Consider the following 227,689-nt stretch of genomic DNA (forward strand, 5'->3'; position numbering starts at 1 on the left):
CCAGCCGAAAAACGGCGAATCGGCATTCGGCCGCAACCCGGACGTCGACGTCCAACGCGACGGCACGTCCCGCCCGCTCCTCTTCGTACGCGCCGGCTTCGACATCGCGTGCGGCGACGACAACCTGCTCACGGCCTATGCATGGGAAAACGGTGGCTGGCGGCGCGTGCTGCGCTGGCAGGCCGACGACTACAAGGACATCGGCAGCGCCTACGGCGGCGGCTTCTGGTTCGGCGCATTGCCCGGCGGCCAGGTGGCGATCGTCCACGGCACGCCGTGGTGCTCGTCGCGCTGGAGCCGGTTCGGCGCGGACGTGGTCGCGCCGGCAAACGGCGCGGCCGCGCAACGCACGCTGTTCCATACGGCTCACGGCTACGTGCTCGACGACGACGCGATCCGCTTCAAGGTGCGCCCCGACGGCTTCGAACTGCGCATGACGGTCGGCTCGCGCGACAGCGACGTGATGACACGGCCGGGCATCTTTCGCTATCGCGTCGACGGCGACACCGTGCAACGCGTGCAGCCCGTCGCGGTCAACGGCCGCGATTTCGTCGACGAATGGCTGGGCGTGGACGATGCGCTCGCGCGCGCCTGGAGCGAACCCGCGGCCGTCGCGGCGGCACTGCAAGCCCGGCAGGGGTTCATTGCGGAAAGCAAGGCGCCCGAGACCGGATTCGCCTATGGACCGGTACGCGGCTGCGCGGACAGCAAGGATCGCTTCCAGGTCGAACTGGAACTGACGGGCAAGGACGGAAACACGGTTGCGCGACGCTACGCGCTGATCCGCCAGGAGCGCAACGGGTTCACGATGCTCGGGCTGCGCAAGGCGGCCGAGCCGGCGTGCCACGGCGCGAACCTGATGCCGCGGCACTGAACGTCGGCGGCACGGCGGCGCCTCACAGGAATCGAGGGCAAGCGGCAGGCGCGATACAGCGTGCCCGGCCGCCCGTCATTGCGCGCGTCGCGGCTCGAACACGAACGGTTGCGTGAGCAGGAACGGATTCGCGGTGGCGCCGGTCTGCGCGCAGGTCGCGTGCGTCATCGCGTCGACAGCCGCGCGATCCGCCGCCGCATTGCGGCTGCTCGTCGTCACGGTGACGTTCTGCGCTTCGCCCGAGGTCGTCATCAGCGCGCGCACGAGCACGGTGACCGGACGCGTGAGCGGCTTCGCGCTATCCGGATAGACCGCGCGCGGAATGTGGCAGGTCAGCTTGCTTTCCTGCGACGACGACAGCATCGCGCAGCCGGAAAACAGCACGGCGACGGCAGGCAGGATCAGGAGGGTCGAGCGAAGGGCCATGGTCGAATATCGTTCTTCAGTACTGTTGCGGACGAACGCCGCGCCGGCGGACATCGCCCTGCGCCGCGGCCATCGGACCGGCGCACCGTTACGGCCGCACGACCGACGGCTGCCGGTCGCGATCCTGCCTGGCGGGTTCCCGGAGATCCGGGGCGGCGTTCGCGGCAGCGGCCCGCAGCGGGCGGCCGCGCACGCGAACGCTTTGCCGCATTGTGCACGCGCCGCCTTGCGCGTGGCCGCGATTTGACAATGGTTGACGCGAATCACACCGGATTCGGCCGGCATCCATTCCCCGGGGGAAGCAATCGCCACCCCCTTTCCGCCCCGCCATCGCCCACCCGCCTCACGGCAATGCGGCCAGCGCCGGGATTCCCCGCCCGGCGCCGCGCGGTGTCGGCACGGTGTTCAGCGTGGTGTCACTCGGAATCGTCGTCGGAGTCGTCCTCGTCCGCATCGGCCGGCACTTCCCCGTACTTCGCGACGACGGCCGCCTTGAACGCCTTCAGCGCCGGTTGCTGGTCGCACAGCTTGTACAGCAACGCCAACTGCTGCGGCCAGTCCTTCAATTCCTTCGCGAACACATGCAGGCGCGCGACCGTATCGAGCGCATCGGCCTCCCGACCGGCCAGCGCCTGCAGTGCCGCATAGCGGCGCAGCACCGTCTCGCCCGGCAGCAGCGCGATCGCGCGCTCATGCGCGGCGAGCTTGAGCGGCAGGTTCTCCGGCGAAATCGTCAGCAGCGTGGCCACCCCGTAATCGCCCCACGCGCCGAACAGCTGCGACGGCGCATCGCGGTACTGCGCGGCCGGATCGCTGCCGTAATACAGCACTTCCGCGCGCTGGTAGTCGCGCAGCACGGGCACCGCCGCCAGCACGCCGCCGATTGACAGCACCGCGAACAGCCCGAACGCCGCGCGGCCCGGCAGGAGGCGCAGCGGCTTCACGTCGAGCAGGCCGATCACGAACATCGCCGGCAGCAGGAAGAACATGTACTGCTGCGGATATTCGACGAGCGCATGCATCAGCAGGATGCCGATCAGCGCGAGGCCGAACACGCGCGTGCTCGACTGCGGCGCACGCACCGCGCGCACGAACCACGTCACGAGCGCGACGACGAGCACGCCGAGACCCAGCAGACCGGACTTCGCGAGCAGGTCGATGAAGATGTCGTGCGAGTTGTTCGCGATCTCGACACCGCCGAGCGTGCGCACGAGCGCGAACTGGTGCGACGGGAATTCGCCCCAGCCGACGCCGAGCAGCGGATGCTCGCGGAACATCGCGAGCCCGTACTTCCACAGCGCGAGCCGCGGCGCGATCTGCCCCGCGTCGCGCATCCGCTCGGCGGCCGACTCGGCAAGCCCCAGGTGGAAATGCACGTTGGCCCAGCGCACCGCGACGTTCACCGCGACGAAGGCCACCGCGAGCGCGGCCGGTATCAGCCATGCGCGGCGGTTGGCCGGCGCACGGCGCGACTCGAGCCACGCCATCCAGAAGCCCGCGACGACCATCACCGCGACCTGCAGCCACGGGCCGCGCGACACCGTCAGCGCGAGACCGCCCGACAGCACGATCGACAGCGCGAACCAGGCCCATACCGCGAGCCGGCGCGTCTGCACCAGATACAGCGCGCCCGCGAGCGCAAAAGCGATGTAGGTCGCCAGGTGGTTCGCCTGCGCCATGTTGCCGTACGGACGGCGATCGACCGCGATGTTGTAGACCACGACGAACGGCGACACCGCGGTTTCCAGATGGAACAACTGCACGACCTGGCTCGCGACCGCGAACACGCCGCCGACAAGCAGCGCGCCGGCCATCATTCGCGCGGTGGCTTCGGCGAGCCCCTCGCGCGCGAGCGTGTAGCCGGCCTGCATCGCGACCAGCGCGGCGGCCAGATAGCCGAGCGCCAGCCAGTTCATCGACGGCACTTTCAGCGGCATCAGCGCGACCTGCGCGAGCAGCACCGCCGCGAACCCGAGCGGCGCGACGAATGCGGCCGGCGCGGCGAACGGCTCGGCCGGGCGGCCCGTGCGCGCGAGCAGCACGACGGAGAGCCCCACCAGCAAATACAGCACCAGCGCGGCAAACTCGGAATAGAAGGTCGGGATCGGATACGTGTGATTCGTGATCGCGTACGGCACGATCAGGGCGACAGCCAGCGCAACGAGCGGCAACGAACGGGAAAAAGTAGAAGGCATGAGCGAACCGGATGTCAGCAACCGGCGCACTATACAAAACTTTCCCCCGTCTGTGCGGCCCCGCCGCCCCGTCACCCGATACGGCCGGACCGGCTCGGCAGGCCGGCAATGCGTGCGCGGCGCCGTGCGCACGCCCACGCACCGGCCCGCGGGCCGCCTGCACTATGCGCGGCATTCCGCCGGCGCGTATTTCGCGGGCAACGTCGCCGCCTCCGCCGGCAACGGGCCCGCGCCCGGCGCCGGCAGCGATGACGCGGCCTTGCCGGCGGCAAAGCATTCCCACGCGATCGCGCCGGCCTGCATCGCGCCCTTTTTCAGCGGCACCCGTGCGGTGGGGGTGTCGGCCTTGTCCGGCGCGGACGGCACCAGCACGAGCGTATTCGCGCCGGCCGCGGCGACGCGGGTGGTGAACGCCACCGTGATCTGGCCCGTATCGGCGTCGATCCGAACGGATTCGACGTTCCGGGTGGCGACCGGCGGGCTGTAGCCGCCATCGAGGCCCGCGCCACTCGCGGCATTGTCGGCGACGGCGAGCCGTGCGGACGATGCGAGCGCGAGCCCTTCGCCGACGCGCGACCGCGCGAGGTAATCCTGGTACGCGGGAATCGCATAGGCCGCGATCACGCCGACGATCGCGAGCACGATCATCAGCTCGATCAACGTGAAGCCGGCCGGCCGCCAACGCGGCACCGGCCGGCGCGCGCGCCGCAGATCGGCGGCGACGCGCCGGAACAGGGAAACTGAAAAGGCTTCGAACATGACTGGCTCCGGAAACGAAAAACGCCTGCCGAATCAGGCAGGCGTTTCGATCGTAGCCAGTGGGCTGCGGCCCCGGCAGTCGGCCGGACGGCCAACGTCATTGCGGGTGCGGAATGCCGCGGCGGCGACGCAGCGCGTATCCGGTGCCGACGACGAACAGTGCGCCGGCGATGCTCGCGCCGTAGATCGCGGCCTGCGTATCGAGCACCGGCCAGCGATCGCCGACCGGGTCGTGCACCATCAGCCCGCCGGCGATCCAGCCGAGCAGCCCCGCGCCCAATGCAACGACGATCGGGAACCGGTCGAGCAGCTTCAGCACCAGCGTGCTGCCCCACACGATGATCGGCACGCTGACGACCAGCCCGAAGATCACGAGCGCCAGCCGGTGCGACGGATCGGCCTGCTCGGCCGCGCCGGCGATCGCGATCACGTTGTCGAGGCTCATCACGGCGTCGGCGATCACGATCGTCTTCACCGCGTCCCACAGCCGGTCGGCCGGCTTCACGTTGTCGTGCGCGTCGGCGTCCGGCGCCATCAGCTTGATGCCGATCCACAGCAGCAGCAGGCCGCCGCCGAACTTCAGGAACGGCACGTCGAGCAGCGCGACCGCGAATGCGATCAGCACGACCCGCAGCAGGATCGCGCCGGCCGTGCCCCACACGACGCCGCGCAGCCGCTGGTTGGCCGGCAGGTTGCGGCACGCGAGCGCGATCACGACGGCATTGTCGCCGCCGAGCAGGATGTCGATGATGACGATCTGGAACACGGCGCCCCAGTGCAGCGACGTCAGGAATTCAAGCATGAGTGGATATAGGTGCGGGGCGACGACCCTCTGACGGGCGGCCCGGTTCATTACCGGCACATGCGTCGCGCATGCCCGGGGCTTACAAATTCATTGCGCGAGCATAACAAAAAACGCCGGCTAAGCCGGCGTTTTTTGCAGGACGAACCACGCGGGAATTACAGCGCCTTCTTCAGCAGACGGCCCATTTCCGACGGGTTGCGCGTGACGGTGATGCCGCACGCTTCCATGATTTCCAGCTTCGCTTCGGCCGTATCCGCACCGCCCGAGATCAGCGCGCCGGCGTGGCCCATGCGCTTGCCCGGAGGCGCCGTGACACCCGCGATGAAGCCGACGACCGGCTTCTTCATGTTGTCCTTGATCCACTCGGCGGCGTTGGCTTCGTCCGGACCGCCGATTTCGCCGATCATCACGACCGCATCCGTATCCGGATCGTCGTTGAACATCTTCATCACGTCGATGTGCTTCAGACCGTTGATCGGGTCGCCGCCGATACCGACTGCCGACGACTGGCCGAGGCCCAGTGCCGTCAGCTGAGCAACGGCTTCATACGTCAGCGTGCCCGAACGCGACACGACGCCGATGCGGCCCTTGCGGTGGATGTGACCCGGCATGATGCCGATCTTCAGTTCGTCCGGCGTGATCGTGCCCGGGCAGTTCGGCCCGAGCAGCAGCGTCTTGCGGCCTTCGCGACGCATGCGGTCCTTCACTTCGATCATGTCGCGCACGGGAATGCCTTCCGTGATGCAGATCGCGAGATCCAGGTCGGCTTCGACGGCTTCCCAGATCGCGGCGGCTGCGCCTGCCGGCGGAACGTAGATGACCGACACGGTCGCGCCGGTTTCTGCCTTCGCTTCCTTGACGCTCGCGTAGATCGGAATGCCTTCGAAATCTTCGCCGGCCTTCTTCGGGTTCACGCCCGCGACGAATGCTTCGCGGCCGTTTGCGTATTCACGGCAGGCGCGCGTATGGAACTGACCGGTTTTGCCGGTAATGCCCTGCGTGATGACCTTCGTGTCCTTGTTGATCAGAATCGACATGTATTTTGACCTCTGTTCGATTGGCGTCGCGAGCGAACCGCGCCGCCATGCGTGTTCATTAGCGCGCGCTTACTTGCCTGCGGCAGCCGCGACGACCTTCTGCGCAGCCTCTTCCATGCTGTCCGCCGAGATGATCGGCAGGCCCGAATCGGCCAGCATCTTCTTGCCCAGGTCCTCGTTCGTGCCCTTCATGCGCACGACGAGCGGCACGTTCAGGTTCACGGCCTTCGAACCGGCGATCACGCCTTCCGCGATCACGTCGCAGCGCATGATGCCGCCGAAGATGTTCACGAGGATCGCCTTCAGGTCCGGGTTCTTCAGCATCAGCTTGAACGCTTCCGTGACCTTCTCCGTCGTGGCGCCGCCGCCGACGTCCAGGAAGTTCGCCGGCTCGCCGCCGAACAGCTTGATGGTGTCCATCGTCGCCATCGCGAGGCCTGCGCCGTTCACGAGGCAGCCGATGTTGCCGTCGAGCGAGATGTACGCGAGGTCGAACTTCGACGCTTCGATTTCAGCCGGATCTTCTTCGTCCAGATCGCGGTACGCGACGATTTCCGGGTGGCGGAACAGCGCGTTCGAGTCGAAGTTGAACTTCGCGTCGAGTGCGATGACCTTGCCGTCGCCGGAGACGTTCAGCGGGTTGATTTCAGCCAGCGACGCGTCGGTTTCCCAGAATGCCTTGTACAGGCCTTGCAGGATCGCGCGCGCTTGCGGGATCGAAGCAGCCGGCACGCCGATCTTCGCGGCGAGGTCGTCCGCCTGCGCGTCGAGCAGGCCCGTCGACGGCTCGACGATGACCTTGTGGATCAGTTCCGGGTGCTTTTCGGCGACTTCTTCGATGTCCATGCCGCCTTCGCTCGAACCCATCAGCACGATCTTTTGCGAGATGCGGTCGACGACGAGGCTGACATACAGTTCCTGCTTGATGTCGGCGCCTTCTTCGATCATCAGACGGTTGACCTTCTGGCCTTCCGGACCGGTCTGGTGCGTGACGAGCTGCATGCCGAGGATCTGGTTCGCGTATTCGCGAACCTGCTCGATCGACTTCGCCACCTTCACGCCGCCGCCCTTGCCACGGCCACCCGCGTGAATCTGAGCCTTCACGACCCACACCGGGCCGCCGAGCTCTTCTGCCACCTTGACGGCCTCGTCAACCGAGAACGCCGGCTTGCCGCGCGGTACCGCGACTCCGAATTTCCGCAGGATTTCCTTACCCTGGTACTCGTGAATCTTCATGCGTGATTCCCTTCAGTCTGAGAGTTGGATGAAAAGTCGCTTAAGACGCTTCTTCGAATGATTTCCGTTCATTCCTTCGTGCTGCCTTCACCGGGCACGTCCGGCCGGCTCGCGCCATACCAGCGCGGGTAGTACTGCCGCACGACCTCGCCGTCGAACCGCAACGCCCGGCAGCGGCCGAGCTGGAAAGGCGCGTCGTCGTGCGCGCCGCCATGATCCGGCCCTTCGCCGCCTTCTTCGCGCACGTTCCACACATCGCCGGCGAACGCCTGGATCGCTGCCGTCGGCAGCACGGCGCACAGTTCGGTGAGATGGGAACAGCCTGCGACGCCGGCGAGCAGCCGGTTCGCGTTGCGGCGGAAATTGCGGAAGAGATTGAGCCCGATGAGAGCCCGATAGGCAGGAGTGGCGGATTGACAGTGACCGGGATAGGGAACCCATTCCGAGGACGCTTCGGCGTCGACGACGTTGAGATCACGATCGATAGTCACGCGCAGCCAGAGTTCGTGGATCGGCAGGCCCTGGGGCCGGATGCCCGACGCAAGCGCGACATCGCGCGGCTTGTGGTCGGTCAGGCAGGCTTCGATGTCCCACAAGCCGTCGCCGCGCTCGTAGGCTTCCGCTCGGATTGCGCGTCGATGTCGCAACTGACGGGGCACGGGCTCGGATAGCGGCATGCTGGAGGTTGAGGCCGAAGAGGAAAACCCGTGGATTTTAGCATATCGGGTATTTGAGGCAGCCGGCCGCGACGGCGGGTATTCCCGCCTGTCCGGAAACGGTTGCATTGCAGCAAAATCGCGCGCAGCGCGCGTGACGCGCCGGTCAGTCTTCGACCAGGAAATCGTCGCCGACCTTCAGCAACTTCACGATGATCCCGCTCGAGAAGCCGCGTGCGGCAAGGAAGCGCGCCTGCTTCGCGCGCTCGGCCGGCGTTTGCGGCAGTGCACCGAATTTCTTGCGCCAGACGGCCTGCGCACGTGTCCATTCGGTCTCGCGCAACTGCGCGTTGACTTCCTCGACGAGCGTATCGCCGACCGCGTGACGCTTCAGTTCGCTGACGATGCGCGCGGCGCCGACGCGCGACGCACGGCGATGCACGAGGCTCTCGGCAAAGCGCGCGTCGGACAGCCAGCCTTCCTTTTCCAGCGCGTCGAGCACCGGCTCGACGGATTCGTCTTCGCCGACGTACGGCGCAAGCTTGCGCGCGAGTTCCGCACGGCTGTATTCGCGCCTGGACAGATAGCCGAGCGCGCGGCCCTTCAACGAACGCGGCGGCTTCGACGCCTGGCGCTTGCCGGCGCCCGGATCGTCGCCGGCAGATGTGCTTGATGACGTGCTTGATGACGCGCCGGACGCCCGGCGCGTGCGGCGCGGATGCTGGCTGCTGCGGGTATAGACGTCTTCCCGGGCGGGCGCCGCCGCAGCGGCTGCGCGCTCGCCGGGGAAGCTGACACCGGAAACACGACGGCGGGAGCGGTCGTGCGCGTCGAACGATTCGTCGTCGTCGAACGGATCGTCCGGCGCGGCAATCTCAAACGAAACGAGGGCATCATCGGATGCCCTCGTCGCGGTGCGGTTCGCGGCGTTGGCGCCTGCGACCTGCCGGTCGGCAGCCGAGGATCCGGCTTGCCGACCGGAGCGACCCGCCGTTGCGGGCGCGTCGCTCTCCTCCGGCTTGCCTGCCTGACCTCGGCGCCCGATCATCACTCTTCTTCGTCCATCGCCTCGGCTTCGTCGTGGACCGCAGCCGCACCTTCAGGCATGGTGACCACGCCGAGCGATTCGCGGATACGGTTCTCGATCTCGCGCGCGATTTCCGGATTCTCGCGCAGGAATTCACGCGCGTTGTCCTTGCCCTGACCGATCTTCTCGCCGTTGTAGCTGTACCAGGCGCCGGCCTTGTCGACGATCTTCGCCTGCACGCCGAGATCGATGATCTCGCCCTGACGCGAAATGCCTTCGCCATACAGGATGTCGAAGATCGCTTCGCGGAACGGCGGCGACACCTTGTTCTTGACGACCTTCACGCGGGTTTCGTTGCCGATCACCTCGTCGTTCTTCTTGATCGAGCCAATCCGGCGGATGTCGAGACGCACCGACGAATAGAACTTCAGCGCGTTGCCGCCCGTCGTGGTTTCCGGGTTGCCGAACATCACGCCGATCTTCATCCGGATCTGGTTGATGAAGATCACGAGGCAGTTCGTGCGCTTGATCGTGCCCGTCAGCTTGCGCAGCGCCTGCGACATCAGGCGGGCCTGCAGGCCCGGCAGCGAATCGCCCATCTCGCCTTCGATTTCGGCCTTCGGCACGAGCGCCGCGACCGAGTCGATGACGATCATGTCGATCGAGCCCGAGCGCACCAGCGCGTCGGTGATTTCGAGCGCCTGCTCGCCGGTGTCCGGCTGCGAGATCAGCAGTTCCGGCACGTTCACGCCGAGCTTCGCCGCATATTGAACGTCGAGCGCGTGCTCCGCGTCGATGAACGCCGCCGTGCCGCCCAGCTTCTGCAGCTCGGCGACGACCTGGAGCGTCAGCGTGGTTTTACCCGACGATTCCGGACCGTAGATCTCGACGACCCGGCCGCGCGGCAGGCCGCCGACGCCGAGCGCGATATCGAGACCGAGCGAGCCCGTGGACACGACCTGGATGTTCTCGGCCACTTCGCCGTCGCCCATGCGCATGATCGAGCCCTTGCCGAACTGCTTCTCGATCTGTGCGAGTGCGGCCGCCAGCGCCTTGCTCTTCTCGGCGGTCATCCCGGAGCCCTTCTTGCTATCTTCCATGAATCGTCCTTTGCTATGATGAGCAGCGTCTGTTAGAGGCGCGCCCACTTCAAGCGCTGCCCATGAATGCAGACACTGTATAAAAAAACAGTGTTTTGTGCAAGCCCGCAATGCAGAGCGTTGTACACGAATAACTTCGGAGACAGCCGCGCCGGCGCGAATGCCCGCCGGCCATCGGTCAGCACCATGCGAATTCTCATCGCCGAAGATGACAGCATACTCGCGGACGGCCTCACCCGGTCACTCCGCCAATCGGGCTATGCGGTCGACCACGTGAAGAGCGGCGTCGACGCCGATACGGCGCTGTCGATGCAGACATTCGACCTGCTGATCCTCGATCTCGGGCTGCCGAAAATGTCCGGGCTCGACGTGCTCAAGCGCCTGCGCGCCCGCAATTCCAACCTCCCCGTGCTGATCCTGACCGCCGCCGACAGCGTCGACGAACGCGTGAAGGGGCTCGACCTCGGCGCCGACGATTACATGGCCAAGCCATTCGCGCTCAACGAGCTGGAAGCGCGCGTGCGCGCGCTGACCCGGCGCGGCGCGGGCGGCGGCCCGACCGTCGTGCGCCACGGCTCGCTCGCGTTCGACCAGGTCGGCCGCATCGCGTATGCGAACGATCACGTGCTCGATCTCTCCGCGCGCGAGCTCGGCCTGCTCGAGGTGCTGCTGCAGCGGATCGGCCGGCTCGTGTCGAAGGAGCAGCTCGTCGATCACCTGTGCGAATGGGGCGAGGAAGTCAGCAACAACGCGATCGAAGTCTACGTGCACCGGCTGCGCAAGAAGATCGAACCGAGCGGCGTGCGGATCTCGACCGTGCGCGGCCTCGGCTATTGCCTCGAGAAGGTCGCGCCCGCCGCGCCGACCGATACGGCAGCGCCCCAGCCCGTGGTGGCCGGCACGCCGCTGCGCTGAAGCCGGGCGCGCCGCGATGGCCACCCCGGCCCATTCCCGCCGCCCGAGCGGCGCGCCGGCGTCGGCCGCCGACGATGCACGCGACGCGCGCTACGAGAACCCGTTCGCGCCGCCCGACGAAACCGATGCGCCCGAGGCGCCGCGCCCGCGCTCGCTGTTCGGCGAAATCCTCGACTGGATGCTCGCGCCGCTGCTGCTGCTGTGGCCGATGAGCATCGCCGTCACCTATCTCGTCGCGAAGACGATCGCGAACGGCCCGTTCGATCGCGCGCTCGAGACCAACGCATACGTGCTCGCGCGGCAGATCCATCCGGTCAACGGCGTCGCCGAGCTGACGCTGCCGCAGCAGACGCGCGACTTCCTGCGCGCGGACAACGTCGACAGCGTGTACTTCCAGGTGCTCGGCACGCGCGGCGAGCTGGTCGCGGGCGAGGCCGACATGCCGCTGCCGCGCGACGAGGACCGCCCGCCGCCGGGCGTCGTCGTGTTCCGCGACGACCTTTTGCGCGGCAACGACGTGCGCGTCGCATATACGACCGTCGCACTGCCGGAGCCGGGCGGCGCGCAGCCCGTGCCCGTGCTCGTGCAGGTCGGCGAGACGCTCGACAAGCGCAACGCGCTCGCGAACGACATCATCAAGGGCGTGATCCTGCCGCAGTTCGTGATCCTGCCGCTCGCGATCCTGCTCGTCTGGTTCGGGCTGTCGCGCGGGCTCGCGCCGCTCAACGCGCTGCAGGCGCACATCCGCGGGCGGCGGCCCGACGACCTGTCGCCCGTCGAGGCGCAGCGCGCGCCACCCGAGATCGAGCCGCTCGTCACGTCGTTCAACGACCTGCTCGCGCGGCTCGAGCAGAACATGGCGTTGCAGAAGCGCTTCATCGCCGACGCCGCGCATCAGATGAAGACGCCGCTCGCGGGGCTGCGCACGCAGGCCGAATTCGCGTTGCGCCATCCCGTGCCGCCCGACGTGCAGCGCTCGCTCGAACAGATCGCGACGAGTTCCGAGCAGGCCGCGCGGCTCGTCACGCAACTGCTCGCGCTCGCGCGCGCCGAGAACCGCGCGAGCGGGCTGACCTTCGAGCCGGTCGAAATCGGCGCGCTGGCGCGCCGCACGGTGCGCGACTGGGTGCAGGCCGCGCTCGCGAAGCGCATGGACCTCGGTTACGAAGGCCCGGAGGACGACGCGCCGCTCGACGTCGACGGCAATCCCGTGATGCTGCGCGAGATGCTCGGCAATCTGGTCGACAACGCAATCCGCTACACGCCCGAAGGCGGCCGCATCACCGTGCGCGTGCGGGCCGAGCCGGCGGCGCGGCGCGTGCATCTCGAAGTCGAGGACACCGGGCCCGGCATCCCGGCCGCCGAACGCGAGCGCGTGGTCGAGCGCTTCTACCGGATCCTCGGCCGCGAAGGCGACGGCAGCGGCCTCGGGCTCGCGATCGTGCGGGAGATCGCGACGCAGCACGGCGGCACGCTGACGCTCGACGATCATGTCTATCAGCACGCGCCGCGCCTTGCCGGCACGCTCGTGCGCATCAGCCTGCCGCTGTCGGCGCCCGCCGCGGATCCAGCCTGATACGCGCGGGTCCTCACCCTCACCGCGCACCCCGCCGCGATCGCATCGAAACCGGTGCTTTACCGCACGTTTGCGACCCGATCGAGGGGCGAAGCGGCCGATTCGGCGCGGGTTAACGCGCAGTCGTTTTGTGCCCGCAAGTCAGTGCGCCGTAAGTTTCCGTGCCAATAATCGTCGACAGGCCCGCCCACCCAAGGCGGCCGCATATCTATATCAAGGGACTTGGAGACGATTCATGGCAACCTTAGGCGGGCAAATTTCGCACTCGCCGATGACGGCCGAAGAGAAGAAGGTGATCTTCGCGTCGTCGCTCGGCACCGTGTTCGAGTGGTACGACTTTTACCTGGCCGGGTCACTCGCGGCCTACATCAGCAAGAGCTTCTTCTCCGGGGTCAATCCGACCGCCGCCTTCATCTTCACGCTGCTCGGCTTCGCGGCCGGCTTCGCGGTGCGGCCGTTCGGCGCGATCGTGTTCGGCCGGCTCGGCGACCTCGTCGGCCGCAAGCACACGTTCCTCGTGACGATCGTGATCATGGGCATCTCGACCTTCGTGGTCGGCTTCCTGCCCGGCTACACGACGATCGGCATCGCGGCGCCCGTGATCTTCATCGCGATGCGGCTGCTGCAGGGCCTCGCGCTCGGCGGCGAGTACGGCGGCGCGGCGACCTACGTCGCCGAGCATGCGCCGGCGAACCGGCGCGGCTTCTACACCGCGTGGATCCAGACGACCGCGACGCTCGGCCTGTTCCTGTCGCTGCTCGTGATCCTCGGCGTGCGCACGCTCATCGGCGAGGAATCGTTCGGCAACTGGGGCTGGCGCGTGCCGTTCGTCGCGTCGATCCTGCTGCTCGCGGTGTCGGTGTGGATCCGGTTGCAGTTGAACGAATCGCCGGTGTTCCTGCGCATCAAGGCCGAGGGCAAGACGTCGAAGGCGCCGCTGACCGAAGCGTTCGGCCAGTGGAAGAACCTGAAGATCGTGATTCTCGCGCTCGTCGGCCTGACCGCCGGCCAGGCAGTCGTCTGGTACACGGGCCAGTTCTATGCGCTGTTCTTCCTCACGCAGACGCTGAAGGTCGACGGTGCCAGCGCAAACATCCTGATCGCGATCGCCCTCCTGATCGGCACGCCGTTCTTCCTGTTCTTCGGCTCGCTGTCGGACCGGATCGGCCGCAAGCCGATCATCCTCGCCGGCTGCCTGATCGCGGCGCTCACCTACTTCCCGCTGTTCAAGGCGCTCACGCACTACGCGAACCCGCAGCTCGAACTCGCGACGCAGAAGGCACCGATCTCGGTCATCGCCGATCCGGCCACCTGCTCGTTCCAGTTCAACCCGGTGGGCACGTCGAAGTTCACGAGCTCGTGCGACATCGTGAAGAGCGCGCTCGCGAAGGCCGGCCTGAACTACGAGAACGTCGCGGCGCCGGCAGGCTCGACCGCGCAGATCAAGGTGGGCGACACGGTGATCCCGGCCTATGACGGCAAGGCGCCCGATGCGAAGGCGCAGGGCGCGGCGTTCGACAAGACGCTCGCGTCGACGCTGAAGGGCGCCGGCTATCCGGCCAAGGCCGACCCGGCGCAGCTCAACTGGCCGATGACGATCGTGATACTGACGATCCTCGTGATCTATGTGACGATGGTCTACGGCCCGATCGCCGCGATGCTGGTCGAGATGTTCCCGACGCGGATCCGCTATACGTCGATGTCGTTGCCCTATCACATCGGCAACGGCTGGTTCGGCGGCTTCCTGCCGGCGACCGCGTTCGCGATCGTCGCGGCGAAGGGCAACATCTATTCGGGGCTCTGGTATCCGATCGTGATCGCGCTGGGCACGTTCGTGATCGGTCTGCTGTTCGTCAAGGAGACGAAGGACTCGAACATCTACGCGCAGGATTGATGAGGTCGGGCAGGCGGGTGGCACCCCGCCTGCAACCCGGGCCGCCAGCAACTTTTTTCGGGGAAGATGAAAAAGGTGTTGACAGCCCGGCGGCACATCTGCATAATTCAATTCTTCGGCGAATTAGCTCAGTCGGTTAGAGCGACGGAATCATAATCCGCAGGTCCGGGGTTCGAATCCCTGATTCGCCACCAAATGCGAAAAGCCGCTGTTCCGCAAGGAACAGCGGCTTTTTTCATTGCTTCATCCGGCACACACGCAATGCCGCGCGTCACCCGTCCCCCAGGCCACGCGCGCCGCGCTACGCCACCACCGATCCGCGCTCCTCGACAGAATCCACACGCACCTTCCCGCGCCAGTTCTCCCCGCCCTCCAGCGCCGGCGTCGACTCGAACAGCTCCGCGAGCCAGTCCGCGAACACCCGCACCTTCTGCGACAGATGCCGGTTGTGCGGATACACGATCGAGATCGGCTTGGGCTTCGGATTGCAATCGGGCAGCACCTCGACCAGCGAGCCGTCGCGCAGGTTCGGCAGCACCATGAACAGCGTCGGCTGGATCATCCCGAACCCTTCGAGCCCGCACGTCACGTACGCATCCGAATCGTTGACGGTGACACTGCCGTTCATCCGCACCTCGAGCGGCTTGCCGTCGATCATGAACACCCACGGAATCGCCCGCGCGCCGTGGCTCGCGCGGAAATTGACCGCATGATGGTCGGCCAGGTCGGCGATCTCCTGCGGCTCGCCGTGACGCGCCAGGTAGTCGGGCGACGCGCAGGTCACGCGCTTGAGCATCCCGATTCGCCGCGCGACCATCGACGAATCCTCGAGCGGCCCAACCCGGATCATGCAGTCGATGCCCTCCTCGACCGGATCGACGTAGCGGTCCGACAGGCCAAGGTCGAGCGTGATGTCCGGATAGCGCTGCCGGAAGATCGACAGCGCCGGCAACACCACGCGCCGCCCGAGCGAGCTCGGCATGTGCACGCGCAGCACGCCGCTCGGCTTGCGGTTGCCGGACTGGAAACTCGCGTCAGCCTCCGCGATCTCCGAGATGATCTTCATGCAATGCTCGTAGTACGCGGCGCCCTCCGGCGTCAGCGACAGCCGGCGCGTCGTCCGGTGCATCAGCCGCACGCCGAGCAGCGCCTCGAGATTCTGGATGATGGTCGTGACCGACGCGCGCGGCATCGCGAGCGTGTCGGCCGCGCGCGTAAAGCTGTTCGCGTCGACCACGCGGGTGAAAACTTCCATTGCCTGGATGCGGTCCATGCTGCGCCCCCTTCGAATCGCCAACAGGACAGAATAGAGCGCGCAACGGGCGCGGCACAAGCCCCCGTCCATTGTTCTCGACTTCTGAATAGTCGACGCGCTTCGGACTGGAAAGTAACCGGCTTTCGTTCAGTTCGGCACGACGATCGTTCCGGCCCCGGCTGCCGCGCGCCGGCCGGCCGCGGCACGCCCGCGCGTTACCGCACGAACCGCTCGCGATAGCCCTGCGGCGACACGCCGAGCACGCGAACGAAACTGCGCCGCAGCGTCTCTTCCGAACCGAAGCCGCACCGCGTGGCGATCCGCTTGACGGGCCACGCGGTTTCGCCAAGCAAACGCTGCGCGGCCTCCACGCGAATCTGCTCGACCGCGCGCGCGGGCGTACGGCCGGTGCCCGCGCGGTAGTGGCGCACGAAGCTGCGCTCGCTCATGCTGACGCGCTCGGCGAGCGCGGGCACCGACAGGTCGGCCGTCAGGTGCTCGGCGATCCATGCATGCAGTTCGCCGAAACGGTCGTCGGTGCGCTGCATCGACAGCATCGCGCTGAACTGCGCCTGCCCGCCCGGACGCTTCAGGAACACGACGAGTTCGCGCGCGGCGTCGAGTGCGACCGCCCGCCCGAGATCCTCCTCGACGAGCGCGAGCGCGAGATCGATGCCGGCCGTGACGCCGGCGGACGTCCACAGCGCGCCTTCGCGGATGAAGATCGGATCGGGCTCGACGCGCACGTTCGGGTAGCGCGCCGCGAATTCGTCGCAGCGCGCCCAGTGCGTGACCGCACGCCGCCCGTCGAGCAGGCCGGCCTCGGCGAGCAGGAACGCGCCGGTGCACACCGATGCGACACGTCGCGCGCGCTGCGCCTGCTGCCGGACCCAGCGCACCATCCGCGCATCCTGCGACGCGGCGCGCACGCCCTTGCCGCCGGCCACGATCACCGTATCCGGACGTCCGGCGGAGCGCAGCGAATCGGCCATCACGACGAGGCCGGACGACGTCTCGACGGGCCCAGCCTCGGCGGCGACGACGCGCGGCGCATACGGCGCGGGCTGACCACGTTCCTCGGCGAGTTCGTTGACGGACGCGAACACCTGCAGCGGCCCGCTCACGTCGAGCAGCTGCGCACGGGGGAACGCGAGAATCAGGATCGAGCGCGGCGCGGTGGACATGGCGATTGGCTTAAAACGTGGGTGATATGGCAATTTCGCCAAACACTACGCGCCTAGAATCGATCTGTCCATCGTGCGCCGGTCGCGGCGCCCCCCTTCCCTACGGAGTGTTCGCATGACCCTGCATATCGGCCTTCTCGTGTTTCCGGGCGTCCAGCAACTCGATCTCACCGGCCCGCACGACGTGCTCGCGTCGCTGCCCGACGCGGCTGTCCACCTGGTCTGGAAATCGCGCGACACCGTCGCGTCGAGCAGCGGCCTCGCGCTCGCGCCGACCTGCACGTTCGACGACTGCCCGCCGCTCGACGTGATCTGCGTGCCCGGCGGCATCGGAATCAACGACCTGCTGCTCGATGCGGAAACGATCGCGTTCGTGCAGCAGCGCGCGGCCACCGCGCGCTACGTGACGTCGGTCTGCACGGGCGCGCTGCTGCTCGGCGTGGCCGGCCTGCTGCGCGGACGCCGCGCGACGACGCACTGGGCGTTTCACGGGCTGCTCGAGCCGCTCGGTGCGGTGCCCGTGCGCGAGCGCGTGGTGCGCGACGGCAACCTGATCACCGGCGGCGGCGTGACGGCCGGCATCGACTTCGCATTGACGATCGCCGCGGAACTCGCGGGCGACGAAGAGGCGCAGTCGATCCAGCTCGCGCTCGAATACGCGCCGGCGCCGCCGTTCGACGCGGGCTCGCCGGATACCGCGCCCGCGTCGGTGCTGAAGCGCGTGACCGAGCGCTCGGCGGCGGGGCTGGAGAAGCGCAGGCAGACGATCGACGCGGCCTTGCGTGCGATGGCGCGCTGATCCCGCGCATTCGACCACGCCGCCCGCCCTGCGCAGCCTCCACACTCACGGACCTATCGATGAACATCATCCGCAGCACCGCGTTCACCGCCGAGCGCCCCTGGGGCGCGCTGGACATCGCGAACCTGAACGGCATCACGGTCCGCCTGCACTGGACCGATCAGCCGTACCGGTGGCACGTGAACGACGGAGAGGAAGTTTTCGCGGTGCTCGACGGCCGTGTCGAGATGCGCTACCGGGAAGCAGGCATCGAGCACGCGACGGTGCTCGAAACGGGAGACGTATTCCACGCGACGATCGGCACCGAACACGTCGCGCACCCGCTCGGCGAAGCACGCATCCTGGTGATCGAGACCGAAGGCAGCGTCTGACAACGGGAACCCAGCGGCGCGCGTCGCGCCGATTCGACGGGCATCAGCCCGAGATAGTGCCGGTGCCCTGCGACGGGATCAGCTTCGGTTGCGGCGTGCACAGGCACTGGCACAGGTCGTGTTCGAGCGCGACGACCTTGCCCATCACGGTCATCGTGCGCTCGCCGCCGTCGGACACGATCACGCCCTGCGTCTTGCATGCGGCGCAGAACACGGGCGCGCCGAGATAGGCGAGCTCGCGGCCGTCGAACGACGAATTGGCGATGCCGTCGAGCACGACGCCGCCATGGTCGGTCGTGTCGCCCTTCAGAATGAATTTGCGGCTCATGGTTCGGCTCTCCCTCGGAAACGCCGCGCGGCACGGCGTCGGGCCGCGTACGCGCAGTCGGTATCCGCCCGTCGGTCGCGGGCGTTTCGCGAGGATATCACCGCGCGCTCGAGCGCCGCCGTACGGATCAGAACTTGTGCCGCATGCCGACGCGCGCCTGGAGCTGCCGATCGTTCGCGGATGCACCGGGCCCGTTGATTGCCGCGACAGCGACGTGCCCCGTCGAGTCGGTGCCCGATGCGCGCTGATAGACGGCGCTCACGTAGACGTCGGTGCGCTTCGACAGGAAGTAGTCGAGCCCCGCCGCGACCTGGTGATACGTCGCGCCGTCGCGGCCGTTCACGCCGCCGCCGCGCGTGTAGTCGTACGCCACGCCGCCGAACAGCGAAGTCATGAACTGATAGCGCACGCTCGCCTCCGCGTTGTTGAACACCGCGTTGCCGGACACGCGGCCCGGGTTCGGCCCGGACGACAGATCGCCGAGCTGGCGGAACGACGTGTTCGTATACATCGCGCCGAGCGTCATCGCACCGATCGCATAGGTGCCGCCCACCACCGCGACCTGCAGCGTGCGCGCGGATGCATAGCCGGAATACACCGGCGACAGCATGTTGTTGCCCGGCACGCCGCCCGCGGTCGGCGCGGGGCTGCCGGTCGTGCCGAAGAACGACACGTTCGGGTTGCGCGCATTCAGATAGCCGGCCGCCACCGCGAGCGGCCCGCGCGTGTAGGCAACTGTTGCCGACCACACCTGGTTGCGCGTCGCCGCGCCCGCGATGCCGCCCACCCCGTACATCGCCGCGACGCGAGCCCCGCCGTAGTCTTTGCTGGTGAACTTGATCGCGTTGTTGGTCGAGTTCGCGTTGTTCACGTTGTCGAGGTCACCGGGGTGCGCGACCATGTAGCCGCCGAACAGCGCGGCGGCCTCGAGCGGCCCGAGGATGTCGACGTTGGTGTCGTACTGCCGCCCGAGCGTGACGGTGCCGAACGGCCCCGACAGCCCGACGAACGCCTTCTTGCCGAACATCAGTCCGCCCTGCCCGAGCCTGCCGCTGCTCGGATCGAAACCGTTCTCGAGCGTGAAGACCGCGGCCAGCCCGCCGCCGAGATCCTCGCTGCCGCGCAGCCCCCAGCGGCTCGCCTGCTGCACGCCGCCGAGCATTCGCAACGCGGGCTTACCGCTCACCCCGCCGTTCGGGCCGGGCGTCGCGATGTTGCTCGCATAGGTCAGCCCTTCATCAATAATCCCGTACAGCGTGACGCTGCTCTGGGCGTGCGCCGCACCCGCGATCAGCGCGACACCCGCGCCCGCCAACAGCTTCTTCTTCATCGAACGATCTCCAGTGCGCGGGTCGAATGGCGATACACGGGCGCACGCCGCCCGCAGGCGCGCGGCCTGCTCCGGTGCAAACCGGAACGGTCGGGGTCAGCCGGGAAAGACGGTCAGCGCAGTGCGTCGGCAACGACGGGCGGCGGCGTCCAGCGACGGCCGGCCGCGACTTCGTACGCATGGCCGAACTGCAGCACGCCCCAGTCGTCGCGATGGCGGCCGACGATCTGCATCCCGATCGGCAGGCCGGCCGCGGAGAATCCGCACGGGACCGACAGGATCGGCGCGTCGGTCGACGACAGCAGCCAGCACACGCGCATCCAGTCGATGTAGGTCGTGCTCTCGACGCCGAGCACATCGGCAGGCTCGCGCAGCGCGGCGTCGAACGGCATCACCTGAGTGGTCGGCAGCACGTAGAACGCGTAGCGCTGCATGAACGCGCGCATCTGCTCGAACAGGCGCGTCTTGCGCACGAACATGCGGCCGAGATCGGCGGCGGAGAGCGAACGATGCAGCCGGTATTCGTCGTGGAGTTCGGGTTTGAGCGCCGCGCGCTGCCGCTCGTCGAAGCCGTCCAGCAGCGTGCCGATCATCCACGCGCGCTCGATCCGGAACAGGTCTTCGGCTTCGGTGAGATCGGGGTCGTCGAATTCGACTTCGCAGCCGAGCGACGTGAACACGCGCGCCTGCGCATCGACCGCGCGCCGGATCTCGGGATCGACCGGCACGCCGGGCAAGCCGCGCGACATCGCGATGCGCGTGCCGCGGAAATCGCGTTCGAGCGGCTGCGCGAAGAGTACGCCCGGCTCCGCGATTTCGGTCGCGGTTTCGCCGCTCGGCCCGGCGATCGCGGACAGCAACAGTGCCGTGTCGGCGACATCGCGCGCCATCGGCCCGTCGACGCCAAGCGTCGCCCAACCGTTCAGGTCCGGCGCGCGCGGCACGCGCCCGGGCGACGGCCGCAGCCCGACGACGTTGTTCCACGCGGCTGGGTTGCGCAGCGACCCGCCCATGTCGCTGCCGCACGCGAGCGGATTCATCCCGCATGCGAGCGCAGCGGCCGCACCGCCGCTGCTGCCGCCGGCGGAGCGAGCGAGATCCCATGGGTTGCGCGTCGCGCCGAACACGTCGTTGAACGTATGTGAGCCGGCGCCGAATTCCGGCGTGTTCGACTTGCCGATCATCAGCGCGCCGGCGCTCGCACAGCGCCGCACGATCAGCGCGTCGTGCTGCGGGACGTGATCGGCGAACAGCGTCGAACCGAAGGTCGTGCGCACGCCGCGCGTCGCGGTCAGGTCCTTCTGCGACACCGGCAGCCCGTGCAGCGGCCCGTGCCATTCGCCGCGCGCCCAGCGCGTGTCGAGCTCACGTGCGCGGGTGCGCAGCGCATCGGGATCGACGACGGTGACGAGCGCATTCACACGCGGGTTGATCATCGCGATGCGCTTGAGATGCGCATCGAGCAGCTCGCAGGCGCTGATCTGCCGCTGCTTCAGCAATTCGAGCATGGTGCGCGCGGGCAGGTCGCACAGATCGCCGGCGGCAACGTCGGCCGGCGACGGCGAAAACGAAATGGTCGTGGTCATGGAAGGGATCGAAGAAGATGGAAGTCAGTCGGTCAGTGATCCTGATCGCTTCGGTCCGACGCGAACGCGAGCGCGACGAGCGACAGCAGCCCGCAGACGATCACGTACCACGCCGGCGCGGCCGGATTGCCGGTCGCCCCGATCAGCCAGGTGACGATGAACTGCGCGAAGCCGCCGAAGATCGACACGCCGCCCGCATACGCGATCGACAGCGCGGTCGCGCGCGTGCTCTTCGGAAACAGCTCCGCGAGGATCACGCCGTTCGCGCCCGCATTGACCGAGTGCAGCGCGGCGAGCAGCATCACGACCGCGTACATCGTCGCGATCGACGGCACCGCGCCGATCAGCCAGAAGCCCGGCAGGATCAGCGCGGTCAGCGCCACGCGCGTCCACAGCGCGACGCGCTTGCTGCCGAGCCGATCCGACAGCCGTCCGCCGATCGGCGCGGCGACGAACATCACCGCACCGGAGAGAATCCCGCACCACAGCGCGGTATCCATCGACAGGTGCAGCACGCGGATCGCGTACGTCGACATGTAATAGAGGACGATGAAGTGCGCGGCGGTGCCGCCGACCACGAGGCCGAGCGCGGTCAGCACGGCGCCGCCGTCGCGCCGCAGCACGGTGCCGAGCACCGCGGACGAGCGCCGTGCGGCCGCGGCCGGCGCGTGCTGTTCGAGCGCATTGAAGCGCGCGCGCAGATACAGGCCGACCGGCGCGATCAGCACGCCGGCGAGAAACGGCACGCGCCAGCCCCACGATTCGAGCGCAGCGGGTTCGAGGAAATACGACAGCAGGAAGCCGACGAACGAACCGGCCAGTGCCGCCGCGCCCTGGCTCGCGAACTGCCAGCTCGTGTAGTAGCCGCGTTCGCCGGGCGGTGCACGCTCGGCGAGCAGCGACGTCGATACGCCGACTTCCCCGCCGGCGGAGAAGCCTTGCAGCAGCCGTGCGAGCACGACCAGCACGGGCGCCGCGGCGCCGATCTGCGCGTAGGTCGGCATGACGCCGATCATCCCGGTGCCGATCGCCATCGTGACGAGCGTGAGGTTCATCGCCGGCACGCGGCCGAAACGGTCGGCGACCAGCCCGATCACGACGCCGCCGATCGGCCGCGCGATGAAGCCGACGCCGAACGTCGCGACCGACATCAGCAATTGCTGCTGCGCGGACGCGGACGGGAAAAACAGTTTTCCAAGCAGCACCGCGAAGAAGCTGAACACGGTGAGATCGAAGAATTCGAGGCCGTTGCCGATCGTGATCGCGACGATCAACTGGCGATTGGACGGGGATGCGGCAACGGTGCCGACATGCCCGCCGAACGTGCTGTCCGCTCGGGGCGCCTTCATGAAGGTATGTCTCCGTACTGGTTGTGCGTATCGATTGCGTGTGTGGTGCGCGGCCCGTTCGACGGCCTGCGCATGCAGTCTAGGCATTCAAAATACGCAGCCCGGAGCGACATTTTTCGATCGTGATAACGCCTGGTTATCGCGCGCTTTGCCCGCGCGATCGCGGTGTAGGATACGAACGTCGCTACTGCCGCCGCGCCCCGCCACGCCGTGAAACACCATCAGCTCCGGGCGCTTGCCGCCATCGCCGAACACGGGAGCCTGCGCGCCGCCGCGCGTGCGATCCATCTGTCCCAGCCCGCACTCACGAAGGCGATCCGCGAACTCGAGCAGGACCTCGGCGTGCCGCTCGTCACGCGCAACGCGCGCGGCGCGCAGCTCACGCGCTTCGGCCAGGCCGTCTATGCACGCGCGCGGCTGATCCTCGCGGAGATGCAGCACGCGCGCGACGACGTGATCCATCTGTCGGGCGGCAAGGAAGGCGCGCTCGCGTGCGCGCTGACGCCGCTGATGTCGCTCGGCTTTCTGCCCGCCGCGCTCGACGCGTTTCGCCAGCGGATGCCGACGATCCGCCTCGACGTGCGCGAAGGCTTTCTCGACACGGCGCTGCCGCGCCTGCGCGACGGCTCGCTCGACTTCGTGATCGCGATCGTCGATGCGACGCGGCTGTCGCCCGAATTCACGTTCCGGCCGCTCATCGAATCGGCGCTGATCCTGATGACCCGCGCGAGCAATCCGCTGCGTCACTGCACGTCGCTCGCGCAGCTTCAGGATGCGCAGTGGGTGCTCAACACGTCGCCGGAAAGCATCGGCCGGCTGCTGCAGAACGTGTTCGTCGCGCACGGCTACGCGGCGCCGCAGCCGATCGTCGAATGCACGTCGTTCAGCGCGGCGTTCGCGCTGTCGGTGCATACCGACAGCGTGTCGTGCGTGCCGCAGCTCTTCATGGAGATCGACTGGATACGCGAACGGATGGCCACGATCGATGTGAAGGAAACGATTCCGACCGTGTCGGCCGGCGTGCTCACGCGGCGCGATGCACTGAACACGGTCGCATGCGACTACCTGATCCACTGCTTCGTCGAGGCCGTGCGCCGGTACGATCCCGCGAAACTGCTGTGGCGATAGTGACCCGTCCTATCCGATTCGAATCGCACTACGAATATCGATTTTCTTTATAAGAAAAATCACGTCTAATTTCGTACAATTACTAAATACAAATCGAGACGGAAGGTTTATATAGGACCAATCCTGCCCATAAGATTCAACAAGGCAACGGCCCCGGAACCCGTTATTTTGAGACCGTTCCGGCGGCCAATCAACACATCATTTCGTAATACTTATTCGCCTGACTCGTTCGTTCAAATACGACGCATCGGCAGATAGAATTAAACAAACAATTCTATTTACCGATAAAAAAATGGACGAACTCCTGCCAATGCGGCTATTCATCAAGGTGGCCGAACTTCACAGTTTCGCGCGTGCAGCCACGGAACTGAACATCTCCAACTCGTCGGCCACCCGCCTCATCATGGGCATCGAAGACCGGCTCGGCGCACGCCTGCTGAACCGCACGACGCGCAGCCTGTCGCTCACCGATGCCGGTCATCTGTATCTCGCGCAGATCCGTCACGTGGTCGAGGAGATCGACCGCGTCGAGGACACGATCGCGTCGATGCATCACGAGCCGATCGGGTCGCTGAAGATCGCCGCGCCGGTCATGTTCGGCATGCACGTGCTCGCACCGGCGATCGATGCGTTCAAGACGCAGCATCCGGCCATCGTGCCGGAAGTCACGATCGTCGACCGCCATGTCGATCTCGTATCCGAGGGCTTCGACGTCGGGCTGCTGCTGTCGCAGCGCATCAGCACCAACACGCTGGTGACGCGCCCGCTCACGCGGCTCAAGCGGATCGTCTGTGCGGCGCCCCGGTATGTCGAAGCCCACGGCGCACCGATCCATCCGCACGATCTCGCGTCGCACGCGTGCCTCACGTTCCATGCCGACTTCGCGGGCGAATACCTGTCGTTCGATCACGAGCCGACGCGCGTCGCGGTGCGGCCGAACAAATCCGCATCGTCGAACAACATCGGGTTGATCCGGAACTGGGCGTTGTCGGGCATGGGTATCGCGGTGCTGCCCGACTTCCTCGTCGAAGCGGATCTCGCCGACGGACGGCTGCTCGCGCTGCTGCCCGACTATCGGCTCGAGGAACTCGAGATGAACATCGCGTACCCGAGCCGGCGGCACTTTCCGCGCAAGACGCGGCTTTTCGTCGATCACCTGGTCGAGTATTTCGTCAGGTGAAAGAAGGGTTCAATCGCGCACCTTTTTTGCATCGACGCCCCGCGCCGTCGGCGAACCCGCGGCCCGCCGCGCAGCCGCGCCAGCCGGGCCACGGGCGGCCGCATCGCCGCCCGCGCACGGTGCGGGCACACCTGTTGCGCCGCTGCATCTCAGTAGTGAACCGCTCTTGGCAGCCGGCCGTTGAGGACTACACTAATCCTTAATGAGGTGCGGCCGGAGCCCGTGCCTCCAGGGAGACGCCGCCATGAATCGGCCACTGAATCGCATCCTGCCGCGCATGACCGGTAGTGCATCGGTCTGGACGTGGGTCAAGTGGTCGTTGCTGGCCGCGCTGGTGATCGCCGTGGCGATCCTCGTGCGGCTCGTGATGACCGAGATCGCGACGTCGCGCATGCAGGCGCACTACCTGTCCGAACTCACGCGCGACGTCGGCTACACGGTCGAGGCGGGCGCGAGCGACCACATCCGCTTCCCTGCGAACGGGCCGTACGACCAGCGCCTCGGTTATTCGATGATTCCCGCGTTCCAGGAGCGCCTGCTCGCACGCGGCTTCGTCGTCGGCAAGCAGGCGCGCGATTCCGACCGGATGCTGTCGCTCGCCGATCGCGGCTTGTTCCTTCCTTACGAAGAGAAAGATCAGGCCGGGCTGATGCTGTTCGACTCGACCGGCTCGCCGCTGTTCGCGACCGTGTTCCCGCAGCGCGTGTACGCCGACTTCGACACGGTGCCGCGGGTGGTCGCCGATTCGCTGATGTTCATCGAGGATCGCTACCTGCTCGACCCGAACCAGCCGAACCGCAATCCGGCGATCGACTGGGGCCGATTCAGCCGCGCGCTCGCCGACCAGGCGCTGCACGTCGTCAACCATCACCAGGCGCGCCCGGGCGGCAGCACGCTCGCGACGCAGATCGAGAAGTTCCGCCATTCGCCCGACGGCCGCACCGCGACGCCGCCGGAGAAGCTGCGCCAGATCGCGTCCGCGTCGATCCTAGCGTACCTGAACGGCCCGCAGACGATGCTCGCGCGCCGCACGATCCTGGTGCGCTACCTGAACTCGGTGCCGCTCGCCGCGCGGCCGCACGTGGGTGAAATCAACGGTATCGGCGACGGTCTCGCCGCGTGGTACGGCCGCGACTTCAACGACGTGAACCGCATCCTGTCCGCGCCGACCACCGGCGACAACGTCGACGAACAGGGCAAGGCGTTCCGCGAGGTGCTGTCGCTGATCATCGCGCAGCGCGCGCCGTCGTACTTCCTGAATCGCGGCTATCCGGCGCTGCAGAAGCTGACCGACAGCTATCTGCGGCTGCTGTCGAACGGCGGCGTGATCTCTCCCGCGCTGCGCGATGCGGCGCTCGCCGCGCAGATCGAGCGCGCCGCGCCGCCGGCCGCCGCGCGCGTGCAGTCGTTCGTGTCGCGCAAGGCCGTGTCGTCCGCGCGCGCGTCGCTGCTCTCGGCGCTCGGCATCAGCGACCTGTACCAGCTCGACCAGCTCGATCTGGAAGCCACCAGCACGCTCGACAACGGCGTGCAGCAGGCGGTCGCCAACCGGCTCGCGCTGGCGTCGACCCGCGACGGCGCGCAGGCGGCCGGCCTGTACGGCTTCGAGATGCTCGCGCCGAAGGACGACCCGTCTCATCTGACGTACAGCTTCACGCTGTACGAGCATCGCAACGGCGCGAACATGCTGCGCGTGCAGACCGACAGCGTGAACCAGCCGTTCGACGTGAACCGCGGCGGCCGCATCAACCTCGGCTCGACCGCGAAACTGCGCACGCTGATCACCTACCTGCAGATCGTCTCCGAGCTGCATGCGCGCTACGGCAGCCTGCCGAACGCGCAACTCGCGCACGTGAAGCCCGATCCGATCGACGGGCTGTCGCGCTGGGCGCTCGACTACCTGTCGCACACGCGCGACCGCTCGCTGCAGGCGATGCTCGATGCGGCGGTCGAACGCAAGTACTCGGCGAGTCCCGATGTGTTCTACACGGGCGGCGGCGCGCAGGTGTTCTCGAACTTCGAAAAGTCGGACAACGGCCGCATCCTGACGCTGCATACGGCGTTCGAGCATTCGGTCAACCTGGTGTTCGTGCGGCTGATGCGCGACATCGTCCATTACGAAATGCTGAAGGCGGCCGGCCCGTCGACGTCGTGGCTCGGCGATCCGGAGCAGCGCAAGCATTACCTCGAGCAGTTCGTCGACGGCGAAAGCAAGGTGTACGTGAAGCGCTACTACACGCGCTATGCGGGCAAGACGCCCGACGACGCGCTCGCGCTGATGCTGCAGGACGTGCGCAAGTCGCCGCCGAAGATCGCGACGGTGCTGCGCAGCGTCGCGCCGAACGAATCGCTCGCGTGGTTCAGCGCGCACATGCGCGCGCAGCTGAAGGGCACGCCGGCCGCGACGATGTCGGACTACGATCTCGCCGCGCTGTACGCGAAGTACGCGATCGACCGCTTCAACCTCAACGATCGCGGCTACATCGCAAGCGTCCACCCGCTCGCGCTGTGGACGCTCAATTACCTGCGCGCCCACCCGAACGCACCGCTCGCCGACGTCCAGCGCGACAGCCGCGATGCGCGCTTCTACACATACTCGTGGCTGTACAAGACCCGCTACCACGCGACCCAGGACCGGCGCATCCGCCACATGGTCGAGCTGCGCGCGTATGGGGAAATCACGAAGGCGTGGCGCGCGCTCGGCTACCCGTTCGAGGAAGTCACGCCGTCGTTCGCGGCCGCGATCGGCGCGTCGGGCGACCAGCCGGACGCGCTCGCGAAACTGATCGGCCTGATCGCGAACGGCGGCCAGAAGGCGCCGACCGAGACGATCACGCGCCTCGACTTCGCGAAGGGCACGCCGTACGAAACGCGCTTCGTGCGCGCGGCCGCGCAGCCGCAGCCGCTGCTGTCGCCCGAGATCGTCAACGTGGCGCGCACGCTGCTGGGCGACGTCGTGCAGCACGGCACCGCGCGGCGCCTCGCGGGCGGCTTCATGCTGCCCGACGGCAAGACACTCCCGGTGTACGGCAAGACCGGGACGGGCGACCAGCGCTTCAATGTGTACGCACGCGGCGCGCGGCTGATCGAGTCGCGCAAGGTCAACCGCAGTGGCACGTTCGTGTTCGTGCTCGGCGACCGCTTCTTCGGTGTGCTGACGGCGACCGCGCATGAGCCGTACGCGGCGCGCTACGACTTCACGAGCGCGATGGCCGTGCAGTTGCTGAAGTCGATGGCGCCGGCGCTCGCGCCGCTGATCGAGCGCCCGGTCGAAGCCGGCACGCGCACGGCGGGCCCCGCGCCGCAGGCGGAAACGCCGACGCCGCAGGCCGCGCCGGTCTCGCCGTCCTGAGCGCGGCCCGCGCGCTCACGCGACCGCGCGCCGCTCAGGCCGAGCGGCCGTCGAAATGCGTGACGGGCAGCGCGTCGATATCGACATCCTCGAGGCATCGCACGTTGATCGCGGCCATCTCGGTGCCGTTCGGATGCGTCCCCTCGCCGAACGCGTGAATCCCGCAGCGCTTGCAGAAGCGATGGCGGATCACGTGCTTGTTGAACATGTAGGTCGACAGATTGTCGTCGGGCGTGAGAAGCGTCATGTGGTCGCGCGGCACGAACCACATCAGCGCGCCCTTGCGCCGGCAGATCGAGCAGTTGCAGGCCATCACGCCCTGCAGGTCGCCTTCCGCCTCGAACTTCACATCGCCGCAGTGACAGCTTCCCCGATAGAGCATGGTCGTCTCCCGGTGCGGCCCATGCGCGACGACGGCGCCCGGGCGGGACACCGTTGGCCGGGCCGATCCATGCAGGTACAGTAGCGCGCACATGCGCCGCACGCAATGTCCGGCGGCGCTCGTCCCGACCCGTCCCAACCAAGGAAAACCGTCATGCTCGAACTGCGCCCCGGCTGCGAATGCTGCGACAAGGACCTGCCGCCCGATTCAGAGGAAGCGCGCATCTGTACGTTTGAGTGCACGTTCTGCGCGACCTGCGCCGACGAGGTACTGAAGGGCCGCTGCCCGAACTGCGGCGGCGACCTGGTCGCTCGCCCGCGCCGGCCGGCGAGCCTGCTCGCGAAGTATCCGGCGTCGACGGAGCGCATCCACAAGCCGGGCGGCTGCGCGAACGCCTGACGGCACCGCATCGCCCGCCGCTTCCCGTCACGACATCTCGATGCGCGCGCGCGTGATCGCGAGCAGCGACGCCATCGCGCGGCGCGCGCCGTCCTCGTCGCGCACGCCGATTGCGTCGGCGACGGCCGCATGCTCGGCAAGCGACGCATTGAACACGTGCGCCCGGCGCGCGTTCAGGTGCAGCTGCGCCTCGAGCGTGCGGTCGATCAGCGCGCCGAGCGGCACCAGCAGCTCGTTGCCGCCGGCCTCCAGCACGCTCAGGTGAAAGCGCAGGTCCGCGCGCACCCATTCGTCGACGTTGCGCGCGGCGGCCATCGCGCGCACCGCGTCATCGATCGCGTCGAACGCGCCCGCCCCGTGCGAACGCGCGGCCAGCGCGGCCGCGTGGGGCTCGATCATTTCGCGCATCTCCTGCAGCTTGAGCGCGAACGCGAGCGGCGGCGCGACCCGCGCGTACCAGTCGAGCAGGTCGGCGTCGAGCAGATTCCATGCGCGGCGCGGCCGCACCCGCGTGCCGACCTTCGGCCGCGATTCGACCAGCCCCTTGGACGTCAGCGTGCGCAGCGCCTCGCGCAGCACCGTGCGGCTCACGCCGAACATCTCCATCAGGTCCGGCTCGCGCGGCAGCAGCGATTCGGGCGGATAGTCGCCACGCAGGATCGCCGTCGCAAGGCGGAAGGACGTCTGTCCATGCAGGTCGCGTTGAATGATCGTTCTCCGTTGGCCGGGCACGCCGCGGCTGTCCACTATCTGCACAATAGTGCTATTAATACTATTTTTTATCACGCTACGCTAGGATAACCGTCACGTACTCGACGGCGCCGCATCCGCACGTCCGCGCCGCGCAACCCAGGAGACTCGCGACATGAAAATCATCCGCCTCGAAACCTTCGTCGTCCCGCCGCGCTGGCTGTTCCTCAAGATCGAAACCGACGAGGGCATCGTCGGCTGGGGCGAGCCGGTGGTCGAGGGCCGCGCGCACACGGTCGAAGCCGCCGTGCAGGAACTCGCCGACTATCTGGTCGGCAAGGATCCGCTGCTGATCGAGGATCACTGGCAGGTGATGTACCGCGCGGGCTTCTACCGCGGCGGCCCGATCATGATGAGCGCGATCGCGGGCGTCGACCAGGCGCTGTGGGACATCAAGGGCAAGCATCACGGCGTGCCGGTGCATGCGCTGCTCGGCGGCCAGGTGCGCGACCGCATCAAGGTGTATTCGTGGATCGGCGGCGACCGGCCGAGCGATGTCGCGAACAACGCGCGCGCGGTGGTCGAGCGCGGCTTCAAGGCCGTGAAGATGAACGGCTCCGAGGAGCTGCAGATCGTCGACACCTACGACAAGGTCGAGCAGGTGATCGCGAACGTCGCGGCGGTGCGCGACGCGGTCGGCCCGCACGTCGGGATCGGCGTCGACTTCCACGGCCGCGTGCACAAGCCGATGGCGAAGGTGCTCGCGAAGGAGCTCGATCCGTACAAGCTGATGTTCATCGAGGAGCCGGTGCTGTCGGAGAACGCCGAAGCGCTGCGCGACATCGTGAACCAGACCAACACGCCGATCGCGCTCGGCGAGCGGCTCTACTCGCGCTGGGACTTCAAGCACATTCTCGCGGGCGGCTACGTCGACATCATCCAGCCCGACGCGTCGCACGCGGGCGGCATCACCGAGTGCCGCAAGATCGCGACGCTCGCGGAAAGCTACGACGTCGCGCTCGCGCTGCACTGCCCGCTCGGCCCGATCGCGCTGGCCGCGTGCCTGCAGCTCGATGCGGTCAGCTACAACGCGTTCATCCAGGAACAGAGCCTCGGCATCCACTACAACCAGGGGAACGACCTGCTCGACTACCTGCGCAACCCCGAGGTGTTCCGCTACGAAGACGGCTTCGTCGCGATCCCGCAAGGGCCGGGGCTCGGCATCGACGTCAACGAGGAGAAGGTGCGCGAGATGGCGAAGACGGGCCACCGCTGGCGCAATCCGGTGTGGCGCCACGCGGACGGCAGCGTCGCCGAGTGGTGATGCGGAGGTGAAGTGAGATGAGATGACGTGCGTTGCGCGGCGGACCAGCCGCGCAACGCAGGTCGAGACGGCCGCCCGACAGGCGGCCGCTTTTACATCCGCGGCATGTGACTCGTGTGACTCATGCAGCTCACGCGGGGACGGCACCCCGCGCCGAACCGGCCGTCAGCCGAGCGCCGCGAACCCCGGCACGCAGAACGACAGCACGGCGGCCGCGACGAACACCGCGATCATCGTCAGCGCTTCGAGATGCAGGATGTTGCGGAACGTGTGCGCGTCTTCGGTCGACGCGGTACGGCGCAGGCGCGGCAGCGCGGAGAAGCGGTTCAGCCCGCCGAGCACGAGCGCGAGCGCGACGAGCAGCAGCTTGAGCAACAGCACGCGCCCCCACGTGCTGCCGTCGAGCGGTGCGAGCGAGCCGCCGAGCCCGCGCAGCGCATTGAGCACGCCGGTGCCGAGCACGAAGACGACCGCGATCGCCGAGGTTCGCGACAGTTGCTGGCCGATTCGGATCAGTGCGCCGCGCGCGACCGACGAACCGAGCACCGGCAGCACCGCGAGGCCGGCCGCGAGCACGAGGCCGCCCCACACCGCGGTGGCGAGCAGGTGCAGCGTCTGCACGCCGACCGCCGCGGACAGCGGGCCCGTGTCGGCCGCATGGCCGAGCGACGCCTTGCCGGCCGCGACCACGATCACCGCGAGCCACAGCACCGCGTGCGCGACCGGGCCCTCGGGCTTCGCCAGCGCGACGATCGCGAGCAGCACGGCGCCGGCGAACGCGACGCTCCACGCAAAGCCCGCATGCGTCTGCATCAGCATGGTCGGGATCGCAGCGAACGCGCCGCCGAGGCCCGCGCCGCTCATCGACGCGGCTTCATACACGAGCCAGCCGAGATCGGCGAGCACGAGCGCCAGCGCCGCCGCGACCAGCGAATGTTGCGCGCGCAGCCATGCATGATGCGACGGCGCGACGACCGGCCGCGCGCCGTCCTTGCCGAGCCACGCCTTGAGCAGCGCCGAGCCGACCGCCATCGCGAACGTCGCGTCCATCAAGGCCGCGAGCGCGACCTGCCCGATCCACAAGCTGTCGATCCTCATTGCGCGCGCCCTCCCGGAAACGGCCGGCCGGCGGCGCGGCGGCAAGTGGAACGACAGCGGGGAGACGGCAACGGCACGGTAGGGAACGTCATCGATGAATCCGGAAACGGGAGAAATGACTGGGTCTGCGGCGGAGGCGGCGCCGCGCGACCCGCGAGTGTACGGTCTTCGATGGTCAAAGCGCACGCCGGTTCACATCATCCGTACATATCGCGCGGCAAATTGTCGCAAGTCGCAAACAGACAGGAACCCATGTCCTTTTGCCAAATAGCCGTCATTACCCATCGATGATAGAATGCCGCGTCGCAGCAGCCCGGCTGCCCTGCCATCCATGCGCCGAGCCGATCGTAGCCCGGACAGGTCCCCGACGAATAAACATGGAGTCTCGTGTGTCTTCAAGACGCCTCTTCCGTCCGTTGCTCGCCGTTCTCTTGATCGGTGGCGCGGGCCTTATGAGCGCTGCTCAAGCGCAGACCAAGCCCACGGAGCAAGCGCACGCCCAGCAGGCGCCGCTCAAGGCACCCGATACGATGGCCGAGCGTGTGCGCGGCTGTACCGCATGCCACGGCGTTCACGGCCAGGGCACCGACAACGATTATTTCCCGCGTCTTGCCGGCAAGCCGGCCGAGTACCTGTACAACCAGCTCGTCAACTTCCGTGACGGACGGCGCAAGTACCCGCCGATGAACTACCTGCTGACGTACCTGAACGACGATTACCTGAAAGAGATCGCCGAGCACTTCTCGGCCGAGCGTCCGCCGTACCCGACGCCCGCCAAGCCGACGCTGCCGGCCGCCACGCTCGCGCGCGGCAAGCAGCTCGTCACGCAAGGCGATCCGTCGCGCAAGCTGCCGGCCTGCGTGGCCTGCCACGGCGCCGGGCTGACCGGCATGCAGCCGGCGATCCCGGGCCTCGTCGGCCTGCACGCCGATTACCTGAGCGCACAGCTCGGCGCATGGCGCTCGGGCAACCGCCACGCAAAGGCACCGGATTGCATGCACGACATCGCGTCGAAGCTGTCGGATGAAGACGTCACGGCCGTGACCGCGTGGCTCGCCGCGCAACCGGCGCCCGCCAACCCCGTGCCGGCCCCGGCGCGTTCGATGAAGACTCCGCTCGCCTGCGGCAGCGAACCGCAATAAGGCAAGGGAGACAGACACAATGAAACGCAAGTCCCTGTTTGCACTCTCGGCTGTCGCGATCGTCGCGGCAGTCGCCCTCGTGCCGGTCCTGTGGCCGGGCAACGACACGCTGCACGGCGCTGCCGCCGTCGCGGCCACGCCGGCCGACCAGGCCGCGCTGATCAAGAAGGGCGAATACCTCGCGCGCGTCGGCGACTGTATCGCGTGCCACACCGTGCGCGGCGGCAAGTCGTTCGCGGGCGGCCTGCCGATGGCGACGCCGTTCGGCACGATGTACACGCCGAACATCACGCCGGACGACAAGGACGGCATCGGCAAGTGGACGTCGGACGACTTCTACCGCGCGATGCACACCGGCCGTTCGAAGGACGGCAGCCTGCTCTACCCGGGCTTCCCGTTCGCGAGCTACACGAAGGTCACGCGCGCCGATTCGGACGCGATCTACGCGTACCTGCGTTCGGTCCCGCCGGTCTCGGTGCCGAGCCGTCCGCACGAACTGAAGTTCCCGTTCAACAACCGCAACCTGCTGATCGGCTGGCGCACGCTGTTCTTCAAGGAAGGCGAATACAAGCCGGATCCGACCAAGTCGGTCGAATGGAACCGCGGCGCGTACCTCGTCGAAGGCCTCGGCCACTGCTCGATGTGCCACACGTCGATCAACATGATGGGCGGCCCGGTGAACTCGGCAGCCTTCGCGGGCGGCCTGATCCCGCTGCAGAACTGGTATGCTCCGTCGCTGACGAACGACAAGGAACTCGGCCTCGGCGACTGGCACGTGCAGGAGCTGTCCGACCTGCTGCAGGCCGGCGTGTCGAACAAGGGCGCGGTATTCGGCCCGATGGCCGACGTCGTGCACAACAGCCTCCAGTACATGAACGACGAAGATACGCGCGCAATGTCGACGTACCTGAAGTCGATCCCGCAGAAGGCTGAAGCGCCGAAGAACATGCAGTACGAGCCGTCGAAGCAGTTCGGCAACACGCTGTTCGACCAGGGCAAGAAGATCTACGCGGACAATTGCGCGACCTGCCACGCCGAAACCGGCGCAGGCAAGCCGCCCGCGTATCCGCCGCTCGCGGGCAACCATTCGATCGTGATGGAATCGGCAGTCAACCCGATCCGCATGGTGCTGAACGGTGGCTACCCGCCGAGCACGTTCAAGAATCCCCGTCCGTACGGGATGCCGCCGTTCGCACAGTCGCTGTCGAACCAGGAAGTTGCGGCAGTCGTCACGTATATCCGGATGTCGTGGGGCAACAACGGTACGCCGATCTCGCCGCAACAGGTGAGCGACCTGCGTTCCGCGCCGCTTGACTAAATAACGCGCGACACAGACGGGGGCGCGGCTGCGGGAAAACCGCAGCCGCGCCCCTTTGCTTTTTGCGACGCCATTCCCCGCGCAGGCCGCGCGAGGCGTCGCAAATCATAAAACTCAAGAGTGGTATCTATGTCTTTCGAATCTCTCGGCTTGGCCGAACCGCTGGTCAAGGCGGTCAATGAGCTCGGCTACACGTCGCCGACCCCCATCCAGCAGCAGGCCATCCCCGCCGTCCTCGGCGGCGGCGACCTGCTCGCCGGCGCACAAACCGGCACCGGCAAGACCGCCGGCTTCACGCTGCCGATCCTGCAGCGCCTGCACACGTACTACGCCGAGCATCGCGGTGCGAAGCGCGCGGTGCGTGCGCTGATCCTCACGCCGACGCGCGAACTCGCCGCCCAGGTCGAGGAAAGCGTGCGCGCGTACAGCAAGTACGTGAAGCTGCGCTCGACCGTGATGTTCGGCGGCGTCAGCATCAATCCGCAGATCGACGCGCTCAAGCGCGGCGTCGACATCGTCGTCGCGACGCCGGGGCGTCTGCTCGACCACATGCAGCAGAAGACGATCGACCTGTCGAATCTCGACATCCTCGTGCTCGACGAAGCCGACCGGATGCTCGACATGGGCTTCATCCACGACATCAAGCGCGTGCTGGCGAAGCTGCCGCCGCAGCGTCAGAACCTGCTGTTCTCGGCGACGTTCTCCGACGAGATCAAGTCGCTCGCCGACAGCCTGCTCGATTCGCCGGCGCTGATCGAAGTCGCGCGCCGCAACACCACGGCGGAAAGCGTCGCGCAGAAGATCCACCCGGTCGATCGCGATCGCAAGCGCGAGCTGCTCACGCACCTGATTCGCGAACACAACTGGTTCCAGGTGCTCGTGTTCACGCGCACCAAGCACGGCGCGAACCGGCTCGCCGAACAGCTGACGAAGGACGGCATCAGCGCGATGGCGATCCACGGCAACAAGAGCCAGTCGGCCCGCACGCGCGCGCTCGCGGAGTTCAAGAGCAGCACGCTGCAGGTGCTGGTCGCGACCGACATCGCCGCACGCGGGATCGACATCGACCAGCTGCCGCACGTCGTCAACTTCGACCTGCCGAACGTGCCGGAAGACTACGTGCACCGGATCGGCCGCACGGGCCGCGCGGGCGCGACCGGTGAAGCCGTGTCGCTCGTGTGCGTCGACGAGAAGCAGCTGCTGCGCGACATCGAGCGGCTGATCAAGCGCGAGATTCCGCAGGAAGTGATCGCGGGCTTCGAACCCGATCCGAGCGCGAAGCCGGAACCGATCCAGCAGCGCCGCGGGCAGCAGCCGCGTGGCGGCAATGCCGGCGGCGGCGGCAATCGCCAGCCGCGTGCAGGCGGCTCAGGCCAGCCGGCCGCGAAGCGCGAAGGCGGCGCACAGCCGAAGGCCGCGAAGGCAGCCAAGCCGCGCACGGCCGGCGGCGCGGGCGGCAATGCCGGCGGCGGCCGTCCGTCCGGCGGCAACGCCGCACGCCCCGCGAGCGGCAACGCCGCGCACCCGAACCGCAACCGTTCGTCGCGCAGCGGCCAGCGCGGTCACTGAAGCCGCGCGGCCGCGCGCCGCAGGTGCTCGACCTGGCTTTGCCAGCGCGCGAGCACCTCGGCGCGCACCTCTCCTTCCAGCGCAAACGTGACACCCGTCGCGAGACGCGCATAGCCGACCCGCTGCGCATCGCCGTGCGCGATCGTCGCAGCGAAGCCGGCCAGTCCGCCGAAGTCTCCTTCGAGCGGCTCGATCCTCAGTTGTGCCTGAAAGAATGCGCCGTCCGCGACGAGCGTGAGCGCGGCCGCGCGCCGCTGCGCGATCGCACGCGCCGCGCGCGATTGCGGCCATAGCGCGAGCAGCAGCGTATGCGCGTCGCGCGCATGGATCTCGCCGACGCTGAGCAGCGTCGTGCGCAGCTGGCCGTCGTCGGTCGCGACGATCAGCGACGCGGCGAAGTCGGCATGGCGCTCGAGCGCGGTGCCGTCGAACAGCGCGACGACGGCCGGCGGCCACGCGTCGAACGTCCATTGTTCGAGCGCGTGGCGATGGGAATCGGTCATGATGGCGGCCCCGGTGAAAAGCAGACGATGATGCCGCAGCATACGCGCTGGGCCGCGCGGTGACGATCAGCGCATGAACACGTGCCGCGTGATCTTCGTCAGCGGATAGTGGACGCCCGGCTGGATCTTCGCGGGCAGGTCGAGCGGCTTGAGCAGCATCTTCACGCACATGTCGGCCGACAGGTTGCGCCGCACGAGCGAGCTGATGCGGGCAACGCGCTCGCGGTTGTACTGGCTGTCGCCGACGCGCTCCGGATAGCGGATCGCGAACACGTGGCGCAGCGCGATCTCCGAATCCTCGTTCTTGATTTCCATCACGCGGCGCATCAACGCGCCGAGCACCGCGAGCCGGCCGTTGCCTTCGAGCTTGTTGTACTTCTTGAAGAACTTGAAGAAGTGCTTGTAGTGACGCACTTCGTCGGTGCGGATGTTGTCGGTGATTTCCTTCAGCACCGGCTCGTCCGAGCATTCGTTGATCGCGCGATAGAGCGTGGCCGTGCCCGTCTCGACCACACAGCGGGCGACCATCTCGAGCGCGCGGGTCTTCTCGAACGCGTCGACCGAGCAGGTCTTCGAATACTCGGCGAAGAAATTCGCGAACGCGGTGTCCCAGTCGAACTCGGGCCACACGTGCGCGATGTACGCCTTCAGCGCGCGCCCGTGCTGCAGCTCCTCGGGCTCCCACGCCGTGTTGAGCCACGCGGACACTTCCGGGTCGTCGTTGAAGAACTCGCTCAGGTTGCTCGTGTAGAGATCCGAGCCGCTTTCGATGAACGACGACGCGCACAGCAGCAGCAGCAGATCCTCGTTTGCGGCGGCACGCTGACGATCGATCCGGTTCAGGTCGATGTCCTCGATACGCCACGGCATGACATGCGTCGTTTCAGTAGGCATGGTGATGCGCTCCCAGTCGTCGCGCGGCCGCGCGGCCGATGCCCTCGGCACGGGCCCGGCGCGCCCGCAGGCGACGTGTTGCTTGCATTTATAGTGGATTGGTCCGGCCGAACCATGCTGGCATCTTAGCCGCACTTGAATGTTCGTGCTTCAAAGCACTGACCATGCCCGGCGAGCGCAGTTCCGCCGCGGGTGTTGCGGTTCGTTAGACGAGTTCTTCGAACCGGTTGCGCGCGCTCGGTAGCATGCGCGGTATCAGGCAAAACGGGCGGGCCATTCGGCCGCCCGTCGCGCGCAGGAATCTGGAAGCGTTCCGTCAGAAACCGGCCGCGAGGCCATCGCGACGGCTGTCGCTCGCGGCCACGTAGCCGCGGTCGGGATCGTCGGGATCGAGGCGCCACACGAACTGCCCCGAGCCGAAGTCCATGTAAGGATCGTCGACCGACTTGATCGTATGGCCGCGCGCGGCGAGCGCGTCGACCGTGTCGCGGTTCATCGTCGCCTCGACGTCGAGCGTGAAGTCGCGATTGACCTTCCAGCGCGGCGCGCAGCAGGCGGCCTGCGGCTGCTGTCCGTAGCCGAGCATCCGCACGATGGTCTGCAGATGGCCCTGCGGCTGCATGTCGCCGCCCATCACGCCGAAGCTCATCACGGCCTCGGTGCGGCCGTCGATCTCCTCGGTGACGAACGCCGGGATGATCGTATGGAACGGCCGCTTGCCGCCCGCGACGACGTTCGGCGAGCGCGGGTCCATCGAGAAGCCGTGCCCGCGGTTCTGCAACGCAATGCCAGTCCCGGGCACGACGAGCCCCGAGCCGAAGCCCATGTAGTTCGACTGAATGAAGCTCACCATCATCCCGCGCTCGTCCGCCGCCGACAGATAGATCGTGCCGCCCGAATGCGGGCGGCCGGCGGCGAAGTGGGTCGCGCGCGTGCGGTCGATCAGCTTCGCGCGTTCGGCGAGATACGCGTCGTCGAGCATCTGCTCGGGCGTCAGTTCCATCGCACGCGGATCGGCGACGTAGCGATAGACGTCCGCGAACGCGAGCTTCATCGCCTCGATCTGCAGGTGCTGCGAGTCGACCGAATCGACGGGCCATTCGGTCACGCCCGCGTGCTCGGCGATCCCGAGCGCGATCAGCGCGGCGATGCCCTGCCCGTTCGGCGGGATCTCGTGGATCGTGTGGCGGCCGAAGCGCTTGCCGATCGGCTCGACCCACTCCGGGCGGTAGCCGTGCAGATCGGCTTCGGTCAATGCGCCGCCGCCTTCGCGCGCGAACGCCGCAATCTGCGCGGCGAGCGCGCCCTCGTAGAACGCGCGCGGGCCGTCCTTCGCGAGCGTGCGCAGCGTGCGCGCATGGCCCGGCAGGCACATGCGTTCGCCGACGAGCGGCGCGCGCCCGCGTGGCATGAAGGTATCGGCGAAGCCAGGCAGCCCCTGCAGCTCGGGCACCGCGGCCGCCCACTTGTGCGCGACGATCGGCGACACCGAATAGCCGCGCTCGGCGAGCTCGATCGCCGGCTCGAGCAGGTCCGCGAACGGCAGCGAACCGAACTTCGCATGCAGCGCTTCCCAGCCCGCGATCACGCCCGGCACCGTCACGGTGTCCCAGCCGCGCGTCGGCTTGTTCGCGATGCCGTGCGCGTCCTCGCCGTGGCGCTTGCGGAAGTAGTCGGGGTTCCATGCGGCCGGCGCGACACCCGACGCATTCAGCCCGGACAACCGCCCGCCGTCCCACACGAGCGCGAACGCATCGCCGCCGAGCCCGCACGACACGGGCTCGACCACCGTGATCGCGGCCGCGGCGGCCAGCGCCGCATCGACGGCATTGCCGCCCTTCCACAGCATCCGCAGCCCGGCCTGCGCGGCGAGCGGGTGCGACGTCGACACGACATTGCGCGCAAACACCGGAATGCGGATCGTCGGATACGGGTTGTGCCAGTTGAAGTCAGTCATCGGTGCCACCTCGTCGAAAGCAGAATGAACGCGCCGCGCGCAGGCTCGGCGTGCGCGGACAGTCCGCCATTGCAGCGCGATCCGCGCGATCGCGCAAATTCATTTGTCAAATGAATCCATGCACTTTCCGCATGAATGACGGGCCACCGTGCGCCGCGCGCCGGCCGAACGCCCTTTCCGCCCCTTACAATACGCGCTCTGCCTCACGATCCGACCGCCCAGCCATGACCCGAGATCCCCGCCTCACCCTCAACGCGCGCCAGCAGGAATTGCTCGAATGGGTGCAGCGCGATGGCTTCGTGACCGTCGACGATCTCGCCGCGCACTTCGCGGTCACGCCGCAGACGATCCGCCGCGACGTCAACTGGCTCGCGGATCTGAACCTGCTGCGCCGCTACCACGGCGGCGCGAGCCTGCCGACCAGCTCGGAGAACGTGTCGTACACCGCGCGCCAGCGGATGTTCCACGACGAGAAGCGGCGCATCGCGGCGCTGGCGGCGTCGCACATCCCCGACCAGGCGTCGCTGTTCATCAACCTCGGCACGACGACCGAGGAAGTCGCGCGCGCGCTGAACCGCCATCACGGGCTGCACGTGATCACGAACAACCTGAACGTCGCGTCGATGATGAGCGGCTATCCCGACTGCGAGGTGCTGATCACGGGCGGCATCGTGCGGCCGTGGGACAAGGGCATCGTCGGCGAACTCGCGATCGACTTCATCCGCCAGTTCAAGGTCGACTACGCGATCATCGGCACGTCGGCGATCGAGGCCGACGGCACGCTGCGCGACTTCGACACGCGCGAGGTGCGCGTGGCCGAGGCGATCATGCAGCATGCGCGCACGGTCTACCTCGTCGCCGACCACTCGAAGGTCGGCCGCCCGGCGCTCGTGCGCCAGGGGCATTTGAGCCAGGTCCATGCGCTCTTCACCGACAAGCCGCTGCCGCCGGAGATGGCCGACGCGGTGGCCGCCGCAGGCACCGAAGTGTACGTCGCCGAATGACACTTCGATGCTGCACCGCACCCGAAACTTCAAGTGAAATCAAGAAGTTGGCGCACCGACCGAACCGCTAGCGACCCGCGTGCCTGTCAAACGGAAAATTAACGGGGCACGATTTGTCGTTGCTCGCGCGCTCGACTAGACTCCAGTTCCCCGGCCCGTTCGCCCGATCCGCCCGTGCCAAGGCGTGTGCGAACTCCCAGGCCGGCCAATACAGCTTTCCCCCCAAGCCATACCCCCGTGTGGGGTATCGCGCTGCGGCGTTCGCGCCGGCCGCGCGGGCATACTGGTCGCCATGGAGAGAACGATGCTGAGTCCGCATGAATTCGCCACGCTATTGCTTGTGAAGGACGCTCCCGATCAAACCAACATGGATCGGGACGAAATCGACGCACTGCTCGAACAGCAGCTCGTCCGCCTGGAAGGGCTCGGCTCGGGACGCAAATACTGCGTGACCGAGACCGGCGACGCCGCGTTGCGATCCATCAAATACCGATATTCCTGAACTACCGCTGCTCCTGACCTGAGCGCGCGCGGCCGGATTTCCGGCCGCGCCGCTTTTCCGCCTTTCCCGCCTCTGTCAGCTTCCCCGCGTCAGCCGCCGCGCAGCGTCGGATCGACCGCGGCCCGCCAGCTGACGGCCTGCGCGCGTGCGCCGTTGAAATACGCGACCCAGCCGGCGCGCCCCGCCGCATCGGGTGCCGCATAGCGCGCCGAAAGTTCGTTTACGAACGCGCAATAGTTCGCTTGCGTGAGCCCACGATACCGTTTCGCCACGTACGCGTCGTACAGCGTCGAGTAGACCGGCTGCGCGTCCGCGCCCCAATCGTGGGCGGTGCCGCCGCACGACGTCTGCAGGTCGACGAATGATGGTGCACGCCAGTTGCCGGCAAGCGGTGGCGTGCCGGCGCTGCACCCTGCCAGAACGACGGCGCAAACGCCGGCCCACATCCCAATACGCATGATTCACCTCGCGAAACGGTCGATTCCGCCAGTATCGTCCGGGATCGCCGCGCGCGCTACTGGCCCCGCTTTTTCGAACTTTACTTTTTCGATTTCGTTCGTTAAATTTCGAATTCGAACATTTCATGTTCGCCCATTTCCATCAGACGATAAGGACAGCAGGTGACCCAACCGAATCGCTACGATCTGCTCGTCGTCGGCGGCGGCATCAACGGCGCGGGCATCGCGCGCGATGCGGCCGGCCGCGGCCTGTCGGTCCTGCTCTGCGAGCAGGACGACCTCGCGTCGCACACGTCGTCGTGCAGCACGAAGCTGATTCACGGCGGCCTGCGCTATCTCGAATACAACGAATTCGGACTCGTCCGCAAAGCGCTGCAGGAGCGCGAGACACTGCTGCGCGCGGCGCCGCACATCATGTGGCCGCTGCGCTTCGTGATGCCGCACATGCCGAACCTGCGGCCGGCCTGGCTGATCCGCATCGGCCTGTTCCTCTACGATCACCTCGCGAAACGCGAACTGCTGCCCGGCTCGCGCGGCATCGACATGCGCCGCCATGCGGCCGGCGCGCCGCTGATCGACTCGATCAAGCGCGGCTTCGTGTATTCGGACGGCTGGGTTGACGATGCGCGCCTCGTCGTGCTGAACGCGCTCGACGCGAAGGAGCGCGGCGCCGAGATCCTCACGCGCACGAAGCTCGTGTCGGCGGAGCGCCACGGCGACGAATGGGAAGCGCGGCTGCAGCACGCGGACGGCGCGATCCGCGTCGTGCGCGCACGCGCGGTCGCGAACGCGGCCGGGCCGTGGGTCGGCGACGTGCTGCACGGCGCGCTCGGCCGCGGCGCGCAGCACAGCGTGCGGCTCGTGAAGGGCAGCCACATCATCACGCGGCGCCTGTTCGATCACGACCACGCGTATATCTTCCAGAACCCGGACAAGCGGATCATCTTCGCGATTCCGTACGAGCACGACTTCACGCTGATCGGCACGACCGACGTCGAATACACGAACGATCCCGCGAAGGTCGCGATCGATCGCGACGAGACGCAGTATCTGTGCGATTCGATCAACCGCTACTTCAAGCGCAAGATCTCGCCGGCCGACGTGCACTGGACCTATTCGGGCGTGCGCCCGCTGCTCGAGGACGAGAACGCCGCGAACGCATCGGCCGTCACGCGCGACTACCGCCTCGAGCTCGACGACGGCGCTGGCGCGCCGCTGCTGTCGGTATTCGGCGGCAAGATCACGACCTTCCGCAAGCTCGCGGAAGACGCCGGCGACCTGCTGTGCGGCGCGCTCGGCCGCGACGCGAAGACCTGGACCGCGGGCGCGCCGCTGCCGGGCGGCGACATCGCGAACGCGAAGTTCGACGTGTTCGCCGATGCGTTCGCGAAGCGCCATCCGTGGCTGCCCGCCGCGCTCGCGCGCCGCTATGCACGTGCGTACGGCACGCGTGCCGAACGCGTGGTCGACGGCGCGCGCGCGCTCGCCGATCTCGGCACCGAAATCGCGCCGGGCCTCTACGACGCCGAACTGCGCTACCTGCGCGACGTCGAATGGGCGACCTGCGCGCAGGACGTGCTGTGGCGCCGCTCGAAGCTCGGCCTGCACGTCGCGCCGGGCACGCTCGACGCGGTGACAGCCGCGGTCGATGCATGGTTCGCCGCCGCGCACGCGCCGCACGCATGATCCGCTTGCAGTTGCAGTTGTCTTACCGATGTTGATTCACCGACGCGCCGCCCGACATGCGGCGCGCATCACAACTACGCCGATCCACGGATGGAGATGAGAGACATGCAGGACCAGTACATCCTCGCGCTTGACCAGGGCACCACGAGTTCCCGCGCAATGCTGTTCGATCGCCAGGGCAATATCGTATCGATTGCCCAGAAGGAATTCGAACAGATCTACCCGCAACCCGGCTGGGTCGAGCACGACCCTCAGGAAATCTGGTCGACGCAAGCGGGCGTCGCGGCGGAAGCCGTCACGCGCACCGGCCTGAACGGCACGTCGATCGCCGCGATCGGCATCACCAACCAGCGCGAGACGACGATCGTCTGGGATCGCGAGACGGGCCAGCCCGTCTACAACGCGATCGTCTGGCAGGACCGCCGCACCGCCGACTTCTGCGATTCGCTGAAGAAGCAGGGCCTCGAGGCGAAGGTGCGCGCGAAGACCGGCCTGCCGATCGACTCGTACTTCTCCGCGACGAAGATCCGCTGGATCCTCGACAACGTGCCGGGCGCACGCGACAAGGCGCGCCAGGGCAAGCTCGCGTTCGGCACCGTCGACAGCTGGCTCGTGTGGAACTTCACGAAACACGAGCTGCACGTGACCGACGTGACCAACGCGTCGCGCACGATGCTGTTCAACATCCACACGCGCGAGTGGGACAGCGAGCTGCTCGAACTGCTCGACATCCCGCGCAGCATGCTGCCGGACGTGAAGGCGTCGTCGGAAATCTACGGCCACACGAAAACCACCGTGTTCGCGTCGAAGATCCCGCTCGCGGGCATCGCCGGCGACCAGCACGCGGCGCTGTTCGGCCAGATGTGCACGACGTCGGGCATGGTGAAGAACACCTACGGCACCGGCTGCTTCCTGATGATGAACACCGGCGACAAGCCGATCGAGTCGAAGAACAACCTCGTCACGACGATCGCCTGGCAGATCGGCGACGACGTGCAGTACGCGCTCGAAGGCAGCATCTTCATCGCGGGCGCGGTCGTGCAGTGGCTGCGCGACGGCGTCGGCATCATCAAGACGGCCGCCGAAATCGAAGCGCTCGCCGCGAGCGTGCCGCATACCGACGGCGTCTATCTCGTGCCGGCGTTCGCCGGCCTCGGCGCGCCGCACTGGAACGCGCGGGCGCGCGGTTCGGTGTTCGGCGTGACGCGCGGCACGACGTCCGCGCACCTCGCGCGCGCGGCGCTCGACGCGATCGCGTATCAGTCGCTCGACGTGCTGGCCGCGATGGAGGCCGACTCGGGCATCAGCATCGGCGAGCTGCGCGTGGACGGCGGCGCGAGCGCGAACGACCTGCTGATGCAGTTCCAGGCCGACCTGCTCGGCGTCGACGCGGTGCGTCCGCAGATCACCGAGACGACCGCGCTCGGCGCGGCCTACCTCGCCGGCCTCGCGATCGGCTACTGGAAGAACCTCGACGAAGTGCGCAGCCAGTGGCAGCTCGATCGCCGCTTCGCGCCGTCGATGCCGAAGGAGCAGGTCGAGCAACGCATGGCCGGCTGGCAGCGCGCGGTGCGCGCCGCCAAGGCATGGGCCGACGACACGCAGTAACCGCGGTACATCTAAACAAACGAAATACAACAACACCGGCGGACCGCGCGGCGCGCGAGTCCGCCGTCATCTACGAGAGACAACATGTCACCTTATATTGCGGAATTCATCGGCACGGCGATCCTCGTGCTGCTCGGCAACGGCGCGGTCGCAAACGTGCTGCTTGCGAAGACCAAGGGCAAAGGCGCGGATCTGATCGTCATCGTGATGGGCTGGGCGATGGCGGTGTTCGTCGCCGTCTACGTGACGGCTTCGTTCAGCGGCGCGCACCTGAACCCGATCGTCACGATCAGCCTCGCGCTCGCGGGCAAGTTCGCATGGTCGAAGGTCGGCGGCTACATTGTTGCGCAGATGCTCGGCGGGATGGCCGGCGCGTTGCTCGTGTGGCTCGCGTATCGCCAGCACTTCGCGAAGGAAGCCGATGCGGACCTGAAGCTCGCGGTGTTCTGCACGGCGCCCGCCATCCGCAGCGTCACGCACAACGTGCTGACCGAAGCGATCTGCACGTTCGTGCTGATTCTTGGCGTGCTGTACCTCGCGTCGCCGCAGGTCGGCCTCGGCGCGCTCGACGCGCTGCCCGTCGGCTTGCTCGTGCTCGGCATCGGCATCTCGCTCGGCGGCCCGACCGGCTATGCGATGAGCCCGGCGCGCGACCTGTCGCCGCGCCTGATGCATGCGCTGCTGCCGATCCCCGGCAAGCGCGACAGCGACTGGCGCTATGCGTGGGTGCCGGTGATCGGTCCGCTGCTCGGCGGCGCCGCCGCGGCCGGCCTGTATCTGCGTCTGCACGCGATGGCCTGAGCAACGTTTCACGCGAGTTCGAGCGCGCGGCAGTGGCTGCCGCGCGCTTACGGTTCCTCCGCCCTTCTCCCTCCTCCCTCTTCCCTCTTCCCTCCTGGCACGGCCGCCGCTGCGGCGGCAACCCACACCGCCGCTAGCGATCGCCCGCGGCCCCCACCAGCGACTTCAGCTTCACCCCCGCATCCGCGACCGCGGCCGGGCTCACGCCGATCCCGCGCTCGACCAGCAGGCGCGCGACGCGCATCTCCTTCACGAATCCCGACGCACGGCCGAAGCCGCTCGCCGCGACGAGCCGCTCGCCCGCATCGAAGTGGAAATGGATTTCCTCGTCGTCGCCGAGCACGCGCGCGACCGTCCGCTCGCCGAGCGCAGGCTCGCCGGCGACCTGCAGTTGCGCGTCATATTGATCGGACCAGAACCACGGCATCTCACGATACGGTTCGTCAGCGCCGAGCATGTTGCGGGCGGCGACGCGCGCCTGCGTTTCGGCGCCGTGCCAGGTTTCCTGACGCACGAGCCGCCCTGACGCCGCGCTCGGGAACACCGCGACATCGCCGGCCGCATAGATGCCGCGCGCCGACGTCTCGAGCCGCGCGTTCACGACGATGCCGCGCTCGACGACGAGGCCCGCGTCGCGCGCCAGCTCGTCGGCCGGTTCGATCCCGATGCCGGCAACCACCGTATCGGCGATCAGCGCGTCGCCGTCGTCGAGCACGACGGCCAGTGCGCCGTCCACCATCCGCTCGATCGCGACGGGCCGGCGGTTCAGGCCGATCGAGACGCCCCGCTGCACATGCAGCGCGTGCACGCGTGCAGCGATCGGCTCCGGCACCGCGCGCCCGAGCAGGCGCGGCGCCGCATCGAGCACGCTCACGCGCGCGCCGCGCGAGCGCGCCGACGCCGCGACCTCGAGGCCGATGAAGCCGCCGCCGATCAGCACGATCCGCGCATCGGGCACGAGCCGCGCGCCGAGCACCGCCGCATCGTCGAGCGTGCGCAATGCGAATACGCCATCGAGTTCCGCACCCGGAATCGCGAGGCGGCGCGCGCGGCCGCCGGTCGCGAGCAGCAGTGCGTCGTAGGTGAAGCCGCGGCCGCCCGATACGTGTACTTCGCGTGCAACCGGATCGATCCGCTCGACCGTCGCGACGAGCGGATCGATGCCGTCCGCGCGCCACGCATCCGGGTCGCGCAGCCCGCATTGCGCCGCGCTGCGCTCGCCGGTCAGCACCCCCTTCGACAACGGCGGCCGCTCGTACGGCAGGTGCGCCTCCGCGCCGATCAGCACGATGCGTCCGCGCCAGCCGCCCTCGCGCAGCACCTGCGCCGCCCGGCCGCCCGCGTGTCCCGCGCCGACGATCGCCATCACCCGGTCGTTCGCCATCGCGTCACACCTCGATCAGGATGCGGCCGTCCTCGACCTTCGCGCGGTAGGTGCGCAGTTTTTCGCAGGCCGGCGCCGACAGCGCGCGGCCGTCGCGCACGTCGAAACGCCCGTTGTGCTTCGGACATTCGATCACGTGGTCGATCACCAGCCCATCCGCGAGATGCACGTGCTCGTGCGTGCACAGCCCGTCGCTCGCATACACGTTGCCGTCGATCCGGTAGATCGCGTAGGTGCGGCCGTCGTGGTCGAAGCGGGCGACGTCCTCGTCGTCGATATCGTCGAGGGCGCCGGTGTCGATCCATTGCGTCATGATGCGTGTCTCCTTCGTTGGAATCTTCGATGCCGGTCATACACGCGCGGTGTCCGGCACCGGCCGCACGACGTGATGGGACGGATCGCGCGTCTGCCGCACGAGCGCCGGCACGATCTCCGCATACGCGGCCAGCGTGCTGGGGTACGGCGGCGGCATGTCGGCCTTCACGGCGTCGTGCAGCTTCGGCAGCGCGTGGAACGGCACCATCGGGAACATGTGGTGTTCGACGTGATAGTTCATGTTCCAGTACAGGAAGCGAAACACCGGATTCATCGTCACGGTCCGGCAGTTGCGCCGGTGATCGAGCACGTTCTCGGGCATGCCCGCGTGCTGCGTGAGGCCGAAGTACAGGTACAGCCACGCGCCGTAGAGGCTCGGCAACCCGATGTAGAGCAGCGGCAGGATCGTGTGCCAGTACAGCGCCGCGGCGATCACGACGGCATAAACGATCAGATGAATCCGCGCTTCGCGCACGGCCTTCGGCCACTCCGATTCGGGCACGTAGGTGCGCTCCGCGTCGTCGAGCCGGCCGGCGAACGCGAGCACGACCATCTTGCGCAGCTCGCTCGTCACATGCTTGAGCGCAATCACGTTCAGCGCGAGCCCGAGCCAGTCGGTCGGCTTCGGCGCGGCGATCTCCGGATCGCGCCCGACGACGAGCGTGTCGGTGTGATGGCGCGCGTGGCTCCAGCGCCATACCGTCGCGCGGCGGAACACCTGGAACGACGCGACCTGGTACAGCACGTCGTTCATCCAGCGCGTGCGGAACGCGGTGCCGTGCCCGCACTCGTGCCAGCGCGAGTCGGCCGGGCTGCAGTACAGCGTGCCGTACACGAAGAACGCGGGAATCGCCCACGCGGAATGCGCACGCCATGCGAGCCACGCGAGCACACCGCTCGCGACGATCGCCGCGTACCAGATCAGCGTGTCGCGGATCGCGCGCGCATCGTCGCGCTGCATCAGCTGCTTCATCAGCGGCCGCGGCACCGCGCACCGATACCACTCGGCGTTGACGAGCCCCGCCGCCCGCGCGCGCTCGCCGGCGCCGCCGATCATTCGGTATTCCTGACGGCGCGCCGCCGCGCTGCGATCGTGCGCCTGGTCGTCCGTATGGGCCACGCGTGTCTCCTGGTTTTTCGTTCTCGGGAAGCGCGGCGAGCGCTTCGTCATGCATTCAAAATTAGGCGACGGCCCTGGCCCGCTCAATCGAAACGTTGACGAAATTTCGCCATCGCTTTAGCGTTCCGGACAGCGCCACGCACCGATGGCGACGAACAACATGGAGACGACCATGACCGACCCGTCCGGTCCGCGCTGGCGCAAGCGCACCGCGCGCTTCGACGAGATCGCGGCACTCGCCGGGGTCAGCACGACCACCGTCGACCGCGTGCTGAACGAACGCGGCAGCGTGTCCGCGCAGGCGCGCGAACGCGTGGTGGCGGCCGCGCGCCAGCTCGGCGTGCCGCGCCAGTTGCCGGACACGCGGCACGGGCTGCTCCACGTCGACGTCCTGCTGCCGGACACCGACGCGCCGTTCTTCCGGCGGCTGCAGCAGGCGCTGCAGCGCTCGCTGCAGATGCTCGACCGGCGCGTGGTCGTGCACCGGACCATCCTGCCCGCCGCGGACGACGAACGCGCCGCCGCGCTGATCGAGCGGCCCGCCTATCGGCGCGCGGCGCTGATCGTCACCGCACGCGACACGCCGCGCGTGCGCGACGCGCTGGCCGGCGCGATCGCGCGCGGCGAAACCGTCGTCACGATGGTCACCGACATCGGCGGCGGCGCGCGCGTGCACTACGCGGGCATCGACAACTACCGCGCCGGGCGCACGGCCGGCTACTACATCGGCCGCCTCGCGGCGCGCCCCGGCCGCGTGCTGTTGCTGGGCGGACGCATGGGCTATCGCGCGCACGCCGACCGGATGGCCGGCTGCGTCGACCAGCTGAAGGAGGCGTTCGCCGCCCTCGGCTGCGACGATGCGCCGGTCGAAACGCTCGACCAGGATGATCGCTGCTACCGCGCGGTCACGAACGCGCTGCACACGTACGACGATATCGTCGGGATCTACAACAGCGGCGCCGGCTCGGCCGGCATCGAGGCGGCGCTGCGCAAGGCCGGCGCGGCCGGACGCGTCGTCTGGGTCGGGCACGAGATGATCGACCTGCACCGCACGTACATCGAGGCCGGCTCGATGGACATCGCGATCGACCAGGATCCGGACGGCCAGGCGATCTCCGCGCTGCAGCATGTGCTGCATGCATGCGGCATCGTCGACCAGCCGCCGCCGGGCGACCCGGTCGAATTCCGCGTGTTCTGCTCGGCCAACGTGCGCACCAGCGCGTATCTGCAGACCTGACGCCGCGCCGCACGGCGTGCGCAGGCGCGGCGCGAAAAAATCGACCGCCGCATGGGCGATTTTTCGTCAACGTTTGTCATGCGGCGCGCGCGGCATGTCCGTACATTTGGCAGCCATCCAGGGACCAGGACGGACGGGAGACGATGGCTGAAGCGATCCTCATCGGCGTGAACCTCGACGGCGTGCTCGAACACGACGGCCTGCCTCTGCCCACGCCCGCCGAGCGGTTCCGGATGATCGCCGGCGCCGGCGTGTTCGACTATGTCGAAAAGAACCCCGTGCGCGGCGAGGATCTCGCGCCGTACTTCGCGCTGGTCGACCGGCATGCGCTGCCGATTCGCGTGATCGGCGGCATCTGGCGCGCCGGCCGCGACGAAGCGCATGTCGACGAGATCATCGACGCCGGCGCGCGGTTCGGCAGCACGGTGCTCAACTGCCAGCTGTACGCGCACCACGCGGACGGTCATCCGTTGTCGGATCGCGAAGTCGCCGCCTTCTACCTGCGCGCGTACGAACGCGGCGAGCCGGTCGGCTGCCTGCCGAGCCTCGAAGTACACGTCGACATGTGGAGCGAGGATTTCCGGCGGGTCGTGCGGGTCGCGCAATACGTCGAGCGGGCCGGCGCGCCGTTCAGGATCACGCTCGACCATTCGCATCTGCTGTTCAAGATCGGCAATCGCGGCGAACTCGACGCGTCGGGCCTGCACGAGCCGGCCGGCAGCGCGCGCCACTTGCTCGACCCGGCATCGCCGTCGGCCGTCTACGCCGACTGGATCGCACGCGGCTGGGTCCGGCACGCGCATGCGCGCAGCGTGATCCCGAACAATCCGGCGAACCGCTGGATGCGCCGCGCGGACGGCCGGCCCGGCCGCGGAATCCAGTACCCGTTCGTCGAACCGGCGCCCGGCGCCTATCACGGCGATTGGCATGCGGGGCCGCTCGACACGTGGAAGACGGCGCTGCGGCAGTTGCTGCAGTGGCAGGTCCATGCGCGGCCGACGTTGCTCGAGCAGATCAGCTGCGAGTTCATCCCGTTTCCGGACTATGGCGGCGGCGCCCGCTATTCGATCTTCGACAACAACGTCGCGTGCGCGCAGTGGCTGCGCGACACGTGGCACGCGCTTGCCGCGCAGCCGGCGGACACGCCGGCCGCCGGCTGCGCGCGCAGCTTTACCTGATTCGCCCGCCCTACCCGAGACCTGAGGACCGAACGATGACGCAACCAGCATTCCATTTTTCGCTGAACCGGATGAGCGCGCCGCGCCTGCCGCTCGACCGCTATGTCGCACTGTGCCGGCGGCTGGGCGTCGACTCGATCGAGATCCGCAACGATCTCGACGGCGTCGAGATCACCGATGGCACGCCGGCCTCGGCCGTGCGCGCGACGGCCGAGGCCGGCGGTGTGACGATCCTGACGATCAACGCGCTGCAGCGCTTCGAGCAATGGAATGCCGAGCGCGCGGACGAAGCAACCGTGCTCGCCGACTACGCCGCGCAATGCGGCGCGCGCGCACTGGTGCTGTGCCCGACCAACAGCCGCGCCGACACGCGCAACGCCGACGCGCGCCACGCAGATCTCGTGAAGGCGTTGAACGCGCTCAAGCCGATCCTCGCTGCGCGCGGCCTCCTCGGCTTCATCGAGCCGCTCGGCTTCGAGGAATGCGCGCTGCGCCGCAAGTCGGACGCGGTGAAGGGCATCTACGCCGCGGCCGGCGAACAGGTATTCCGGCTCGTGCACGACACGTTCCACCATCACCTGTCGGGCGAGGACATCTTCTTCCCGAACCTGACGGGCCTCGTGCACATCTCGGGTGTCGAGGAAAGCAACCTGCCGATCGACCGGATGCGCGACGGCCATCGCGTGCTAGTCGGCATGGCCGACCGGCTCGGCAACGTCCGACAGCTGCGCGAACTGCTCGCACGCGGCTATCGCGGCGCGTTCTCGTTCGAGCCGTTCGCGAACGAGATCGCCGAAGCGAATGACATCGAACAGCGGCTGCGCGCCAGCATCGATTACCTCCGCGGCGAGCTCGCGGCTCGCTGAGCGTCGCGGCGACGCACGGTCCGTCCGGCCACGCGCCGATGTTCGCGCTCGGCGGCGCGTACAGCCTGTCGAAGCGCACCCTGCGCTATGCGACCGTCGCGCACGTGCGCAACGCGAGCGGCCCGAATTTCCCGGTCGCGAACAACAACCCCGGCACGGACAACGACAACCTCGCGAATCCGCTGCGGGGCCATACGCAGACCGGCGTGAACATCGGCATCAACCATTCGTTCCGACGCCGCACGCTGTCGGAACCCAACGGAGTCAACAGGAGAACGACATGATCGAATTCGCTTTGTTCGGTGCGGGAAGAATCGGGAAGATCCACGCGGCGAATCTGGCGCGCCACCCGGGCGCGAAACTCAAGTACGTGGTCGATCGGCATGCGCCGTCGGCCGACGCGCTCGCGCATGCGCACGGCGCGCAGGTCGCCGACATCGAACGCGCGCTCGGCGACACATCCGTGCAGGCCGTCGTGATTGCATCGAGCACCGATACGCACGCGGACCTGATCGTCGCGGCGGCGAACGCGGGCAAGGCCGTGTTCTGCGAGAAGCCGGTCGACCTGAGCGTCGCACGCTCGCGCGAATGCGCGGAGGTCGTGCGCCGCCGCGGCGTCACCTGCATGATCGGCTTCCAGCGCCGCTTCGACCCGACCTTCGCCGCGCTGAAGGCGCGCGTCGAGCGCGGCGACATCGGCGCGCCGGAAATGCTGGTCGTCACGAGCCGCGACCCCGGCGCGCCGCCCGTCGACTACCTCCGCAGCTCGGGCGGCATCTTCAAGGACATGCTGATCCACGACTTCGACGTGTTCCGCTGGATCCTCGGCGACGAAGCGCAGACGCTGCATGCGACCGGCAGTTGCCTGACCGATCCGGCCGTGGGCGACGCCGGCGACCTCGATTCGACCGCCGTGACGATCCGCACGCGGCGCGGCCTGCTGTGCCAGATCAATACGTCGCGCCGCGCGGCGTACGGCTACGACCAGCGCTTCGAGCTGCTCGGCAGCAAAGGCATGCTGCAGGCCGGCAACGTGCGGCCGACCGAAGTGACCGCGTGGTCGGCGAACGGCATCGCCACCGACGTGCCGGAGCCGTTTTTCCTCGAGCGCTACCGGCACGCGTACGCGGCCGAGATCGCGCATTTCGTCGATGCGCTGCGCGACGGCACGCCGGTCAGGACGACGATCGACGACGGGCTCGCCGCGCTCGAGCTGGCGGAGGCCGCGATGACGTCGTGGCAGACGGGGCGCGTGATCGAGGTGTGACGTGCACGGCGGCGCCGTGCGGCGATACCGGGCCGCATCCGGTACGCAGGATCGATCCGGCCGCGCAAGCGGCTCGCCGAACGGTGCGCGGCACGGCCGCGAAAGCACGTATCATGGCGGCATGATCGGCGTCGCCGACACCCGCCTTTTCACCACCATGCTCGATCACCTTATCTGCGACTGCGACGGCGTGCTCGTCGACAGCGAAGTCATTGCCGACCGCGTGCTGTTCGAAACGCTGTCCGCCACCTTCCCCCACCTCGATTTCGAAGACGCCGCGAAGTCCGCGTTCGGCCAGCAGACGTCGCGCTTTCTCGCCGGGCTCGAAGCGCATTTCGGAATCCGGATGCCGGACGGCTTCATCGAGACCATCGAGCGCAACATCGAGACCGGTCTCGCGCAATCGCTCGCGCCGATCACCGGCGTGCGTGACGCGCTGCTGAAGGTCAGCCTGCCGGCCGCGGTGGTATCGAACAGCCGGCTCGTGCGCGTGCGCAGCTCGCTGAAGCGCGCGTCGCTCACCGAAATCTTCGGCGATCGCGTGTTCAGCTCCGAGCAGGTCGCGCGGCCGAAGCCGTACCCTGACGTGTACCTGCATGCGGCGAACACGCTCGGCGTCACGCCGGCGCGCTGCATCGTCGTCGAGGACAGCGTGTCGGGCCTGAACGCCGCGCGCGCGGCGGGCATGAAGACGATCGCGTTCGTCGGCGCGAGCCACATCCCCGACAACTACGCTGACGCGCTGCGCGCGATGGGCATCACGCGGATCATGCGCAGGATGGATGAACTGCCGGCGCTCGTCGCGGCCGGCCTGCGCGGCGAATTCGGCGACGTGCAGTCCTGACGAGCGGCCGCGCCGCAGCGACAGAAGCGGCGTGCGGCTCGATGCGCACGCCGTACCGCGCGCGCATCGGCGCGCCCACTACGCCGGCTGTCAGGCCGGCTCACAGCAGCGCTCGCGCGCGGCCGCGAGCGCCTCGCGGAAGTCCACCAGCTCCGCGATCGTCAGCATCGGCAGCCCGTGCTGCTGCGCGAAACGATCGACGTCGTCGCCGCGCGTCATCGTGCCGTCCGGATTCATCAGCTCGCACAGCACGCCGGCCGGCTTCAAACCCGCGAGGATCGACAGGTCGACCGTCCCTTCGGTGTGACCGCGGCGCGCCAGCACGCCGCCCGGTTGCGCACGCAACGGAAATACGTGGCCGGGGCGCACGATGTCGTACGGCTTCGCGTCGTCGGCGATCGCCGCGCGAATCGTCGTCACGCGGTCGGCCGCGGACACGCCGGTATGCACGCCTTCGCGTGCCTCGATCGATACGGTGAACGCGGTGCCGTTGCGGCTTTCGTTGGTCTGCACCATCGGCGGCAGCTCGAGCGCGCGGACCTTGTCGTCGGTCAGGCACAGGCACACGATGCCGCTGCACTCGCGGATCAGCAGCGCCATCGTCTCGGGCGTGATGCGCTCGGCGGCGACGATCAGGTCGGCCTCGTTTTCCCGGTCGTGATCGTCCTGCAACACGACCGCGCGGCCCGCGCGCAACGCGTCGAGCGCGGCGGCGATGCGCGGCGGCATCGGTTCGGAATCGAGCAACGGGAGATCGGCAAAGGCGTCGGCGGGTGCCGACGAAACGGACAGGAAGGACATGTGAAACGCTCCTCGCAATTTCGATTTGGGCGAAAAACGTTTCAGGGCATTGCAAACAGACAGAACGACAACCCGCTCCGCACGCACGGCGAAGCGGCCCTGACGGACATGACTATCTGCACATCTTCTCTCATCCGGACTATGACCGTCGGCTCTGGCATTCGACCAGATCTGCTGACCCCGCGCGGTTGCGCGGGCGCTCGCGGGCTCGCCGGCTTTCGCCAGCCTACCGCCGGTGGGGAATTTCGCCCCGCCCTGAAGACGCACTGATTGCCGGCCGGGAATGCCCCGGAAAACCGGCGGGCCAAGCATACATCAGCTGCGCGCACCGCGCAGCCAACCACACCTAAAACCTTACTGACGACTCCGTCTAACGGCATCGTCCGAACGGCCGACATCAGGCCGACACCAGGCCGGTGCGGCCGTCCCGAACGGCACCGGGCGCCGGCCCACCGGACCGGCGACCCGCGCGCGCTCAGCCGGCCGCGTGCGCGGCGTCGGGCACGAGCCAGCGCGGCGGCACTTCGGGGCTCACCGTCACGCGGAACGCGCGCGCCTCGGTGTCGCCCGGGTTGCGCAGGCTGTACGGCTGGTCGGCGTCGAACACGATTGCATCGCCGGTCGCGAGCAACTGGCGGCGATCGTGCACGCTGACTTCGAGCGTGCCCTCGCTGACGACCAGGTTGACCGTCGTGCCGGGCGCGCGGCGCGTGCCGGGCTCCGTGTGCAGCGGCGCGATCCGCAACTCGTGGAATTCGGCCGCGGCCGGTTCGCCCTCCGGATACAGCGCACGCGCCGAGAAACGGCCGCTCGAGCTGACGACGCGCGCCGCGCGCTCCGCCGCCAGATGCTCGAAGCCGTTCACCGCGTGGCGGCGCAGGAAGGCGGCGACCGACACCTTCAGCGCCGCGGCGATCTTGCAGAGCACCTTGATCGACGGCACGCTGCGTGCCGATTCGATCTGCGCGAGCATCGCGCGCGATACGCCGGACAGTCGCGCAAGCGCATCGAGCGACAGTTGCCGCTCGGCGCGCAAGCGCGCGAGATTCACGCCGACGACCTGCTCGAGGACGTCGAGCGACGCGGCCGCTCGCGCGCCGGCGGCCTCGCCGGACTCGAAGGAAGACACGTCGCGCACCAGCGCCAGGGATGAAGACATAGCATGGCCTCCGGGCCGCCGTGCGGCCCTGCGAATGGGGTGAGCCGGAATCGGGTTGCGCCACGAACGGCGCGTATCGAGACGCTATCACCCGGCCCTGCCGCGGCAAACGAAGTTATCTTCACACCGTTATCAGCATCGCGGAGGAATGCGTTCGTCGCGAACGTTTTCCCGTCGCGATGGCGTCGGCGCAGCGCCGCTCAATGCGCGGCCGGCGCCGCGCCGCGCGCCGGCGCGCGCGCATCGAGCCGCATCGCGAACCACGTGACGACGAGCGCCGCGAACGTCACCGCGACGGCGACCCACGGCAGCGCATCGAGCGCGAAGCCGTGCTCCAGCGCCAGTCCGCCGAGCCACGCACCGCCCGCATTGCCGACGTTGAAGGCGCCGATGTTCAGCGTCGACGCCAGATGCGGCGCGCTCGCGGCCTTCTCGACGACGCGCGCCTGCAGCGGCGGCACCGTCGCGAACGCGGCGATCCCCCACACGAACACCGTCACCGCGGCCGCGACCGGCAGGTGGCTGGTCTTCGCGAACACGGCCATCACCGCCATCAGCGCGACCAGGATCGCGATCAGCGACGGCATCAGCGCGCGGTCGGCAAGCTTGCCGCCGAGCGTGTTGCCGACCGTCAGCCCGGCGCCGAACAGCACGAGGATCAGCGCGACCGCCCGCGGCGAATAGCCGGTGACGGTTTCGAGGATCGGCGCGATGTATGTGAACACGACGAACACGCCGCCGAAGCCGAGCACGGTCATCAGCAGCGCGAGCCAGACCTGCGGCTCCTTCAGCACGCGCACTTCGTGACCGAGGCCGACGGGGCCGCCGTCATGACGGTTCGGCACCAGCAGCGCGACGCCGCCGAGCGACAGCACGCCGAGCGCGGCGACGATCCAGAACGACGCGCGCCAGCCGAGCAGCTGGCCGACGAACGTGCCGAACGGCACGCCGAGCACGTTCGACAGCGTGAGGCCCGTGAACATCAGCGCGATCGCGCTCGCGCGCTTGTCGGCCGGCACGAGCGACGCGGCGACCACCGCGCCGATCCCGAAGAACGAGCCGTGCGCGAACGACGTGACGACGCGCGCGACCATCAGCATCGCGTAGCCGGACGCGCTCGCGCACAGCACGTTGCCGACGATGAAGATCGCCATCAGCAGCAGCAATGCGGCCTTGCGCGGCATGCGGCTCGTCAGCACCGCGAGCAGCGGCGCGCCGACCGCGACGCCGAGCGCGTAGCCGGTGACGAGCAGGCCGGCCGACGGCAGCGACACGGCGAGGTCGTGCGCGACTTCGGGCAGAAGCCCCATGATGATGAATTCGGTGGTGCCGATGGCGAACGCACTGATCGCGAGCGCCAGTAACGGGATGGGCATGACGTTCTCCGGAAGGCGGCGGACGCGGCGCCCGGTCGGTGCCGCACCGCACAAAAAAGCGGGATGTGCGCGCATTGTCCCGAATACGCCTATCTTTGATAATTGGCGTGGCATTTGAACCATTTTCAAAAAATTCTGGAAAATCCAATGGATCGACTGGGCGACATCCGGCTATTCGTCGAAGCGGCGGAACTGGGCAGCCTGTCCGCGGCCGGGCGCAAGCTGAACCTCACGCCGGCCGCCGCGAGCGCGCGCCTCGCGAAGCTCGAGGCCAAGGTCGCGACGCGACTGTTCGAGCGCTCGACCAGGCAGCTGCGGCTCACCGACGAAGGCCGGCTCTACCTGAACTGCTGCCGGCAGGCGCTGCAGGCGCTCGACGACGCACACGCGCTGCTGCAGGAAGGTCGCAACGTGGTGGCCGGCAAGGTGCGGCTGTCGTCGACGTCCGATTTCGGCCGCAACCAGCTGCTCGACTGGCTCGACGAATTCACCACGCTGCATCCGGGCGTCACGTTCTCGCTGACGGCGTCCGATTCGGCGTCGAACCTGTGGCAGGACGAAATCGACCTCGCGATCCGCTTCGCCGCGCCGCCCGACGGCGCGTTGATCGCGCGCCGGCTCGCCGCGAACCGGCGCGTGCTGTGCGCGGCGCCGTCGTTCGTCGCGCGCCACGGCGTGCCGGCGGATCCGCACGATCTGGCCCGCTTTCCCTGCAACGTGATCACGATCGCGTCGGGGCCGATGAACACGTGGCGCTTCACGCGCGGCGACGAAGTCCAGACGCACACGGTGCCGGTGTCGACCGCGTTCGAGACCAACGACGGCGGCCTCACCCGCGAATGGACGCTGCGCGGCCACGGCATCGCGCTGAAGTCGCTGTGGGACATCGCCGACGACGTGCGCGCCGGCCGGCTGCGCGTGCTGCTGCCCGACTGGCGGCACCAGGACGCGCCGCTGCACGCGATCTATCACAGCAAGCGCTACATGGCGCCGCGCGTGCGCGTGCTGCTCGACTTCCTCGCCGAACGCTTCGCGCGCGAGGAAGCGGCGCTCGACGACCTGCTGAATGCGTGCCGCTGACGCCGAGAGCGACGCTCGCGTGCGCCGCCCTATCAGGGTCGGAGCGCGACGAATGGCGTCGCGCGGCCGCAACCCGCCGCCCGCCCGGGACGGCTCGTAAAGCTATAATGGAAGGCTTGCCCGACGGCTTTTCACGCGTGCACGACAGGCTCGCTCGACGCGCACAGCGCGCCCCGGTCCGCCATGCGGCGCCGGCACGAGCCGCTGCACCGCTGCAGCCGTCCCGATACACCCTTGACGACGCCCCCAGGTCAACCACTGCGAACGGCGAATCCCCATGACGAAAAAAGTTTACGTAAAGACCTTCGGCTGCCAGATGAACGAGTACGACTCGGACAAGATGGTGGACGTGCTCAATGCGGCCGAAGGCCTCGAAAAGACCGATACCCCGGAAGACGCGGACATCATCCTGTTCAACACGTGCTCGGTGCGTGAGAAGGCGCAGGAAAAGGTGTTCTCCGACCTCGGCCGCGTGCGCGAGCTGAAGGAAGCGAAGCCGGGCCTGCTGATCGGCGTCGGCGGCTGCGTCGCCAGCCAGGAAGGCGCGTCAATCGTGTCGCGCGCACCGTACGTCGACCTCGTGTTCGGCCCGCAGACGCTGCACCGCCTGCCGCAGATGATCGACCAGCGCCGCGCGAGCGGCCGTGCACAGGTCGACATCTCGTTCCCCGAGATCGAGAAGTTCGACCACCTGCCGCCCGCGCGCGTCGAGGGGCCGAGCGCGTTCGTGTCGATCATGGAAGGCTGCTCGAAGTACTGCAGCTACTGCGTCGTGCCGTACACGCGCGGCGACGAAGTGTCGCGCCCGCTCGACGACGTGCTGACCGAAGTGGCCGGCCTCGCCGACCAGGGCGTGCGCGAAGTCACGCTGCTCGGCCAGAACGTGAATGCGTACCGCGGCGCGCTGACGGCCGGCTCGACGGAAATCGCCGATTTCGCGACGCTGATCGATTACGTCGCCGACATCCCCGGCATCGAGCGCATCCGCTACACGACGTCGCACCCGAAGGAATTCACGCAGCGCCTGATCGACACCTACGCGAAGGTGCCGAAGCTCGTGAGCCACCTGCACCTGCCTGTGCAGCACGGTTCCGACCGCATCCTGATGGCGATGAAGCGCGGCTACACGGTGCTCGAATACAAGTCGGTGATCCGCAAGCTGCGCGCGATCCGCCCCGACCTGTCGCTGTCGACCGACATGATCGTCGGCTTCCCCGGCGAGACCGAGGAGGATTTCGACAAGATGATGGCGCTCGTGCACGAGATGAGCTACGACACCAGCTTCTCGTTCATCTACAGCCCGCGCCCCGGCACGCCGGCCGCGAACCTGCACGACGACACGCCGCGCGAGGTCAAGCTCAAACGCCTGCAACATCTGCAGGCGACCATCGAGGAAAACGTCGCGCGCATCAGCCGGTCGATGGTCGGGAAGGTCGAGCGGATCCTCGTCGAGGGCCCGTCGCGCAAGGATCCGAACGAACTGTCGGGCCGCACCGAGAACAACCGGGTCGTGAATTTCCCGGCACCGCTCGCGTCGCACCCGCGCCTGATCGGCCAGATGATCGACGTGAAGATCAACCATGCGTACCCGCATTCGCTGCGCGGCGAGCTGCTGCTCGTGAGCGACGACGCGAGCGCGGCCACCCACTGACCGACTGACGCCCGACAGGAGCCCGACGCTACTTTGAAGACCGTCCAAGCACTGGAATTCACCGCGCCGCGCGAAGACAACGCGCGCCTCGCCAACCTCTGCGGCCCGCTCGACGAGAACCTGCGGCAGATCGAACAGGCGCTCGACGTCACGCTCGCGCGGCGCGGCCACCGGATCACGATCCGCGGGCGCGGCGCGAAGCTCGCGCTCGCGGCGCTCGAGAACTTCTACAACCGCTCGCGCGATCCGCTGTCGGTCGACGATATCCAGCTCGCGCTGGTCGAAGTGCGTCACACCGCCGGCAACGGCCGCCAGGACACGCTCGACGTGCGCTTTCGCGGCGACCCGGACCATCCGTTCGACGAACCGGCCGTGCAGCTCGACGACGCGGGGCCCGAGGAGGAACCTGGGCCGAAGCTGTACACGCGGCGCGCCGACCTGCGCGGGCGCACGCCCGCTCAGCGCGAATACCTGAAGCAGATCCTGTCGCACGACGTGACGTTCGGCATCGGGCCGGCCGGCACCGGCAAGACCTACCTCGCGGTCGCATGCGCGGTCGACGCGCTCGAGCGCGACCAGGTCAAGCGGATCGTGCTGACGCGGCCTGCCGTCGAGGCCGGCGAGCGGCTCGGCTTCCTGCCGGGTGATCTCGCGCAGAAGGTCGACCCGTACCTGCGGCCGCTGTACGACGCGCTGTACGACCTGCTCGGCTTCGACAAGACGGCGAAGATGTTCGAGCGCCAGATGATCGAGATCGCGCCGCTCGCGTACATGCGCGGCCGCACGCTGAACCATGCGTTCATCATCCTCGACGAGGCGCAGAACACGACACCCGAGCAGATGAAGATGTTCCTCACGCGGATCGGCTTCGGCTCGAAGGCCGTCGTGACCGGCGACACGAGCCAGGTCGACCTGCCGCGCGGGCACAAGAGCGGCCTGGTCGAGGCGCAGCAAGTGCTCGGCGGCGTGCGCGGCATCGCGCTCACGCGCTTCACGAGCGTCGACGTCGTGCGTCATCCGCTCGTCGCGCGCATCGTCGAGGCGTACGACGACTTCCACGCGCAGCACAAGGACGTGTGACGCACGGGCTGCGCCCGCGCACCGCACCGGCCCACGGCCCGGCCCGCCCGACGGCGCGCCGGGCTTTTTTTCGCCCGCACGCGGCTGGTGCGAATTCGGGAGCGATCGGCCGTTTGGTGTATCCTCAACGCGTTCCAATCGCCGCACCCGTCATGAAATCTTCCTGTTCTCGCAAGTCCGGGCGCGACCAGTCCGCCGCGCCCGATTCCCCCCGTGTTTCGCTGTTCGATGCGAAGGGCAAGGCCCGGACCGTCGCCGCGCAAGGGCTGCGAATCGACTTCCCGGATGGCCGCAGCCTGATGTTCGACCTGTCGGGCAGCTCGGGCGACACGGCCGTCGCGATCGTCGCGCAGCACAACGATCCGGCGATGCGCGCGAAGCTCGCGCTGCAGCCCGAGCATTACGACAGCGTGACCCTGCACGTCGGCGCCGAACCCGCGCCGCGCGATGAGGAAATCGCGGAAATGGCGGACGAGCCGCGCGAGCTCGAGTTCGACCTGTCCGTGCAGTACGGCGACGAAGTCACCGGCGACGTCCGCAAGGCGTGCCCCAAGCGCAAGCTGATCGCCGAATGGATCGAGCCGGCGCTGTTCTCGAGCGCGCAGCTCACCGTGCGCTTCGTCGGCGAGGAAGAAGGCCGCACGCTGAACGACGGCTACCGCCACAAGGACTACCCGACCAACGTGCTGACCTTCGCGTACGATCCGCTGCCCGACGGCACCGTGATCGGCGACCTCGTGCTGTGCTGCCCGGTCGTCGAGAAGGAAGCGCAGGAACAGGGCAAGCCGCTCGCGGCCCACTACGCGCACCTGCTGGTGCACGGCGCGCTGCACGCGCAGGGCTACGATCACGAGACGAGCGAAGAAGACGCCGCCGAAATGGAAGCGCTCGAAGTCGCCATCCTCGCGAAGCTGGGCTTCCCGAACCCGTACCAGTAAGAGCCGTCCGCGCCATGCGCCACGCCGCAATGCTGCCGCCCGCCTACCCGCCGTCGATCGGCGAGGGACGGCTGCTGACGCAAGACGAGCTCGCGGCGTCGCTCGCGCACACGATGCGCGACTGGGACGGCCAGCAGGATCTCTGGCTGTTCGGCTATGGCTCGCTGATCTGGAACCCCGGGCTGCCGACCGTCGCCGCCGTGCGCGGCAAGGTGCACGGCTACCATCGCGGGCTCTACCTGTGGTCGCGCGTGAACCGCGGCACGCCCGAACGGCCGGGCCTCGTGCTCGCGCTCGATCGCGGCGGCTCGTGCTCGGGCATCGCATTCCGGCTCGCCGGCCCGACCGCGCAGCCGCATCTCGAAACCTTGTGGAAACGCGAGATGCCGATGGGCTCGTACCGGCCCGCGTGGCTGCCGTGCTCGCTCGAGACCGGCGAACGCGTGAACGCGCTGGCCTTCGTGATGCGCCGCGACGCGCCGGCCTACACGGGCAAGCTGACCGACCCCGTCGTGAAGGAAGTGTTCGGCTGCGCGGCCGGCCGCTACGGCACGACGCTCGACTATGTGAGCCGCACCGTGGAGGCGCTGCGTGCGAGCGGCATCCCCGATCGCGCGCTGGAAGGGCTGCTCGCGCGATGCCGGTGACGTTCGACAGGCGGGATTGCGCCACGTCCATGCACGCGAATGGAGGCGCCATGCCGATGAAACCGTCACGCGGATCGCGCGGCGCACTGGCCGCGCTGCTCGTCGCCGCGAGTGTCGCGCTGTCCGGCTGCGGCGTCCTGGGCTGCGGCGGCGCCGCGACCAACGGCGCGGCGGGCGGCGGCTGTTCGGCCGGCATGCGCTTCTGAATTTCCGGAGCCTGCGCGAGCCGCCCCGGCCCGCCCGAGCCGCGACGAAATGTCGCCGGCACCGACCGACCGGCCGGTCGCCGTTGCGCCCCGCTTTTTTGCCGCCGCTGCCCCGGCGCGTCGTTCTGGGATAGGATGGAGACGAAGGACGGCGGCGCCCGGCGCGGCCGTTCCCGAGCGGGGCCCGCGCGCGCCGCGTGTCCCCGGCCGGACGGCCGGGGTGACACGGCCGCGCCATGCCCTTGGTGTATCCTTGCCTACTCCGTGACCGCGCGCCCCGGCATGACCCGGGCGCACCACCATGAACGATTCGTATCCCAGTCGTAAGCTCACCGACAAACCGCAAGAAAAGCGCTCGCTGCTCGAGCGCCTGACCGACTTCATCTCGCCCGAGCCGGAATCCCGGACCGAGCTGCTGGAAATCCTCCAGGACGCCCACGAACGCAACCTGATCGACGCCGATTCGCTGTCGATGATCGAAGGCGTGTTCCAGGTGTCCGACCTGTGCGCCCGCGACATCATGGTGCCGCGCGCGCAGATGGACGCGATCAACATCGCCGACAAGCCTGAAGACTTCATCCCGTTCGTCCTCGAGAAAGCGCACTCGCGCTACCCCGTGTTCGAGGAGAACCGCGACAACGTGATCGGCGTGCTGCTCGCGAAAGACCTGCTGCGCTTCTATGCCGAAGAGGAATTCGACGTGCGCGGGATGCTGCGCCCCGCCGTGTTCATCCCCGAATCGAAGCGCCTGAACGTGCTGCTGCACGACTTCCGCGTGAACCGCAACCACCTCGCGATCGTCGTCGACGAATACGGCGGCGTCGCGGGCCTGATCACGATCGAGGACGTGCTCGAACAGATCGTCGGCGACATCGAGGACGAATACGACTTCGACGAAGAGGCCGGCAACATCATCTCGGGGCCGGACGGCCGCTACCGCGTGCGCGCGCTCACCGAGATCGAACAGTTCAACGAATCGTTCGGCACCGACTTCCCCGACGACGAAGTCGACACGATCGGCGGGCTGATCACCCATCATTTCGGCCGCGTGCCGCACCGCGGCGAGAAGCTGCAGCTCGGCAACCTCGTGTTCGAGATCCAGCGCGGCGATGCGCGCCAGGTCCACGTGCTGCTGGTGCGCCGCAACCCGCACGCGAGCCGCCGCGCCGAAACCTCGCACGAAGACTGACCGTCTCGCGCCGCCCGCGTCTCCTTCAACCGCTCGCCCCCTTTCGCTTCACATGGACGATCCGATCCCGTCCCGCCCGGCTGGCGGCCTTCTCGCGCCGGCGCCCGGCCGCGCGCTGCCGCGCTGGCACTATCCGGCCGCGCTGCTCGCCGGCGCGGCCAATACGCTCGGCTTCGCACCGACCCCGCACGGCGGCTGGCTGCAGCTCGTCGTATTCGTCTGGTTTTTCGCGCAGCTGACGCGCACGTCGAGCTGGCGCGGCGCCGCGCTTACCGGCGGCGCGTTCGGCTTCGGCAACTTCATCACCGGCGTGTGGTGGCTCTACATCAGCATGCACGTGTACGGCGAGATGGCCGCACCGCTCGCGGGCGGCGCGCTGGTGCTGTTCTCGCTGTACCTGTCGCTGTACCCGGCGTTCTCGGCCGGGTTGTGGTCGTTCTGCGCGGGCCATGCGTGGCATCGCCGCGACGCCGACCCGCGGCCGTTCTCGCCGACCTGGCACGGCGCGTTCGCATTCGCGAGCGCGTGGGCGCTCGGCGAATGGCTGCGCGGCACCGTGTTGACCGGCTTTCCGTGGCTCGCGAGCGGCTATGCGCAGGTCGACGGCCCGTTCGCGGGCTTCGCGCCGGTGGTCGGGGTGTACGGGATCGGCTGGGTGCTCGCGCTGTTCGCCGCGCTGGTCGTGCAGGCGCTCGTCGCCGCGCGCCGGTCGCCCGCTCCTGAACACACCGACGGCAACGCACGCATCCGCATCGCCGCGCCGGCCGGCGTCGCCGTCGCGCTCGTCGCGGCCGGCATCGGGCTGTCGCAGGCCACGTGGACCGTGCCCGCGAACGCGCCGCTCAGCGTGCGGCTGCTGCAGGGCAACGTGAAGCAGGACATCAAGTTCGAGCAGGCGGGCATCGACGCGGCGATCAAGATGTACCAGCAGATGATCGTCGAGAAGCCCGCCGACCTGATCGTCACGCCGGAGACCGCGATCGCGGTGATGATCCAGGAGCTGCCCGAGCCGTTCGCCGTCGCGATCCGCACGTTCAGCGACACGACGGGCTCGGCCGTGCTGTTCGGCGCCGTCGGCGCGTCGGTCACGCCCGAAGGCCGTTACGTCGACTACACGAACAGCCTGTACGGCGTGACGCCGCATTCGCGCGACATCTATCACTACGACAAGCACCATCTCGTGCCCTTCGGCGAATTCATCCCGTGGGGCTTCCGGTGGTTCGTCGACCTGATGAAGATGCCGCTCGGCGACTTCGCGCGCGGCGCGCCGGTGCAGAAGCCGTTCCTCGTGCACAACCAGCCGGTGATGGCCGACATCTGCTACGAGGACTTGTTCGGCGAGGAAATCGCCGCGACGATCCGCGACAACCCGCAGCCGCCCGGTGTGCTCGTCAACGTGACGAACCTCGCGTGGTTCGGCGACACGATCGCGCTCGACCAGCACCTGCAGATCGCGCGGATGCGTGCGCTCGAGACGGGCCGGCCGATGCTGCGCGCGACCAATACCGGGATGACGGCCGCGATCGACGCGCGCGGCCGCGTGCTCGGCCAGCTGAAACCGTTCACGATCGGCTCGCTCGACCTGCGGATCGAAGGCACGAGCGGCTTCACGCCGTACGTGACGAGCGGCAACAACGTCGTGCTCGCGGTATCGCTGGTGCTGCTCGCGTTCGGCTTCACGTTCGGGCCGGGCCTGCGCCGCCGCAACGGTTCGAAGGCCGGCGACGACCCCGACCTGTGACGCCTCGGCCGGCCGCTCAGGCCGGCCGCTTCGCCTGCGCGGCCAGGCCGCGCAGATCCCGCCCGAGCGCCGCCATGACCGGCGCCCATGCGCCGAACGTCGGCTGCCGGTACAGCGTGGCGGTCGGATACCACGGGCTGTCGGTGCGTTCGAGCAGCCACGGCCAGTGCGGATTCACGTCGAGCAGCACCCAGGTGCGTGCGCCCAGTGCGCCGGCCAGATGCGCGACCGACGTGCACACCGTGATCACCAGATCCAGCGCGCCGATGAACGCGGCCGTATCGTCGAAACTCTTCAGTTCGGCCGTGTAGTCCTTGATCGCGAAACCGGCCGCGCGCGCCGCGGCGACATCCGCATCCGCGCCCGGCTGCAGCGAATGGAACGTGACGCCGTCGATACCGCGAAACGCATCGGCATAGCGATCGAGCCCGACGCGCCGGAACGGATTGCGCTGGTGTCCCGCACTGCCCGTCCAGACGAGCCCGACGTTCAACCGGCCATCGCCCGCGAGCCGCGCGCGCCACGCGTCGCGCGCGTGGCGGTCGGCATGCAGGTACGGCACCGACTCGCCGAGCGTCGACGTCTCCATCCCGAGCATCAGCGGCAGCCCGATCAACGGCACTTCGTAGTCGAAGGCGGGCAGTTCGTCGACGCTGCCGCCCGCGCTGAACGCGTCCGCATGCGCACCGAGGCTGCGCTGCATCAGCGTGCCCACCTGCGGAAACGTGTTCCACGCGAGCCGGCCGCCCTCGCGGTGCACGCGCTCGGCGAGCGGCGCGACGAAGCGCGCGAACTGCAGCACGTCGCCGAGCCCCTGCTCGCCCCACACGAGCAGCGTCTTGCCCGCGAGCGGCTCGCCCTGCCAGCGCGGGCCCGGCAGCGCGGGCCGGCGGCCGCGCAGCTCGCCCGCACCGTCCCAGCGCGCCTCGTGGCCGCGCCAGCCGGCCGCGTAGTTGCCGCGCACGAGCTGGATGATCGCGAGATTGAAACGGAACGATGCGTCGTCGGGCGCCAGCTCGCACGCGCGCGCCGCGTAGCGCTCGGCGTCGTCCCAGCGCTGCGCTTCCTTCATCGCCATCGCGATGTTGTTCAGCGCGAGCGCATTGTCGGGCGCGATCTGCGCAAGCCGCGCCGCACACGCGAGCGCGCCGTCGAGGTCCTGGGCCGCGAGCCGCGCGACGACCAGGTTGATCCACGCCTGCACATCGTGCGGATCGGCCTCGACGGCCGCGTCGAGCAGCGCGATTTCCTCGTTGCGATCGCCGCCCGACAGCCGCAGCGCGATCGCGAGGTTGTTGCGCAGCGACGGCCAGCGCGGATCGAGCGCATAGGCGGCGCGATACGGCGCGACGGCGTCGGCGTGACGGCCGAGCATCTGCAGCACGTAGCCGTGATTGAAACGGGCACCGGCGCCCGGATGCACGCGCACCGCGCATTCGGCCAGCGCGAGCGCGTCGGCCGCGCGCTGTCGCGCGACGAGCGCCGACGTGAGCTGCGCGAGCGCGGCCATGTCGACCGCGTGCAGATGGCCGGCGGCGGCAAGCCACAGCGCGTGCGCATCGTGCTCGCCGCGCGCGTGCGCGTCGGCGGCCTGCCCGAGCATGGCGAGCAGCGGCGGGATCAGCGGAATGAGGAAGTCGTTCGAATCGTCCATGCGGTCCGGAGTGGGCAATCGGTCACGCGGCACGCGTCGCGCGCGCCGCAATACGTGCATCTTAACGCCCGCGCAAAGCGCTGCGGCCGCCGACGCGACACGCGCATCGCGACGCCGCACAAGCGAGCGCGACGCGCGCGCCGGCACCCCGCGCACCGGCTTCGCACGGGTCGCCGGAACACCGCCGACAGCCCTTCGTCGGCGTTCCGGCCGCATCCGGTCGCCGATCCGGTAAAATTACGCGTTTCAGCACACTAACAAGCCGCGCCGCCGCGCGAGCCGACCCTCCGGGCTCCGCCCGGAGCGCCGTTCGCAACGGAGCGCCAGCGCCACGAAGGCTCTTCATGCTTACGTTTCAGCAAATCATCCTGACGCTGCAGTCCTACTGGGACAAGCAGGGTTGCGCTCTGCTCCAGCCCATCGACATGGAAGTCGGCGCGGGCACGTCGCACGTCCACACGTTCCTGCGCGCGGTCGGCCCCGAGCCGTGGCGCGCCGCGTACGTGCAGCCGTCGCGCCGCCCGAAGGACGGCCGCTACGGCGAGAACCCGAACCGCCTGCAGCATTACTACCAGTACCAGGTCGTGCTCAAGCCGGCGCCGGAAAACATCCTCGACCTGTACCTCGGCTCGCTGGAAGCGCTCGGCTTCGACCTGAAGCAGAACGACGTGCGCTTCGTCGAGGACGACTGGGAGAACCCGACGCTCGGCGCGTGGGGCCTCGGCTGGGAAGTGTGGCTGAACGGGATGGAAGTCACGCAGTTCACGTATTTCCAGGAAGTCGGCGGCCTCGAATGCAAGCCGGTGCTCGGCGAAATCACGTATGGCCTCGAGCGCCTCGCGATGTACCTGCAGAAGGTCGAGAACGTGTACGACCTGGTCTGGACCGAGTGGGAAGAGCAAGGCCCGAACGGCCCCGAGCTGCGCCGCCTGTCGTACGGCGACGTCTACCACCAGAACGAGGTCGAGCAGTCGACCTACAACTTCGAGCACGCGAACGTCGACCTGCTGTTCACGTTCTTCAACAGCTACGAAGCGGAAGCGAAGAAGATGATCGACGCGCAGCTCGCGCTGCCCGCGTACGAACTCGTGCTGAAGGCCGGCCACACGTTCAACCTGCTCGATGCGCGCGGCGCGATCTCGGTCACCGAACGCGCGGCCTACATCGGCCGCATCCGCGCGCTGTCGCGTCTCGTCGCGCAGGCTTACTACGACTCGCGCGAGAAGCTCGGCTTCCCGATGCTCGGCAACCCGCCGGGCGTGCCGGGCCTCACCACCGACGCCCAGGACGCCGCGCAGCCGGCATGGGCGCCGCCGCTCAAGGTCGAACGCAAGATCGATCAGGACTGACGAGACGAGATTGATTCCACACATGACGCATAACCATCCCGCCCCCCTGCTCGTCGAACTGCTGACCGAAGAGCTGCCGCCGAAGGCCCTCGCGCGCCTCGGCGACGCATTCGCCGAAGGTCTCGCGCAACGCCTCGCGGCGCGCGACCTCGTCGAAGGCGAACTCGTGTTCGAACGCTACGCGACGCCGCGCCGCCTCGCCGTCGTCGTGCAGAACGTGCGCGCCGTCGCGCCTGAAAAGCAGGTCCGCGAAAAGGTCCTGCCCGTCTCGGTCGCGCTCGACGCCGAAGGCAAGCCGACGGCCCCGCTCGCGAAGAAGCTCGCGGCGCTCGGTCACCCGAACCTGTCGATCGCCGATCTCGAGCGCGCGCAGGACGGCAAGGCCGAAGCGTTCTTCGTCAATTACTCGGCAGCCGGCGCGACGCTCGCCGACGGCCTGCAGGCCGCGCTCGACGAAACGCTCGCGAAGCTGCCGATCCCGAAGTTCATGACCTACCAGCGCCCGGACGGCACCGACGTGAAGTTCGTGCGCCCGGTGCACCGCCTGACCGTGCTGCACGACGATCGCGTCGTGCCCGTGACCGCGTTCGGCATCGACGCCGGCGACACCACGCTCGGCCACCGCTTCCTGTCCGACGGCCTCGTCGCGATCCAGCATGCGCACGCGTATGCCGACACGCTGCGCGACAAGGGCCGCGTGATCGCGCACTTCGCCGATCGCCGCGAAACGATCCGCACGCAGCTGAACGAACACGCGAACGGCGACACGGTCGTGATGCCCGAAGCGCTGCTCGACGAAGTGACGTCGCTGGTCGAATGGCCGGTCGTCTATCCGTGCCGCTTCGAGGACGAATTCCTGCAGGTGCCGCAGGAATGCCTGATCCTCACGATGCAGACGAACCAGAAGTACTTCGCGCTGACCGACGTCGGCGGCAAGCTGCGCTCGCGCTTCCTGATCGTGTCGAACATCGACACGAAGACGCCGGGCGAGATCATCGAAGGCAACGAGCGCGTCGTGCGCCCGCGCCTCGCCGACGCGAAGTTCTTCTTCGAGCAGGACAAGAAGAAGCCGCTCGCCGACCGCGTGCCGCTGCTCGCGAACGTCGTCTATCACAACAAGCTCGGTTCGGCGCTCGCGCGCGTCGAGCGCCTCGAGGCGCTGGCCGGCGAGATCGCGCCCGCGATCGGCGCCGACGCCGCGCATGCGAAGCGCGCCGCGCGCCTCGCGAAGGCCGACCTGCTGACCGACATGGTCGGCGAGTTCCCGGAACTGCAGGGCACGATGGGCACGTACTACGCGCGTCACGACGGCGAGCCCGACGACGTCGCGCTCGCGTGCGCCGAGCACTACCAGCCGCGCTTCTCCGGCGACGCGCTGCCGACCACGCCGGTGTCGACCGCCGTCGCGCTGGCCGACAAGCTCGAGACGATCGTCGGCATCTGGGGCATCGGCCTCGCACCGACGGGCGAAAAGGATCCGTTCGCGCTGCGCCGCCACGCGCTCGGCGTGCTGCGCCTGCTGCTCGAGAAGCAGCTGCCGCTCGATCTCGTGGCGCTGCTGCGCACGGCCCATGCGCGCTTCGAAGGCGTGCCGGGCGTCGCCGAATCGACCGACGCGATCTTCGCGTTCTTCATGGACCGCCTGCGCGGCCTGCTGCGCGAACGCGGCTACTCGGCCGGCGAAGTCGACGCCGTGCTGAGCCTGAACCCGACGCGCGTCGACGATCTCGTCGCGCGCCTCGACGCGGTGCGCGAATTCACGCTTCTCGCGGAAGCCGAAGCGCTCGCGGCCGCGAACAAACGGATCTCGAACATCCTGAAGAAGTCGGAAGGCGGCGCGAACGGCACGGTGCAGCCGACGCTGCTCGTCGAGGCCGCCGAAAAGGCGCTGCACGAACAGCTCGCGGCCGTGACGCCGCACGTGCAGTCGCAGCTCGAGGCACGTGCGTACACGGGCGCGCTGTCGGCGCTCGCCGCGCTGCGCGCACCGGTCGATACGTTCTTCAACGACGTGATGGTCAACGCCGAGGATCCCGCGCTGCGCGCCAACCGTCTCGCGCTGCTGTTCGCGCTGCATCAGCAGATGAACTGTGTCGCCGACATCTCGAAGCTCGCCGCATAAAGGCCGCACGATGCCGATCAGCCCCAACCGCAAGCTCGTCGTCCTCGACCGGGACGGCGTGATCAACGTCGATTCGGACGCGTTCATCAAGACGCCCGACGAATGGATCGCGCTGCCCGGCAGCCTCGAGGCGATCGCACGGCTCAACCACGCAGGCTATCGCGTGGTCGTCGCGACCAACCAGTCCGGCATCGGCCGCGGGCTGTTCGACATGGCCGCGCTCAACGAGATGCACCAGAAGATGCATCGCGCGGCGGCCGCGGTCGGCGCGCGCATCGACGCGGTGTTCTTCTGCCCGCACGTGGCGGAAGATCGTTGCGAGTGCCGCAAGCCGAAACCCGGCATGATGCAGATGATCGCCGAGCGCTTCGAGATCGATCCCGGTCACACGCCGGCCGTCGGCGATTCGCTGCGCGACCTGCAGGCCGCCGTCGCGGTCGGCTTCCGGCCGCACCTCGTGCTGACCGGCAAGGGCAAGAAGACGCTCGCCGCGGGCAATCTGCCGGACGGCACGAAGGTCCACGACGACCTGCGCGCGTTCGCGCTCGACTTCCTTTCACACGAACACGAGTGATGCGGCCGCCGCGCGCATCCTCCTTACCCTCAGACCCACGCCGATGCGCTTCGTCCGCTCCCTGCTGCTGCTGATCTACTTCATCCTGTACACGGTGCCGTACGCCACCGCGTGCTTCATCGCGTTCCCGTTCATGCGCCCCGACGCGCGCTACTGGATGGCGGCCGGCTGGTGCAAGTCGACGCTATGGGTCGTGCGCTGGCTGAACGGCATCCACTACCGGATCGAAGGGATGGAAAACCTGCCCGACGGCCCGGCCGTGCTGCTGTCGAAGCACCAGTCGGCGTGGGAGACGCTCGCGTTTCCGGCGCTGATGCCGAAGCCGCTGTGCTACGTGTTCAAGCGCGAACTGCTCTACGTGCCGTTCTTCGGCTGGGCGCTCGGGCTGCTGCACATGGTCAACATCGACCGCAAGGCAGGCAAGAACGCGTTCACGTCGGTGATCCGCCAGGGCAAGAAGCGCCTGTCGGAAGGCGCGTGGATGATCATGTTCCCGGAAGGCACGCGCACGCCGGTCGGCAAGCAGGGCAAGTACAAGACGGGCGGCGCGCGCTTCGCGATCGAAACCAATACGCCGGTCGTGCCGATCGCGCACAATGCAGGTCGTGTATGGCCGCGCAATTCGTTCACGAAATTCCCGGGCGTCGTCACCGTGTCGATCGGCAAGCCGATTCCCGTCGACGGCAAGACGCCCGACGTATTGAACTCGCAGGTCGAAGCCTGGATCGAAGCGGAAATGCGCCGCATCGATCCCGATGCGTATCGCCAGCCGGGCAATGCCGGCACGCGCGATGCCGCGCGCGTCTGAATCACCCGGATTGCAGCCGTTGCGAACGACGAAACGAAGCGAACTGATGAAAAAGCGTCCGCGGCCACGGCCTGCCGTCGTGGCCCTCGATCATCGCCAGATGGACCTGCCACTCTTCGACGGGCCGGCCGCAGCCTCGCCGGCACCGTCGGCGCCCGCCGCCCCGCCCACGTCACCTGAAGCGGCCGCGGCGCCCGCGGTGCCCACCGCACCGCTCGATCCGGGCCCCGCGCGCGATCGCTCCCGCGTCCGTACGTTCGCACTCGACAGCCGCGTGCTCGAATACCGGCTCAAGCGCTCCGCGCGCCGCACGATCGGCTTCACGATCGACGGCAGCGGCCTGTCGATCACCGCGCCGCGCTGGGTCACGCTCGCCGACATCGAAGCGGCGATCGCCGAGAAGCAGCGCTGGATCTTCGCGAAGCTCGCGGAGTGGAAGACCCGCACCGAGCAGCGCGCGCTGCCGCAAATCGACTGGCGCGACGGCGCGCAACTCCCGTATCTCGGCAAGACGATCACGATCGCGCTCGGCGCGGGCGCCGTCGCATTCGACGCCGACGCGCTGCGGCTGTCGCTGCCGCTGCCCGTGCAGGCGGACATGCAGCAGATCAAGGATCGCGTGCAGGGCTGGCTGCAGGGCGAAGCGAAGCGGATCTTCGGCGAACGGCTGGTGGTCTACGCGGAAAAGCTCGGCGTCACGTATTCGATGTACGCGCTATCGTCGGCCGCGACGCGCTGGGGCAGCTGCTCGAGCGACGGCAAGATCCGGCTGAACTGGCGGCTGATCCATTTCCCGATGTCGATCGTCGACTACGTCGTCGCGCACGAGCTGTCGCACCTGCGCGAAATGAACCACAGCCCGGCCTTCTGGCAGACCGTCGAATCGATCTTCCCGGAATTCCGCGAAGCACGGCATACGCTCAAGCATCACCCGCCCGAACTGCTGCCGGCGCTGTAACGCGATCGGTCGCACCCACAAATGCAAACGGGCGATGCGGATTCCTCCGCATCGCCCGTTTTCGTTGCCCGCGACGCACATCGTGCGCCGCGAGCCGCTCATCCCGTGCTCAGTGCGCCTTCTTCTGGATGAACTCGATCTTGTAGCCGTCCGGATCCTCGACGAACGCGATCACGGTCGTGCCGTGCTTCATCGGGCCCGCTTCGCGGGTCACCTTGCCGCCTTGCGCCTTGATCTTGTCGCAGGCCGCGTACGCGTCGTCGACTTCCACCGCCAGGTGGCCGAAGCCGTTGCCGAGATCGTAGGACGGCGTATCCCAGTTATGGGTCAGCTCGATCACGGTGCCCGTGCTTTCCGCTTCATAGCCGACGAACGCGAGCGTGAACTTGCCTTCCGGATAATCCTCGCGACGCAGCAGCTTCATGCCGAGCAATTCGGTGTAGAACTTGATCGAGCGGTCGAGATCGCCGACTCGCAGCATCGTATGCAGCAAACGCATTGTTGTACTCCTGTGGGGGACTTTCCAGAGCCGGAAATTCTACCGGAGTCACGTGAATCTCGCCGACGGCGCCTCGTCTGCCGCCCGCTGATATCGCGCGTCCGCGCAGTGGGCCCCGCGACCGTGCGCCAGTGGAAACCACCCCGTTCGACGATTCCCGCCAACCCGGCCGATCGGGTAACATCCCTCCACTTCGCACCAAAAGCGGGCATGCGCGCCGCCGCCGGAACGCGACCACCACCCCATTCAGCCCCACCCCTGCCGTGCAAAACCGCCGATTCGGGCGTGCCGGACACGCCGTCCGCCCGCCGCTGCCCCTGCCGATGTCCGTGCCCCCTCCCCGCCGCATCGGCGAGGTCCGCCGATGACCGCGCTTGCCGGCTCGCCCGTGCGCCGCGCGCTCGACACGCGCGCCATCGGCGTGATGCTGCTGCTGTGCGCGATCTGGGGCTTCCAGCAGGTCGCGATCAAGAGCACGAACGCGGCGATCCCGCCGATGTTCCAGGCCGGGCTGCGCTCGGTGATCGCCGCGCTGCTGCTGTGGGGCTGGGCGCACTCGCGCGGCACGCCGCTGTTCCGCGCGGACGGCACGCTCGGCGCGGGCATCGCTGCCGGTGCGCTGTTCGCCGGCGAGTTCATCTGCGTGTTCTTCGGGCTGACGCTGACGAGCGCATCGCACATGGCGATCTTCCTGTACACGGCACCGTGCTTCACCGCGCTCGGCCTGCACCTGTTCACGCCGGGCGAGCGGCTGCAACGCGTTCAGTGGGCCGGCGTCGGCCTCGCGTTCGCCGGCATCGCGCTCGCGTTCGCGGACGGCTTCCTCGAGCCGCGTGCACCCGGCGCGTCGGTCCTGGCGGGGCTCGCCGGCGACGCGCTCGGGATTCTCGGCGGCGCGATGTGGGCCGCGACGACGGTCGTCGTGCGCTCAACGTCGCTCGCGCGGGCCAGCGCGAGCAAGACGCTGTTCTACCAGCTCGCGGTGTCGGCCGTCGTGCTGGTCGCGCTCGCCGCGCTGCTCGGCCAGATGTCGTTCGCGCAGGTCACGCCGGTCGCGCTCGCGAGCCTCGCCTACCAGTCGGTGATCGTCGCGTTCGTCAGCTATCTGTCGTGGTTCTGGCTGATGACGCGCTACAGCGCGTCGCGGCTGTCCGTGTTCACGTTCCTGTCGCCGCTGTTCGGCGTCGCGTTCGGCGTGCTGCTGCTCGGTGAATCGGTCGGCTGGCGCTTCATGTCGGCGGCCGCGCTGGTGCTGACCGGGATCGCGCTCGTCAACGCGCCGCCGCGCCGGCGCGCGTAACGGCGCGCGGCCGTGGTCCTTCGTCGACGAAAGCGACGAAATCAACGAAAACTGATCGGAAAAATAAAAAGGCTGCCCGTCAGGACAGCCTCATGAATCTCGAGCCGGCGCGCGTTTCCCGGCCCGCGGCTTGCCGTTACTCCGCGGCCTTGCGCACTGCCGCCAGCGCCTGCGCGACACCGACATATTCGGCCACGCTCACATCCTCCGCGCGTCGCGCGAGATCGAAGCCGAGCCCGCCGAAGTCGATCGTCTCGCGATAGTCGCCGAGCGTATTGCGCAGCATCTTGCGACGCTGCGAGAACGCGGCCGTGACGACTTCGCCGAGCAGCACCGGATCGACGTCCGGCAGCTCGTGCGGTTCGTACGGAATCATCCGGACGATCGCCGAATCGACCTTCGGCGGCGGCTGGAACGATTCCGGCGGCACGTCGAGCATCTTCTCCATCACGTAGCGATACTGCAGCATCACCGACAGCCGCGAGAACGCCTTCGTGCCCGGCTCCGCGACCATCCGTTCGACGACTTCGTTCTGCAGCATGAAATGCTGGTCGATGACCGCATCGGCGAACGTCATCAGGTGAAACAGCAGCGGGCTGGAAATGTTGTACGGCAGGTTGCCGACGATCCGCAGCGACGGCTTGTCGCCGGGCGCCGCGAGCGAACGGAAGTCGAACGCGAGCGCGTCGCCCGCGTGCAGCTCCAGCAGCGGGCCGAAGCGCTGCTGCAGGCGGCCGATCAGGTCGCGGTCGAGTTCGACCGCATGCAGCGGCGACTCGGGCGTCGCGAGTCGCTCGATCAGCGGCTCGGTCAGCGCGCCGAGCCCGGGGCCGATCTCGACCATTCGCTGGCCGCGCGCGGGGCCGATCGTCGTGACGATCGAGTCGATCACGCCGTGATCGACGAGGAAGTTCTGCCCGAAGCGCTTGCGCGCGAAGTGGCCTTGGTGCTGTCTGCTGTTCGACATCGACTGAGAAAAACGAAAAATACGACGAGTTAGGTCAGGCCTGCGCCTGGGTGCGTCACGACGCGCGGCGATGGCGCGCCATCGCGACGGCCGTGTCGAGCGCGGCAACCATGCTGCCCGGATCCGCGCGGCCCGTGCCGGCCAGATCCAGTGCGGTGCCGTGATCGACCGACGTGCGGATGATCGGCAGCCCGAGCGTGACGTTGATGCCCTCGCCGAACGTCGCATACTTCAGCACGGGCAAGCCCTGATCGTGGAACATCGCGAGCACGCAATCGGCGCCCTCGAGATGGCGCGGCTGGAACAGCGTGTCGGCCGGATACGGGCCGCGCGCGTCGATGCCCTGCGCTTGCGCGCGTGCGAGCGCCGGGGAGATCACGTCGATCTCCTCGCGCCCGAGATAGCCGTTCTCGCCCGCGTGCGGGTTCAGCCCCGTCACGAGGATGCGGGGCGCCGCGAGACCGAAGTCGCGCCGCAGGTCGCGATCGATGATCGCGAGCGCCTCGACGAGGCCGTCGATCGTCAGCGCGGCCGACACGTCCTTCAGCGGCAGATGCGTGGTCGCGAGCGCGACGCGCAGCGGCCGCTCGCCCGTGCCCGCCAGCATCATCACGACGCGCGGCGTGTGGGTGCGCTCCGCCAGGTATTCGGTATGGCCGGTAAACGGCACGCCAGCATCGTTGATCGTGCTCTTCTGCAGCGGTGCGGTGACGATCGCGTCGAACCGGCCGGCCAGCGCGCCGTCGATCGCGGCATCGAGCAGTGCGAGCACGTAGCGGCCGTTGGCCGCGTCGAGCTTGCCCGCCTGCGCGGGTGCGGCGAGCGGATGATGCTCGACCGACACGGGGCCGCCGCCGGCGAGCACCGCCCGGTCGGCCCCGACGGCCGCCGCGCGCGCGTCGAGCAGCGCGGCGTCGCCCAGCACGGTGAAATGCGCGCCGGGCCAGCGCCGCGCGGCATCCTGCAGCGCCTGCACGGTCAGCTCCGGGCCGACACCCGCGGGTTCGCCGGTCGTGATCGCGATCTGCAGCGCGGATGCCGTCATGTGAAGCTCGCTCAGTTCGCCGGGCCGACGCCGCCGATCTTGTACTGCACGTAGGACGAATCGCGCAGCTCGCGCAGCCAGTCGGCATACGCCTGCTCGGCCTTGCGCTGGCCGATCGCCTGACGCGCGATATCCATCTGCTGCTGCACCGAGCCTTCCGACTCGCGGCGATCGATCACCTGGATCAGGTGGTAACCGTACTCGGTACGCACCGGCTGGCTGATCTGGCCGTCCTGCAGGTTGTTCATCGCGCGCTCGAATTCCGGCACGGTCTCGCCCGGGCTGATCCAGCCGAGATCGCCGCCCTGCGACGCCGAACCGTCCTGCGAGTAGGTGCGCGCGAACTTCGCGAAATCGCCACCGGCCTCGACCTGCCGGCGAATGTCCTGCAGCTGCTGACGGGCCTGGCCTTCCGACTTGCCCTCGCCGACGCGCAACAGGATGTGGCGCACGTGCGTCTGGACGATCTTCGGTGCGGCGGCGCTCGTGCCCTGGCTCTGGCGGCGGTCGACGAGACGGACGATCTCGAAGCCGTCCGGCACGCGGATCAGCGTCGGGTTGACCTGGCCCGGACGCAGCTTCGATGCGGCGTCGACAACCTCCGCCGGCAGCGCGCCCGGCGCCTTGAAGCCGAGGTCGCCGCCCTTCTTCGCGTCGTTCGCTTCCGAATTGTTCTTCGCGAGCTTCTCGAAATCGGCGCCCGACGTGGCCTGCTGGAGCAGCGCTTCGGCCTTCTTCTGCGCGACTTCGATCTCGGCCTGCGGCGCGTTGGTCGGCGCCTTGATGAAGATATGCTGGAAGCGCAGGTCCTGCTGCTGCGCCGCGCTCGGCCCGCGCTGGCTCGCGATGTAGTTCACGACCTCGGCGTCCGACACGGTGATCTTGCCGTCGACCTCGCGCTCGCGCAGCTTCGACAGCATCAGCTCGGTGCGGGCGTCGCTCGTGAACACGCTCCAGGGCACGCCTTGCGCCTCGAGACGCGCGCGATACTGTTCGAGCGTCATCCCGTTCGCCTGCGCGAGGCGCTGCAGCGTGGACTGCACGGTCGCATCGTCGATGCGGATCCCGTCGTCCTTGGCCTTCTGCACCTGGATGCGTTCGAGGACCATCTGGTTCAGCACCTGCGCACGCAACTGGTCGGCCGGCGGCACCGGTGCGTTCTGCTGCTGCAGCCGGCGCGCGATCAGGCCGACGCGCTGGTCGAGTTCGCGGCCCGTGATCACGTCGTTGTTGACGACCGCGACGACTTCGTCGGCGAGCTGCGCGCCTCGCGAACCAAGCGCCTGCGCCGCGGCCGGCGCGGCGGCGAGCAGCGCGGCGGACGCGGCGAGGCTGGACACGACTGCCGCGAAACGAAGGGTTTTCTTCATTGCCACTGATACTCCATTGAAATCGTGCTGACCGGTGCAGACAAGCCGGCGTTACTCGTAGTTACTGAAGCGGGACATCGGCGGCGGCGCGGACGGCAGCGCCGTATAGCCCGGCACCCCGGCGCGGAATGCGGCCACCAGACCGTTGTCGATGCTCGACAGCCCCTTCAACGTCAGCTGCATCATGAATCGCGTCGACGAGTTCTGCTGCCCCGACGAGTTCACGCCGTTCGCGAAGCGCTGGGCACCGACGCCGAGCGCCCAGCAATCCGCGTCGTATTGTAAGCCGAGCAGACCGTCGACGACCCGGTTGGCGGCCAGGTCGTAGTTGAAGCGGCCGACCGCGTACAGGCGGCGCGTGAGCGGCCACTGCGCGGACACCAGGAACTGGTTGATCGGCTGGTTGTCGAGCGTGGTGTTCGCGCGCGTGTAGCGGTAGCCGACGTTGATCACGCGGCGCTCGCCCGGGCTGAAGCCGAAACCGATGCTCGACTTCACGAGCTGGTTGTTGTTCTGGTTGTACTGGAACGCCGTTTCCGACATGAAGCCGGAGCCGAGCTTGAGCGCGGCACCGACGATCAGGTCCGAGTGGCGCGCCTGCACGGGCGCCTGCACCGAGTTCAGCGTGACGCGCTGATTGGCGAAGTAGTACTGCTGCGCGATCACGAAGCGCGCGCGTTCGTCGCCGGTGCGCGGATCGATGAAGCGCGACGTCAGGCCGGCCGTGATCCGGTTCGCGTCCGCGATCCGGTCGTTGCCGACGAACGTGTTCGGCTGGTAGATCTCCGCGAGGCCGAAGTCGGATTCCGCGGTGTCGAACAGCGGCGCGTTCGACTGGTCGCGATACGGCGTGTACACGTAGTACAGGCGCGGCTCGAGGGTCTGGATGAAGTCCTGGCCGAACAGGCGCACCGAGCGGTCGAAGATCAGGCCCGTGTCGAAGCTCACGGTCGGGATCGACTCGGTGAAGCGCTTCGGGCTGTTCGGCGTGCTCGACGACAGGTAGTTCAGGTCGTACGACGCGAAGTGGTACTGGACCTTCGGCACGACGAAGTAGCCGGGGCCGTACACGCCGTACGCGATGTACGGGTTGAAGACGATCCGGTCGCCTTCGGTCGCATCGGCGGTCGTGATGCGGAACCGCGAATAGTCGGTTTCCGCGCCGAAGTCGAAGCCGCCGACGTTGTACTTCGTGTACTTCACGTTCAACTGCGGCTCGCGACTGTACGGCGCGATCGACGGCGGCAGCGTCTGCCAGTGCTGGTAGCGCGCGAGCACCGACCACGGGCCGTTGTTGTACGTGAGGCCGGCTTCCTGCTGGTACAGCGTCTGCGTGCCGTTGATGAACTCGTTCGTCGACCCGAGGTCTTCCGGATACGTGTTGTCCGAGACCTTGTTGAAGTAGACGTAGCCGCCGAAGCCGCCGCCGAAGTTCTGCTGGTGCTGCCAGTAGATCGCGTAGCGGTTGCGGTGCGCGAGCCGGTCATCCGGCAGGTAATTGGCCGTCAGCGTGCCCGAATACGTTGGCGACAGGTAGCGGAACGACGCTTCGGTCTGCACGCCGCGCCGCGAGATGATGCGCGGCGTGATCGTCAGGTCGCGGTTCGGCGCGATGTTGAAGTAGTACGGCAGCGTCAGCTCGAACCCGTTGTTCGAGGTCAACGAGAACGTCGGCGGCAGCAGGCCGCTGCGCCGTTCGCCCGACAACGGGAACGTCAACCACGGGCTCGCGAAGATCGGCACGCCCTGGAAGAACAGCACGCCGTTGCGCGCGGTGCCTTCGTCGGCGCCCGTATCGAAGTCGAAGCGGCTGCCCTTGATGTACCACGCGGGATCCGTCGCGCACTGGCACGCGGTGTAGGTGCCGTTGACGAACACCGAGCGCTCGCTGTCGAGCAGGTCGACGCGCTCCGCGCTGCCGGACCCGCCCGTCACGTTGAAGTGGTACTTCGGCGCCGTCATGAAGCCCTGGTTCGCCTCGACCTTCAGATGCGCTTCGGGGCCCGCGAACGACGTGCCGCCGTTGATCACCCGGACCTGGCCGTATGCATCGGCCATGTCGGTATCCTGATCGTAGTGGAGCGCGTCGGCCTTCACGACGGCGTCGCCGCGGCGCAGCTCGGCCGAGCCCTTCGCGGCAAGGTCCTGTTCGGCCGTGCCGCTCGTATGGTCGGCAATCACGAAGGCGGCCGGCTTCGCGCCGTCCTTCAGCGGATGATCCTCGAGCTGCGGGGCGAGACGCAGATCCCACGGCGAGTCGAGCGGCTGCGGCTGCGCGGCCGCGCCCGACAGCTGCGCGTACGACACGGCCGGCACGAGGCCCGGCACGGCCAGGAGCGCGAGCGCGAGCCGCCGTTTGCGCGGCGCCCCGTCACCGGGGAAAACATTCGGGAATAGCGGTTTGGGCGGCATCTATCGTTTGGCGAATCGCCCCTTGTCAACCGCACCGGCGGCACATTCGTTCGCGCGCGGCGGCCCACGCCGTCGCACCGCGACTGCGGCTGAGCGCAAACCGGGGAGGCGATCGGGCGGACGGCGCGACAGGCGGCGGGCCTGCACGGCGCAAGCTGACGCGGGGCGCGTCAAAAAAGTCGTGGGGTATTATATGGCAAGACGTTCTCCCCTCCGCCGAGTTTCATGACGCCCCCATCCGCCGCATCCCAGCCCGACGCCCGCCTCGAAGCACTGACCGCGTGGCTGCGCCCGCTCGCCGAGCGCTTCGCCCTCGACCTGTCGACCCTCGCACCCGCGTCGTCGGACGCCAGTTTCCGCCGCTATTTCCGTGTCGCGTCGGCCACGCGCCCCGGCGGCTCGCTGATCGCGGTCGACGCGCCGCCGCCCGAGAAGTGCCGTGAATTCGTCCAGGTCGCGCAGCTGCTCGCCGCGGCCGGCGACCACGTGCCGGACGTGCTGGCCCACGATTTCGACGCAGGCTTCATGCTCGTGACCGACCTCGGCCGCACGTCGTACATCTCGGTGCTCGATCCGGCCGACCCGGTCGCGGCACGCCCGCTGATGCGCGACGCGCTCGACGCGCTGATCCGCTTCCAGCTGACGTCGCGGCCGGACGTCCTGCCGCCGTTCGACGAGGCGTTCCTGCGCCGCGAGATGGAGCTGCTGCCCGAATGGTTCGTCGGCCGGCACCTCGGCAGGCCCGTCACCGACGCGATGCGCGGCACGCTCGATCGCACCTTCGCGCTGCTGGTCGCGAGCGCCCATGCGCAGCCGCAGGGCTTCATGCTGCGCGATTTCATGCCGCGCAACCTGATGGTCTGCGAGCCGAACCCGGGCGTGCTCGACTTCCAGGACGCCGTGTACGGGCCGCTCACGTACGACGTCGTGTCGCTGGTGCGCGACGCGTTCATCAGCTGGGACGAGGAGTTCGAGCTCGACTGCTTCGCGTACTACTGGGAGCGGGCGAAGAAGGCCGGTCTGCCGGTCGATCCGGACTTCGGCGAGTTCTACCGCCAGCTCGAATGGATGGGGCTGCAGCGCCACATCAAGATCCTCGGCCTGTTCGCGCGCATCAACTACCGCGACGGCAAGCCGCACTACCTGAACGACCTGCCGCGCTTTGTCGCCTATGCGCGCAAGGTCGCGCTGCGCTACCGCCCGCTCGTGCCGTTCGCGAAGCTGCTCGACGAGCTCGAGGGCAAGGGCGCGGCCGACGTCGGCTATACATTCTGACCGTTCTGACCGCTCTCATATTCAGACGAACAACATGAGCACTACCCTCACCACGGCGATGATCTTCGCCGCCGGGCGCGGCGAGCGGATGCGTCCGCTGACCGACGCCCGCCCGAAACCGCTGCTCGAAGCCGGCGGCAAGCCGCTGATCGTCTGGCAGATCGAAGCACTCGCCCGCGCGGGCATCGAGACGATCGTGATCAACCATGCGTGGCTCGGCGAACAGTTCGAGGCGACGCTCGGCGACGGCTCGCGCTGGGGCGTGCGCCTCGCGTATTCGGCCGAAGGCGACGCGCTGGAAACCGCCGGCGGCATCGCGCAGGCGCTGCCGCTGCTCGAGCGCGACGGCCGGCCCACCGTGTTCGCGGGCGTCGCGGGCGACGTGTACTGCACATTCGACTACGGGACGCTCGCCGCCCGTGCCGCTCGAATGGCCACGCTGGATGCGCCCGCGATGCATCTCGTGATGGTGCCGAACCCGCCGTTCCATCCGGACGGCGATTTCGTGCTCCGCGACGACGGCCGGCTCGCGCTCGCCGGCGGCCCGCGCGTCACGTTCGGCAGCATCGGTGTGTACGACACGCGGATGTTCCGCGACATCGTGCCGGGCACGCACCGCGCGCTGTCGCCCTACTTCAGGGCGACCATCGAGGCCGGCCGCGCGACCGGCGAATTGTATGAAGGTATCTGGGAGAACGTCGGCACGCCCGCGCAGCTCGGCGAGCTCGACGCGCGGCTGCGCGCCGCGGGCTGATCGTTTCGCGGCCGACCGCCGGGCGACCCGGCGGTGACCGCGCAACGCCGCCCGATCCCGGACGGCCGGCAAACCATCCGCCCGCGCCGCGCGCGGGCCGCCACGCTCATGCGGCCTCGGCCGCCTCTCCGCCCGCCGCCGCGCGCTGTTGCTGCAGCGCCCACATCTGCGCATAGAGGCCGTCCGCGCGCACGAGCTCGTCGTGCGTGCCGCGCTCGACGATCCGCCCGTGGTCCATCACGAGAATCTGCTGCGCATGCACGACCGTCGACAGCCGGTGCGCGATCACGAGCGTCGTGCGGTGCCGCGCGATGTGGTCGAGCTCGTGCTGGATCGCGCGCTCCGAGCGTGAATCGAGCGCCGACGTCGCCTCGTCGAACAGCAGCACCGGCGGATCCTTCAGCAGCGTGCGCGCGATCGCGACGCGCTGCTTCTCGCCGCCTGACAGCTTCAGCCCGCGCTCGCCGACCGGCGTGTCATAGCCCTTCGGCAAGCTCTCGATGAAGTCGTGGATGTGCGCGGCGCGCGCGGCCGCGATCACTTCGTCGCGGCTCGCGGTCGGCCGGCCGTACGCGATGTTGTAGTAGATCGAGTCGTTGAACAGCACGGTGTCCTGCGGCACGATCCCGATCGATGCGCGCAGCGAGTCCTGCGTGACGTCGCGGATGTCCTGGCCGTCGATCCGGATCGCGCCGCCCGCCTGTCGGTCGAGATCGTAGAAGCGGAACAGCAGGCGCGACAGCGTCGACTTGCCGGAGCCGCTGTGACCGACCACCGCGGTCGTCGTGCCTGCGTCGATCGTAAACGTCACGTCGTGCAGGATCTGCCGCGACGCTTCGTACGAGAAGTTCACGTGCTCGAAGCGCACCTGCGCGCCGGCCACCGCGAGCGGCCGCGCGTCCGGCGCGTCCGGGACTTCCTTCGCGGCCGCCAGCAGCCCGAACATCCGGTCCATGTCGGTGAGGCTCTGCTTCAGCTCGCGATACACGACGCCGAGAAAATTCAGCGGAATGTACAGCTGCAGCATGAACGTGTTGATCAGCACGAGATCGCCGAGCGTCAGCTTGCCTGCCAGCACGCCCTGCGTCGCGCGCCACAGGATGAACACGAGCCCGGTGCCGATGATCGCCTGCTGGCCGAAGTTCAGCACCGACAGCGAGTTCTGCGAGCGGATCGCGGCCTTGCGGTAGCGCTTCAGGTTCTCGTCGTAGCGCTGCGCCTCCCACTCCTCGTTGCCGAAGTACTTCACCGTCTCGTAGTTGATCAGCGAATCGATCGCCCGCGAATTCGCGCGCGAATCGAGCTCGTTCATCGTGCGGCGAAAGTGCGTGCGCCAGTTGGTGACCTTCACGGTGAACACGATGTACGTGACGAGCGCCGCGAACGTCACGTACGCGTAGTACGCCTCGTACTTGACCACGAAGAAGCCGAGCACGAGCCCGACCTCGACGAGCGTCGGCAGGATGCTGTACAGCGAATAGGAAATCAGCTGCTGGATGCCGCGCGTGCCGCGCTCGATGTCGCGCGACATGCCGCCCGTCTGGCGTTCGAGATGGAAGCGCAGCGACAGCCCGTGCAGATGCCGGAACACCTGCAGCGCGAGCTGGCGCACCGCGCTCTCGGTGACTTTCGAGAACAGGATTTCGCGCAGCTCGGTGAAGAGCGACGTCGACAGCCGCACGAACGCATATGCGACGACCAGCAGGCCGACGCCGCCCGCGAGCACGATGCCGGCCGACTGCTCGGCGCGGCCGAGCGCGGTGAGCTGCTGCACGGCGGACAGGTGATCGACGATGCGCTTCATCACGACCGGCACGCCGAGGTTCGCGACCTTCGCGCCGATCAGGCAGCCGAGCGCGAGCGCGACGCGCCATTTGTAGGTGGCCAGGTACGGCAGCAGTGACCGGATGGTCTGCCAGTCGTTGCGTGGCCCGGTCGGAGCCGGCGCGGGCTCGCCGGAAGCGGAATATCGGCGCATGGGGGGAAGGATCGGCGGTGCTGCCGGACGCGTGCTGCAGCGGCCGACTCGCCCGCTTTCTCGTACAATTTGCGAACGTTGTATTGTCGCAGAAGCCGCCTCGCGCCGCTGCCGGCGCCCTCGCCGGCCAGGCTGCGCGCGGCGGCAAATTCATTACAGGATGAAAGCCCCCGCCATGACCGATTCGACCCTCGAACTTCCGGCAAAGCAGCCCGCGCTGCGCGTCGTCCCGCAACCGCACGACGCGAACGTCCATGGCGACGTGTTCGGCGGCTGGATCATGTCGCAGGTCGACATCGCCGGCTCGATCCCCGCGAGCCAGCGGGCGAACGGCCGCGTCGCGACGGTCGCGGTCAATTCGTTCGTGTTCAAGCAGCCGGTGTTCGTCGGCGACCTGCTGAGCTTCTACGCGACCATCATCCGCACCGGCAACACGTCGGTGACGGTCGACGTCGAGGTGTACGCGCAGCGCATGCGCCTGATGGGCGAAATCGTGAAGGTGACCGAAGCGACGCTCACCTATGTGGCAACCGGCCCCGACCGCAAGCCGCGTCAACTGCCGCCGCTCTGATCCGCACGCGCCGCGCCGCGGCGCCGCATGCGGCGCTCCCCGGGGCCCGTCAGTGCGTGGCCGTCAGCCCGAACTCGCGCATCGCCGGCACGAAGTCGTGATTGAGCGTCGGCTTGCGCGACAGCTTCATCAGCACGTAGCGCTGGAACGGCGCGAGCCGCTGCCACTGCGCGAGCGCGGGCGCCGGCAGCCCGGCCAGCGCGCTCTGCTGCACGAGCGCGTCCGGCACCGTGTCGGTCGCGCGCCAGCTCGGCTGCTCGTCCGGCTGGAACCACGACGGTTCGAGATCGGCATGCGTGCGCAGCATTTCAAACAGCGCGTGATCGAAATTGGGCTCGATCAGGGTGTCGTCGTCGGCCGGAAAGCGCGCGAGCAGCTTGCGGTCCTCGAGCGGCAGCAGTTGCCACTGCTCGAGCGAAATCCGCAGACCGAAGCGGTCGAGATTGAAACGCACGATCATTGGAATGTACGTCAGGTTTTCCGACGAATCGTGTTCGAAATTGAATAGCAGCGGAGCGTCGCTGAGTCCCATGGTCATTACCCGAGTGGCGGATGCCGGCGCGGCCGGCCTGCCTGGGGTATTTTAGAACCTCTGCGCGCAAGCGGCGGACATGATCGTCGCCGCCGCTGCGTCGAATCAACGGGAGTGCTCGTGAATCCGACTGAAACAGAAGAACCGCGCGGCGCGATCGAGCTGTCCGTGCGCCGCACGCGCGGCGGCGCGGTCGAGACGGCCCACGACTACGTCGGCCAGGAATGGCCGGTCGCGCTGGTCTTCAACGGCATTTCGCACGCGGTGATGATGTGCACGCCGCGCGACCTCGAGGCGTTCGCGGTCGGCTTCGCGATCTCGGAAGGGATCGTCGAACGCGGCAGCGACATCAAGGACATCGACGTGATCCTGCACGCCGACGCGCCGCTGCCGCACGCGGAGGTGCATCTGGAGGTCGTCCAGCAGGCGTTCGCCGCGCTGAAGGACCGGCGCCGCGCGCTCGCCGGGCGCACCGGCTGCGGCGTGTGCGGGATCGAAAGCATCGACCTGCTCGATCTCGCACCCGAACGGGTGCCCGACACCGGCTTTCTCGCGCGCCTCGCGCCCGACGCGCTCGCGCGCGCGGCCCACGCGCTGCCGGCCCATCAGGCCCTCACGCGGCTCACCGGCGGCCTGCACGCGGCCGCATGGTGCGATGCAACGGGCACGATCCGGATGGCGTTCGAGGATGTCGGCCGCCACAACGCGCTCGACAAGCTGATCGGCTCGCTCGTGCTGGCACGCGCCGACGCGACCGACGGCTTCGTGTTCCTGTCGAGCCGGGCCAGCTACGAGCTCGTGCGCAAGTCGGCGCGGGTCGGCATTCCGATGGTCGCGACGATCTCCGCGCCGTCGTCGCTCGCGATCGAGATCGCAAAGGCAGCCGGCCTGCGGCTCGTCAGCTTCTGCCGCGAAACCGGCCACGTCGATTACGGCACGGCCTGACGCCGGCCATCCTGCCGTGCGGGGCGCGCCGGCGGGTCCGTGCCGGCGCGGCTCGCCGCGTCAGTCGAACTGACGGAAATCCGGCTTGCGCTTCTCGAAGAACGCCGTCATCGCCTCGCGCGCTTCCGGCGCGCGCAGCATCGTGGAGAAGTGGCCGGCTTCCTCGGCGATCCGCGCGGCTACCGCAACCCCGCCCGTATCCTTCAGCAGCGCCTTCGTCACGCGCAGCGACGACGCCGGCAACGCCGCGAGCTTCGCGGCCTGCTTCGCCGCGAATGCGTCGAGCTCGGCGGCCGGCAGCACGCGATTGACGATACCGATCCGGTACGCTTCCAGCGCATCGAACGCTTCGCCGAGCAGCAGCTTCTCGGCCGCGACCTGATGGCCGGCCAGACGCGGCAGCAGCGCGCTCGACGCGGCTTCCGGGCACAGCCCGAGCTGCGCGAACGGCAGCGAGAACGTCGCGACGTCGGCCGCGTAGACGAGGTCGCAGTGCAGCAGCATCGTCACGCCGACGCCGACCGCGACGCCCGGCACCGCGGCGACGATCGGCTTGCTTGCCTGGCTGATCCGCGCGAGAAACTGAAACACCGGCGCGTTCTCGTCCTTCGGCGGCGCCTTCAGGAAATCCTCGAGATCGTTCCCCGCGCTGAAGTTGCCGTCGCTGCCGCGCAGCAGGATCACGCGGATCGCCTTGTCTTCCTGCGCGTCGGCGAGCGCATCGGCCATCGTCTGGTACATCGCCGCCGTCAGCGCGTTCTTCTTCGCCGGGCGTGCGATCGTGATCGTCATCACGCCGTCGGCGCGTTCCACTTGAATTTCGGCCACAACCGTCTCCTTTGACTTCCTCTACCGGAATGAAAAAACGGTGCGCGAGCTCGTGGCCCGCGCACCGTCGTCGCTTGTCGTCGCGTCCCGCTTACAGGCGTTCGATGATGCCCGCCGCACCCATGCCGGTGCCGACGCACATCGTGACCATCCCGTACTTCAGGTTGCGGCGGCGCAGGCCGTGCACGACGGTCGCCGCGCGGATCGCGCCGGTCGCGCCGAGCGGGTGGCCGAGCGCGATCGCGCCGCCGACCGGGTTGACCTTCGACGGATCGAGGCCGAGATCGCGGATCACCGCCAGCGACTGCGCGGCAAATGCCTCGTTCAGCTCGATCCAGTCGAGATCGTCCTGCTTCAGGCCCGCGGCCTTCAGCGCGGCCGGAATCGCTTCCTTCGGACCGATGCCCATGATTTCCGGCGGCACGCCGCGCACCGCGAAGCTCACGAAGCGCGCGAGCGGCGTCAGGTTGAATTGCTTGAGCACCTTCTCCGACACGACGAGCAGCGCACCCGCGCCGTCCGACGTCTGCGAGCTGTTGCCGGCCGTGACCGAGCCCTTGTTCGCGAACACCGTGCGCAGCTTCGCGAGGCCTTCGAGCGACGTATCCGCGCGCGGACCTTCGTCGAGCGCGATCTCGCGCGTCTTCACGTCGACTTCGCCCGTCGCGAGGTTCGGGAAACGCTCGGTGAGCGTGTACGCGGCGATTTCGTCGCCGAACTCGCCGGCCTGCTGCGCGGCGAGCGCCTTGCGGTGCGATTCGACCGAGAACGCGTCCTGGTCTTCGCGGCTCACCTTCCACTGCTCGGCGACGCGCTCGGCGGTCAGGCCCATCCCGTACGCGATGCCGAAGTCTTCGCTGCGATCGAAGATGTGCGGCGACATCGACGGCTTGTTGCCCATCATCGGCACCATGCTCATCGATTCGCAGCCGCCCGCGAGCATCGCATCGGATTCGCCGACGCGGATGCGGTCGGCCGCCATCGCCAGCGCCGTGATGCCCGACGCGCAGAAGCGGTTGACCGTCACGCCGCCGACCGTCTGCGGCAGGCCCGCGAGCAGCGCGCCCATGCGCGCGACGTTCAGGCCTTGCTCGGCTTCCGGAATCGCGCAGCCGATGATCGCGTCCTCGATCAGCTTCGTGTCGAAGCCGGGCACCTGCGCGACCGCCGAGCGGATCGCGTGAACCAGCAGCTCGTCGGGGCGCGTGTTCTTGAAGACTCCGCGCGGGGCCTTGCCGATCGGGGTGCGGCTGGCGGCGACGATGTATGCGTCTTGCAATTGTTTGCTCATTTGAAACTCCTTGGCCTGTCGACCGGAGTTGGCGCTTCAGCGCTTACTCTGGTCCCATGCTATGCATTCGCTCACTCAGTTACGCACCGGCTTGCCGGTCTGCAACATGCCCATGATCCGTTCCTGTGTCTTCTGCGTGCCGAGCAGCTCGACGAACGCGCGGCGCTCGAGCGCGAGCAGCCACTGCTCGTCGACGAGGCTGCCGGCTTCGACGTCGCCGCCGCACACGGCTTCGGCGATGCGGCTCGCGATCAGGTAGTCGTGATCGCTGATGAAGCGGCCGTCACGCATGTTGACGAGCGATGCCTTGATCGTCGCGATCGCCGAGCGGCCCGCCACCGGCACGTCCTTCGCGCGCAGCGGGGCGCGATAGCCGACGTCGGCCAGCGCGCGCGCTTCCTTCTTCGCGGTGTCGAGCAGTTCGAACACGTTGAAGACGATCGTGTCGGACGGCTTCAGGTAGCCCATCGCGCGCGCATCGTGCGCCGACGACGACACCTTCGCCATCGCCGCGTTCTCGAACGACTTCGTGACGAACTTCAGGATCTCGGTGGTCGCGTTCGCGGCCGTGGCCGCCTCCGCCGCGCGCAGCGCCGCTTCCTTCAGGCCGCCGCCCGCCGGCACGAGGCCGACGCCCACTTCGACGAGACCGATGTAGCTCTCGACGTGCACGACGCGCTTCGCGCTGTGCAGCATCAGCTCGCAACCGCCGCCGAGCGCGATGCCCGACACGGCCGCGACGACCGGCACGTTCGCATACTTCACGCGCAGCATGCCTTCCTGGAACTTCTTCACGAACGGCTCGATGCCCTTCGCGCCGCCCATCATGAACGCGGGCATCGCCTCCTCGAGGTTCGCGCCGGCCGAGAACGGGCCGCCCGGCGTGCCGAGCTTCAGCGACGTCGGCTGCCAGATCACCACGCCCTTGTAATCCTTCTCCGCGAGTTCGATCGCCTGCACGAGGCCGTCGATCACGCTCGGCCCGATCGTGTTCATCTTCGACTTGAACGACACGATCACGACGTCGTCCTCGCCCGCGCGATCGTCGACCCACGCACGCACCGTGTCGGTTTCGAACAGCGTCTTGCCGTACGTCTTCGGGTCCGCGCCGGTTTCGCCGATCAGCGGCGCGCGGAACACCTGCCGGCCGTACACGGCGAGGTCGGAACGCGGCACGAAGCGCTTCGACGCCGGTGCCCACGAGCCTTCGGCCGTGTGCACGCCGCCCTGCTCGGCGACCGGGCCTTCGAGCACCCACGACGGCAGCGGCACGTTCGCGAGCGCCTTGCCGGCCGCGATGTCTTCCTGCACCCACTCGGCGACCTGCTTCCAGCCGGCGGCCTGCCAGCCTTCGAACGGGCCTTCGTTCCAGCCGAAGCCCCAGCGGATCGCGAGGTCGACGTCGCGCGCGTTGTCGGCGATCGACTCGAGATGCACGCCGATGTAGTGGAACACGTCGCGGAAGATCGACCACAGGAACTGCGCGTGCGGATGATCCGTCTCGCGCAGCAGCTTCAGGCGCTCCGCCGGCGGGCGCTTCAGGATGCGGCCGACGGTTTCGTCCGCCTTCGCGCCCGCATCCACGTAGGTGCCCGTCTTCGCGTCGAGCACCTTGATCGCCTTGCCTTCCTTCTTGTAGAAACCGCCGCCCGTCTTCTGGCCGAGCGCGCCCTGCTTCACCAGCTCGGCGAGCACGGCAGGCGTCTGGTAGACCGGGAAGAACGGATCGTCGGCGAGGTTGTCCTGCATCGTCTTGATCACGTGCGCCATCGTGTCGAGGCCGACCACGTCCGCGGTGCGGAACGTCGCCGACTTCGCGCGGCCGAGGCGGCTGCCCGTCAGATCGTCGACTTCGTCGAAGCGCAGGCCGAACTTCGCGGCCTCGGTGATCACCGCGAGGATCGAGAAGATGCCGACGCGGTTCGCGATGAAGTTCGGCGTGTCCTTCGCGCGCACGACGCCCTTGCCGACGATGCTCGTCAGGAACGTTTCGAGCTGGTCGAGGATGTCGGCACGCGTATGCGCGGTCGGGATCAGCTCGACCAGGTGCATGTAGCGCGGCGGGTTGAAGAAGTGCACGCCGCAGAAGCGCGACTTCAGTTCGTCCGAGAAACCTTCGGACAGCTTCGTGATCGACAGGCCCGACGTGTTGGTCGCGAAGATCGCGTTCGGCGCGATGTGCGGCGCGACCTTCTTGTACAGGTCGTGCTTCCAGTCCATCCGCTCGGCGATCGCTTCGATCACGACGTCGCATTCGGCGAGCTTGGCGATGTCGTCCTCGTAGTTCGCGGCTTCGAGGTATTTCGCGTCGTCCTTCACGCCGAACGGCGCGGGCGACAGCTTCTTCAGGTTCTCGATCGCCTTCAGCGCGATCGCGTTCTTCGGGCCTTCCTTGGCCGGCAGGTCGAACAGCAGCACCGGCACGCGCGCGTTGACGAGATGCGCGGCGATCTGCGCGCCCATCACGCCGGCGCCCAGCACGGCGACCTTGCGAATCAGGAAATTGCTCACGGGATGTCTCCGGATAGTGTCGTGCAGCGCGGGTTGTGAGGGCTGCACGGCGAAGTGAGTACCAGGAACCGTTGCGTCGGGGCGGCGCGCGGCGCGCACCGCCCCGACTCGCATCAGAACAGCGATTCGTCGACTTCCATCAGCGTCTTCGAGCCGGCGCGCGCGGCGCGGATCGTCGCTGCCGTCTCGGGCAGCAGGCGCGCGAAGTAGAAGCGTGCCGTCGCGAGCTTCGACTTGTAAAACGGATCGCCCGACGCTTCGTTGTCGAGAGCGATGCGCGCCATGCGCGCCCAGAAGTACGCGAACACCAGATGGCCGACGGTGCGCAGGTACGGCACGGCGGCGGCGCCGACTTCGTCCGGGTTCTGCATCGCCTTCATGCCGATTTCCATCGTCAGCTTCTGCACCTTGTCGCCGATGTCGGCGAGCGGGTTGATGAACTCGGCCATCTCCGGCTTCACGCCTTCGGCTTCCGCGAATTCGGTCACGAGCTTGCCGAACTTCTTCAGCTTCGCGCCCATGTCGCCGAGCACCTTGCGGCCCAGCAGGTCGAGCGACTGGATCGAGTTCGTGCCTTCGTAGATCATGTTGATCCGCGCGTCGCGCACGTACTGCTCCATGCCCCACTCGGAGATGAAGCCGTGGCCGCCGTAGATCTGCATCGCGTGGTTGGTCGACTCGAACGCGTTGTCGGTCAGGAACGCCTTGATGATCGGCGTGAGCAGCGCGACGAGGTCGGCCGCTTCCTTGCGCACCGCTTCGTCACCGTGCGACAGCTCCTTGTCGATCTGCAGCGCGGACCAGTACGTGAACGCGCGCGCGCCTTCCGCGTAGGCCTTCTGCGTGAGCAGCATGCGGCGCACGTCCGGGTGCACGATGATCGGGTCGGCCGGCTTGTCCGGTGCCTTCGGGCCCGTCAGCGAGCGCATCTGCAGGCGTTCCTTCGCGTACGCCAGCGAGTTCTGGTACGCGACTTCCGTCAGGCCCAGGCCCTGCATGCCGACGCCGAGACGCGCGGCGTTCATCATCACGAACATCGCGTTGAGGCCCTTGTTCGGCTCGCCGACCATCCAGCCCTTCGCGTTGTCGAGGTTCATCACGCACGTCGAGTTGCCGTGGATGCCCATCTTGTGCTCGATCGAGCCGCACTTGATGCCGTTGCGCTCGCCCGGTTCGCCCGCGGCGTCCGGCACGAACTTCGGCACGATGAACAGCGAAATCCCCTTCGTGCCTTGCGGCGCGTCCGGCAGGCGCGCGAGCACGAGGTGGACGATGTTCTTCGACATGTCGTGCTCGCCGCTCGAGATGAAGATCTTCGTGCCGCTGATCGAGTACGAGCCGTCGCCGTTCGGCTCGGCCTTGGTGCGCAGGATGCCGAGGTCGGTGCCGCAGTGCGGCTCGGTCAGGCACATCGTGCCCGTCCATTCGCCCGACACGAGCTTCGGCAGATATTGCTGCTGCAGTTCCGGCGCGCCGTGCGCGTGCAGGCATTCATAGGCGCCGTGCGACAGGCCCGGATACATCGTCCATGCCTGGTTCGCCGAATTCAGCATTTCGTAGAGCGCGTTGTTCACGAACGCGGGCAGGCCCTGGCCGCCGTAGTCCGGATCGCAGCCGAGCGCCGGCCAGCCGGCCTCGACGTACTGCCGATACGCTTCCTTGAAGCCGGTCGGGGTCTTCACGACGCCGTCGCCTTCATACGTACAGCCTTCGCGGTCGCCGACCTGGTTCAGCGGGAACAGTACCTCGGAGCAGAACTTGCCCGCTTCCTCGAGAACCTGGTTGATCGTGTCGGCGTCGAGGTCCGCATGCCGCGGCATTTGCTTGACCTCGGCTTCGACGTTCAGAAGCTCGTGCAACACGAATTGCATGTCGCGCAGCGGCGCGGCGTACTGTCCCATGACTCTCTCCAAAGTGGGCAAACGGCTCGAGCTCCTGGCGGGCGGGTCACGCGCCGCTAACGGCTCTCGCTCTGATACGAAACGATCGTCTTTTCCAGCGCGGCCCACGTGAGGCGCACGGCATCCGGCGAATGCAGGAAGCGTGCGTCGTGATGCAGGCCGAGCGTGAAGCTGTACAACTCGAAGAGCATCAGGTCCGGATCGGTATCCGCACGCAAATGGCCTTCTTCCTTCGCCTGCGAAATGGCACGCAGCATCGCGGCACGCCAGGCCGTCACGCTCGCGATCAACTGCTCGCGTACGGGGCTGTCAGGCCGGTCGTCGTACTCGACGGCTCCGCTGATGTAGATGCATCCGGTCGTCACCTCCTGGATGCGCTTCTCCGTCCAGCGCGCCAGCATCGCCCGAAGGCGCGGCAAGCCTCGCGGCTCGCGCAGGCTCGGAAAGAACACCTCGTTTTCGAAACGATGGTGATATTCGCGGACGACCTCGACCTGGAGGTCTTCGCGCGATCCGAAGTGCGCGAACACACCGCTCTTGCTCATCTGCATGCGCTCGGCCAGCAGGCCGATCGTCAGCCCCTCCAGCCCGTCACGGCTGGCGAGGTCCAAAGCAGCTTCGAGTATCGCGGCACGCGTCTGTTCGCCTTTTCGCATAGCTTTTTCTTAACCGTTCGGGGGTTCGAATAAAATCGAACGGCCGTACTATTATTGAGTGCGGCCGCTCGCGAAACAAGGAAATTATTAGAAACCGGTGTCTAACCGAGCCGCTATTTTGCGCGATTCCGGCGGGGCCGGAGCGGCTTTTCCGCACGAACGTGCGGACAGATTTTTTGAAGCGGATGCTTAGTCGTAACCGCCGACCGTCAACGCCTTCATCACGACGCGGTACGTGTTGTACGCGAGCCAGCTCAGCATACGCTCGATGCGTGGCCGCGCGGCGTAGCGGGCGGCGTCGATCTCGCGGCCTTCGGCGAATGCGATCGTGATCGCGTCGCGCAGCTCGTTGGTGAGCGCATCGTAGCGCACCAGCACGACATTGGCCTCATTGTTGAGCATCAGGCTCAGCGCGTCCAGATTCGACGAACCGACCGTCGCCCAGTTGTCGTCGATCACCGCGACCTTGCCGTGCAGGATCGTCTTGTCGTATTCCGACACGCGCACGCCCGCGCGCAGCAGTGCGTGATACAGGAACGGCACGGCCGTATCGAGCGCGGTGAACTCGTTGCGGCCGATCAGGATCCGCACGTCGACGCCGCGCCGCGCGGCGCCCGTCAGCGCACGGCGCAGCTTGCGGCCCGGCATGAAATACGGGTTCGCGAGCAGGATCCGCTGTCGCGCCCGCCCGATCGCGGCGAGATACGCCTTCTCGATCGCGCGGCGGTTCACGACGTTGTCGCGCGCGACGAACGCGACGCTCGGCTCGGTGACGACCCGCAGCGCACCGGCCTTGATCCATCGGTGGCTGCGCATCCAGCGCCGGAACATGTCCGGGAACGCCTCGCCGCCGTGCAGGCCGGCCGCGTACTGCGCATACGGCTTGTGGCCGAACTGGATCCGGTGCCACTGCAGCTCGAACGCGGCGCGCACGTCCGACACCGCCGGCCCGGCCATCTCGACCGCGAAATCCCAGCGCGGAAATGGCAGCGTCGCGGTGCCCTGCGTGTAGTCGTCGACGATGTTGATGCCGCCGCAGTACGCGACCGCATGATCGATCACCGCGAGCTTGCGGTGCGTGCGCGAAAAGCCGAAGCGGCCGAACAGGAAGCGGTTGTAGATGCAGTGCTCGACGCCGGCGTCGGCCCACGTGTCGAACAGCGGCAGGCGCGCGGTGCCGACGCCGTCGGTGATCACGCGCACGCGCACGCCGCGCTGCGCCGCGCGGATCAGCGCATCCGACACCGGGCGGCCGGCCGCATCGTCGCAGAAGATGTAGGTTTCGAGCATCACCTGCTCGCGCGCCGCCTCGATCCGCTCGATCAGCGCCTGGAAGAATTCGCCGCCGGTCGTGCACAGCCGCACCGTGTTGCCGGCGGTGAACGCGAGCCGCGACGCGGAGCCGCGCTCCTGCAGGAACATCTGCCGCAATTGCGCGAAGCGCTTGCGGGTTTCCGAATTCATGCGGACGAGCCGTGCGGCGCCCGCGCGAGCGACACGCGCACGGGCAGTTGCAGGATCGCCTCGGCGTTCGACGGCGAGTAGCAGCGCGCGGCCGCTTCGCGGTACGGCAGCCATGCATGGTCGACATGCTCGCGCGGCGACAGCGTCACGTCGACGCGGCGCGGCACGCACAGGCCGAACCAGTGCTCGACGTTGCGCGTGACGCCCGGCCCATAGCGATGCAGGTATTGCGGATAGATCGTGTATTCGATCTGGTGGTGCCAGTCGATCAGCGCGGAGGCCGGCACGTCGTGCGTACCGACCAGGATGCCGGTTTCCTCGGCGACTTCGCGTGCGGCGGTGAGCGCGAGCGGCTCGTCGAGCGCGTCCTTCGATCCGGTCACCGATTGCCAGAAATCGGGCTGGTCGGCACGCTTGATCACCAGCACGTCGAGTTCGGGCGTGTAGATCACGACGAGAACGGATTCGGGAATTTTCGGCGGCTTCGTCATCTTTGTTTCATGCGACACAGGGCCGTGCGCCGGACCTGTGCCCGAACGTGCGGCAAGTGCTGCGACTGTACCGCAAAAAACGAAACAGGCGCATCGCGGCGCCTGTTTCGTTGGGGTGTCGCGCGCGCGTCGCCGTGCGCACGACCTGCGACAGGCGTTACGCCTTCGGCTGTTCCGGCTGACGCAGACGGATGTGCAGTTCGCGCAGCTGACGCTCGTCGACCGGGCTCGGCGCCTGCGTGAGCAGATCCTGCGCACGCTGCGTCTTCGGGAACGCGATCACGTCGCGGATCGAGTCGGCACCGGCCATCATCGTGACGATGCGATCGAGACCGAACGCGATACCGCCGTGCGGCGGCGCGCCGTACTGCAGCGCGTCCAGCAGGAAGCCGAACTTCAGCTGCGCTTCTTCCGCGCCGATCTTCAGCGCGCGGAACACCTTGCTCTGCACTTCCTCGCGGTGGATACGCACCGAGCCGCCGCCGATTTCCCAGCCGTTCAGCACCATGTCGTAGGCCTTCGCGAGGCAGCGGCCCGGATCGGTCTCGAGGTATTCGAGGTGCTCGTCCTTCGGGCTCGTGAACGGGTGGTGCGCCGCGACGTAGCGCGCATCTTCGTCGTCGTATTCGAACATCGGGAAATCGACGACCCACAGCGGCTTCCAGCCGGCCTGGACGAGGCCGTTCGCCTTGCCGAATTCCGAATGGCCGATCTTCAGGCGCAGCGCGCCGAGGCTGTCGTTGACCACCTTCGCGCGGTCGGCCGCGAAGAAGATGATGTCGCCGTCTTCAGCACCGGTGCGCTCGAGGATCGCCGCGATCGATGCGTCGTGCAGGTTCTTGACGATCGGGCTCTGCAGGCCGTCGCGGCCCTTCGCCTTCTCGTTGACCTTGATCCATGCGAGGCCCTTCGCGCCGTAGATGCGCACGAATTCCGTGTAGCCGTCGATGTCGCCACGCGACAGCTCGCCACCCTTCGGCACGCGCAGCGCCGCGACACGGCCGTCCTTCGCGTTGGCCGGCGTGCTGAACACCTTGAAGTCGACGTCCTTCATCGCGTCGGTCAGCTCGGTGAATTCGAGCTGCACGCGCAGGTCCGGCTTGTCCGAACCGAAACGCGCCATCGCTTCCGAGTACGGCATCACCGGGAATTTCGCGTCGAGTTCGACGTCGATCGTCGTCTTGAAGATGTGACGGATCATGTCTTCGAAGAGATCACGGATTTCCTGCTCGCCGAGGAACGACGTCTCGCAGTCGATCTGCGTGAATTCCGGCTGGCGGTCGGCGCGCAGGTCTTCGTCGCGGAAGCACTTGGTGATCTGGTAGTAACGGTCGAAGTTCGCGACCATCAGCAGCTGCTTGAACAGCTGCGGCGACTGCGGCAGCGCGAAGAACTGGCCCGCGTTCACGCGCGACGGCACGAGGTAGTCGCGCGCGCCTTCCGGCGTGCTCTTCGTCAGCATCGGCGTTTCGATGTCGATGAAGCCCTGCTCGTCGAGGTACTTGCGCGCTTCGATCGCGACGCGGTAGCGCAGGCGCAGGTTGTGCTGCATCTGCGGACGGCGCAGGTCGAGCACGCGGTGCGTGAGGCGCGTCGTTTCCGACAGGTTGTCGTCGTCGAGCTGGAACGGCGGCGTGACCGACGCATTCAGCACGTTCAGTTCGTGACACAGCACTTCGATCTTGCCGCTCTTCAGGCCGGCGTTGACCGTGCCTTCCGGACGGTTGCGCACGAGACCCTTGATCTGCACGCAGAACTCGTTGCGCACGCCTTCGGCGGTCGCGAACATTTCCGCGCGATCCGGGTCGCACACCACCTGCACGAGGCCTTCACGATCGCGCAGGTCGATGAAGATCACACCGCCGTGATCGCGGCGGCGCTGCACCCAGCCGCACAGCGACACGGTTTGGCCCAGCAGGTGTTCGGTCACGAGACCGCAGTATTCAGTACGCATCGACATGATGTTTGCTTTCGTTCGGTTTGATCAACGGGTGCCGCAACGCGCGGCCCGGGCGATGATTCTTTACTTACAGCGGCGGCTCGACGGGGCGGCGGGCGGGCACCGGAGCCGGCGCCGAAGGCGCCACGACGCCCATCGAGACGATGTACTTGAGCGCGGCATCGACCGACATGTCGAGTTCGATGACTTCGCTCTTCGGGAGCATCAGGAAGAAGCCCGACGTCGGGTTCGGTGTCGTGGGCACGTACACGCTCACGTACTCTTCCGTTAGATGGTTGACCACGTCGCCGCCGGGCGCGCCGGTCAGAAACGCGATCGTATACGAGCCGCGACGCGGGTATTCGATCAGCAGCGCCTTGCGGAACGCGTTGCCGCTGCTCGACAGCAGCGTGTCCGACACCTGCTTGACGCTCGTGTAGATCGGCCCGACGACCGGGATGTGACGCACGACCGCGTTCCACCACGTGACGAGCTTCTGGCCGATGAAGTTCTGCGTGGCCAGCCCGACGACGAAGATGAACGCGAGCGTCAGCACCGCGCCGAGCCCCGGCAGGCGGAAGCCGAGCGCCCGCTCCGGCTGCCACGATTCGGGCAGCAGCAGCAGCGTCTGGTCCATCGTGCCGATGATGAGACCGAGCACCCACAGCGTGATCGCGAGCGGGACGAGAACCAGCAGGCCGGTCAGAAACACCGATTTCAGGGTCGTCTTTTTCATCATCTGCCGTCAATGAACCGCGCCTGAAGCGCGGTGTGGACGCGGCCCGGACGGGCCGCGACTGTCAACTGCCGGCGGCGGGCGCCGCAGCCGGGGCCGGCGCGGCGCTCGTCGTCGTACTTTCGGAACTCGTGGCGGCGGCCGCCGGCGCCGCGGCGGCGGGTGCCGCAGCCCCCGCTTCGCCCGTCGCCGTCGCCGGCGCGCTGGTGCCGCCCGAGCCACCGCGGAAATCGGTGACATACCAGCCGGAGCCCTTCAGCTGGAAGCCGGCGGCGGTGACCTGCTTGCGAAAAGCATCCTTCCCGCATTCGGGGCACTGCGACAGCGGCGCGTCGCTCATCTTCTGGAGCATGTCCTTCGCGAAACCGCACGCTTCGCATCGATAGGCGTAGATCGGCATGATATTTTTCCCGCGGAAACTGGAAACGGCTTGCAAAACCTTGAATTATATCCGAAACCCCGGCGCGCTCCGGCAACGGCCGCGACACGCCGGGCTTCAGCGACGGCGCCACGTGAGCCAGCGCTCGTGTCCTTCGAACACGGCCAGCGAATCGGTCACGGGCAGATCCTCGATCAGCTCGAAGTGCGGCGCGAGCAGCGCGTCGAGTTCGGCGCGCTCGATGCCGAACGGCGGGCCCTTCGGTTTCTTCGTCACGAAGAAATAACCGGCCAGCAACGCGCCGGCGGGCAGCAGTTCGGCCATCCGCGCCGCATAGCCGGCGCGCAGGCTCGGCGGCAGCGCGCACAGGAACGCGCGCTCGTACACCCACTGCACGTCGAACGGCGGCCGATACACGAAGAAATCGGCCTGCTCGACGACGTCCGCATGCGCGCCGAGCTGCGCCTTCGCGGCCGCCACCGCCTGCGCGGCGAAATCGATCGCGCGCACGGGCCAGCCGGCCTGCGCGAGCCAGCCGGCCTCCCGCGCACTGCCGCAGCCGGGAATCAGCACCGCGCACGGCCCGAGCCGCTGCGCGAACGCACGAAACCCTTCCGGCACGCCGCCGAATTCCCACGGTGTCACGCCGCGCGCGAAACGCTCGTCCCAGAACGATGCGTCGCCGGGGTCGCGCGTCGCGAAATCGGCGGCGCCCGGCGTGGGCGGTTGCTTTGGTTCGGACATCGCGCGGCTCCTGTCGGTCACGCGCCGTACGCGAGCGCGAGCAGCACGCGCGCGACGAGCGCCCCGACGCCGACGGCAAGACCGAAGATCAGCAATGCCTGCAGCAACCGGTTGGTCCGTTTCTGCTCGACGAGGACCTGACGCATCAGGTCCTCACTCGCCGCACGCGGCGCATCGTGGCGCGCCGCCATCGCGTGGTGGATCAGGCGCGGCAGTTGCGGCAGCGTCTTGCTCCACTGCGGCGCCTCGACCTTGAAGCGCTCGTACCAGCCGCGCAGGCCGATCTGCTCGGTCATCCAGCGCTCGAGATACGGCTTCGCGGTCTTCCACAGGTCGAGTTCGGGGTCGAGCGAACGGCCGAGCCCCTCGACGTTCAGCATCGTCTTCTGCAGCAGCACGAGCTGCGGCTGGATCTCGACGTTGAAGCGGCGCGACGTCGAGAACAGGCGCATCAGCACCTGGCCGAGCGAGATGTCCTTCAGCGCGCGGTCGAAATACGGCTCGCACACCGCGCGGATCGCGCTTTCGAGTTCCTCGACACGCGTCTCGGGGGGCACCCAGCCCGATTCGAGGTGGAGCGTCGCGACGCGGTGGTAGTCGCGCTTGAAGAACGCGAGGAAGTTCTGCGCGAGGTAGTTCTTGTCGAAATCCGACAACGCGCCGACGATCCCGAAATCGAGCGCGATATAGCGGCCGAACGTCTTCGGATCGAGACTCACCTGGATGTTGCCCGGGTGCATGTCCGCATGGAAGAACCCGTCGCGGAACACCTGCGTGAAGAAGATCTCGACGCCTTCGCGCGCGAGCTTCTTGATGTCGACGCCCGCGGTGCGCAGCGTCTCGACCTGGCTGATCGGCACGCCGGTCATGCGCTCCATCACGAGCACCTGCGACGTCGAGAAATCCCAGAACATCTCGGGCACGAGCAGCAGGTCGAGCCCCGCGAAGTTGCGGCGCAGCTGGCTGCCGTTCGCGGCCTCGCGCATCAGGTCGAGCTCGTCGTGCAGGTACTTGTCGAATTCGGCGACGACTTCGCGCGGCTTCAGGCGCCGGCCATCGGCCCACATGCGCTCGGTCCACGTCGCGATGTCGCGCATCAGCGCGAGGTCGGAATCGATCACCGGCAGCATGTTCGGGCGCAGCACCTTGACCGCGACGGCCTTGCCCGCGTGCACGCCCTGCTTCAACTTCCCGAAATGCACCTGCGCGATCGACGCGCTCGCGATCGGCTCGCGCTCGAATTCGTCGAACAGCTCGTCGACCGGCGCGCCGAGCGACTTCTCGATGATCGCTATCGCGACAGCCGAATCGAACGGCGGCACCTGGTCCTGCAGCTTCGCGAGCTCGTTCGCGAAATCGACCGACAGCAGGTCGCGGCGCGTCGACAGCACCTGGCCGAACTTCACGAAGATCGGGCCGAGGCTTTCGAGCGCGTGACGCAGCCGCACGGCGGGCGGATCGGAATAGCGGCGGCCGATCGTCGTGATCCGCAGCAGCAGCTTCACGCGCCGGTCGTCGATCCGGGACAGCATCACCTCGTCGAGGCCGAAGCGGATGACGGTGTAGACAATCTTGATGAAACGGAAAATGCGCATGCCCTGCGGCCCTCAGTGCGCGCCGCGCGGGCCGGAACCCGTGCGCGCGCCGATTTTTTGTTCGAGTCGCTCGATCCGTTTTTCGACCCGCGCGAGCGCGTCGCGCGCACGCGCCAGTTCGGCGTCGAAGCCGCCGAGCACCGTGCGCCGAACGACTTGCGGGTTCTCGTCGAGCCAGTACTCGGCGACGGAATCGAGCACGTTGCGGCCGGTGCGGCGCGCGCGTGCGCCGGCGTCGCGCACGACCGTCGCGATCCGGTGCGCCGCCGCGTCGCCGACCAGCTTCGCGAGATCTTCTTCAGGTTCCCAGCGCAAGTGCTCGGCCAGCTTCGCGATCTGCGTCGCGAACTCCGCGTCGCCCTCGATCTTCACGTGCTTCATCACGGCCGGCTGGCCGCCCTGCAGGAACGCGGCGACCGCGTCGCCCGCGAGCGCGATCGACACGTCGACGTGTTGCGCATCGTGCGGGTCCACCGCGGACAGATAACCGTCGGGCTGCACGAGCAGCGTGAGCGTGACGGGCGGCACGTCGAGCCGGGCGGTCTTGCCCGCGTAGGGGATCAGGCGGTCGCGCGCCCACGATTCGCGCGCGAGCAGGTGATTGACAGCAGCAGCAAAAGGCTTGGCGGCAAAGGTCATCGGGCTGGGAAAGAAAAACCCGCGCAGGCCGGGCGCCTACGCGGGTTTCTATTGTAACGTCGGATCGTCGGCAGACCGCGGCCAACCGCACACCCGGGCGGCAAGCGGTCGCAGTGCGGCGACCCGTCGCCCGGGCAGCCGGCAAGCCGGCCGCCGGTCACGCTCAGTGCGTGTTGATCTGCTGGATACCCGCGAGCAGCCAGCCCTGGCTGCCCGACTTCGTCAGGTTCCACACCTCGTCGAGCGGCGCGGCCGGCGCATTCGCCGACTCGCGGATCAGCCCGTGGAAGCGCACGCTCGCCGACTGCTCGATGCCGCGATCCTCGATCGCGACCAGCTCCGCGTCGAGCTGCACGACATCGGTCTGGTTCGCTTCGTTGCCGCGCGAATCGAGATCGATCTTGATCTCGGCGAACATTTCCGGCGTCGTGAACTCGCGGATGTCGGCCAGGTTGCCCTGGTCCCATGCCGCCTGCAGGCGCACGAAGTAGACCTTCGCGCTACGCAGGAACGCTTCGGTGTCGAAGCCGGCCGGCACCTGCAGCGGTGCGGCCGCCATCGCGCCCGCCGCACCGGCAGCCGCCCCGCCGCCGCCGAACACGCCTTGCGCTTCGTTCGCATAGCTGCTGCCGCTGCCCGCATAGTTGTTGCCGGTGCTGCCCTGCTGGAACGACGGGCTTTGCGAGTAGCTCCCCGACGACGATGCCGAGCCGCCGACCGAATACGCCGGCTCCTGCGAACGGCGGCGGTTCATGAACTTGCGGACCAGCCAGATGCCGATCATCGCGAGCAGTGCGATCACGATGACGTTCGCCATCATGCTCGCGAACGCGCCGCCCAGGCCGAAGTGCGACAGCAGCGCCGCGATGCCGAGGCCGGCCGCGAGACCGGCGATCGGCCCGAGCCAGCGCGAGCGGTTCGGCTGCGCGGCCGGTGCCGGTGCGGCCGAGTTCGCGCGCTGCGCCTGATTCGGTGCGGCCTGCTGCATCGGCTGCTGCGCGGGCGGCGTGGCCTGGCGCTGCGTGACGGTGGAACTCTGACGGCCGATGCTGCGCCCGCCGCCCATGCGCTTGGCCTCGGCGTCGAGCGATGCGAACGTGCCGGCCGTGAGCAGGCCGACCATCAGCAGCGTGCCGGCCCGTCGAGCCCACGGCTTCGACGGCTTGCTACGGTTGAACAACGAACGCGATTCGGACATCAGTTTCTCCAGATGTAAGGCGAATGTATGGGAAGAACCCCTTAGTACTTGGTTCCTAGGTGTAAAGCTACCACGCCACCTGACAAATTGTAATATTTGACGGCGTCGAGGCCCGCTTGTTCCATCATCGTCTTCAGCGTGTCCTGATCGGGGTGCATGCGGATAGATTCAGCAAGATACCGGTAACTTTCAGCATCTTTCGCGAACTTGTCGCCAAGCCACGGTAATACTTTGAAAGAATACAGATCGTACGCTTTTTTCAGCGGATCCCAGACTTTCGAGAATTCCAGCACCATCACGCGGCCGCCGGGCTTCGTCACGCGGCGCATCTCGGCGAGCGCGGCGTCCTTGTGCGTCATGTTGCGCAGCCCGAACGCGACCGTGACCACATCGAAGTAGTTGTCCGGAAACGGAGTTTTCTCCGCGTCGCACAGCAGCGACGGCGTCACGATGCCCTTGTCGAGCAGCCGGTCGCGGCCGACGCGCAGCATCGATTCGTTGATGTCGGTGTGCCAGACCTCGCCCGTCGGGCCGGCCGCCTTCGCGAACGACTTCGTCAGGTCGCCCGTGCCGGCCGCGATGTCGAGCACCTTGAAGCCGGGGCGCACGTTCGCCTGCGCGATCGTGAACGCCTTCCACGCGCGGTGCATGCCGGCCGACATCAGGTCGTTCATCAGATCGTAGTTGCTCGCGACCGAATGGAACACGCCTGCCACTTTCTTCGCTTTTTCGGTTTCCTCGACGCTTTCGAAGCCGAAGTGGGTTTTACTCATCGCGTTGATCCTCAGTAAATGGCAAGACGGCGCCGAGCGGGCGCCGTCGATTTCAGTGGCAGTGGCCGTGCGGCGCGGGTGCCGCCTGCATCGGCGCGTCGCGCTCGACGCCCGCCGCCTTCAGTTTGTCGAAATAGTCGCGCCACAGCGCGTCCTGCTGCGTCGCCAGTTCGTACAGCAGATCCCACGAGTAGATGCCGGTCGAATGGCCGTCGGAGAACGTCGGCTGCAGCGCGTAGTTGCCCACGCCCTCGAGCGCGGTGATCGTCACCTCGCGCTTGCCGGTCTGCAGCGTCTCCTGGCCGGGCCCGTGGCCGCGCACCTCGGCCGACGGCGAATAGACGCGCATCAGCTCGAACGGAATCCGGAAGTTCTCTCCGTTCGGGTATTGCAATTCGAGCACGCGCGACACCGCGTGCACGACGACGCCGGACGGAATCGGCGTCGTGGAAGTCAAACCGCTCATGGCTGCCTCGAATCGGTCGTTCGTTGAATTTCCTCGCGCACCGCATTGTGCAGCAGCGAGGCCTGCGCCGCGCGCGAGCGCAGCAGCGCCTCGGACACGCTGCGCTGGCGCGGCGCCCAGACGGGCTGCGGGAAATGGGCGTCGTTCGAGAAGCGCGGGATCACGTGCCAGTGCACGTGAGGCACCATGTTGCCGAGGCTCGCGAGATTCACCTTGTTCGGCTGCATCACGCGGCGCACGGCGCGCTCCACCGCGTAGACGATGCGCATCAGATGTGCCCGCTCGGGCTCGCCGAGATCGGAGAACTCGGCCACGTGCGCGCCCCAGATCACCCGGCAGAAGCCCGGGTAGTCGTGCTCGCCCGCCGCAAGGACGACGCGCAGCATGTCGTCCTGCCAGAGCACCTCGCCGCCGTCTTCACGGCAAAACACGCATTCCATCGTCGCTCCCATGTGGACGGGCGCCGGCGCTCATGCGCCGGCGCCCGCTCATCCCAAGCCCGGCCGGGCGGTCGTCATGCCCGCATTAGACCAGCACGCGCTCGATCCCGCCATTGTTCGCGTGTGCGACATAGTCGGCCATCCAGTTCTCGCCGAGCACCTGGCGCGCGATTTCGACCACGATGTAGTCGGCCTCGATGTTCGCGTCCTCGTTGTAGCGCGACAGGCCCTGCAGGCACGACGGGCAGCTCGTCAGGATCTTCACGTCCGGGCCGTTCGCGGCGGCGGCCGGCGCCGGCGCGTTGCCGGCCACGACCGGGATGCTGCGCAGCTTCGCGGCACCCTTGCGGAGTTCCTCTTCCTTGCGGAAGCGGACCTGCGTGGAGATGTCCGGACGCGTGACCGCGAGCGTGCCCGATTCGCCGCAGCAGCGATCGTTCTTCTCGATCTTGTAGCCGTCCTTCTCTGCGCCCATCAGCTCGTTGACGAGCTTGACCGGATCCATCGTCTTGATCGGCGTGTGGCACGGGTCGTGATACATGTAGCGCGTGCCCGTCACGCCGTCGAGCTTCATCCCCTTCTCGAGCAGGAACTCGTGGATGTCGATGATCCGGCAGCCCGGGAAGATCTTGTCGAATTCGTAGCCTGCAAGCTGGTCGTAGCAGGTGCCGCACGACACGACCACCGTCTTGATGTCGAGGTAGTTCAGCGTGTTGGCGACCCGGTGGAACAGCACGCGGTTGTCGGTGACGATCTTCTCGGCCTTGTCGTACTGGCCCGAGCCGCGCTGCGGATAGCCGCAGCACAGGTAGCCCGGCGGCAGCACCGTCTGCACGCCCGCTTCCCACAGCATCGCCTGCGTCGCGAGGCCGACCTGCGAGAACAGGCGCTCGGAGCCGCAGCCCGGGAAGTAGAACACCGCTTCCGAATCGACGGTGGTCGACTTCGGGTTGCGGATGATCGGCACGATCTTGTTGTCCTCGATGTCGAGCAGCGCGCGCGCCGTCTTCTTCGGCAGGTTGCCCGGCATCTTCTTGTTGACGAAGTGGATCACCTGCTCGACCACGGGCGGCTTGCCGACCGTCGCCGGCGGGTGCTGCGTCTGCTTCGTCACGACCTTCTTCAGCATGTCGTTCGCGAAGCGCTGCACCTTGTAGCCAACGCCCATCATCGCGCCGCGCGCGAGGTTGATCGTCTGCGGGTTGGTCGCGTTCAGGAAGAACATGCCCGCCGCATTACCGGCGTTGAATTTCTTCTTGCCCATCTTGCGCAGCAGGTTGCGCATGTTCATCGTGACGTCGCCGAAGTCGATCTTCACCGGGCACGGCGTCGCGCACTTGTGGCACACCGTGCAGTGGTCGGCCACGTCGTTGAACTCGTCCCAGTGCTTGATCGACACGCCGCGGCGCGTCTGTTCCTCATACAGGAACGCCTCGACCAGCAACGAGGTCGCGAGGATCTTGTTGCGCGGGCTGTACAGCAGGTTCGCGCGCGGCACGTGGGTCGCGCACACCGGCTTGCACTTGCCGCAGCGCAGGCAGTCCTTCACCGAATCGGCGATCGCGCCGATGTCGGACTGCTGCATGATCAGCGACTCGTAGCCCATCAGCCCGAAGCTCGGCGTGTACGCGTTGCGCAGGTCGGCGCCGTCGAGCAGCTTGCCCTTGTTGAAGCGGCCGTGCGGGTCGACGCGCTGCTTGTACGCGCGGAATTCGGCGATCTCGTCGTCGGTCAGGAACTCGAGCTTCGTGATGCCGATCCCGTGCTCGCCGGAGATCACGCCGTCGAGCGAGCGAGCGAGCTTCATGATGCGTGCGACCGACGCGTGCGCGTCCTGCAGCATCTCGTAGTTGTCGGAGTTGACCGGGATGTTGGTGTGGACGTTGCCGTCGCCCGCGTGCATGTGCAGCGCGACGAACACGCGGCCGCGCAGCACGCGCTTGTGGATCGCCTGCGCTTCGTCGAGGATCTGCTTGAACGCGCCGCCGTTGAAGATCGCGCGCAGCTCCGCACGGATCTCCTGCTTCCACGAGATGCGGACCGTGCGGTCCTGCGTGATGTGGAACACGGTCGCGCCCGGCTGGTCGTCAGCACGGTCGGCGAACTTCTCGGCAAGGGCCTCGTAGCCGAGCTGCACGAGGTAGTGCTGCGCCTCGCGCAGCGGCTGGTCGAGCCGGTCGCGCACGAATTCCCAGCGGGCCCGCACGCGCTTGAGCAGCTCCAGCGCCTGCTGCACGCGATCCTCGAGCAACTCGGCGCTCGGGATCTCGTTCGCGTCGTCGGTCTTGCCGAGCGGCAGGTTGCCGCCGCGGAAGAACGCCTCGAGCGCGTCGACCAGCTGCAGCTTGTTCTTCAGCGACAGCTCGATGTTGATCCGCTCGATGCCGTCGGTGTACTCGCCCATCCGGTTCAGTGGGATGACGACGTCCTCGTTGATCTTGAACGCGTTCGTGTGCTTCGCGATCGCGGCCGTGCGGCTGCGGTCGAGCCAGAAGCGCTTGCGCGCCTCCGCGCTGACCGCGACGAAGCCTTCGCCGCTCTTGCCGTTCGCCATCCGGATCACTTCGGACGTCGCTTGCGCGACCGCATCGGCGTCGTCGCCGACGATGTCGCCGATCAGCACCATCTTCGGGAAGGCGTTGCGCTTGCTCTTGGTCGCGTAGCCGACCGCGCGCAGGTAGCGCTCGTCGAGGTGCTCGAGGCCCGCGAGGATCGCGCCGCCCTGCTTCGACGTCTCGAACAGGTAGTCCTTGATTTCGACGATGCTCGGGATCGCCTCGCGCGCCTGGCCGAAGAATTCGAGACAGACGGTGCGCGTGTGCGCGGGCATCTTGTGCAGCACCCAGCGCGCGGACGTGATCAGCCCGTCGCAGCCTTCCTTCTGCACGCCCGGCAGGCCGGCGAGGAACTTGTCGGTGACGTCCTTGCCGAGGCCTTCCTTGCGGAACCGGCGGCCTTCGATCTCGAGCATCTCGGTCTTCAGCAGCTTCTCGCCCGGCGCATATGCGCCGTCGAACCACTTCAGCTCGAAACGCGCGACCGCGATGTCGTGGATCTTGCCCTGGTTGTGCTCGTGGCGCGTGACTTCGAGCCAGTTGCCCTCCGGGTCGACCATCCGCCACCAGGCCAGGTTGTCGAGCGCGGTGCCCCACAGCACGGCCTTCTTGCCGCCGGCGTTCATCGCGACGTTGCCGCCGATGCACGATGCGTCGAGCGAGGTCGGATCGACCGCGAACACGTAGCCGGCCGCTTCGGCCGCTTCCGTCACGCGGCGCGTGACGACGCCCGCGCCGGAGAAGATCGTCGGCACCTTGTGCGCGACGCCCGGCAGTTCGGTGAGCTCGACCGCGCCGAGCTGTTCGAGCTTCTCGGTGTTGATCACCGCGGAGAACGGCGTGAGCGGCACCGCGCCGCCCGTGTAGCCGGTGCCGCCGCCGCGCGGGATCACGGTCAGGCCGAGCTCGAAGCAGGCCTTGATCAGTGCCGCGATCTCGGCTTCGGTATCGGGGGTCAGCACGACGAACGGGTATTCGACGCGCCAGTCGGTCGCATCGGTCACATGCGACACGCGCGACAGCCCATCGAAGCGGATGTTGTCCTTCTGCGTGCAGCGGCCGAGCGCCTTGGTCGCGCGGCGGCGCAGGTCGGCCATCTTGTCGAATTCGTCGGCGAATTCGTCGACCGCGCGCTGCGCGGCGGCCTCGAGCATCTCGACACGTTCCGCGCGTTCGCGGCCGGCGTCGTCGTGGTGCGCGGTGAGGTCGGCGCGGCGGCGCTTGCCGATCTCGGTCAGACGGTGGTTCAGCGCCTCGATCAGGAGCGCGCGGCGCTTCGGGTTGTCGAGCAGGTCGTCCTGCAGGTACGGGTTGCGGCGCACGACCCAGATGTCGCCGAGCACTTCATACAGCATCCGGGCCGAGCGGCCCGTGCGGCGTTCTGCGCGCAGCTCGTCGAGCACCGACCACGCGTCCGCGCCGAGCAGGCGGATCACGATCTCGCGGTCGGAGAAGGACGTGTAGTTATAGGGAATCTCGCGCAGTCGGGGCGCGGGGTCGGCGGCGACGGCGGCAGCCGCGCCATGCGGATCGAAAACTTGTGGTGCGTTCATGTTCGGACGACTCGGAGGGCCGATACACCGTGCACGGGCGTCGGCAAGCGCGTAGGCGCAATCTTGGGGAAATCTGTTCTGTTGCCAGGCGCGCGATTATTTCGCATGGGGCCGGAGCGGGTCTGGACTCACCGTTCCGGGTTGGCAGGGCCTGGCGGCACTCGGAGCCATCAGCACGATCGCGCGCGGCGCGCATGCCGTTCCGCCGCAGGGCTGGCTGCGCGCGGCGTCGGCTTCAACGGGGCGATCCGAGGGTGCCTCTGCATCTTCCGATCCTTGATTCAAAACAGAATTCTAACCCATGATCGCGCCGTCCGTGACAGGCCGGACAGGTCGTGGGGCTTTCGCCGCAACCCGCACCAGGCCTGGTTCGGCACGATTTTGCGGCGACATTCACCGTCCGTCCGGTCGGTAACCATGCGGTTAAGCCGGTAAACAGGGACGCGTCGCGCGGCAAACACGGCCGCCGGCGCGGTTTCGCGACGGTGCGCCCGGCATGCCGCTTGCGTGCGGGCGGAGCCTTGGCGCTATCATTGACGTTTTACCGTCTGCTTCCGCACCGCACGCGAGCGCCCATGGCATCCCACGATTACCTGAAGAAAATCCTCACCGCGCGCGTCTACGACGTCGCGCTCGAGACGGAACTCGAACCCGCCCGCAACCTGTCGGCCCGGCTGCGCAACCCCGTTTACCTGAAGCGCGAGGACAACCAGCCGGTGTTCTCGTTCAAGCTGCGCGGCGCGTACAACAAGATGGCGCACATTCCGGCCGACGCGCTCGCGCGCGGCGTGATCACGGCATCGGCCGGCAACCATGCGCAGGGCGTCGCGTTCTCGGCGGCCCGGATGGGCATCAAGGCCGTGATCGTCGTGCCCGTCACGACGCCGCAGGTGAAGGTCGACGCGGTGCGCGCGCACGGCGGCCCGAGCGTCGAGGTGATCCAGGCGGGCGAGTCGTACAGCGATGCGTATGCGCATGCCGTGAAGGTGCAGGCCGAACGCGACCTCACGTTCGTCCACCCGTTCGACGATCCGTACGTGATCGCCGGCCAGGGCACGATCGCGATGGAAATCCTGCGGCAGCACCAGGGCCCGATTCACGCGATCTTCGTGCCGATCGGCGGCGGCGGCCTCGCGGCCGGCGTGGCCGCGTACGTGAAGGCGGTGCGGCCCGAGATCAAGGTGTTCGGCGTGCAGGCCGAGGATTCGTGCGCGATGGCGCAGTCGCTTGAGAAAGGCGAGCGCGTCGAGCTGAGCGAGGTCGGGCTGTTCGCGGACGGCACCGCGGTGAAGCTCGTCGGCGAGGAAACCTTCCGGCTCTGCAGCGAGTTCCTCGACGGCGTCGTGACGGTCGACACCGACGCGCTGTGCGCGGCGATCAAGGACGTGTTCCAGGACACGCGCAGCGTGCTCGAGCCCTCCGGCGCGCTCGCGGTGGCGGGCGCGAAACGCTACGCGGAGCGCGAAGGGATCGAGAACCAGACGCTCGTCGCGGTCACGTCCGGCGCGAACATGAACTTCGACCGGATGCGCTTCGTCGCCGAACGCGCGGAAGTCGGCGAGGCGCGCGAAGCCGTGTTCGCGGTCACGATCCCCGAGGAGCGCGGCAGCTTCAAGCGCTTCTGCTCGCTCGTCGGCGAACGCAACGTGACCGAGTTCAACTACCGGATCGCCGATGCGCAGGCCGCGCATATCTTCGTCGGCGTGCAGATCAAGCGGCGCGGCGAATCGGCGGAGATCGCCGCGAATTTCGAGTCGCACGGCTTCAAGACCGTCGATCTCACGCACGACGAGCTGTCGAAGGAGCACATCCGCTACATGGTGGGCGGCCGCTCGCCGCTCGCGCTCGACGAACGCCTGTTCCGCTTCGAATTCCCGGAACGGCCGGGCGCGCTGATGAAGTTCCTGTCGTCGATGGCGCCGGACTGGAACATCAGCCTGTTCCATTACCGCAACCAGGGTGCGGACTACAGCTCGATCCTCGTCGGGCTGCAGGTGCCGCAGGCCGATCGCGCCGAGTTCGAACGCTTCCTCGCGGCGCTCGGCTATCCGTATGTCGAAGAGAGCGCCAATCCGGCGTACCGGCTCTTCCTGTCGTAAAGGCTTCGTGCAATGAATCCCGAACACTCCCCGCTCGGCAAGGCCACCGTCTATGCCGCCCAGTACGACGCGTCGCTGCTGTTCCCGATCCCGCGCGCCGGCGCGCGCGAGCAGCTCGGCATCACGTCGGCGCTGCCGTTCTTCGGCACCGACATCTGGAACGCGTACGAACTGTCGTGGCTCAACGCGCGCGGCAAGCCGCAAGTCGCGGTCGCGACGTTCTACGTGCCGGCCGAATCGCCGAACATCGTCGAATCGAAATCGTTCAAGCTGTATCTCGGCTCGTTCGCCCAATCGAAGTTCGACTCGCTCGACGCAGTGCGCGACACGTTGAAGCGCGACGTGTCGGCCGCGTGCGGCGCGAGCGTGTCGGTGCAGCTCGTGTCGCCGCACGACTTCGGCAAGCTCCAGATGGAAGAACTCGACGGGCTGTCGCTCGACCGGCTCGACCTCGACACCGACGTGTACGAACCGGATCCGTCACTGCTGTCGGCCGCGCAGGACGAAGCGCCGGTCGAGGAGACGCTCGTGTCGGACCTGCTGCGCTCGAACTGCCCGGTCACCGGCCAGCCCGATTGGGGCAGCGTGCAGATCCACTACGTGGGGCCGCAGATCGACCATGCGGGGCTGCTGCGCTACATCATTTCGTTCCGCAATCACACGGGCTTTCACGAGCAGTGCGTCGAGCGCATCTTCCTCGACATCCTGCATGCGTGCAAACCGTTGAAGCTGGCGGTGTATGCGCGCTATACGCGCCGCGGCGGGCTGGACATCAATCCGTTCCGCACGAATTACAACCAGCCGATGCCGGATAATGCGCGGACTGCGCGGCAGTAACTGAAGCGGTATTGGCGGGCAATCGCCGCGAGCCGCGGCCACCGGCAATCATGAGCCCGTAACGAAACAGCCCTGCCGGCTCGCGCCGACGGGGCTGTTTTGCTGTGTGCGCGGGAAACGTGCGCGTTACTTCGCCGGCGCCTTGTAAGCGATGCAGTCGACCTCGACCTTGCAGTCGATGACCATGCAAGACTGCACGCACGCGCGCGCCGGCGGATGCTCGCCGAAGTACGACACGAACACCTTGTTGAACGACGCGAAATCGCGTGCGTCGTCAAGCCACACGCCGCAGCGCACGACGTGCTCGAGGCCGTAGCCGGCTTCCTTCAGGATCGCGATCACGTTCTCGATCGTCTGCTTCGACTGCGTGACGATCCCGCCTTCGACGACCTCGCCGTTCACCATCGGCGTCTGGCCCGACACATACAGCCAGCCATCGGCCTCGACCGCGCGTGCAAACGGCATCACCTGGCCGCCGGTACCCTTCGCTTCGCCCACGCCATATCGCTTCATCGTTTCACTCCTGGTTTGTCGACCGGCATCGGCACGTCAGCGCCCGCGCCAGCCCATGCAACGCACGGTTGCGGATGCGCGCGCCGACATGGCGCACGCGGCAAATCGGTTGGAGACCGCGCTCAGAACGCGGCGTCGGCACTCGCCGGCACGCGCGCGCCGCGTGCGACGAAACCGCCGGCGCGCTCGCCGGTCGGCTGGCCGTTCTCATAGGTCAGCACGCCGTTCACCCACACCGCGTCGATCCCGTGCGCGGGTTGCTGCGGCTTGTCGAACGTCGCGGCATCGATCACGCGCGCCGGATCGAACAGCACGAGATCCGCGTGGTAGCCGACCTGCACTTCGCCGCGCCGCGCGATCCCGTAGCGGCGCGCGGACAGCGACGTCATCTTGCGGATCGCTTCCTCGAGCGGCAGCAGGTTCGTGTCGCGCACGTAATGGCCGAGCACGCGCGGGAACGCGCCCCACAGCCGCGGGTGCGGCAGCGGATCGTTCGGCAGGCCGTCCGAGCCGACCATCGTCGCCGGGTGCGACAGGATCCGACGCACGTCGTCCTCGGACATGTTGTGGTACACGGCGCCGGCCGGGCGGATCCGCTGCGCGGCCTCCTGCTCGGTCACGCCCCAGTCGGCCGCGATCGCCTTCAGCAGCTTGCCGGCGACTTCCGGATGCGGCTCCGACCACGTGATCGTGATGTCGATGTCGCCCGTCACCTGCTTCAGGTCGAGCGTCGACGAGCTGCGGCTGTACGGATAGCAGTCGCAGCCGACCGGCTGGTAGCGGCGCGCGCCCTCGAGCGACGCGAGCACCTCGGTGCTGCGCCCCCAGTTCGACGGGCCCGCGCACTTCAGGTGCGAGATCACGACCGGCACCTGCGCGTGACGGCCGACGCGGTAGGCCTCGTCCATCGCGTCGAGAATCGCGTCGAATTCGGTCCGCATGTGCGTCGTGTACAGCGCGCCCGCGTTCGCGAGCGGCTCGGCGAGCGCCATCACTTCCTCGGCCGGCGCCGCGAACGCGGAGCCGTAGGCCAGGCCCGACGATAGCCCGAGCGCGCCGTTCGCGAGCGCCTCCTCGAGCTGCGTGCGCATTCCGGCGATTTCGCCGTCGGTCGCCGCGCGGTCGAGGCGGTCCATCTGGTTGTTGCGCAGCGCGGTGTGCCCGACGAGCGCCGCGACGTTGACGGCCGGACGCGCATCGTTCACGGCCGCGACATAGGCGGCGAAGGTCGGATAGCGGAACGCGTCGCGATCACCGAGCAGATTCATCGGATCGGGCGGATCGCCCGCGAGCGTCACCGGCGACGCGCTGATCCCGCAGTTGCCGACGATCACGGTCGTCACGCCCTGCGAGATCTTCGGCAGCATCTCCGGTGCGCGGATCACGTGCGTGTCGTCATGCGTGTGCACGTCGACGAAGCCCGGCGCGAGCGCGCGGCCGTTCGCATCGACGACGGTTTCGGCGAGCCAGTTCGACAGGTTGCCGATGGCCGCGATCACGCCGTTGCGGATCGCGACGTCGCGCGTGACGGGCGGCGCGCCGGTGCCGTCGTACAACTGCGCACCGACGATCAGCGTATCGGCGGCTTCGGGATGCGAATGCATGGTCAGTCTCCTACCGGTTGACGGTCTCCGCCGCCGCGGTGCGCATCGAGCGCATGCTTGATGCGGCGCAGCGATTCTCGGCCCGCATCGCCGAGCCGCAGCGCGACTCCGGTGACGAGCACGTCGATCGCCATCATCATCGCGTAGCGCGATGTCGAAGGCTTGTAAATGAAATCGGTTTCGAACGCGACGACCGGGATCAGGTGGTCGGCGAGCTTCGCGAGCGGCGAAGCCGGCGCGGTGATCGCGATCAGCGTCGCGCCGTAGCGCTTTGCGAGGCGGCAGCTCTCGAGCAGCTCGGGCACGCGCCCGCTCACCGACAGCGCGACGACCACGGCGTCGCGCGACAGCGTCGCGGCCACCATGCGCTGCAGCAGGCTGTCCTGGTAGCTCGCGACCGGCCGGCCGAAGCGCACGAGCCGGAAGCGCAGCTCGTCGGCGAGCGCGGTCGAACCGCCGCCCTGCCCGTACACGTAGACCATCTTCGCGCCGGCCAGCAGGTCGGCCGCCGCGTCGAACGACGTGTTGCGCAGCAGCTGGTGGTTGTGCGCGAGCGCCACGCGGATCTCGTCGTAGACGACCGATGCGGGGCTCGTGTCGTCGGCGGGATGCGCGTCGGACGGCACGAGGAAGCGCTGGCCGACGGCCGCGGCCTGCGCGACGAGCACCTTCAGTTCGCGCACGTCGCGGCAGCCGACGGCCTTCGCGAAACGCGTGACCGTCGCGACGCTGACCCCCGCGTCGCGCGCCAGCGCGCCGATGCTCGCATGCGCGGCGCGCGCGAGATCGGCGAGGATGTATGCCGCGACCTTGCGTTCGGCTTCGCGCAGCTCGGGCGCGCATTCGGCGATGCGCGCGACGATATCGAGGAGCGGCGGGGCGACCGCAGCCGTGGGGTCGGCGGCGAATGGCGTTGACGGGGTGGTTCGCGAATTCATCTGCTGAAAGGGTGGGCGCTTTATGTTACTAAATAACATCACCGCGCCGATGCTACTTTCTGTACCATCGGCATGTCAACTTCAGTGCAATGCATAGTGATGATGGAGCGGGATGACATGAAAGTTACAAACTATCAGGAACCGACAATCAATCCGTTGGGCAAGGGCCTTGGCAACCTGCCGAGCGCGAGCGTGCCGCTCGGCGACGCAACCCGCCTCGAGTGGAACCTGCTCGCGGAAGACGTCAGCCTGCCGGCCGCGGTGCTGTACGCGGATCGCATCGAACACAATCTGAACTGGATGCAGGCGTTCGTCCAGCAGTACGGCGCCCAGTTCGCGCCGCACGGCAAGACGACGATGGCGCCGCAACTGTTCCGCCGCCAGCTCGCCGCCGGCGCATGGGGCATCACGCTCGCGACCGCGCACCAGACGCAGGCCGCGTATCACGGCGGCGTGCGGCGCGTGCTGCTGGCGAATCAGCTGGTCGGCCGCCAGAACATGACGATCATCGCGGAGCTGCTGTCCGACCCCGACTTCGAATTCTTCTGCCTCGTCGATTCGGCCGACAGCGTCGACCAGCTCGGCCGCTTCTTCGGCGACGCGAAGAAAACGCTGAACGTGCTGCTCGAGCTCGGCGTGCCGGGCGGCCGTGCGGGCGTGCGCGATGCCGCGCAGCGCAAGGCCGTGCTCGACGCGATCGCGCGCTATCCGGACACGCTGAAGCTGGCCGGCATCGAACTCTACGAAGGCGTGCTGAAGGAGGAAGGCGAGATCCGCGCGTTCCTGCAGGACGCCGTCGCGCTCACGCGCGAGCTGGCCGAAGCCGGCCGTTTCGCGCGCACGCCGGCGATCCTGTCGGGCGCCGGCTCGGCGTGGTACGACGTGGTCGCGGAGGAATTCGCGAAGGCGTCCGACGCCGGTTTCGCGGAAATCGTGCTGCGTCCGGGTTGCTACCTGACGCACGACGTCGGCATCTACAAGAAGGCGCAGACCGACGTGTTCGCGCGCAACCCGATCGCCCGCAGGATGGGTGAAGGGCTGCTGCCGGCACTGCAGCTGTGGGCGTACGTGCAGTCGGTGCCGGAGCAGGATCGCGCGATCATCGCGCTCGGCAAGCGCGACGCGGCGTTCGACGCGGGCCTGCCAGAGCCGGCGCGCCACTTCCGCCCGGGCCGCGACAGCGCGCCGCGCGACGTCGCCGCGAGCGAAGGCTGGGCCGTCACCGGGATGATGGACCAGCACGCGTACCTGCAGATCCCCCCGGGCGCGGACGTGAAGGTCGGCGACATGGTCGCGTTCGACATTTCGCACCCGTGCCTGACGTTCGACAAGTGGCGCCAGCTGCTCGTCCTCGATCCGCAATTCCGCGTGACGGAAGTCGTCGAAACCTTCTTCTGACGCCCCGCGCACGCCGCCCCGCCGCCGCGCGGGGCGGCCGTCACGCGCGCTTCAATCTGCCGGAGTACACTGCGCTTTCGTCCTCCGGGCCGCTTCGCCGCCGTAGCGCCGTCTGCCGCTCACGGCGCGAACGGCCCTCAATGCTGTTCAATGGAGAAAGCCATGGCCGCGAAGAAGATCCTGTTCCTGACCGGCGATTTCGCCGAAGACTACGAAACGATGGTGCCGTTCCAGGCGCTGCAGGCCGTCGGCCATCACGTCGATGCAGTCTGTCCGGGCAAGCGCGCGGGCGACAAGATCAAGACCGCGATTCACGATTTCGAGGGCGACCAGACCTACACCGAAAAACCCGGTCACCAGTTCACGCTGAACGCGACGTTCGACGACGTCGACGCGTCGGGCTACGACGCGCTCGCGATCGCGGGCGGCCGTGCGCCCGAGTACCTGCGCCTGGATTCGAAGGTGATCGCGCTGGTGCGCGCGTTCGCGGAAGCCGGCAAGCCGATCGCAGCGATCTGCCATGCGGCGCAGCTGCTCGCGGCCGCCGACGTGATCCGCGGCAAGCGCATCTCGGCCTACCCGGCCTGCGCGCCCGAAGTGAAGCTCGCGGGCGGCGAATACGCGGACATCCCGGTCGATGCGGCCGTGACCGACGCGCCGTTCGTCACCGCACCCGCGTGGCCCGCGCATCCGGCCTGGCTCGCGCAGTTCCTCGTGCTGCTCGGCACGCGCATCGAACTGTGAATGCAGTTGAAATGAAATGAGGTGAAACGCCGGGCGGCGGCGGGTTCGTGCGCCCGGTGCGGCGCGCCAGCCTCAGGTGCCGCGCAAGCCGCGATCGGCCAACGCGTGCGCGCGGTCGCGCCGCTTGCCGCGCTGCTCGTCAATGCGAAGCCGGCGGCGAGCCGACATCCGCGATCCGCGACTCCAGCATCGCCAGCGCGCCCGACAGCGCATTCAGCACGTCGTCCGGCAGTTGCGCCATCGTCTGTTCGAGGAACGCCTTGCGGCGCGGCAGGCACGCGTCGAACGCGGCGCGGCCGGCGTCGGTCAGCGTGACGTTGGTCACGCGGTTGTCGCGCGCATCGGACGCGCGCTCGATCCAGCCGAGCGCATCGAGCGATTTCAGCTGGCGCGTGAGCGCGCCCGGATCGATGCGCAGCACTTCGACGAGCTTCTTCTGCGACGCATGCCCGTCCATCGTGTGCAGCGCGACCATGATCCGCCAGCGCGGCATCGGCTGCCCGACGTTCGTTTCGAATGCGGTCATGAACGCGCGATACGTGCGTCCGAATTGCTGCAAGATCGCGACGCGGTCCTGTTCTTCCATGCGGTGAATTCGTGTCCGGTGAATCATTGAATCGGTCAATCGGCCGCGACATGCGGCTCGATCTTGCGCCGCAGCGCGATCGGCGGCACGCGGCGGCACTGCCACACCGACACCACGGCGACGACGGCCGCCATCGCGACCCCCAGGTGAATCGCGCCGACCAGCGATTCGCGGGCCGCTTCCAGCAGCAGCGCGCCATTATGCCCGGCGCGGGTCAGCTCCGCGACGAGACCGCCTTGCGCGGCGCGGTCGATCAGGATCTGCGGATCGGCGAGCCGCGCATGCCATTGCAGCGCGTGGTCTCCCGACAGCGCATCGCGCACGCCGCTCGAATACATCTGGTTGACGAGCGTGCCCGTCAGCGCCGTGCCGAGCATCCCGCCGACCATCCGCAGCGACTGCAGCAGCGCGGTCGCGATGCCGAGGTGCTCGCGGCCGGCCGTCTGCTGCGCGAACACGGTGAGGTTGGGCAGCACGAAACCGAGACCGATGCCGCCGGCGACCATCAGCGCCATCAGCATCCAGGTCGGCGTCGCGTGGGTCGACACGACGATGCCCGCGCACGCGATCGCGAACAGCACAAAACCGACGTGCAGCATCGCGTTCGGATGGCGGATGCGCGTGATGACGCGGCCGTTCATGATGCTGCCGATCGTGATGAACACGACGAGCGGCGTGATCACGAGCCCCGCCTCCTTCGGCGACATCCCGAAGCCGCCCTGGAACAGCAGCGGCGCGTAGAACAGCAGCGAGAACATCGAGAAGCCGGCGAGGATCGCGAGCACGAACAGCGCGGACAGCGCGCGATTGCCGAACATGTCGAACGGCAGGATCGGCTGCGCGCAGCGCTTTTCCCAATGCCACAACCCGATACCGGCGCCGATCGCGACGACCAGCAGCAGCGACGCCCAGCTCATGACGCCGTACTTCGGCAGCCATTCGACGAACAGCTGCAGCGCACCGAGCGACAGCGCGATCAGCAGCGCGCCCGGCCAGTCGAGCCGCATCTTGCGGTCGTGCGCGACATGCCGCAGGTGCGGCAGGTAGCGCCACACGAAGAACAGCGACAGCAGGCCAATCGGCAGATTCACGTAGAACACCGAGCGCCAGCCGAACGACTGGGTCAGGATCCCGCCGAGCGACGGCCCGACCGCGTTCGCGATGCCGAACGCGGAACTCATCAGCACCTGCCAGCGCAGCCGCACGATGGAATCGGGGAACAGGTCGGGAATACACGCGAACGCGGTGCCGACCAACATCCCGCCGCCGATTCCCTGCAGCCCGCGCGCGAGCACCAGGTACAGCATGTCGTTCGCCATTCCGCACAGCACCGACGCGCCGGTGAACACGACGATCGACGCGATGACGAACGGCTTTCTGCCGTAATAGTCGCCGAGGCGGCCGAAGATCGGCACGGTGATCACGGAACTGAGCAGGTACGAGGTCGCCACCCACGCATACAAGTCGAAGCCCCTGAGTTCGGCGACGATGGTCGGCAACGCGGTGCCGACGACCGTCTGGTCGAGCGCGACGAGCATGGTGACGAACGAGATCCCGATCATCGCCAGCAGCGATTCGCGGAACGGCAGGACTTGCCCGCTCGAATGGTGGGCGGCAGTATGGACGGCCATTTTTTGTTGATGCAACTTTTGACGAGTCAAACAATCTCAAAATTCTAGCACGCCGGAGTAATCTAGGATGGCGACGGTTCACCCCGCCCCGGCCGCCAAGGAGAAAGATGGAACCGATTTCAATCACGCCTGCCGCGACGCTGTCGCCGGAGGATCAGGACGCGCTGCGGCGCGCGAAGCAGGTGCTGGAAAGCCCGTCGCTGACGATGAAGCTGACGGGCATGCTGGGCGCGCCGGTCGAGAAGATGATCGCGCGGCTGCCGGACTTCGCGACCGGCAAGATCAACGATGCGACGCAGCTCGCGCTGCGCAAGTGCCTGAACATCGCGCTGCGCACGCTCGGCAAGCCGCAGACGCCCGATGCCGAGCCGGACAAGCCGAGCAACCTGCTGCACAAGCTCGCGGTCGCGACGACCGGCGCCGCCGGCGGCGCATTCGGCTTCCTCGCGCTGCCGGTCGAGCTGCCGGTGACGACCACGCTGATCTTCCGCTCGGTGTGCGACATCGCGCGCAGCGAGGGCGAGGATCTGGGCTCGGTCGATACGCAGCTGCAGTGCCTGGCCGTGCTCGGCATGGGCGGCAACCCGGACAAGGACGAAGAGGACGCCGATCTCGGCTATTTCGTGCTGCGCGGCGCGCTCGCGCAGGCGATTTCGAAGGCGTCGTCGGACATCACGACGAAAGGGATCGCCGCGCACAGCTCGGCGGCCGTGTTCAAGCTCGTGCAGACGGTCGCGTCACGCTTCTCGGTGCAGGTCACCGAGCAGATGGCCGCGAAGTCGATCCCGGCGATCGGCGCGGTGCTCGGCGCGACCGTCAACACGCTGTTCATCGACCACTTCCAGCAGATGGCGCACGGCCACTTCACCGTGCGCCGGCTCGAGCGCAAGTACGGCTCGGTGGCCGTCAAAGCCGCGTATCAGGCGATCGACGGCTCGCCGACGCGCTGAACCGCCCGCTCGACCGCGACGCGGCGCAGGAACGCGGCCGCCCGGTCGAGCGCGTCGCGCGCCTCCGGCACCATCGGCGCGTACAGCTGCCACACGTGCGGCATGTCGGGCCACACCTCGAGCTCCACCGGCACGCCGGCCGCCTTCGCCTTGTCGGCGACTCGGCGCGAATCGTCGAGCAGCACCTCCGTGCTGCCGACCTGGATAAAGAGCGGCGGCAGCCCGGTGAAACCCGCATAGAACGGCGACGCATACGGATGCGTGGCCGACGCATCCCCCAGATACAGCTTCGCCGCCTTCGGCAGCGCCGCGCCCGCGAACATCGGATCGGGGCCGTCGTTGCTGCGCATCGTGCCGCCCGTGCCGGCCAGGTCGGTCCACGGCGAGAACAGGATCGCGCCGGCCGGCAACGGTTCGCCGCGGTCGCGCAGCGCAACGAGCGTCGCGAGCGCGAGGCCGCCGCCCGCCGAATCGCCACCGAACACGATCGATTCGGGCGGCGTGCCGAGCGCGAGCAATTGCCGGTAGGCGGCCAGCGCGTCGTCGAGCGCGGCCGGGAAACGGTTTTCGGGGGCAAGCCGGTAGTCGAGCGAGAACGCGCGCACGCCCGCGCGCTTCGTGAGGCCGAACACGAGCGGCCGATGGGTTTTCGTCGAACAGAAGTAGTAGCCGCCGCCGTGGAAGTACAGCAGCGTGCGGCCGGGCCCGCGAGCGGCGAGCGCGTCGGTGCGTTCGAGCCATTCGCCGCGCAGCGGCGCGTCGCCGGGGCCGTAGCACTCGCGCAGCCGGTAGCCCGACGGCGCGCGACGCGGCACGATCATCCTCAGGTCGGTGAAGCGCCGCGCGCGGGCGGGATCGAGCACCGGGCGCGTCGTCTCGGGACGAAACTGCCAGCGCAGCAGCCAGCACGCGAACTTGCTTTGCCAACTCATCGAACACACTCCGTCATCGCAGTGTCACGATGGTACGTGCGATCGCCGCCGCGCCGCTCGACGGGAGCCTCTATATCAAACGCCGGCGCGCGCCCGGCCGGCTCAGTTCGCCGGCATCATCTGGCCGCGGATCTCGCCGGACGGATGCTCCTTCGTGTGCACGTTGAAGTACCACTTGCCGCTCATCAGGTCGGTCACCTGCGCGTCGGTGAGCTCCTTCGCACCCTTCATCGGGCTCGCCAGCTCGTCCTTCGGGACCGGCACCTGCACGCCGGCGTTCTGGCCGACCGGCGCGGGCCCGTGGAAGTGCGCGGCGGTCGCCGGCCCGGTGAGGTGTTCGTACGTCGCCGTCCAATGCAGCATGTGGGTGGCCGTGTCGTAGGTGGCGTCGACGGCGCCGGAGCCCTTCGTCGCGGTGGGCGGCACCTCGCTCGACGGCTGCAGGTTGGCGGACAGGCGCACCGTTTCGGCAGCGGCACCGCCGGCGGCCAGCACGCCCGCGAGCAACGCCACCTGGAGCAAACGCAGCTTCGGCATGAATCCTCCTTGAACGACGTGGTACGCCACCCGGATGGGGACGTGACATGATGGTAGACGATCGCCGCCGATCCGGCAGCCCCATGCGGCGTCGGCGCCTGCCGGAATCTGGAACAGACCTTTCCAGCGGGAGCGCTGAATCCGCGCGCGGCCTTTCGCTACACTTCGTTTCACAGTTGCTTGTTTCCTTCGTCCGAAGGAGTCTGCGAGTATTCACGCGGCCATCCGGCCGCGTTTTTTTTTGCCCGCGCGGCACGGCCACCGTCCGACACGACGACGTGACGACGCACCGCGCGCACGGTCATGCTCCGTAACAGGTTGTTGTGCAAACCCGCGTCGACACCGGCTTGCGCGCGCGGGACAATGCCCGGGTGTTGTCGTGACTGGAAAGTGAACCGTGCCGGCCCACCTCCCGATGCCCTGCCCGACCCGCCCCGTCCGTGTCCGCCCGCTGCTGGCGAGCCTCTGCTCCATCGCCGCGTTTTACGGCGCACCTGCCGACGCGCAGGAATTCTCGCTGTTCGCCGGCTCGCTGTGGGGCGGCGGCGACCGCTCGTATGCGTGGGCGTTCGACTATCAGGAAGGCTTGAGCGCGCATACCGCGCTCGGGTTTACCTGGTACAACGAAGGCCACATACCGAATCATCACCGCGATGGCCAGGCGGTGCAGTTCTGGGGCCGCGTGCCGCTCGAGAATCGCCGCTTCGTGCTGTCGGCCGGCGTCGGCCCGTATCGCTACTTCGACACCGTGCCGGCCGGCGAAGGCCGCGGCTACTCGAACACGCACGGCTGGGGCGTGCTGATGAGCGTGCGCGCCGCGTATTACACGTCGCACCGCTGGATCGCGCAGTTGCAGCTCAATCGCGCGCAGGTGTTCAGCGGCCCGGCCACGACGTCGGTGATGTTCGGCGTCGGCTACCAGCTCGACGCGCCCGACACGCCGGGCCCGCGCGACACCGCGCTGCCGCGCACGCGCAAGGTCACGAACAACGAAGTCACCGCGATGCTCGGCGAGACGATCCTCAACAGCCGCTCGTCGCCGTCGACGCTCGGCGGCAGTCTCGAATACCGGCGCGGTCTCACCCGCTCGATCGACTGGACCGCGACGTGGCTGTACGAAGGCGCGAAACAGGGCGTCCGTCGCAACGGCATCGCATCCCAGCTGTGGCTCACGCGCGCATTCCTGAACGACAAGGTCACGCTGTCGGCCGGCGCCGGCGCGTACGTCACGGTCGATCAGCACAATCGCGCAGCCGAGCCGAACGCGGCCGGCGGCCGGCTCTCCGGCATCGTGTCGATTTCGGCGAGCTACCGAATCTCGGATCGCTGGCTCACGCGCGTCACGTGGAACCGCGTGGTCACGCGCTACGACCGCGACACCGACGTGATCCAGGCCGGCCTCGGCTACCGGTTCTAGCCCGCGCGCAGCGCCTGCCTCACGCGCGATAGCCGGGATCGATGCGATCGACGATGCGCTGCAATGCGTCGAACGCGTCCTGCCCCGCGCCGTGCTTCGGATCGAAATTCAGCGAATCGCGCACGCAACCCTCGAGCACCGGCGGCGCGATCGGCAGTGCGTCGCCGATCGCATGGGTCGCGACCTGCACCTCGCACGCGCGATTGAGCAGCCACATCAGCGAGAAGGTCTGCGCGAGCGTCGCGCCGATCGTCACGGGCCCATGATTGCGCAGCAGCAGCACGGGCCGCCCGCCGGCGCTCTCGACGATGCGCCGCCCTTCCTCGAGATGCACGGTGATGCCCTCGAAATCGTGATACGCGATCTTCCCGTACAGCTGCGCCGAATAGAAGTTCGAGAACGACAGCCCGTCGCGCGAGCAGCACACGGCCATCGTCGGCGTCGTATGCACGTGCATCACGCAGTGCGCGTCGGGCAGCGCCGCATGGATCGCGCTGTGGAACGTGAAGCCGGCCGGGTTGATCGGCCAGTCGGAATGTCCGATCACGTTGCCGTCGATGTCGATCTTCACGAGGTTCGACGCGCATACCTCGCGGTAATGGAGCCCGAACGGGTTGATCAGGAAATGGCCGTCCTCGCCCGGCACGCGCAGCGAGATATGGTTGTAGATCAGCTCGGTCCAGCCGAGATGGTCGAAGATCCGGTAGGCGGCCGCGAGCTGCACGCGCGCCTGCCATTCGGCCTCGGAGAAACGGGCGGGACGCGTGAACGGCTGGTTCGGTACACGTTGCATGGGGCACTCCGGTGGCGGACGGGCGCGGCCGCGCGGGCGGCTGCGTGCATCGTCGGTCGTCTGCTGGCGCCGCACGCGGCGCGGGCTGCATGGTCGGCTGGTTGGGCTTCGTCAGGCGCGTCGTTCGGCGCCGGTCCGGCCCGCATTGCGCGAGCCGTCCGCCGGCGCCTTCACGATGCGCATATCGTTGCGCACACAACCATATCACCTTTCCCCGCGCACCGGAATCGCGGGTTTGGCCTGAGTCGTTCCGGCCCTTACAGCTGATCGTCGACCGGCAGCAACATGAAGATGCCGGTCATCACGTTGCGCTTCAGCCCGGCATGCGGATCGACGTGATACGTGCTCGGCTGACCGCCGTCCACGCCGGTCCATTCGAGCGAAGGCCGGCCGCCGTCAGCCTGCTTCGCGAGCGTGACGCGATAGCTTTCGTCGGGCGCCGTCACGCGCGCGAAGATCGCCGCGGCCTGCTGCGCGAGCACCGGGCTGTGGATCACGAGCGCGAGCTCGGTGTTGAGGTGCGCGGAGCGCGGGTCGAGGTTCAGCGACCCGATCACGAGGATTTGCCGGTCGATCACGTACGCCTTCGCATGCAGGCTCGCCCGCGAGCGCGAGCCGAACAGCCGGGTCGGCGGCTGGTCCGGCTGCGCCTTGAATTCGTACAGCTCGACGCCGCGCTGCAGCAACGGGATGCGATAAGGCGCATAGCCGGCCTGCACCGCGACCGCGTCGGTCGCCGCGAGCGAATTCGTGACGATCGCGACGCGCACGCCGCGCGCGGTCGTATCGCCGAGGATCTTCACGCCGGCGTCGTGCGGCACGAAGTACGGCGAGAACGCGAGGAATTCCTTGCGCGCGCCGCGCGCGAGCTCGCCCAGGCGCTGCATCGGCGGGCTCACGTACGCGTCGGTCGGCCGCGCGATCTTGTCCGGCGCATCGACCTTGAATTCGGCCGGCGCCCACACGAGCTCGAGTTGGTCGCGCGCGATCTGCTGCGCGAGCGGTGTCGCGTTCAGCGGCTTCGCGTTGTATGGGTCGGCGTTCTTGCGCCAGTGCTCGCGCAGCTCGTCGCGCATCGCGTCGAGATCCTTCGGATCGAACTTCTGATGATTCAGCACGCGCAGCGGATAGCTGCTCGCACTCGCCCAGTAGTCGTCGAAGCTCTTCGAGATGTCGTGCGTCACGGGGCCGGCCGCGAGCACGTCGAGATCGCGGAACTGCAGCGTCGGGCTCGCGCTGAAATATTCGTCGCCGAGATTGCGGCCGCCGACGATCGCGAGCTGGTTATCCGCGATCATCGCCTTGTTGTGCATCCGGCGCGTGAAGCTGTCGATCCGCGTGAAGAAGTTGGCCGTGCGCTCGACCATGCCGCGCTGCGACGCGCCGAACGGGTTGAACACGCGGATCTCGATGTTCTGATGCGTGTTCAGCGCGGCCATCACGCGGTCGATGTCGTCGAAGTTCAGGTCGTCGACCAGCATCCGCACGCGCACGCCGCGATCGGCCGCGTACAGCGCCGCGCCGAGCAGCAGCTTGCCGGTCGTATCCTCGGTCGCGATGTAGTACTGCATGTCGAGCGTCTTCGTCGCCGCGCGCGCGAGCGCGATGCGCATCTGCAACGCGGTGGCGCCGTCGGCGAGCAAGCGGAAGCCCGACTGCCCCGGATGCGCGGCTTCCGGCGCGGCCAGCGCATCGCGCAGCGGGGTCGCGGTATCGGCAGACAACGCGTGGGACACGGGGCGATCGAGCGAGGTGGCGGGCGGGTGCGTCGCGCAGGCGACGAGCGGCAGCAGCGCGCAGACGATCAGCGCGCGGGCCGGGCGGCACACGGCGCGCCACGACAGCGCGGCCGGCGCGCGCCGAATCAAAGACGTAAGCACGGAAACTTCCTCGACAGGCGGATCAATGGGTCCGCGATCGCCGCGGCGCGCGGCTGACAGGCGGCTCCAGCCGATTCTAGTGGGCGCCGGATGAACCGGTCAATCGCGCGGCCGGCGCGGGTGGCGCCGCGCCGCAGCAAAACGCGCGTCGCCCGCGGCGCGCGCCTCGGCCCGGCGGCCTGCGGCTCGCGACCGTCCGCCGTGCGGGCCTGCGGCGGCCATGGTCCAACCAATCTCATGGCGCGTCGCCGCTTCGCTCGAAGTGGCTGCGCACGTAGTCGATATGCGTCTGCATCGCGGTGCGCGCCTCTTCGGGCCGCTGCGCGCAGATCGCGTCGCACACCACCCGGTGCTGCTGCAGCAACAGCTCCGACGCCTCGTCGTGCGTCGTCATCCCCGCGACGTTGATCGAGATGTGCTCGCGCAGCATCCCGATCACGCTCGTATGCAGGTGCAGGAACATCGTGTTGTGCGACGCGAGCGCGATCGCCTCGTGCAGCTTCGCATCGGCCGACGCCTCGACGGCCGCATCGTCGTTCGCGTGCGCGGTTTCGAGCTCGCGCAGCAGCGCGCGGATCCGGCGCCGGTCGCTCGCGTCGGCGCGCAGCGCGGCGAAATACGCGGTCGCGCCTTCGAGCACGCGACGGAATTCGAGAATATCGTCGCGCAACGCCGGGTGGTCGGCGACCAGCTGGCCCCACGGCGACGCGATGCCCGCGCGCAGTTGGTCCGTCACGTACACGCCCGCGCCGCGCCGGCTCTGCAGCAGCCCGCGCGCGACGAGCCGCTGGGTCGCCTCGCGCACCGTATTGCGCGCGACGCCGTACTGCTGCGCGAGCACACGCTCGGCCGGCAGCCGCGCGCCGGCCTGCCACGTGCCGTCGAGCAGCGCCGTCTCGATCTTGCGCATCACCACTTCGGTCCGGCCCCGTGCCGTCATCGCCGCCATCGCCGTCTCCCCATCCGAATATCCCGTCGCGTCGATTGGCCCAACCAATTTGAGCTTCGGCGCCGTCGCGGGAATTATGCAGCGAAAGCGAAATCGTCGTCCCGCATGCGCATGCCGGGCCGCCGCACCTGGAGCGAGACATGAACGAAAGGCACTACCCCACCGCCGCCCCCGCGCACGTCTACCTGTTCGCGACCTGCCTGGTCGACCTGTTCGTCCCCGAAGCCGGGCTCGACACGGTGCGCCTGCTGGAACGCGAAGGCCTGACCGTCCACTATCCGCGCGGCCAGAGCTGCTGCGGGCAGCCTGCGTACAGCAGCGGCAATCCCGACGAGGCGCGCCGCGTCGCGGCCGCGCAGCTCGACGTGTTCGCCGAGCCCTGGCCGGTGATCGTGCCGTCCGGCTCGTGCGCAGGCATGATCCGGCACCATTGGCCGGCGCTGTTCGCCGACGATCCCGTGCACGGCCCGAAGGCCCGCGCGATCGCGGAGCGCACCTACGAACTCGCCGAATTCCTCGTCCATGTGCTCCATGTGCGGCTCGATGCCGTCACCGCGAACGCCGGCCCGGACGAACGCGTGGTGCTGCACACGTCGTGCGCGGCCCGCCGCGAGATGGGCACCCGCGTGCATGGCGTCGCGCTCGTCGACGCGCTGCCGGGCGTCACGCGCATCGAACATGAACGCGAGTCGGAATGCTGCGGCTTCGGCGGCACGTTCTCGCTGAAACATCCCGACATCTCCGGCGCGATGGTGACCGACAAGGTCGCATCGGCCTGCGCGACTGGTTGCAAGCGCCTCGTATCGGCGGACTGCGGCTGCCTGCTGAACATCGGTCACGCGGCCGAGAAGGCTGGCGCCCCCCTGCCCGTCGAGCATCTCGCGAGCTTCCTGTGGCGCCGCACGGCAGGTGCCGGCTCGCTGCGCGGGGATGCGCAATGAGCGCGCGCGACGCGATCCTCGCGCGCCTGCGCGCCGCCGCGCCCGGCGTCGCCGCGAATGCCGCACCGGCGCTCGATGCGCGCATCGACACGCATTACGCCGCACGGCGCGCGCCCGCCGCACCCGACCCGCTTGCGCTCGCGCAGACGATGCAGGCCGCGCTCGCCGCGTCGCATGCCGATGTCTGGTGCGCGAGCGCCGACGCGTGGCCCGCGCAGCTTGCCGCGCGTCTGGCCGACGCCGGCGTGCGCCGCCTGCTGCTCGACCCGGCCCGCGCCGAATCCGCGGCGCTCGCGCGGGCGCTGCCCGACGCGGTCGCGCCGGTGCCGTTCGACCGGCCGATCGACGCGTGGAAAGCCGAGCTGTTCGACACGATCGACGCGGGCTTCACCGTCGCGCGCTCGGGCATCGCGGCGACTGGCACCGTCGTGCTCGCGCCCGACGCCGGCACGCCGCGCACGGTGTCGCTGGTGCCGCCGCTGCACGTCGCGCTCGTCCACGCCAACACGCTGCATGCCGACCTTCACGCGGCCGTGCACGCGGAGCGCTGGCACGCGGGCATGCCGACCAACGTCGTGCTGGTGTCGGGCCCGTCGAAGACGTCCGATATCCAGCAGACCCTCGCGTACGGCGCACACGGCCCGCGCCACCTCTGGGTCGTGATCGTCACCGGGCCGGCCGCCGAACCGGCCGCAACCGCCCGCCAGGAGCTGCCGCGATGAGCGACCAACCGCTGCAATTCGTCGCCCCCGGCGACTTCAAGGCCCGTGCGCGCGCCGCGCTGGACGATCCCGCGCTGCGCCAAAGCTTTCGCGGCGCGATGGACTTCCTGCAGGGCAAGCGTACGTCCCAGTTCCCCGACGACACCGAGCTGCAGCAACTGCGCGATCTCGGCGAAGCCGTGCGGCAGCACGCGCTCGCGCAACTGCCGGCGCTGCTCGAGCGGCTGGAGGCAAAACTCACCGCCGCCGGCGTGCAGGTGCACTGGGCCGAGACGGCCGCCGACGCGAACGCGATCGTGCTCGGCATCGCGCAGGCGAACCACGCGCGCCGCGTGATCAAGGGCAAGTCGATGGCGAGCGAGGAAATCGAGCTGAACCATTACCTCGCGGATCACGGCGTCGATTGCATCGAGTCCGACATGGGCGAGTTCATCGTGCAGCTCGCGGGCGAGAAGCCGTCGCACATCGTGATGCCGGCGATCCACAAGACGCGCAGCGACATCGCCGAGCTGTTCGAGCGGCACATCCCCGGCACGCGCTACACGGAGGACGTCGACGAGCTGATCCAGACCGGCCGGCGCGCGCTGCGCCGCGCGTTCGCGGAAGCGGACATCGGCCTGTCCGGCGTGAACTTCGCGGCGGCCGACACGGGCACGCTGTGGCTCGTCGAGAACGAGGGCAACGGCCGGCTGTCGACCACCGTGCCCGATACGCACGTCGCGATCATGGGGATCGAGAAGGTCGTCGAGAAGCTCGAGCACATCGTGCCGCTGTCGAGCCTGCTGACGCGTTCGGCCACCGGCCAGGCGATCACGACCTACTTCAACCTGATCTCGGGCCCGCGCCGCGAAGGCGAACGCGACGGCCCGCGCGAGCTGCATCTCGTGCTGCTCGACAACGGCCGCACGCAGGCGTACGCGGACGAACAGTTGCGCGCGACGCTGCAGTGCATCCGCTGCGGCGCGTGCATGAACCATTGCCCCGTCTATACGCGCATCGGCGGCCACGCGTACGGCACGACCTATCCCGGCCCGATCGGCAAGATCATCTCGCCGCACCTGCTCGGCCTCGACGCGACGGCCGACCTGCCGACCGCGTCGACGCTGTGCGGCGCATGCGGCGAGGTGTGCCCGGTCCGAATTCCGATCCCGCAGCTGCTGGTGCGGCTGCGCACCGAGGCGAACCGCAAGCCCGACGAACCCGTCGCGCATCCGCTGCGCGGCCAGGGCGCGAACTACAACCGCGCGGAAGACCTCGTGTGGCGCTTCTGGTCGGGCGCGTTCGCGCATCCGCGCGCGTATCGCGCGTTCCGCTGGACCGCGACGCGGCTGCGCGCGCTGACGCCCGCGAAGCAGATGGGCTGGACGCAGCACCGCACGCCGCTCGAGCCGGCGCCGCGCAGCCTGTCCGACCTGCTGCGCGCGCGCGGCCAGCCCGAATAGAACACCCCGCTTTCAAACCCGTACCCCGATAAATCCATGGAGGAGACAACCATGCAGGTTTGGCATCAGATCTACACGCCGCTCGGCAGCCTCGGGCTGTCGGCGTTCGTCGCCGCAATTCCGATCATCTTCTTTTTCATCGCGCTCGCCGCCCTGCGGATGAAGGGGCACGTGGCTGCCGCGATCACGCTGCTGCTGTCGCTCGGCGTCGCGATCGTCGCATACGGGATGCCCGTGCCGCAGGCGCTCGCGGCGGCCGGCTTCGGCTTCGCGTACGGCCTGTGGCCGATCGCGTGGATCATCGTCGCGGCCGTGTTCCTGTACAAGATCGTCGTGAAGACCGGCCAGTTCGACATCATCCGCGCGTCGGTGCTGTCGATCACCGACGACCAGCGGCTGCAGATGCTGCTGATCGGCTTCTCGTTCGGCGCGTTCCTCGAAGGCGCCGCCGGCTTCGGCGCGCCCGTCGCGATCACGGCCGCGCTGCTCGTCGGCCTCGGCTTCAAGCCGCTGCACGCGGCCGGCCTGTGCCTGATCGCGAACACCGCGCCGGTCGCGTTCGGCGCGATGGGCATTCCGATCATCGTCGCCGGGCAGGTGACGGGCATCGACCCGCTCCACATCGGCGCGATGGCCGGCCGCCAGCTGCCGCTGCTGTCGCTCGCGGTGCCGTTCTGGCTCGTGTTCATGATGGACGGGCTGCGCGGCGTGCGGCAGACGTGGCCGGCCGCGCTCGTCGCGGGCGGCAGCTTCGCGGTCACGCAGTACTTCACGTCGAACCACATCGGGCCCGAGCTGCCGGACATCACGTCGTCGCTCGTCAGCCTCGTGTCGCTGGCCGTGTTCCTGAAGGTCTGGCAGCCGAGCAGCGCGAAGCAGACGGCAGGCGGCGTCGTCACGTCCGGCGGCGGCGCGGCGCTCGCGGGGTTCGGCGCGGGCGGCAACGGGTCGGGCGCAAGCCGCCAGGCGTCGCCGTACACGCTCGCGCAGACCGTGCGCGCGTGGTCGCCGTTCCTGATCCTGACGGCCGTCGTCACCGTGTGGAGCATCGCACCGTTCAAGGCGCTGTTCGCCGCGCACGGCGCGCTCGCGTCGACCGTCCTGAAGTTCCATGTAGCCGGGCTCGACCAGCTCGTCGTGAAGACCGCGCCGATCGCCGCGACGCCGAAGGCACTCGACGCGGTGCTGAAGCTCGACCTCGTGTCGGCGGTGGGCAGCGCGATCCTCGTGACCGCGCTGATCTCGATGGCGCTGCTGCGGATGAAGCCGCGCGACGCGCTCGTCACGTTCGGCGAGACGCTGAAGGAACTCACGCGCCCGATCCTGTCGATCGGCCTCGTGCTCGCGTTCGCGTTCGTCGCGAATTACTCGGGGATGTCGTCGACGCTCGCGCTGATGCTGGCCGGCACCGGCGCCGCGTTCCCGTTCTTCTCGCCGTTCCTCGGCTGGCTCGGCGTGTTCCTGACCGGTTCGGACACGTCGTCGAACGCGCTGTTCTGCTCGCTGCAGCAGGCGACCGCGCACCAGCTCGGCGTGCCCGAGACGCTCGCGGTCGCCGCGAACACGACGGGCGGCGTGACCGCGAAGATGATCTCGCCGCAGTCGATCGCGGTGGCATGCGCGGCGACCGGCCTCGTCGGCAAGGAGTCCGATCTGTTCCGCTTCACGGTGCGCCACAGCTTGCTGTTCGCGGTGATCGTCGGCCTGATCACGCTCGTGCAGGCCTACGTGCTGCCGGGAATGGTGCCGTAAGCGGGCGGCGCGGCCGCTTTCCGGGCCCCAAAAACAAAACCCCACGCCCGAAAGAGCGTGGGGTTTTGGTTCATCCCGGGCGCCGGACGAAGCCGGCGCCACGATCGGCGATCAGCTGCCCTTCGTGATGCGATCCTGGATGTGCTGCGCACGGCTCGACGACGACGGGTGCGAGCTCATCATCGAGCTCTTGCCGCCATCGAGCTGCGCGAGTTTCTGGAACGCGGTGACGAGGCCCTTCTGGTTCATGCTCTTTTGCTTCATCAGATCGAACGAGTAGTCGTCGGCCGCGCTTTCCTGCGTCTGCGAGAACTGCGCGTTGATGAACTTCTCGGTGATGTCGCCGAGCTGCAAGCTCGTCAGGGTCGCGACGCCCGGCGATGCCGCGCCGGCCGCGGTGCGCGCCGCGCTGACCGCGTAGGCGGTCTGCATCGCCTTCTTCGAGTGACCCAGTGCGACGTGGCCCATTTCATGACCGATCACGCCGCGCAGTTCGTCGTCGTTCATCATGTCCATCAGGCCGCTATACACGCGCACGCAGCCGTTGCCCATCGCCCACGCGTTGACGTCCTTGGTCATGTAGACCTTGTAGTTGATCTTCTGGCCGTTCAGCGTCATGTCGCCGAAGCCCTTCATCACCTTCGTCAGGCGCTTCGCGTACGCGCTGTTCGGCGCGGCGATCTTCGATTCGGCGTCGCTCGACTTGCACGAGTCGTTCGACAGTGCCGCGATGTCGCTGTCCGACAGCGTCGCCGCCTTGTACAGGTTGGTCCCCGCCGACGTGAGGCTGTTCGCGTCGAGATTCTGCACGCCGCCGCATGCGCTCAACAGGAACGCCATGCCACATGCTGCCGCCGCTTTCTTGATATGCATCCCGGATCCCTCGGTAGTTGTAGTTGGGAGCGGCGATTTTGCATAATCCGGCAGAAAATTACCAGATGTTTACATCGAATGACAGGTTGATTACCGGCCGATCCGGAATGAACGGCGCAATTCCTCAACCGATTGATGACGAACCGGCGGTCAATCGCGGCGGCCGGGCGACCGGCTGAATGCGGTACGCGGCCGGCGCATCAGCCGCCGAGCGGCCAGCATCGGCAGCCGCACCACGAAACCGGCAAACAGCCGCAGGTGCATCCACGCGAGCAGCGCGTTGTCGCGACCGTAGTGGAAATGCGACACACCGCCCTCGTGCGCGCCGAAGTAGCGCACCGGCGCCTCGATACGGATCGGCCGCACGCCGGCCCAGCACAGCCGCACGGCCGCTTCCGGATCGAAGTCGAAGCCGCGCATCCACGGCTGCCGATGCATGATCGCGGCGAGCGGCGCGACCGGATACACGCGAAAGCCGTACAGCGAATCGCCGATCCCGGCCCACAGCGTCTCGAGGTCGGCCCAGCCGTTCGACAACCGCCGGCCCTGCACGCGCAACTGCGGCGCGCTCGCGTCGAACTTCGGCAGGCCGAGCACCATCGCGTCCGGGCTCGCCTGCGATGCGGCCATGAATTCGGGGATCAGCTCGGCCGGATGCTGGCCGTCGGAATCCATCGTCAGCACGTGCGTGAAGCCGCTCGCGGCCGCCGCGTCGAGGCCGGCCAGCACCGCCGCGCCCTTGCCGCGGTTCTCCGGCAGGACGATCACGCGCAACCCCGGATCGCGCTCGGCCATCGCCTGCAGCCGCTCGGCGCTGCCGTCGGTGCTGCCGTCGACGACGACCCACACCGGATTCCACTGCGCGCGGGCGTTGCGCACGGTCGTGTCGACCTTGAGGCCCGGGTTGTAGCTCGGAATCAACACGAGATGGGTGGACGAGGCGTGCAGCTTGGACATGGGAACGGCCGATTGCGAAGACGATGATCCTGACAAAAGTGTATGACCTGCGGGCGCGCGCCGACAGGCTTCCTCGACGCCGCCCGGATGCGGCGACGGATCGCGCAGCGACAGGCCCGCGCGCTTCACGACAGTTGCTCCAGCGGATGGCCGGCGCTCGCGTCGATCTCGACCAGCAGATCGTCGCGGCACACGTGCGCGTGGACGAACAGGGCGCGCACGTCGGCGCCGGCCGCATCGCGCAGCGCGCGTTCGATCGCGGCGAGCGCCGCGGTGTCGCCGGCGTCGCGCACGTAGACGCGATAGCTCAGGTCCGCGAGCGTGAACGGGCCGTGCCCCTGCCGCGCGGCCTGCTCGAGCACGGCCGCCAGGTTCGCGATCGTCTCGCGCGTTTGCGCGACGACGTCGCCACGATGCACGGTGCGGTGCCCGACGATGCTGGCGGTGCCCGATACGAACAGCAGCGGTGCCGCAGCGCCGTCGGTCCATGCGGCCGCGCGCGCGAACGTCGGCGCACGCGGGCCGTACTCGGCCGGGTAGTGATACGCGCTGACCTGGCGCGGGTTCTCGACCGGATCGGCCGGCGTGCGGCTCGCGATGAAATGGATCGCGAGCGGCGCGGCCGGCGGCGTGTCGCCCGTGACCGGCACGACCGAACCGAGCGCGCAGGCGGCCGGCACGCTGCCCGTCAGCGCGCGGCGGCACGCGTCGAACGCGCGCTGCCTGCCGATATTGAACTGACGATAGCGTTCGATCCCGAACTGCTGCGCATTGATCGCCGGCACCGTGTTCCAGATCCGCAGTGGATGCGGCAGACCAAGCGTATCGAGCACGTCGAACAGCGCGCCGTACGCATCGTATGTCGCGCGTTCGAGCGGCGTGCCGCCGTCGCGATCGAGATCGGTCGTTTCCTGCGCTTCCTGCGTTTCCTGCGTTTCCTGCACGACGATGCTGCCGAACACGAGCCCCGCGGTTTCGCTGTAGCGGTACTGCAGCGCGCCGCGTCGCGCGCTGCGCAAGTCGGGTGCGTCGCACTGCCAGATTTCGCAGACCGCGCCGCCGCGTGCGTGGCCGCCGGCATCGAGCAGCGTCATCGGCACCGGTGCGAGCGGCAGGTCGGGCGCGGCGACGGCGAGCATGCGTGCCATCGCATCGGCCGGCGATCCGGCCGCGCCGATGCACACCGCGCCCAGCGCGCCCGGAAACAGGTGCTCGAATGCGTCGCCCCGCTGCTGCGCATCGCGCAGCCGCGCGGCCAGCCGTGCGTGATCGATCCGGGCGAGTCGCAGCGCACGGCTGCCGCCCTTCGTCGCGGGCGGGATGCCCGCTCGTGATGCGGCAGGCGCGGCTGCCGTGTGTCCGGGCGCGACCGCGTTCGGGGCGGACGACAGGGAACATGCTTGCCGTTCGGCGTCGACTGGATGCACTGACACTTCGATTTCCTCACTATGCGGCGCGGGCTCGCGGCACCGCGGCCACGCGCCGCGTTGCGCGCCGTTGCTTCGCGTCAAGCCGTCGTCATGCGAGCCCGCCGTTGACGGACAGCACCTGCCCCGTCACATAGGCGGCCGCATCGGATACCAGATACGCGACCATCGCCGCGACTTCGTCGGGCCGGCCCGCGCGTTGCGCCGGCACGAGCTGCTTGATCCGTTCGGCGGGAAACGCATGGTCGGCCATCGGCGATTCGATGATGCCGGGCGCGACCGCGTTCACCGTGATACCGCGCGACGCGAGCTCCAGCGACAGCGACTTCGTCGCGCCGATCAGCCCCGCCTTCGCGGCCGCGTAGTTGACCTGCCCGCGATTGCCGGTCACGCCTGCGACCGACGCGATGTTGACGATCCGTCCGCGCCGCGTGCGGATCATCGGCAGCAACAGCGGCTGCGTGACGTTGAAAAAACCGTTGAGCGTCACGTCGATCACGCTGTGCCATTGCCGGCGCGACATGCCGGCCATCGGCGCGTCGTCGTGAATGCCCGCGTTGTTGACGAGGATCTGCGCCGGCGCGTCGTCGACGAACGGCGCGAGCGCGGCGAGCGTCGCGTCGCCATCGGTCACGTCGAACGCGATCGCGTGCGCGATGCCGCCGGCCGCGACGATCTGCTGCGCGACGGCCTCCGCCTGCGCGAGATTCCGGTTCGCGTGCACCCAGACTTCGTGACCGGCCTGCGCGAGCGCCGTGCAGATCGCCTGCCCGAGTGCGCCGCTGCCGCCCGTTACGAGCGCCCGCATCGACTTGCTCCGTTCATCGCGTTTCACCTCGATCGACGCGGCGGCAGGTCGTCCAGCGACGGCCGCTGCGTGCGGTAATCATCCGTGTGCCACGTCGTGTGCGCCCGTCACTTCGTGCGATGCGCGGCGACGTACGCGGCAAGCGCGCCGAGCGTCGCGAAGATCTGTTTGTTGTCCGGATTGTCCGAGCGCAGCTCGAAGCCGTATTTCTTCGAGATCAGCAGCGCGATTTCCAGGATGTCGATGGAGTCGAGCCCGAAGCCCTCGCCGTACAGCGGGGTCCCGGCCGTCACCGTTTCGAGCGGGACGTCTTCGAGATTCAGTTCGCCGATGATCAGCGTGGCGAGCTCTTGTTCCAGTGCGTTCATCATGCTTGCGGGCAGGCGGCCCATGGCAGCGGGAGGCACCCGGAAACGGCAACCGTCATGCATGCCCGGCGCGTGCGAAGCACGCGCGAATCTCCGTCCCTCCGGCGTCTGCCGGCTTCCCCGCCTGCGTTATTGGGGGTCGTTTGTAAAAGTTACGCGGATTCTAGTGGATGGGTGTCGGTGCGTATACCGTGAATGGTTACAGACTGAAGGGCCGCGCCGCGGCCGGTTTCGGGCCCCGATCGCAGCAGACGCTTGAGCCGCTTCGGATGGAAATGGATCGTCGCCGCGAAAGCGTCGGTGCGCTGCCATACATTCGGTTACAAAACCCGCCAGCGCCCGTCTCGAACCGCCACGCCGCGGCCCTAAAATGGCGTGCACGACAGCCGGCCCGGACAAGCGTCCCGGCCGCCATTCATATGATGTTTGACGGCCCGACGAACGCGTCCGGCCCCCCGATCCGTCCGATGTTTCCAGCAGCCATGCCGCGCCCGTCCGTTTGCCTCGCTCCGGTTTGCCCGCCCGTGCTCCACTGTGCCGCGGCCGCCGGCGACGACGCGCGCCCACGTCGCGCGCCGGGAGCACCGCGATGAGCACGCCGCTCGCCATCGCGCGCGGTGTCGGCGCGCTCGCCGCGGTGGCGGCGTACCAGGTCGGCGCGCATTACGCGGCCGCGACACCCGGCGCGCATGGCGTCGGCCTCGCGATGGCGCTCGTGCCGCCGCTGCTGCTCGCGCTCGGTGCGGCATGGCGCTCGCCGAGGCGCTCGTGGCTCGTGCCGGCGTGGCTACTGGCCGCCGTCGCGCTGTGGGCCGCGCGCATCCCGCTCGCGCGCCATTTCGAATGGGGCCTATATCTGGAACACGCGAGCTTCAACGTCGCGATGGCGCTGCTGTTCGGCCGCACGCTCGCGGCCGGCCAGATGCCGCTGTGCACGCGTTTCGCGACGATGATCCACGGCACGATCACGCCGGCCGTCGCGCGCTACACGCGGCGCATCACGCTCGCGTGGACGCTGTTCTTCGTCGCGATCGCCGCCGTGTCGACGCTGATGTTCGCGACTGCGCCGATCGTCGCGTGGTCGACGTTCGCGAACTACCTGTCGCTGCCGCTCGTCGCCGTGATGTTCGCCGCCGAGCATGCGTGCCGGCGCTTCGCGCTGCCGCACGAGGCGCGGCCGCGGATGGTCGACGCGGTGCGCGCGTACCGCGCGTCGACGCAACCGTCACGATGAATTCATGGCCGGCGCGGCGCCGCATCGCGGCCGCGCCGGTCACCGCTTCCCGCTCTAGCCGATTTATGCCGACTCACCCGCTGGTATTCCATTCCTCGCCGGACCAGACGATCGCCTGGCGCGACGGCGCGCCCGTCACCGTGCGCGCGTTCGTCGCCGACATCGCACGCGTGGCCGCCGCGCTGCCCGCCGGCGGCCACGTGTTCAACGTGTGCCGCGACCGCTACCGCTTCGCGGTCAGCCTGTGCGCGGCGCTCGTCTCCGGCAGGATCAGCCTGCTGCCGTCGACGCATACGCCGGAGATGGTGCGCCAGCTCGCGTCGTTCGCACCGGACGCGTTCTGCCTGCACGACGCGCCCGACTGCACGATCGACCTGCCGCGCTTCGCGTATCCGGACGCCGCCGCCAGCGACCTGCCCGACGACGCACCCTGCGTGGTGCCGCAGATCGACGCGGCGCGGATCATGGCGTACGTGTTCACCTCCGGCTCGACCGGCGCGCCGGTGCCGCACCGCAAGACCTGGGGCTTCCTGGTCGGCTGCGTGCGCGCGGCGGCCGACCGCCTCGGCCTGCTCGACGGCTGCGCGGCCACGCTGATCGGCACCGTGCCCGCGCAGCACATGTACGGCTTCGAGTCGACGGTGCTGCTCGCGCTGATCGGCGGCCTCGCGTTCAGCAATCGCCAGCCGTTCTATCCGGGCGACATTCGCGACGAACTCGACGCGATCCCGCAGCCGCGCGTGCTCGTCACGTCGCCGATTCACCTGCGCGCGCTGCTGTCGGCCGGCCATGCGCTGCCGCCGGCCGCGCTCGTGCTGTCGGCCACCGCGCCGCTGTCGGAAAAACTCGCGTGCGAAGCCGAGGCCGCGCTCGATGCGCCGCTCGTCGAGATCTACGGCAGCACCGAGACCGGCCAGATCGCGACGCGCCGCACGTCGCAGGGCGCGACCTGGCAACTGTTCCCGGGCATCCGGCTCGATGCGCGTGATGCGTGTGATGCGCATGACGCGCCGGATCGCGACGCCGCGGGCGACGACAGTGGCTCGACCGTGTGGGTATCGGGCGGACACGTCGAGGCCCCCGTGCCGATGGGCGACGCGCTCGAGCTGCTCGGCGACGGCCGGTTCCTGCTGCACGGCCGCAAGGCCGACCTCGTCAACATCGCCGGCAAGCGCACGTCGCTCGCCTATCTGAATCATCAATTGAATGCGATTGCCGGCGTCGTCGACGGCGTGTTCTTCATGCCGGACGAAGCCGCGCCGGCCGACGCCGATGCGACCCGCGAACCGGTCACGCGCCTCGTTGCGCTCGTGGTCGCCCCGACGCTCGCCGCGGCCGATCTGCAGCGCGCGCTGCGCGAGCGGATCGATCCTGCGTTCATGCCGCGTCCGCTCGTGTTCGTCGATACGTTGCCGCGCAACGAAACGGGCAAGCTGCCGCGCGACGTGCTCGCCGCGCTCGTCGCCCGGCACGCGCGCGCCGCCGCGGCCGACGTGCGCGAGCGCAGCGAGACGGATGCGCCGCTCGCGTTCACGATTCCCGCCGAACACCCGGCGCTGCCCGGCCATTTCCCTGGCCATCCGATCGTGCCGGGCGTCGTGCTGCTCGATCACGCGATCGCCGCGCTCGGCGCATCGCTGAACCGCCCGCTGGATACGTGGCGGCTGGCTTCCGCGAAATTCCTGAGCCCGGTCGCGCCCGGCGAACCGCTCGATCTCGCGTTCGATGCGGCGGCAGGCGGTGCAATCCGCTTCACGCTGCGCGCCGGCGCGCGCGACGTCGCGACCGGCGTGCTGTCCGCGCCGCCGGCCGCACCGGAAGGCGCGCAGCCATGAAGCGCACCGCATGGGCCGAGCGCCAGGAACGCAGCAACGCGGCGCTGCTGCGCGCGATGACCTGGATCTCGCTGCGGTTCGGCCGGCAGCCGTCGCGCGTCGTGCTGCACGCCATCGCGGCCTATTTCGTGCTGTTCTCGCCGGCCGCCCGCGCGGCGTCGCGCGACTACCTGCGCCGCGTGCTCGGCCGTCCAGCGCGCTGGCGCGACGTGTACCGGCACGTGTTCACGTTCGCGGCGACGATCCACGACCGCATCTACCTGATGAACGGCCGCTTCGACCTGTTCGACATCCGGCTGCACGGCGAAACGCGGGTGGACGAAGCGCTCGCCGGCGGGCGCGGCGCAGTGCTGATGGGCGCGCACCTCGGCAGCTTCGAAGTCGTGCGGGCGATCGGCCGCACGCGGCCGGACCTGCGCGTCGTCGTCACGATGTTCGAAGAGAACGCGCGCAAGATCAACGCGACGCTCGCCGCCGTGAATCCGGCCGCGAAGCCGGAAGTGATTCCGCTCGGGCAGGTCGACTCGATGCTGAAGGTGCGCGAGCGCCTCGACGCGAACTGCATGGTCGGGATGCTCGCCGACCGCACGCTGCTCGACGACGCGGCCGCGTCGATGCGGCGGCTGCCGCTGCTCGGCGCGCCGGCCGCGTTCCCGCTCGGGCCGCTCTACATGGCCGCGATGCTGCGGCGCCCGGTGCTGTTCATGACCGGCCTCTATCGCGACGGCAATCGCTACGACGTGCACTTCGAGACGCTCGCCGATTTCTCCGACGTGCGCCGCGACACGCGCGCGGCGGCCGTCGATGCGGCGCTCGCGCGCTACGTCGCGCTGCTCGACCGGTATTGCCGCGCGGCGCCGTACAACTGGTTCAACTATTTCGATTTCTGGCAGACCGGCGACGCCGCCGCGCGCCGCGACGATGCGCGCGCGTGCACCGGGCTGCCCACCCCGAGGGATTCCGACGCATGACCGCCGTTCGCCGCTTCCTGTCACTGTTGCCGCTGTCGTTCCTGCTCGCGCCGCGCCGCGCCGCGCGCGTGTTCGCCGTCACGGCCGCCGTCGCGCTCGCGCTGCCCGCGCAGGCGGCCGACACCGGTTCGGCATGGACCCTCGACCGGCTGATGTCGACGCTCGCGCAGCACAAGTCCGGGCGTGCCACGTTCACCGAGACCAAGACACTGTCGATCGCCGCGCAGCCGCTCGAATCGTCGGGCGAGCTCGTGTTCGTCGCGCCCGACCATCTCGAGAAGCACACGCTGAGCCCGAAGCCCGAACATCTCGTCGTCGACGGCGACATGCTCACCGTCGAGCGCAACAACCGCAAATTCACGCTCGCGCTCGCGCGCTACCCCGAGCTCGGCGCATTCATCGACAGTATCCGCGCGACGCTCGCCGGCAACCGCTACGCGCTCGAGCAGGTCTACAAGGTCGCGCTCGCCGGCCGTGGCGACGACTGGACGCTCACGCTCACGCCGCTCGATTCGCGGATGCTGAAGGTCGTCAGCACGATCACGCTCGACGGCACGCGCGACGTGTTGCGCAGCGTCGCGATCCGGCAGGCCGACGGCGACCATTCGACGATGCGCCTGCAACCCGTCCCGGCGAACTGATGGACGAACGCACCCGGCCGCCCACACCCGTCACCCGGCGCCTGCCCGCCTGGCGGCAACACGCCGTGCTCGTGTGGCTGCTCGCGCTCGTCGCATGCGCGATCGCGATCGCCCGCGCGAATTTCACGGCCGATTTGTCCGCGTTCCTGCCGCGCGCGCCGAGCGCCGGGCAGCGCGTGCTCGTCGAGCAACTGCGCGACGGCATCGTGTCGCGGCTGATCCTCGTCGCGATCGACGGCGGCGATGCGGCCACGCGCGCCGCGCTGTCGCGGCGCGTCGCCGGCACGCTGCGCGCCGACCGGCAATTCTCGGCGATCAACAACGGCGAAGCCGTGAACGACGCACGCGACCAGCAGTTCGTGTTCGATCATCGCTACCTGCTGAGCCCGGCCGTCACGCCGCAACGCTTCAGCGCGGACGGCCTGCACCAGGCGCTCGGCGACAGCCTCGACCTGCTGGGCTCGTCGGCGGGCCTCGTCGCGAAGGCGATGCTGCCGCGCGACCCGACGGGCGAAGTGACCGCGCTCGTCGACCAGCTCGACAGCGGCGCGCAGCCCGCCGTGCGCGACGGCGTGTGGGCGTCGCGCGACGGCACGCGCGCGGTGCTCGTCGTGCAGACGGCTGCCGCCGGCTCCGACACCGACGCGCAGGCACGCGCGATCGACGCGGTGCGCCGCGCGTTCTCCGCCGCGACGCAGACGCTGCCGAACCCGGCCGCGTACACGCTCGCGATGACCGGCCCCGGCGTGTTCTCGGTCGACACGCGCGACACGATCCGGCACGACGTCGAGCGGCTGTCGACCGCGAGCCTCGTGCTGATCGTCGCGCTGCTGCTGACGCTGTACCGCTCGCCGCGCACGCTCGCGCTGGGGCTGCTGCCGGTGCTGACGGGCATCGCGGCCGGCATCGCGGCGGTTAGCGTCGCGTTCGGCACCGTCCACGGGCTGACGCTCGGCTTCGGCACGACGCTGATCGGCGAGGCCGTCGACTATTCGATCTACCTGTTCGTGCAATCGTCGCAGGCCGGCTCGCGCGGCGCCGCGCGGCCCGCCGACGCGATGCGCGCGTGGCTCGCCGCATACTGGCCGACGATCCGGCTCGGCGTGCTCACGTCCGTGTGCGGCTTCGCGTCGATGCTGTTCTCCGGCTTTCCGGGCCTCGTGCAGCTCGGGCTCTATTCGATCGTCGGGCTGACGGCCGCCGCGCTCGTCACGCGCTACGTGCTGCCGCACCTGCGCGGCGAGCATGTCGCGATTCGCGACGTGTCGCGCATCGGCGCGGTGCTCGCGCGTGCGGCCGCCGCGGCGCCGCGGCTGCGCTGGCCGCTCGCCGTGCTCGTGCTCGCCGCGTGCGCGACGCTCGTGCTGCATCGCGACGGCCTGTGGAGCCGCGAGCTCGCGGCGCTCAGCCCTGTTCCCGCCCGCGCGCAGGCACTCGACGCGCGCCTGCGCGCCGATGTCGGTGCGCCGGACGTGCGCTACCTCGTCGTGATTTCCGCGCCGACCGAACAGGCCGCGCTCGAACGCGCGGAACGGGTCGCCGCGCAATTGCAGCCGCTCGTCGATCGCGGCGCGCTCGCGGGCTTCGAAAGTCCCGCGCGCTACCTGCCGAGCGACGCCGCGCAGCGCGCGCGCCAGGCGAGCCTGCCGGACGCGGACGCGCTCGCGGCGCGGATGCGCGCGGCTGTCGCGAACCAACCGATCTCGGTCAGGCCGGAGGTGTTCGCACCGTTCGTCGCCGATGTCGAAGCCGCGCGCCACGCGCCGCTGCTCACGCGCGCCGACCTGCGCGGCACGTCGATGGCGCTCGCCGTCGACGCGCTGCTGACCGAGCGCGCGGGCCGCTGGAGCGTGATGCTGCCGCTGCGCGCGCCGGACGCCGCGCGCACCGCGTCGACGGCCGCGCCCGCACTCGACGCGGCGCCGATCCGCGCGGCCGTCGCGCGCGCCGGCGTACCCGACGCGCTGTTCGTCGACATGAAGGCCGAGGCCGACCGCCTGTACGTGAACTACGTGCATGAGGACATCCGGCTGTCGCTCGCGGGTTTCGCGGCGATCGCCGTGCTGCTGCTGATCGCGCTGCGCTCGCCGCGCCGCGTCGTGCGCGCGCTCGCGCCGCTCGTCGCGGCCGTAGTCGTGGTGACGGCCGGCTTCGCGCTCGCCGGCGTGCAGTTGACGATCCTGCACCTCGTCGGGATGCTGCTGATCGTCGCGGTCGGCTCGAACTATGCGCTGTTCTTCTGCAAGCGCGACGACGCGCAACCGGTCACGCCATACACGCTCGTGTCGCTGCTGATCGCGAACCTCGCGACGGTCGCCGGCTTCGGCCTGCTCGCGCTGTCGCGCGTCCCGCTGCTCGAAACCTTCGGGCTGACCGTCGGCCCCGGCGCGATACTCGCGCTGGCGTTCGCGGCGATTCTCGCGCCGCGCGCCGCGGCCGCGAACGGCCGTCCCCATGATCCGACAGGAGCTCGCGCATGAACGCGCCGTCATCCGTTTCACCGCGGCAGCCCGGCGATGCGCGCCGCTGGAAGCCAACGCCGCTGATCGCGGGCACCGCCGCGCTGCATGCGGGCGCGCTCGCGGCCGTCGTCGCGCAGCCGGCCGCGTGGCCGTGGGCCGCCGGCGGCGTGGTCGCCTCGCATCTCGCGCTGACGGCCGCCGGCCTGTGGCCGCGCAGCGCACTGCTCGGGCCGAACTGGACACGGCTGCCGGCCGATGCCGGCCGCCGGATCGCGCTGACGATCGACGACGGCCCGGACCCCGACGTCACGCCGCGCGTGCTCGACCTGCTCGATCGTTACGATGCACGCGCAACCTTCTTCTGCATCGGCGACCTCGCGCGCCGCCATCCGCAGTGGATCGAAGCGATCGTCGCGCGCGGCCACGCGGTCGAGAATCACAGCCAGCGGCACCGGCATACGTTCTCGCTGTCGGGGCCCGCCGCGCTGCGGCGCGAAATCGCCGCCGCGCAGCAGACGCTGACCGAGATCTCCGGCATGCGACCGCGCTTCTTCCGCGCGCCGGCCGGCCTGCGCAATCCGTTTCTCGAGCCGGTGCTCTGCGAGCTCGGCCTGCAGCTCGCCAGCTGGACGCGCCGCGGCTTCGACACGCGCGAGCACGATGCGGACACCGTCACACGCCGCCTGCTGAACGGCCTGGCGCCTCAAGACATCCTGCTCGTGCATGACGGCCATGCGGCGCGCGATGCGCGCGGCGAACCGGTCGTGCTCGACGTGCTGCCGGCGCTGCTGCGCGCGGCCGCCGACGCGCGGTTGCAGTGGACCACGCTGCGCGCCGCGCTCACGCCCGAACCGTCCGAACCGCCCGGCCAGCCGGGGATGCCGGCACCCCCGTTTGATAAAATCTGACCATGCCCGGCGCGATTCGCCAGCCCTGCTGCGGCGCCCGTGCCGGCCACCGGATGCGACCCTCGTGAAACCTCTGCTGCTCTCGCACTTCACCGCCACCAGCTGCATCGGCCGCGGCCTCGACGCGACTCTCGACGCGCTGCGCCACGCGCGCGGCGCTCTCACGCCGTGCGACTTCGAACGCGCCGAACTCGACACCTGGATCGGCTCGGTGGACGGCGTCGATGCGCAGCCCGTGCGCGCGGATCTCGCCGACTTCGACTGCCGCAACAACCGCCTCGCGCAGCTCGGCCTCGTCCAGGACGGCTTCGACGCGCGCGTCGCGGCAGCCGTGTCGCGCCACGGCGCCGCCCGCGTCGGCGTGTTCATCGGCACGAGCACGTCCGGCATCCTCGAGACCGAACGCGCGTACGAGCAACGCGATCCGGCGAGCGGCGCACTGCCCGCCGGATTCCGCTATGCGCATACCCACAACCCTTATTCGCCGGCCGCATTCGTGCGCGCGTATTTCGGGCTGCGCGGGCCGGCGATGGCGATCTCGTCCGCGTGTTCGTCCGGCGCGAAGGTATTCGGCTCCGCGCGCCGGATGATCGAAGCGGGGCTGATCGATGCGGCCGTCGTCGGTGGCGTCGATTCGCTGTGCCTGACGACGCTGTACGGCTTCAATTCGCTCGAACTGCTGTCGCGCCGGCCGTGCCGGCCGTTCGACGTCGCGCGCGACGGCATCTCGATCGGCGAGGCCGCCGCGTTCGCGCTGCTCGAACGCGTGCCGGACGCACGCACCGCGCTCGATGGCGACGCGATCCTGCTGCTCGGCGTCGGCGAATCGAGCGATGCGCATCACATGTCGTCGCCGCATCCGGACGGGCTCGGCGCGCGCGTCGCGATCGAACAGGCGCTCGCATCGGCCGGCCTCGACGCGAGCGACATCGACTACGTGAACCTGCACGGCACCGCGACGCCCAGCAACGACGCCGCCGAAAGCCGCGCCGTGGGCGCACTGCTCGCGCACACGCCGTGCAGCTCGACGAAGGGGGCGACCGGGCACACGCTCGGCGCCGCCGGCGCGCTCGAAGCGGTCGTCGCCGCGCTCGCGCTGCGCGAGCAGTTCGTGCCGGCCGGCGTCAACACGACGCAACCCGACCCGGCGCTGGCCGCCGACTACGTGCTCGCGAGCCGCGACGCGCCCCTGCGTGCGGTCCTGTCCAATTCATTCGGCTTCGGCGGCACGAATTGCAGCCTGATCCTCGGCCGCGCCGAGCACGCCCGCCGCCGGGAGCCGACATGACACTCACCGCCTTCATCGAAAGCGTCGGCCTCGTCGGGCCGGGGTTGAACGACTGGCCGCACGCGGCCGATGTGCTCGCGGGCCGCACGGCCTATGCGAGCGCGCGCACCGTGCTGCCGCCGCCGGCCGGCCTGCCGCCGGCGGAACGCCGCCGCACCGGCCCCGTGGTGCGCGTCGCGCTCGCGGTCGGCCTCGAAGCGGCAGCCGCGAGCGGTCGCGATCCCGCCACGCTCGCGACCGTGTTCAGCGCGTCCGGCGGCGACGGCCAGAATTGCCATGCGATCTGCGAGACGCTCGCCGGCGACGACCGCCACCTGTCGCCCACGCGCTTTCACAATTCCGTGCACAACGCGCCGGCCGGCTACTGGAGCATCGCCACCCGGGCGATGGCCACGTCGAACGTGCTGTGCGCGCACGACGGCAGCTTTGCCGCCGGCCTGCTCGAAAGCCTGTGCCAGGTCACGGTCGATCGCGTGCCGAGCCTGCTGATCGCCTACGACACCGACTATCCGGAGCCGCTGCGCGCGGTGCGGCCGATCGTCGACGCATTCGGCGTCGCGTTCGTGTTCGCGCCCGACGCAAGCGAACGCACGCTCGCGCGCATCGACGTGCAGCTGACCGACGCGCCGGCGACGACGCTCGCGAACCGCGAACTCGACGCGCTGCGCACCGGCAATCCGGCCGCGCGTGCGCTGCCGCTGCTCGACGCGCTGGCCGCGCGGCGTGCGACGCGCGTCGTGCTCGACTATCTGGAAGGCACGCGCGTGCAGGTCGATATCGCGCTGCCCGATGCGGCCGCGGAGCACGCGCGATGACGGCGCCCGTCTCGACGCCGATGCCCCCGCCGCCGACGACGACGCTCGATCGCGCATGGATCGCCGCGCACATTCCGCACGACGGCGCGATGTGCGTGCTCGATCGCGTCGAAGCATGGGATGCCGAGCGCATTCGCTGCAGCGCGACGAGCCACCGCGATCCGCACAACCCGCTGCGCGCGCGCGGCCGGCTCGCGTCGGTCTGCGGAATCGAATACGCGGCGCAGGCGATGGCCGTGCACGGTGCGCTGCTCGGTGCGCAACAGGAGCACACGGAACATGCGCGGCCGCGCGCCGGTTATCTCGCGAGCGTGCGCAACGTCGACGCGTTCGTCGATCGGCTCGACACGTTCGCGCTGCCGCTGATCGTCGACGCCGAACGTATCGGCGGCGACGACCATTCCGTGCTGTACGGCTTCGCGCTGCGCTGCGACGATCGCATGCTGCTCAGCGGCCGCGCGGTGGTAATGCTCGATGCATCGGCGGCCGGCGCATTCGTTCCGCCGCCGGCCGGCCATGCAAGCCCCCGATGAATTTGCCCAAGGAAACCAGGTCGTGAAAGCACGTCAGTTCATTTGCACCGCAATCGTTCTCGCGCTGATCAGCCCGATCGCGCACGCGGACATGTCGAAAGTGAAGCAGGACATCAAGCGCGATTCGAAGGAAGCCGCGCACAAGACCGGCGAGGCTGCACGCAGCTTCGGCCATGCGACCGCGAGCGCCGCGAAGACGGTCGGCCACGGCATCGCGCATGTGTCGCGCGAGGGCTGGGACGCAACCAAGCGCACGACGAAGCGAATCTTCCACAAGAACGATTCGGGCGAAGGCGCGCAGAAGGGCGATTGAGTGTGAGCGTCCCGCGCAGCGCAGACAGGATGCGCGGGATGCGGCACGACGCTCGAGTGCGCCGCTGCCGCACCGCTTCGTCATCGCACGCCGTTGCGCGTGCGGCGAGCCGGCCTGCGCGCGAGGCACTTGCCGTACGCGACGAACCAGCAATCGCGATGATCAAAATTTCGCAGCAGCCGCGCGCGGCGCCGCTCGAGCCAGTGAAGCGCGATCGCCATCGTCAGCGCGACGGCCAGTGCCGAGCCGCCGATCGCGAGTCCCATCCAGGTTTCACCCATGCCTCCTCCGGAATGCGAGGCCGGTGTGGCGCGCCTGCCGCGACGCGGTGGCCGGAGCGCGGACGCATCCGGCCCGCCGCATGTGCGGCGAACTTGCGTCCGAGATCCATCACCGCGCGCATGCCGCGCCGCTCCGGCGCTGGATACAGCGGGAGCACGGCCCGGACGCACGCGCGAACGCCGCCCGGGCCGCCGCGCGTCACTGCATGTGCTGGCCGCCGTTGATCGCGATGTTGGAGCCCGTCACGAAGCCGGCCTCCTCCGAGCACAGATACGCGACCAGCCCCGCGACTTCCTCGGGCTTGCCGAGCCGGCCCGCCGGAATCTGCGGGAGGATCTTCGTGTCGAGGATGTCCTGCGGGATCGCCGTCACCATCTTCGTCGCGAGATAGCCCGGCGACACGGTGTTCACCGTCACGCCCTTGCGCGCGGTCTCGAGCGCGAGCGATTTCGTGAAGCCGTGCATGCCGGCCTTCGCGGCCGCGTAGTTGGTCTGGCCGACCGAGCCCTTCGAGCCATTGACCGACGCGATGTTGACGATGCGTCCCCAGCCGCGCTCGACCATGCCGTCGCAAACCGGCTTCGTCATGTTGAACACGGAATCGAGGTTGGTGCGGATCACCGCATCCCAGTTGACCTTGTCGAGCTTGCGCAGCGTCATGTCGCGCGTGATGCCCGCGTTGTTCACCAGGATGTCGACCGGGCCGACTTCCCGGACGATTTTCTCGATGCATTGCTGGCACGAATCGTAATCGGCCACATCCACCGGATACGCGTGGAATTCGCGACCGGCCGCGTGCATCTCGGTCAGCCAGCGATCGGCACCGGTATTGTTCGGCGAATACGTGACAACGACCTGGTAGCCAGCGTCGTTCAACCGGATGCTGATCGCTTCGCCAAGACCGCCCATCCCACCCGTCACAACTGCAATTCGCTTAGTCATCCTATTAGTTACCGAGAAGTAAAGTAATCAATGTTGCGCGGCGACGACATGGCACATGCCGCCGCCCCACCGCTTCGATGCGCCCGCGTCGCTGACGCGGCGCGCACCGGAACATCACACCTGTCGCGGGTTGCCCGTTGCGCGCGCAACCTGCTTCGCGCGTGCGCCGCGCAGGCCTGCGCCGCACGCGTGCATGTTCGTCAGGCCTGACTCAACCGCGTTCGACCGCGAGTGCGACACCCATCCCGCCGCCGATGCACAGCGACGCCAGACCGCGCTTCGCATCGCGCTTGACCATCTCGTGCAGCAGCGTCACCAGGATCCGGCAGCCCGACGCGCCGATCGGGTGACCGATCGCGATCGCCCCGCCGTTCACGTTCACCTTCGACGTGTCCCAGCCCATCTGCTTGTGCACCGCCAGCGCCTGCGCCGCGAATGCCTCGTTGATTTCCATCAGATCCAGGTCGCCCGGCGTCCAGCCCGCACGCTCGAGCGCGCGGCGCGAGGCCGGCACCGGGCCCATGCCCATCACGCTCGGATCCACGCCCGCATTCGCGTACGCCTTGATCCGCGCCAGCGGCGTCAGACCCAGCGCCGCCGCCTTCTGCGCCGACATCACCAGCACCGCCGCCGCGCCGTCGTTCAGCCCCGACGCGTTTGCCGCCGTCACCGTGCCTTCCTTCGCGAACGCCGGCTTCAGGCCCGCCAGCGATTCCGCCGTCACGCCGTGACGCACGAACTCGTCGGTCGCGAACTGCAGCGGCTCGCCCTTGCGCTGCGGAATCGACACCGGCACGATCTCGTCGTTGAAGCGGCCGGCCTTCTGCGCGGCTTCCGCCTTGTTCTGCGACAGCGCCGCGAACGCATCCTGCTCTTCGCGCGTGATCCCGTATTCCTTCGCGACGTTCTCCGCCGTGATGCCCATGTGGTACTGGTTGTACACGTCCCACAGGCCGTCGACGATCATCGTGTCGACCAGCTTCGCGTCGCCCATCCGGAACCCGTCCCGCGAGCCCGGCAGCACGTGCGGCGCCGCGCTCATGTTTTCCTGGCCGCCCGCGATCACGATCTCCGCGTCGCCCGCCGCGATCGCGTTCGCCGCCAGCATCACGGCCTTCAGGCCCGAGCCGCACACCTTGTTGATCGTCATGCCCGGCACCGCGCTCGGCAGGCCGGCCTTGATCAGCGACTGACGCGCCGGGTTCTGCCCCGAGCCTGCCGCCAGCACCTGACCCATGATCACTTCGCTCACCTCTTCGGGCTTCACGCCCGCGCGCTCCAGCACCGCGCGAATCACCGTCGCGCCCAGTTCCGGTGCCGCGATCTTCGCGAGCGAGCCGCCGAATTTGCCGACCGCGGTCCGCGCGGCCGATACGATCACTACGTCCGTCATGTTCAATTCCTGCTTTGAAATCAGTGGGTCGATCCGAATCGTGTGCCGGTGCCGGCACGGCACTGCGGCCGGCGACGGCGTGTGAGCGCCGCGCGGCTCGCGATGCGGCTGCACGTTCGCGCGCGCATGCGCGCGGCACATCCGCGTGCTCCGGCCGTGTCCGGGCACGCCGCGGCGAGCGGAAAGCTCGCCGGCCGCCACGCGGCACACGCGGCGGCCGGCGCCTTCCGGCACCGCTCATTCCTTACTCGTGTCGCGCCTGCGCGTGTCGCGCCTGCGCGCGACACGCGCTCACGCAGCGGAGTCGCGCGAAGCCGCTTCCTTGCGTGCGGCGGTGGCCGTCTGCTTGGCACCGCGCGCCGCCGTTTCGCTGACCGCGTCGAAACCGCTTTGCGCGGCCTCGATCGCCTGCCCCGCCGCTGCGCGCACGGTGTCGGCCGCGGCCGTCGCCGCGGACAGCGCCGAGTTCAGCGCGGCAACCACCGGGGCCGAACCGGCCGGCGCGTGCTTCGACAGTTCGCCGAACACGTCCTTCATGCGCTTGTCGTTCTGCTCGTACTGAACCTGCGCGACCTTCGCCCACTCGGCCTGCGTCGACACCGCGATGTCGAACAGATGGCGGCCGTACGCGACCGCCTTGCCGGCCGCTTCCTGCGGAACGGCGACCTGCTGCGCGAAGCCCGCGGCCGGGTTGCTGATATTGAACGCGTTCTTCAGCTTGTCCTCGTACTCCTCGAGCGCCGTCTTGGCCGCCTGTACATTGAGCTCGACGACAGCCTCGAAACCGTTGATGGCCGGACGGGCAAGCGCGAACCATGCGGCGATTCCGGACTGGTAATCGGCGGCGAGTTTTTCGGGGGCAAATACGGACATCGGGTATGCTCCTGTTGGCAATTGCGAGAGACGACACAAGGAAATGGAAGTCAGATCGACAGCCTGCTCCCTTATTTTTCAACCCGCACCCCGGCATTGAATGCGAGAATGAAGAAGGCATTTTAGATGCATTAATTGTCAATTAAATGGCATTAATGCTAGGTGAAAACCCTTACGCCGCGAAATGACCACCTGCCGGCCGGGCCTTGCGCAATGGGGCCGGGCCGCAACGCCTCACGCTTAAACGATTTTCTCAATTTTACAGCAGCATGCACCGACTGCGTCGCAATATTTACCGCGTCATTATTTCCGTTATGGGAAAATAGGTGTGCATGAAAACAGCCCAATCCGCTATGTAATCGTTTTTTCTTTGGGCTGATTCTGAAATCGTTATCGCGATTATTTCCGAAATCGTAATCGGAATTATTAACAACCAATTCAATTATCGGATGAATTGCCGCGATAATGCCGACGGCGTCACCCGACCAGCTCGCGATGCAGCGCGCGAAACTCCTGCGCGAGCTTGTGCGCCGGCTCGAGATGGATCACCGGCGTCGACTGCTGATGCGACTCGCGGATCTTCACCGATGCCGACAGCCGCGACGCGAGCACCGGCAAGCCTTCTTCGATGAGTTCGTCGACCAGCCGCTGCGGGAGGCTCGCACGCGGCTGGAACTGGTTGATGACGATCCCTTCGACCTCGAGCGCCGCGTTGTGGTCCTGCTGGATTTCCTTCACGTTCTCGAGCAGCGTGTAGAGCGCGCGGCGCGAGAAGTCGTCGCAATCGAACGGAATCAGGCAGCGCTCGACCGCGATCAGCGCCGAGCGCGTGTAGAAGTTCAACGCGGGCGGCGTGTCGATGTAGATGGCGTCGTAGGTGTCGAGCTCGTTCAGCGCGTCGCGCAGCTTGTAGATCTTGTAGCGCGACTCGAGCTTGCCGTGCAGCGTGTCGAGGTCCGGATGCGCGGGCATCACGTCGAGCCCGTCGAACGGCGTCGGATGGATGAACGACGCGACGTCGACCGGCCGGAAGTTGAACGTCAGCGCCGTCTCGAAGAATTCGGCGACGCCGGGATGCACGTCGCTCGCGGCGTCGCCGAGCAGATAGCGCGTGGAATTCGCCTGTGCGTCGAGATCGATGACGAGCGTGCGCAAGCCCTCGCTCGCGCTGATCGCCGCCAGGTTGCAGACGATCGTCGATTTGCCCACGCCGCCCTTCTGGTTGAATACGACCCGCCGCATGGTGTCTCCTTCGATCGAAACGTCGAAAGAAGCAGTTTAGCCGGTCAATCGTGGCGACGGGGTGACATAAGTCAGATGCGCGGCACCGCACCAGAAATGAAAACGTTGCCGGCACACGGCGTGCGCTCAATGCACGGGGCCGAAATGTTGCGGTGCCGCATGCGCGGTGTTAAACTAAGGGAAAACCCTTAGTTCAAGCTCGCGAAGGAGCAATCGTGTACCCCGTATTTTCGTTTCTGATGGACATGCTGCCGGGCCGCAGCAAGGCGACGTTCGCGCCCGCGGCCAAAGTGAACCGCGTCACGTTCACGGGCACGGTTGACCGCAGCGACGGCGTGGTCCTGTCGGTCCACGGTAGCGACGCGTTGGTGCGGTGGCCGAAGGGCGGAAAGTCGGTTGAGCGCGTCAGCAATCTGGTCGCGATCACGGAAGCGTAATTCGCTGGTTCTCCGGGCGCGCTTGGCGCCCGTTCGGCGTGCACGCGCGACGCCATCGCATTGATGGCTCCACCGAAGGCGTTGGTCGGTGCCATCGGCACTTCACGAATTGCGTATCGAGTCACGTCAGGCTCCGTTCGACGAACGAAACCCATCCGATTAGGCACGTTCCAGCCGAATCGAAAAACCTGCACACGAAAAAAGACCCGAAGCTCCAGGCCAAATCACTGATTTAGCTCGGAAGTTCGGGCCCATCCGTACAGCGGGAACCAACGTTTCGCTTAGAACGGAATATCGTCGTCCATCTCGTCGAAGCCGCCGCCTGCCGGCGCGCTCGGACGGCTCTGGCCGCCGCCTGCTGCGCCGCCGCGCGGTGCGCCGCCGGCACGACCACCACCGCCGCCACCACCGCGCTCCATCTGCTCGCCGCCGCGACCGCCGCCGCCACCACCACCGTAGCCGCCGCCGTAACCGCCTTCGTCACTGCCGCCACCGCCGCCGCCCGCGCCGCCGCGGCCGCCGAGCATCTGCATCTGGTCGGCGACGATTTCGGTCGAGTAGCGATCCTGGCCGTCCTGGCCCTGCCACTTGCGCGTGCGGATGCGGCCTTCGATATAGACCGACGAGCCCTTCTTCAGGTATTCGCTGACGATTTCGGCGAGACGGCCGAAGAACGCCACGCGGTGCCACTCGGTCATTTCCTTGAAATCGCCGCTCGCCTTGTCCTTGTAGCGATCGGTCGTCGCGAGACGGATGTTCGCAACCGCGTCGCCGCTCGGCAGGTAACGGACTTCAGGATCGGCGCCGAGATTGCCGACGAGGATGACCTTGTTGACGGATGCCATGTGTTTCTCCAGTAAATTCGATGCCGGGCCGCCCGCGACAGACGTCGGAGCGGCCCGCCGGACAAGCCGGCGAGCGCCGCCCGTGCGTGTCCGAAAAGTAGGTTCAGGCCTTGCGCGGCGGCGCTTTCATGCTGGCCGCGATTATAAGCCACGCCGCCACGAGCCCAGAACACGCATAAAAGACGGTGTTCGCGCCGCCGTGCTTCAGCAGCCAGCCGCCCACGATGCCGCCGAGCGCGAGCCCGATCGATTGCGTGGTGTTATAGACGCCCGTGGCCGCGCCCTTGCGCGAACCGGGCGCGAGCTTCGACACGAGCGACGGCTGCGATGCTTCCAGGATGTTGAAGCCCAGGAAGTACACGAACAGGATCGCCGCCACAATGAGAATGGTATGCGGTGCGCTGCCGAGCAACAATTGGCCGATCAGGATAGCGAGGATCCCGCCGAGCAGCACCGGTTTCATCTTGCCCCGTTTTTCCGCGACGATGATCGCCGGGACCATCATCACGAACGCGAGCCCCATCACCGGCAGGTAGACCTTCCAGTGCGCGGCGACCGGCAGCCCGCCGTCGACCAGCAGGCGCGGCACGACGAGGAACAGCGCGGTCTGCGTCGCGTGCAGCACGAGCACGCCGAAGTTCAGGCGCAGCAGCTCGCCGTTGTGCAGGACCTCGGCGAACGGCGCCGGCACGTGCACGGGCTTCGCCGCGTCGGGCACGATCCACACGACGACGCCGATCGCGAGGATCGACAGCACGCCGACGATCGCGAACAGCCCGCTCATCCCGACCCAATGGAACACGATCGGCGCGCCGACGATCGCGACCGCGAACGACACGCCGATCGAGCCGCCGACCATCGCCATCGCCTTCGTGCGGTTCTGCTCGGAGGTCAGGTCGGCGATGAACGCGAGCACCGCGGACGACACGGCGCCCATCCCCTGGATCACGCGGCCGACGATGATCCACGTGATGTCGTGCGCGAACGCGGCGACGAAGCTGCCGAGCGCGAAGATCACGAGGCCCGTGGCGATCACCGGCTTGCGGCCGAACTTGTCGGACGCCCACCCGTAGAAGATGTAGAACAGCGACTGCGTGACGCCGTAGGCCCCGAGCGCGATGCCGACGAGCAGCACGTTGTCGCCGCCCGGGATGGTTTTCGCGTAGACCGAGAACACCGGCATGATCATGAACAGGCCGAGCATGCGCAGCGCGAAGATCGCCGCGAGCGACGTGGTCGCGCGCAGTTCGGGCGCACTCATGCGGGAAGACGTGGCGGACGGATTGGACATCGGGAATGAATTTCGAATGATCGGAATGTCCGCCCGGCGGCGGGCGGCGGAAGATCAGGGCCACCGGCCCGGCAGGCCTGGCTGGCGCTTTCCGGGACGTCCGACGGGCAGCCCGCGGGCCGCCCGAAGCCGTGCGGCGCGGCTGCTTCCCCGGCGTGGGCACCGCCTTGCTGCCAGTTGCTGCAAAGGCTGGGGGCCCCGAACGACGGCCTCGAAAAGCCGTTATAGTAGCAGGTTTGGTTTCCTCCATTTTCGCCAGGTTCATGGAACAGATCCGTATCCGTGGGGCACGCACCCACAACCTGAAAAACGTCAATCTCGACCTGCCGCGGCACAAGCTGATCGTGATTACCGGGTTGTCCGGGTCGGGCAAGTCGTCGCTCGCGTTCGACACCCTTTATGCAGAGGGCCAGCGCCGCTACGTCGAAAGCCTGTCCGCCTACGCCCGCCAGTTCCTGCAGTTGATGGAGAAACCCGATGTCGACCTGATCGAGGGGCTGTCGCCCGCGATCTCGATCGAGCAGAAGGCGACGTCCCACAACCCGCGTTCGACCGTCGGCACGGTCACCGAGATCCACGACTACCTGCGACTTTTGTTCGCACGTGTCGGCACGCCCTACTGCCCCGACCACGACATCCCGCTCGAGGCGCAGAGCGTGTCGCAGATGGTCGACGCGGCGCTGGCGCTGCCGGAGGAAACCAAGCTGATGATCCTCGCGCCCGTCGTCGCGAACCGCAAGGGCGAGCACGCCGAGCTGTTCGAGGACATGCAGGCGCAGGGCTTCGTGCGCTTTCGCGTGCGCTCGGGCGGCGGCACCGCGAACGAAGGCGTCGCGAAGATCTACGAGGTCGAGTCGCTGCCGAAGCTCAAGAAGAACGACAAGCACACGATCGACGTCGTCGTCGACCGCCTGAAGGTGCGCCCGGACATGAAGCAGCGCCTCGCGGAATCGTTCGAGACCGCGCTGCGCCTCGCCGACGGCCGTGCGATCGCGCTCGAGATGGATACCGACCACGAGCACCTGTTCAGCTCGAAGTTCGCGTGCCCGATCTGCTCGTACTCTTTGCAGGAGCTCGAGCCGCGCCTGTTCTCGTTCAACAACCCGATGGGCGCGTGCCCGGAATGCGACGGCCTCGGCCAGATCACGTTCTTCGACCCGAAGCGGGTCGTCGCGCACCCGTCGCTGTCGCTCGCCGCGGGCGCCGTCAAGGGCTGGGATCGCCGCAACCAGTTCTACTTCCAGATGCTGCAGAGCCTCGCGGCGTTCTACGAATTCGACATCGACGCCGCGTTCGAGGATCTGCCGGAAAAGATCCGCAAGGTGCTGCTGTTCGGTTCGGGCAAGCAGACGATCCCGTTCTCGTACATCAACGAGCGCGGCCGCACGACGATCCGCGAGCACGTGTTCGAAGGGATCATCCCGAACCTCGAGCGCCGCTACCGCGAGACCGATTCGGTCGCGGTGCGCGAAGAGCTCTCGAAGTACCAGAACAACCAGCCGTGCCCGTCATGCGAAGGCACGCGGCTGCGCCGCGAGGCACGCCACGTGCGGGTTGGCGCGGGCGACTACGCGCGCGGCATCTATGAAATCAGCGGCTGGCCGCTGCGCGACGCGCTCGGCTATTTCGCCGGCCTGTCGCTCGACGGCGCGAAACGCGAGATCGCCGACAAGGTGATCCAGGAAATCGTCGCGCGCCTGACCTTCCTGAACAACGTCGGCCTCGACTACCTGTCGCTCGAGCGCAGCGCCGAGACGCTGTCCGGCGGCGAGGCGCAGCGCATCCGGCTCGCGTCGCAGATCGGCTCGGGCCTGACCGGCGTGATGTACGTGCTCGACGAGCCTTCGATCGGCCTGCACCAGCGCGACAACGACCGCCTGATCGCGACGCTCAAGCACCTGCGCGACCTCGGCAACTCGGTGATCGTCGTCGAGCACGACGAGGACATGATCCGCACGGCCGACTACGTCGTCGACATGGGCCCCGGCGCGGGCGAGCACGGCGGCGTGGTGGTCGCCGAAGGCACGCCGAAGCAGGTGCAGTCGAACCCGCAGTCGCTCACGGGCCAGTATCTGGTCGGCAAGCGCACGATCGAGTATCCGGACGAGCGGTTCGCGCCCGATCCCGAGCGGATGCTGCGCATCGTCGACGCGCACGGCAACAACCTGAAGCACGTCGACCTCGAGTTGCCGGTCGGCCTGCTGACCTGCATCACCGGCGTGTCGGGCTCCGGCAAGTCGACGCTGATCAACGACACGCTGTATCACGCGGTCGCGCGCCACCTGTACGGCTCGTCGGCCGAGCCGGCGCCGCACGAGGCGATCGAGGGGCTGGAACACTTCGACAAGGTGATCAACGTCGACCAGTCGCCGATCGGCCGCACGCCGCGCTCGAACCCGGCCACCTACACGGGCCTGTTCACGCCGATCCGCGAGCTGTTCTCGGGCGTGCCGACCGCGAAGGAGCGCGGCTACGATCCGGGCCGCTTCTCATTCAACGTGAAGGGCGGTCGCTGCGAGTCGTGCCAGGGCGACGGCGTGCTGAAGGTCGAGATGCACTTCCTGCCGGACGTCTACGTGCCGTGCGACGTGTGCCACGGCAAGCGCTACAACCGCGAAACGCTCGACGTGCATTACAAGGGCAAGAACATCAGCGAAGTGCTCGACATGACCGTCGAGCAGGCGTACGAATTCTTCAGCGCGGTGCCGGTGATCGCCCGCAAGCTGAAGACGCTGCTCGACGTCGGCCTCGGCTACATCCGCCTCGGCCAGTCGGCCACGACGCTGTCGGGCGGCGAGGCGCAGCGCGTGAAGCTGTCGCTGGAGCTGTCGAAGCGCGACACGGGCCGCACGCTGTACATCCTCGACGAGCCGACCACCGGCCTGCACTTCCACGACATCGCGCTGCTGCTCGAGGTGATCCACCGGTTGCGCGACCAGGGCAACACGGTCGTGATCATCGAGCACAATCTCGACGTGATCAAGACGGCCGACTGGGTGATCGACCTTGGCCCCGAAGGCGGTGCCGGCGGCGGCCAGATCATCGCCCAAGGCACGCCCGAGGAAATCGCGAAGACCAAGGCGAGCTTCACCGGCAAGTACCTCGCGCCGCTGCTCAAGCGTTCGCCCCGCAAGGCGGCGGCCGGCTGAGCGCTTCCGTTCCCGCGCGCGGCCGCCCTGGCCGCGCCCCTGCGGGCGCCCGCCCCGTGGCGCCGGCCCCCTCGTTTTCCCTTCTGCGTATACACCACGAGCCAAACTGTCCCGTGACAGACCATAATGGCGGCTATACTTTACGGTCGTAAGGTTCGCTATCCGCACCAATCCGGTGCGACGCCGGGCGAGCACCGTCCTGCCGCCCACCGCGCGGCGCGACACACGAACGACAGGAATCCACGATGGAGAAGCAACAAGAGTCGCGCGACGCGCAGAGCCGCGAGCCCCACCTGCGCAGCGTGCGGCTGACGAGCGACTTCAGCCTGCCGAAGCTGTCCGCGATCGAGATCGGCAGCTATCTGTTCGCCCTCGTCGCGATGGTGCTCGTCATCGAACTCAAGCTGCTGGGCGGGCTGCTGGCCGGCCTGCTGGTCTATCAGCTGATCCACACGATCGCCCCGGTGATCGAACGCCACACGACGAGCATGCGCGCGCGCTGGGTCTCCGTCGTGCTGCTGTCGATCGCGATCGTCGGCGGGCTCACGGGCCTGACGATCGGCATCATCGATCACTTCGAGCACACGGTGCCGAACCTGCAGAGCCTGCTCGGCCAGCTGATGCAGATCGTCGAGCAGACGCGCGCCCGCACGCCGGCCTGGATCGCGAACCTGCTGCCCGTCGACGTCGAGCAGATGAAAGCCAAGGCGGCGCTGCTGATGCACTCGCACATGGATCAGCTCCAGCAAGGCGGCAAGAGCGTCGCGCGCGGCTTCGGCCATGTGCTGTTCGGGATGATCATCGGCGCGATGATCGCGATCGGCGTCGAGCACGGCAAGGTGCGCCGGCCGCTGTCGACCGCGCTCGTCACGCGCGTGTCGCGCTTCGCCGAATCGTTCCGCCGGATCGTGTTCGCGCAGATCAAGATCTCGGCGATCAACGCGGCCTTCACCGGCATCTACCTGCTCGTCGCGCTGCCGATCTTCCACCAGCGGCTGCCGCTGTCCAAAACGCTCGTGCTCGTCACGTTCATCGTCGGGCTGCTGCCGGTGATCGGCAACCTGATCTCGAACACGCTGATCGTCGCGGTGTCGCTGTCGGTCAGCATGGGCACCGCGATCGCGTCGCTCGCGTTCCTCGTCGTGATCCACAAGCTCGAATATTTCCTGAACGCGAAGATCATCGGCGGCCAGATCGAGTCGCGCGCGTGGGAGCTGCTGCTCGCGATGCTGATCATGGAAGCCGCGTTCGGGCTGCCGGGCGTGATCGCCGCGCCGATCTTCTATGCGTACCTGAAGCGCGAGCTGTACATGCTGCGGCTGATCTGACGCGCCGCGCGTCACACGCGATAAACAAAAACGCCGCGCCCCGTCCAGGGCGCGGCGTTGTTACTTGCGGGGCCGGCTGACGGCCGATGGCCGATGGCCGACGCGCACCGCCGATCAGCGGAACACGACGGTCTTCGTCCCGTTCAGCACGATCCGGTGCTCGACGTGCCACTTCACCGCACGCGCAAGCGTCACGCACTCGACGTCGCGCCCGATCGCGGTGAGCTGGTCGGGCGTCATGCTGTGGTCGACGCGCTCGACTTCCTGCTCGATGATCGGGCCTTCGTCGAGGTCGGTCGTCACGTAGTGCGCGGTCGCGCCGATCAGCTTCACGCCGCGGTCGAACGCCTGGTAATACGGCTTCGCGCCCTTGAAGCTCGGCAGGAACGAATGATGGATGTTGATCGCGCGGCCGGCGAGCTGCTGGCACATGTTCGGCGACAGGATCTGCATGTAGCGCGCGAGCACGACGAGATCGGCCTGGTGCTCGTCGATCACTTCCAGCACGCGCGCCTCCTGTGCGGCTTTCGCCGCATCGGACGAGCCGCCCACGAGCGGGAAGTGATGAAACGGGATGTTGTAGCTCGCGGCGAGCTGGTAGAACTCCTTGTGGTTCGACACGATCGCCGGGATCTCGATCGGCAGCTGGCCGGTGCGGTAGCGGAACAGCAGATCATTCAGGCAGTGGCCGATCTTCGACACCATGATCACGACGCGCGGCTTCACGGCCGCGTCGTGCAGCTCCCAGCGCATCGCGAACTGCTCGGCGAGCGGTGCGAATTCCTGGCGCAGCGTGTCGAGCGCCGACGCGGCATCCGCGCCGTCGGCATCCTGCTCGAAGTGCACGCGCATGAAGAACTCGCCGGTGCGGCTGTCGCCGAACTGCGCCGAGTCGAGGATGTTGTTGCTGCGCTCGAACAGAAAGCCCGAGACCGCGTGAACGATGCCGTGCCGGTCGGGGCACGACAGTTTCAAGATAAAGCTGTGATCGGTCGACATGACCGCTACTCCCTTCGTTTCGGTATTCGTCAAATAGGCCGTCCGGCGCGTTACGCGGCCGGCGCGAACAGCGCGTCGATGCCCGCCGCGTCGGCCGCCGCGAGCCAGCGGTGGCGCAGCAGCGTGTCGAGTATCGCGAGGCTCGCATCCATCGTCGCGCGGCCTTCGCGCAACCAGCCGATCACCTCGGGCACGCCGGCCAGCAGGTGCTCGGCCACTTCGCCGTCCTGGTTGTGCGGCGCGAAGTCGCGCGGCAGCGGCAGGTCGTACACGAAGATCAGTTCGGACTGCGTGCCTTCCGGCAGCGAGCACAGCACCTGCACCGCCCGGCCCGCGATCGCGCGCGCCGCCAGTTCGGCCGGCATGCCGGCCTCTTCCCAGCATTCCTTCGTGAGCGTCTCGTGAACGCCCAGGCCCCAGCCGATGCCGCCCGCGACGACGTTGTCGAGCATGCCGGGGTCGGTGGCCTTGGTCGCGCTGCGGCGGCCGAGCCACATCTGCGGCGCGGCGGGCGAACCCGGCTCAGCCGCATATTCTACGATGCCGTTCAGGTGCACCGCATAAGTCTGCGTGCCGAAAAAACGCGACGCGGCGCGCTCGATATACGCGAGCGGCGGATCGTCGAAGCGGTTGCGGATCGCATAGATCTCGTCGCGCCAGCCGGGAATCGCGCCTTCGGCCGCCAGCGCGCCGATCGCGCTCGCGAGCGCCATGCTGCGCGCATCGACCGTGTCATAGCGCGCCGACAGCACGACGCGCTCGTCGGTCAGCTCGAACACGTCGGGCCAGCGCTCGAGCTTCGCGACGTCGCGGCGACGCACCCAGCCGACCTGCTCGCCCGCAATCTCGAAACGCAGGTGCGCGAGCGGATCGAAGCGGCGCGCGGCCGCGATACATGGAAACGTCATCGGGTTCAGTCCTTCAGCGCCACGCGGATGCCGATCGCGATGAAGGTCGCGCCGGCAATGCGGTCGAGCCACACGCCGGCCTTCGGACGGCGCTTCAGCCATGCGCCGATCGCGCCCGCGCCGACGCCGAACAGCGAGAAGATCGCGGCCGTCTGCAGCATGAACAGCGCGCCGAGCTCGAACATCTGCAGCGTCACGCCCTGCGCGCCGTGCGGATCGACGAACTGCGGCAGGAACACGACGAAGAACAGCGTGACCTTCGGGTTCATCAGGTTGCCGATCACGCTCTGCCGGAAAATCGCGCGAAGCGGCTGCGGCGCACGCGCATGCGCATTCGCGAGGCCCTGGCTGCGCAGCGCCTTGATGCCGATCCACACGAGGTACGCGGCGCCCGCCAGCTTCAGCATCTGGAACGCGACCGGCGACGAGCGCAGCACGGCCGCGACGCCGAGCGCCGCGAGCGTCGTATGGAACAGGATTCCGGCCGTGAAGCCGAGCGCCGCGACGAAGCCGGCCGCGCGGCCCTGCGAGATGCCGCGTGCGAGCACCTGCAGGTTGTCGGGACCGGGCGCGAACGTGATCGCAATCGACGTGGCGAGAAACAGCATGAAGTTGGGCATCGTGACCTCGCGGCGTGGGCCGGCGTTCAGTGGCCGGCGAATTCGGTAACGGTATAGACGGGCAGCCCCGCGTTGCGCAGCAGTGTCGAGCCGCCGAGATCGGGCAGGTCGATGATCGCCGCGCCCTCGACGACGACCGCGCCGAGCCGCTGCAGCAGGTTGCGCCCCGCCATCATCGTGCCGCCGGTCGCGATCAGGTCGTCCATGATGATCACGCGGTCGCCGGGGCGGCACGCGTCCTCGTGGATCTCGACCGTCGCGCTGCCGTATTCGAGGTCGTAGGATTCCGAGCGCGTCTTGTACGGCAGCTTGCCGACCTTGCGGATCGGCACGAAGCCGACGCTCAGCTCATACGCGACGATCGGCGCGATGATGAAGCCGCGCGCGTCGAGCCCCGCGACGTAGTCGAGCTTCGCATCGACATAGCGTTCGACGAACAGGTCGACGAGGATGCGCAGCGCCTTCGGGCTCTGCAGCAGCGTCGTGATGTCGCGGAACTGCACGCCCGGCTGCGGCCAGTCGGGCACGGTGCGGATCTGGCTGTGGATGAAGGCGACCGGATCGAGCGGTGCGCCCGGCGACGAATGCGGCATGAAACTCTCCGAAAAAAACGGTGCGCGAAGATCGGGCACCGTTTCGAATCAATACGGGTCAGGTCAACGAAGCGCGACTCAGGCGACCGCGGCCGGCGGCTCGCGCCGATGGCGCGACAGCCGCTCTTCCGCGAGCGCGAGCGCCTCGGGCAGCCCGCGCAGCACGACGATGTCGCTCGCGCGCAGCTTGGTCAGCGGGTCGGGTTCGACACCGCGGATCCCGTGCCGGCGGATCGCCGTGACTTCCAGCCCGAGCGCATACAGCCCGAGCTCCTCCAGCGAGCGCCCGACCGCGTCCGCGCGCGCGTCGACCGGCACCGATTGTAGCCGCACCTGCTCGTGGTCGTCGTCGTCCGCGTCGTCGGCGCCGTGGAAATAGCCGCGCAGCAGCTGGTAACGCGCGTCGCGCATCTCCTCGACGCGCCGCACGACCTTGCGCATCGGCACGCCGACCAGCACCAGCGTGTGCGACGCGAGCATCAGGCTGCCCTCGACGATTTCCGGAATCACCTCGGTTGCGCCGGCCGCGAGCAGCTTCTCGAGATCGGCGTCGTCGACCGTGCGCACGATCGCCGGCAGCGTCGGCTCCAGCTCGTGCACGTGGTGCAGCACGCGCAGTGCGGACGGCGTGTTCGCGTACGTGATCGCGACGGCCGCCGCGCGATGGATACCGGCCGCGAGCAGCGACTCGCGACGCGCCGCGTCGCCGAACACGACCGATTCGCCGGCCGTCGCGGCCGCGCTCACGCGATCGGGATCGAGGTCCAGCGCGACGTACGAAATCCCTTCCTGCTCGAGCATGCGCGCCAGGTTCTGGCCCGCGCGGCCGTAGCCGCAGATGATCACGTGGCCGCGCTGCTTGAGGCTTTGCGTCGCGATCCGCGTCATCTGCAGCGACTGCTGCATCCATTCCGTCGACGACAGCCGCATCACGATCCGGTCGGCGTTCTGGATCAGGAACGGCGCGGCGAGCATCGAAAGCAGCATCGACGCGAGGATCGCCTGCAGCAGCGTCGAATCGACGAGATGCCGGTCGAGGATCAGGTTCAGCAGCACGAAGCCGAATTCGCCGGCCTGCGCGAGCCCGATGCCGGTGCGCATCGCGACGCCCGGCGTCGCGCCGAACAGGCGCGCGAGCCCCGCGATCATCGTCCCCTTGAACAGGATCTGCCCGACGAAGAAGCCGAGCACGAGCAACGGGTGCTCCCAGATCACGCGCGCATCGAGCAGCATCCCGGTCGTCACGAAGAACAGCCCGAGCAGCACGTCGCGAAACGGCTTGATGTCCTCTTCCACCTGATGACGGAACGGCGTCTCGGAGATCAGCATCCCCGCGATGAACGCGCCGAGCGCGAGCGACAGCCCGAAGCGGTCGGTGATGAACGCGGCGCCGAGCGTGATGAGCAGCAGGTTCAGCACGAACAGTTCCTGCGAGCGGCGCCGCGCGACCACGTTGAGCCAGCGCGTCATGAAGCGCTGGCCGATGACGAGCAGCAGCGCGAGCGCGATCACGATCTTGACCGCCGCGAAGCCGAGCGTGATCGCGAGATCCTTCGACGACTCCGCGCCGAATGCGGCGATCACGATCAGCAGCGGCACCACCGCGAGATCCTGGAACAGCAGCACGCCGAAGATGTTGCGGCCGTGCTCGGTCTCGATCTCGAGCCGCTCGGCGAGCATCTTCGATACGATGGCCGTGGACGACATCGCGAGCGCGCCGCCGAGCGCGACGCTGCCCTGCCACGTGATGTGCACCCAGCGCTCGAACAGCGCCCCGAGCGCGACCGCGAGCACGAGCGTCACGACCACCTGCAGCAGCCCGAGCCCGAACACGAGCCGCTGCATCGCCCTCAGCTTCGCGAGCGAGAATTCGAGGCCGATCGAGAACATCAGGAATACCACGCCGAATTCCGCGAGGTGCTCGGCCCGCTCGAGGTCCGCGGCAATGCCGAATGAGTGCGGGCCAACCAGGATGCCGACGGTCAGGTAGCCGAGCATCGGCGGCAGGTTCAACGAACGAAAGACGACGACGCCCACCACCGAGGCCAGCAGCAGCAGCAGGGTCATTTCGAGCGGGGAAATCACAGGCAAAGCGACCTCGTTCGTCGGGGCCACGGCAATGCGGGCGCGGGTGGTGGCGGGGGGCAAGCGACCTCGGACGAGTCCGAAGGCGCGGCGCGGCGAACAAACGCCTTTGCTATACTCCGCGCATGATAGCGAAAATCAATGATGACCGGGCGCTCGCGCTCGCCCGCGACGTGCTCGACATCGAGGCGGACGCCGTGCGCGCGCTGCGCGACCAGCTCGACGGCGACTTCGTGCAGGCCGTCGCGCTGCTGCTCGGCTGCCGCGGCCGCGTCGTGGTATCCGGCATCGGCAAATCGGGGCATATCGCCCGCAAGATCGCGGCGACGCTGGCGAGCACCGGCACGCCGGCCTTCTTCGTCCACCCTGCCGAGGCCAGCCATGGCGACCTCGGGATGGTCACGTCGGACGACGTCTTCATCGGCATCTCCTATTCGGGCGAATCGGAAGAGCTCGTCGCGATCCTGCCGCTCGTCAAGCGGATCGGCGCGAAGCTGATCGCGATCACGGGCCGTGCGGAATCGAGCCTCGGCACGCTCGCCGACGTGAACCTGAACGCCGCGGTGTCGAAGGAAGCGTGCCCGCTGAACCTCGCGCCCACCGCGAGCACGACCGCCGCGCTCGCGCTCGGCGACGCGCTCGCCGTCGCGGTGCTCGACGCGCGCGGCTTCGGCTCCGAGGATTTCGCGCGCTCGCATCCGGGCGGTGCGCTCGGCCGGCGCCTGCTCACCCATGTGCGCGACGTGATGCGCTCGGGCGACGACGTGCCGCGCGTCGGGCTCGACGCCACGCTGTCGGACGCGCTGTTCCAGATCACCGCGAAACGGCTGGGCATGACGGCCGTGGTCGGCCCCGACGGCCGCGTGGCCGGCATCTTCACCGACGGCGACCTGCGCCGCGTGCTCGCGCGCGAAGGCGATTTCCGCACGCTGCCGATCGTCGACGTGATGACGCGCGAACCGCGTACGATCGGCCCCGACCATCTCGCGGTCGAGGCCGTGGAACTGATGGAGCGCCACCGGATCAACCAGATGCTGGTGGTCGATGCCGACGGCGCGCTGATCGGCGCGCTGAACATGCACGACCTGTTTTCGAAGAAGGTGATCTGATGAGCGCAGCGCTGACTGCGGCCGAACGCGCGAGCCGCGTGAAGCTGATGATTTTCGACGTCGACGGCGTGCTGACCGACGGCGGCCTGCTGTTTACCGCGTCCGGCGACGCGATGAAGTCGTTCAATTCGCTCGACGGCCATGGCGTGAAGCTGCTCGGCGAGGCCGGCATCGCGACCGCGATCATCACCGGCCGCAACTCCGAGATCGTCGCGGCGCGCGCGAAGGAGATGAAGATCGCGCACCTGTTCCAGGGTGTCGAGAACAAGCTCGCCGTGTTCGCCGAGCTGACCGCGTCGCTCGACATCGGCGCCGACGCATGCGGCTACATGGGCGACGACTGGCCCGACCTGCCGGTGCTGCTGCGCTGCGGCTTCGCGGCCGCGCCGGCCAACGCGCACCCCGAGGTGATCGCCCGCGCGCACTGGGTGGCCGAGGCCCGCGGCGGCCACGGCGCGGTGCGTGAAGTGTGCGACGCGATCCTGCGCGCGCAGCGCCGCTACGACGCGCTGCTCGCGGCTGCCTGCGGAGCCTGACGGATGAACACGCATTTCCGCTGGACCCAGTTGCTGCCGCTGATCGCGGTCGCCGCGCTCGCGGGCATCACGTGGTGGCTGCTGCAGGCGACGCTGCCGCCGCCCGGCGAAGGCGCCGCGCAGCCGAAGCGCCATACGCCCGACTATTTCGCGGACAACTTCTCGGTCACCGAGCTCGACCAGTCGGGCACGACCCAGTACCGGTTGACGGCCGCGAAGCTGATCCACTATGAAGACACCGACAACAGCGACCTGACCGCTCCGGCCATGCGCGCGTTCCAGCCCGGCAAGCCGGTCGTCACGACCACCGCGAAGCGCGGCACCGTCAACGGCGACGTGTCGATCGTCGACTTGTACGACGACGCGCGCATCCTGCGCGTGGCCGGCGGCGGCGATCCGCAGATGCAGGCCGATTCCCAGCATTTCCGGATCTTGGTCAATGACGATGTGATCCAGACCGAAAAGCCGGTTAAACTTCAGCGCGGCCTGTCGCTCGTCAACGCGACCGACGGCATGAAGTACAACAACGTCACCCGGGTCATCGAGCTTTACGGCAACGTGCGCGGCACGATCGCCGCGGCGGACACGTCCGGCGGCTCGAAAGGTCAATCCAGGTGACGCATCCCTCACGTGACTGCATGAACGAACCGTTCCCTCGACAGAATTCCGGCGGCGCTGCGCGCGCCGTCCGCGCCGCGCTCGCCGCGACGCTCGTGGCGCTCCCGCTCATCGGGCTGGCGCCGCTCGCCCATGCCGAGAAGGCTGACCAGAACAAGCCGATCAACGTCGAGGCGGACAACCTCACCTACGACGACCTGAAGCAGGTGACGGTCGCGACCGGCAACGTCGTGATCACGAAGGGCACGATCATCATCAAGGGCGATCGCGTCGAAGTGCGCCAGGATCCGGAAGGCTATCAGTACGCGACGTCGTTCGGCAGCGGCAAGAAGCACGCGACGTTCCGCCAGAAGCGCGAAGGTCTCGACGAGTACATCGACGGCGACGCCGAGCGCATCGACTACGACGGCAAGCAGGATCTGACGACCCTGACGACCGCCGCGACCGTGCGCCGCCTGCAGGGCACGTCGACGATCGCCGACACCGTGCACGGCAGCGTGATCACGTACGACGGCCAGCGCGACTTCTACACCGCGAAGGGCGGCAAGGACGTCGCGGCGCCGGGCAATCCGAACGGCCGCGTGCGCGCGATGCTGTCGCCGAAGAGCGGCGGCCCCGGCCAGCTGAACGGCGCGCCGGCGAAGCTGTCGCCGTCGACCACGATCCAGGGAGCGCCGGGACAATGAGCGCGCTACCGAATCGCCAGCCGGCCGGCGCGACGAGTTCGCTCGTCGTGCGCAACCTGAAGAAACGCTACGGCTCGCGCACGGTCGTCAAGGACGTGTCGCTCGACGTGAAGAGCGGCGAAGTCGTCGGCCTGCTCGGCCCGAACGGCGCCGGCAAGACGACGTCGTTCTACATGATCGTCGGCCTCGTGCCGCTCGACGCGGGCGAGATCTCGCTGAACGGCAGCTCGATCAGCCTGCTGCCGATCCACAAGCGTGCATCGCTCGGCCTGTCGTATCTGCCGCAGGAAGCGTCGGTGTTCCGCAAGCTGACCGTCGAGGAAAACATCCGCGCGGTGCTCGAGCTGCAGCACGGCGACGATGGCAAGCGCCTGTCGAAGGACGCGATCGCCGCGCGCACCGAGGAGTTGCTCGACGAGCTGCAGATCGGCCACCTGCGCGAGAACCCGGCGCTGTCGCTGTCGGGCGGCGAGCGCCGTCGCGTCGAGATCGCACGTGCGCTTGCGACCAGCCCGAACTTCATCCTGCTCGACGAACCGTTCGCCGGCGTCGACCCGATCGCGGTGCTCGAGATCCAGAAGATCGTCAAGTTCCTGAAGCAGCGCAACATCGGCGTGTTGATTACCGATCACAACGTCCGCGAAACGCTCGGCATCTGCGACCACGCGTACATCATCAGCGACGGTTCGGTGCTCGCCGCCGGCGCGCCCAGCGAAATCATCGAAAACGAAAGCGTGCGCCGCGTGTACCTCGGCGAACACTTCCGCATGTAACCTCCCCTTTTTGTGGCTGGCTGCACCCCGCCCGGCATCGCCGCGCGGGGCTGCGCCCGTGTGCCCCGCGCGGCGGCCCTCTGCGCGGCCGGGCGCCGCGCCGCGCGTAATCGCCGATGGCTCAATGCGGGTCGGTCGTGGCAAACTGCCGGTATGACTCCCTCTCTGCCATGAAAGCCAGCCTTCAACTCCGCCTGTCGCAACACCTGGCGCTGACCCCGCAACTGCAGCAGTCGATCCGGCTCCTGCAACTGTCGACGCTCGAACTGCAGCAGGAAGTCGCGATGGCCGTCGCGCAAAATCCGTTGCTCGAAAACGAAGACGAATGGATCACGAGTCCGCTGCGTGTCGCGTCGGACGGATCGCTGATCGCGCAGGGGCCTTCCGGACAGAACATCGAGCCGGGCCCCGCGAACGGCAGCAGCCCGTCGAGCGAGCGCGCCGAGCGCGACGAGCCGGCCGGCGCCGACGAATACGACGGCTACGGGTCGGGTGACGCCGGCGACGGCCCGCAGTGGAATCTGGACGAGTACGGCCGCTCGAGCGGCGCATCGGACGATGACGACCTCCCGCCGCTGCAGGTGCAGGAAGCCGCGACGTCGCTGCGCGACCACCTGTCCGCGCAATTGCGCGTCACGCAGGCCAGCCCGCGCGATCGCGCGCTCGTGATGTTCCTGATCGAATCGCTCGACGACGACGGCTACCTGACCGCATCGCTCGACGAAGTGCTCTCCGACCTGCCGCCGGAACTGGAAGTCGACGGCGACGAACTGAATGCGGCGCTCGCGCTGCTGCACAGCTTCGACCCGGCCGGGGTCGGGGCCCGCTCCGCCTCCGAGTGCCTGAAGCTGCAGTTGCTGCGCCTCGATCCGTCCCCCACCCGCACGCTCGCGCTGGAGATCGTGTCGCAGCACCTCGAGTTGCTCGCCGCGCGCGACTTCACGCGGCTGCGCAAGCACCTGAAGGCGAGCGACGACGCGCTGCGCGACGCGCACGCGCTGATCCGCTCGCTGGAGCCGTTCCCCGGCGCCGCGTACGGCAAGGCCGAGGCCGACTACGTCGTGCCCGACATCATCGTGAAGAAGGCCGGCCAGGGCTGGCTCGCGGAACTCAATCCGGAAGTGATGCCGCGGCTGCGGATCAACAACCTGTACGCGAACATCCTGCGCAACAGCCGCGGCGATCCGTCGGCCGGGTCGCTCAAGCAGCAGCTCCAGGAAGCACGCTGGCTGATCAAGAACATCCAGCAGCGATTCGACACGATCCTGCGTGTCGCGCAGGCCATTGTCGAACGTCAAAAGAATTTCTTCGCACATGGTGAAATCGCCATGCGCCCCTTGGTTTTGCGGGAAATAGCTGATACGCTGGGCCTACACGAGTCGACTGTCAGCCGTGTGACAACAGGCAAGTACATGCTGACCCCGTTCGGTACGCTGGAATTCAAGTACTTCTTCGGGTCACACGTTTCGACCGACACCGGAGGCGCCGCATCGTCGACCGCCATCCGAGCCCTGATCAAGCAACTGATAGGAGCTGAAGACCCAAAATCGCCACTTTCGGACAGCCGCATTGCCGAGCTGCTGGCAGAACAGGGTTTCGTGGTTGCGCGCCGCACGGTTGCCAAGTATCGCGAAGCCCTCAAAATCCCGGCAGTGAATCTGCGCAAGTCTCTTTAGCCTGCTGCCTGCCCGGCGGCAGGCGTCTTCCGGCCACCGCGCACACGGGGGACAGCCGGGCGACCTGTCCGCGAATTTGCCGCCACGTGCGGCAAGGGCAAGTCGACCGGAGCGCCGCCTCGATGCGGCCGGGTGGTCACTCGCTTGGAGAAGCACTATGAACCTGAAGATCAGTGGACATCATCTCGAAGTCACGCCTGCAATTCGCGAATACGTGATCACCAAGCTGGATAGGGTGCTACGCCATAGCGATCAGGTGATCGATGGCACTGTGATCCTCTCGGTCGACAACCACAAGGAAAAGGACAAGCAGCAGCGCGCGGAAATCAATCTGCACCTGAAGGGCAAGGACATCTTCGTCGAAAGCGCAAACGGCAACCTCTACGCTGCGATCGATCTGCTGATCGACAAGCTGGACCGCCAGGTCGTCAAGCACATGGAGCGTCTGCAGACCCATGCGCACGACCCGATCAAGCTGCAGCCGTCGATCGACCAGATCGAACTGCCGCCGCAATAACGTTCACCGCAACACCCACGCCGCCCGGTTCGCCGGGCGTTTTTTTTGAGTCCGAGCGGCAGTGGTGCGACCGGTCCGTCCATGCCACGCCACGCACGCGGCTGTGCTCTATAATGTCCCGGTTATCGCCGGGGGGCGTTGAATGCGGTAGCTGCGTTGCAGGTTGCCGATGCCAAACGCCTTGATATCGCCGAACATGGAAAATCAGTCTGCCGCCGCAAGGAGACCCCAGGCCGCCCTATCGCCTGCCAACATGAATCGCCTAGCCAAAATCCTGCCCATAGAGAACGTCGTCATCGACCTCTCCGTCACCAGCAAGAAACGCGTCTTCGAACAAGCCGGGCTGATGTTCGAGAATCAGAACGGCGTCGCCCGCAGCACCGTCACGGACAACCTGTTCGCGCGCGAGCGCCTCGGCTCGACCGGGCTCGGCGAAGGCGTCGCGATTCCGCACGGGCGCATCAAGGGGCTCAAGCACCCGCTCGCCGCGTTCGTGCGGCTCGCCGACGCGATCCCGTTCGAAGCGCCCGACGGCCAGCCGGTCGGTCTCCTGATTTTCCTGCTCGTCCCCGAGCAAGCTACCCAACAGCACCTCGAGATCCTGTCGGAGATCGCGCAACTGCTATCCGATCGCGACGCGCGCGAGCGTCTGCACAACGAAACAGATCTCGCCGAGTTGCATCGCGTGCTCACTCAGTGGCAACCTTGAGTTGATCCGGGCGGAATATTTTCCCGAACGAGGCGGCACGCGCCGCCGTCCAGGGCCGCCCGGCGCCGGTCCGGCATGGCGACGCCCGTCGCCGCGCACATGCACCGGCTCATTGGAGTGACGAAAGTCATGGATACGTCCAGCATCAACGCCCAGAGCATCTTCGACGACAACGCGGCCACGCTGAAACTGAGCTGGCTCACGGGGCATGAAGGCTGGGAGCGCGGTTTTTCGTCCGACACCGTCGCCAACGCGACGTCGAGCGCCGACCTCGTCGGCCACTTGAACCTGATCCACCCGAACCGGATCCAGGTGCTCGGCGAAGCCGAAATCGACTACTACCAGCGGCAGACCGACGAAGACCGCTCGCGGCACATGGCCGAGCTGATCGCGCTCGAACCGCCGTTTCTCGTCGTCGCCGGCGGCGCCGCCGCGCCGCCCGAACTCGTGCTGCGCTGTACGCGCTCGTCCACGCCGCTGTTCACGACACCGATGTCGGCCGCCGCGGTGATCGACAGCCTGCGGCTCTACATGTCGCGCATCCTCGCGCCGCGCGCGACGCTGCACGGCGTGTTCCTCGACATCCTCGGGATGGGCGTGCTGCTCACCGGCGACTCCGGGCTCGGCAAGAGCGAACTCGGCCTCGAACTCATCAGCCGCGGCCACGGCCTCGTCGCCGACGACGCCGTCGACTTCGTCCGACTTGGCCCCGATTTCGTCGAAGGCCGCTGCCCGCCGCTGCTGCAGAACCTGCTCGAAGTGCGCGGCCTCGGCCTGCTCGACATCAAGACGATCTTCGGTGAAACCGCCGTGCGCCGGAAAATGAAGCTGAAGCTGATCGTCCAGCTCGTGCGCCGCCCGGACGGCGAATTCCAGCGGCTGCCGCTGGAAAGCCAGACGGTCGACGTGCTCGGCTTGCCGATCAGCAAGGTCACGATCCAGGTGGCGGCCGGCCGCAACCTCGCGGTCCTGGTCGAGGCCGCCGTGCGGAACACGATCCTGCAGCTGCGCGGCATCGACACGTTGCGCGATTTCATGGATCGGCAACGACTCGCGATGCAGGATCCCGACAGTCAGTTCCCCGGCAAGCTCGTGTAACCACCGCGCGCCGGCCTCGCAGCGCCGACGCGTCGAGCCGGTGCTATGATGAAACGTCAGGATTCTCAGCTTCCCATGCGTATCGTCCTCATCACCGGCATCTCCGGCTCAGGCAAGTCCGTCGCACTGAATGCGCTTGAAGACGCAGGCTACTACTGCGTCGACAACCTGCCGCCGCACGTGCTCCCCGAACTCGCCCGCTACCTGGCCGACGGCGGCCAGCATCGGCTCGCGGTCGCAATCGATGCGCGCTCGAGCGCGTCGCTCGACGAATTGCCCGGCCTGATCCGCTCGCTGTCGCTCGAGCACGATGTCCGCGTGCTGTTCCTCAACGCGAGCACGCAGGCGCTGATCCAGCGCTTCTCCGAAACGCGCCGACGCCACCCGCTGTCCGGTTCGCCGTCGCACGACGCGAACATCGGGCTGCTGTCGTCGCTCGAGGAAGCGATCGAGCGCGAGCGCGACCTGGTCGCGCCGCTCGCCGAATTCGGTCATCAGATCGATACGAGCACCCTGCGCGCGAACGTGCTGCGCACATGGGTCAAGCGCTTCATCGAGCAGAAGAACAACGACCTGATGGTGATGTTCGAGTCATTCGGCTTCAAGCGCGGCGTGCCGCTCGATGCCGACCTGATGTTCGACGTGCGCGCGCTGCCGAATCCGTACTACGACCATGAGCTGCGCCCGCTCACCGGGCTGGACCAGCCGGTCATCGCCTTTCTCGACGCACTGCCGATCGTCCACCAGATGATCGACGACATCCATGCGTTCCTGATGAAATGGCTGCCGCACTTTCGCGAAGACAACCGCAGCTACCTGACCGTCGCCATCGGCTGCACGGGCGGTCAGCATCGCTCGGTATTCATCGCGGAAACGCTCGCCGCGCGCCTCGCGCACGATGCGAACGTGATCGTGCGGCATCGTGACGCGCCAGTGGATGTCGACGCGTCGTCGCGGCTCGTCACCGAGGTCGACCGACCTTAGCGACACCGCCCTCTTCCCGGCGCGCCATGTCCACCCTATCGACCACCCTGATCGACCTGCCGCTGTTTCCGCTGCACACGGTGCTGTTTCCCGGTGGCTGGCTGCCGCTCAAGGTGTTCGAGGCGCGCTATCTCGACATGTCCCGCGCATGCCTGCGCGACGACGCACCGTTCGGCGTGTGCCTGCTGAAAAGCGGCCCCGAAGTCGCGCAGGACGGCGCCGTGTCGGTGCCCGAGACCATCGGCTGCATGGCGCGCATCACCGAGTGCGATACCGGCGAATTCGGGATGCTGTACCTGGAGGCGATCGGCACGCAGCGTTTCGAGCTGCTGTCGTATCGCGTCGAAGGCAACGGGCTGCTGGTCGGGATCGCCGAGCCGCTGCCCGACGACATCCCGCTCGAAGGCGAGCAGGCGCTCGCGCAGTTCGGCTCGTGCGCCGAGGTGCTCGAGCGCATCATCGAAGCGCTGAAGAAATCCGAACCGGGCAAACTGCCGTTCGCCGAACCGTTCCGCCTCGACGATCCGAGCTGGGTGTCGAACCGCCTCGCGGAACTGCTGCCGCTCGACCTGCGCGCGCGGCAGAAGCTGATGGAGTTTCCGGATGTCGGCGCGCGGATCGATGCCGTGCACCACGTGCTCGACCGGCACGGATGGCTGTAGGTATCGCGGCCACCCGGTCGCGTCTGAGCGTCTGAGCGTCTGAGCGTCTGAGCGTTGCAGCGGTGCCGCTGCCGCCCGTCGCCGAACGGATGGATGCCCTGCGGTGACCGGGCGCCTGCCCGAGCGCGCCCCCTTCCCCTTTCGTTACAGCAGCGGCCCGCTCAGCGCATCGAGCAGCTTGCGCACCGGCGCCGGCACGCCGTAAGCAGCGAGCCCGCTCAGCGGCACCCACGCCGTCTCGGCATCCTGCGCGTGCGCAGCCGGCAGCCCGCCGTTCGTCATGTCGCTCAGCCGCGGCTCGATCTCGAGCCGGAAATGCGTGAACGTGTGCGTAAACGGTGCGAGCGGCACCGGGCCGCCGCCGCCGAAGCCGCGTGCGAGTGCCGCGAGCGCGGCATCGCCGTCCGCCTGCGGCAGGCACCACAGGCCGCCCCAGATGCCGGCGGGCGGACGCCGCTCGAGCAGCACGGCGTCGCCGTCGCGCAGCACGAGCATCCAGGTCTTGCGCGTCGGCACGGCCTTCTTCGGCCGCGCGGCCGGCAGTTCGCGCTGCCGGCCCGTCGATTGCGCGACGCAGTCGCCCGCGAACGGACAGCGCGCGCAATCCGGCTTGCCGCGCACGCACAGCGTCGCGCCGAGATCCATCAGCCCTTGCGTATAGGCGCTCACGTCTGCCTCGTTCGCGGCATCGGGCAGCAACGATTCGGCCAACGCCCACATGTCGTTCTCGACACGCTTCTCGCCCGGAAAGCCTTCGACGCCGAACACCCGCGCGAGCACGCGCTTCACGTTGCCGTCGAGGATCGTCGCGCGCGCACCGTACGCGAACGACGCGATCGCCGCGGCCGTCGAGCGGCCGATGCCCGGCAGTTCGGCGAGCGCGTCGGGCGTTGGCGGGAATACACCGCCATGCTCGGCGACGACGACCTGCGCGCAGCGGTGCAGGTTGCGTGCGCGCGAGTAGTAGCCGAGGCCGGCCCACAACGCCATCACGTCGTCGGCCGGCGCGGCCGCGAGCGCGGCGACGTCGGGAAAGCGTTCGAGAAAGCGCAGGTAGTACGGGATGACGGTCGATACCTGCGTCTGCTGCAGCATGATTTCCGACAGCCAGATCCGGTACGGATCGCGGGTGTTCTGCCACGGCAGGTCGTGGCGGCCGTGTGTGCGCTGCCATGCGATCAGGCGCGTGGCGAACGTGCGATGCAGCGGCGTGACGGGGAACGGAGCGGGAGCAATGCGGGGCGGCTTCAAGTGTTCGAATTTTCGGAAAAAGGTTTCAACGGGGCTCAACGCTGGCAGGTCGGGCAGAAATAGGTCGAGCGCTGGCCCTGCACGATCTGGCGGATCGGCGTCCCGCATACGCGGCAAGGCAGCCCCGCACGGTCGTAGACGAAGCAGTCGAGCTGGAAATAGCCGCTTTCGCCGTTGCTGCCGACAAAATCGCGCAACGTGCTGCCGCCGCGCTCGATCGCGTCGGCGAGCGTCGCGCGCACCGCGTCGGCCAGTCGCTCGTAGCGCGGCAGCGAGACCTTGCCGGCGGCGGTCGTCGGCCGGATACCGGCGCGAAACAGGCTCTCCGACGCATAGATGTTGCCGACGCCGACCACCATGTCGCCCGCGAGCAGCGCCTGCTTGACCGACACCGTGCGCCCGCGCGTGCGCGCGTGCAGCAGCGCGCCGGTGAATGCCGGCGAGAACGGCTCGACGCCGAGGCTCGCGAGCAGCGGATGCGCATGCACGTCGCCCGCTTCGCGCGGGTGCCACAACACGGCGCCGAAGCGACGCGGATCGCGAAAGCGCAGCACGAACTCGTCGAAGATCCAGTCGATGTGGTCGTGTTTCGCGGCGACCGGCACGCCGGCCGCGGGCAGCACGCGCAGCGTGCCCGTCATGCCGAGATGCACGATGAACCAGCCCGCGTCGACCTCGAACAGCAGGTACTTGCCGCGACGCTCGACGGCGAGCACCTCGCGCGCGCGCAATTGCTCCGCGAGCCCCGCCGGCACGGGCCAGCGCAGCATCGCGGTACGGACGTCGACACGCTCGACGCGGCGGCCCGCGACAAAGGGCTCGATGCCCCGGCGCGTGACTTCGACTTCTGGCAACTCTGGCATGTTTTGCGGGTCTGAAACGGCATTCACGATCGTGCGTGTATTGTAGCGAGCGCGTTACAATCGGTTGAAACATCGAACGGATTTCCATGACTCTGCCCTCGAAGCTGCTTCTGAAGCGCCCCGCCGCCGAGCACGGCGCGCGCGTCTTCCCGGTCCGCCGTGCGCTCGGCGCCGCGCTGTTCGCCGCCTGGACCCTCACCGCCTTCCCGGCTCACGCGCAGGATCCGGCATCGGACGACGCGCAGCCGCAGGGCGCGTTCGAGCACGTGATGGCGGACGAGCAGAAGAATCTCCCCGGCGTCCCGCTGACGAGCCAGATCGTCTACCAGGTGCTGGCCGCCGAAGTCGCGCTCCAGCGCAACCAGCCGGCGCCGGCCTACCAGACCTACCTCGCCCTCGCCCGCGACACGCGCGATCCGCGCATGGCGCAGCGTGCGACCGAGATCGCACTCGGCGCGCAAAGCCCGGCGGATGCGCTCTCCGCGGCCAATCTGTGGCGCCAGTACGCGCCCGATTCGAACCGCGCATCGCAAGTCGACGCCGCGCTGCTGGTGCTCGCCGGCAAGCCGGCCGACGCGCAGCCGATGCTCGCGCGCGAGCTGGCCCGCGCGACCGGCGAAACGCGCGGCCCCGCGATCCTCGCGCTGCAGGCGCTGCTGGTGCGCGGCTCCGACCGCGTCGGCGGCCTCGCGGTGCTGAAGGACATGCTGAAGAACGACATGAACCGCCCCGAGGCGCAGCTCGCGATCGCGCGGCAGCAACTGGCGGTCGACGACAAGGAAGGCGCGGCGCGCTCGCTGAAGCAGGCGCTGCAGATCCGTCCCGACTACCTGCCTGCGGCGCTGATGCTGTCGCAGATGGGCCCCGCGGAGCGCGCGGCCGGCATCGCGTCGTTCGAGAAATATGTTCAGCAGAATCCGAAGTCGCGCGACGGGCGGCTCGCGCTGTCGCAGCTCTATCTCGCCGACGACCGCCTCGACGACGCGCAGAAGCAGTTCGAGACGATGCGCAAGCTCGACTCGAAGGACCCGACGCCACTGATGGCGCTCGCGCTGATCAGGATCCAGCAGAAGAAGCTCGACGACGCGAGCGCGTACCTGAAACAGTACGTGCAGCTCGGCGACAAGCAGTCGAACCTCGACGTCGGCCAGGGCTACATCTACCTCGCGCAGATTTCGATCGAGCAGGGCAACGACGCGCAGGCGTCGCAATGGCTCGACAAGGTCGACCAGACGAGCCAGCACTACCTGCCGGCGCAGATCACGCGCGCGCAGCTGCTGCAGAAACAAGGCAAGACCGACGCGGCCCGCAAGGTGCTCGACGATCTGCCGATCAGCGATCCGCGCGATGCGGCCGTGGTCGCGCGCACCGACGCGTCGATCCTGTTCACCGCGAAGCGCTATCCGGAAGCCGAGGCAAGGCTCGGCCAGGCGGTCCAGGACTTCCCGGACGATCCCGACCTGCGCTACGACTACGCGATGGCGGCCGAAAAGACCGGCCACTACGCGACGATGGAAAAGCAGCTGCGCGAGCTGATCCGCACGCAGCCCGACAACCCGCAGGCGTACAACGCGCTCGGCTATTCGCTGGCCGATCGCAATCAGCGCCTGCCGGAGGCCAGCAAGCTGATCGACAAGGCCCTGTCGCTCGCGCCGAACGACGCGTACATCATGGACAGCCTCGGCTGGGTGAAGTACCGGATGGGCGACACGACCGGCGCGGCCAAGGTGCTGCAGCGCGCGTTCGAGTTGCAGCCGAACGCCGAGATCGGCGCGCACCTCGGCGAAGTGCTGTGGAAAAGCGGCGCGCAGGACGACGCGCGCATCGCATGGCGCGCGGCGCAGAAGCTCGAGCCCGACAACGACACGCTCGTGCAGACGCTGAAGCGCCTGCAGATCAACGGCCTCTGATGCGGATGTTCCCGATGCTTTCCCTGTCTTCCCGCGCGCTGCGCACGCTGGCCGCGGCCGGCGCGGCGCTCGCGCTCGCCGGCTGCGCAAGCACGCCGCCGTCGGCGAACGCGCCGGCCGGCGCCCCGTTGCAGACGGCCGCGACGCACGCATACCATGGCCGCTTCGCGGTGCAGTACAACGACCGTCTCGGCAGGCAGCAAAACGTGTACGGCAACTTCGACTGGCTGGAGCACGGCGACGACGTGTCGCTCGAATTGCGCAGCCCGCTCGGCCAGACACTCGCAATCGTGAAATCGACGCCGCAGACCGCAACGCTCGAACTGCCGAACCGCCAGCCGCAATACGCGACCGACGTCGGCGAGCTGATGCAGAACACGCTCGGCTTCTCGCTGCCGCTGGCCGGCCTGCGCTACTGGCTGCTGCCGACGCCCGCGCCCGCGACGCCCGCGCAGACGGTGCGCGACCCGGCCGACACGACGCACGTGAAGCAGATTCGCCAGGACGGCTGGACGATCGACTACCTCGCCTACGCGGACGCACCGGCCACCGGCGTCAAACGCGTGAACCTCGTGCGCGCGACGCCGCCGCTCGACATCAAGCTCGTGCTCGACCAGTAAGCACGTGAACCTAGCCCCGACATACGCATGACCGATTCGACCCGCTCGCTGCGCAACTGCCTTGCGCCCGCGAAACTCAACCTGTTCCTGCACATCACCGGCCGTCGCCCGAACGGCTATCACGATCTGCAAAGCGTGTTCCAGTTGCTGAACTGGGGCGACACGCTGCACTTCACGCTGCGCGACGACGGTCGCGTCGCACGCATCACCGACGTGCCGGGCGTGCCCGAGGAAAGCGATCTCGTCGTGCGCGCGGCCAACCTGCTGAAAGCGCATACGGGCACCGCGGCCGGCGTCGACATCGAGATCGACAAGTGTCTGCCGATGGGCGCGGGCCTCGGCGGCGGCAGCTCCGACGCGGCGACGACGCTGCTCGCGCTGAACCGCCTGTGGCAGCTCGACCTGTCGCGCGCCGAACTGCAATCGCTCGCGGTGAAACTCGGCGCCGACGTCCCGTTTTTTGTTTTTGGAAAAAATGCGTTCGCAGAGGGTATCGGAGAAGAATTAGCTGAGGTAGAATTGCCGACTCGCTGGTTCCTGGTTGTGACGCCGCGAGTTCATGTCCCCACCGCTGAAATTTTTTCAGATGAGTTGTTGACAAGAAATACGAAGCCAGTCACAATTGCTGACTTTCTTGCACAGCAAAACAGCGATGCGGGATGGCCAGACAGTTTCGGCCGGAACGATATGCAGCAAGTTGTGACAAGTAAGTACGCGGAAGTTGCGCAGGTGGTCAAATGGTTGTATAATGTGACCCCCGCGAGGATGACCGGCTCCGGAGCAAGCGTGTTTGCAGCGTTTCAAAGCAAGCACGAGGCAGAAGCGGCGAAAGCCCAGCTGCCCACCGGTTGGAACGGTGCAGTTGCCGAGAGCCTGAACGAGCATCCGCTCTTCGCTTTCGCGTCATGAAGTTTTGCTTTGCCGGATGGCCTACAACGCCGGTGAAGTTATCAGTTAAGTGTAGGGGAGTCGCCAAGTTGGTCAAGGCACCGGATTTTGATTCCGGCATGCGAGGGTTCGAGTCCTTCCTCCCCTGCCAAAAATTTTCCCGCATTTCCCGCCCAAGCCTGAAGCAGGTGCACGATGAGCAGCCACAGCCTTGATGGCCTGATGGTCTTTACTGGCAACGCGAATCCCGCGCTCGCACAGGAAGTCGTCAATATCCTTGGAATCCCCCTCGGCAAAGCAATGGTCAGCCGTTTCTCCGACGGCGAGATTCAAGTCGAGATCCAGGAAAACGTGCGCGGCAAGGACGTCTTCGTCCTGCAATCCACGTGCGCGCCGACGAACGACAACCTGATGGAACTGATGATCATGGTCGACGCGCTCAAGCGTGCGTCCGCCGGCCGGATCACCGCTGCCATCCCCTACTTCGGCTATGCCCGCCAGGACCGTCGCCCGCGCTCGGCGCGTGTCGCGATCTCGGCGAAGGTCATCGCGAACATGCTGGAAATCGCCGGCGTCGAGCGGATCATCACGATGGATCTGCACGCCGACCAGATTCAAGGCTTCTTCGACATCCCGGTCGACAACATCTACGCAACGCCGATCCTGCTGGGTGACCTGCGCAAGCAGAACTACGCGGATCTGCTCGTCGTGTCGCCGGACGTCGGCGGCGTGGTCCGCGCCCGGGCACTCGCGAAGCAGCTCAACTGCGATCTCGCGATCATCGACAAGCGTCGTCCGAAGGCGAACGTCGCCGAAGTGATGAACATCATCGGTGAAGTCGAAGGCCGCACCTGCGTGATCATGGACGACATGGTCGACACCGCCGGCACGCTCTGCAAGGCCGCGCAAGTCCTGAAGAATCGCGGTGCGAAGCAGGTGTTCGCTTACGCGACGCACCCGGTTCTGTCGGGTGGCGCCGCCGAGCGTATCGCCGCATCGGAACTCGACGAGCTGGTCGTCACCGATACGATCCCGCTGTCGGCCGAATCGCTGGCCTGCTCGAAGATCCGCTCGCTGACGAGCGCGAGCCTGCTGGCCGAAACGTTCTCGCGAATCCGTCGCGGCGACTCGGTGATGTCGCTGTTCGCGGAATCCTGATCGCGTAACGACAAAAAAAGCATGCGCGGAAAGCGAAGCGGCAACGCTTCGCTTTTTGCACAATCGGACGGGATAGACGAAACCCCGCCCGTTTCATCAGGGGCCGCCATTTCGCAGGCCCCGTTTTACTGCCTGGTCGCGGGCAGCTAATGGAGAATCACATGAAAGTCGTCGCTTTCGAGCGCCAAGAGCAAGGTACGGGTGCGAGCCGCCGCCTGCGCAACGCTGGTAAGACCACGGGTATCGTCTACGGTGGCGAAGCAGCCCCGCAAAAGATCGAACTCGATCACAACGCGCTGTGGCACGCACTGAAGAAGGAAGCCTTCCACTCGTCGATCCTCGATCTCGAAGTGGCCGGCCAGTCGCAACAGGTTCTGCTGCGCGACGTGCAATACCACCCGTTCAAGCAACTCGTGCTGCACGTTGACTTCCAGCGCGTCGACGCGAAGAAGAAGCTGCACACGAAGGTGCCGCTGCACTTCCTGAACGCTGAAGTCAGCCCGGCAGTGAAGCTGTCGAGCGCAGTCGTCTCGCACGTCGCGACGGAAATCGAAATCGAGTGCCTGCCGTCGGCACTGCCGGAATTCCTCGAAGTCGACCTGTCGAAGATCGAAGCAGGTCAGTCGCTGCACGCGAAGGACATCGCTCTGCCGAAGGGCGTGGCGCTGGTCGCGCACATCGACGCGGAAAACCCGGTTGTCGCATCGGCGACGATCCCGGCTGGCGCCGTGTCGGACGCAGCAGGCGAAGGCGAAACGCCGGCTGCCTAAGGGCTGCCCACGCGCTGCCCTCGCGCCCGTTCGATCCGTTTCACGAAACGGTCGACGCAACCCGCCGCGGCTCGCCCGGCGGGTTTTTCTTTTTCTGCGCCCAGGCGGCGCTGCCGCCTACGAAACGTCATGATCAAACTGATCGTCGGCCTCGGCAATCCCGGGGCGGAATACACCGCGACGCGCCACAACGCCGGCTTCTGGCTGGTCGACCAGGTCGCCCGCGAAGCCGGCGCGACGCTGCGCGACGAGCGCCGCTTCCACGGCTTCTACGCGAAAGCGCGCCTGCACGGCGAGGAAGTCCACCTGCTCGAGCCGCAAACCTACATGAACCGCTCCGGCCAGTCGGTCGTCGCGCTCGCGAGTTTCTTCAAGATCCTGCCCGACCAGATTCTCGTCGCACACGACGAGCTCGATCTGCCGCCCGGCACCGTGAAGCTGAAGCTCGGCGGCGGCAGCGGCGGCCACAACGGCCTGAAGGACATCTCCGCGCACCTGTCGTCGCAGCAGTACTGGCGGCTGCGCATCGGCATCGGCCATCCGCGCGACCTGATCCCGGAAGGCGCGCGTGCCGGCGCGAAGCCCGACGTCGCGAACTTCGTGCTGAAGCCGCCGCGCCGCGAGGAGCAGGACGTGATCGACGCATCGATCGAGCGCGCGCTCGCCGTGATGCCGATGGTCGTCAAGGGTGAGCTCGACCGCGCGACGATGCAGCTGCATCGCAACTGAAGCCGCACCGGCATGGTGCAACGTGCCGTCCGGCGGCGCCGGGCGGCATTTCGGCCCCGTGCCATTGCGCACCGCGCGGCCCACATGCGGTAATCTGGTCGTTTTTGCCCGTCAGGAGCCAAGCGGTGAGCCGTTACTGGAGCGACGTCGTTCAGCAACTCGTGCCTTACGTGCCGGGCGAACAGCCCGCACTCGCACACCCCGTCAAGCTGAACACCAACGAGAATCCCTATCCGCCTTCGCCGCGCGTCGTCGCGGCGATCGCACGCGAACTCGGCGACACCGGCGACACGCTGCGCCGCTATCCCGACCCGCTCGCGCGCGCACTGCGCGAGACGGTCGCGGCCCATCACCGCATCAAGCCCGAACAGGTTTTCGTCGGCAACGGCTCCGACGAAGTGCTCGCGCATGCATTCCAGGCACTGCTCAAACATGAGCGGCCGCTGCGCTTTCCCGACATCTCGTACAGCTTCTATCCGACCTACGCGCGCCTGTACGGCGTCGAGACCACGATCGTGCCGCTCGCGGACGACTTCTCGATCCGTGTCGAGGATTACCTCGACGACGCGGGCGGCGTGCTGTTTCCGAACCCGAACGCGCCGACCGGGCGCGCGCTGCCGCTCGCGGACATCGAACGCATCGCGGCCGCGAACCCGTCGTCGGTCGTGCTGATCGACGAAGCGTATGTCGATTTCGGCGCGCAATCCGCGATCACGCTGATCGACCGCTATCCGAACCTGCTCGTCGTGCACACGACGTCGAAGGCGCGCTCGCTCGCGGGCATGCGCGTCGGTTTCGCGTTCGGCGATGCGGCGCTGATCGACGCGCTCAATCGCGTGAAGGACAGCTTCAACTCCTATCCGCTCGACCGGCTCGCGCAGGCCGCCGCCCGGGCCGCATACGAAGACACCGACTATTTCAACGCGACCTGCCGGCGTGTGATCGACACGCGTGCGCGCCTCACGCACGCGCTCGAGGCGCTGGGCTTCGACGTCGTGCCGTCGGCCGCGAATTTCGTGTTCGCGCGCCACCCTGCGCACGATGCGGGCGCGATCGCGGCAAGGCTGAAGGATCGGGAAATTTTCGTGCGGCACTTCCGCGCGCCGCGCATCGATCAGCACTTGCGCATCACGGTCGGCACCGACGCGGAATGCGATGCGCTCGTCGCGGCGCTGCGCGAGCTGATCGGCTGAAGCACAAGCGGGAAGCGAAACCGGCGCCGAGCGGCGCCGGTCGAGGAAATCGTGACGTCGTGACGCACGCGTCACGACGGAGTCACTGCGCGTCGTCGCCCTTCGCGGCGGTCAACGCGTGATACTTCTCCATCAACTGCGCGTGCGATTCGTCATGCTGCGGATCGCGCGGAATGCATTCGACCGGACACACCTGCTGGCACTGCGGTTCGTCGAAATGGCCGACGCACTCGGTGCACTTGTTCGGGTCGATCACGTAGATATCCGGGCCCATCGAAATCGCGCCGTTCGGGCACTCGGGCTCGCACACGTCGCAATTGATGCACTCGTCGGTAATCATCAAGGACATACTGATCTCACTTCTTCAGGCCAGCGGCCGGCTTCGCAATGAAACCGGCCGGCGCCGCATCATGCGGCCGGGCCTCCCATCGCGGCGACTTTCTCGGTCAACCACTTCTCGACGGACGGGAACACGAATTTGCTGACATCGCCGCCCAACTGCGCGATTTCGCGCACGATCGTCCCCGAGATGAACTGGTATTGATCGGACGGCGTCATGAACATCGTCTCGACGTCGGGCAGCAGATAGCGGTTCATCCCCGCCATCTGGAACTCATACTCGAAATCGGACACGGCACGCAGGCCGCGCACGATCACGCGCGCGTTGTTGGTGCGGACAAAGTCCTTCAACAGGCCCTTGAACCCCATCACCTTCACGTTCGGATAATGGCCGAGCACCTCGTTCGCAATCTTCAGACGTTCTTCCAGCGAGAAGAACGGCTTCTTCGCGCGGCTGTCGGCCACACCGACCACCAGCGTATCAAAAATGCTCGACGCACGCCGCACGAGGTCTTCGTGCCCGCGCGTCAGCGGATCGAACGTACCGGGATACACGGCGACTACCATGTCGCTCCTCCTGTCATCACGCAAACGGGGTGGCAGCCGTGCGATGCGCACGCCACTGCCGAGATGGGCACGCGTCGCCTCTCCGGCGCGCCGCCTCGTATGGAACGCGCATTATTCATCATTTTCGCGCTGCAGCAAATGGTAGTGAACCGCACCGGCCTTGCCGTGCTTGACCACCTGCCAGCCGGCCAGCGCTTCGTGCGCGGCCGGGTCGAGCTCCGCCCCCGTCTCGACGTAGAGCAGGCCGTCCGGCGCGACGAGCGGCGCCGCCAGCGCGATCACGCGCTCGAGCACGGCCGGCTCGCCGAACGGCGGATCGAGGAACACGACGTCGAACGCGCCCGGGGTCAGCCCGGCCGCGAGCCGCAGCGCGTCGGCTTCCGCAACCTCAACCGAACGCGCGCCAAGCTTGTCCTTGATCGCGCGCAGCTGCTGCGCCGCGCGCGGATGGCGCTCGACCATCACGACGCTCGCCGCGCCGCGCGACGCGGCCTCGAACCCGAGCGCGCCGGTGCCCGCGAACAGGTCGAGGCAGCGCCGGCCGTCGAGATCCTGGCCGAGCCAGTTGAACAGCGTCTCGCGCACGCGATCGGGCGTCGGCCGCAGGCCGTCGAGATCGAGCACGGCGAGCGGCGTGCGTTTCCAGTCACCGCCGATGATGCGGATCGTGTGCGGCTTGCCGCGGCTGGCGGGGGCCGCCGGGCGGCCGGAAGAGGAACGGGACATACGGAATATCGACGACGGAGGGACCGGGTGCGCACGGGGGCGCACCGCCAAACAGGCGCACGTTACCACAGCGGCGGCACCGGCTGACGCGAGTGCCTCGCCGCACTGATAAAATGCACGGTTTCGGCCGCCGTGCGCACGCCCGACAGCCCCTGCCGCGCGCCAGCCCGCGGCGCCCCGCCCTCTTCCCGACGTCAGACCATGTTCAGCTTCTTCAAACGATTCAAGAAAACGCAGGAGTCCGACTCCACGGAATCGCAATCGGCCGACGCGCTGCAACCGGACGAGCCGTCCGACGCGCCCGCCGCCGATGCCCGTCAGCCGATCGAAGCCCCGCCAGCCCCCGCGCAACCTGCCGCGCCGGCCGTCGTGATGACGGTCACGCCGACCAACGACGGCAGCGACGACGTCGTCGAAGCGGTCGAGATCGTGCCGCCGCCGACGCAGGACGCCTCCGCGAAGAAATCGTGGCTTACCCGCCTGAAAACGGGGCTCGCGAAGACGGGTTCGAGCATCACCGGCGTGTTCGTCAACACGAAGATCGACGAGGATCTGTACGAAGAACTCGAAGCCGCGCTGCTGATGTCCGACGCCGGCGTCGATGCGACCGAGTATCTGCTCGGTGCGCTTCGCGAGAAAGTGAAAACGGGCCGGCTGACCGATCCGCAGCAGGTGAAGAGCGCGCTGCACGACCTGCTCGTCGAACTGCTGAAGCCGCTCGAGAAATCGCTGATGCTCGGCCGCGCGCAGCCGCTCGTGATGATGATCACGGGCGTGAACGGCGCGGGCAAGACCACCAGCATCGGCAAGCTCGCGAAGCATCTGCAGAGCTTCGACCAGTCGGTGCTGCTGGCCGCGGGCGACACGTTCCGCGCGGCCGCGCGCGAACAGCTGGCGGTCTGGGGCGAACGCAACAACGTGACGGTCGTCCAGCAGGAAAGCGGCGACCCGGCCGCGGTGATCTTCGACGCGGTCAGCGCCGCGCGCGCGCGCAAGATCGACGTGATGATGGCCGACACGGCCGGCCGCCTGCCGACGCAGCTGCACCTGATGGAAGAGTTGAAGAAGGTGAAGCGCGTGATCTCGAAGGCGCACGACGGCGCGCCGCACGAGGTGCTGCTCGTGATCGACGCGAACACCGGCCAGAACGCGCTCACGCAGGTGAAGGCCTTCGACGATGCGCTCGGCCTCACGGGCCTGATCGTCACGAAGCTCGACGGCACCGCCAAGGGCGGGATTCTCGCCGCGATCGCGCGGCAGCGCCCGGTGCCCGTCTACTTCATCGGCGTCGGCGAGAAGGTCGAGGACCTGCAGCCATTCAACGCCGTGGAATTCGCGGACGCGCTATTCGATTGAACACTGCCGGCCGCATCGCACGGGGCGCCTTCGGGCGCCCTTTTTCATGCGCGCCGGAAAGCGCCAGCCGGGGCATCGCTCGGTGTCACTCGGCGCTCACTCGGCGTCGGGCTGCACGCCGGGCTCGGCGGCCTTGAACGCGTCGAGCGTCGACGCATAATCGGCCACCCGCTGGATCGTCGGGAAGCGCGTCGTGTCGATCGAGAAACGGTTCGCGTTGAACACCTGCGGCACGATGCAGATATCGGCGAGCGTCGGCGTGTCGCCGAAGCAAAGCTTGCCGGTGCGCGGATCGTTCGCGAGGCGCGTCTCGAGCGACGCGAAACCCGCCTCGATCCAGTGCCGGTACCATTCGTTCTTCGCTTCCTCCGGCACCTTCAGCGTGTGCTTCAGGTACTTCAGCACGCGCAGGTTGTTCAGCGGATGGATCTCGCACGCGACCTGCAGCGCGATCGCCCGCACATACGCGCGGTCGACCGGCTGCTTCGGCAGCAGCGCGGGTTCGGGATGCGTTTCCTCGAGATATTCGATGATCGCGAGCGATTGCTGCAGCGTGGCATCGCCGTCGATCAGCGTCGGCACGACGGCATCCGGATTCACCGCGCGGTACGCGCCCTTCAGTTGCTCGCCGCCGTCGCGCAGCATGTGCACGGGCACCGTTTCGTACGGCAGCTGCTTCAGGTTCAGGGCGATCCGCACGCGGTACGACGCGGAACTGCGGAAATAGCTGTAGAGCTTCATGGGATGTCTCTCGTAGTCGTATTCGGCCGGCGGCGGGATGCGCAGCGCACCGCCGGGAACCCGAGTTTAGCGCGCCGCGCGGTGCCGGCGCGCGCGGCCGCGCCCGTGGGCCAGCCGCGCCCATGCGATACTCGGGGCATTCCTTACCGTTCACAGCGCGGCCCGATGCCGGCCGCCCGCCCCACGCCGATGACCGCTCCCCACGACTCCGCAGCCTCGCCGTTCCCTTGCGCCCGCTTCATCAAGGAAATCGGCCGCGGCCCGCACGGCGCACGCGCGCTGTCCGCCGAAGACACGTTCGAGCTCTATCGCGCGATGCTCGATGGCCGCGTGTCGGACGTCGAGCTCGGCGCGATCCTGATCGCCTATCGCCTGAAGGGTGAAAGCGCCGACGAGCTGGCCGCGATGCTCGCCGCCGCGCAGGCGTCGTTCGAACCCGTGCACGTGCAGGATGCCGCGTTCCGCCCTGTGTCGATTCCGAGCTACAACGGCGCGCGCAAGCAGCCGAACCTGGTGCCGCTGCTCGCGCTCTTGCTCGCGCGCGAAGGGGTGCCGGTGCTCGTGCACGGCGTCGAGCGCGACCCGGGCCGCGTGACGAGCGCGGAGATCTTCTCGGCGCTGTCGATTGCGCCGTCGACGTCGCACGACGCGATCGAGGACACGCTTGCCGAGCGCCGCGTCGCGTTCGCGCCGATCGAAGCGCTGGCGCCGCGCATCGCGCACCTGCTGTCGATGCGCCGCGTGCTCGGCGTGCGCAACTCCACGCACACGCTGGTGAAGATCCTGCAGCCGTTCGCGCCGGCCGGGCTGCGGCTCGTCAACTACACGCATCCGCCGTACCGCGAGAGCCTCGCGCAACTGTTCCGCGATCATCCGGACGCCGCGCTCGGCGGTGCGCTGCTCGCGCGCGGCACCGAAGGCGAAGCGGCGGCCGACACGCGGCGCCAGGTGCAGGTCGACTGGCTGCACGACGGCGTGTGCGACACGCTGATCGAGGCCGAGCGCTCGTCGACCGACGCGCCGCCTGTCGCGCTGCCCGAATCGCGCGACGCGGCGACCACCGCCGCCTGGACGGACGCCGTGCTGCGCGGCGAAATCCCCGTGCCCGACGCGCTTGCGCGGCAGGTCGCGACGATCGTGCGGATCGTCCGGACCGCAGCCTAAACGGCCCCCGGGTCGCCCCTTTCGCGCCGACCTTTGAACCGACCATTTGACACGCGCACGCATCCTGGCATAGAGTTGTCGCCATGCGTTCCTTTCCGAACACCCTCCGAATTACCTCCGGCCGCCTAGCGCGGTCGCTATCGCTACGACTAGCCTAAGGCTCTCGTAGCGCCGTGTGCTGTCCGCACGGTCCCTCCAGCAGTTCCTCGCAGCACCCTTCTCGCAGTTTTTACAACCCGAAGTCGTCAGCATTCGTCCGTCTATCCGTCGGTCGATTCGCGAAGATCATCCGCATCCGCGGCGCGTTTCCCGCGCCACGGTGCGAGGCAGCGCCAACCGTCGCTCCTGCCGCCCGTCTTCGCTCGCGACTTGAGACCCGAGGTCCCGAAGATGAAGCGCAACCCGCAAGACAAGTACCGTCCGTTCGAACCCGTCCGCCTCAATGGCCGCCGCTGGCCGACCCGCACCATCGAGCGTGCGCCGGTCTGGATGAGCACCGACCTGCGCGACGGCAACCAGTCGCTGATCGAGCCGATGAGCATCGAGCAGAAGCTGGAGTTCTTCGACATGCTGGTTGCGATCGGTTTCAAGGAGATCGAAGTCGGTTTTCCGTCGGCGTCGCAAACCGACTTCGATTTCGTGCGCAAGCTGATCGACGACAAGCGCATCCCCGACGACGTGACGATCGAAGTGCTCGTGCAGTCGCGCGAAGACCTGATCGCGCGCACCTTCGACGCGCTCGAAGGCGTGCCGCGCGCGATCGTCCACCTGTACAACGCGATCTGCCCGTCGTTCCGCCGCATCGTGTTCGGGATGTCGAAGGACGACGTGAAGGCACTCGCGGTCGACGGCACGCGACTGATCAAGGAACATGCGGCGGCCCGTCCGGACACACACTGGACCTACCAGTACTCGCCGGAAACCTTCAGCATGACCGAACTGACGTTCGCGCGCGAAGTGTGCGACGCGGTCGCGCAGGCCTGGCGGCCGACCCGCGATCACAAGATGATCGTCAACCTGCCGGCGACCGTCGAAGCCGCGAGCCCGAACGTGTTCGCCGACCAGATCGAGTGGATGGACCGCAATCTCGCGTATCGCGACAGCATCGTGCTGTCCGTGCATCCGCACAACGATCGCGGCACCGCGGTCGCGGCCGCCGAACTCGCGCTGCTCGCGGGCGCCGATCGCATCGAGGGCTGCCTGTTCGGCAACGGCGAGCGCACCGGCAACGTCGATCTCGTCACGCTCGCGCTGAACCTCTATACGCAGGGCATCGACCCGGGCCTCGATTTCTCCGACATCGACGCGGTGCGCCGCGTGGTCGAGCGCTGCAACCAGATTCCCGTGCATCCGCGCCATCCGTACGCGGGCGACCTCGTGTTCACAGCATTTTCCGGCTCGCACCAGGACGCGATCCGCAAGGGTTTCGCGCAGCAGCGGCCCGACGCGGTGTGGGAAGTGCCGTACCTGCCGATCGACCCGGCCGATCTCGGCCGCAGCTATGACGCGGTGATCCGCGTGAACAGCCAGTCCGGCAAGGGCGGCGCGACGTTCCTGCTCGAACGCGGGATGGGCTTCACGCCGACGCGCCGCGTGCAGATCGAATTCAGCCACGCGGTGCAGACGCTCGCCGACGCGTCCGGCGAGGAAGTGACCGGCGATGCGATCTGCGCGCTGTTCGCCCGCGAGTTCTTCGAGACCGCCGGCCCGGCCGCACGCCACGGTGACGCCGCGCGCTGGCAGAACCGCGACATCGCGGCCGCGCCGCCGGCCGACGCGACGCCCGAAGATGCCGTGCGACGGATGGCCGCAGCCTTCGCGACGGCGGCCGGCGCGACGATCGACGTCGCGTCGTGCGAACACGCGCGCACGACGGACGGCAGGATCGCGGTATCGGTCGGCTGCCGGATCGGCGATGCGCCGCTGCGGCATGGCGTCGGGGTGCACGCCGATGCGGCGAGCGCGGCGCTCGACGCGGTCGTCAGCGCGATCAACCGCTCGGCCTGGCATTGCGCCGACCGACGCGCGGCGGCCTGAGCACCGGGTTTCACTTCAGGGTTCGAACGTCAGGGAGCGGGACGTGACCGCCCGTGCGCCGCGCGATCCGCGCCGCACGGGCCAGCAAAAAGCGGCCCAGGAGGCCGCTTCGGTGGGGACATGAAAAGGAGCGCCACGCGCGCTCATGTCTCGGTCGCGCACCGCGTCGCCTGCCACGCAAGCAGGCGCCAGTGGCCCTGCTCGTGGGTGTGGATGGCCGTATAGGCGATCGGAAACACCAGCCCGCCGTTGTTCGTTTCCATCTCGATCAGCGCGCGCCCGGTGACGACGCAGGTGGCGTCGCCGAGGGTCAGCAGGTCCTGCGACTGGATTTCGATCTGGCGATAGCGGCGGCGGCCGGCGACGATTGCGTCGATGAACTGCTGCTTGGTTTCGCGTTTGCCGTTGGTGTGCACGAAGAACACCTTGTCCGACAATTGCGCGTCAAGCGCCTCGCCGTCCCCGTCGACCATCGCCCGGAACCGATCGCGCTCGAGTGCGCGAATCGCATCGACCACCTTCGTCATCGCCTGACTCCTCGGCAACGCGCCCGCCGTGCGCGGGCGTGCGGATCAGAAGTTGTACTGCACGTAGAACTGGTGGAAATTTATACCAGGATTCGGCTCTTTGATACCCGCGTTAGACACATGTTGAAAACGGTAACCGAGCTGATACTGTTGGCGTTCTCCGAACTGCGCGCCGACGCCGACCACATCCGCGAACTGGAAGGAGGTCGACAGCGACAGATCGTTTGAGATCGTCGGGTGCGTGAGGAAGCGGATGCCGGCGCCGGCCTCGATGAACGGGCGAACCTGGCCCGCGCTCTTGATGAAACGGAACATCGGCGTCGCGCCGAACTCCCCGATATTGGCGTGAACATTGCCGCCCGTATGCCAGTAGCCGGCGTGACCTTCCATCACGAACGTGAAGTGCCAGCCGCCGATTTCCCACCAGTTCCAGCCCGGATCCCACACCACCGCGAGGTCGGCCTTGTCGATCCCGTGGCGATCGGAAAAACCGCCGCCCGCCTGGATCCCCCAGCGGTCCGCGAACGCGGCCCCCGATCCGCCCAGCAGCGATGCCGCCAGCAGCGCATCCAGCGCAAGCCGGCGAGGGGACCGGCGATTCTTCTTATTGTTCATCTGACACTCCAACTTTGCGGGTTGAATGGAGCCTTGCCGCAGCGGCCGGCCCGAGCGAACTGAATGGTATGGTAAAGGACTTTTCGGATCGGCATCACGAAGCGAAATTGTTTGCTTCCAAAACTACAAAAATCGAAAACGTCTACTGATTACCATCAGAAACAACGGTTTACGGAACTTCTCCCCGTACCCCTAGTCGCAAATTAGACTATCGACTCGACAAGTTCGATAGAAAAACCGGGAACTCGGATGCCCACGCGCCCTCTAAGGATTAGCACTCGGATTCCGGGAGTGCTAAGATGGGCCCCGGAATCTCATCCGAGACCAGGGGTTTGTCCCTGATTCCAAAGGAGTTTTTTAGTGAGCCACGCCCTGACCCTTCCGAACACCCTGAGCCCGACGCCGGCCAAGGCCGCATCGGCAGGCTCGCTGGCGCTCGCAACTCAATCGATGTTGCCGGGCCAGCTTGGCAACATCGACGCGTATATCCAGGCCGTCAACCGGATCCCGCTGCTGACCGCCGAGGAAGAACGCCGCTATGCGACCGAATTCCGCGAAGACAACAACCTCGACTCGGCCCGCCGCCTCGTGCTGTCGCACCTGCGGCTCGTCGTGTCGATCGCGCGCAACTATCTCGGCTACGGCCTGCCGCATGGCGACCTGATCCAGGAAGGCAACATCGGCCTGATGAAGGCGGTGAAGCGTTTCGACCCGACGCAAAACGTGCGCCTGGTGTCGTACGCGATCCACTGGATCAAGGCCGAGATCCACGAGTACATCCTGCGTAACTGGCGGATGGTGAAGGTCGCGACGACGAAGGCGCAGCGCAAGCTGTTCTTCAACCTGCGCAGCCACAAGAAGAGCATGCAGGCGATGACGCCCGAGGAAATCGACGGCCTCGCGCAGGAGCTCAACGTCAAGCGCGAAGACGTGACCGAGATGGAAACGCGCCTGTCGGGCGGCGACATCGCGCTCGAGGGGCAAGTGGACGACGGCGAGGAGTCGTATGCGCCGATCGCCTACCTGGCCGATTCGCACAACGAGCCGAGCGCCGTGCTCGCCGCGCGTCAGCGCGACATGCTACAGACGGACGGCATCGCGCAGGCGCTCGAGGCGCTCGACGCACGCAGCCGCCGGATCATCGAGGCGCGCTGGCTGAACGTCGACGACGACGGCTCGGGCGGCTCGACGCTGCACGATCTCGCCGCCGAATTCGGCGTGTCGGCGGAACGCATCCGCCAGATCGAAGCGAGCGCCATGAAGAAGATGCGCACCGCCCTCGCCGAATACGCATAAATCCGCGATTCAGCACGCTTCATCCAAAACCGCTGCCCGACCGGCAGCGGTTTTTTTTCGTCTGTCGTTTGTCTGTCGTTTCGCGCGTCGCCGCGCTAATTAATCGACGTTATTGACCGGCTATCGGCCGGTTTCCCGCCCCATCCGCATACCGTTGATCTACCTCAAGTTTTGACCCGCGATTCGCGACGGTCTGCCGCAGCGCGGCACTCGGCAGCGGAAAGCCGGCGTTTTAAAATTGGCATGTCGGCTTAAAAGGATTAAAACAGCTTAAGTGCCGTCATAAATCCGACGTAAAGTCGCCCCAAAACCCACGTAAATCGATTCAGGATAATCGCCTTGATCTCGATCAACAAAGAGCCTGCGCCGCCTCCCCCGCAGGCCGCCGGCACGATCGGCTGGCGCGCGCGCATCGCCGCGTGGGCGCGCGGCCCAACCCTCATGCGCGACATCACGCTGGTGCTGATCGTCAAGCTGATCCTCCTGATGTCGCTCAAATACGCATTCTTCAATCATCCGCAGGCCGAGCACATGTCACTGCCGCCTGCCGTCGTCGCCGAGAAGCTGCTCTCGGTGCCGGCTCCTGCATCTACCGAGGGAGACCACCATGATAAGTAGCGAAGTCGTCGATCTGTCACGTCTACAGTTCGGCATCACGGCGCTCTACCACTTCCTGTTCGTGCCGCTGACGCTCGGCCTCTCCTGGCTGCTCGTCATCATGGAAGCCGTCTACGTGATGACGGGCAAGCAGGTCTACAAGGACATGACCCAGTTCTGGGGCAAGCTGTTCGGGATCAACTTCGCGATGGGCGTGACGACCGGCATCACGCTCGAATTCCAGTTCGGCACGAACTGGTCGTACTACTCGCACTACGTCGGCGACATCTTCGGCGTGCCGCTCGCGGTGGAAGGCCTGATGGCGTTCTTCCTCGAATCGACGTTCGTCGGCCTGTTCTTCTTCGGCTGGAACCGCCTGTCGAAGATCAAGCACCTGATGGTCACGTTCCTCGTCGCGCTGGGCTCGAACCTGTCCGCGCTGTGGATTCTCGTCGCGAACGGCTGGATGAACAACCCGGTCGGCGCGGCGTTCAACTACCAGACGATGCGCATGGAGATGACGAGCCTGTTCGACGTGCTGTTCAACCCGGTCGCGCAGGTGAAGTTCGTGCACACCGTGTCGGCCGGCTATGTGTCGGCGGCGATGTTCGTGCTCGGCGTGTCGTCGTGGTACCTGCTGAAGAAGCGCGACGTCGACTTCGCGCTGCGCTCGTTCGCGGTCGCGGCCGGCTTCGGCCTCGCGGCGACGCTCTGCGTGATCGTGCTCGGCGACGAATCGGGCTATACGACCGGCGAAGTGCAGAAGATGAAGCTCGCCGCGATCGAATCCGAATGGGAAACGCAGCCGGCGCCCGCGTCGTTCACGCTGATCGGGATTCCGAACCAGGAAGCGCAGCGCACCGACTATGCGATCAAGATCCCGTACGCGCTCGGCCTGATCGCGACGCGCTCGATCGACGAGCCGGTGATCGGCCTGCGCGAGCTCGCGAAGCGCAGCGAGGAGCACATCCAGAGCGGGATGCTCGCTTACGGCGCGCTGCAGAAGATCAAGCAGGGCGACACGAGCGACGCGACCCGCGCGTTGTTCGACCAGCACAAGCAGTATCTCGGCTACGGGCTGATGCTCAAGCAGTTCACGCCGAACGTGACGGACGCGACGCCCGAGCAGATCAAGGCCGCCGCGAAGAAGACGATCCCGCCGGTCGCGCCCGTGTTCTTCTCGTTCCGGATCATGGTGGCCCTCGGCTTCCTGTTCGTCGCGACGTTCGTTGCCGCGTTCTGGTTCTGCGCGCGCCGCGAGCTGCTGCAGGACAACCGCCGCTGGTTCCTCCGCTACGCGGTGTGGGCGATTCCGCTGCCGTGGATCGCGATCGAATTCGGCTGGATCGTCGCCGAGCTCGGCCGCCAGCCGTGGACGATCGCCGGCGTGCTGCCGACGCATCTGTCCGCGTCGAGCCTGCAGCCGAGCGACCTGTACCTGAGTCTCGCCGGCTTCATCCTGTTCTACACCGCGCTGTTCGTCATCGAGATCAAGCTGATGTTCAAGTACGCGCGCCTCGGCCCGTCGTCGCTGCATACCGGCCGCTATCACCACGAAATCGCCGCCGGCGAGCGTGCCACGGTTTGAGCACGCACCCGCAACGGAACAAGGAATCGCTATGGACTATGCAACTCTCAAGCTGATCTGGTGGCTGCTCGTCGGCGTGCTGCTGATCGGCTTCGCCGTCACCGACGGCTTCGACATGGGCGCCACCGCGCTGCTGCCGTTCCTCGGCAAGACCGACGACGAGCGCCGCATCATCGTCAACACGGTCGGCGCGACGTGGGAAGGCAACCAGGTGTGGCTGATCACGGCCGGCGGCGCGATGTTCGCCGCGTGGCCGCTCGTCTACGCCGCGTCGTTCTCCGGCTTCTACTTCGCGATGCTGCTGGTGCTGTTCGCGCTGTTCTTCCGGCCGGTCGGCTTCGACTATCGCAGCAAGCGGCCCGACCCGCGCTGGCGCGCGGGCTGGGACTGGGGCCTGTTCGTCGGCGGCTTCGTGCCGGCGCTGGTGTTCGGCGTCGCGTTCGGCAACCTGCTGCAGGGCGTGCCGTTCAAGTTCGACAGCGACCTGCGCGTGACCTACTACGGCGGCTTCTGGGCGCTGCTGAACCCGTTCGCGCTGCTCTGCGGGCTCGTCAGCCTCACGATGCTCGTCGCGCACGGCGCCGCGTTCATCAAGATGAAGACCGACGGCGTGATCGCGCGCCGCGCGTCGATCGCGCTGCGCGTGTCGGCGCTCCTGGCGGTCGTGCTGTTCGTGCTGGCCGGCGTGCTGGTCGCATCGACGATCGGCGGCTTCCACATCACGCACGCCGCGCCGAACGACACGGTCGCGAACCCGCTGCTGAAGGATGTCGCCGCCGGCTCGGGCCTGTGGCTCGCGAACTACGGCGAGTATCCGTGGATGATCGCGGCGCCGCTGGTCGGGATCGCGGGCGGCCTGCTCGCGCTGCTGCTCGCCGGCTCCAGGCAGGAAAAGACCGCGTTCTTCTGCACCGGCCTGATGATCACCGGCGTGATCCTGACCGCGGGCTTCTCGATGTTCCCGTTCATCATGCCGTCGTCGCTCGACCCGCGCAGCAGCCTGACCGTGTGGGATTCGACATCGAGCCACATGACGCTGCAGGTGATGCTGTTCGCGGTGATCGTGTTCCTGCCGATCGTCCTGCTCTACACGAGCTGGGTCTATCGCGTGATGCGCGGCAAGGTCACGCGCCAGACGCTCGAAGAGAACGAACACTCGATGTATTGAACCCGGCCGGGGGCGTGCACGCGCCCTCGCCCACCGTTTCGCAAGGAGTCGGATCATGTGGTATTTCAGCTGGATTCTCGGTATCGGCGTCGCGCTGTCGTTCGGCATCGTCAACGCGATGTGGCTCGAAGCGCGGCAGAAGCCGCAGGAAGCGCCGGTGCGCGCACGGCGCGACTGACGCGTGCGCGGCGGCCGCGCGCATCTCGCCCCGCCCACCGCGTCCGGAACGAACCTCGCTTCATGCGAGGTTTTTTTTCGTCCGGGCAGCGAGGGCGCGCGCAGCCGGTCGATCCCAATTTAGCGCCAGATTGATACCACTTGAATACCAATAAAAGGTTTCATATGATCGTTGGACGCGGCCGCCAACAGGCCGAATCCATTTGAGTGGGGGAGACATGCGAATCCCGTGTGGGGCGCGCGCGTGCGCGTCGCGTCGCCGCTTGCGTGCGGCAGCTGCTTGCCGGGTGACGGCGCTCGCCGTTGCCGTCGGGCTCGACCACTCCGATACCACCGGCGCCGCGCGCATCGACGCCGCCACCTCTCCCGCCCCTTCCCGATGAACACGCCGACGTGCCCTCGCCGACCGGATCGGCACGCGTGCCCGCCTCCCGTTCCGTAACGCACGCGACTCGCGTGCCGAATACGTCCGGCGCAACCGCCTCGCGCCGGGCGCTGGTGTCCCCGCAGCTCCGTTGAAAGACCCGACCGCGGCGACGTCGTCCGACGACGCCGCGACGCCCCCCTTTTTTCTCAGGAGTTCGAATGAAGAGCACGTTGCCCTCTCTGCTGACCGGCTTGCTGATCGCGGCGCTGTTGCCGGCCGCGACCTGCGCCGCGCCGGTGCAAACCGCCGCCGGCGCGATCGCCGGCACCGCCCGGCCGGCCATGCAGCCGGCCGATCTGGCGGCATTGCTGTCGAACGGCCTTGCGTTGCGCGTGTCCGTGGACAACAACCACGCGGCCGCGGCCGGCGTGCCGTGTGCGGACCTCGGCGCCGACGGCGCGGCCTGCGCGACGGGCCGCCTCTTTCTGCAGAACCGCGGCCACCAGCCGATCGCCGACGGCGGCTGGAAGCTCTACCTGCACAGCATCCGCCGCCTGCTGCGAATCGACCGTCCAGGCTTCGCGCTGCGCCGGCTCACCGGCGACCTGTACGAGCTGACGCCGCAGCCGGGATCGGTACGGCTCGCGCCCGGCGAACGCATCGAGCTGCCGTTCGTCGCCGAATATTGGGTGCGGCGCTACAGCGACGTGATTCCGCGGCCGTACGTCGTCGTCGACGGCGCATCGCCCGCGGTGCTCCGCTACAACGACACCGACAACGAGCTTCGCTACGTCGAATCGCTGCCGGCCGACGCGCAGAACAATTCGACGGGCAATGCGCCGGCCGTCGCCGCGCGGCCCGACGCGAGCCGCGCGCTGCCGAGCGTGAAGCGCGAGCAGCCGCTGCCCGGCGCGCTCGATCTGCGCGGCGTCGAGCTCTTGCTGGCCGGCCTGCCCGACGCGCAGGTCGCGGCGCTGCGCGAGCGCGCGACGACGCTCGGCCTGGACGGCACACGCGTGCCGGTGCTCGGCGCGGTCGCACCGCGCCGGCTGCCGGCCGACATCGCGACGCCGGGCGGCTACCGGCTCGCGATCGGGCCGCGCGGCGTCCTCATCGAAGGCTACGATCGCGCCGGCCTCTACTACGGTGTGCAGACGCTGTTCTCGCTTGCGCCGGCCGGCGGCGGCACGGTCCCGGCGCTGCTCATCGAGGATGCGCCGCGCTTCACGCATCGCGGGATGCACGTCGATCTCGCGCGCAACTTCAAGCAGCCGGCGACGCTGCGCCGCCTGATCGACCAGATGAGTGCGTACAAGCTCAATCGCCTGCACCTGCACCTGTCGGACGACGAAGGCTGGCGCATCGAGATTCCCGGCCTGCCCGAGCTGACCGACATCGGCGCGCGCCGCTGCCACGATCCGAGCGAGACGCGCTGCCTGCTGCCGCAACTCGGCTCCGGCCCCGACAACCGCTCGGGCGGCGGCTACCTGACGCGCGCCGACTACGTCGCGCTCGTGCGCTACGCGGCCGACCGCTTCATCGACGTGATTCCCGAAATCGACATGCCCGCGCACGCACGCGCGGCCGTGGTGTCGATGGAGGCGCGCTACCGCCGGCTGCATGCGGCCGGCCGCGACCAGGACGCGAACGCGTACCGGCTGCTCGATCCGCAGGACACGTCGAACCTGACGACGGTGCAGTTCTACGACCGGCGCAGCGACCTGAACCCGTGCGTGCCGGGCGCGCTCAACTTCGCGTCGAAGGTGATCCGCGAGATCGCGGCGATGCATGCGGACGCGCAGGCGCCGCTGCGCATCTGGCACTACGGCGGCGACGAAGCGAAGAACATCCTGCTCGGCGGCGGCTTCCAGCCGTTGAACGGCACCGATCCGAACAAGGGGCGCATCGACCTCGCCGCGCAGGACAAGCCGTGGGCGCGCTCGCCCGCGTGCACGGCGCTGCTCCAGCGCGGCGAGATCAAGTCGATCGACGAGCTGCCGACGCGCTTCGCGAAACAGGTGAGCGCGGCGGTCGACGCGAACGGGATCGGCACGATGGCCGCGTGGCAGGACGGCATCAAGCACGCAAACGGGCCGCAGGACTTCAGCACGCGGCATGTGATGGTGTCGCTGTGGGACACGATCTTCTGGGGCGCGTCGGACAGCGCGCGCGACCTGAGCGGCAAGGGCTACCAGACGGTGCTGGCGCTGCCCGATTACCTGTACTTCGACTTCCCGTACACGCTGAACCCGCGCGAACGCGGCTACTACTGGGGCTCGCAGGCAACCGACGAGTACAAGGTGTTCTCGCTCGCGCCGGAGAACCTGCCGCAGAACGCCGAAGTGATGGGCGATCGCGACGGCAACGCGTTCGAGGTGACCGGCACGGGCCCCGCGCCGCGCATCGAAGGCATCCAGGGTCAGGCCTGGGGCGAGGTGATGCGCAACGACACGTTCCTCGAGTACATGGTGTATCCGCGCCTGCTCGCGCTCGCCGAACGCGCGTGGCACCGGGCCGACTGGGAGCTGCCGTACACGGCCGGCGTGCGCTACAAGCGCGGCGACACGCATCGCGTCGACACGGCCGCGCTGCAGCGCGACTGGGCCGGTTTCGCGACGCTGGTCACGCAGCGCGAATTGCCGAAGCTCGATCGTGCCGGCATTGGCTATCGGAAGCCGACTTTCACGCTGACGAATCCGTGAACGGTCGAGCGGTCGAGCGGCTGACCGGCTGACCGGCTGACCGCCGACCGCCGACCGCTGACCGCCGACCGCTGAGCGGCTGAGCGGCTCAGCGGCTGAGCGACTGACCGTCTGAGCGATGCGCGATGCAGACGAACGCATCGCGCATACGCCCCCACCAATGAAAAACGGCTTGCGACGCATCGCAAGCCGTTTTCGTTTTGCTGCCCTGCGACCCGGCGGACCGGGCCGCCCTCAGCGCATCAGGCCGGTTGCGCGGCCGCGCCGCCGCCCGTCGACGGCAGACGTGCGCCGAGCTGTTCGGCGTAGCGTGCCGCCGCGTTGCCGCAGACGATGTGGAACGTGTCAGGCGACACCCATGCGACATCGAGTGCACCGAGGCGATCGCGATCGACTGCCGATGCGTCGCGCACGACGACACGCAGGCGCGTGGTCGCGATCGCGTCGAGTGTCGCGACGTTGGTCGCGCCGCCGAACACCGCGAGCCAGCGCAGCGGATCGGGATCGAGCGGGCCGGCCGCCGCGCCCGTGACCGGCTGCGCGGCCGCGGCCGCGACCGGCGCTGCGGCACCGCTCGCGCCGCTGCCCATTGCCGAACGCATCTCGTCGGCAATGATGTCGGCCTCGGGCCCGATGATCACCTGCACGCTGTTGCCGCCGCGCTTGAGCACGCCGCGCGCGCCAATCGACTTCAGTTCAGGCTCCGACACCTTCTCCGGGTCGACGACGCTCAGGCGCAGGCGCGTCGTGCATGCGTCGACGACCGTCAGGTTGCCTGCCCCGCCAAGCGCGGCGATGTAGCGCAGCGCACGCGGCGCTGCCGCCGCGGCACCGGCGGCCGGCGCGACGAAACCGCCCGACGCGAACGACTCGGTCGCCGCATCGGCCGAGGCCGGCTCGCGGCCGGGCGTCGCCATGTTGAACTTGCGGATGAAGAAGCGGAACAGCCCGTAGTACGCGACACCGTACGCGATGCCGAGCGGAATCGCGATCCAGCCCTTCGTCGACAGCCCGTAGTTCAGCACGTAGTCGATCGCGCCGGCCGAGAACGTGAAGCCGAGCTTCACGCCGAGCAGCTGGCAGATCGCGAGCGACAGCCCCGTGAGCACCGCGTGGATCACGTACAGCACCGGCGCGAGGAACATGAAGCTGAATTCGATTGGCTCGGTCACGCCGGTCAGGAACGACGTGAGCGCCATCGAGAACAGCAGGCCGCCGACCATCGCGCGGCGCTCCTTCGGCGCTTCGTGCAGCATCGCGAGACACGCGGCCGGCAGGCCGAACATCATGATCGGGAAGAAGCCGGCCATGAAGGTGCCCGCGGTCGAATCGCCCGCGAAGAAGCGGTGCAGGTCGCCGTGCACGATCTCGCCACCGGCCGGCGGCGTGAAGTTGCCGAACACGAACCACGCGAGCGAGTTGATGATGTGGTGCAGGCCCGTGACGAGCAGCAGGCGGTTCAGGAAGCCGAACACGAACGCACCGATCGCGCCCGCCGTCGTGAGCCACTGGCCGGCCGCGTCGATCGCATGCTGGACCGGCTGCCACACGTAGCCGAACACGATGCCGAGTATCACGCATACCAGCCCCGTGATGATCGGCACGAACCGCTTGCCGCCGAAGAACGCGAGGTAGTCCGGCAGCTTGATGTCCTTGTAGCGGTTGTACAGCAGCCCCGCGACCACGCCCGCGATGATCCCGGACAGCACGCCCATGTTCAGCTTGGGATCGATGTCCTTCATGATCGCGGTTTCGATCAGGTAGCCGATCGCGCCCGCAAGTGCCGCCACGCCGTTGTTGTCCTTCGCGAAACCGACCGCCACGCCGATCGCGAACAAGAGCGGCAGGTTGTCGAAGATCGCGCCGCCGGCGTCGGCGATCATCTTGATGTTGAACACATCCGGCTGCCCGAGCCGCAGCAGGATGCCGGCGACCGGCAACACCGCGATCGGCAGCATCAGCGCCCGGCCCAGGCCCTGTATCTTCAGAAACGGATTCCCGTCCATTCAGTCCTCCAGTCCATGTCTCGTCGTTAATCGTCGTTGAACGAATTGCTTTCGTGGTGAAACGGGTCGCGCGCCCGCCGTCGACGTTCAGTCGAGCGGCCAGACCTCGCGGCTTGCTGCCCTTACCGCCTGTGCCGAGTCGAGTGCGAGCAGATCCTGCGCACGCTGGCGACACAGCTGGTAATCGAGACGGCGCACGCGCGCCTTGATGCCCGGCACCGACACCGGATCCACCGACAGTTCGGTCACGCCGAGGCCGACGAGGATCGGCACCGCGAGCGGATCGCCGCCCAGCGTGCCGCACACGCCGACCCACTTGCCATGCTTCGCCGCGCCGCGCACCGCGATGTCGATCAGGCGCAGCACGGCCGGATGCAGGCCGTCGGACTGCGCGGCCAGATCGGCCTGGCAGCGGTCCATCGCGAGCGTGTACTGCGTGAGGTCGTTGGTGCCGATCGACAGGAAATCCGCGTGCTGCGCGAGCTGGTCGGCAAGCAGCGCCGCCGACGGCACCTCGATCATCACGCCGACCTCGATCGGCTCGGTGCGGCCCTGCGCACGCGCGAATTCATCGATGCGCTTGCGCAGCCGCACGAGTTCGCCCGCATCCGTCACCATCGGCAGCAGGATGCGCACCGCGCCGAACGGCCGCACCGCGAGCAGGCCCTGCAACTGATCGTCGAGCAAGTCGGGGCGCACCTGCGCGAGGCGGATGCCGCGCAGGCCGAGCGCCGGGTTCGGTTCGGGCGGCAGCGTCAGGTAGTCGACTTCCTTGTCGGCACCGACGTCGAGCGTGCGGATGATCGCGGTGCGGCCCTGCAGCGCGTCGACGATCGACTGGTAGCTCTGCTGATGCTCGACTGCGCTCGGCGCGGACTGGCGATGGATGAACATCAGCTCGGTGCGCAGCAGGCCGATCGCGTCCGCGCCGTTGTCGACCGCGGTGTTCGCGTCGTCGAGCGTCGCGATGTTCGCGGCGACCTCGATCGCGCGACCGTCGATGGTCGCGGCGGCGGCGCCGGCCATCTGCCGGTTCGCTTCGCGCACGCCGTCCAGACGCTGGCGTTCGTGGCGCGCGCGCTCGACGTCGAGCGCGGTCGGTGCGTGCTCGAGACGGCCCGCGCTCGCATCGACGACGACCTGCGTGCCGTCCGGAATCGCGTACAGCGCGTCGCCGACCGCGACGAGCGCCGGAATGCCGAGCTGGCGCGCGATGATCGCCGCATGCGACGTCGCGCCGCCGCGCGCCATCACGAGCGCGGTCACGCGCTGGCGATCGAGCGACGACAGGTCCGACGGCGTGAATTCCTCGGCGGCGAGCACGGCCTCGTCGGGCAGCGCGCGCGTCGCGCCGCTGGTGTGGCCGAGCGCGCGCAGCACGCGCTTCTCGATGTCGCGCAGGTCGGCCGCGCGCTCGGCGAGCAGCGTGTCGTCGAGCTTCGACAGCGTGTCGATCTGCGCGCGGATCGTCGCGCGCCACGCGAAGCCCGCGCTCTTGCCGAGGCTGATCTGGTCGCGCGCCGCGTCGACCAGCGTCGGGTCCTCGAGCAGCACGCGATGCACCGCGAAGATTCCCGCCTCGCCGACTGCGCCGCGCGCCGACGCGTTGCGCACCGTTTCGTCGAGTTCGGCGTCGACCGCCTTCAGCGCCTGGTCGAGGCGGCGGCTTTCCGACGCGGGTGTGCCGGACGCCTGTTCGGGCGGCACGATTTCCGCATCGTCGAGACGCACGAGCGTGCCGACCGCGATGCCGGGCGCCGCGCATACGCCCGCGAGCGTGTTCGGGTCGAGCGACGCGCCGGTATTGCGCACGACCATCTGCGGCGCCGGCGAACGCAGCCGCGCCGGCTTCTCCTCGACTTCGCCGTGCGCTTCGCGCAGCAGTTCATGTTCGACCGCTTCGACGGCTTGCTGCGCGTGCGCGCCGCGGCCGATCAGTTCGATCGTCGCGCCTTCGCCGGCGCCGAGGCCGAGCAGGCCCACGACGCTCGTGATCGACGCCTTGCGGCCGTCGAACTGCACGTCGACCGTCGCGTCGATGCCGCGCACGGATTCACGCGCCCGTGCGGCCGGGCGTGCATGCAGGCCGCCCGGCTGCGTCAGCACGAGCTCGCGACGCACTTCGTGCATCGCCGCGGCGCCGGCCTGCGCCGCCTGCGCGGCGGCTTCGCCCTTGCCGCGCAGCGTCAGCAGCGGCGTCTCGCCGGCGGTCGCGAAACCGCTCGCGCGCTCGACGACCTCGAACGCGTCGGAGTTCGCGATCGCGATCACCGACACCAGCGAATGCGCGCTGCGCGCGACCGTGTCCTGGTCGAACTCGATCAGCAGGTCGCCCGCCGCGACCCGCGCGCCGGCTTCGACATGCGCGGTGAAACCCTGCCCGTTCAGCTCGACGGTGTCGATGCCGATGTGCAGCAGCACTTCCGCGCCTTGCGGCGTCGTGATGGTCAACGCATGGCCGGTGCGCGCGAGATGCGACACGACGCCGGCGCACGGCGCAACGAGCTTGCCCGCGAGCGGGTCGATGCCGATGCCGTCGCCGAACATCCCGCCGGAGAACACCGGATCGGGCACATCGGCCAGCGCGACGATCGGCCCGGTCAGCGGGGCGTGCAGGACGATCGGATCATGGGTGGAACTCTTCAACTGGGACTCCTCGGCGCGTCTCATCGGCTGTCTCGGCTATCAGTGCGTTTCGGTGACTTTGTTCAGGTGGCGCGGCGTGTCGGGATTGCGGCCGCGCGCGACGGCGAGATCCGCCGCCATCACGTAGAACGAAAGAATGGCGGCGATCGGGTCGAGCGCCGAATGGGCGGACTGCGCCAGCGGCAAGGTCGCGCCGGGCGTGCCGGCAGGCGCCGCGAGCAGCACGGCGGCGCCGCGTGCGCGCATGTCCTGCGCGAGCTGCAGCAGCCCGGCCTGCTCGGGCCCCGGCGGCGCGAACACCAGCAGCGGATAGTCGCGGTCGATCAGCTCCATCGGGCCGTGACGGACTTCGGCGCTCGAGAACGCCTCGGCCTGGATCCCGGAGGTTTCCTTCAGTTTCAGCGCGGCTTCCTGCGCGATCGCAAGACCCAGGCCGCGGCCGATCACGATCATCCGTTCGATGTCGGCGAGCGCGGCGACGGCCGGCGACCAGTCGAGCTGGCCAGCTTGCGCGAGCACGTCGGGCAGGCCGCGCAACGCGGTCACCAGCGCGGCGTCGCGCTGCCAGTACGCGACGATCTGCGCGGACAGCGACAGCATCGCGATATAGCTCTTGGTCGCGGCCACCGACAGCTCGGGGCCGGCCAGCAGCGGCAACTGGTGCTCGCACGCGTCGGCGAGCGGCGACGGCAGCACGTTGACAGCGGCGACGGTGCGCGCGCCGGCTTCGCGCAGCGCGGCCATCGTGTTGACGAGATCGGGGCTCTTGCCCGACTGGGAGAACGCGAGCGCGAGCTGGTCCTGCACCTTCAGCGGCGCCTGCTGCAGCGTCGCGACCGACATCGGCAGCGACGCGACGGGCACGCCGAGGCGGCTCATCGTCAGGCTCGCGAAATAGCTGGCGGCGTGATCCGAGCTGCCGCGCGCGACCGTCAGCGCGACGGCCGGCGGGTGATCGAGCAATTGGCCGGCGAGCGCTTCGACGCGCGTGGTGTCGGCGAGTTGCGCGGCGACGACCTGGGCGGACTCGCGCGCTTCGTTAAGCATATTCGACAATCGATTCTCCTTCGACGTAGGTCGCGGTGAGGTTCAGGTCGCGATCGAACACGACGAGGTCGGCCCATGCGCCGCGCGCGAGGCGGCCGCGATCGGCGATGCCGAGGTAGTCGGCCGCATAGCGCGACATCCGGTTCGACACGTCGGCGATCGGCAAGCCGAGCGACACGAGGTTGCGCAGCGCCTGGTCCATCGTCAGCGTGCTGCCGGCGAGCGTGCCGTCGGCGAGCCGCACGCCGCCGAGGCACTTCGTCACGTGCTGGCTGCCGAGCCGGTATTCGCCGTCGGGCATGCCGGTGGCCGACGTGCTGTCGGTCACGACGTACAGGCGCGGGATCGCGCGCAGCGCCGCACGAATCGCACCGGGGTGCACGTGCAGCAGGTCGGGGATGATTTCCGCGTACTCGGCATGCGCGAGCGCCGCGCCGACGAGGCCCGGATTGCGGTGATGCAGCGGCGACATCGCGTTGAACAGGTGCGTGAAGCCGCATGCGCCGTGCTTGAGCGCGGCGACGGCGTCGTCGTAGGTCGCGAGCGAGTGGCCGAGCTGCACGCGCACGCCGCGCGCGGCCATCTCGCCGATGATCTCGATGTGGCCGGCGATTTCCGGCGCGAGCGTGACGACGCGGATCGGCGCGATCGACAGGTACTTCAGCACTTCGTCGAGCACGGCCGACACGGCCGCGTCCGGCTGCGCGCCGAGCTTGCCGGGATTGATGTACGGCCCTTCGAGGTGCACGCCGAGCACGCGTGCGCCACCCGGCGTGCGGGTGCGCGCGACGCTGCCGAGATTGGCGACGACCTGCATCAGTTCGTCGCGCGGCGCGGTCATCGTCGTCGCGAGCAGGCTCGTCGTGCCGAACTGCGCATGCGTGCGGGCGATCGTCTCGATCGCGTCGCCGCCTTCCATCACGTCGGCGCCGCCGCCGCCGTGCACGTGCAGGTCGATGAAGCCGGGCAGGATGTACGGCGCGTCGTTCTTCGCGGGATCGGCGGGCGTGCCGTCGAGCGTGGTAATGCGGCCGTTCTCGCTATCGAGCGAACCGTGAATCCAGCCGTCGGGGGTAAGGATGTTTCCAGTCAGCATGACGTTTCTCTTGATGATCTGGTGACGCGGACATCCGCGTCGCGATTTGCAAATCCGTTGCGCTTCGTTGCGCTTCGTCGTGTTCGGTCGAACACGACGCGCGGGCAGTCTCGCGCGTCAGCGTTTCAGTTCCGCGACGAAGTCGTAATAGTCGTCGCGGCAATACGTTTCGGTCACTTCGATCGCGCGCTGATCGACGCCGTAGCCGATGCGCGTGATGACCAGCAGCGCCGAGCCCGGCTTCACCGCCATCCACTTCGCGATCTCGTGCGTCGCGTTCGCCGCGCGAAAGTGCTGCAGCGCGCGCACCACGGTCATCCCGCGCGCGTCGAGGTATTCGTACAGCGACGCGCCGAGCGCCTGCGGATCGGGCACCACCGCGGCCGGCAGCGTCGAATGCTCGACGGCCATCACGATGCCGTCCGCGCGGCGCAGCCGTTCGAGCCGCGCGACCGTCGCGCCGGGCGCGAGGCCGAGATGCGTGATCTCGTCGCGGCTCGCGGCGCGCAGCGTGCGCGACAGCCACACCGAATCGGGCACGAAGCCGCGCTGCTGCATCTTCGCGGTGAAGCCGACGAGACGCGACAGCGGATCGGCGACACGCGGCGTGATGAAGCTGCCCGCGCCGCGCGCCCGCTTGATCAGCCCCTGCTCGACCAGCAGCGCGAGCGCACGGCGGGCCGTGATCCGCGACACGCCGACCGACCCCGACAGCAGCCGCTCCGACGGCAGCGCCTCCCCGGCCCGCCACGCGCCGGCGTGAATCGCGCTCGCCAGGTTGCGGGCGAGCTGCAGATACAGCGGCGTGTCGTCGAGGGGATCGGGCGCCAGTTCGGACCAGCCGGTTTCCATGTGCCTCCGGGTGTCGGACGACGATCTCGGACCGTCGAAAGTGAACGCATTATATAACCACCATAATACCAGTCAACGAACTGGTATTAGCGCGGCGAAAATCCGCCGAAGCCTTGCCCGGCAAGCGTTTTAGTAGCGGGAAAGCCTTTGTTTACAACGCGATGCGGGATAGGGATTTACCCGGATTGGTATGCAAGGGGACAGTTCCGGGGCGCGATTCGGCCGGTTTTTGGCGGCGAATATGAGAGCCGGATAGAACCAGTTGAGCCGACTGGTATGCATACTGAGACACGCCCAGGGTGACCGGCGGCGACGCGCCGGGCGACATCAATGGAATTCGCGGCTCGACGTGCGCAGGCCGCCGAGCAGCGGCGTCAGATCCTCGAAATGCTGCGCGACGAGGTGCCTCACGTCGCTGACGACCTGCCATACGCCCGACACCGCGAGCAGCCGCGAATCGAGTGTTTCGCGGCGCTGCCGCGCGAGCAGCTCGGGCCGCACGATCACGTTCACGCACCCCGTTTCGTCCTCGAGCGTCATGAACATCACGCCTTTCGCGGTGCCCGGCATCTGGCGGGCCGTCACGATTCCGCACGCGCGCGCGAGCCGGCCGTCGGAGCGATCGCGCAGCTCGGCCGCGGACGACAGCCGCTGCGCGCGCAACGCGGGCCGCAGCAGTGCGACGGGATGACGGTTCAGCGTGAGGCCGGTGGTGTCGTAGTCGGCGAGGATGTCGTCGGCTTCCGACGGTGCGCCGAGCGCGGGTTTCTCCGGTTCGTCGATCGGCGCGGCCGCGAGCAGGTCGCGTTCGGGAGCCGCGGCGACCGCCTGCCACAACGCATCGCGACGATGGCCGGCGAGCGTCGCGAGCGCGTTCGCGGCGGCAAGCGCCTCGAGATCGCGGCGCTCGAGTTGCGCGCGGCGGGCCAGCACGTCGACGTTGTCGAACGGGCCGGCCGCGCGCGCCGCTTCGATCCGGCGCGCGGCGGCTTCGCCCAGGCCGCGCACGAGCGACAGGCCGAGCCGCACGGCGGGCTGGCCGTCCGGCGGCGGCTGATCGGGCAGCGCTTCGAGCGACGCTTCCCAGTTGCTGAGCGTGACGTCGATCGGCAGGACCTGCACGCCGTGACGCTTCGCGTCCTGCACGAGCTGCGACGGTGGATAGAACCCCATCGGCTGGCTGTTCAGCAGTGCGGCGAGGAAGATCGCCGGTTCGTGGCATTTGAGCCAGCTGCTGGCATAGGCGAGTTTCGCGAAGCTGGCTGCGTGGCTTTCGGGGAAACCGTATTCGCCGAAGCCTTTGATCTGCTCGAAGATCTGTTCGGCGAATTCGCGCGTGTAGCCGCGTTCGAGCATGCCGTCCACGATCTTGTCGTGATACGGGCCGAGATCGCCCCTGCGCTTCCAGGCCGCCATCGCACGACGTAACCGGTCGGCCTCGCCGGGCGTGAAACCGGCTGCGACGATCGCGATCTGCATCACCTGTTCCTGGAAGATCGGAACGCCGAGCGTGCGCTCGAGCACGACCCTGAGCGCATCGCTCGGATAGGTAATCTCCCCTTCCTCTTCGCCCGCCTGGATCCTGCGCCGCTTCAGGTACGGATGCACGGCGCCGCCCTGGATCGGTCCCGGCCGCACGATCGACACCTCGACCACCAGATCGTAATAGTTGCGCGGCTTCAGGCGCGGCAGCATCGACATCTGCGCGCGCGATTCGATCTGGAACACGCCGACCGTATCGGCGCGACAGATCATGTCGTAGGTTGCTTCGTCATCCTGCGGAATGTGCTTCAGCGTGAACGGCTGGCCGTCCTCCTGCGGCCCGCGCCACGCGGTGCGCAGGTCGAAGGCGCGATGCAGCGCCGACAGCATGCCGAGCGCGAGCACGTCCACCTTCATCAGCCCGAGCGCCTCGAGATCGTCCTTGTCCCACTGGATCACGCGCCGCCCGTCCATCGCCGCGTTCTCGACCGGCACGAGCCGCGTGAGCTTGCCGCGGCTGATCACGAAGCCGCCCGAGTGCTGCGACAGATGACGCGGAAAGTTCAGCAATCGGCCGGCCAGCTCGGCCCACGCGCGAATGATCGGCGTGGCGGGATCGAGCCCGGTCGACGCGAATTGCTGCAGCAGGTCGCGACTGCCGTCGAACCAGCGATGCGCCTTCGCGACGCGATCGACCAGCATCGGATCGACACCGAGCGCCTTGCCGGTTTCGCGCAGCACGCCGCGCGGGCGATACGTCGAGACGGCCGCCGCGAGCGCGGCGCGATTGTGTCCGTATTTGTCGTAGATATGCTGGATCACCTCTTCCCGGCGCTGATGCTCGAAGTCGACGTCGATGTCGGGCGGCTCGCCGCGCTCCTCGCTGATGAAGCGCTCGAACAGCATCGTGCTCTGCTCGGGATTCACCTCGGTGATGCCGAGGCAATAACACACGACCGAGTTCGCCGCCGAACCGCGGCCCTGACACAGGATGTTCTGGCTGCGCGCGTATTTGACGATGTCGTAGACGGTCAGGAAGAACGGTTCGTAGCTCAGCCGCGCGATCAGGTCGAGTTCATACCGGATCTGATTCTCGACTTTCTCCGGAATGCCCTGGGGATAACGCGCGGCGGCCCCCGCGAAGGTTTCCTGTTCCAGATGGCGCGTCGGCGTGAGCCCTTTCGGCACGATCTCGTCGGGATACTCGTACTGAAGTGTGTCGAGCTTGAAATCGCACGCATCGAGAATCGCGCAGGTCTCGTCGAGCTCCTCCGGCGAAAACAGCTTCGCAATGCGCCCACGCGCGCGCAGATGCTGTTCCGCATTCGGCGCGAGCGCATACCCGCACTCGGAAACCGGCATCCCGACGCGGATCGCCGTCATCACGTCCTGCAGCGGCTTGCAGGAGCGCCGATGCATCGTCACGTCGCCGAGCGCGACGATGCGCACGCCGCGCCGCTCGCCGGCCGCGCGAATCTCCTCGCGCTGCGCGCCGTCGAGCGGGCGCTGCAGTTGCACGAGCCCGAGTCGCGCCCGCGCGCCGAACGTCGCGCGAAACCAGGCGACCTGCGCATCGAGTACGTCCGCGCGCACCGGATACGTGGGGACGAGAATCGCGAAGCAGTCGGGCATGCCGCGCAAGTGGGCGAACTCCGCGGGCGGCGCCGACAGCATCCTCGACGTCAGCCGGTACGTGCCCTTCGGCGACGCCATGCGCCGCCACGAGATCAGCTCGGACAGGTTGCCGTAGCCCTCGCGGTTCTGCGCGAGCAGCACGAGCCCGAACGCGCCGGGGCCCGGATCGTGGCCGGGGGCGACTTCATCGGGCGTTACTTCGAAGAACGAACCGACGATCAGCGGCAGCCCTTGCGCCTTCGCCGCGACATGCATGCGCGGTGCGCCGGCGAGCGAGCATTCGTCGGTGATCGCGATCCCGCGATAGCCGAGCTCGGCGGCGCGCTCGACCAGTTCCTCCGCATGCGACGCGCCATGCAGGAACGAGAAGTTCGAACGACAGAACAACTCCGCGTAATCGGGCAGCCAACTGAATTCCGCAACCATCGCCGCTCACCCGAACAGGCCGTGCAGGAACCAGTGCGGATCCGCCTGGCTGCTCAACCGTTCCTGAAAGACCCAGTAGCACGCGCCGGCCTCGTCCTGCGCGACGTAGTAATCGCGCGCGACGAGCTGACCGTCGAACCACCCCGCCTCGATCCGCTCGGGCGACGACATCATCCTGAGCGGCGTATGGAACACCGGCCGGTTCGCGCGCATCAGCAGCGGCTGCGGCTCGGCCAGCAGCCACGCGGGACGCGGCGGCGCAGCCGGCAATCCGCCGGCTGGCTTGCCCGCCTGCGCATCGAGCGGCAGCCAGCGGTTCGCCGCTTCGGGCCGGTGATCGGCAACGGGGGCCGCGCGCAGCACGTTCTCCGTGCCGAGCCGCGCGACCAGCAGTTCGAACAGCCGCGCACGCGTCTCTTTCGTGCCGCCCGGCTCGGGAAAGAGATCGTCGGCCGGCGGCGCGACCGATTCGACGCGCGTGGCCGTCAGCCGCACCGCGATCACCGCGGCCGGCAACTCGACGCGCGCGAGCCGCTCGCCGAGCAGCCGCATGAAGTGCGCTTCGTCGCGCACGGGCGCGGCGAACGCGAGTTCGAGCGGCGTCGGCGGTACGGCCTGGCGGCCGCGCTCGTGCTCGAGCTCGAAGGTCATCGCGGCCAGCGACAGCTGCCGCGCGGCCAGCCAGCCGCACAGCTGCACGACGAGCCGCCGCGCGACGAACAGCACGGCTTCCGCGTATTCGACGCGTTCCGCCAATTCGAGCCGCACGTCGAACACGGGCGGCACGGCCATCCACGCGAGCGGCTCGACGGCATCGCCGTACGCGCGATCGAGCGCGGCGAGCAGCGCCGGACCGCAGCGGCGCTGCAGCCCCGCACGCGGCAGGCGGCGCAGATCGGCGAGCGTGCGGCAGCCGAGGCCGTCGAACCAGCCCGCATACGGGCGCGCGTCGGGCAGCAGCACGCACGGCAAACGATCGAGCGCACGGACGAGCGAAGCCGGCCCGGCCACGCGGCGCCGGACCCGCGCACGCGCCGACGTGCGCGCGAGCAGCCACGCGCCGCGCCCGGTCGGCGCGGCGGACAGGCGCGCCGCATAGCCGAGCGCCGCGAGCGTCGCGCGCATCTGGCGGCACAGCGACGGCAGGCCGCCGAACAGGCGCAGGCTCGGGCCGACGTCGACGAGCAGCGTCGCTTCGTCGTCGAGCGCGACGCACGGCGAGAAGCGCAGCAACGCGAGCGCGACCGCGCGCAGCGCATCGGCCTCGCGGGCGGGATCGCGTTCGACGAGCCGCGTGTCGGGCGCGAGCGTCAGCACGCCGCCGCGCTTCATGCCCGCGCGCACGCCGTGCCGGCGCGCGGCCGCATCGGCGATCAGCACGACACCCTGCTCGAGCACCGCGCAGCCGGCCGCACCGGCCTCTGCGTCAGACGGCGGCGGGGCGCACACGTCGAGCGGCAGGCGCGGCAGATGGATGCCGAGCAAGACGCGCATAGCGGCTCTCCACGATGGGCGATGGCAAATCGAGCGTGAGCGGCTCGCTGCGCGCGGGCCCCCGACGCTTGACGATGTCGAGCGACACACCGCCCGGCACCGGATGCAGCGCGACGCGCAGCACGGCCGGCGACGGCTGCCGCGCGGCCGCCAGCGGGCGCAGCATCACGAACAGCGTGTCGCCGGTGCGCGCGGCCGCGAGATGCAGACGCCGCAGCGCGTCGGGCCGCGCGTCCTGCCAGAGCAGCAGCGCACCGCAGCAGCCCGTCTTGAGCGCCTGCTCGGCGGCCCACAACGCATCGGTGCGGCTGCCGGCGCGCAGCCACAGCAGCGCGTCGGACGGCACGCCGAGACCGGCCAGCGCGCTCGCATGCGGCGACTGCGGCGGCGCGACGAGCGCGAGCGGACGCCGTGCGCTGACGGTACGCGCGAGCGCCGGCGCGAGCAGCCGCATCTCGCCGCAGCCCGGCTGCGCGGCCAGCAGTTCGACGAGGCCGCCGACTGGCCAGCCGCCGCCCGGCAGTTCGGCGGACAGCGGCGCGAAGCCCGTGTCGATCGTGCGCGGACCGCCGCGCGCAAGCTGCGAGCCTCGCCAGAGCGACGGATGAAGGGATTCGGGAGAAATGGAGGATGCGAGCATGACGTCACCCACAACTGTATGGATATACAGTATATGGCAATGCGCTCGCGCCGCACAGTACTGGTACGAAACCGGTATTTTCGTCAGAGGAAAAACAGCGGAATCCGACGGCGGTCCGGCACGGTATCGGCGCAACGCGTCAACCGCTCTTGCGGCTTTACGCTATGCTGTCCGCCGACCCCATCCCCCCTCGGAGGGCACATGAAACGGGCGATCCGTGCGATCGCGTGCGCGGCCGCGGCGCTAGTGCTGGTGCTGCCGGGCGCGGCATTCGCGCTGGGCGACGACTACGCGCAGTACGACGACTGCATGCTCAACGCGCTGCGCGAAAGCCGTAACGGCGCGGCGGCCCAGCTGATCCAGCGCTCGTGCGATGCACTGTACCGCAACAACGCGATGCTGCTGCCGCGCGAGCGGCGCTTTCACGAGTGCGTCGTGCAGTCGCTGCCGGGCGTACGCGACAACTACGCGATCCAGCAGATCATGTCGATCTGCTCGCGGCGCGGCGAGATGTGAGCACGCGCTGACCGCCTGGCGCCCGTTGGCCGTCCAGCGGCCACACTGTCAAGTCCTGGAATAGGTTAACAGTATCCAGACGCTAGAGCGCCCGATGCACTGCATCGGGCGTTTTGTATTTCAGGGCGGCATGTGGCCGCTCATGGTTGTAGATGTGTCCCGACTGATCGACCATTTTGGCAGCCTGCTCAAGGTCCGCGGGACGCTGCAGCAGGAACTCCCCCTTGAGGATGCCGTTGACCCGTTCGGCCAGCGCGTTCTGATAGCAATCGTAGCCATCGGTCATCGAACAGCGCAGGCCGTGACGCCGGTGGATGTCCTGATAGTAGGTCGAGCAGTACTGGATCCCGCGATCGGAGTGATGGATCAATGGCTGACAGGTCTGGCGCCTGCGCAACGCCTTCTTCAGTGCCTGACTGACCTGCTCGGTCTGCAGGCTGTCGTGGACGTGATGACCGACGATCTTGCGTGAGAACGCATCCGTGACGAGGCTCAAATATACAAACCGGCCGGCCGTCGGCAGGTACGTGATATCGGCCACCCACACCTGTTCGGGACCAGTGGGTACGATTTGATCCGGCCCGGCTTTCAGCAGATTCGGATGGCGCCGGAAGCGGTGATGGCTATGGGTGGTCTTGTGATACGCCCGGTGCGGCACGACTAGCAGGCGCGCGGCGCGCAACACGTCGAACAGCCCGTCCCGCCCCAGCTTGATGCCGCGCTCGACCAACGTCGGTCCCAGCAGATGATGTAGCTTACGTGTGCCCAGCCTCGGCTGGCGAAGCCGCACGTCGCGCACCAGCGCCGTCACGGTCTCGGCTTGCGAACAGCGGCGTTTCTCGCTGCGACATCGCTTGTAATATGCTTGGCGGCTGATGCCCATGTAGCGGCAGGCTCGCTCCACGCTCAGCTTTTCGATCCGCCTCTGCGCGACGACCTGCCCGAAGGCTTTTTTACGATGATCCCGTAGTCCTTGCGCATCACGTCGAGTACGGCCTCGAACAGCGCGGCTTTCTCCCGCGCTTCTCGCAACTGCGTCTCCAACTCCTTGATGTGCTGCTCCGGCGTGAGGGGCTTTGAGTCTGGCTTTGGCATGGTGGAACCCGATCGCGCACGGCCGGATGGATCGGCCCAATCCTGCAAGCCGTGCTTACGTAACCATACCAGCACGGTCGAGCGTCCCTGGATTCCGTAGCGGCGCTGCGCCTCTCTGTACGTCAGTTCGCCTTTTTCGACCTGCGCGACCACCGACAATTTAAAAGCCAGGCTGTAGTCCCGCTGTGTTCGCTTGATCCCTTGCTCCACTTCGCACCTCTTCGCTTCGGCGAAAAAGTGTCAACCTATTTCAGGACGGGTCACACCAATGAAAAAGGGCCTGTGCGATACAGGCCCTTTCGTTTCAGATTTCAGCGGTCCGACCGCGGTGCGGCGTTCAGAACGACGCGACCATCGAGCCCTTGAACTGCTTCTTGATGAATTCCCGCACTTCCGGCGACTGATACGCCTTGACCAGCTTCTTCACCCACGGCTGGTCCTTGTCCTTCGCGCGCACGGCGATCACGTTCGCGTACGGGCTCGTCAGCGATTCGAGCGCGATCGCGTCCTTGGTCGGCTGCAGGTTGGCGGCGAGCGCGTAGTTCGTGTTGATCACGGCCGCGTCGACGTCCGACAGCACGCGCGGCAGTTGCGCGGCGTCGAGCTCGGAGATCTTCAGCTTCTTCGGGTTCTCGGCGATGTCGAGCACCGTCGCGTTGTTGCCGCCCGTGCCGGCGCCCGCCTTCAGCTTGATCACGCCTTGCGTCTGCAGCAGCAGCAGCGCGCGGTTCTCGTTCGACGGATCGTTCGGCACCGCGAGCTTCGCGCCTTGCGGCAGGTCCTTCAGCGACTTGAACTTCTTCGAGTACACGCCAATCGGCGAGATGTACGTCAGGCCCGCGGTGACGAGCTTGTAGCCGCGCTGCTTCACCTGGCTGTCGAGGTAGGGCTGGTGCTGGAAGCTGTTCGCGTCGAGGTCGCCCGAATCGAGCGCCGCGTTCGGCTGCACGTAGTCGTTGAACTCGACGACCTTCACGTTCAGGCCTTGCTTCTCCTTCGCGACCTTCTGCACGACCTGCCACACTTCGGAATCCGGACCGGCCACCGTGCCGACCTTGATCACCTTGTCTTCGGCGTGCGCACCCGCCGACAGCGTCAGCGCGGCACCGGTGGCCAGCACGGAAAATACCTTCAGGAGACTGCGACGCTTCATCTGTTTCTCGCTTTCTTGCTAACTGAAAATGGGGCGCGATACGGGTATGCCCGGACTCGCAGGAAGGGGCAAATGGTGTCACAGGATCAGCCGGAAGTGAAATACATCCCGCTCATATGGGTATGCACCGCGGCAGTGCCCGCAAGCGTGCGGGCGACTCGGCCGTTAGTTGCATTTCAGCGAAGGCCGCCGGCCTCGGCGACCCGGAATGCGCCGATCGCGCCGCGCAGCCGCCCGGCCTGCTCCTGAAGCGACGCCGCGGCCGCGGCGGCCTCTTCGACCAGCGCCGCGTTCTGCTGCGTGACCTGGTCCATTTGCGTGACCGCGCGCCCGACCTGCGTGATGCCGCTCGCCTGCTCTTCGGACGCGGCCGCGATCTCGCCCATGATGTCGGTCACGCGCGCGACCGCCTGCAGGATCTCGCCCATCGTCGTGCCGGCCTGGCCGACCAGCGTCGAGCCGTTGCGCACGCGCTCGACCGAAGCGACGATCAACTCGCGGATCTCCTTCGCGGCCGTCGCGCTGCGCTGCGCGAGCGAACGGACCTCGCCCGCGACCACCGCGAAGCCGCGCCCCTGCTCGCCGGCGCGCGCGGCCTCGACCGCCGCGTTCAGCGCGAGGATGTTGGTCTGGAAGGCGATGCCCTCGATCACGCCGATGATGTCGGCGATCTTGCGCGAGCTGTCGTCGATCTCGCCCATCGTGCCGATCACGCGGTTCACGACGTCGTTACCCGCCCGCGCGATCTCCGATGCGTTGTTTGCAAGCCCGCTCGCCTGCCGCGCGTTGTCGGCGTTCTGCTTCACCGTCGCGGTCAGTTGCTCCATACTCGCGGCCGTTTCTTCCAGCGAGGCGGCCTGTTCCTCGGTGCGCTGCGACAGGTCGTCGTTGCCGGACGCGATCTCGCGGCTCGCCGACGCGATCGACTCGGCCGACTGACGGATCCCGCCGATCGTCGCCTGAAGGCGCGCCTGCATGTCGCGCATCGCCGCCATCATGCTCGTGCTGTCGCCCGCGCGCACCGGCACCGGCCGCGTCAGGTCGCCCTGCGCGATGCGACTCGCCAGCGCGGCCGCTTCATCGGGCTCGCCGCCAAGGCTGCCCCGCACGTTGCGGATGATCACGAGCATCGCCGCGCTGATCACGAAGCCGATCACCAGCACGACCGCGAGGTGACCGAACAGCGTCCGGTAGTAGACGGTATCGATATCCTTCAGGAATACGCCGCTCGAGATGTTCCAGTCCCACGGCGCGAAGCGCGTGACGTAGCTGATCTTCGGCACCGCGGTCTCGCTGTGCGGCAGCCGGCCGCGATACTCGGCGAAGCCGCTGCCGGTCGCCTTCGCGGCGTTCAGGATCGTGACGAACAGCGGCTTGCCGTCCGGATCGAGATAGTCGCCGACCTGCGTGCCGACCAGCTTCGGCAGCGTCGGATGCATCAGCACGACGGGTTTCGAATCCATCACGAACACGTAGCCCGACTCGCCGTAGCGCATCGCCGCCAGGCTCGCGAGCGCGTCGCGCTTCGCGTCGGCCTCGGGCAGCGTGCCGCTCTGCGCGAGCGCGTGATAGGCGTTGACGATGCCGGCCGCCGATTCGACCAGGTTGGCGATGCCGGCCTTGCGTTCGGCGAGCATCGTCGCGCGCGTCTCGTACGCGCTCCATGCGCCGACGCCGAGTAGCCCGATCCATACCAGCGCAAGCGCGAGCCACAGCTTGCGGTTCAAACTCATTCTGCTCATCTGCATGCCTCGTCGTCGAAGTCGATACCGTGCGCGCGAACGGCCGGTCGCGCGCAAACGGTTGCCCCCGTATTTACGGCAGCGAGACTTACAACTTGAATACACGCGGCCGACGCACGACGGCCGGCACGACATGGAGCAGCCGCTGTGCTAAAAAGACCGGCGGGCCGGCGCGACACGCGCCGGCGACATTCCGGGGCCATCCATGTACGTCATCGACATCCATTACCACGCGTCGCTCGAACACATCGACGATGCGCTCGAGCGCCACCGTGCGTATCTGCAGCCGCTGTTCGAGCGCGGCATCTTCATCGCGGCGGGGCCGAAGGTGCCGCGCGAAGGCGGCGTGATCCTCGCGGCCCGGATCGATCGCGACGAACTGGACGCGATCCTCGACACCGATCCGTTCGTGACCGAAGGGCTCGCGACGTATCGGGTGACCGAATTCAAGATCACGCGCGCCGCGCAGGGTTTCAACGTGCCGGCGCTGCCGTAACGCGCGCGAGCGCCGCTGCACGTGCGCAAGCACGCCGCCGCGGCAGCGCGAGGCGGTGAATGCAGATCGAGGGAAAGAGGGAGGCATGCGTGACGGCGTATCGCGGCCGTCACGCGTGTCGCCGGGCAGGCGCCCGGCCGATGCGGCGCGCGCCGCTCAGTCGACCAGCAGTTTCAGGTCGTGGACCCACGGGCCCGGGCCCTGGCCGTCGCGCACGAACAGGCGCAGCTTGCCGTCGCGGTCGAACACGTAGCTCGCGGCGGTGTGATCCATCGTGTAGCTGCCGGGCGTCTTGCCGGGCACCTTCGCGTAGTACACGCGGAAATCCTTCGTGACCTTCTTGAGCTGCGCTTCGTCGGCCGGCCGCAGGCCGATGAACGACGGATCGAACGCGGGCACGTACTGGCCGAGCAGCGCGGGCGTGTCGCGCTCCGGATCGACGGTGACGAACAACACCTGCACGCGCTTCGCGGCGTCGGGCCCGAGCTGCTTCAGCGCCTCGGACAGTTCGGCCATCGTCGTCGGACATACGTCCGGACAGTGCGTGTAACCGAAGAACATCACGACCGCACGACCCTTGAAGTCGGCGAGCGTGCGCACCTTGCCGGTCGTGTCGGGCAGCGAGAAATCGCTGCCGAACTGCGTGTTGCCGGTGATGTCGAGATTCTGGAATTTCGGCGCGTTGTCGCAGCCCGCGAGCAGCGTGGCGGCCGCGAATGCGCAGGCGAGCATCCAGCCTTGGCGCGCGCGGCGCCCGAACCGTGAATGGAGCATTACGTTCAAACCGTGCGGTTACACGCCGAGCAGCGGGCGCGCATAGTGATCGACGAGCAGCGCGGCGAACAGCAGCGACAGGTAGACGATCGAGTAGCGGAAAGCCTTGCGTGCGAGTTCGTCCGAATAATCGCGGTAGATCTTCCACGCATACGCGAGGAACACTGCGCCGAGCAGCACCGCGCTCGCCAGGTAGACGACGCCGCTCATCCCGGAGATGAACGGCATCAGCGTGACCGCGAACAGGATCACCGTGTACAGCAGGATGTGCAGCCGCGTGAATTTCTCGCCGTGCGTGACCGGCAGCATCGGCAGGCCCGCGTTTTCGTAATCCTTGCGGCGATAGAGCGCGAGCACCCAGAAATGCGGCGGCGTCCACACGAAGATGATCAGCACGAGGATCCACGCATCGCCGGGCACCGCGCCGGTGACCGCGGCCCAGCCGAGGGCCGGCGGCATCGCGCCCGACGCACCGCCGATCACGATGTTCTGCGGCGTCATCGGCTTGAGCAGCAGCGTATAGACCACCGCGTAGCCGACGAACGTCGCGATCGTCAGCCACATCGTCAGCGGGTTCGTGAACGTATACAGCGTCCACGCGCCGACGCTGCCGAGCACGGCCGAGAACAGCAGGATCTGCGGGGTCGTGATCTCGCCGCGCGCGGACGGACGCCACGCGGTGCGGCGCATCATCGCGTCGATCTTCTGCTCGACGAGGCAGTTGATCGCGAACGCGGCGCCGGCCAGCAGCCAGATGCCGATGGTGCCGCCGATCAGCACATGCCACGGCACCATGCCCGGCGTCGCGAGGAACATGCCGATCACCGCGCAGAACACCGCGAGCTGCGTGACACGCGGCTTCGTCAGCGCCATGTACTGCGAAAACCGGCTACCGGGCGATTGGGAGAGGGTGCTTTGCATGGGGACGGTCACGCCGGGGCGGCGTCGCGCGCGGGCTGCACGACACGGCCGGGGCGGCTTGAAAGGATGCGAAAGTTTAACATGACGACGAGCAGCAGCAGGATCGCGGCGCCGCCGTTGTGCGCGACGGCGACCGGCAGCGGCCACTGCAGCACGATGTTGGTCAGGCCCGTCAGGAACTGCAGCACGACGACCAGCAGCACGCCGTTCGCGGGCCGCCGCAGCGACTCGAAGCGGCGCATCTTCAGCGCGAACGCGACCAGATACGCGACGACGACGAACGCGAACGTGCGGTGGGTCCAGTGGATCGCGACCAGCGCGTCCTGCGTGATCGCGTCGCCGTCCTTCGTCATCCCGAGCGCGCGCCACAGATGGAAGCCCTGGCCGAAGTTCATCGACGGCAGCCACTGGCCGTTGCAGGTCGGGAAATCGGTACACGCGAGCACCGCGTAGTTGGTGCTCACCCAGCCGCCGAGCGCGATCTGCACGACCAGCAGCATCAGCGCCGCGAGCGCGGCCGCGCGGTAGCGGCCGGCCTCCGGATCAGGCGACGGCAGCGGCGTCTGCCGCGCCGCGAGCCAGCCGAGCGTGCCGAGCAGCGCGAGACCGAGCAGCAGGTGGGTCGTGACGATCACCGGCTGCAGCTTCATCGTGACCGTCCACGCGCCGAACACGCCCTGCACGACGATCAGCAGCAGCAGGCTCGTCGGCCACCACGGCGACACGTGCAGCGGGCGGCGGCGCAGCCGCGCCGACCATGCGATCACGACCTGCGCGATGATCAGCACGCCGATCGCCATCGCGAAATAGCGGTGGATCATCTCGATCCACGCCTTCGTCATGCTGACGGGGCCGGTCGGCATCGCCTGGTGCGCGGCCGTGATCGCGGCGTGCGCGATGAACGGCGACGACGTGCCATAGCAGCCGGGCCAGTCCGGGCAGCCGAGCCCCGAATCGGTCAGCCGCGTGAAGCCGCCGAACATCACCAGGTCGAGCGTCAGGAACGTGGTGATCCACACCAGCTTGCGGAACTTGTCGTCGTCGGCCTTCACCCACACGTACGACAGCGGCAGCAGCGCGATGCACAGGCCGATCAGGCCGAGTTGCAGTAGATACGACATCGAATGGTTGCCTCGTTGTCTCGCCTTAGCCGATGCTCGACCACTTCAGCAGCTTCGTGACGTCCGCCTTGATCTTGCTGGGGTTCGGGTCCTTCGGGAAACGCATCATCAGGTTGCCGTTCGGATCGACCATGTAGAGGTGGTCGCTGTCCTTCGTGCCGGCGTCGGCCGGCAGCCATGCGGCGACCGCGGCCGGATCGGCGACCAGCCGGCGCGTGTCCGGATAGGCTTCCAGCACCTTCGGCGGCACCGCGCCCGCATCGCTGCGCAGCCACACCATCGTGAGCCGGTGTCGCTCGCCCGCCTGCGTGACGCGGATCTGGCGCATGAAATAGAGCTTTTGCGCGCATGCGTCATCGCACGCGCTGCGGTCGGTCATCACGAACAGCCACACGCCGCGCAGCGACGACAGCGGCACCGTCTTGCCGGTTTCGTCGGTGACCTGCAGGTCGGCCGGGATCGGCCGCTGCGGCTCGATCAGCGTGCCGTAGTTGGTCGAGCCGCCCTTCGGCTTGATCACGTAATAGGTGAAGTACGACGCGAGTATCGGCGCCGCGCACACGAGCCCGAGCAGCACGAGCATCCAGCGGCCGCGCTTGCGGGCCGCCGGCGAAACCGGCGCCGCGGCCGGACCCTGACGGGAAGATTGCATGGACAAATCAGACCTCTCGAAACGAACCCGCGGCGCCGCCGCCGCGTCCTGGCATGGCGCTCACGCGCCGGCCGACTTCTTCGCCGCACGCCGCGCGGCGTACAGGCCGAAGCCGAGCGCGGCGGCCGCCATGGCCCACCACTGAAACATGTAACCGTAATTGCGCTCGACGCCGGTCGTCGCCGCCGGCCAGTCGCGCACGAGCTTGTCGCCGTCGTCGCTCGTCTGCTGGATCACGAACGGCTGCAGCGGCAGCCCCGTTTCCTTCGCATACGCGGCGACGTCCAGGTTCTGCCGGATCTTCTGGTGCGCGGCCGAGCCGCCTTCGCCGAGCTCGAACGCACGCGACGCGTCGGCGCGCGCGATGCCTTCGATCTCGATGTCGCCATCGGGCGTCGCGAAATGCTCGATCGCCGTGCGATCGGCGATGTTGCGCGGCAGCCAGCCGCGGTTCACCAGCACGACGCCGCCGCCCGAGAGTTTAAACGGCATCACGACGTAAAAACCCGGCTGGTCGTTATACGGCCGATTGTCGAGGAACACCGCCTGCTCCGGCATGAAGCGGCCGCGCGCCCGCACGCGGTGGAACTCGATCGACGCGAGCGGAATCGGCTGCGCACCGACGTCGACGGGCGCCGCGTGCTCGTAGCGCACGACGCTCGCCTGCAGCGCTTCCTTCTGGTGCGCGCGGTCGCGCTGCCAGAACCCGAGGCGGATCGTGACCGCGACGACGACGAGAATCAGCAGCGCAGGCAGCCAGCGGATCTTCATCGGGCCGCCCGCCGGGCGCATTCGCGAAAGCGAAGTGCGATAATTATCCTCTTCCTTTCGAATTGCCGTCGTCCGGTTCGTGTCATGCACATCCTCGTTCCCATCGCCTTCGTCCTCATCATCGCCAGCATGGGCTCGGCGCTCTACTTCATGATGCACGACCGCGGCCATACGAAGCGCATGGTCTGGTCGCTGGCCACCCGCGTCGGGCTGTCGGTGTCGCTGTTCCTGTTCATCCTGTTCGCGAACTGGATGGGCTGGATCCATTCGACCGGCCTGCCGATCGGGCGTTGACGCATTCGCCACGCCGGCTGCCGTGACATTTCGCCGCATGGCGGCGCCACCAAGCAAAAGCGCCGCCTGACTGAGTCGCGGCGGCGCTGGGGGCGTCGAGCGCAAGCAGCCGGCCGCTGCGTCGCCTTCGCCAATGAAAACGGCCCGCGCATCGCTGCGCGGGCCGTTGTTCCATTTACAGCCAGTAGACGACGACGTACAGGCCGAGCCAGACGACGTCGACGAAGTGCCAGTACCACGCGGCGCCTTCGAATGCGAAATGGTGATCCGGCTTGAAGTGGCCGCGGATCATCCGCACCAGCACCACCGCGAGCATCGTGCCGCCGAGGAACACGTGGAAGCCGTGAAAGCCCGTCAGCAGGAAGAACGTCGAGCCGTACACGCCCGAGTTCAGCGTCAGGTTCAGTTCGTTGTACGCGTGGTAGTACTCGAAGCCCTGCAGGAACAGGAAGCAGATACCGAGCGCGAGCGTCGCGGCCAGCCAGGCGATCGCCTTCTTGCGGTAATTGTCGCGCAGCGCGTGGTGCGAGATCGTCAGCGTCACGCCCGACGACAGCAGGAACGCGGTGTTCAGCGTCGGGATCGGCCACGGGCCCATCGTCTTGAAGTGACCGGCGAGCGCGGCGGGGCCTTCGTTCGGCCACACGGCGGAGAAATCCGGCCAGATCAGCTTGTAGTCGAGGCTGCCGAGCTGGTGCAGCGCGATTTCACGCGCATAGAACAGCGCACCGAAGAACGCGCCGAAGAACATGACTTCCGAGAAGATGAACCAGCTCATGCTCCAGCGGTACGATTTGTCGACGTTCTTGCCGTAATGACCGCCTTCCGACTCGGCGATCGCGTCGCCGAACCAGTGATACAGCGTGAAGAGCAACCACAGCAGGCCGAGCAGCGCCGTGTACGGCGCCCAGTCGTGACCGTTGATCCACAGCGCCACCGATCCGAGCATGACCAGCAGGCCGACGGCCGCGCTGATCGGATGCTGCGACGGATGCGGCACGAAATAGTACGGGGTCTGGTTTTGACCGCTCATGCTTGATTCTCCACTTCAGTCCAATTTATGTACCGGAAACCGCTCCGGCTGTATTTCTTGCGCGGCGCGACCGCCGCCGCTCTTTCCCGCACGCGGCGCCCGGGCGCCACGCACTACATTCTTTCGTGGCCGCGGGCCTCAGCCCACGACCGCACGCACGATCAGGATCAGCACGCCGATGAACACGCCGGCCGCGATCAACGCGACGATCAGCACATGCAGCGGATTGAGCTGCGTCGCATCGGCCTCCAGGTCGCGCCGCTTGCGCACCCCGAAGAACGACCACAACACCGCGCGCACCGCCTGGCCGAACGACCCGCTCCGCTTGGTCTCCGTCATCGCCCCGTCTCCCTCGTCATGCGTCCGGTTTCGCCGCGCCCTGCGCCGCCGTCTTGCGCGGTGCCGGCGCCGGCTCGGCCGGCGTATTCAGTTCGAAGAACGTGTACGACAGCGTGATCGTCTTCACGTCCTTCGGCAGTTTCGGATCGATCACGAACACCACCGGCATCTTGCGCGACTCGTTCGCGGCCAGCGTCTGCTGCGTGAAGCAAAAACACTCGATCTTCTTGAAGAACTCCGTCGCCTGCTTCGGCGCGTAGCTCGGAATCGCCTGCGCCACCACCGGCCGGCCCTGCCCGTTGGTCACGTCGTAGACGATCGTCGTCAGTTCGCCCGGATGCACGTCGAGGCTGTTGTGCTCCGGCTTGAAACCGAGCGGGCCGCGCGCATTCGCATCGAACTCGACCGACACCGTGCGGCCATAGTCGACCTGCGAGTTCTTCGCCTCGCGCTCGCTGACATCCCGCTGCACCAGGTTGTTGATGCCGGTGATCTGGCAAATCGCGCGATACATCGGAATCAGCGCGAAGCCGAAGCCGAACATCAGCCCGGCCACGACGAAGAGCTTCACCAGCATCGAACGATTGAACGCGCGATCGGCGGCGCCCTCTTCCGGCTTCGACATACGACGACTTCCTCGCTACTGCGTCAGTTACTGCATCAGTGGGTGGACAGCCACCACTGCTTGATCACGACACCCACGAAAAAAACGGCGGCGATGACGAGCAGGGTGAGGCCGAGCCGCTTGTTGCCCGCGCGAATCTGCTCGGGCGTTCGTCTTTCTTGTGGATTCCGGTTCATCTGAAACTTCGCTGAAACTCGATTCCGCGCCCGCCGCGCCTGCCTGCGCGGCAGGCAGCGGCGGAACGCTGGGTGAAACTTATTCGACGTGCGGCGGTTGCTCGAACGTGTGGAACGGAGCCGGGCTCGGCACCGTCCATTCGAGGCCCGTCGCGCCATCCCACGGCTTGTCCGACGCCTTTTCCAGCTCGCCGCCGCCACGGTAGGCCGGCAGCGCGACCGCGAACAGGAAGTACACCTGGGCGAGGCCGAAGCCGAATGCGCCGATCGTCGCCACCTGGTTGAAGTCCGTGAACTGCGCCGGGTAGTCGGCATAGCGGCGCGGCATGCCCGCGAGACCGACGAAGTGCATCGGGAAGAACGTCAGGTTGAAGAAGATCATCGACGCCCAGAAGTGGATCTTGCCGCGCGTCTCGTTGTACATCCAGCCCGTCCACTTCGGCGCCCAGTAGTACCAGCCCGAGAACAGCGCGAACAGTGACCCGGCCACCAGCACGTAGTGGAAGTGCGCCACCACGAAGTAGGTGCCGTGGTACTGGATGTCGAGCGGCGCCATGGCCAGCATCAGGCCCGTCAGGCCGCCGAACGTGAACACGAACAGGAAGCCGATCGCGAACAGCATCGGGGTTTCGAAGGTCATCGAGCCGCGCCACATCGTCGCGAGCCAGTTGAACACCTTCACGCCCGTCGGCACCGCGATCAGCATCGTCGCGTACATGAAGAACAGCTGACCGGTGACCGGCATGCCCGTTGCGAACATGTGGTGCGCCCAGACCATGAACGACAGGATGGCGATCGAAGCCGTCGCGTACACCATCGAGCTATAGCCGAACAGCGTCTTACGTGCGAACGCCGGGATCACCTGCGACACGATCCCGAACGCCGGCAGAATCATGATGTACACCTCGGGGTGGCCGAAGAACCAGAAGATGTGCTGGTACATCACCGGGTCGCCGCCGCCTGCCGCGTTGAAGAACGACGTGCCGAAGTGGCGGTCGAACAGCACCATCGTGATCGCGCCTGCCAGAACCGGCATCACGGCGATCAGCAGGTAGGCCGTGATCAGCCACGTCCATGCGAACATCGGCATCTTCATCAGCGTCATGCCCGGTGCGCGCATGTTCAGGATCGTCACGACGATGTTGATCCCGCCCATGATCGACGATGCGCCCATGATGTGGACCGCGAAGATCGCGAAGTCCATGCCCGGGCCCATCTGCGTCGACAGCGGTGCGTACAGCGTCCAGCCGGCGGCCGTCGCGCCGCCCGGCGCGAAGAACGAACCGACCAGCAGCACGGCCGCGACCGGCAGCAGCCAGAAGCTGAAGTTGTTCATCCGCGCGAATGCCATGTCGGACGCGCCGATCTGCAGCGGGATCATCCAGTTCGCGAAGCCGACGAACGCCGGCATGATCGCGCCGAACACCATGATCAGGCCGTGCATCGTCGTGAGTTCGTTGAAGAACTCCGGACGCATGATCTGCAGGCCCGGCTCGAACAGCTCGGCACGGATGCCGAGGGCCATCACGCCGCCCGACAGGAACATGATGAACGAGAACAGCAGGTACAGCGTACCGATGTCCTTGTGGTTGGTGGCGAACAACCAGCGCCGCCAGCCGTGTGGTGTTTCGTGCGCGTGGTCGTCGTGCGCGTGGTCCGCGACTACGTCGTGCCCGATGCTAGACATGAGAATCTCCTAATGCGAATACGTCGACTAACTCAGCGACACGTCAAGCCGCCGGCCCGATCTCGACTCGCCGGGCTTCCTTCGCGTCAGCCCCGCCCGTGATCGTTTCCGGCTTTTTGAGAATAATGTGGTCTTCCGCCACGCCTGCTGCCTTCAGCGCGTCGCGCACGACCTGTGCACGATGCTTGGCGAGTTCGGCGTTCGCGTCGGCCGAGCCCGTCTTGTCGGTGAAACCCGACAGCGCGAGCTTCGCGTCCGGATGTGCCTTCGCATAGTCGGCCGCCGCGGCGATCGCCGCCTTCGCGTCGGCCGGCAGCACGCTCTTGCCCGTTTCGAAGTAGACCGTCGACAGCGCGGCCGATGCCGGCGCTGCCGCCGATGCCGCCGCCGACTGCTCGGCCGCGCCCGACGCGGCTTGCGCCGGTGCCGAGGCCGCTTCGGCCGGTGCCGCGGCGCCTGCCGTGTCTTCCGGCATCTTGCCGTTGCGCGCGTCAGCCACTTGCTTCGGCTGCAGCAGATCGTTCTTGTGGTTGCCCCACGAGTTGCGCTCGTACGTGACGACCGATGCGATGTCGAGGTCCGACAGCGACGCCCACGACGGCATCGCGCCCTTGCCGTGCAGCACGCGCTCGACGTGGCCGGCGATCGGGCCGTTCACGATCGGGCTGCCGTCCATCGCCGGGAATGCGCCGAGGCCCTTGCCGCTCACCTGGTGGCAGGCCGCGCAGTTCGCCTTGTAGACTTCCTCGCCGTGCGCGACGAGTTCGGCCATCGTGTAGACCTTGTTCGGATCGACCGCAGCGCCGGCCAGCTTGGCCTTCTGCGCGGTGACCCACTTCGCGTAGTCGTCGTCCGACAGCACCACGACCACGACCGGCATGAACGCGTGTTCCTTGCCGCACAGCTCGGTACAGAAGCCGCGGAACGTGCCGACCTTGTCGGCCTTGAACCACGTATCGCGCACGAAGCCGGGGATCGCATCCTGCTTCACGCCGAATGCGGGCACGTACCACGAGTGAACGACGTCGTTCGCGGTCGTGATGATGCGGATCTTCTTGTTGACCGGCACGACGAGCGGGTTGTCGACTTCCTGCAGGTAGGTCTCGGTGATCGGCTTCTTGCCCATCACTTCGTCACGCGGCGTGCTGAGCGTCGACAGGAAACCGATGCCCTCGCCCGGGCCCTTCACGTAGTCGTAGCCCCACTTCCACTGGTAGCCGGTGACCTTGATCGTGAGATCGGCGTTGGTCGTGTCCTTCATCGCGACGACGGCCTTCGTGGCCGGCAGCGCCATCAACACGACGATGACGAACGGCACGATCGTCCAGATGATCTCGACGGTCGTGCTTTCATGGAAATTGGCGGCCTTGTGGCCTTTGGATTTGCGGTGCGCGAAGATCGAATAGAACATCACGCCGAACACGCCGACGAAGATCACCGTACACAGGATCAGCATCATCGTGTGGAGATCGTAGAGCTCCTCGGCGATCTTCGTGACCGGCGGCTGAAAGTTGATCTCGTTGACGCGGGGGCCGCCCGGGCTATCACCGACCGCCAGAGCAGCGCCGGCAAAGAGCAATCCGCTGCATGCCAGCACGCCCGTGAGGGCTCGCTTGATTGTTTTCATAGCATCCTTACCCAAAATTTCCATTCAAACCCCTCCCCCGTCGCAAGCCGCCGGCCTGTTCCGGCCGGTGCCCGCGCCTCGTCAGCCGCAGCGCCTGAGCGCCACGCGCAGTTCGTCGGCGAACTGCGCACGCTTGTGCTGCGCGAGATGCTGCCCGATTACGACGGTCTGCCCGCGCGATACCAGTCGAATCGGATCGCGTGGCGTCGCACCCGGCTCGACCCGCACCCAGCGCGGGTTGAATTCGATCTGCGTGAACCGCTCCGCATCCATCCGCTCGATCACGAGCCGGTGCGGAAACAGCCTGATGCGCTCGTAATCGACCGCATGACGGGCATAGATCGCAAACGCGACGCCGACCGCCAGCAATTCGATTCCGGTGAAGGGCATGACGAGCCAGGCCCCACGCCACATCAGCAATGCCGCGATCACCAGCGAGAAGCTCGCGAGCGACGCGTAAAACAGCACGAACTGGCGCGGCGACACCGAACAA

The 227,689-nt window shown here is 67.9% G+C and carries 209 protein-coding genes, 2 tRNA genes and 1 riboswitch (2 of these 212 only partly in view); of the genes, 99 read left to right on the forward strand and 112 right to left on the reverse strand.

Features of this window, described 5'->3' with window-relative positions:
- A protein-coding gene (locus tag SB771_RS06065) for a hypothetical protein (RefSeq protein ID WP_175660357.1) crosses the window boundary here: on the forward strand, window positions 1-874 show its 3' portion. The gene continues 353 nt to the left of window position 1, outside the view; only the last 874 of its 1,227 coding nucleotides appear in the window; its start codon lies beyond the left edge, outside the window; the stop codon is at window positions 872-874.
- A gap of 75 nt (window positions 875-949) precedes the next feature.
- Here SB771_RS06065 and SB771_RS06070 read toward each other — a convergent pair whose 3' ends face one another.
- Window positions 950-1,300, reverse strand: a complete 351-nt coding sequence (locus SB771_RS06070; protein ID WP_105787010.1) for a TonB family protein — start codon at window positions 1,298-1,300, stop codon at window positions 950-952.
- Here SB771_RS06070 and SB771_RS06075 point away from each other — a divergent pair.
- On the forward strand, window positions 1,299-1,547 hold the full coding sequence (locus tag SB771_RS06075) for a hypothetical protein (protein WP_175660358.1): 249 nt from the start codon (window positions 1,299-1,301) through the stop codon (window positions 1,545-1,547). The two genes, SB771_RS06070 and SB771_RS06075, sit on opposite strands and share 2 nt — an antisense overlap.
- Before the next feature lie 169 nt (window positions 1,548-1,716).
- On the opposite strand, the gene SB771_RS06080 is transcribed toward SB771_RS06075, so the two are convergent.
- The 8 genes from SB771_RS06080 to recA all read right to left on the reverse strand — a co-directional run bounded on the left by SB771_RS06080 (window position 1,717) and on the right by recA (window position 10,115).
- Window positions 1,717-3,495, reverse strand: a complete 1,779-nt coding sequence (locus SB771_RS06080; RefSeq protein WP_175660359.1) for a PglL family O-oligosaccharyltransferase — start codon at window positions 3,493-3,495, stop codon at window positions 1,717-1,719.
- A gap of 162 nt (window positions 3,496-3,657) precedes the next feature.
- The gene (locus SB771_RS06085; protein ID WP_006749939.1) at window positions 3,658-4,254 is read right to left on the reverse strand and encodes a pilin; all 597 of its coding nucleotides are present in this window, start codon (window positions 4,252-4,254) and stop codon (window positions 3,658-3,660) included.
- Window positions 4,255-4,351: 97 nt separating this feature from the next.
- Window positions 4,352-5,056 carry a TerC family protein gene (locus SB771_RS06090; protein ID WP_175660360.1) on the reverse strand — a complete coding sequence of 235 codons (705 nt, stop codon included), beginning with the start codon at window positions 5,054-5,056 and terminating at the stop codon, window positions 4,352-4,354.
- Window positions 5,057-5,214: 158 nt separating this feature from the next.
- Window positions 5,215-6,096 (reverse strand): succinate--CoA ligase subunit alpha, encoded by an 882-nt coding sequence (gene sucD / locus SB771_RS06095; RefSeq protein WP_006477916.1) that lies wholly within the window; start codon window positions 6,094-6,096, stop codon window positions 5,215-5,217.
- A 69-nt stretch (window positions 6,097-6,165) separates the two neighbouring features.
- Entirely contained in the window at window positions 6,166-7,332 is a 1,167-nt protein-coding gene (gene sucC, locus SB771_RS06100) for an ADP-forming succinate--CoA ligase subunit beta (RefSeq protein WP_006755512.1), read from the reverse strand.
- Between the two features lie 68 nt (window positions 7,333-7,400).
- Window positions 7,401-8,009: a DUF2889 domain-containing protein gene (locus SB771_RS06105; protein WP_012364627.1), complete on the reverse strand. Its 609-nt coding sequence runs from the start codon at window positions 8,007-8,009 to the stop codon at window positions 7,401-7,403.
- A gap of 145 nt (window positions 8,010-8,154) precedes the next feature.
- Window positions 8,155-9,036, reverse strand: coding sequence for a recombination regulator RecX (gene recX, locus SB771_RS06110; RefSeq protein ID WP_175660361.1), 882 nt, complete (start codon window positions 9,034-9,036; stop codon window positions 8,155-8,157).
- Complete coding sequence (gene recA / locus SB771_RS06115) at window positions 9,036-10,115, reverse strand: recombinase RecA (protein ID WP_011657832.1); 1,080 nt, start codon at window positions 10,113-10,115, stop codon at window positions 9,036-9,038. Before recA ends, recX begins: the two co-directional genes overlap by 1 nt.
- A gap of 186 nt (window positions 10,116-10,301) precedes the next feature.
- Here recA and SB771_RS06120 point away from each other — a divergent pair, with 186 nt between their 5' ends.
- From SB771_RS06120 to SB771_RS06135, 4 genes are all read left to right on the forward strand, one after another.
- On the forward strand, window positions 10,302-11,030 hold the full coding sequence (locus SB771_RS06120) for a response regulator transcription factor (protein ID WP_041491392.1): 729 nt from the start codon (window positions 10,302-10,304) through the stop codon (window positions 11,028-11,030).
- A gap of 16 nt (window positions 11,031-11,046) precedes the next feature.
- Window positions 11,047-12,606, forward strand: coding sequence for a sensor histidine kinase (locus SB771_RS06125; protein WP_175660362.1), 1,560 nt, complete (start codon window positions 11,047-11,049; stop codon window positions 12,604-12,606).
- A gap of 235 nt (window positions 12,607-12,841) precedes the next feature.
- Window positions 12,842-14,500 (forward strand): MFS transporter, encoded by a 1,659-nt coding sequence (locus SB771_RS06130; protein ID WP_175660363.1) that lies wholly within the window; start codon window positions 12,842-12,844, stop codon window positions 14,498-14,500.
- A gap of 117 nt (window positions 14,501-14,617) precedes the next feature.
- Window positions 14,618-14,694 (forward strand) — tRNA-Met (locus SB771_RS06135).
- 107 nt (window positions 14,695-14,801) lie between these two features.
- Here SB771_RS06135 and SB771_RS06140 read toward each other — a convergent pair.
- The gene (locus SB771_RS06140; RefSeq protein WP_175656345.1) at window positions 14,802-15,773 is read right to left on the reverse strand and encodes a LysR family transcriptional regulator; all 972 of its coding nucleotides are present in this window, start codon (window positions 15,771-15,773) and stop codon (window positions 14,802-14,804) included.
- A 197-nt stretch (window positions 15,774-15,970) separates the two neighbouring features.
- A complete protein-coding gene (locus tag SB771_RS06145) occupies window positions 15,971-16,939 on the reverse strand; it encodes a GlxA family transcriptional regulator (RefSeq protein WP_175660364.1) in 969 nt (322 codons plus the stop codon).
- Between the two features lie 115 nt (window positions 16,940-17,054).
- Here SB771_RS06145 and SB771_RS06150 point away from each other — a divergent pair, with 115 nt between their 5' ends.
- Window positions 17,055-17,738, forward strand: coding sequence for a DJ-1/PfpI family protein (locus tag SB771_RS06150; protein ID WP_175660365.1), 684 nt, complete (start codon window positions 17,055-17,057; stop codon window positions 17,736-17,738).
- A gap of 59 nt (window positions 17,739-17,797) precedes the next feature.
- Window positions 17,798-18,109 (forward strand): cupin domain-containing protein, encoded by a 312-nt coding sequence (locus tag SB771_RS06155; RefSeq protein ID WP_006751320.1) that lies wholly within the window; start codon window positions 17,798-17,800, stop codon window positions 18,107-18,109.
- A 43-nt stretch (window positions 18,110-18,152) separates the two neighbouring features.
- Here SB771_RS06155 and SB771_RS06160 read toward each other — a convergent pair whose 3' ends face one another.
- The 4 genes from SB771_RS06160 to SB771_RS06175 form a co-directional block, all read right to left on the reverse strand.
- Window positions 18,153-18,437, reverse strand: coding sequence for a PAAR domain-containing protein (locus SB771_RS06160; protein ID WP_011657840.1), 285 nt, complete (start codon window positions 18,435-18,437; stop codon window positions 18,153-18,155).
- Between the two features lie 127 nt (window positions 18,438-18,564).
- Window positions 18,565-19,767: a porin gene (locus SB771_RS06165; RefSeq protein WP_175660366.1), complete on the reverse strand. Its 1,203-nt coding sequence runs from the start codon at window positions 19,765-19,767 to the stop codon at window positions 18,565-18,567.
- Window positions 19,768-19,880: 113 nt separating this feature from the next.
- Entirely contained in the window at window positions 19,881-21,353 is a 1,473-nt protein-coding gene (locus tag SB771_RS06170; protein ID WP_175660367.1) for an amidase, read from the reverse strand.
- A 32-nt stretch (window positions 21,354-21,385) separates the two neighbouring features.
- Window positions 21,386-22,702, reverse strand: coding sequence for an MFS transporter (locus tag SB771_RS06175; protein ID WP_175660368.1), 1,317 nt, complete (start codon window positions 22,700-22,702; stop codon window positions 21,386-21,388).
- A 210-nt stretch (window positions 22,703-22,912) separates the two neighbouring features.
- Between SB771_RS06175 and SB771_RS06180 the strand changes: the two genes are divergently transcribed.
- The 3 genes from SB771_RS06180 to SB771_RS06190 all read left to right on the forward strand — a co-directional run bounded on the left by SB771_RS06180 (window position 22,913) and on the right by SB771_RS06190 (window position 28,362).
- Complete coding sequence (locus SB771_RS06180) at window positions 22,913-23,830, forward strand: LysR substrate-binding domain-containing protein (protein ID WP_175660369.1); 918 nt, start codon at window positions 22,913-22,915, stop codon at window positions 23,828-23,830.
- A 292-nt stretch (window positions 23,831-24,122) separates the two neighbouring features.
- Window positions 24,123-25,010, forward strand: a complete 888-nt coding sequence (locus SB771_RS06185; RefSeq protein ID WP_105834550.1) for a LysR family transcriptional regulator — start codon at window positions 24,123-24,125, stop codon at window positions 25,008-25,010.
- Between the two features lie 244 nt (window positions 25,011-25,254).
- Window positions 25,255-28,362: a transglycosylase domain-containing protein gene (locus SB771_RS06190; protein ID WP_175660370.1), complete on the forward strand. Its 3,108-nt coding sequence runs from the start codon at window positions 25,255-25,257 to the stop codon at window positions 28,360-28,362.
- Between the two features lie 34 nt (window positions 28,363-28,396).
- Here SB771_RS06190 and SB771_RS06195 read toward each other — a convergent pair whose 3' ends face one another.
- Window positions 28,397-28,744, reverse strand: coding sequence for a GFA family protein (locus SB771_RS06195; protein WP_175656338.1), 348 nt, complete (start codon window positions 28,742-28,744; stop codon window positions 28,397-28,399).
- 153 nt (window positions 28,745-28,897) lie between these two features.
- Between SB771_RS06195 and SB771_RS06200 the strand changes: the two genes are divergently transcribed.
- Window positions 28,898-29,143 carry a DUF1272 domain-containing protein gene (locus SB771_RS06200; protein ID WP_175660371.1) on the forward strand — a complete coding sequence of 82 codons (246 nt, stop codon included), beginning with the start codon at window positions 28,898-28,900 and terminating at the stop codon, window positions 29,141-29,143.
- Between the two features lie 27 nt (window positions 29,144-29,170).
- On the opposite strand, the gene SB771_RS06205 is transcribed toward SB771_RS06200, so the two are convergent.
- On the reverse strand, window positions 29,171-29,875 hold the full coding sequence (locus SB771_RS06205) for a FadR/GntR family transcriptional regulator (RefSeq protein WP_041491394.1): 705 nt from the start codon (window positions 29,873-29,875) through the stop codon (window positions 29,171-29,173).
- A gap of 133 nt (window positions 29,876-30,008) precedes the next feature.
- On the opposite strand from SB771_RS06205, the gene dgoD reads away from it, so the two are divergent.
- Entirely contained in the window at window positions 30,009-31,157 is a 1,149-nt protein-coding gene (dgoD, locus tag SB771_RS06210) for a galactonate dehydratase (protein ID WP_006751313.1), read from the forward strand.
- A 165-nt stretch (window positions 31,158-31,322) separates the two neighbouring features.
- Here dgoD and SB771_RS06215 read toward each other — a convergent pair whose 3' ends face one another.
- Window positions 31,323-32,255, reverse strand: coding sequence for a CopD family protein (locus tag SB771_RS06215; RefSeq protein WP_175660372.1), 933 nt, complete (start codon window positions 32,253-32,255; stop codon window positions 31,323-31,325).
- 377 nt (window positions 32,256-32,632) lie between these two features.
- Here SB771_RS06215 and SB771_RS06220 point away from each other — a divergent pair, with 377 nt between their 5' ends.
- The 3 genes from SB771_RS06220 (at window position 32,633) to SB771_RS06230 (ending at window position 36,284) form a co-directional block, all read left to right on the forward strand.
- A complete protein-coding gene (locus SB771_RS06220; protein WP_041489853.1) occupies window positions 32,633-33,397 on the forward strand; it encodes a c-type cytochrome in 765 nt (254 codons plus the stop codon).
- A gap of 19 nt (window positions 33,398-33,416) precedes the next feature.
- The gene (locus tag SB771_RS06225; RefSeq protein ID WP_006757973.1) at window positions 33,417-34,715 is read left to right on the forward strand and encodes a c-type cytochrome; all 1,299 of its coding nucleotides are present in this window, start codon (window positions 33,417-33,419) and stop codon (window positions 34,713-34,715) included.
- Between the two features lie 129 nt (window positions 34,716-34,844).
- Window positions 34,845-36,284: a DEAD/DEAH box helicase gene (locus SB771_RS06230; protein ID WP_175660373.1), complete on the forward strand. Its 1,440-nt coding sequence runs from the start codon at window positions 34,845-34,847 to the stop codon at window positions 36,282-36,284.
- On the opposite strand, the gene SB771_RS06235 is transcribed toward SB771_RS06230, so the two are convergent.
- From SB771_RS06235 to SB771_RS06245, 3 genes are all read right to left on the reverse strand, one after another.
- On the reverse strand, window positions 36,278-36,787 hold the full coding sequence (locus SB771_RS06235) for a hypothetical protein (RefSeq protein WP_105834570.1): 510 nt from the start codon (window positions 36,785-36,787) through the stop codon (window positions 36,278-36,280). The two genes, SB771_RS06230 and SB771_RS06235, sit on opposite strands and share 7 nt — an antisense overlap.
- A 66-nt stretch (window positions 36,788-36,853) precedes the next feature.
- On the reverse strand, window positions 36,854-37,681 hold the full coding sequence (locus tag SB771_RS06240; RefSeq protein ID WP_011657853.1) for a ferritin-like domain-containing protein: 828 nt from the start codon (window positions 37,679-37,681) through the stop codon (window positions 36,854-36,856).
- Window positions 37,682-37,997: 316 nt separating this feature from the next.
- Window positions 37,998-39,638 carry a gamma-glutamyltransferase family protein gene (locus SB771_RS06245; protein WP_175660374.1) on the reverse strand — a complete coding sequence of 547 codons (1,641 nt, stop codon included), beginning with the start codon at window positions 39,636-39,638 and terminating at the stop codon, window positions 37,998-38,000.
- 224 nt (window positions 39,639-39,862) lie between these two features.
- On the opposite strand from SB771_RS06245, the gene SB771_RS06250 reads away from it, so the two are divergent.
- Window positions 39,863-40,642: a DeoR/GlpR family DNA-binding transcription regulator gene (locus SB771_RS06250; protein WP_012364650.1), complete on the forward strand. Its 780-nt coding sequence runs from the start codon at window positions 39,863-39,865 to the stop codon at window positions 40,640-40,642.
- Window positions 40,643-40,946: 304 nt separating this feature from the next.
- Window positions 40,947-41,144 (forward strand): hypothetical protein, encoded by a 198-nt coding sequence (locus SB771_RS06255; protein ID WP_006751304.1) that lies wholly within the window; start codon window positions 40,947-40,949, stop codon window positions 41,142-41,144.
- 89 nt (window positions 41,145-41,233) lie between these two features.
- Here the strand turns inward: SB771_RS06255 and SB771_RS06260 are convergent, their stop codons facing one another.
- Entirely contained in the window at window positions 41,234-41,602 is a 369-nt protein-coding gene (locus tag SB771_RS06260; RefSeq protein ID WP_006751303.1) for a hypothetical protein, read from the reverse strand.
- Between the two features lie 162 nt (window positions 41,603-41,764).
- On the opposite strand from SB771_RS06260, the gene glpD reads away from it, so the two are divergent.
- From glpD to SB771_RS06275, 3 genes are all read left to right on the forward strand, one after another.
- Window positions 41,765-43,288 carry a glycerol-3-phosphate dehydrogenase gene (gene glpD / locus SB771_RS06265; RefSeq protein ID WP_175660375.1) on the forward strand — a complete coding sequence of 508 codons (1,524 nt, stop codon included), beginning with the start codon at window positions 41,765-41,767 and terminating at the stop codon, window positions 43,286-43,288.
- A gap of 105 nt (window positions 43,289-43,393) precedes the next feature.
- A complete protein-coding gene (gene glpK, locus SB771_RS06270) occupies window positions 43,394-44,896 on the forward strand; it encodes a glycerol kinase GlpK (protein ID WP_011657858.1) in 1,503 nt (500 codons plus the stop codon).
- Between the two features lie 84 nt (window positions 44,897-44,980).
- Entirely contained in the window at window positions 44,981-45,697 is a 717-nt protein-coding gene (locus SB771_RS06275) for an MIP/aquaporin family protein (RefSeq protein WP_006757965.1), read from the forward strand.
- Window positions 45,698-45,830: 133 nt separating this feature from the next.
- On the opposite strand, the gene SB771_RS06280 is transcribed toward SB771_RS06275, so the two are convergent.
- The 3 genes from SB771_RS06280 to SB771_RS06290 are packed head-to-tail and all read right to left on the reverse strand — an operon-like array spanning window position 45,831 to window position 48,516.
- Entirely contained in the window at window positions 45,831-47,081 is a 1,251-nt protein-coding gene (locus SB771_RS06280) for an NAD(P)/FAD-dependent oxidoreductase (protein ID WP_175660376.1), read from the reverse strand.
- A 4-nt stretch (window positions 47,082-47,085) separates the two neighbouring features.
- Window positions 47,086-47,394: a non-heme iron oxygenase ferredoxin subunit gene (locus tag SB771_RS06285; protein ID WP_011657860.1), complete on the reverse strand. Its 309-nt coding sequence runs from the start codon at window positions 47,392-47,394 to the stop codon at window positions 47,086-47,088.
- A gap of 36 nt (window positions 47,395-47,430) precedes the next feature.
- Window positions 47,431-48,516, reverse strand: a complete 1,086-nt coding sequence (locus tag SB771_RS06290) for a fatty acid desaturase family protein (protein WP_410721221.1) — start codon at window positions 48,514-48,516, stop codon at window positions 47,431-47,433.
- A 172-nt stretch (window positions 48,517-48,688) separates the two neighbouring features.
- Between SB771_RS06290 and SB771_RS06295 the strand changes: the two genes are divergently transcribed.
- The 6 genes from SB771_RS06295 to SB771_RS06320 all read left to right on the forward strand — a co-directional run bounded on the left by SB771_RS06295 (window position 48,689) and on the right by SB771_RS06320 (window position 53,908).
- A complete protein-coding gene (locus SB771_RS06295; protein ID WP_105834568.1) occupies window positions 48,689-49,753 on the forward strand; it encodes a LacI family DNA-binding transcriptional regulator in 1,065 nt (354 codons plus the stop codon).
- 143 nt (window positions 49,754-49,896) lie between these two features.
- Window positions 49,897-50,931 (forward strand): xylose isomerase, encoded by a 1,035-nt coding sequence (locus SB771_RS06300; RefSeq protein WP_175660378.1) that lies wholly within the window; start codon window positions 49,897-49,899, stop codon window positions 50,929-50,931.
- Between the two features lie 35 nt (window positions 50,932-50,966).
- Entirely contained in the window at window positions 50,967-51,797 is an 831-nt protein-coding gene (locus SB771_RS06305) for a TIM barrel protein (RefSeq protein WP_175660379.1), read from the forward strand.
- A gap of 38 nt (window positions 51,798-51,835) precedes the next feature.
- Window positions 51,836-52,081 (forward strand): hypothetical protein, encoded by a 246-nt coding sequence (locus SB771_RS06310; RefSeq protein WP_175660380.1) that lies wholly within the window; start codon window positions 51,836-51,838, stop codon window positions 52,079-52,081.
- On the forward strand, window positions 52,078-53,064 hold the full coding sequence (iolG, locus tag SB771_RS06315; RefSeq protein WP_175660381.1) for an inositol 2-dehydrogenase: 987 nt from the start codon (window positions 52,078-52,080) through the stop codon (window positions 53,062-53,064). Before SB771_RS06310 ends, iolG begins: the two co-directional genes overlap by 4 nt.
- Before the next feature lie 157 nt (window positions 53,065-53,221).
- Window positions 53,222-53,908, forward strand: a complete 687-nt coding sequence (locus tag SB771_RS06320; RefSeq protein WP_175660382.1) for an HAD family hydrolase — start codon at window positions 53,222-53,224, stop codon at window positions 53,906-53,908.
- 90 nt (window positions 53,909-53,998) lie between these two features.
- Here the strand turns inward: SB771_RS06320 and ribB are convergent, their stop codons facing one another.
- From ribB to SB771_RS06335, 3 genes are all read right to left on the reverse strand, one after another.
- Window positions 53,999-54,709, reverse strand: a complete 711-nt coding sequence (gene ribB, locus SB771_RS06325) for a 3,4-dihydroxy-2-butanone-4-phosphate synthase (RefSeq protein ID WP_175660383.1) — start codon at window positions 54,707-54,709, stop codon at window positions 53,999-54,001.
- 118 nt (window positions 54,710-54,827) lie between these two features.
- Window positions 54,828-54,976, reverse strand: a riboswitch (FMN riboswitch).
- Window positions 54,977-55,184: 208 nt separating this feature from the next.
- Complete coding sequence (locus SB771_RS06330) at window positions 55,185-55,868, reverse strand: helix-turn-helix domain-containing protein (protein WP_175660384.1); 684 nt, start codon at window positions 55,866-55,868, stop codon at window positions 55,185-55,187.
- A gap of 200 nt (window positions 55,869-56,068) precedes the next feature.
- Entirely contained in the window at window positions 56,069-57,244 is a 1,176-nt protein-coding gene (locus tag SB771_RS06335) for an MFS transporter (protein WP_011657869.1), read from the reverse strand.
- Window positions 57,245-57,391: 147 nt separating this feature from the next.
- Here SB771_RS06335 and SB771_RS06340 point away from each other — a divergent pair, with 147 nt between their 5' ends.
- The 8 genes from SB771_RS06340 (at window position 57,392) to lnt (ending at window position 65,776) form a co-directional block, all read left to right on the forward strand.
- Window positions 57,392-58,324 carry a LysR family transcriptional regulator gene (locus SB771_RS06340; protein ID WP_011657870.1) on the forward strand — a complete coding sequence of 311 codons (933 nt, stop codon included), beginning with the start codon at window positions 57,392-57,394 and terminating at the stop codon, window positions 58,322-58,324.
- Window positions 58,325-58,601: 277 nt separating this feature from the next.
- Window positions 58,602-59,975: a tRNA (N6-isopentenyl adenosine(37)-C2)-methylthiotransferase MiaB gene (miaB, locus tag SB771_RS06345; protein ID WP_175660385.1), complete on the forward strand. Its 1,374-nt coding sequence runs from the start codon at window positions 58,602-58,604 to the stop codon at window positions 59,973-59,975.
- 33 nt (window positions 59,976-60,008) lie between these two features.
- The gene (locus tag SB771_RS06350; protein WP_011657872.1) at window positions 60,009-61,055 is read left to right on the forward strand and encodes a PhoH family protein; all 1,047 of its coding nucleotides are present in this window, start codon (window positions 60,009-60,011) and stop codon (window positions 61,053-61,055) included.
- Window positions 61,056-61,207: 152 nt separating this feature from the next.
- Window positions 61,208-61,993, forward strand: coding sequence for an rRNA maturation RNase YbeY (gene ybeY / locus SB771_RS06355; protein ID WP_175660386.1), 786 nt, complete (start codon window positions 61,208-61,210; stop codon window positions 61,991-61,993).
- 14 nt (window positions 61,994-62,007) lie between these two features.
- Window positions 62,008-62,640 carry a gamma-glutamylcyclotransferase gene (locus SB771_RS06360; RefSeq protein ID WP_011657874.1) on the forward strand — a complete coding sequence of 211 codons (633 nt, stop codon included), beginning with the start codon at window positions 62,008-62,010 and terminating at the stop codon, window positions 62,638-62,640.
- 56 nt (window positions 62,641-62,696) lie between these two features.
- Window positions 62,697-62,846 (forward strand): hypothetical protein, encoded by a 150-nt coding sequence (locus SB771_RS06365; RefSeq protein ID WP_175656321.1) that lies wholly within the window; start codon window positions 62,697-62,699, stop codon window positions 62,844-62,846.
- A 301-nt stretch (window positions 62,847-63,147) separates the two neighbouring features.
- Window positions 63,148-64,035, forward strand: a complete 888-nt coding sequence (locus SB771_RS06370) for an HlyC/CorC family transporter (protein WP_006755523.1) — start codon at window positions 63,148-63,150, stop codon at window positions 64,033-64,035.
- A gap of 52 nt (window positions 64,036-64,087) precedes the next feature.
- On the forward strand, window positions 64,088-65,776 hold the full coding sequence (gene lnt / locus SB771_RS06375) for an apolipoprotein N-acyltransferase (protein WP_175660387.1): 1,689 nt from the start codon (window positions 64,088-64,090) through the stop codon (window positions 65,774-65,776).
- A gap of 16 nt (window positions 65,777-65,792) precedes the next feature.
- On the opposite strand, the gene SB771_RS06380 is transcribed toward lnt, so the two are convergent.
- Window positions 65,793-67,430, reverse strand: a complete 1,638-nt coding sequence (locus SB771_RS06380) for a tetratricopeptide repeat protein (RefSeq protein WP_175660388.1) — start codon at window positions 67,428-67,430, stop codon at window positions 65,793-65,795.
- Window positions 67,431-67,774: 344 nt separating this feature from the next.
- Between SB771_RS06380 and glyQ the strand changes: the two genes are divergently transcribed.
- Genes glyQ through SB771_RS06405 form a run of 5 tightly spaced genes read left to right on the forward strand, consistent with a single transcriptional unit; the run spans window position 67,775 to window position 73,241 of the window.
- Window positions 67,775-68,779: a glycine--tRNA ligase subunit alpha gene (glyQ, locus tag SB771_RS06385; RefSeq protein ID WP_006477868.1), complete on the forward strand. Its 1,005-nt coding sequence runs from the start codon at window positions 67,775-67,777 to the stop codon at window positions 68,777-68,779.
- Between the two features lie 22 nt (window positions 68,780-68,801).
- A complete protein-coding gene (glyS, locus tag SB771_RS06390; protein WP_175660389.1) occupies window positions 68,802-70,901 on the forward strand; it encodes a glycine--tRNA ligase subunit beta in 2,100 nt (699 codons plus the stop codon).
- Between the two features lie 10 nt (window positions 70,902-70,911).
- Window positions 70,912-71,475 (forward strand): D-glycero-beta-D-manno-heptose 1,7-bisphosphate 7-phosphatase, encoded by a 564-nt coding sequence (gene gmhB / locus SB771_RS06395; protein ID WP_006751479.1) that lies wholly within the window; start codon window positions 70,912-70,914, stop codon window positions 71,473-71,475.
- A gap of 43 nt (window positions 71,476-71,518) precedes the next feature.
- Window positions 71,519-72,283 (forward strand): lysophospholipid acyltransferase family protein, encoded by a 765-nt coding sequence (locus SB771_RS06400; RefSeq protein WP_175660390.1) that lies wholly within the window; start codon window positions 71,519-71,521, stop codon window positions 72,281-72,283.
- Between the two features lie 46 nt (window positions 72,284-72,329).
- Window positions 72,330-73,241 (forward strand): M48 family metallopeptidase, encoded by a 912-nt coding sequence (locus SB771_RS06405; RefSeq protein WP_006751481.1) that lies wholly within the window; start codon window positions 72,330-72,332, stop codon window positions 73,239-73,241.
- A gap of 109 nt (window positions 73,242-73,350) precedes the next feature.
- Here SB771_RS06405 and gloA read toward each other — a convergent pair whose 3' ends face one another.
- The gene (gloA, locus tag SB771_RS06410) at window positions 73,351-73,740 is read right to left on the reverse strand and encodes a lactoylglutathione lyase (protein WP_011657880.1); all 390 of its coding nucleotides are present in this window, start codon (window positions 73,738-73,740) and stop codon (window positions 73,351-73,353) included.
- A gap of 364 nt (window positions 73,741-74,104) precedes the next feature.
- On the opposite strand from gloA, the gene SB771_RS06415 reads away from it, so the two are divergent.
- Complete coding sequence (locus tag SB771_RS06415; RefSeq protein ID WP_175660391.1) at window positions 74,105-75,040, forward strand: DMT family transporter; 936 nt, start codon at window positions 74,105-74,107, stop codon at window positions 75,038-75,040.
- Between the two features lie 136 nt (window positions 75,041-75,176).
- Here SB771_RS06415 and rsmA read toward each other — a convergent pair whose 3' ends face one another.
- Genes rsmA through SB771_RS06435 form a run of 4 tightly spaced genes read right to left on the reverse strand, consistent with a single transcriptional unit; the run spans window position 75,177 to window position 80,834 of the window.
- A complete protein-coding gene (rsmA, locus tag SB771_RS06420; RefSeq protein ID WP_175660392.1) occupies window positions 75,177-76,007 on the reverse strand; it encodes a 16S rRNA (adenine(1518)-N(6)/adenine(1519)-N(6))-dimethyltransferase RsmA in 831 nt (276 codons plus the stop codon).
- A 55-nt stretch (window positions 76,008-76,062) separates the two neighbouring features.
- On the reverse strand, window positions 76,063-77,052 hold the full coding sequence (gene pdxA, locus SB771_RS06425; RefSeq protein WP_175660393.1) for a 4-hydroxythreonine-4-phosphate dehydrogenase PdxA: 990 nt from the start codon (window positions 77,050-77,052) through the stop codon (window positions 76,063-76,065).
- Window positions 77,053-77,063: 11 nt separating this feature from the next.
- Complete coding sequence (locus tag SB771_RS06430) at window positions 77,064-78,422, reverse strand: peptidylprolyl isomerase (protein ID WP_011657884.1); 1,359 nt, start codon at window positions 78,420-78,422, stop codon at window positions 77,064-77,066.
- Between the two features lie 51 nt (window positions 78,423-78,473).
- The gene (locus SB771_RS06435; protein ID WP_175660394.1) at window positions 78,474-80,834 is read right to left on the reverse strand and encodes an LPS-assembly protein LptD; all 2,361 of its coding nucleotides are present in this window, start codon (window positions 80,832-80,834) and stop codon (window positions 78,474-78,476) included.
- Between the two features lie 225 nt (window positions 80,835-81,059).
- On the opposite strand from SB771_RS06435, the gene SB771_RS06440 reads away from it, so the two are divergent.
- Both SB771_RS06440 and murU read left to right on the forward strand, forming a co-directional pair.
- Entirely contained in the window at window positions 81,060-82,109 is a 1,050-nt protein-coding gene (locus SB771_RS06440) for an aminoglycoside phosphotransferase family protein (protein ID WP_175660395.1), read from the forward strand.
- 34 nt (window positions 82,110-82,143) lie between these two features.
- Window positions 82,144-82,863 carry an N-acetylmuramate alpha-1-phosphate uridylyltransferase MurU gene (murU, locus tag SB771_RS06445; protein ID WP_175660396.1) on the forward strand — a complete coding sequence of 240 codons (720 nt, stop codon included), beginning with the start codon at window positions 82,144-82,146 and terminating at the stop codon, window positions 82,861-82,863.
- 106 nt (window positions 82,864-82,969) lie between these two features.
- Here murU and SB771_RS06450 read toward each other — a convergent pair whose 3' ends face one another.
- A complete protein-coding gene (locus tag SB771_RS06450) occupies window positions 82,970-84,841 on the reverse strand; it encodes an ABCB family ABC transporter ATP-binding protein/permease (protein WP_126228480.1) in 1,872 nt (623 codons plus the stop codon).
- A 175-nt stretch (window positions 84,842-85,016) separates the two neighbouring features.
- Between SB771_RS06450 and SB771_RS06455 the strand changes: the two genes are divergently transcribed.
- Window positions 85,017-85,412 carry an acyl-CoA thioesterase gene (locus SB771_RS06455; protein WP_012364680.1) on the forward strand — a complete coding sequence of 132 codons (396 nt, stop codon included), beginning with the start codon at window positions 85,017-85,019 and terminating at the stop codon, window positions 85,410-85,412.
- A 49-nt stretch (window positions 85,413-85,461) separates the two neighbouring features.
- Here SB771_RS06455 and SB771_RS06460 read toward each other — a convergent pair whose 3' ends face one another.
- Window positions 85,462-85,944, reverse strand: coding sequence for a nitrate reductase associated protein (locus tag SB771_RS06460; protein ID WP_006751492.1), 483 nt, complete (start codon window positions 85,942-85,944; stop codon window positions 85,462-85,464).
- A gap of 114 nt (window positions 85,945-86,058) precedes the next feature.
- On the opposite strand from SB771_RS06460, the gene fdhD reads away from it, so the two are divergent.
- Window positions 86,059-86,889, forward strand: a complete 831-nt coding sequence (fdhD, locus tag SB771_RS06465) for a formate dehydrogenase accessory sulfurtransferase FdhD (RefSeq protein ID WP_166488181.1) — start codon at window positions 86,059-86,061, stop codon at window positions 86,887-86,889.
- Window positions 86,890-86,949: 60 nt separating this feature from the next.
- Here the strand turns inward: fdhD and SB771_RS06470 are convergent, their stop codons facing one another.
- The 18 genes from SB771_RS06470 to SB771_RS06555 all read right to left on the reverse strand — a co-directional run bounded on the left by SB771_RS06470 (window position 86,950) and on the right by SB771_RS06555 (window position 109,048).
- Complete coding sequence (locus SB771_RS06470) at window positions 86,950-87,717, reverse strand: enoyl-CoA hydratase (protein WP_011657891.1); 768 nt, start codon at window positions 87,715-87,717, stop codon at window positions 86,950-86,952.
- Window positions 87,718-87,808: 91 nt separating this feature from the next.
- On the reverse strand, window positions 87,809-89,008 hold the full coding sequence (locus SB771_RS06475) for an acetyl-CoA C-acyltransferase (protein WP_011657892.1): 1,200 nt from the start codon (window positions 89,006-89,008) through the stop codon (window positions 87,809-87,811).
- A 75-nt stretch (window positions 89,009-89,083) separates the two neighbouring features.
- A complete protein-coding gene (locus SB771_RS06480; protein ID WP_175660397.1) occupies window positions 89,084-91,519 on the reverse strand; it encodes a 3-hydroxyacyl-CoA dehydrogenase/enoyl-CoA hydratase family protein in 2,436 nt (811 codons plus the stop codon).
- A gap of 113 nt (window positions 91,520-91,632) precedes the next feature.
- On the reverse strand, window positions 91,633-93,420 hold the full coding sequence (locus SB771_RS06485; protein ID WP_105832914.1) for an acyl-CoA dehydrogenase C-terminal domain-containing protein: 1,788 nt from the start codon (window positions 93,418-93,420) through the stop codon (window positions 91,633-91,635).
- A 56-nt stretch (window positions 93,421-93,476) separates the two neighbouring features.
- Window positions 93,477-94,076: a TetR/AcrR family transcriptional regulator gene (locus SB771_RS06490; RefSeq protein WP_006751498.1), complete on the reverse strand. Its 600-nt coding sequence runs from the start codon at window positions 94,074-94,076 to the stop codon at window positions 93,477-93,479.
- A 189-nt stretch (window positions 94,077-94,265) separates the two neighbouring features.
- Entirely contained in the window at window positions 94,266-95,540 is a 1,275-nt protein-coding gene (gene clsB, locus SB771_RS06495; RefSeq protein WP_175660398.1) for a cardiolipin synthase ClsB, read from the reverse strand.
- Window positions 95,537-96,031 (reverse strand): dihydroneopterin triphosphate diphosphatase, encoded by a 495-nt coding sequence (nudB, locus tag SB771_RS06500; RefSeq protein ID WP_105832912.1) that lies wholly within the window; start codon window positions 96,029-96,031, stop codon window positions 95,537-95,539. Before nudB ends, clsB begins: the two co-directional genes overlap by 4 nt.
- A gap of 157 nt (window positions 96,032-96,188) precedes the next feature.
- Window positions 96,189-97,991: an aspartate--tRNA ligase gene (gene aspS, locus SB771_RS06505; RefSeq protein WP_006477843.1), complete on the reverse strand. Its 1,803-nt coding sequence runs from the start codon at window positions 97,989-97,991 to the stop codon at window positions 96,189-96,191.
- A gap of 67 nt (window positions 97,992-98,058) precedes the next feature.
- Window positions 98,059-98,709, reverse strand: coding sequence for a DUF502 domain-containing protein (locus tag SB771_RS06510; RefSeq protein WP_006751501.1), 651 nt, complete (start codon window positions 98,707-98,709; stop codon window positions 98,059-98,061).
- 61 nt (window positions 98,710-98,770) lie between these two features.
- Window positions 98,771-99,106, reverse strand: a complete 336-nt coding sequence (locus SB771_RS06515; RefSeq protein ID WP_105832911.1) for an FmdB family zinc ribbon protein — start codon at window positions 99,104-99,106, stop codon at window positions 98,771-98,773.
- 96 nt (window positions 99,107-99,202) lie between these two features.
- Window positions 99,203-99,829: an SAM-dependent methyltransferase gene (locus SB771_RS06520; protein ID WP_175660399.1), complete on the reverse strand. Its 627-nt coding sequence runs from the start codon at window positions 99,827-99,829 to the stop codon at window positions 99,203-99,205.
- Between the two features lie 17 nt (window positions 99,830-99,846).
- Window positions 99,847-101,424 (reverse strand): ubiquinone biosynthesis regulatory protein kinase UbiB, encoded by a 1,578-nt coding sequence (gene ubiB, locus SB771_RS06525; protein ID WP_006751504.1) that lies wholly within the window; start codon window positions 101,422-101,424, stop codon window positions 99,847-99,849.
- Between the two features lie 12 nt (window positions 101,425-101,436).
- The gene (locus SB771_RS06530) at window positions 101,437-102,063 is read right to left on the reverse strand and encodes an SCP2 domain-containing protein (protein ID WP_175660400.1); all 627 of its coding nucleotides are present in this window, start codon (window positions 102,061-102,063) and stop codon (window positions 101,437-101,439) included.
- Between the two features lie 163 nt (window positions 102,064-102,226).
- Entirely contained in the window at window positions 102,227-103,261 is a 1,035-nt protein-coding gene (locus SB771_RS06535; RefSeq protein WP_175660401.1) for a Tim44 domain-containing protein, read from the reverse strand.
- A 41-nt stretch (window positions 103,262-103,302) separates the two neighbouring features.
- Window positions 103,303-104,034 (reverse strand): bifunctional demethylmenaquinone methyltransferase/2-methoxy-6-polyprenyl-1,4-benzoquinol methylase UbiE, encoded by a 732-nt coding sequence (ubiE, locus tag SB771_RS06540; protein ID WP_006751940.1) that lies wholly within the window; start codon window positions 104,032-104,034, stop codon window positions 103,303-103,305.
- 52 nt (window positions 104,035-104,086) lie between these two features.
- On the reverse strand, window positions 104,087-104,500 hold the full coding sequence (locus tag SB771_RS06545; protein WP_011657903.1) for a gamma-butyrobetaine hydroxylase-like domain-containing protein: 414 nt from the start codon (window positions 104,498-104,500) through the stop codon (window positions 104,087-104,089).
- Window positions 104,497-104,940, reverse strand: a complete 444-nt coding sequence (locus SB771_RS06550; protein WP_011657904.1) for an HIT family protein — start codon at window positions 104,938-104,940, stop codon at window positions 104,497-104,499. The genes SB771_RS06545 and SB771_RS06550 overlap by 4 nt, the downstream gene beginning before the upstream one ends.
- A gap of 85 nt (window positions 104,941-105,025) precedes the next feature.
- Window positions 105,026-109,048, reverse strand: a complete 4,023-nt coding sequence (locus tag SB771_RS06555) for a DUF3683 domain-containing protein (protein WP_175660402.1) — start codon at window positions 109,046-109,048, stop codon at window positions 105,026-105,028.
- A 575-nt stretch (window positions 109,049-109,623) separates the two neighbouring features.
- On the opposite strand from SB771_RS06555, the gene ilvA reads away from it, so the two are divergent.
- Window positions 109,624-111,147: a threonine ammonia-lyase, biosynthetic gene (ilvA, locus tag SB771_RS06560; protein ID WP_138847166.1), complete on the forward strand. Its 1,524-nt coding sequence runs from the start codon at window positions 109,624-109,626 to the stop codon at window positions 111,145-111,147.
- 12 nt (window positions 111,148-111,159) lie between these two features.
- A complete protein-coding gene (gene queF, locus SB771_RS06565) occupies window positions 111,160-111,984 on the forward strand; it encodes an NADPH-dependent 7-cyano-7-deazaguanine reductase QueF (RefSeq protein WP_011657907.1) in 825 nt (274 codons plus the stop codon).
- 126 nt (window positions 111,985-112,110) lie between these two features.
- Here the strand turns inward: queF and SB771_RS06570 are convergent, their stop codons facing one another.
- The 3 genes from SB771_RS06570 to SB771_RS06580 form a co-directional block, all read right to left on the reverse strand.
- The gene (locus tag SB771_RS06570) at window positions 112,111-112,497 is read right to left on the reverse strand and encodes a RidA family protein (protein ID WP_175660403.1); all 387 of its coding nucleotides are present in this window, start codon (window positions 112,495-112,497) and stop codon (window positions 112,111-112,113) included.
- A 122-nt stretch (window positions 112,498-112,619) separates the two neighbouring features.
- On the reverse strand, window positions 112,620-114,101 hold the full coding sequence (locus tag SB771_RS06575) for an N-acyl-D-amino-acid deacylase family protein (RefSeq protein WP_175660404.1): 1,482 nt from the start codon (window positions 114,099-114,101) through the stop codon (window positions 112,620-112,622).
- Window positions 114,102-114,103: 2 nt separating this feature from the next.
- Window positions 114,104-115,039: a MurR/RpiR family transcriptional regulator gene (locus SB771_RS06580; protein WP_175660405.1), complete on the reverse strand. Its 936-nt coding sequence runs from the start codon at window positions 115,037-115,039 to the stop codon at window positions 114,104-114,106.
- A 117-nt stretch (window positions 115,040-115,156) separates the two neighbouring features.
- On the opposite strand from SB771_RS06580, the gene SB771_RS06585 reads away from it, so the two are divergent.
- Both SB771_RS06585 and SB771_RS06590 read left to right on the forward strand, forming a co-directional pair.
- Complete coding sequence (locus tag SB771_RS06585; protein WP_012364696.1) at window positions 115,157-116,437, forward strand: amino acid deaminase; 1,281 nt, start codon at window positions 115,157-115,159, stop codon at window positions 116,435-116,437.
- A gap of 162 nt (window positions 116,438-116,599) precedes the next feature.
- Window positions 116,600-117,181 carry a DJ-1/PfpI family protein gene (locus tag SB771_RS06590; RefSeq protein WP_006751950.1) on the forward strand — a complete coding sequence of 194 codons (582 nt, stop codon included), beginning with the start codon at window positions 116,600-116,602 and terminating at the stop codon, window positions 117,179-117,181.
- Window positions 117,182-117,320: 139 nt separating this feature from the next.
- Here SB771_RS06590 and SB771_RS06595 read toward each other — a convergent pair whose 3' ends face one another.
- On the reverse strand, window positions 117,321-117,767 hold the full coding sequence (locus tag SB771_RS06595; RefSeq protein ID WP_041491273.1) for a MarR family winged helix-turn-helix transcriptional regulator: 447 nt from the start codon (window positions 117,765-117,767) through the stop codon (window positions 117,321-117,323).
- Window positions 117,768-117,802: 35 nt separating this feature from the next.
- On the reverse strand, window positions 117,803-119,398 hold the full coding sequence (locus SB771_RS06600) for an MDR family MFS transporter (RefSeq protein ID WP_175660406.1): 1,596 nt from the start codon (window positions 119,396-119,398) through the stop codon (window positions 117,803-117,805).
- Window positions 119,399-119,505: 107 nt separating this feature from the next.
- On the opposite strand from SB771_RS06600, the gene SB771_RS06605 reads away from it, so the two are divergent.
- On the forward strand, window positions 119,506-120,348 hold the full coding sequence (locus SB771_RS06605; RefSeq protein ID WP_011657912.1) for an EcsC family protein: 843 nt from the start codon (window positions 119,506-119,508) through the stop codon (window positions 120,346-120,348).
- On the opposite strand, the gene SB771_RS06610 is transcribed toward SB771_RS06605, so the two are convergent.
- Both SB771_RS06610 and SB771_RS06615 read right to left on the reverse strand, forming a co-directional pair.
- Entirely contained in the window at window positions 120,318-121,280 is a 963-nt protein-coding gene (locus SB771_RS06610) for an alpha/beta hydrolase (RefSeq protein WP_175660407.1), read from the reverse strand. The two genes, SB771_RS06605 and SB771_RS06610, sit on opposite strands and share 31 nt — an antisense overlap.
- Window positions 121,281-121,382: 102 nt before the next feature.
- The gene (locus tag SB771_RS06615; RefSeq protein ID WP_011657914.1) at window positions 121,383-121,817 is read right to left on the reverse strand and encodes a CHRD domain-containing protein; all 435 of its coding nucleotides are present in this window, start codon (window positions 121,815-121,817) and stop codon (window positions 121,383-121,385) included.
- Window positions 121,818-122,232: 415 nt separating this feature from the next.
- Between SB771_RS06615 and SB771_RS06620 the strand changes: the two genes are divergently transcribed.
- A complete protein-coding gene (locus SB771_RS06620) occupies window positions 122,233-123,234 on the forward strand; it encodes a hypothetical protein (protein ID WP_175660439.1) in 1,002 nt (333 codons plus the stop codon).
- 19 nt (window positions 123,235-123,253) lie between these two features.
- On the opposite strand, the gene SB771_RS06625 is transcribed toward SB771_RS06620, so the two are convergent.
- The 3 genes from SB771_RS06625 to SB771_RS06635 form a co-directional block, all read right to left on the reverse strand.
- Window positions 123,254-124,027, reverse strand: a complete 774-nt coding sequence (locus SB771_RS06625; protein WP_006497398.1) for a class II aldolase/adducin family protein — start codon at window positions 124,025-124,027, stop codon at window positions 123,254-123,256.
- A 257-nt stretch (window positions 124,028-124,284) separates the two neighbouring features.
- On the reverse strand, window positions 124,285-125,907 hold the full coding sequence (locus SB771_RS06630; RefSeq protein ID WP_175660408.1) for a phospholipase D family protein: 1,623 nt from the start codon (window positions 125,905-125,907) through the stop codon (window positions 124,285-124,287).
- Window positions 125,908-126,142: 235 nt separating this feature from the next.
- Window positions 126,143-126,856: a FadR/GntR family transcriptional regulator gene (locus SB771_RS06635; protein ID WP_175660409.1), complete on the reverse strand. Its 714-nt coding sequence runs from the start codon at window positions 126,854-126,856 to the stop codon at window positions 126,143-126,145.
- Between the two features lie 140 nt (window positions 126,857-126,996).
- Between SB771_RS06635 and SB771_RS06640 the strand changes: the two genes are divergently transcribed.
- Genes SB771_RS06640 through SB771_RS06655 form a run of 4 tightly spaced genes read left to right on the forward strand, consistent with a single transcriptional unit; the run spans window position 126,997 to window position 131,713 of the window.
- Window positions 126,997-127,797 (forward strand): (Fe-S)-binding protein, encoded by an 801-nt coding sequence (locus tag SB771_RS06640; RefSeq protein ID WP_175660410.1) that lies wholly within the window; start codon window positions 126,997-126,999, stop codon window positions 127,795-127,797.
- Window positions 127,794-128,519: a lactate utilization protein C gene (locus tag SB771_RS06645; RefSeq protein ID WP_175660411.1), complete on the forward strand. Its 726-nt coding sequence runs from the start codon at window positions 127,794-127,796 to the stop codon at window positions 128,517-128,519. The genes SB771_RS06640 and SB771_RS06645 overlap by 4 nt, the downstream gene beginning before the upstream one ends.
- On the forward strand, window positions 128,516-129,961 hold the full coding sequence (locus tag SB771_RS06650) for a LutB/LldF family L-lactate oxidation iron-sulfur protein (RefSeq protein ID WP_175660412.1): 1,446 nt from the start codon (window positions 128,516-128,518) through the stop codon (window positions 129,959-129,961). The genes SB771_RS06645 and SB771_RS06650 overlap by 4 nt, the downstream gene beginning before the upstream one ends.
- Window positions 129,962-130,012: 51 nt before the next feature.
- Window positions 130,013-131,713 carry a lactate permease LctP family transporter gene (locus tag SB771_RS06655; RefSeq protein ID WP_175660413.1) on the forward strand — a complete coding sequence of 567 codons (1,701 nt, stop codon included), beginning with the start codon at window positions 130,013-130,015 and terminating at the stop codon, window positions 131,711-131,713.
- Window positions 131,714-131,824: 111 nt separating this feature from the next.
- Here SB771_RS06655 and SB771_RS06660 read toward each other — a convergent pair whose 3' ends face one another.
- The 5 genes from SB771_RS06660 to SB771_RS06680 all read right to left on the reverse strand — a co-directional run bounded on the left by SB771_RS06660 (window position 131,825) and on the right by SB771_RS06680 (window position 136,170).
- Window positions 131,825-132,586 (reverse strand): M48 family metalloprotease, encoded by a 762-nt coding sequence (locus SB771_RS06660; protein ID WP_410721768.1) that lies wholly within the window; start codon window positions 132,584-132,586, stop codon window positions 131,825-131,827.
- A gap of 150 nt (window positions 132,587-132,736) precedes the next feature.
- Window positions 132,737-133,543, reverse strand: a complete 807-nt coding sequence (locus SB771_RS06665) for a glycosyltransferase family 2 protein (protein ID WP_175660415.1) — start codon at window positions 133,541-133,543, stop codon at window positions 132,737-132,739.
- 125 nt (window positions 133,544-133,668) lie between these two features.
- The gene (locus SB771_RS06670) at window positions 133,669-134,976 is read right to left on the reverse strand and encodes an endoribonuclease L-PSP (protein WP_175660416.1); all 1,308 of its coding nucleotides are present in this window, start codon (window positions 134,974-134,976) and stop codon (window positions 133,669-133,671) included.
- A gap of 85 nt (window positions 134,977-135,061) precedes the next feature.
- Window positions 135,062-135,778, reverse strand: coding sequence for a 3-oxoacyl-ACP reductase FabG (gene fabG / locus SB771_RS06675; RefSeq protein WP_175660417.1), 717 nt, complete (start codon window positions 135,776-135,778; stop codon window positions 135,062-135,064).
- A gap of 107 nt (window positions 135,779-135,885) precedes the next feature.
- Window positions 135,886-136,170 (reverse strand): phosphopantetheine-binding protein, encoded by a 285-nt coding sequence (locus SB771_RS06680; RefSeq protein WP_006755109.1) that lies wholly within the window; start codon window positions 136,168-136,170, stop codon window positions 135,886-135,888.
- A gap of 565 nt (window positions 136,171-136,735) precedes the next feature.
- Between SB771_RS06680 and SB771_RS06685 the strand changes: the two genes are divergently transcribed.
- The 10 genes from SB771_RS06685 (at window position 136,736) to SB771_RS06730 (ending at window position 147,146) form a co-directional block, all read left to right on the forward strand.
- Entirely contained in the window at window positions 136,736-137,380 is a 645-nt protein-coding gene (locus SB771_RS06685; protein WP_175660418.1) for a hypothetical protein, read from the forward strand.
- 65 nt (window positions 137,381-137,445) lie between these two features.
- Window positions 137,446-139,215 carry an AMP-binding protein gene (locus SB771_RS06690; protein ID WP_175660419.1) on the forward strand — a complete coding sequence of 590 codons (1,770 nt, stop codon included), beginning with the start codon at window positions 137,446-137,448 and terminating at the stop codon, window positions 139,213-139,215.
- Window positions 139,212-140,186 carry an acyl-CoA synthetase gene (locus SB771_RS06695; RefSeq protein WP_175660420.1) on the forward strand — a complete coding sequence of 325 codons (975 nt, stop codon included), beginning with the start codon at window positions 139,212-139,214 and terminating at the stop codon, window positions 140,184-140,186. Before SB771_RS06690 ends, SB771_RS06695 begins: the two co-directional genes overlap by 4 nt.
- Window positions 140,183-140,827, forward strand: a complete 645-nt coding sequence (locus SB771_RS06700; protein WP_175660421.1) for an outer membrane lipoprotein carrier protein LolA — start codon at window positions 140,183-140,185, stop codon at window positions 140,825-140,827. Before SB771_RS06695 ends, SB771_RS06700 begins: the two co-directional genes overlap by 4 nt.
- Window positions 140,827-143,307, forward strand: coding sequence for an MMPL family transporter (locus tag SB771_RS06705; RefSeq protein ID WP_175660422.1), 2,481 nt, complete (start codon window positions 140,827-140,829; stop codon window positions 143,305-143,307). The genes SB771_RS06700 and SB771_RS06705 overlap by 1 nt, the downstream gene beginning before the upstream one ends.
- Window positions 143,304-144,197, forward strand: a complete 894-nt coding sequence (locus tag SB771_RS06710; protein WP_175660423.1) for a polysaccharide deacetylase family protein — start codon at window positions 143,304-143,306, stop codon at window positions 144,195-144,197. The genes SB771_RS06705 and SB771_RS06710 overlap by 4 nt, the downstream gene beginning before the upstream one ends.
- 64 nt (window positions 144,198-144,261) lie before the next feature.
- Window positions 144,262-145,485 (forward strand): beta-ketoacyl-[acyl-carrier-protein] synthase family protein, encoded by a 1,224-nt coding sequence (locus SB771_RS06715; RefSeq protein ID WP_175660424.1) that lies wholly within the window; start codon window positions 144,262-144,264, stop codon window positions 145,483-145,485.
- Window positions 145,482-146,300, forward strand: a complete 819-nt coding sequence (locus tag SB771_RS06720) for a beta-ketoacyl synthase chain length factor (protein ID WP_175660425.1) — start codon at window positions 145,482-145,484, stop codon at window positions 146,298-146,300. Before SB771_RS06715 ends, SB771_RS06720 begins: the two co-directional genes overlap by 4 nt.
- Window positions 146,297-146,833 carry a hotdog family protein gene (locus tag SB771_RS06725; RefSeq protein ID WP_175660426.1) on the forward strand — a complete coding sequence of 179 codons (537 nt, stop codon included), beginning with the start codon at window positions 146,297-146,299 and terminating at the stop codon, window positions 146,831-146,833. The genes SB771_RS06720 and SB771_RS06725 overlap by 4 nt, the downstream gene beginning before the upstream one ends.
- Window positions 146,817-147,146, forward strand: coding sequence for a hypothetical protein (locus tag SB771_RS06730; RefSeq protein ID WP_175660427.1), 330 nt, complete (start codon window positions 146,817-146,819; stop codon window positions 147,144-147,146). Before SB771_RS06725 ends, SB771_RS06730 begins: the two co-directional genes overlap by 17 nt.
- Before the next feature lie 80 nt (window positions 147,147-147,226).
- On the opposite strand, the gene SB771_RS06735 is transcribed toward SB771_RS06730, so the two are convergent.
- From SB771_RS06735 to SB771_RS06755, 5 genes are all read right to left on the reverse strand, one after another.
- The gene (locus tag SB771_RS06735; protein WP_175656281.1) at window positions 147,227-147,427 is read right to left on the reverse strand and encodes a hypothetical protein; all 201 of its coding nucleotides are present in this window, start codon (window positions 147,425-147,427) and stop codon (window positions 147,227-147,229) included.
- Between the two features lie 199 nt (window positions 147,428-147,626).
- On the reverse strand, window positions 147,627-148,370 hold the full coding sequence (gene phbB, locus SB771_RS06740) for an acetoacetyl-CoA reductase (protein ID WP_175660428.1): 744 nt from the start codon (window positions 148,368-148,370) through the stop codon (window positions 147,627-147,629).
- A 211-nt stretch (window positions 148,371-148,581) separates the two neighbouring features.
- Window positions 148,582-149,763, reverse strand: coding sequence for an acetyl-CoA C-acetyltransferase (locus tag SB771_RS06745; RefSeq protein WP_410721769.1), 1,182 nt, complete (start codon window positions 149,761-149,763; stop codon window positions 148,582-148,584).
- A gap of 291 nt (window positions 149,764-150,054) precedes the next feature.
- Complete coding sequence (gene phaP, locus SB771_RS06750; RefSeq protein WP_011657939.1) at window positions 150,055-150,636, reverse strand: TIGR01841 family phasin; 582 nt, start codon at window positions 150,634-150,636, stop codon at window positions 150,055-150,057.
- A gap of 477 nt (window positions 150,637-151,113) precedes the next feature.
- Window positions 151,114-151,878: a ParA family protein gene (locus tag SB771_RS06755; protein WP_011657940.1), complete on the reverse strand. Its 765-nt coding sequence runs from the start codon at window positions 151,876-151,878 to the stop codon at window positions 151,114-151,116.
- A gap of 215 nt (window positions 151,879-152,093) precedes the next feature.
- Here SB771_RS06755 and SB771_RS06760 point away from each other — a divergent pair, with 215 nt between their 5' ends.
- Window positions 152,094-152,315 carry a hypothetical protein gene (locus SB771_RS06760; protein ID WP_011657941.1) on the forward strand — a complete coding sequence of 74 codons (222 nt, stop codon included), beginning with the start codon at window positions 152,094-152,096 and terminating at the stop codon, window positions 152,313-152,315.
- Window positions 152,316-152,596: 281 nt separating this feature from the next.
- Here SB771_RS06760 and SB771_RS06765 read toward each other — a convergent pair whose 3' ends face one another.
- Window positions 152,597-153,160, reverse strand: a complete 564-nt coding sequence (locus SB771_RS06765; RefSeq protein ID WP_011657951.1) for a single-stranded DNA-binding protein — start codon at window positions 153,158-153,160, stop codon at window positions 152,597-152,599.
- Between the two features lie 103 nt (window positions 153,161-153,263).
- A complete protein-coding gene (locus SB771_RS06770) occupies window positions 153,264-154,451 on the reverse strand; it encodes an MFS transporter (RefSeq protein ID WP_034176676.1) in 1,188 nt (395 codons plus the stop codon).
- 263 nt (window positions 154,452-154,714) lie between these two features.
- Between SB771_RS06770 and uvrA the strand changes: the two genes are divergently transcribed.
- Window positions 154,715-157,600 carry an excinuclease ABC subunit UvrA gene (gene uvrA / locus SB771_RS06775; protein WP_012364727.1) on the forward strand — a complete coding sequence of 962 codons (2,886 nt, stop codon included), beginning with the start codon at window positions 154,715-154,717 and terminating at the stop codon, window positions 157,598-157,600.
- Between the two features lie 245 nt (window positions 157,601-157,845).
- The gene (locus SB771_RS06780) at window positions 157,846-158,928 is read left to right on the forward strand and encodes an AI-2E family transporter (RefSeq protein ID WP_011657954.1); all 1,083 of its coding nucleotides are present in this window, start codon (window positions 157,846-157,848) and stop codon (window positions 158,926-158,928) included.
- Window positions 158,929-159,042: 114 nt separating this feature from the next.
- On the opposite strand, the gene purU is transcribed toward SB771_RS06780, so the two are convergent.
- From purU to SB771_RS06805, 5 genes are all read right to left on the reverse strand, one after another.
- Window positions 159,043-159,927 (reverse strand): formyltetrahydrofolate deformylase, encoded by an 885-nt coding sequence (gene purU / locus SB771_RS06785; protein ID WP_011657955.1) that lies wholly within the window; start codon window positions 159,925-159,927, stop codon window positions 159,043-159,045.
- A 50-nt stretch (window positions 159,928-159,977) separates the two neighbouring features.
- Window positions 159,978-160,835 carry an NUDIX hydrolase gene (locus SB771_RS06790; RefSeq protein WP_175662519.1) on the reverse strand — a complete coding sequence of 286 codons (858 nt, stop codon included), beginning with the start codon at window positions 160,833-160,835 and terminating at the stop codon, window positions 159,978-159,980.
- 5 nt (window positions 160,836-160,840) lie between these two features.
- The gene (locus SB771_RS06795; protein WP_012364729.1) at window positions 160,841-161,455 is read right to left on the reverse strand and encodes a LysE family translocator; all 615 of its coding nucleotides are present in this window, start codon (window positions 161,453-161,455) and stop codon (window positions 160,841-160,843) included.
- Between the two features lie 26 nt (window positions 161,456-161,481).
- Complete coding sequence (locus tag SB771_RS06800; protein ID WP_011657958.1) at window positions 161,482-162,048, reverse strand: adenine phosphoribosyltransferase; 567 nt, start codon at window positions 162,046-162,048, stop codon at window positions 161,482-161,484.
- 78 nt (window positions 162,049-162,126) lie between these two features.
- Window positions 162,127-164,133 (reverse strand): monovalent cation:proton antiporter family protein, encoded by a 2,007-nt coding sequence (locus tag SB771_RS06805; RefSeq protein WP_175662521.1) that lies wholly within the window; start codon window positions 164,131-164,133, stop codon window positions 162,127-162,129.
- 125 nt (window positions 164,134-164,258) lie between these two features.
- Between SB771_RS06805 and kdsD the strand changes: the two genes are divergently transcribed.
- The 11 genes from kdsD to SB771_RS06860 all read left to right on the forward strand — a co-directional run bounded on the left by kdsD (window position 164,259) and on the right by SB771_RS06860 (window position 173,501).
- Window positions 164,259-165,242 (forward strand): arabinose 5-phosphate isomerase KdsD, encoded by a 984-nt coding sequence (gene kdsD / locus SB771_RS06810; protein ID WP_126228526.1) that lies wholly within the window; start codon window positions 164,259-164,261, stop codon window positions 165,240-165,242.
- On the forward strand, window positions 165,242-165,778 hold the full coding sequence (locus SB771_RS06815; RefSeq protein WP_105833002.1) for a KdsC family phosphatase: 537 nt from the start codon (window positions 165,242-165,244) through the stop codon (window positions 165,776-165,778). Before kdsD ends, SB771_RS06815 begins: the two co-directional genes overlap by 1 nt.
- Before the next feature lie 3 nt (window positions 165,779-165,781).
- A complete protein-coding gene (lptC, locus tag SB771_RS06820) occupies window positions 165,782-166,396 on the forward strand; it encodes an LPS export ABC transporter periplasmic protein LptC (RefSeq protein WP_126228527.1) in 615 nt (204 codons plus the stop codon).
- 20 nt (window positions 166,397-166,416) lie between these two features.
- Window positions 166,417-167,082, forward strand: coding sequence for a lipopolysaccharide transport periplasmic protein LptA (lptA, locus tag SB771_RS06825; protein ID WP_011657963.1), 666 nt, complete (start codon window positions 166,417-166,419; stop codon window positions 167,080-167,082).
- The gene (gene lptB, locus SB771_RS06830; RefSeq protein ID WP_011657964.1) at window positions 167,079-167,855 is read left to right on the forward strand and encodes an LPS export ABC transporter ATP-binding protein; all 777 of its coding nucleotides are present in this window, start codon (window positions 167,079-167,081) and stop codon (window positions 167,853-167,855) included. The genes lptA and lptB overlap by 4 nt, the downstream gene beginning before the upstream one ends.
- Window positions 167,856-168,025: 170 nt before the next feature.
- A complete protein-coding gene (locus SB771_RS06835; protein WP_105832999.1) occupies window positions 168,026-169,531 on the forward strand; it encodes an RNA polymerase factor sigma-54 in 1,506 nt (501 codons plus the stop codon).
- A gap of 157 nt (window positions 169,532-169,688) precedes the next feature.
- Window positions 169,689-170,048 carry a ribosome hibernation-promoting factor, HPF/YfiA family gene (gene hpf / locus SB771_RS06840; protein WP_006477786.1) on the forward strand — a complete coding sequence of 120 codons (360 nt, stop codon included), beginning with the start codon at window positions 169,689-169,691 and terminating at the stop codon, window positions 170,046-170,048.
- 196 nt (window positions 170,049-170,244) lie between these two features.
- Window positions 170,245-170,757, forward strand: a complete 513-nt coding sequence (locus SB771_RS06845) for a PTS sugar transporter subunit IIA (protein WP_045554931.1) — start codon at window positions 170,245-170,247, stop codon at window positions 170,755-170,757.
- A 129-nt stretch (window positions 170,758-170,886) separates the two neighbouring features.
- The gene (hprK, locus tag SB771_RS06850) at window positions 170,887-171,855 is read left to right on the forward strand and encodes an HPr(Ser) kinase/phosphatase (protein WP_011657967.1); all 969 of its coding nucleotides are present in this window, start codon (window positions 170,887-170,889) and stop codon (window positions 171,853-171,855) included.
- 75 nt (window positions 171,856-171,930) lie between these two features.
- Window positions 171,931-172,839, forward strand: a complete 909-nt coding sequence (gene rapZ, locus SB771_RS06855) for an RNase adapter RapZ (protein WP_041489859.1) — start codon at window positions 171,931-171,933, stop codon at window positions 172,837-172,839.
- Between the two features lie 26 nt (window positions 172,840-172,865).
- Entirely contained in the window at window positions 172,866-173,501 is a 636-nt protein-coding gene (locus SB771_RS06860; RefSeq protein ID WP_006752630.1) for an LON peptidase substrate-binding domain-containing protein, read from the forward strand.
- 144 nt (window positions 173,502-173,645) lie between these two features.
- Here the strand turns inward: SB771_RS06860 and mutY are convergent, their stop codons facing one another.
- Window positions 173,646-174,752 (reverse strand): A/G-specific adenine glycosylase, encoded by a 1,107-nt coding sequence (mutY, locus tag SB771_RS06865; RefSeq protein WP_011657969.1) that lies wholly within the window; start codon window positions 174,750-174,752, stop codon window positions 173,646-173,648.
- A gap of 35 nt (window positions 174,753-174,787) precedes the next feature.
- Window positions 174,788-175,615, reverse strand: a complete 828-nt coding sequence (mutM, locus tag SB771_RS06870) for a bifunctional DNA-formamidopyrimidine glycosylase/DNA-(apurinic or apyrimidinic site) lyase (protein WP_041491280.1) — start codon at window positions 175,613-175,615, stop codon at window positions 174,788-174,790.
- Window positions 175,616-175,701: 86 nt separating this feature from the next.
- On the opposite strand from mutM, the gene SB771_RS06875 reads away from it, so the two are divergent.
- From SB771_RS06875 to hisC, 8 genes are all read left to right on the forward strand, one after another.
- Window positions 175,702-177,525: a tetratricopeptide repeat protein gene (locus SB771_RS06875; RefSeq protein WP_011657971.1), complete on the forward strand. Its 1,824-nt coding sequence runs from the start codon at window positions 175,702-175,704 to the stop codon at window positions 177,523-177,525.
- Window positions 177,525-178,145, forward strand: coding sequence for a lipoprotein insertase outer membrane protein LolB (gene lolB / locus SB771_RS06880; protein WP_011657972.1), 621 nt, complete (start codon window positions 177,525-177,527; stop codon window positions 178,143-178,145). Before SB771_RS06875 ends, lolB begins: the two co-directional genes overlap by 1 nt.
- Window positions 178,146-178,172: 27 nt before the next feature.
- The gene (gene ispE / locus SB771_RS06885) at window positions 178,173-179,054 is read left to right on the forward strand and encodes a 4-(cytidine 5'-diphospho)-2-C-methyl-D-erythritol kinase (protein ID WP_175662518.1); all 882 of its coding nucleotides are present in this window, start codon (window positions 178,173-178,175) and stop codon (window positions 179,052-179,054) included.
- A gap of 53 nt (window positions 179,055-179,107) precedes the next feature.
- Window positions 179,108-179,184 (forward strand) — tRNA-Gln (locus tag SB771_RS06890).
- A 44-nt stretch (window positions 179,185-179,228) separates the two neighbouring features.
- Window positions 179,229-180,191 (forward strand): ribose-phosphate pyrophosphokinase, encoded by a 963-nt coding sequence (locus tag SB771_RS06895; RefSeq protein ID WP_006753281.1) that lies wholly within the window; start codon window positions 179,229-179,231, stop codon window positions 180,189-180,191.
- 161 nt (window positions 180,192-180,352) lie between these two features.
- Window positions 180,353-180,961, forward strand: a complete 609-nt coding sequence (locus SB771_RS06900; protein ID WP_006753282.1) for a 50S ribosomal protein L25/general stress protein Ctc — start codon at window positions 180,353-180,355, stop codon at window positions 180,959-180,961.
- Window positions 180,962-181,090: 129 nt separating this feature from the next.
- The gene (gene pth / locus SB771_RS06905) at window positions 181,091-181,690 is read left to right on the forward strand and encodes an aminoacyl-tRNA hydrolase (RefSeq protein WP_410721770.1); all 600 of its coding nucleotides are present in this window, start codon (window positions 181,091-181,093) and stop codon (window positions 181,688-181,690) included.
- 125 nt (window positions 181,691-181,815) lie between these two features.
- Complete coding sequence (gene hisC / locus SB771_RS06910; RefSeq protein WP_175662517.1) at window positions 181,816-182,883, forward strand: histidinol-phosphate transaminase; 1,068 nt, start codon at window positions 181,816-181,818, stop codon at window positions 182,881-182,883.
- 82 nt (window positions 182,884-182,965) lie between these two features.
- Here hisC and SB771_RS06915 read toward each other — a convergent pair whose 3' ends face one another.
- From SB771_RS06915 to rsmD, 3 genes are all read right to left on the reverse strand, one after another.
- Entirely contained in the window at window positions 182,966-183,232 is a 267-nt protein-coding gene (locus SB771_RS06915) for a YfhL family 4Fe-4S dicluster ferredoxin (protein WP_006760398.1), read from the reverse strand.
- Window positions 183,233-183,291: 59 nt separating this feature from the next.
- Window positions 183,292-183,789 (reverse strand): pantetheine-phosphate adenylyltransferase, encoded by a 498-nt coding sequence (gene coaD, locus SB771_RS06920; protein ID WP_006398238.1) that lies wholly within the window; start codon window positions 183,787-183,789, stop codon window positions 183,292-183,294.
- 111 nt (window positions 183,790-183,900) lie between these two features.
- A complete protein-coding gene (gene rsmD / locus SB771_RS06925; protein ID WP_175662516.1) occupies window positions 183,901-184,515 on the reverse strand; it encodes a 16S rRNA (guanine(966)-N(2))-methyltransferase RsmD in 615 nt (204 codons plus the stop codon).
- A 201-nt stretch (window positions 184,516-184,716) separates the two neighbouring features.
- On the opposite strand from rsmD, the gene ftsY reads away from it, so the two are divergent.
- A complete protein-coding gene (ftsY, locus tag SB771_RS06930) occupies window positions 184,717-185,871 on the forward strand; it encodes a signal recognition particle-docking protein FtsY (protein ID WP_175662515.1) in 1,155 nt (384 codons plus the stop codon).
- 96 nt (window positions 185,872-185,967) lie between these two features.
- Here ftsY and maiA read toward each other — a convergent pair whose 3' ends face one another.
- On the reverse strand, window positions 185,968-186,612 hold the full coding sequence (maiA, locus tag SB771_RS06935; RefSeq protein ID WP_175662514.1) for a maleylacetoacetate isomerase: 645 nt from the start codon (window positions 186,610-186,612) through the stop codon (window positions 185,968-185,970).
- A gap of 189 nt (window positions 186,613-186,801) precedes the next feature.
- On the opposite strand from maiA, the gene ybiB reads away from it, so the two are divergent.
- Window positions 186,802-187,776 (forward strand): DNA-binding protein YbiB, encoded by a 975-nt coding sequence (gene ybiB / locus SB771_RS06940; RefSeq protein ID WP_126228537.1) that lies wholly within the window; start codon window positions 186,802-186,804, stop codon window positions 187,774-187,776.
- Window positions 187,777-188,166: 390 nt separating this feature from the next.
- Complete coding sequence (gene leuA, locus SB771_RS06945; RefSeq protein WP_011657981.1) at window positions 188,167-189,813, forward strand: 2-isopropylmalate synthase; 1,647 nt, start codon at window positions 188,167-188,169, stop codon at window positions 189,811-189,813.
- Between the two features lie 143 nt (window positions 189,814-189,956).
- Here the strand turns inward: leuA and SB771_RS06950 are convergent, their stop codons facing one another.
- Both SB771_RS06950 and SB771_RS06955 read right to left on the reverse strand, forming a co-directional pair.
- Window positions 189,957-190,340 (reverse strand): nuclear transport factor 2 family protein, encoded by a 384-nt coding sequence (locus SB771_RS06950; RefSeq protein ID WP_165752060.1) that lies wholly within the window; start codon window positions 190,338-190,340, stop codon window positions 189,957-189,959.
- Window positions 190,341-190,385: 45 nt separating this feature from the next.
- A complete protein-coding gene (locus tag SB771_RS06955; RefSeq protein WP_011657983.1) occupies window positions 190,386-190,955 on the reverse strand; it encodes an acyloxyacyl hydrolase in 570 nt (189 codons plus the stop codon).
- Between the two features lie 360 nt (window positions 190,956-191,315).
- Between SB771_RS06955 and rpoH the strand changes: the two genes are divergently transcribed.
- The 6 genes from rpoH to SB771_RS06985 all read left to right on the forward strand — a co-directional run bounded on the left by rpoH (window position 191,316) and on the right by SB771_RS06985 (window position 198,850).
- Window positions 191,316-192,251, forward strand: coding sequence for an RNA polymerase sigma factor RpoH (gene rpoH / locus SB771_RS06960; protein WP_175656262.1), 936 nt, complete (start codon window positions 191,316-191,318; stop codon window positions 192,249-192,251).
- Window positions 192,252-192,590: 339 nt separating this feature from the next.
- Window positions 192,591-192,869 carry a cytochrome oxidase putative small subunit CydP gene (gene cydP / locus SB771_RS06965; protein WP_012364745.1) on the forward strand — a complete coding sequence of 93 codons (279 nt, stop codon included), beginning with the start codon at window positions 192,591-192,593 and terminating at the stop codon, window positions 192,867-192,869.
- Complete coding sequence (locus SB771_RS06970; protein ID WP_175662513.1) at window positions 192,859-194,436, forward strand: cytochrome ubiquinol oxidase subunit I; 1,578 nt, start codon at window positions 192,859-192,861, stop codon at window positions 194,434-194,436. The genes cydP and SB771_RS06970 overlap by 11 nt, the downstream gene beginning before the upstream one ends.
- 31 nt (window positions 194,437-194,467) lie before the next feature.
- Window positions 194,468-195,604, forward strand: coding sequence for a cytochrome d ubiquinol oxidase subunit II (cydB, locus tag SB771_RS06975; RefSeq protein WP_012364747.1), 1,137 nt, complete (start codon window positions 194,468-194,470; stop codon window positions 195,602-195,604).
- Between the two features lie 55 nt (window positions 195,605-195,659).
- Window positions 195,660-195,782 (forward strand): cytochrome bd-I oxidase subunit CydX, encoded by a 123-nt coding sequence (cydX, locus tag SB771_RS06980; RefSeq protein ID WP_006483737.1) that lies wholly within the window; start codon window positions 195,660-195,662, stop codon window positions 195,780-195,782.
- A gap of 584 nt (window positions 195,783-196,366) precedes the next feature.
- Window positions 196,367-198,850, forward strand: coding sequence for a family 20 glycosylhydrolase (locus SB771_RS06985; protein WP_175662512.1), 2,484 nt, complete (start codon window positions 196,367-196,369; stop codon window positions 198,848-198,850).
- Window positions 198,851-199,092: 242 nt separating this feature from the next.
- Here the strand turns inward: SB771_RS06985 and nagE are convergent, their stop codons facing one another.
- From nagE to imuA, 8 genes are all read right to left on the reverse strand, one after another.
- Entirely contained in the window at window positions 199,093-200,856 is a 1,764-nt protein-coding gene (nagE, locus tag SB771_RS06990) for an N-acetylglucosamine-specific PTS transporter subunit IIBC (RefSeq protein WP_175662511.1), read from the reverse strand.
- 87 nt (window positions 200,857-200,943) lie between these two features.
- On the reverse strand, window positions 200,944-203,526 hold the full coding sequence (gene ptsP, locus SB771_RS06995; RefSeq protein ID WP_175662510.1) for a phosphoenolpyruvate--protein phosphotransferase: 2,583 nt from the start codon (window positions 203,524-203,526) through the stop codon (window positions 200,944-200,946).
- Window positions 203,527-203,541: 15 nt separating this feature from the next.
- Window positions 203,542-204,549: an SIS domain-containing protein gene (locus tag SB771_RS07000; RefSeq protein ID WP_043175718.1), complete on the reverse strand. Its 1,008-nt coding sequence runs from the start codon at window positions 204,547-204,549 to the stop codon at window positions 203,542-203,544.
- Window positions 204,542-205,645: an N-acetylglucosamine-6-phosphate deacetylase gene (nagA, locus tag SB771_RS07005; RefSeq protein WP_124656749.1), complete on the reverse strand. Its 1,104-nt coding sequence runs from the start codon at window positions 205,643-205,645 to the stop codon at window positions 204,542-204,544. The genes SB771_RS07000 and nagA overlap by 8 nt, the downstream gene beginning before the upstream one ends.
- Window positions 205,646-205,762: 117 nt before the next feature.
- On the reverse strand, window positions 205,763-206,497 hold the full coding sequence (locus tag SB771_RS07010; protein WP_011657990.1) for a GntR family transcriptional regulator: 735 nt from the start codon (window positions 206,495-206,497) through the stop codon (window positions 205,763-205,765).
- A 327-nt stretch (window positions 206,498-206,824) separates the two neighbouring features.
- Window positions 206,825-210,040: an error-prone DNA polymerase gene (locus SB771_RS07015; RefSeq protein WP_175662509.1), complete on the reverse strand. Its 3,216-nt coding sequence runs from the start codon at window positions 210,038-210,040 to the stop codon at window positions 206,825-206,827.
- A gap of 6 nt (window positions 210,041-210,046) precedes the next feature.
- Entirely contained in the window at window positions 210,047-211,534 is a 1,488-nt protein-coding gene (locus SB771_RS07020) for a Y-family DNA polymerase (RefSeq protein ID WP_175662508.1), read from the reverse strand.
- Entirely contained in the window at window positions 211,467-212,174 is a 708-nt protein-coding gene (imuA, locus tag SB771_RS07025; protein ID WP_105832982.1) for a translesion DNA synthesis-associated protein ImuA, read from the reverse strand. The genes SB771_RS07020 and imuA overlap by 68 nt, the downstream gene beginning before the upstream one ends.
- A gap of 201 nt (window positions 212,175-212,375) precedes the next feature.
- Here imuA and SB771_RS07030 point away from each other — a divergent pair, with 201 nt between their 5' ends.
- Window positions 212,376-212,690 (forward strand): VF_A0006 family four-cysteine protein, encoded by a 315-nt coding sequence (locus tag SB771_RS07030; RefSeq protein ID WP_105832981.1) that lies wholly within the window; start codon window positions 212,376-212,378, stop codon window positions 212,688-212,690.
- Window positions 212,691-212,772: 82 nt separating this feature from the next.
- On the opposite strand, the gene SB771_RS07035 is transcribed toward SB771_RS07030, so the two are convergent.
- The 3 genes from SB771_RS07035 to SB771_RS07045 all read right to left on the reverse strand — a co-directional run bounded on the left by SB771_RS07035 (window position 212,773) and on the right by SB771_RS07045 (window position 216,680).
- Window positions 212,773-213,995, reverse strand: a protein-coding gene (locus SB771_RS07035) for an IS3 family transposase (RefSeq protein WP_208446607.1) whose coding sequence is annotated in 2 segments (ribosomal slippage) — window positions 212,773-213,627 and window positions 213,630-213,995 — 1,221 coding nt in all. Because the reading frame shifts where the segments join, the coding sequence is not laid out codon by codon here.
- Between the two features lie 127 nt (window positions 213,996-214,122).
- Window positions 214,123-214,938, reverse strand: a complete 816-nt coding sequence (locus SB771_RS07040; RefSeq protein ID WP_011657995.1) for a MetQ/NlpA family ABC transporter substrate-binding protein — start codon at window positions 214,936-214,938, stop codon at window positions 214,123-214,125.
- 176 nt (window positions 214,939-215,114) lie between these two features.
- Window positions 215,115-216,680 carry a methyl-accepting chemotaxis protein gene (locus SB771_RS07045; protein WP_175662507.1) on the reverse strand — a complete coding sequence of 522 codons (1,566 nt, stop codon included), beginning with the start codon at window positions 216,678-216,680 and terminating at the stop codon, window positions 215,115-215,117.
- Between the two features lie 205 nt (window positions 216,681-216,885).
- Between SB771_RS07045 and SB771_RS07050 the strand changes: the two genes are divergently transcribed.
- The gene (locus SB771_RS07050) at window positions 216,886-217,176 is read left to right on the forward strand and encodes a YciI family protein (RefSeq protein WP_105832978.1); all 291 of its coding nucleotides are present in this window, start codon (window positions 216,886-216,888) and stop codon (window positions 217,174-217,176) included.
- 156 nt (window positions 217,177-217,332) lie between these two features.
- Here the strand turns inward: SB771_RS07050 and SB771_RS07055 are convergent, their stop codons facing one another.
- From SB771_RS07055 to SB771_RS07075, 5 genes are read right to left on the reverse strand one after another with little or no spacing between them, the layout of a single operon-like run.
- Complete coding sequence (locus tag SB771_RS07055; protein ID WP_105787167.1) at window positions 217,333-217,950, reverse strand: SCO family protein; 618 nt, start codon at window positions 217,948-217,950, stop codon at window positions 217,333-217,335.
- A gap of 18 nt (window positions 217,951-217,968) precedes the next feature.
- Window positions 217,969-218,871 (reverse strand): heme o synthase, encoded by a 903-nt coding sequence (gene cyoE, locus SB771_RS07060; RefSeq protein WP_006752051.1) that lies wholly within the window; start codon window positions 218,869-218,871, stop codon window positions 217,969-217,971.
- An 8-nt stretch (window positions 218,872-218,879) separates the two neighbouring features.
- Window positions 218,880-219,992, reverse strand: a complete 1,113-nt coding sequence (locus tag SB771_RS07065) for a COX15/CtaA family protein (protein ID WP_175662506.1) — start codon at window positions 219,990-219,992, stop codon at window positions 218,880-218,882.
- A gap of 25 nt (window positions 219,993-220,017) precedes the next feature.
- Entirely contained in the window at window positions 220,018-220,644 is a 627-nt protein-coding gene (locus SB771_RS07070) for an SCO family protein (RefSeq protein ID WP_175662505.1), read from the reverse strand.
- 60 nt (window positions 220,645-220,704) lie between these two features.
- Window positions 220,705-221,415 carry an SURF1 family protein gene (locus tag SB771_RS07075; RefSeq protein ID WP_233410141.1) on the reverse strand — a complete coding sequence of 237 codons (711 nt, stop codon included), beginning with the start codon at window positions 221,413-221,415 and terminating at the stop codon, window positions 220,705-220,707.
- Between the two features lie 84 nt (window positions 221,416-221,499).
- On the opposite strand from SB771_RS07075, the gene SB771_RS07080 reads away from it, so the two are divergent.
- Window positions 221,500-221,709, forward strand: coding sequence for a twin transmembrane helix small protein (locus SB771_RS07080; RefSeq protein WP_006752055.1), 210 nt, complete (start codon window positions 221,500-221,502; stop codon window positions 221,707-221,709).
- A 175-nt stretch (window positions 221,710-221,884) separates the two neighbouring features.
- Here the strand turns inward: SB771_RS07080 and SB771_RS07085 are convergent, their stop codons facing one another.
- The 7 genes from SB771_RS07085 to SB771_RS07115 all read right to left on the reverse strand — a co-directional run.
- Window positions 221,885-222,742, reverse strand: coding sequence for a cytochrome c oxidase subunit 3 (locus SB771_RS07085; RefSeq protein ID WP_105832975.1), 858 nt, complete (start codon window positions 222,740-222,742; stop codon window positions 221,885-221,887).
- A 138-nt stretch (window positions 222,743-222,880) separates the two neighbouring features.
- Window positions 222,881-223,081 (reverse strand): DUF2970 domain-containing protein, encoded by a 201-nt coding sequence (locus SB771_RS07090; protein ID WP_006752057.1) that lies wholly within the window; start codon window positions 223,079-223,081, stop codon window positions 222,881-222,883.
- Between the two features lie 16 nt (window positions 223,082-223,097).
- Window positions 223,098-223,706, reverse strand: coding sequence for a cytochrome c oxidase assembly protein (locus SB771_RS07095; RefSeq protein WP_006760729.1), 609 nt, complete (start codon window positions 223,704-223,706; stop codon window positions 223,098-223,100).
- Window positions 223,707-223,741: 35 nt separating this feature from the next.
- Entirely contained in the window at window positions 223,742-223,882 is a 141-nt protein-coding gene (locus SB771_RS07100; RefSeq protein ID WP_006752059.1) for a cytochrome oxidase small assembly protein, read from the reverse strand.
- 79 nt (window positions 223,883-223,961) lie between these two features.
- Window positions 223,962-225,569: a cytochrome c oxidase subunit I gene (gene ctaD / locus SB771_RS07105; RefSeq protein ID WP_006752060.1), complete on the reverse strand. Its 1,608-nt coding sequence runs from the start codon at window positions 225,567-225,569 to the stop codon at window positions 223,962-223,964.
- Between the two features lie 43 nt (window positions 225,570-225,612).
- The gene (gene coxB / locus SB771_RS07110) at window positions 225,613-227,220 is read right to left on the reverse strand and encodes a cytochrome c oxidase subunit II (RefSeq protein ID WP_175662503.1); all 1,608 of its coding nucleotides are present in this window, start codon (window positions 227,218-227,220) and stop codon (window positions 225,613-225,615) included.
- A gap of 57 nt (window positions 227,221-227,277) precedes the next feature.
- Window positions 227,278-227,689, reverse strand: partial view of a DUF2244 domain-containing protein gene (locus tag SB771_RS07115; RefSeq protein WP_175656606.1) — the 3' portion only. It continues 113 nt past the right edge of the window; the window shows 412 of its 525 coding nt (coding positions 114-525); the start codon falls outside the window, past its right edge; it ends in the stop codon at window positions 227,278-227,280.

Source organism: Burkholderia sp. SIMBA_051 (genome assembly GCF_046534915.1).
Taxonomy (GTDB): domain Bacteria; phylum Pseudomonadota; class Gammaproteobacteria; order Burkholderiales; family Burkholderiaceae; genus Burkholderia; species Burkholderia ambifaria.

Excerpts from the sequence above, each read along its gene's own strand:
- lnt (WP_175660387.1), top strand. The coding sequence starts at position 64,088 with ATGGACGATCCGATCCCGTCCCGCCCGGCTGGCGGCCTTCTCGCGCCG.
- uvrA (WP_012364727.1), top strand. The coding sequence starts at position 154,715 with ATGGAACAGATCCGTATCCGTGGGGCACGCACCCACAACCTGAAAAAC.
- ctaD (WP_006752060.1), bottom strand. The coding sequence starts at position 225,569 with ATGTCTAGCATCGGGCACGACGTAGTCGCGGACCACGCGCACGACGAC.
- rsmA (WP_175660392.1), bottom strand. The coding sequence starts at position 76,007 with ATGTCGAACAGCAGACAGCACCAAGGCCACTTCGCGCGCAAGCGCTTC.
- SB771_RS06735 (WP_175656281.1), bottom strand. The coding sequence starts at position 147,427 with ATGGGTGAAACCTGGATGGGACTCGCGATCGGCGGCTCGGCACTGGCC.
- maiA (WP_175662514.1), bottom strand. The coding sequence starts at position 186,612 with ATGAAGCTCTACAGCTATTTCCGCAGTTCCGCGTCGTACCGCGTGCGG.
- SB771_RS06780 (WP_011657954.1), top strand. The coding sequence starts at position 157,846 with ATGGAGAAGCAACAAGAGTCGCGCGACGCGCAGAGCCGCGAGCCCCAC.
- aspS (WP_006477843.1), bottom strand. The coding sequence starts at position 97,991 with ATGTCGATGCGTACTGAATACTGCGGTCTCGTGACCGAACACCTGCTG.
- SB771_RS06175 (WP_175660368.1), bottom strand. The coding sequence starts at position 22,702 with ATGAAGGCGCCCCGAGCGGACAGCACGTTCGGCGGGCATGTCGGCACC.
- recX (WP_175660361.1), bottom strand. The coding sequence starts at position 9,036 with ATGATCGGGCGCCGAGGTCAGGCAGGCAAGCCGGAGGAGAGCGACGCG.
- SB771_RS06835 (WP_105832999.1), top strand. The coding sequence starts at position 168,026 with ATGAAAGCCAGCCTTCAACTCCGCCTGTCGCAACACCTGGCGCTGACC.
- gmhB (WP_006751479.1), top strand. The coding sequence starts at position 70,912 with ATGCCGATCAGCCCCAACCGCAAGCTCGTCGTCCTCGACCGGGACGGC.
- SB771_RS06725 (WP_175660426.1), top strand. The coding sequence starts at position 146,297 with ATGACGGCGCCCGTCTCGACGCCGATGCCCCCGCCGCCGACGACGACG.
- ribB (WP_175660383.1), bottom strand. The coding sequence starts at position 54,709 with ATGTCCTTCCTGTCCGTTTCGTCGGCACCCGCCGACGCCTTTGCCGAT.
- SB771_RS06260 (WP_006751303.1), bottom strand. The coding sequence starts at position 41,602 with ATGCGTATTGGGATGTGGGCCGGCGTTTGCGCCGTCGTTCTGGCAGGG.
- SB771_RS06550 (WP_011657904.1), bottom strand. The coding sequence starts at position 104,940 with ATGGAATGCGTGTTTTGCCGTGAAGACGGCGGCGAGGTGCTCTGGCAG.
- SB771_RS06585 (WP_012364696.1), top strand. The coding sequence starts at position 115,157 with ATGAAAGTTACAAACTATCAGGAACCGACAATCAATCCGTTGGGCAAG.
- glyS (WP_175660389.1), top strand. The coding sequence starts at position 68,802 with ATGACGCATAACCATCCCGCCCCCCTGCTCGTCGAACTGCTGACCGAA.
- SB771_RS06450 (WP_126228480.1), bottom strand. The coding sequence starts at position 84,841 with ATGCGCCGATATTCCGCTTCCGGCGAGCCCGCGCCGGCTCCGACCGGG.
- SB771_RS06150 (WP_175660365.1), top strand. The coding sequence starts at position 17,055 with ATGACCCTGCATATCGGCCTTCTCGTGTTTCCGGGCGTCCAGCAACTC.
- nagE (WP_175662511.1), bottom strand. The coding sequence starts at position 200,856 with ATGGACGGGAATCCGTTTCTGAAGATACAGGGCCTGGGCCGGGCGCTG.
- SB771_RS06700 (WP_175660421.1), top strand. The coding sequence starts at position 140,183 with ATGACCGCCGTTCGCCGCTTCCTGTCACTGTTGCCGCTGTCGTTCCTG.
- clsB (WP_175660398.1), bottom strand. The coding sequence starts at position 95,540 with ATGAATTCGGAAACCCGCAAGCGCTTCGCGCAATTGCGGCAGATGTTC.
- SB771_RS06250 (WP_012364650.1), top strand. The coding sequence starts at position 39,863 with ATGACCCGAGATCCCCGCCTCACCCTCAACGCGCGCCAGCAGGAATTG.
- lptC (WP_126228527.1), top strand. The coding sequence starts at position 165,782 with ATGAACACGCATTTCCGCTGGACCCAGTTGCTGCCGCTGATCGCGGTC.
- ispE (WP_175662518.1), top strand. The coding sequence starts at position 178,173 with ATGACCGATTCGACCCGCTCGCTGCGCAACTGCCTTGCGCCCGCGAAA.
- SB771_RS06755 (WP_011657940.1), bottom strand. The coding sequence starts at position 151,878 with ATGCGGCGGGTCGTATTCAACCAGAAGGGCGGCGTGGGCAAATCGACG.
- SB771_RS06080 (WP_175660359.1), bottom strand. The coding sequence starts at position 3,495 with ATGCCTTCTACTTTTTCCCGTTCGTTGCCGCTCGTTGCGCTGGCTGTC.
- SB771_RS06365 (WP_175656321.1), top strand. The coding sequence starts at position 62,697 with ATGAAACCGTCACGCGGATCGCGCGGCGCACTGGCCGCGCTGCTCGTC.
- SB771_RS07080 (WP_006752055.1), top strand. The coding sequence starts at position 221,500 with ATGCACATCCTCGTTCCCATCGCCTTCGTCCTCATCATCGCCAGCATG.
- SB771_RS06845 (WP_045554931.1), top strand. The coding sequence starts at position 170,245 with ATGGAAAATCAGTCTGCCGCCGCAAGGAGACCCCAGGCCGCCCTATCG.
- SB771_RS06185 (WP_105834550.1), top strand. The coding sequence starts at position 24,123 with ATGGACGAACTCCTGCCAATGCGGCTATTCATCAAGGTGGCCGAACTT.
- SB771_RS07010 (WP_011657990.1), bottom strand. The coding sequence starts at position 206,497 with ATGGAAACCGGCTGGTCCGAACTGGCGCCCGATCCCCTCGACGACACG.
- ybeY (WP_175660386.1), top strand. The coding sequence starts at position 61,208 with ATGAAATCTTCCTGTTCTCGCAAGTCCGGGCGCGACCAGTCCGCCGCG.
- SB771_RS06105 (WP_012364627.1), bottom strand. The coding sequence starts at position 8,009 with ATGCCGCTATCCGAGCCCGTGCCCCGTCAGTTGCGACATCGACGCGCA.
- SB771_RS07085 (WP_105832975.1), bottom strand. The coding sequence starts at position 222,742 with ATGAGCGGTCAAAACCAGACCCCGTACTATTTCGTGCCGCATCCGTCG.
- SB771_RS06860 (WP_006752630.1), top strand. The coding sequence starts at position 172,866 with ATGTCCACCCTATCGACCACCCTGATCGACCTGCCGCTGTTTCCGCTG.
- dgoD (WP_006751313.1), top strand. The coding sequence starts at position 30,009 with ATGAAAATCATCCGCCTCGAAACCTTCGTCGTCCCGCCGCGCTGGCTG.
- SB771_RS06490 (WP_006751498.1), bottom strand. The coding sequence starts at position 94,076 with ATGCGAAAAGGCGAACAGACGCGTGCCGCGATACTCGAAGCTGCTTTG.
- mutM (WP_041491280.1), bottom strand. The coding sequence starts at position 175,615 with ATGCCAGAGTTGCCAGAAGTCGAAGTCACGCGCCGGGGCATCGAGCCC.
- SB771_RS06295 (WP_105834568.1), top strand. The coding sequence starts at position 48,689 with ATGACCGACCCGTCCGGTCCGCGCTGGCGCAAGCGCACCGCGCGCTTC.
- SB771_RS07040 (WP_011657995.1), bottom strand. The coding sequence starts at position 214,938 with ATGAAGCGTCGCAGTCTCCTGAAGGTATTTTCCGTGCTGGCCACCGGT.
- SB771_RS06300 (WP_175660378.1), top strand. The coding sequence starts at position 49,897 with ATGGCTGAAGCGATCCTCATCGGCGTGAACCTCGACGGCGTGCTCGAA.
- gloA (WP_011657880.1), bottom strand. The coding sequence starts at position 73,740 with ATGCGTTTGCTGCATACGATGCTGCGAGTCGGCGATCTCGACCGCTCG.
- iolG (WP_175660381.1), top strand. The coding sequence starts at position 52,078 with ATGATCGAATTCGCTTTGTTCGGTGCGGGAAGAATCGGGAAGATCCAC.
- SB771_RS06220 (WP_041489853.1), top strand. The coding sequence starts at position 32,633 with ATGGAGTCTCGTGTGTCTTCAAGACGCCTCTTCCGTCCGTTGCTCGCC.
- SB771_RS07015 (WP_175662509.1), bottom strand. The coding sequence starts at position 210,040 with ATGGTTGCGGAATTCAGTTGGCTGCCCGATTACGCGGAGTTGTTCTGT.
- SB771_RS06215 (WP_175660372.1), bottom strand. The coding sequence starts at position 32,255 with ATGAGGATCGACAGCTTGTGGATCGGGCAGGTCGCGCTCGCGGCCTTG.
- SB771_RS06895 (WP_006753281.1), top strand. The coding sequence starts at position 179,229 with ATGAGCAGCCACAGCCTTGATGGCCTGATGGTCTTTACTGGCAACGCG.
- SB771_RS06225 (WP_006757973.1), top strand. The coding sequence starts at position 33,417 with ATGAAACGCAAGTCCCTGTTTGCACTCTCGGCTGTCGCGATCGTCGCG.
- SB771_RS06165 (WP_175660366.1), bottom strand. The coding sequence starts at position 19,767 with ATGAAGAAGAAGCTGTTGGCGGGCGCGGGTGTCGCGCTGATCGCGGGT.
- SB771_RS06160 (WP_011657840.1), bottom strand. The coding sequence starts at position 18,437 with ATGAGCCGCAAATTCATTCTGAAGGGCGACACGACCGACCATGGCGGC.
- SB771_RS06405 (WP_006751481.1), top strand. The coding sequence starts at position 72,330 with ATGAAAAAGCGTCCGCGGCCACGGCCTGCCGTCGTGGCCCTCGATCAT.
- sucC (WP_006755512.1), bottom strand. The coding sequence starts at position 7,332 with ATGAAGATTCACGAGTACCAGGGTAAGGAAATCCTGCGGAAATTCGGA.
- SB771_RS06190 (WP_175660370.1), top strand. The coding sequence starts at position 25,255 with ATGAATCGGCCACTGAATCGCATCCTGCCGCGCATGACCGGTAGTGCA.
- SB771_RS06610 (WP_175660407.1), bottom strand. The coding sequence starts at position 121,280 with ATGAGTTGGCAAAGCAAGTTCGCGTGCTGGCTGCTGCGCTGGCAGTTT.
- murU (WP_175660396.1), top strand. The coding sequence starts at position 82,144 with ATGAGCACTACCCTCACCACGGCGATGATCTTCGCCGCCGGGCGCGGC.
- coxB (WP_175662503.1), bottom strand. The coding sequence starts at position 227,220 with ATGGAAATTTTGGGTAAGGATGCTATGAAAACAATCAAGCGAGCCCTC.
- cyoE (WP_006752051.1), bottom strand. The coding sequence starts at position 218,871 with ATGCAAAGCACCCTCTCCCAATCGCCCGGTAGCCGGTTTTCGCAGTAC.
- sucD (WP_006477916.1), bottom strand. The coding sequence starts at position 6,096 with ATGTCGATTCTGATCAACAAGGACACGAAGGTCATCACGCAGGGCATT.
- nagA (WP_124656749.1), bottom strand. The coding sequence starts at position 205,645 with ATGCTGACTGGAAACATCCTTACCCCCGACGGCTGGATTCACGGTTCG.
- SB771_RS06625 (WP_006497398.1), bottom strand. The coding sequence starts at position 124,027 with ATGCAACGTGTACCGAACCAGCCGTTCACGCGTCCCGCCCGTTTCTCC.
- SB771_RS06430 (WP_011657884.1), bottom strand. The coding sequence starts at position 78,422 with ATGAAGAAAACCCTTCGTTTCGCGGCAGTCGTGTCCAGCCTCGCCGCG.
- SB771_RS06370 (WP_006755523.1), top strand. The coding sequence starts at position 63,148 with ATGAACGATTCGTATCCCAGTCGTAAGCTCACCGACAAACCGCAAGAA.
- SB771_RS06635 (WP_175660409.1), bottom strand. The coding sequence starts at position 126,856 with ATGGCGGCGATGACGGCACGGGGCCGGACCGAAGTGGTGATGCGCAAG.
- SB771_RS06275 (WP_006757965.1), top strand. The coding sequence starts at position 44,981 with ATGTCACCTTATATTGCGGAATTCATCGGCACGGCGATCCTCGTGCTG.
- SB771_RS06380 (WP_175660388.1), bottom strand. The coding sequence starts at position 67,430 with ATGGACGATTCGAACGACTTCCTCATTCCGCTGATCCCGCCGCTGCTC.
- SB771_RS06280 (WP_175660376.1), bottom strand. The coding sequence starts at position 47,081 with ATGGCGAACGACCGGGTGATGGCGATCGTCGGCGCGGGACACGCGGGC.
- SB771_RS06360 (WP_011657874.1), top strand. The coding sequence starts at position 62,008 with ATGCGCCACGCCGCAATGCTGCCGCCCGCCTACCCGCCGTCGATCGGC.
- SB771_RS06125 (WP_175660362.1), top strand. The coding sequence starts at position 11,047 with ATGGCCACCCCGGCCCATTCCCGCCGCCCGAGCGGCGCGCCGGCGTCG.
- ybiB (WP_126228537.1), top strand. The coding sequence starts at position 186,802 with ATGACCGCTCCCCACGACTCCGCAGCCTCGCCGTTCCCTTGCGCCCGC.
- kdsD (WP_126228526.1), top strand. The coding sequence starts at position 164,259 with ATGATAGCGAAAATCAATGATGACCGGGCGCTCGCGCTCGCCCGCGAC.
- SB771_RS06440 (WP_175660395.1), top strand. The coding sequence starts at position 81,060 with ATGACGCCCCCATCCGCCGCATCCCAGCCCGACGCCCGCCTCGAAGCA.
- SB771_RS06580 (WP_175660405.1), bottom strand. The coding sequence starts at position 115,039 with ATGAATTCGCGAACCACCCCGTCAACGCCATTCGCCGCCGACCCCACG.
- SB771_RS07020 (WP_175662508.1), bottom strand. The coding sequence starts at position 211,534 with ATGCGCGTCTTGCTCGGCATCCATCTGCCGCGCCTGCCGCTCGACGTG.
- SB771_RS06305 (WP_175660379.1), top strand. The coding sequence starts at position 50,967 with ATGACGCAACCAGCATTCCATTTTTCGCTGAACCGGATGAGCGCGCCG.
- SB771_RS06655 (WP_175660413.1), top strand. The coding sequence starts at position 130,013 with ATGCAGGTTTGGCATCAGATCTACACGCCGCTCGGCAGCCTCGGGCTG.
- phbB (WP_175660428.1), bottom strand. The coding sequence starts at position 148,370 with ATGACTAAGCGAATTGCAGTTGTGACGGGTGGGATGGGCGGTCTTGGC.
- SB771_RS06685 (WP_175660418.1), top strand. The coding sequence starts at position 136,736 with ATGAGCACGCCGCTCGCCATCGCGCGCGGTGTCGGCGCGCTCGCCGCG.
- SB771_RS06230 (WP_175660373.1), top strand. The coding sequence starts at position 34,845 with ATGTCTTTCGAATCTCTCGGCTTGGCCGAACCGCTGGTCAAGGCGGTC.
- SB771_RS06070 (WP_105787010.1), bottom strand. The coding sequence starts at position 1,300 with ATGGCCCTTCGCTCGACCCTCCTGATCCTGCCTGCCGTCGCCGTGCTG.
- rapZ (WP_041489859.1), top strand. The coding sequence starts at position 171,931 with ATGCGTATCGTCCTCATCACCGGCATCTCCGGCTCAGGCAAGTCCGTC.
- queF (WP_011657907.1), top strand. The coding sequence starts at position 111,160 with ATGAATCCCGAACACTCCCCGCTCGGCAAGGCCACCGTCTATGCCGCC.
- SB771_RS06570 (WP_175660403.1), bottom strand. The coding sequence starts at position 112,497 with ATGAAGCGATATGGCGTGGGCGAAGCGAAGGGTACCGGCGGCCAGGTG.
- fabG (WP_175660417.1), bottom strand. The coding sequence starts at position 135,778 with ATGCGGGCGCTCGTAACGGGCGGCAGCGGCGCACTCGGGCAGGCGATC.
- SB771_RS06145 (WP_175660364.1), bottom strand. The coding sequence starts at position 16,939 with ATGTCCACCGCGCCGCGCTCGATCCTGATTCTCGCGTTCCCCCGTGCG.
- SB771_RS06790 (WP_175662519.1), bottom strand. The coding sequence starts at position 160,835 with ATGACGTTTCCATGTATCGCGGCCGCGCGCCGCTTCGATCCGCTCGCG.
- SB771_RS06590 (WP_006751950.1), top strand. The coding sequence starts at position 116,600 with ATGGCCGCGAAGAAGATCCTGTTCCTGACCGGCGATTTCGCCGAAGAC.
- SB771_RS06795 (WP_012364729.1), bottom strand. The coding sequence starts at position 161,455 with ATGCCCAACTTCATGCTGTTTCTCGCCACGTCGATTGCGATCACGTTC.
- SB771_RS06720 (WP_175660425.1), top strand. The coding sequence starts at position 145,482 with ATGACACTCACCGCCTTCATCGAAAGCGTCGGCCTCGTCGGGCCGGGG.
- SB771_RS06520 (WP_175660399.1), bottom strand. The coding sequence starts at position 99,829 with ATGTCCGAACCAAAGCAACCGCCCACGCCGGGCGCCGCCGATTTCGCG.
- SB771_RS07045 (WP_175662507.1), bottom strand. The coding sequence starts at position 216,680 with ATGAGCAGAATGAGTTTGAACCGCAAGCTGTGGCTCGCGCTTGCGCTG.
- rsmD (WP_175662516.1), bottom strand. The coding sequence starts at position 184,515 with ATGTCCCGTTCCTCTTCCGGCCGCCCGGCGGCCCCCGCCAGCCGCGGC.
- SB771_RS07070 (WP_175662505.1), bottom strand. The coding sequence starts at position 220,644 with ATGCAATCTTCCCGTCAGGGTCCGGCCGCGGCGCCGGTTTCGCCGGCG.
- SB771_RS06660 (WP_410721768.1), bottom strand. The coding sequence starts at position 132,586 with ATGCATATCAAGAAAGCGGCGGCAGCATGTGGCATGGCGTTCCTGTTG.
- SB771_RS06130 (WP_175660363.1), top strand. The coding sequence starts at position 12,842 with ATGGCAACCTTAGGCGGGCAAATTTCGCACTCGCCGATGACGGCCGAA.
- SB771_RS06170 (WP_175660367.1), bottom strand. The coding sequence starts at position 21,353 with ATGACCACGACCATTTCGTTTTCGCCGTCGCCGGCCGACGTTGCCGCC.
- SB771_RS06340 (WP_011657870.1), top strand. The coding sequence starts at position 57,392 with ATGGATCGACTGGGCGACATCCGGCTATTCGTCGAAGCGGCGGAACTG.
- SB771_RS06955 (WP_011657983.1), bottom strand. The coding sequence starts at position 190,955 with ATGAACAATAAGAAGAATCGCCGGTCCCCTCGCCGGCTTGCGCTGGAT.
- SB771_RS06950 (WP_165752060.1), bottom strand. The coding sequence starts at position 190,340 with ATGACGAAGGTGGTCGATGCGATTCGCGCACTCGAGCGCGATCGGTTC.
- SB771_RS06555 (WP_175660402.1), bottom strand. The coding sequence starts at position 109,048 with ATGAACGCACCACAAGTTTTCGATCCGCATGGCGCGGCTGCCGCCGTC.
- SB771_RS06765 (WP_011657951.1), bottom strand. The coding sequence starts at position 153,160 with ATGGCATCCGTCAACAAGGTCATCCTCGTCGGCAATCTCGGCGCCGAT.
- SB771_RS06245 (WP_175660374.1), bottom strand. The coding sequence starts at position 39,638 with ATGACTGACTTCAACTGGCACAACCCGTATCCGACGATCCGCATTCCG.
- SB771_RS06075 (WP_175660358.1), top strand. The coding sequence starts at position 1,299 with ATGGTCGAATATCGTTCTTCAGTACTGTTGCGGACGAACGCCGCGCCG.
- SB771_RS06235 (WP_105834570.1), bottom strand. The coding sequence starts at position 36,787 with ATGACCGATTCCCATCGCCACGCGCTCGAACAATGGACGTTCGACGCG.
- lolB (WP_011657972.1), top strand. The coding sequence starts at position 177,525 with ATGCGGATGTTCCCGATGCTTTCCCTGTCTTCCCGCGCGCTGCGCACG.
- SB771_RS06915 (WP_006760398.1), bottom strand. The coding sequence starts at position 183,232 with ATGTCCTTGATGATTACCGACGAGTGCATCAATTGCGACGTGTGCGAG.
- SB771_RS06530 (WP_175660400.1), bottom strand. The coding sequence starts at position 102,063 with ATGACCTTTGCCGCCAAGCCTTTTGCTGCTGCTGTCAATCACCTGCTC.
- SB771_RS06320 (WP_175660382.1), top strand. The coding sequence starts at position 53,222 with ATGCTCGATCACCTTATCTGCGACTGCGACGGCGTGCTCGTCGACAGC.
- phaP (WP_011657939.1), bottom strand. The coding sequence starts at position 150,636 with ATGTCCGTATTTGCCCCCGAAAAACTCGCCGCCGATTACCAGTCCGGA.
- SB771_RS06330 (WP_175660384.1), bottom strand. The coding sequence starts at position 55,868 with ATGTCTTCATCCCTGGCGCTGGTGCGCGACGTGTCTTCCTTCGAGTCC.
- SB771_RS06900 (WP_006753282.1), top strand. The coding sequence starts at position 180,353 with ATGAAAGTCGTCGCTTTCGAGCGCCAAGAGCAAGGTACGGGTGCGAGC.
- SB771_RS06695 (WP_175660420.1), top strand. The coding sequence starts at position 139,212 with ATGAAGCGCACCGCATGGGCCGAGCGCCAGGAACGCAGCAACGCGGCG.
- SB771_RS06285 (WP_011657860.1), bottom strand. The coding sequence starts at position 47,394 with ATGACGCAATGGATCGACACCGGCGCCCTCGACGATATCGACGACGAG.
- SB771_RS06620 (WP_175660439.1), top strand. The coding sequence starts at position 122,233 with ATGCCCTGCCCGACCCGCCCCGTCCGTGTCCGCCCGCTGCTGGCGAGC.
- ubiB (WP_006751504.1), bottom strand. The coding sequence starts at position 101,424 with ATGCGCATTTTCCGTTTCATCAAGATTGTCTACACCGTCATCCGCTTC.
- SB771_RS07095 (WP_006760729.1), bottom strand. The coding sequence starts at position 223,706 with ATGTCGAAGCCGGAAGAGGGCGCCGCCGATCGCGCGTTCAATCGTTCG.
- ilvA (WP_138847166.1), top strand. The coding sequence starts at position 109,624 with ATGGCATCCCACGATTACCTGAAGAAAATCCTCACCGCGCGCGTCTAC.
- SB771_RS06120 (WP_041491392.1), top strand. The coding sequence starts at position 10,302 with ATGCGAATTCTCATCGCCGAAGATGACAGCATACTCGCGGACGGCCTC.
- SB771_RS06640 (WP_175660410.1), top strand. The coding sequence starts at position 126,997 with ATGAACGAAAGGCACTACCCCACCGCCGCCCCCGCGCACGTCTACCTG.
- SB771_RS06155 (WP_006751320.1), top strand. The coding sequence starts at position 17,798 with ATGAACATCATCCGCAGCACCGCGTTCACCGCCGAGCGCCCCTGGGGC.
- SB771_RS07065 (WP_175662506.1), bottom strand. The coding sequence starts at position 219,992 with ATGTCGTATCTACTGCAACTCGGCCTGATCGGCCTGTGCATCGCGCTG.
- leuA (WP_011657981.1), top strand. The coding sequence starts at position 188,167 with ATGAAGCGCAACCCGCAAGACAAGTACCGTCCGTTCGAACCCGTCCGC.
- ubiE (WP_006751940.1), bottom strand. The coding sequence starts at position 104,034 with ATGAGTAAAACCCACTTCGGCTTCGAAAGCGTCGAGGAAACCGAAAAA.
- SB771_RS06485 (WP_105832914.1), bottom strand. The coding sequence starts at position 93,420 with ATGGGACAGTACGCCGCGCCGCTGCGCGACATGCAATTCGTGTTGCAC.
- SB771_RS07100 (WP_006752059.1), bottom strand. The coding sequence starts at position 223,882 with ATGAACCGGAATCCACAAGAAAGACGAACGCCCGAGCAGATTCGCGCG.
- coaD (WP_006398238.1), bottom strand. The coding sequence starts at position 183,789 with ATGGTAGTCGCCGTGTATCCCGGTACGTTCGATCCGCTGACGCGCGGG.
- glyQ (WP_006477868.1), top strand. The coding sequence starts at position 67,775 with ATGCTTACGTTTCAGCAAATCATCCTGACGCTGCAGTCCTACTGGGAC.
- SB771_RS06195 (WP_175656338.1), bottom strand. The coding sequence starts at position 28,744 with ATGCTCTATCGGGGAAGCTGTCACTGCGGCGATGTGAAGTTCGAGGCG.
- recA (WP_011657832.1), bottom strand. The coding sequence starts at position 10,115 with ATGGAAGATAGCAAGAAGGGCTCCGGGATGACCGCCGAGAAGAGCAAG.
- pdxA (WP_175660393.1), bottom strand. The coding sequence starts at position 77,052 with ATGACGGCATCCGCGCTGCAGATCGCGATCACGACCGGCGAACCCGCG.
- SB771_RS06140 (WP_175656345.1), bottom strand. The coding sequence starts at position 15,773 with ATGGACCGCATCCAGGCAATGGAAGTTTTCACCCGCGTGGTCGACGCG.
- SB771_RS06455 (WP_012364680.1), top strand. The coding sequence starts at position 85,017 with ATGACCGATTCGACCCTCGAACTTCCGGCAAAGCAGCCCGCGCTGCGC.
- SB771_RS06535 (WP_175660401.1), bottom strand. The coding sequence starts at position 103,261 with ATGTCCGAATCGCGTTCGTTGTTCAACCGTAGCAAGCCGTCGAAGCCG.
- SB771_RS06605 (WP_011657912.1), top strand. The coding sequence starts at position 119,506 with ATGGAACCGATTTCAATCACGCCTGCCGCGACGCTGTCGCCGGAGGAT.
- SB771_RS06815 (WP_105833002.1), top strand. The coding sequence starts at position 165,242 with ATGAGCGCAGCGCTGACTGCGGCCGAACGCGCGAGCCGCGTGAAGCTG.
- SB771_RS06875 (WP_011657971.1), top strand. The coding sequence starts at position 175,702 with ATGACTCTGCCCTCGAAGCTGCTTCTGAAGCGCCCCGCCGCCGAGCAC.
- SB771_RS06730 (WP_175660427.1), top strand. The coding sequence starts at position 146,817 with ATGCAAGCCCCCGATGAATTTGCCCAAGGAAACCAGGTCGTGAAAGCA.
- SB771_RS06310 (WP_175660380.1), top strand. The coding sequence starts at position 51,836 with ATGTTCGCGCTCGGCGGCGCGTACAGCCTGTCGAAGCGCACCCTGCGC.
- SB771_RS06705 (WP_175660422.1), top strand. The coding sequence starts at position 140,827 with ATGGACGAACGCACCCGGCCGCCCACACCCGTCACCCGGCGCCTGCCC.
- lptB (WP_011657964.1), top strand. The coding sequence starts at position 167,079 with ATGAGCGCGCTACCGAATCGCCAGCCGGCCGGCGCGACGAGTTCGCTC.
- SB771_RS06200 (WP_175660371.1), top strand. The coding sequence starts at position 28,898 with ATGCTCGAACTGCGCCCCGGCTGCGAATGCTGCGACAAGGACCTGCCG.
- SB771_RS06985 (WP_175662512.1), top strand. The coding sequence starts at position 196,367 with ATGAAGAGCACGTTGCCCTCTCTGCTGACCGGCTTGCTGATCGCGGCG.
- ftsY (WP_175662515.1), top strand. The coding sequence starts at position 184,717 with ATGTTCAGCTTCTTCAAACGATTCAAGAAAACGCAGGAGTCCGACTCC.
- cydX (WP_006483737.1), top strand. The coding sequence starts at position 195,660 with ATGTGGTATTTCAGCTGGATTCTCGGTATCGGCGTCGCGCTGTCGTTC.
- SB771_RS06770 (WP_034176676.1), bottom strand. The coding sequence starts at position 154,451 with ATGTCCAATCCGTCCGCCACGTCTTCCCGCATGAGTGCGCCCGAACTG.
- SB771_RS06255 (WP_006751304.1), top strand. The coding sequence starts at position 40,947 with ATGCTGAGTCCGCATGAATTCGCCACGCTATTGCTTGTGAAGGACGCT.
- SB771_RS06515 (WP_105832911.1), bottom strand. The coding sequence starts at position 99,106 with ATGCCGATCTACGCCTATCGATGCGAAGCGTGCGGTTTCGCGAAGGAC.
- SB771_RS06435 (WP_175660394.1), bottom strand. The coding sequence starts at position 80,834 with ATGCCGCCCAAACCGCTATTCCCGAATGTTTTCCCCGGTGACGGGGCG.
- SB771_RS06575 (WP_175660404.1), bottom strand. The coding sequence starts at position 114,101 with ATGCATTCGCATCCCGAAGCCGCCGATACGCTGATCGTCGGTGCGCAG.
- SB771_RS06475 (WP_011657892.1), bottom strand. The coding sequence starts at position 89,008 with ATGAGCAAACAATTGCAAGACGCATACATCGTCGCCGCCAGCCGCACC.
- purU (WP_011657955.1), bottom strand. The coding sequence starts at position 159,927 with ATGTCGACCGATCACAGCTTTATCTTGAAACTGTCGTGCCCCGACCGG.
- cydB (WP_012364747.1), top strand. The coding sequence starts at position 194,468 with ATGGACTATGCAACTCTCAAGCTGATCTGGTGGCTGCTCGTCGGCGTG.
- SB771_RS06335 (WP_011657869.1), bottom strand. The coding sequence starts at position 57,244 with ATGCCCATCCCGTTACTGGCGCTCGCGATCAGTGCGTTCGCCATCGGC.
- SB771_RS06645 (WP_175660411.1), top strand. The coding sequence starts at position 127,794 with ATGAGCGCGCGCGACGCGATCCTCGCGCGCCTGCGCGCCGCCGCGCCC.
- SB771_RS06090 (WP_175660360.1), bottom strand. The coding sequence starts at position 5,056 with ATGCTTGAATTCCTGACGTCGCTGCACTGGGGCGCCGTGTTCCAGATC.
- SB771_RS07055 (WP_105787167.1), bottom strand. The coding sequence starts at position 217,950 with ATGCTCCATTCACGGTTCGGGCGCCGCGCGCGCCAAGGCTGGATGCTC.
- SB771_RS06665 (WP_175660415.1), bottom strand. The coding sequence starts at position 133,543 with ATGTCCAAGCTGCACGCCTCGTCCACCCATCTCGTGTTGATTCCGAGC.
- SB771_RS06800 (WP_011657958.1), bottom strand. The coding sequence starts at position 162,048 with ATGCCGCATTCGTCGCCGGGCGCACCGCTCGATCCGGTCGCCTTCATC.
- hpf (WP_006477786.1), top strand. The coding sequence starts at position 169,689 with ATGAACCTGAAGATCAGTGGACATCATCTCGAAGTCACGCCTGCAATT.
- SB771_RS07050 (WP_105832978.1), top strand. The coding sequence starts at position 216,886 with ATGTACGTCATCGACATCCATTACCACGCGTCGCTCGAACACATCGAC.
- SB771_RS07000 (WP_043175718.1), bottom strand. The coding sequence starts at position 204,549 with ATGCTTAACGAAGCGCGCGAGTCCGCCCAGGTCGTCGCCGCGCAACTC.
- SB771_RS06510 (WP_006751501.1), bottom strand. The coding sequence starts at position 98,709 with ATGATGAAAAAGACGACCCTGAAATCGGTGTTTCTGACCGGCCTGCTG.
- SB771_RS06085 (WP_006749939.1), bottom strand. The coding sequence starts at position 4,254 with ATGTTCGAAGCCTTTTCAGTTTCCCTGTTCCGGCGCGTCGCCGCCGAT.
- SB771_RS06545 (WP_011657903.1), bottom strand. The coding sequence starts at position 104,500 with ATGAGCGGTTTGACTTCCACGACGCCGATTCCGTCCGGCGTCGTCGTG.
- SB771_RS06415 (WP_175660391.1), top strand. The coding sequence starts at position 74,105 with ATGACCGCGCTTGCCGGCTCGCCCGTGCGCCGCGCGCTCGACACGCGC.
- imuA (WP_105832982.1), bottom strand. The coding sequence starts at position 212,174 with ATGCTCGCATCCTCCATTTCTCCCGAATCCCTTCATCCGTCGCTCTGG.
- SB771_RS06690 (WP_175660419.1), top strand. The coding sequence starts at position 137,446 with ATGCCGACTCACCCGCTGGTATTCCATTCCTCGCCGGACCAGACGATC.
- ptsP (WP_175662510.1), bottom strand. The coding sequence starts at position 203,526 with ATGAGACGCGCCGAGGAGTCCCAGTTGAAGAGTTCCACCCATGATCCG.
- pth (WP_410721770.1), top strand. The coding sequence starts at position 181,091 with ATGATCAAACTGATCGTCGGCCTCGGCAATCCCGGGGCGGAATACACC.
- SB771_RS07030 (WP_105832981.1), top strand. The coding sequence starts at position 212,376 with ATGAAACGGGCGATCCGTGCGATCGCGTGCGCGGCCGCGGCGCTAGTG.
- SB771_RS06400 (WP_175660390.1), top strand. The coding sequence starts at position 71,519 with ATGCGCTTCGTCCGCTCCCTGCTGCTGCTGATCTACTTCATCCTGTAC.
- SB771_RS06650 (WP_175660412.1), top strand. The coding sequence starts at position 128,516 with ATGAGCGACCAACCGCTGCAATTCGTCGCCCCCGGCGACTTCAAGGCC.
- SB771_RS06680 (WP_006755109.1), bottom strand. The coding sequence starts at position 136,170 with ATGGGCCGCCTGCCCGCAAGCATGATGAACGCACTGGAACAAGAGCTC.
- SB771_RS06600 (WP_175660406.1), bottom strand. The coding sequence starts at position 119,398 with ATGGCCGTCCATACTGCCGCCCACCATTCGAGCGGGCAAGTCCTGCCG.
- SB771_RS06240 (WP_011657853.1), bottom strand. The coding sequence starts at position 37,681 with ATGCCTACTGAAACGACGCATGTCATGCCGTGGCGTATCGAGGACATC.
- SB771_RS06745 (WP_410721769.1), bottom strand. The coding sequence starts at position 149,763 with ATGACGGACGTAGTGATCGTATCGGCCGCGCGGACCGCGGTCGGCAAA.
- SB771_RS07090 (WP_006752057.1), bottom strand. The coding sequence starts at position 223,081 with ATGACGGAGACCAAGCGGAGCGGGTCGTTCGGCCAGGCGGTGCGCGCG.
- SB771_RS06970 (WP_175662513.1), top strand. The coding sequence starts at position 192,859 with ATGATAAGTAGCGAAGTCGTCGATCTGTCACGTCTACAGTTCGGCATC.
- nudB (WP_105832912.1), bottom strand. The coding sequence starts at position 96,031 with ATGACGAAGCCGCCGAAAATTCCCGAATCCGTTCTCGTCGTGATCTAC.
- glpK (WP_011657858.1), top strand. The coding sequence starts at position 43,394 with ATGCAGGACCAGTACATCCTCGCGCTTGACCAGGGCACCACGAGTTCC.
- SB771_RS07075 (WP_233410141.1), bottom strand. The coding sequence starts at position 221,415 with ATGAAGATCCGCTGGCTGCCTGCGCTGCTGATTCTCGTCGTCGTCGCG.
- SB771_RS06615 (WP_011657914.1), bottom strand. The coding sequence starts at position 121,817 with ATGCCGAAGCTGCGTTTGCTCCAGGTGGCGTTGCTCGCGGGCGTGCTG.
- SB771_RS06460 (WP_006751492.1), bottom strand. The coding sequence starts at position 85,944 with ATGGGACTCAGCGACGCTCCGCTGCTATTCAATTTCGAACACGATTCG.
- SB771_RS06710 (WP_175660423.1), top strand. The coding sequence starts at position 143,304 with ATGAACGCGCCGTCATCCGTTTCACCGCGGCAGCCCGGCGATGCGCGC.
- miaB (WP_175660385.1), top strand. The coding sequence starts at position 58,602 with ATGACGAAAAAAGTTTACGTAAAGACCTTCGGCTGCCAGATGAACGAG.
- hprK (WP_011657967.1), top strand. The coding sequence starts at position 170,887 with ATGGATACGTCCAGCATCAACGCCCAGAGCATCTTCGACGACAACGCG.
- SB771_RS06595 (WP_041491273.1), bottom strand. The coding sequence starts at position 117,767 with ATGGAAGAACAGGACCGCGTCGCGATCTTGCAGCAATTCGGACGCACG.
- lptA (WP_011657963.1), top strand. The coding sequence starts at position 166,417 with ATGAACGAACCGTTCCCTCGACAGAATTCCGGCGGCGCTGCGCGCGCC.